This is a genomic window from Variovorax saccharolyticus, from assembly GCF_030316765.1.
GTDB lineage: Bacteria > Pseudomonadota > Gammaproteobacteria > Burkholderiales > Burkholderiaceae_C > Variovorax > Variovorax saccharolyticus.
In genome coordinates, this window is sequence record NZ_JASZYT010000004.1 from 331,912 (window position 1) to 519,745 (window position 187,834).

Here is a 187,834-nt window from a genome sequence, read left to right on the forward strand (position 1 = left end):
GCTCATCGCGCGGCTGAGGGCGGCACCTCGCTCCTTCAGCTATGCATCGGCCGGCGATGGAACGCCACCGCATTTCGCTGCCGAACTGTTCCAGCTCAGCAGCGGAACGTCGATGGCCAGCGCGACCTACGAAGGAGCCGCTCCAGCGATCGCGGACACGGTCAGCGGCAGATCGCAGATCATGTTCCCGAGCCTGTTTACTGCGTACCCCTTCATCAAGGCAGGGCGGCTTCACGCATTGGCGGTTGCGGGCCCGAAGCGCCTGGAGGCCTTTCCGGCCGTTCCGACGCTGGCAGAACTGGGCGTACCCGGGGTGGACGTCGCGCAATGGTATGGGCTCTTCGCACCTGCCGGAACGCCTGCGTCATCCATCCAGCGCCTGAACCAGGCGCTCAACGAAGTGCTCGCCGACCCGGAGGTCGTCGAACGTTTCGAGAGCCAGGGCGCGAAGGTCGAGGCGGGACCGCCCACGGCGCTGCGCCAGCGCGTGAGTGACGACCTCAGCCGATGGCAGGGGGTGGTCGCCGAGGGCGCACTCGCGGCCCAGGAGGCGCCTGTCCCGGTGCTGGACTGATCGACAAGTCTCCGCTGGCGTGCCCAGCCTCACATTCCGGCGGCTTGCAAGCTGCGTCCCCAGCGGATGCGCTGCGCGCTTGCGGCCGCTGACCCACCCTTGCGAAGAAAAACAGACATGAGCAAATCCTTCATCGCCATCGCGGGCCTGGCCGCATCGGGCGCCGCGATGGCCCAATCTTCCGTGACGCTCTTCGGCGTGGCTGACGCTGCCGTCAGCTACTACAGCACGAAGAGTGTCTTCTACTACTCACCCATTGCGTCTTTGCCTCCTGTCGCCACACCCATCGAAGTGGGGCGCTCCCAGACGGCGCTCTCGAGCGGCGGAAACGCTTCCAGCCGCTTCGGCTTCCGTGGCGTAGAGGATCTCGGTGGAGGATTGGCCGCCAGCTTCTGGCTCGAGGCGGGGTTCAATCTGGATACAGGCTTGATTCCGAACGCCGCTTTCGCGCGACGTTCCACGGTCAGCCTGTCGGGCAGCAAGTTCGGCGAGGTACGGCTGGGGCGAGACTATGTGCCCACCTACTGGAACGAGAGCGTATTCGACCCGATGGGCGCGGTCGGCGTGGGCGAGAACCTGCTCAAGACTGTCAGCGGAAGCATTGCCATCGCGCGCGGGCCGGGCTCGCCGGTGTCTGCCAATGACAATGCCGTCCGGGCGTCGAACAGCATCGGGTACTTTCTTCCGCGGGATCTCGCAGGCTTCTATGGCCAGGTGATGTATGCGCTTCCCGAGAACGTGGATTCGAGCATCGTCCCAGGCAGCCCATCGACAAAGGGGCGCTATTACGGGGGGCGCTTCGGCTACACCAGCGGCCCGCTGGATGTCGCGGTGGCCTACGGCGAGAGCCAGGCCGCCGACACCACGGCACTGACGCCGGCCGGACTCGCGACGGGCGCCCGATTCTCCGAGAATCTGCGAACCGTCAACCTCGGCGCTTCCTATGACTTCGGCATTCTCAAGCTCATGGGCGAACTGTCCCAGGTGCGCGACAGCACCGATACCGTCACGCCGATCCGGGGCGTGATCCGTCCCGCAGTCGAGGAGCACGACAACTACAACGGCGCGATGATCGGGATGACCGTGCCCGTCGGCGCGGGGATGTTCAAGGCGTCGGTCGCACGGGTGAATTTCGACAACGATCTGGGCGCCGTGCCACCAGGTACGCCAAGCCGCGATGCGTCGGCGAGCAAGCTGGCGCTGGGATATGTCCACAATCTGTCCAAGCGCACCGCTCTGTACGCCACCGTGGCTCACGTCCGGGTCAAGGACGGCCAGAACAATCCGGCAATCATGGGGGTTGCAGCGGGCAGTCTGGCGTACATCACCGCCGGGGCGGCCGCCACGGGCCTGGCGCCGAAAAGCTCGACGGGCTACGACTTCGGGTTGCGTCACTCGTTTTGACGCCGCGCGGTTGGGCAGGCTACTACCGCTTCAGACTGGTTGCTGCCGGTCGCTTTTTGCAGCGGAGCGACGGCAGTTGCCAAAAGCTGACTTTGGCGATTTTCCGTACGAGCGTCGGCTCTACGCGGCAACTTGACTTCGCGTGTCGGTCGGCGAAGGGAAGGGGCTGAAGCGCCGGCCAACGACTGTTCTCGAACCGCGCGAACTGGCGTTCGCGGCCCTGAGCGGAAGTAGCCGGCACCGCACAGCATGCCCGAAAGCGGTCGCTTTCGCAGTCGCAGAACGGTCAAAGTGGTGCTGGCCCGCAACTCGACGATGCTCCTGGGCTGATCAAATTTTCTATTGCGCAACTGTGGGCGTGTCTGGAATGCCTGCCGACCGCGCTGCAGTCACGCGTCGCTCGCGCAGGGCTGCGGCGTGGTCGCCGAATGTCGACCCGAACCATTCGCTCCCTATGCGCGGAACCTTCGCCTGCAGCAGTGCCGCCTCCTTCCGCGCTTCGGGCAGGCGATCGAGTTCGACCAGGGCGGCGATCCGGTCCTGACGACAACGCCAGAAGTCCGGCGCCCGCGTCAGGCAGTCGTCGGCCGCGCGGATTGCTTCCTCGAAGCGTCGATTCGCCCAGAGCGCGGTGGCATAGAAAGCCGGGAGATACGCCGGTGGTAGCGGGTTTCGGTTCATCGCCTGTTCAAGGTTTGAGAGTGCAGGTTCGATCTGGCCGAGTTGGAGATGTGCCGCGCCGAGGATGTAGAAGCATTCGGCATCGTTCGGACTGAGCCGGCAAGCCTGCTGCGCAGCGGCGAGCGCGGCATCGAGGTCTCCTGCGCGGCTCTGTGCCTGCGACAGGGCGACATAGGCAACCGGCAGGCCCGGCTGCAGCTCGATCGCGCGTCTGATCTGGCCCAGCACTTCGTCGACGCGCCGCCCGTCCCACTCACCCGTCAGGTGCAGACCGATGTCGACCGTGTTGGCGATGCCAAGAAAGGCCCATGCGGCTGCGTAGTCGGGATCGATCGCAATGGCCTCGGAAAAATGGCGCCGTGACGCGCGGATGCCGTCGGCGTTGTACCGCACCATCATGGCCCTCCCATGCGCCACCAGCACATAGGCGTCGAGCGTCTTCGGCGGCTGCGCAAGCGCACGCCGCTGCTCGGTCGCGGCCACCTTCGCCTGCAACGTACCGGCGATGCGGCCCACCAGAGCCAGCTGCGCGGCGCCGAGCTCGGCGCGATCGACCACGTGGGAGGCTGACCAGACGATCCGACCGTCCTGGCTGTCGAGCAACTCGACGCCCATCCGCAACTGCTCGCCTTCGCGCCGCACCTTGCCGTCCACGATATGCCGGCTGCGCAGGCGCCTGCCGACCTCTGCCAACGGCGTCTTGCCTTCGGCGAACTGGAAGCTCGACTGGCTCGAGACCACGCGCAGGTTGGGACTGCGCGCCAGCTCGGACACCAGGTCCGCCGCCACGTTGCGGGCGAGAACCGCGCCGTCGGCATCGCCGGGCGGGCCCTTGAACGCGAGCACCGCGATCGACGGCGGCCCGCCGGGATCGTCAACCGCCCCGGACGCGTCGGTTCGAACGCGCTCTTGCCAGAACACGACCGCGCCCAGCAGCAAGATGGCCACGCTGCCCAGGGCCAGCCAACGGCGCGCGGGTCTCGACGAAGTACCCGCGACACCGGCGTTCTGGCTCGAGGTGTCATCAGCCATGGCGGCCGCCATCAGCATGTAGCCGCGGCGCGGCACCGTCTTCACCAGGCGATGACCGGCGTCGCCGAGGGCGCGGCGTATGTCGCCGATTGCCTGGACGAGCGAATCGTCGGTGACAACGACGTCCGGCCAGACGGCGGCCATGAGCTCGTCCTTGGTGACCAGTCGCCCCGCGCTTTGGGCCAGGTGTCGCAAGACCTGAAACGCCTGCGGCCGCAGTTCGACCGGCCGGCCGGCAGCATCGAGGAGTGCCTCCTGGGCGAAGTCGACGACAAAGCCAGCGACCTGCAGGCGGGTCGGCATGACGATGGAATCCTGTGAGGCTCGATCCAAGCTGTGCCCTTGCGCAGGAACGCGCGCGGACCATTCTGCGCGCGCCCACCTGCGCTTCGGGTGATTTCGTCCGTTTTCGCCATCCGATCGGGACTTTTCCGGGCCGCTGGTCAATCGTCCGGGCTTCGACATTCTTCGAGAACCCGTCATGCACTCCAAGCGCCACGCCCTCCTTGCCGCGGCCCTGCTCTTGAGCGAGGCCGCCTTCGCCGCGCCATCGCTGGTCATCGTCAATGCCAACGTCTTCACCGCCGACCCCGCGCGGCCCCGGGTCGAAGCCGTGGCGATCGAGGACGGCCTGTTCAGCGCCGTTGGCGGCAATGCCGAAGTTCGCGCGCTGGCAGGGCCTGCCACACGCGTCATCGACGCCGGTGGCCGGCTCGCCACCCCGGGTCTGATCGAATCCCATGTCCACCTGGGCAGCACGCTGCCCTCGGCACCCCTGCCAATGCCGGGCCTGCCGTTTCCCGGACCGACGGCCGAACAGGCCCTGGCCGCCGTCGCCGCCGCGGCAAAGACGCCCGGCGACTGGATCAGCGCCTGGATCGGCCCGCTCGTTGCCCGCGACCAACGCAACTGGCGGATGGCGCTCGATGCCGTGGCGCCCGACAGGCCGGTGCTTCTGCGCGGCTTCTGGGGGCACACGGCGATCGTCAACAGCGCCGCCTTGCAGCGCATCGGCATCGCAGAGGACGTGGCCAACCCGATCGGTGGCCAATGGGGCCGTGACGCCAGCGGCCGGCTCAACGGCCGGGCCGACGAGGGCGCGTCACCCGTTCCCGAAATCCGCGCAACGCCGAACGACCCGGCAAAGCTCGCGCCGTCGTTCCAAGCCGCGGGACAGCGCTATGCGCGCTGGGGGGTGACCAGCATCCACCTGATGAACAGCGGCAAGACGCTGGAGGTCACGCTGGACACGCTGGCGAAAGCAAAGACCCCGCAGAAGTGGACGGTCTATTCGTGGGCGACCGGCGCGGTGCCCAGCATTGCCGGTGGATGGGCTGCGATGGACGAGGCACCGAAGACCTTGCCGCCACGGGTTCGAATCGACGGCCCGAAATGGATGCTCGACGGTACGCCGCTCGAGCAGAACGCGCGGCAGCGCGAACCCTATGCCGGGCGCCCGGACTGGCGCGGCCGCTCCAACCACAGCGATGCGCAGGTGCGCGAGATCCTGCAGACCGCATTGCGCCGGCCCGGGCAAATAGCGCTGCACGTCGTCGGAGATGCCGAAACCGATCGCGTTCTTGCCATGATGGAATCGCTGGCCTCCGCGGAGGCGTGGCGGGAGAAGCGGGTTCGGATCGAGCACGGCGACGGCATCCGCGACGACACGCTTGCGCAGGCGGCGCGGCTCGGCGTCGTCGTCATCCAGAACCCGACGCACTTTCCGCCTGCCGGCGCACCGCGACGGCCTACCGAACCGCATTCGATGCTCAAGAGCCTGCTGGCAGCCGGCGTGCCGGTCGCGCTGGGGTCGGACGGAGGGGCCGAGGAAGCCAACCCCTTCCTCAACATCATGCTGGCCACCGCCTACGCCGCATCCCCACGCGAGGCGCTGTCGCGCGAGCAAGCCTTGCTCGCCTACACGGCCGGCGCGGCCTTCGCGGAGAAGCAAGAGCGCAGCAAGGGGCGCATCGGAGTCGGCATGGCAGCCGACCTGGCGCTGCTTTCGCAGGACATCCTGACCGTCCCTCTACCGGCGCTGCCCGCCACGAGAAGCCTGCTGACGTTGGTGGATGGCGAGATCGCGTTCGAAGATCCGGCCTTGTCAGATGCACCCTCGCCCAAGTGACTCGGAAAAGAGCGAAATAGCGGCGGCGCTGGAATCGGCCCGCGCTTGAATGCAGACTGTGGCGAACGTCTGTTCCTGGCCCGGCCGGAGCCAGCTGCGTGCGTGCGGCAACGCTCTTCAGGACAGGTGCTTCCCAACAAGACCCGACATTTCGAACATCGTCACCTCGGGCTTGCCCATCACCGCTTGAAGCTTGGCATCACAAAGGATGTTGCGTTTGTTCGCTGGGTTTTGGAGGTTGTTCAGCTTGATGTAGTCCCACAGCAGCTTGGTGACCTCGGTTCGAGGCTGGGGCGTGGAGCCAATGACGGCTGCGAGTTCGACGCTGGGTGTCAGGGGGCGCGTGAACGCCGTTTGCTTCTTGGCAGTGGTCATGTTTGTCTCGGCAAAGCGGTGAATTCTACGAGCGCCCCCCAAAAGGTTTCGCTGGGCGCGGCTCCGAACGGCGGTTGTGCGTCATGTCCGTCGGTCAGTTCTTGGATAATTGGAAGGCAGGGATGAAGGACGGGTTCTGGCCGGGACCGCCTGTTGCACAAATTCCTCGATCTCAGTCGTCCGCCAACCGGGCGATCCCGCCGAAGGTCAGCTGTCAGGCATGGCCGCGAACTGGTACTCGCGGCCACAAGCGGTCGCTCGTTTCATCCAGCCAAAGCGGTCATCCATTGCTTTCTAGCTGTAGCTTTGGCCAGGTCGTCGCGGCTGGCAAAGGTGCAGGCGACGCTGTCCGGCGCGCGGAAGGAGGCGAAGGCGAAGGGCAGGGCTCCATGGACAGCGAGCATGGCGCCGGGCCACCGCAGCCGGGCTCAGGCCGCCCAAGGGCAGCTTCGGATTACGAAGCGCCGGTTTCGTCGCTTGCCGCTTGGCGTTGCATGGACCCCCGTCGTAGCATCCCTGCCCACATAAGCCGCGCCGTCCCGAAGGTCGATGCTGCGAAGGAGCCACCGTCCAGCTCGCCGTGTACGACGCAGTGGTCGCCATCGCCGGCGGACACAAACCCTACGCCGTGACGCCCACCGTGGGCCGAGCGCCGGAGCCTCGATGGAGGCGGCAGCCAACGAGGCGGCCTACCGCGTGCTGCTGGGCCTGTTCCCGAGCCGCACAGCGCTCTATCAGGGGTTGTACGACACCATCCTGGCGGAGCTTCCCGCAGGCGACGCGAAGGCCCGCGGCATGGCCGTCGGGGCCGAAGTCGCGCAAGCCATGCTCGCGCTGCGCACCAACGACGGTCGCACGGTGGCGCTGGGCGCATACCAACCGGGCGCGGGCGCCGGTGACTTTCGTGGCCTCAACCCGGTCAACCGCCAGGCGCCCTACATCAAGCCCTATGCCCTGACGACAAGACCTACGGCGGCGCGGTCAGCGCACTGCGCACCGCCGAGCAGACTGAGGTGGCGCGCTTTCACACGACGCTGCCGCCGCGCAACCTGCCGCTCAACCTGCAGCAGTTCGCCACCAGGCATGCCAGCTTGGCCGACAACGCCCGCGTCATGGCAGCCCTGTGGACAGCGACGCAGGACGCCGGTAACGCCTGCTTCGAGGCCAAGTACCACTTCAATTTCTGGCGCCCGCAGAGCGCGATCCCGCTGGCAGCCGACGACGGCAACGTTGCCACGGCGGCAGACGCCAGCTGGACCCCGGTCGTGCCTACGCCGAATCACCCGGAGTACCCGTCGGCCCATGGTTGCTTTACCGGCTCGACCTCCGAGGTGCTGCAGCAGGTCTACGGTACGAAGAAGAACCGCTTCAGCTTCGTCAGCACAGTGACGGGGACGACCCGCTGGTACGACTCGACCAACGAGTTCATCAAGGAGGTGATGAGCGCCCGGGTCTGGGGCGGCATGCGCTTCCGCAGTGCCAACGAGGATGGTGCCGAGCTGGGCAAGAACGTCGCCAAGTGGGTTATGAAGCACCACTTCCAAGCGACCGAGTGACCGCCTTGCGCGGCGGCAGTTGCGGGAACATGATGGGGGCCCCGTCGGCCCTTCAAGGAAGACAGCATGGATGCGACAAAGACAGTCCCTTGCCTGTTGGCCCTCTCGTTGATGACCTTGGCCAGCGCCCGGGCCGACGTGGTCACCGACTGGAACCAGAAGGCCAGCGAGATCACCGTGGCCCACCAGGCCGGCCCCTGGGGCCAGGCGCCGATGGTGCTGATCCAGGCGGCGGTGTTCGAGGCCGTCAATGCGATCACCCGGCGCTACCCGCAGGCCGGGTACCTGAAGCTTGAGGCGCCAGCGGGGGCCTCGATCGATGCTGCCGTGGCCGCCGCCAACCGCGCCGTGCTGACCCGCATGGCCACGACGCAGGGCGCTGCCACCGAGGCGGCGTACCAGGTCGCGCTGGCCACCGTGCCCGAGGGCCCGGCCAAGGCCGACGGCATCGCCTTGGGCGAGAAGGCCGCGGCCGGCATCCTGGCCCTGCGGGCGCCGACGGGGGCGTCACCGGTTTTCTACCGACCCGTCACGGCCCCCGGGTCCTACGTGCCGACGGTCGTGCCGGCCAATGCCGATCTGCCGCCGGCGCGCTGCTGGGTGCTGGATCGTGTCGATCAGTTCCGCCCCGGACCGCCGCCGGACCTGAAGAGCGCCGTCTGGGCACGCGACTTCAACGAGGTCAAGACCCTTGGCGCGCGTACGGGCAGCCAACGCACTGCCGAGCAGACCGAGATCGCCCGCTTCTGGACCGCGACCACGCCGACGATCTACTTCCCGATTGCCCGTTCGGTGGCCAACCAGCCTGGGCGCGAGGTGACGCAGAACGCGCGTCTGCTCGCGGCCAGCGGGCAGGCGATGGTCGATGCTATCGACGCCGTCTTCGATGCCAAGTACCAGTATCACTTCTGGCGCCCGTTCACGGCGATCCGCAACGGCGACCAGGACGGCAACGACGCCACCGAGCGCGACGCCGGCTGGCTGCCCTTCATCGAGACGCCGATGCACCCCGAGTACCCCTGCGCACATTGCACGATCGCTGCGTCGCTCGGGGCCGTGCTGAAGGCCGAGATCGGCAGCGGCCCGACCCCGCGCCTGTCGAGCACCAGCCCGACCTTGCCAGGCGTCACCCGTTCATGGGCCAGCGTCGATGCCTTCACGCAAGAGGTCGTCAACGCCCGGATCTACGACGGTGTCCACTACCGAAATTCGGGTGAAGTCGGCAATGCGCTGGGCACGAAGGTCGGCGAAGTGGCCGCGGCCAAGCTGTTGCGCTGATCGTTATAAGCAAGCCGTGCGGTAGGTCTCTCCATGATTCACTGCCGCACTACGGTAGACGGCATGCAAACCGAAACCCGCTGCGACTGGCACTACAACGCACCGGGCTGCGGCTGCGTGACGAAGAAGGCTTCGCATCCGCCCGAACTGCGACGCTGAGCTCAAAGGTTGAGCGTCCGCTACTAGCCAGCCAGCCGGGCCAGCGGAGGTCCGCCTGACTCGAATGCAGACGCTCGCATGGCCTCAAATCCTTCGCCATCTCCCTCGTCGGAACAGACCGCGAGGCAGATACTGAGCCGTGAATGACACTGAACACCGAGCCATGAGAAGCCGCACCTGCCATTGGACCTTGGTCCCATAGGCGGCCCAAATCGCGCTGCCTACACTGGGTTTGCAAGTCTGGCCAAGCTGAGGCTTGTACGCGCGAAGCGCGCCTGCGAATCAACTATCGAGGCAAGGAAAATGAAGCCGACCTATTTCAACTTGCTCGCTGTCGTGGCGATGCTGTCGATTGGCGCGGGTACCGCCCAGGCACAAGAGGACAAGGTGAAAGAGGCGGTCGACATCGCCACAGACGCCTACGTCTACGGCTACTCGCTTGTCACCACGGACGTCACGCGTGTGCAGATGACCAATGTGGACAAGGCGAGCCCCTCGCTGACCGGGCCGGTCAATCAGTTCTCGAACGTGCCGCGCTATCCGCCAGCGGACTATCGCGGCGTGTCGGCGCCGAACGCGGATACGCTGTACTCGCTGGCCTGGCTCGACCTTGCCGAGCCGCAAGTGTTCAGCCACCCAAACATGGGCAAACGCTTTCATCTCTTCCCGATGGTCGATCTCTGGATGACGATCTTCGCGAGTCCGGGCACCCGCACTGCCGACGGCAAGGCAGCGAACTACCTGCTGACCGGCCCAGGATGGAAGGGCGATGTACCCAAGGGAATGATGCACATTCCGGTAGCGACCCGCTACATGGTCATCCTCGGTCGGACCTATGCCGACGGCACGGAGGCCGACTACAAGGCGGCCAACGCGCTGCAGGCGCAATACAAAATCACGCCGCTCGCATCCTGGGGCAAGCCCTTCACCTACAAAGCACCGCCGATCAATCCGAACCCGGGTATCTCGATGACCGACAAGCCGCAGGCGGTGATCCTGGCGATGGGAACCGAGGGCTACTTCAACTGGTTGAGCAAGCGCATGTGCGACGCCGCACCTGCCTACGCAGCCGACGCGCCCGCGCTGGCGCGCTTTGCCAAGATCGGCATCGAGCCGTGCAAGCCGTTCGAGCTCGCCAAGCTCGATCCGGCAGTACAGGCCGCCCTCAAGGACCTTCCGAAGACCGCGCTCGACAAGATCGGCGCCAACCAGAAGAGCATGGGAGAAATGGTCGACGGCTGGCTGATCACCAAAGGGCTCGGCGTCTATGGCACCGACTACATGAAGCGCGCCGTGGTGGCTGCCTTCGGCTGGCCGGCCAACCTGCAGGAGGACGCGGTCTACCCCTATACGATGGTCGATTCGAAGGGCGACAAGCTGACCGGTGCCAACAAGTACACCGTGACGTTCGCCAAGGGCCAGACCCCTCCGGTCAACGGATTCTGGTCGATCACGATGTACATGATCGACCAGGGCTGGTGGTTCGTGCCTAACCCGCTCAACAAGTTCACGGTCAGCCCGCGCAACAACCTGAAGGCGAATCCAGACGGCTCGATCACCCTCTACTTCCAGAACGAGTCGCCGGGCAAGGACAAGGAGTCGAACTGGCTCCCCGCGCCCAAGGGCGAGTTCATTCCGATGCTGCGCATGTACTGGCCGAGCGAGAAAGCCCCATCGGTCCTGAACGGCTCGTGGACCCCGCCCAAGGTCACGAAGGTGAATTGAAGAGCCTGACCGAGCTAGGGCTACGCGCTGTGTGATTGAAACGCGAGGTGCGGCTGGAGCCCGTTGTGTTGATGCCGCGCAAGTCCGCTTCTAGGTGAACTGGGCGTCGCCTTTGAACGCCTGCTTCTGGCCGACTGCGGGTCTGCCGCTGCCCTTCAGGTGGAAGAGGTCGATCGCAATTTGGCGGCACCGGCATCGCGCCTACAAGCGATTGCAAGTTGATTGCGGGCGCGCCAGAATGAAATTGGGGGTACGCCATGATCGATGCAACGCTTCCGCAGCTCGCCGGTGCACTGTTTCTCAGCGACGGCGGGCTTGAGACGACGCTTGTCTTCCTGGAGGGCGTGGACTTGCCGCACTTCGCGGCGTTCGTCCTGCTGCGGGATTACGCGGGGCGCGAGCGGCTGCAGCGCTACTACCGGCCTTATCTCGAACTGTGCGCCAGTACCCCTGGCGCCGGCTTCGTGCTGGAGACGCCAACCTGGCGGGCAAACCCCGACTGGGGTCGACTGCTCGGGTATGACGCATCGGCGCTTGAACAGGCCAACATCGACGCCGCGCGTCTGGTGAGTGACCTTCGGGATGAATGGCGTTCCCGGTTAAGCGGCCCGGTGGTCCTGAGCGGCATCATCGGTCCGCGCGGCGACGGCTACGTGGCCGATGCACCAAGCAGCGCGGCCGATGCGGCGGCCTATCACCTGCCGCAAGCCGTGGCGCTGAAAAAGGGCGGCGTCGACATGTTGTCAGCGGTGACGATGACCACCAGCGCCGAGGCCATCGGCGTCGCTCGATCCGCCAAGGCGGTCGGCTTGCCGGTCGCAATATCTTTCACGGTCGAGACTGATGGTCGGCTGCCCAGCGGCGAGTCGTTGCGCGAAGCGATGGAGCAAGTGGATGCAGATACGGCGCCCGCATACTTTGCGGTGAACTGCGCACATCCGAGCCACTTCGAGGCGTGCTTCGCCGACGGTGGAGCTTGGACCACGAGGATTCGAGGCATTCGCGCGAACGCGTCGACGCGCAGCCACGCCGAGCTGGACGCCGCGACCGAGTTGGACATCGGTGACCCAGCCGATTTGGGTGAGCGCTACCGAAGGCTACGCACGCCACTGCCGACGCTCAATGTGCTGGGCGGCTGCTGCGGTACCGACGACCGGCATCTACGCGCGATCCGAGACGCATGGGTTCAAGACCGCGTGACGTAGCAAATCTCGCGCTGCGGGCCCGTTGTCAGTGCAGTCGCGCTGGAGCACAGCGGTCGCTCGCGAAGGACTCCTTCTGGCCGACCACGGTAGTACGCGAGCATAGGCCCAACTTCCGCTCCCGCTGCACGCCGTCGCAACCGAGGGGCGACTCTCCGGAAATGGCCGGCAGCAGCCTAGTCTCTCATTCCCTGAAGGGCCGAGCCGATGCCGCGCTGCAACAGCGACCAATCGAAGCCGATCATTAGCGCTCGATAGCCTCTGTCCCTCATCGCACGCCCCTGTTCGGCGCTGGTCGCAACGCCTCCAAGAACTATGCTGCTGCCATCGATTGCTTTCTCGAACTCGGCAATCGCGGCTTGAACGTCAGGGTGGTCAGGACGGCCGCGCTGGCCCATGCTCGTGGCGAGATCGCCCGGACCGATGAAGACCATGTCGAGACCCGGTGTTCTCGCGATCTCGGCGACGGACTCCATCGCTCCAATGCTCTCGAGTACGCCGATGGCAAGAATCTCATCGTCGGCCGCGGCAAGATACTCGCTCATTGTCCTGCCCCATCTCAGTGGGGCGAAAAATGGACCCCAAAGGCGTTCGCCAAGCGGCGGGTAGCGCACTGCCTTGACTATGCTCAAGGCATCCTCCCGGCTGCTCGTCATCGGAAAGCACACGCCCATGGCACCGAGGTCCAGGGGGATCTTTGCGTGCCACGATTCCTTGCCGCTGACGCGGACCAAGGGGACCAGCGGCGTTCCACCCGTTGCCGCAATCATCGCGTGAGCGCTTTGCGCATCGATCGGGCCGTGCTCCATGTCCACGATCATGAAGTCCAAGCCAGACCGGGCCAAGACTTGCACGGTCTGCACGGAAGGGATCGTCGCCATGGCGCCAAATGCGCACGCCCCGGAGGCCCAGACATCACGCAGGCGATTGAGGCTTGGCATCTGCTCGGCTTCGGAAGAGGTCATGGCAGTACTCCTCGCTGAGTGCTCCCCGTTGGCTTGGATCATAAGCCCGCTCTTGGCCGCCAGTTCTAGCCCGTGATCCAGGCTCGAACGCGTGCTTCAGACTGCGTCAAGCGCCTTCAGGATGGCATCCAGCATCGTCTCGGAGGGCATTGCGCCCGAGAATGCCGACGACCCGTCGAGCACAAAGAACGGCACTCCTTGAATCGGATAGCAGGTGGCCACAGGGCTCCTCCCGCCGGCGCGCGATTCATCGGCTCCAGGGCTGCTGCACACATCTCGCTGTAGTCCGCATTCCAGCGCCAGTCGCTCAAGCACGGAGCCATCGCCGACGTCCTTCCCCTCAAGGAAGTAGGCCGTGAAAATGCGATCGACCAGCTTCGCCTGCCGAGCCGGGTCAGCGCGCTCCATCAACGCGTGAGCCTTGGCCGTGTTCGGCAAGACCTGGATTCGATCGAATGCAAACTGGACTCCCGCCGTGTCGCCGGCTTGCTGCACCTGGGCGCGGCGCCTGGTGACGGCTTCGGAACTGCCCAGACGTGCCACATAGAAGGCTTGATAAGGCACCCCGCCTTCTGGGGTGTCGGGCAGCAAGGCATGCGACCGCCAGAAGACATCGAGATGCACGTCCTGCCGCAGTTCGGCAAGCTTGCGCGCGGCGGCGTCCAGATGCCGCTTGTCGATCAGGCACCACGGGCAGACGAAATCGAAGAAGACCTCGATTGTCAGAGAACGCATCGCCTCCACTCCTTCCGCGCTCTTCGATACAGCCATCGATGCAGGCAATTTCATGAACCAGGTCCCCATAAGTCAGAGGCCGACGTACGCCCCGGCCTGTCCGGCGATCACGCCGCCGCTGCAAATCTACCGCCCGATCGCAGGTGCCGCCCCCTCCCTCGCGGAGGGGGCGCCCGGGTGTCCCTCGCGCCAAAATTCAGTGCCGTCGTGAGCGCCGATCCCGGAACAGGAGTGAACGCTCGCGAGCACTTTCTGCTTTTTTGACTTCAGCTATGTTCAAGCCGTCCCCAACCGCTACCAAGCCATGAGCATTCCACCGCGTGAATGGTGGGTATTCGTACACGCTCGCGATGTTGGATACATCGGGACCGTGAAGGAATCCACCGAGGAACTCGCTCGTCTTGCGGCCCTGTCGAAGTACGCCAAGAAGGGTGAGCGCGCCAGGCTGTCCAAGGGCCGACAAATGCGGCGCCCTGAGATCATGCACATCTATGAGGATGATGACTTCGATGTGAGGCCCGAAAGAACGCGCCCGCCCGCTTAGCCTCGGCGAACCGTTCAGGCGCGGATATGCAGGGGTGCGAACGACTTCACCAAGTCGTCCAACGCCTTCAACTGCGCGAGGAATGGCTCCAACTGGTCCAGCGGCAGAGCGCTGGGACCATCGCATTTGGCCTGCGCTGGGTCAGGATGGGCTTCAAGAAAGAGGCCCGCCAGGCCTACGGCGAGGCCGGCACGCGCCAGCTCAAGCACTTGCGCGCGTCGCCCGCCAGAGACGGCGGCATTCGCGTCGCGCTGCTGGAGGGCGTGGGTAACGTCGAAGATGACGGGCAGGTCCCCGGTGACCTTCTTCATGACGCCGAAGCCAAGCATGTCCACCACCAGGTTGTCGTAGCCGAAGCAGGTCCCTCGGTCGCACAGAATGACGGGGGAGTTCCCCGCCTCCCCGATTTTCTCGACGATGTTGAGCACTTGCGGCGGGCTCAGGAACTGCGGCTTCTTGACGTTGATGACCTTGCCCGTCCTGGCAAGAGCGACGACGAGATCAGTCTGGCGGGCGAGAAACGCAGGCAGCTGCAGAACGTCCACCACTTCGGCGACGGGTTTCGCCTGCCATGGCTCGTGGACGTCGGTGAGGACGGGAACGCCGAACTCAGCCTTGACGGCCTCGAAGATTCTCAGGCCCTCCTCCAAGCCGGGGCCTCGGAACGAATGGATAGACGAGCGATTCGCCTTGTCGAAACTCGCCTTGAAAATGTAGGGGATGCCAAGCTTTCGCGTGACTCGGACGTATTCCTCCGCAGCACGCAGGGCCATGTCCTTCGACTCGAGTACGTTCACGCCGCCAAACAGGACAAAGCCATTGCTGTTGCTGACGTTGATTGCGGAGGTGATGGCGACAGTCGTCAAGATGGTTCTCCAGTAGTGATGCTCGCATTCTCCCGCGCCGGTCGACCAGGAAATCACGCCCTTGGCCACCAGCGGCTACCGGACACAGTGCTGGGACTGCTCAACCCGCTTCCGCAATTGCCTTCCTGCGGTTCATGCAACCGAGTGCTTCGGCGCGTCGACTTGCTCCAGCTGACCCCCTGCCAGGCTCTGGCGGGTCGAAGCCTGGTTCAGCAGGTCATGCGGAAACCCCAGACTGGGCGTACCCGCCGCGTTCAGCTGCGAAAGTTGCTGTTCTGTGAGGCGCACATCCGCAGCGGCAAGGTTGTCCTCAAGCTGTACCACCGACTTCGGCCCGATGATGGGGATGGCACCGCGTGCTGCAACCCAGGCGATGGCCACCCGTCCCGGGTTCGACCCCGTCTCTTCGGCGACAGCTTGCAGGGCGTCAAGGACCGCGCCTTTCTGCGCGCTGTCTTCCTGGTGGATGAGCACGCCCAGCTGAGTCGCGCGGCCCACTTCGCCACGACGGTACTTGCCGGTGAGAAGACCTCCGCCCAGCGGCGACCAGGCCACCGTGCCGAGGCCCAGTGCCTGCGCCATCGGCAGCAACTCTCGTTCGGCTGTGCGCTCGACCAGGCTGTACTCCAGCTGGACGCCAGCGATGGGAAGCGAGCCCCGAACCTCGGCCAAGGTGACGGCACGGGACACGCGCCACGCCGGGAAGTCCGACAGGCCCGCGTACACAATCTTGCCGGCTCGCGCCAGGTCGTCCACGCCGCGCAGCACTTCCTCCATCGGCGTGACTCCGTCGGGCATATGGACCCAAAGGAGGTCGATGCGGTCGGTCTTCAGCCGCTTCAGGCTGGATTCGACGGACTGGACCATGACCTTTCGCGAGTTGCCGGTCGCCGCAACGCCAGCTTGCGCCGGCGTGGGGCCCAGCGTGAACTTGCTGGCGAGCACAATCTTTTCGCGAACCGGCGCAATCAGGTCGCTGAGCAGCGTCTCGGACTGGCCGGCCTGGTAGTTGTCGGCCGTATCGATGAAGTTGCCACCGGCCTCGACGTATCGACCGAACATGCGACGGGCTTCATCCGGCTCGGCGCCGTAGCCCCACGCCGTCCCGAAGTTGCCCGTGCCGAGGGCCAGTTGGGAGACTCGCAAACCGGTGTGGTTGCCAAAAACTTGGTAGCGCATGGTGGTCCTCTGGGTGAACTGCTTTGAATTTGTCGCACTGGTGAAGACGCAGCACGTTCCCAGGAGGGGGATGCGTTGTCTACCCCTGAAGGTTAGAGTCGTCTCCCTGATTGTTCAAATCGATTGAAAACATGATTGATATCAACGAGCATGATTTTCATCGGCTCGACCTGAATCTGCTGCTCGTCTTCACGGCACTGCTGCGCGAGCGAAGCGTCACCCGAGCCGCCAGGCGCCTCTACCTCGGACAGCCGGCCATCAGCGCATCCCTGGCCCGACTGCGCGCCTTCGCCGGTGACGACCTGTTCGTGCGCACCGCGCAGGGGATGGAGCCGACCGCCCATGCACTCGATCTCGCGGAGCGGCTCAAGCCGGTCCTCGAAGGCCTGAGTGCCGCGCTCTTCACGACCAGCGCCTTCGACCCATCCTCGAGCGACCGCACGTTCTCCCTCGGCATGTTCGACATCGGGGAAGTCACGCTCGGCCCTGAGTTGCTGGGCGACATGGAAGCGGAGGCACCTCGCGTGCGGCTTGCACTTCGACCGGTCGACCGGGCCAACGCAGTCGCTCAGCTCGAGGCGGGGACACTGGACCTTGCCATCACGGATATTGGCGCCACGACGCAGTGGATACGCACCAAGCCGCTGTTCCAGGAGTTCTTCGCCTGCATCTTCGACCCCAAAGTGGTCCGGGCTCGGATTCCAATCAGCCTAAAGGACTATCTTGCATACCCTCATCTGCTGACCTCATTCGGGGGCGAATTCGTCGGCTACGTCGACGAGGTGCTGGCGCAGCGTGGTCTTGCCCGGCACGTCACGATGACCACCACCCGTTTCAGCACATTGCCGTTCGTGCTGCGACGCTTTCGGGGTATCGCTTCACTTCCGGGCACGGCAGCGCGGGAGCTGGGCGGCGCGCTGGGCCTCACCGTGAGCCCGCTGCCCGTCGAGGTTCCACCGGTAGACCTCTCGCTCGTCTGGCACGCTCGTCACGAGACCGATGCCGGGCACCAGTGGCTCCGCGAACTGGTCTACCGCGTGTGCATGCGATTTGCGCCGCCGGAGAGCAACGGGCCCAAAGATTCGGACAGTTCAAAGGGAAGCGCTCGGAAGGCTCGTCGACGCTGACAGGGCCCGCTCGTCATGGACCAACGGCTGATGCCTCGTGCCACCTGGCGCGCAAACCGCGCTGCGCAGCCGGTCGATCGCAGGCTCGTGCGACAAAACGTTCCTTGCCCGTTGATTTCAGAGGGCGATCTCCCTTCACCGTCGTCTTCATGTGGAGTAGTGAACACGATGCTCGTAGGCCCGCTGGCTATGATCCATTCGCTGGCTTACTCCCACCTCTCCCATGCAACGTTTCACGATCTCGCTAGATGACGACCTCGCGACCCAGTTCGACGCGCTGATTGCGGACAAGGGCTACATCAACCGCTCGGAAGCGGTACGCGACCTGATCCGTTCGCAGCTCGGCAGCGCGACGCTGAGCCAGCCGACTCGCGACAAATCGGGCTGGTGCGTTGCCAACGTCAGCTACGTGTATGACCACCACGAACAGACAGTCACCGGCCGCGTCCTCGACCTGCAACACGATCATCACGATCTGGTGATCACGAGCCTCCACACCCACCTCGACCATGACCATTGCCTCGAGACGGTGGTGTTGCGCGGCCCGACCGCAGCCGTGCAGGCCTGCGCAGATCAGCTCGTGGCGCTCCGTGGCGTGCGTCATGGCAACGTTCACCTGGTGCCGCTCGACAGCGGTGGCGAGCGGCACACCCATGGCCACGGCCACGGCAAGGGCCACGCCCACATGAAACCGGTCAACTGAGCGTCTGCGCCGGTTGGCGTATGTCGCTGACGCGCATTTGTATGAACAATTTAAGTTTTGTCATACAGAAATTCGTTCATGCGTCGCGCCTGCTGCCTGCCTCATGCCCTCTTCATCGCCACCTCGTGGAGCGGCGGCGCCTGGGCCCAGGAAATCCATCTGCCTGAAGTCGAGGTCCGCGGGCCCCGCGATGCGGCCATCGGCTCGGCCGACAGCGCCAGCGAGGGGGCGGCGGAGCGGCAGGTATTCCAGGCGCGTCCCAAGCTGCGCCCGGGGGACATCATCGAGGCCGTGCCGGGGGTGGTGGCGACCCAGCATTCGGGCGACGGCAAGGCCAACCAGTACTTCCTGCGCGGCTTCAACATCGACCATGGCACCGACTTCTCGATGAAGGTCGACGGCATGCCGGTCAACATGCCGACCCACGGTCACGGCCAGGGCTATGCCGACCTCAACTTCCTGATCCCCGAGCTGGTCTCGGGCGTCAGCTATCGCAAGGGCCCGTACTTCGCCGACAACAGCGACTTCGCGTTGGCCGGCAGCGCCACCATCGACTACCTCAGCGCGCTCGACGCGCCTTTTGCCGAAGTGACCTTCGGCTCCAACAACTACCGCCGCTTGCTGGCGGCCGGTTCACGCACGCTGCAGGACCAGACCTGGATGGGGGCGGTTGAGCTGGTGGGCAACGACGGCCCCTGGGACGTGCCCGAGAACCTCGGGAAGGCCAACGCCCTGTTGCGCTACTCGCAGGGCTCGCCATCGCGCGGCTTCAGCATCACCGGCATGGCCTACAAGGCCAGTTGGAACTCGACCGACCAGGTGCCTCAGAGGTTGATCGACAGCGGCGAACTGCCGCGCTTCGGCTCGCTCAATCCCACCGATGGCGGTGAGAGCCAGCGCTACAGCCTCTCGGGCAAATGGTTCGACAAGAGCGAGGTCGGCGAGACCAACGTCAGCGCCTACGCGATGGCCTACCGCTTCGACTTGTTCTCGGATTTCACCTACTTCCTCAACAGCCCGGTCAATGGCGACCAGTTCGAACAGACCGATCGCCGGAACGTGTTTGGCGCACAGGCTTCACACCAGATGCCCACCAAGCTTGGTGTGTTCGACGGCGTGCTCAGCTTCGGTGTGCAGTGGCGGGCAGACCGCATCGGCGAGGTGGGCCTGTACAACACCGAATCGCGCGAACGGCTCTCTACAGTGCGCAGCGACAAGGTGTCGCAGGATCTGCTGTCGGTGTATGCGCAGCAGTTGGTCCAGTTCAACGAGCGCTGGCGTGGCTATGTCGGGCTGCGCGGCGATATCCTGCGCTACGACGTCGAAGGGCGTGAACCGGTATACGGCCCGGTCAACAGCGGTAGCGGTCAGGATTCTCTTGCGAGCCCGAAGGCCGGCCTCATCTTCACTCTGTCGCCGCAGCAGGAGTTCTACCTCAACGCCGGGGTTGGCTTTCACAGCAACGACGTTCGCGGGGCGACGATCACGACCGATCCGCAGACGGGCTTGCCGGCCGATCGTGTGCCGGCGCTCGCGAAGGGCCATGGTGCCGAGCTCGGCTGGCGGTTTCAGCCGAACGAGGATGTCACCGCGACCGTGGCGCTGTGGCAGCTTCGACTGGATTCCGAACTGATCTACGTCGGCGATTCCGGATCCACCGAGCCCGGCCGGGCGAGCAGCCGGCGCGGCATCGAGGCTACGCTGCGCTGGAAGCTGCCCAAGGGCTTTCGCTTCGATGTCGATGCCGCGTACTCGCGCGCGAGGGTTCCGCGGCGTACCGCCCGAGGGTGAAGGCAACCATGTCGACAACGCGGTCGAGAGCGTGCTTGCGACCGGCGTCACCTACATCCAGGGCCCCTGGACCGCTTCGCTCTGGCTGAGATACCTCGGCCCGCGGGCGCTCGATACGCTCAACACGGTACGCTCGCGCAGCAACACGCTGCTCAATGTCGGCGCGCGCTATGCCGTCAACCGGAGTCTGACGCTCGGGCTCGACGTCTTCAATCTGGCGGGAAGCAAAAGCAACGACATCGAGTACTTCTATGCCTCCTGCACCGCTGGCGAGATCGCGAGCGGTGCCTGCGGCGGCGGCATCGACGATCGGCATGTGCATCCCATGGAGCCCAGGAGCGCACGGGTCAGCGCCAGATGGACTTTTTGACGCAGTCGAGGGCCGGGCTCGAAAGCGTGCTTCAGCCTGGTTGGTGTGTCATGGCTGCCGGTCGAGCTCCGGGCGGCGCCGGAGCCAGTCGTTGCTGCCCTTCACTGGGGCGCGCTTCTTTGAGCGTCCGCGCGCACCTGAGCCGGGCTGGGCATGGTCGACACGACCTTGCTGTTCACGCGCGATCCGCTGGTCACGTTCTGATCGGGGGCGGCTGCGGCCGCCTCCGCCTGGGCCCGGACCACGGCGGGGTCGGCCGTCGACGTGAAGGGGTCCGCGCCGCGGGAGCCGCGTGTCACGTTCTGATTGGGTGCGCGCGCCGTGTCGATGGCCTGTTGCTGCACTGCCGCTGGGTCGGCCACCGAGGTGAACGGTTCGGCGCCGCGCGATCCACGCGTGACGTTCTGGTTGGGAGCGTGGGCGGCAGCGATCGCTTCGGCTTGCACCTCGGCGCGGCTGCGGCCGGCGGATGGCTGTGCATGCACCGAGCTTGCAAGCATCCACGCAATGGCCGTGGTCGTGACGATCTTGATGATGGGTGAGGTGTTCATGCTGATTTCCTTGGGGACTCGCGGCGGCTGATTTGCCGGCTATGACCCGAGGCTATGGGCCGCGTGTTGCGCGGCGATGACGATGCGTTCCTCGAACAAGGCGGCAGGGCCCGACAGCAATCTCACCAGGCCGTCGACGGGTCGACCACCAGCTTTCGGAGCACCAGGTAGCCGGCGTCCAGCGCCTCGATGTAGCTGTCGAAGCCGGCGGCCGACTCCAGCAGGGACTCGAACTCGACGGGTTCGGCGAACGACTCCATCACCACCCAGAAGAAGTGCCCGTCATCATGCTGCTTGACGGCCAGCGCGAGCGATTGGAACTCGATGGACATCGGTTGGATCTGCTCTATCCGATGGCAGCGCCCGCACTGAACAGGCAGCGGCACATGAATGCTCGTGGAGATTCCATCGCGGCGATGCTAGCGACGAACTGTGACAGTTTGCCGAAGCCTAGCTGCAGCGCGCCAGGCGACTTTCACCGCTTGAGCGCCCCCTCGAGCCGACTACGCGGTGGCGGCCTGAGCGTCTTGCAGCCGGACGATCTCCTGGATCGCAAGGGGCAGGTCGGCGACGCTGTCGATGACCAGGTGGGCCCCCGCCGCGCGCAGCCGCCTTTCCGCGTCGCGGCGCAGCGACTGGACCTCGGCCGGCGTCAACTGGCTCAGCGCCGCTTCGGTCAATCCCACCTCGTTGCCGGACAGCGTGACGCCCACGCACCACATCCCGGCATTGCGCCCTTCCTCGATGCCGGGAACCGTGTCATCCACCTTCACGCAGGCCCGCACGTCGCTCACCTGCAAGGCGAGCACGTTGGCCAGCGCCATGTAGGGACCGGGTCGTCCGCCGGCCGCAAGTTCGTCGCCTGCGACCACGTGGTCGGGAACGATGCCGGCACGCGCGGCCAGGGGCAACAGGACATCCAGCACCTGTCGTGGGTAGCCCGAGCAGGAGCCGATCTTCAAACCTTGCGCCCGCAGCCAAGCCAGCGTGTCGACGACACCGGGAATGGGCTGCGAATAGTCGCCCACCTTCTCGATCTGCATCGGCATGAAGCGCTGGTAGAGAGCATCGATGTCGTTGGGGCCGGGCGGGACACCGAAGCGTTGCTGCCACTGCGCGCCGATCGCCGGCTCGTCCAGCAAGCTGCGAATGTGATCCCGCTTCGACAGGCCCATGGGACCGCGCGCCTGCGCCAGGCTGATCTGGATGCCGAAGCTCGCGAAGGCATCCACGAAGATCTGCGTGGGTGCCAGCGAGCCGAAATCGACCAGCGTGCCGGCCCAATCGAAGATGACCGCCTGAAGCCGGTGGGAAGACAGCGCGGCAGGCGCAGAGGATTCGTTCATGGTGTCCGTTCGAGGGGGTGAAGAGAAAAGAACCCGGCCATCAGGCAGCGGCAATGAAGTTGCGGCCGCGCGCGCCGGCCAGCGCCTTGCGGATGCGGTCGCTCCAGTCCGCTTCCTGAATGCCGTAGCTCAGCGGATCGACGCTGACGCCCAGCCCCTGCAGGAAAGCGGACAAGCTCGCCGCGGCTTGGTCGATGTCGCTGGCCCCGAACACCGAGAGCAGCAGCGCGTCCAGCGCGGCGTCGCGGCCGGCAGCGAGCTGCATGATTCGCGGCAGGCTGAACGAGCACGCGATGCCGTGCGGCGTGCCGTGTTGGAGCGTGATGTCGTACGACAGCGAATGCGCCAGCGCGGTTCGCGTGTTGGAAAAAGCCAGGCCGGCCTGCAGTGCCGCGGTCGCGAGGCGCTCGCGCAGCTCGGGCCGGTCGGGCTGGGCCAGCAGTTGCGGCAGGGTGTCGATGATGGCGCGCGCCGCACTCACCGCGAGGCTGGCCGACACCGGGTTGCGATGCACGTTCCAGAGCGACTCGAGTGCATGCGACAGCGCATCGAGGCCGCTGGCCAGCGTGGCCGCATGAGGCAGGCTGAGCATCAGGTCGGCATCGACGATGGCGGCCTCGGGCCAGGTCCACGGAAGGTGCAGCGACAGCTTGCGTCCGCGCGCCTGGTCCCAGACGGTCGCCCAGGGCGTCACCTCGCTGCCGGTTCCCGCGGTGGTCGGAATGGCCAGCAGCTTTCGATGCGCCCCCGTCGTGCCCGGCGGCTCGGCGCCCTCGATGCGGGCCAGCAAATCGGCGAAGCGGCCCGTCGCCGATCGCGTGAGCATGACCTTCGCGCAGTCGATCACGCTGCCGCCGCCGAGCGCAACGATGCAATCGATGTCCGGATGGTCGCGCCACAGCCGTTCGTACAGGGGGGCCAGCCATTCGATGTCGGGATTGGGATGCACCTCGGTCTCGACCGCGGCAAGCCGGTCGCCCAGCAGTTTGCGGATGCTGTCGACGAGCCCGAGTTCGGTCGCCTCCGGAAAGGCGATGAGGATGGCGCGGCGTGGGCCGAGCAGCGCGGGCAGTTGCGACAAGGAGCCGCAGCCCGCGTGCACCTCGACGGGGTTGTAGTGGGTCCACATGGTTCAGTGCCTGCCGTCGCGCTGGATGCGATGGCGCAGTTGGCTGGAGAGCGTGTCGGCGACGATGACCATCACGGTGATGACGATGATGCAGGTGGCCGTTTCCGGGTAGCGGAAGAGCTTGAGGCTGCTCACGAGCTCGAAGCCGAGCCCGCCGGCTCCCACCATGCCCAGCACGGTCGCGGAGCGAAGGTTGACTTCGAAGCGGTACAGCACCACCGCGATCCAGGCCGTGACGACCTGGGGCAGCACGCCGTAGACGATGACCTGCAGCGGCCGCGCGCCGGTTGCACGCAGCGCCTCGATCGGCCCCTGGTCGATCTCCTCGATGGCATCGGCGAAGAACTTGCCGAGCATGCCGGCGCCGTGGAGCGCCAGTGCCAGCACGCCGGGGAAGGGCCCCAGGCCGACGGCCGAAACGAACACCAGCGCGAGGATCAGTTCATTGATGCTGCGCACCACGTTCAATGCCTGCCGCGTGATCCGGTAGATCCATCGGTTGCTCTGCAGGTTTCTGGCCGCGAGGAACGAAAGCGGAATGGCGGGCAGCACGGCCAGCAGCGTTCCCCAGACGGCGATCTGTACGGTTTCGAGCGCGGGTGCGACCAGCCGACCCAGGATGTGCAGGTCGGGCGGCAGGGTGCGGCCGAGGAAGTCGAGGATCTGCGGCAGGCCCGCCGCCAGTTCCGACCCACTGAGCTGCGCACCGTTGGCGCTCCATTGCAGTGCCCATGCCACGATGCAGAGGCCGATCAGCAGGTTGAACCAGCCCCGGCGGCCTTCGGGCAGCGGGCCGGTCCAGGCGTAGTTTTTCATGTTCATCCTCCCGTCGCCGCCATCAGGGGCATCGACAGCGCGGCCGGGCCGACCGCCTGCTTTCTCTCGTGGGCGGGCTGTGGCATGTAGATCCGGTCGATGTCGGCCTGGCCCATGGCCTCGGGAGTGCCATCGAACACCACTCGGCTTGCGCCAGCCCGACGATGCGGTCGGCGAACTCGCGGGCGTACTCGACCTGATGGAGATTGCACAGCACGGTGATGCCCAGGTCGCGCGAGGCATCGCGCAGGTACTGCAGCACCTTGCGCGAGGTCTGCGGGTCGAGACTCGCGACCGGCTCGTCCGCGAGGATCAGGCGGGGCCGCTGCGCGAGCGCGCGGGCGATGCCGACGCGCTGCATCTGGCCGCCCGACAGCGAATCGGTGCGTTCATGGGCCTTGTGCGCCAGGCCGACGCGGCCCAGGCATTCATGCGCCAGCGCCAGGTCGTCGCGACTGAAGAGATGCAGCACCGAAGCGAAGGTCGAAACCGCGCCCAGGCGGCCGGTCAGCACGTTCTTCAGGGCGCTCAACCGGGGCACCACGTTGTGGTGCTGGAAGATCATCGCAACGCGCTGCCGCAGGGCGCGGGTGTCGGCGCACTGCACCGCATCCATGCCGTCGACCTTCAGTTCGCCGCCGTCCGCCACCGCGAGGCGGTTGACGCATCGCAGCAGGGTCGACTTGCCGGCGCCCGACTCGCCGAGGACCACCACGAATTCGCCCGCGGCGGCGTCCAGGTCCACGCCGCGCAGCACGGCGTTGTCGCCATAGCGCTTGGTGAGATTCCGGATGCGGATCACTTCATGCTCCGCAGGTCGAGCTTGAGCACCTTCGCGGTGTCGCGAACGACGTTGTAGGCGGCGTCGTTGGTGGGCTGGAAGCCGTTGAGCACGCCCTGGTCGCCCCAAGGCAGGTCCTTGACGTTGGCCAGGGCCTTGGCGATCCTCGCCTTCAGCGCCGGATCGAGGTCCTTGCGCCAGACCATCGGCGATTCGGGAATCGGGTTCGACGACCAGACGATCTCCAGTTCATCCTGCTTCACCTGGCCCTTGGCGACGGCACTTGCCAGGATGCGGTCGGCCACGGCCGCGGCGTCGACCTTCTTGTTGGCCACCGCGAGGATGCTGGCGTCGTGCGAGCCCGAGAAGATCACGCGGCCGAAGAAGGCCTCCGGGTCGTAGCCGGCCTGCAGCAGGCCGCTCTTGGGGAACAGGTGGCCCGAGGCCGAGGTCGGGTCGACGAAGGCAAAGGTGCGGCCCTTGAGGTCGGCGGTCCTGGCGATGCCGCTGTCCTTGCGCGCAATGATCACGCTCTTGTAGGCGCTTTGCCCGGTCTTCTTGGTGACGGCGACCGCAAAGGCCTCCACGTCGGCCACCTGGCTGGCGAGCACGTACGAGAACGGGCCCAGGTAGGCGACGTCGGAGCTTCTTGGAGCGCAAGGCCTCGATCACGCCGTTGTAGTCGGTCGCGACGAAGGGCTTGACCGGCATGCCCAGCTGCTGCTGCAGGCTGTCGAGCACCTGGCGGCTGCTCTGGATCATCGCCTGCGAGTCTTCGGCCGGGATCAGTCCGATGGTGAGTGGCTGGTCGGCCAGCGCCGGCAAGGCGGCGGCGCAAAAGGTCAGGGCGAGCAGGCTGCGGCGCAGGCGAAGGTGGGTGGTCATGGTGCTTCTCGGAGGGGGTGACGGGTTGGGGACTAGCGCGAGGTTAAGAACGCCATGTGACACCCTCATATCAAGACGATCACGGATTTGTCACACATCCATCTACAAAATCTATGGATGTCAGCAGCCAAGCTCCGCGCCTTTCTTGCCGTTGCCCAGCACGGGAGCTTCAGCGCGGCGGCTCGCGCCGTGGGCCTGAGCCAGCCGACCTTGACCACCCAGGTGCAAGCCCTGGAGCGCCAGCACAAGGTCGTGCTGTTTCATCGGCAGGGCCATCGCATCGAGCTGACCAGCGTCGGCGAGCGTCTGCTGCCGATCGCCCGCCAGATCGCGTCGCTCGAACTCGATTCGTACAACCTGCTGCACGACAGCGGCGACCTGCAATCGGGTGAACTCCGGCTCGGCGCGGTCGGGCCGTTTCACGTCATCGAGATGGCCGACGCCTACCGCAAGCGCTATCCGCGCCTCGAAGTCTCGATCCGGATGGGCAACTCGTCCTCGGTGCTCAAGGACCTCGAGGACTACTCGGTCGACATCGGTGTGCTGGCCCGCTCCCACGAGGTGCCGGGCTTCTGCGCCACGCCGTATGCGCGGCACGCGCTGATCCTGTTCGTCCAGCGCGACCATCCGTTCGCCAGCCGTGGCGTGGTCCGGTTGGAGGAGCTGCATGGCCAGCCGCTGCTCCAGCGCGAGAACGGCTCGAGCACCCGTCGCGCACTCGACGAGGCGCTCGCGCGCGGGCGTACGGCCGAAGGTCGCCATGGAGATCGGCAGCCGGGAGGCGATCCGCGAAGCCGCGGCGCGCGGCATGGGCATCGGCGTGGTCTCCGAAGCGGAGTTCATTCCGGATGCGCGCCTGTGCACCGTTCGAATCGAGGGCGACCCCGCCGTCACGCAGACCTACCTGTATTGTCTCCAGGTACGGCGCGAGAGCCGGGTGCTCGCGTCCTTCTTCGATGTCGCGCTCAAGCTGCGCCCTCAGGCCTGGATGTAGGCACGCAGCTGGTCGATCGTCTGTTCATGATCGGCAATGATGTCATCCATGAGATCCCGGATGGAGATCATGCCGATCACCTTGCCCGCGTCGACCACCGGAAGATGGCGGATCCTCTTGTTGCTCATCAGGCTCATGCACTCGCGCGTGCGAGTGGTGGGTGTGACGGTCATGACGTTGGGCGTCATGATCTCGGAGACCTGCACCGACTTGGAGCTCTTGCCCTGGAGGTCGACCTTGCGCGCGCAGTCCCGTTCGGAGACCACACCGACGAGCGTGCCGTCGGCGATCACCATCAGTGCCCCGACCTCGTAGAGAGCCAGCAATCCCAGCGCATCCAGTACGGTGGCCTCCGGTACGGTGCGCCAGGCGGACGAGTCGCGACGTTTGAGCAGTTCCGATACTGATTTCATGGGGCACTCCTCTGGTTGGTTGGAAACGCCACGCAAGAGCTGCGCCCAAACGCCTTTCGTTACGCTCGCGTCGTTTTCTCGTGACCCGGCAGGCGCAGTTTCGGGGTCCTGCGGCAGCGGCAACCCCAACTGCCGCATGACGGCATGCTCTTCCGCGATCGTCGCCAAAGCTTCGCCGTCAAGCCAGACGACGAATGCCTCGGCAGGATTGGCCGTTCCGTGCAGCAAGCTGAAATAGGCTGGCTCGAACTGCCCAAGACCGGTGCGTGGCGCAATCGCGAGCCAAGGGGCGGCTGCGGCCTCGAAGCGCAGCGACGCCGCCTCGAGGCGGGCGAGCAGAGTCCGCCCGCCCCAATCGGTGCGCCGCTTCTCGATCTCCGCGGGGCCGAAGAAAATCCTCACGGGCGGACCCGTCAGGTCGAGGAACTCCGCCGATGGTCGTCGGTGCGTGGCACCCACCCGGAGCGAGCACGCCAGCTGTGCGCCGAAACGCCTGTGCACCTGTTGTCGAAGCGCTGCATCGCCCGAGAAATCGACGTATGCCACGGGCAGGGCCGGCATCAAGCCGTGCAGTTGCTCGTAGGCCAGGACTTGGTCGAAGCACCCGGTGGACCGCACGAAGCCGCCATGCCGTGCCGAACTCAGGCCGCACACATGGACTCTGCCGCGCTGTCGCAGGAGGAACGCAGTGCCCAGCGCGGTCTTGCTCGATGCGCTGGAGAGCAGGACGGTGCGAGCGCCGAAGAATCCGTGGCCGGCCAGATGGTCGTCGAGCACGAAGCTGGTGAAGAACAGGGGCCGAAGCACGGCGTGCAGGTCTTCGCGAGCGGGTTCGACGGCGCTGCGTGCATACCGGCGATAGGGGGCAGCGCTCGAAGCCCGCGTTCCGCTCGTATCGCAGAAGCCCGATCGCGTCACCTCGCCCGGCTCGACCACCAGACAGGTCGACATCGGCAGCAAGCCGAACACCCTTTCGCCGTGGGCGATCAGCGGATGGCGTGAGCGGGCGACCGTGGCGAAGCCCCAGACCGGCAGGCGGCCCCAGGGAGCCGGTGCCGGGAAGAGATCCCAGAATGCAGCGCCGAAGTCGGTGCCCGCATAGCTGAGATTGTTGGCGCTCAGTGCGAACCGATCGACGGCGAGCAGGATCTGTCCTTCCTGAAGATCCGGCACCGCGGCCGGCCTGACTTCCAGCTTGCCGAGGTCTGTGCGATGGATGTGCACGTCGATGGGATCACTGATGCTCAGGTCCATGGAAGTCTCCCGCCCAGCCCCTCGTCAGCGCGGGATGCGCAGGAGAGCAGGGCCTGGGCGCTTATTGTTCCGGTGTGTCGGCGAGGGCGCCATTGCAAGGAGCGGTGCGACGTTGCGCACGGTGCAAGCTGCAGCGGCCGCTCAGTGGATCGCCTCGAAATCCCTCAGCGTGGATCGTGCCGCGGCCCGCACCCACTTGCAGAAGGCGGCGACCTCGGAACGACGCTGCGCCCGTTCGTCGCCACAGGCCAGGAAGTAGCTCACGCCGAGAGCTGCGCGCTCCGGCGCGAACAGCCGCAGTCGACCGGTATCCAGCAGCCGCTCCGAAAGAAACGGGGTCGCGATGGCCACACCGAACCCGGCGGCCGTGGCCTCGTAGAGCAGCGAGGCCGTGTCGTAGCAGACCGGGTCTCCCACGGCGGGGCCTCGGTAGCCCGCGCCCGCAAGCCAGGTTCGCCACAGGTCATGCGGCCAGCGAACGCCCAGCAGCTGATGGCGCGACAGGCCGGCCAGGCCGGTCGATGCACCAGCTTCCGCCAGCAGAGACGGGGAGGCGACCAGCATCCCGGCCAGTTCGGCCAATGGTTCGACCGCCAATCGACCCCAGTCGCGGGGGCCCGAGACGATGGCGACGTCGGCGTCGCCGCGGGCGAGCTGTGCAAGATCGCGGCTGACGTCGAGTTCAATCCTGATGTCCGGAGCCTCGGCCATGAATCCGGGCAGGTGCGGGGCCAGCCAGCTGATCGTGAACGAGTGGGGTGCCATGATTCGCAGCGAACCGGCCCGGCCTGCTCCGGGCGTGGAGGCCTTCCTGATCGCGTCGATGGGTGCGGCGATGGCGCGCAGGTATTCGCGCCCCGTCGCGTTGAGAACCACACGCGGCCCCGAACGATCGAACAGGCTGGTTCCGAGGAAGTGCTCCAGCGCCTGGATGCGTCGCGAGAAGGCCGGTGCGCTGATGGCCAAGGCGTCCGCTGCTTCCCTGAAGCTCGCTGCATCGGCGGCCTGGAGGAAAGCCTCGACGGCATCGAGCGGCGGGGTTTGACGCTTCATGGCGACTCGATGATCCGCGCGAGGCGCCCCGGCGTCAGTCGCCTTGGCGCCTCGAAGGGTTGGGTGCCGGGAGCGAAAGAGCGGGGAGGCCGTCGGGCTTGGCTGCCGCAGCTAGCGCAGCGCCTGCCTGGCGCGATCTGCCACCGCGCGCAGGAAGCGAGCGGGGCCGCCATGGCCCGCAGCGAGCGGCGGCTCTTCGCCGGGGTAGCGGCATCGCATCAGTTCTTCCTGGCCCTTCTGCGTGATGGCGAGAACCTGCGCCGACCGTTCGGGGCCGGAGAGCGTGAACGGGCTTCCGGGACCTGGCACGAAGGCGATCACAAGGCCGGCTGCGCGAAGGATCCGCACCTTGTCGTCTCCTCGTCACGACAGCGTCACCTGGACCACGGACAGTCGCCCCGTGCGCAAGCCCCGCGCTTGTCGAAGCCGATGGCTGAACCAGGAGTCCACCATGCCGACGAACCGTCTGATGCTCACCTGTGCGCTGACTGCTCTTGCAGCCGGCATCGGTGCACTTCCGGTGCACGCGCAGACCGGCGCCGCCGGGCAGCGACAAGCCACCGTCGATGCGGACGACCACCGCGACCGGGACCGCGAGGATGATCGCGGACGGGACGGGCGTCGAGGCCGAGACCGCGATGACGATCGCCACGGCCCTGCGCGCGAGCCGATCAAGGTCAAGATCATCGGGTTCAACGACTATCACGGCAACCTTCAGTCGCCCGGCACCTTTGGCGTCAACACGCTGGTGCCGGCAGCGCAGCGGCCGGCAGTGGGCGGTGCCGAGTACCTCGCGGCCTACGTCGCCCGCTTGAAGTCGCAGAACCTGATGAACGTGGTGGTCGGCGCCGGCGATTTCATCGGAGCATCGCCGCTGGTCTCCGCCCTGTTCTTCGACGAGCCCGCGGTCGAGACATTGAACAGGATCGGCGTCGAATTCAATGCCGTCGGCAATCACGAGTTCGACAAGGGATCGGCGGAGCTCAGGCGACTCCAGAACGGCGGCTGCAAGCTCACGGATGGCGTGCCCGACCCGAACAGCTGCAAGGGCCTGGGCTCGAATGCACCGGGCAGTTTCGACGGCGCCAGGTTCAAGTGGCTCTCCGCCAACGTCTTCGAAACCGCCACCGGCCGGACCCTGTTCCCGCCCTACGGCATCAAGACCTTCCACGGCGCCAAGGTCGCCTTCATCGGCATGACCTTGAAGGGCACGCCCGCCATCGTCACGCCGACCGGCGTCGCCGGTCTCGAGTTCCGCGACGAGGCGCAGACGGTCAATGCGCTGGTGCCCCGGCTGCGGGCGCAAGGCGTGCAGGCGATCGTCGTGCTGGTCCACCAGGGCGGGTTCCAGAGCAGTCCGAACGTCGGCGACATCAACGGCTGCGACGGCGACCTGAAGAATGCCGACGGCAGCGATTCCGAGATCGCGACGATCGTCAAGCGCCTCGGGAACGGCGTCGACCTGGTGATCAGCGGGCATACCCATGCGGCCTACAACTGCTCGGCGAACACGGTCGACGTGAAGAGCGTCGACGGGGTCGCCGTGAGCACGCCGCGCCCGACCGGATTGCCGAACCGGAACGGTCGGCTGATCCCGGTCACGAGCGCGAGCGCGTTCGGCCGGGTGCTGACCGACATCGACCTGACGCTGCATCCGCGCTCGCACGAGGTGATCGCGGTGTCGGCCACGAACCGCCTCGTCGATCGAACCGATGTGGCGATCAACGCGGCGATCGCGACCGATCCCGGCGTGAAGAACATCGTCGAAGGCTACAAGGCGCTGGTGTCGCCGCTGGCGAACCAGGTGATCGGCACGGTCGCGGCGGCGCTGCCCAATTCCGCCAACAGTGCGGGCGAGATGCCGGCCGGCAGCCTCATCGCCGACGCCCAGTTGCAGGCCACGCAGCCGGTGGCACTCGGCGGCGCGGTGATCGCGTTCATGAACGCGGGCGGCGTTCGCAACCCGGGCTTCGCGGTCGCCGGTGCCAGCTATCCCTACAACGTGACCTATGGCAATGCGTTCACCGTCCAGCCCTTCGGCAACAGCCTGGTGACCATGACGCTGAGCGCGCAGCAGATCAAGGATTTGCTGGAGCAGCAGTTCGCCGGGTGCAAGGGGCAGACGGTACAGCGCGTCATGCAGGTGTCGAACGGCCTGAAGTACGCGTGGAGCGCCTCGGCGGCGCCCTGCTCGAAGATCGTCGAAGTGGTGCTGACGCCGACCGATGTCACGGTCACGCCGCCCGTGCCGCTGGGCGCGCCGGAGACCATCGTGGCCAACGGCGTGGTGCAGAACCCGACCCGGACCTACCGGGTCACGGTCAACAACTTCATGGCGACCGGAGGCGATGGCTTCACGGTGCTTCTCGGCGGCACCAACATGCTCGGTGGCGCGCAGGACATCGATGCGCTCACCGCCTACCTCAACGCCGGCTACAAGGCGCCGAAGCCCGCTTACGACCCGGCGCTGCCTGCGCTGGCGATTCCGCGCATCACCCAGGTGCCGTGACGGTTGGAACGCCGGCTTCCAGACATCGTGCCCTGTGCATGGTCGCGGTCGCCCTGGTCGCACTGGGCGTGCCCGGCGCGCCGGTCGACGCGCAACAGCAGGCCGTCGGCGCTGCGGCGCAATCCGCCGCAGCGATCACGGACATGCGCGCGCTCGATCCGGCTGTGGTGGCCGCCCGACTGGCGCTGCTGAGCCGGGCCGAAGCGGAACTCGCGCGCGGCGATACGCAGGCCGCCATCGACAGCTTCGATCGCGCCGCGATGATGCTGCACGCGCCTGACACCGAGATGGGATTGGTGCGGGCCTACATGCAGGCCGGGCAGTACCGGCGCGCGCTGGCGTTCTGTGCCCATGTCGCGGGGGCGCATCGCGAATCCGCGGCGGCGGGCGCGCTCTACGCCTGGCTGCTGCGCGCCGGCGGGCAGGCCGCGGTCTCGGAGAGTTCCTTGCGTGAAACGCTCGGCCGCACGCCGCAGGATCCGGTGGCGATCGAGGTGCGGCGGGCCTTCGCGGCCCCATCGCCCGTGGCGTCGGTGCCCCTGCTGCAAGTGCCGCATCGGATGGCGCCGCAGGCCTTGATGATGGGGACGCAACCCGAAGTGCCGAAGGCGGCCCGGCTGGTCTCGAGCGGCGTGCTGATCGCCGACGGAACGATGGCCCTGGTGCCCGGCGCGGCTGCGCGCGCCGTCGGCACCGGCACCCTGTGGGTGCGCAACGGACTCGGACGAACCACCCGCGCGCGCATCGAGCCGTCGAACGGCGTCGAAGCGCTGGGACTCGGCCTGCTGCGACTGGAGGCCGCGCTCGATGCGGGCGGAACGCTCGCCGTGGCGCCGCGCGATGCTTTCGCCGGAAGTCCCGGCTTCGCCGTGGCGTACACGGCCGGCGGCAGTGCCGACCCGGCCTGGCCATTGCTGAGCCCGGGCTTCCTCGGTGCGCCGGAAGGCGATGCTGGCCTGCGTCGCCTGGGCATCGAGATCGCCGACGGCCCGCACGGCGGGCCGGTTCTCGATGCCGGTGGAAGGCTCGCGGGCATCGTGCTGAGAGCTGCGGGTGGCGAGGCCCTGATGCTGCCCGCCTCCCGATGGCAGGATCTGGCGGAGATCGCGCCGGCAAGCGCGGCACGGATTCCGCCCGAGGCGCCCCGGCGATCGCTGCCGTCGAGTGCCCTGCCGCTCGACGAAGCCTACGAGCGCGGTCTGCGTGTGAGCTTGCAGGTGCTTGCGCTCCCAGGATCCGGCCTCGAGTGATCGTCGTTCGCAGCTTGGGCGTTCGGCGTGCCCATCGACGCGGCGCGCAGGATCGCGCGTCAACGCCGCCAGCTTGGGCAGAGGGCTTGTAACATGGCTTCCGGGGCGCAGGCCTGCCGATGCAGTGTCGATGGCGTACCCGATCTCCGGCATTGAATGAAGCAAGACGAAACGCACGCCCGACCCCTTTCCAAAGTCCTGCCCCTCGTGGCCGTGCTGACGCTGCTATGGGGTACCAACTGGGTCCTCTTTCCGCTGGCTGTACGAGAGGTCTCGGTCTGGACGTTCCGCTCGGCATCGCTGATCGGCTCGGGCCTGCTTCTGCTCTTCGTCGCGCGACTGCAGGGCATCTCGCTGCAGGTTCCGCCGCGCCAGCGAAAGCCGCTCGTTGCTGCGGCCGTCACGTACCTCGTGGTGTGGAACATTGGCAGCACCTATGCAGCCATCCTCATTCCGTCGGGCCAGGCGGCCGTCCTCGGTTTCACGATGCCCGTGTGGGCGACACTGTTTTCCTGGCTGCTGTTCGGCGAGAAGCCGTCCTTTCGCCTGATCTGCAGCGTGCTTCTCGCCGCATGCGGGGTCGCGCTGCTTGCCTTTGCCGCCCGTCGCAGCTTTGCCGCCGCGCCGATCGGATTCGTCCTGGGAATAGCGGCGGGCATCGGGTGGGCTTGCGGCACGCTCATTCTCAAGCGGGCGGGCATCCTGGTGCCGCCCCTCGTATCGACCGGGTGGCAGCTCCTGATCGCTGCGGTGCCACTCTCGATCGCTGCCTGGGCGCTGGGGACCCGCGAACCGTTCGTGCCATCGGGGACCACCCTGCTGGTGATCGGCTACATCACGGTGGTGCCGATGGCGTTGGGCAACGTGGTGTGGTTTTCGATCGTCGACAAGGTCCCGGCGTCGGTGTCGGGTCTCTCCACCGTGATGGTGCCCATGGTTGCCATGGGCACCGGCGCCGTCTTTCGGGGCGAGCCGCTTGGTCCCCTTGAACTCGCCGCGGTCGCGTGCTGTGGCTGCGCACTGCTGCTCGTGGTCGTGCAGCCAGGGGGGCGGGCCAGACTGAACACGCTGTGACGGGTCGGACCTCCTCAGAAGTGATCTGAGCCAGGCTTCGAAGGGGCCGTGTAGGTCAGTTTCCGCGATCACTGTTGACATTGGCCGATGCAGGACGGATGGGAAGGAAATGAAGATCATTCTCATGAACCGTCGGAGTGATCTCGTTGACGCCATCCAGGGGCTTGCCAGGGATGAAGGCACTCGCCAGCCCTCGGCCGCCGACTGGCTGGCAGATCTGGACCAGCGGGCGCAGGAGGTGGCTGTGCCGCTGGAGAGCACCCAGCGCCTGGATGAGGGTCCGGCGGATGTCCCGGAAAGCGGGGCTCGCAATAGCTCTACGAGGCCTTCGAATTCGTTCGGGCGCTCCACCGCAGACGGCGCCTAGTCGACCTCTCGTCGACAGCCCAGTGCGCTGGACCTCATCGGAGACGGCCTCCTTGACCAGCGCGTGGATTCCCTACACCCTCTGTGCATGGGATCGCCCATCACCATCAGCATTCCACATCAACTCGGCCGCGCCGAGGCGCGACGTCGCATCGAGGGCGGCTTCGCGAAGATCGTCGACCTGCTGCCTGGCAGCAGCGGATCCGCCAACCAGCACTGGGACGGTGATCGGCTCATCTTCACCGTCGCGGCGCTGGGTCAGACGGTCTCCGGCGTCATCCAGGTCCTCGACACCACGGTGGCGATGGAAATTGAGCTGCCCGGTGTCCTACGCGTCGTCGCCAGTGGCCTCAAGGAAAGGCTGCAAAAAATGGGACGACTGCTACTTGAAAAAAGGTAGCGCGGTCCTTCGTCGGGCTTGCGCCGCCCTGGCTCGAAGCGGGAGACTTCGGTGTCGCAGCAAAGGAGTCACCATGACGCAGTCCCACGACCTCTCATCCACCATCGAGGCCCTTGTTCGCCCGGGGAAGGGCATCCTTGCCGCCGACGAGAGCGGCCCGACGATCGCCAAGCGCTTCACGGCGATCGGTGTGGAATCAACGCCCGAGAACCGGCGTGCGTACCGCAGCCTGCTGTTATCGACACCTGGGCTGGGCGAGTTCGTCAGTGGCGTCATCCTGTACGAGGAGACGCTCGGGCAGTGCACGGAGGACGGCGAGCCGTTGCCGGCACTGGCCGCGCGGCAGGGCATCGTGCCGGGCATCAAGGTCGATACCGGCAAGGGTCCGCTGGCGCTCGCACCGGGTGACGAGATCACCCAGGGGCTCGACGGGCTTCCTGCGCGCCTTCGGGCTTATGTGAAGCTGGGCGCGCGATTCGCGAAATGGCGTGCGGTCTACAACGTTTCCGACAGCTTGCCGAGCCGGGCGGCGGTCGAGGCCAATGCGGAATCGCTCGCCCGCTACGCAGCGATCTGCCAGACCGAGGGCGTGGTGCCGATCGTCGAGCCGGAGGTCCTGATCGACGGCGACCACAGCCAGGCGCGCTGTGCCGCGGTCACGCAGGAGGTGCTGCTCGAGGTGTTTCGCGCCTTGCATCGCCATCGCGTGGCGCTCGAGCACATGTTGCTCAAGCCCAGCATGGTGGTGCCGGGAAAGGCGCATGTGCGGCAAGCGGGACCAGGGGACGTGGCCGACGAAACCCTGCGCGTGCTGCGCCGGACGGTGCCCGCGGCGGTGCCGGGCATCGTCTTTCTCTCCGGAGGTCAGTCACCCGTCGAAGCGACGGTCAACCTCGATGCGCTCAATCGCCTGGCGCCGCAACCGTGGCGACTGAGCTTTTCCTATGGGCGAGCGCTTCAGGATCCCGTGCTGCAGGCATGGCGAGGGCAGCCCGACCAGGTCCAGGCGGCGCAGGCAGCGTTGCTCAAGCGAGCCCGACTGAACGCGCTGGCAAGCCTGGGCCGCTACGACGCGGAGCAGGAGAACTCCCCATAGGCGTCTTGTCCAAGGGAATCGTGGCGGTATCGGGCAACGGTCGGCACCCATCCCCCGGCAGCTTCAGATCGAACCGAGATGCTGTCCCACAGGGCACGGGCGATGCGGCGGGGCAGAATCGATCGCCGTCCATCTGCTGCTCACGCTGTGTTTGAACCCTATCGTTGGCCATTCCCCAGGCCGCGCCGGCTTGCTGTCCGGCGCGTGGCCCCGTTCCTGGCTGCGGCATGGACCGCCGTTGCGGCTGACGGCTCCGCCCAGACCTTGAGCGACCCGATTCGCAGCCGCATCGAAGGCGCTCGCCTGGGCACGGGCTACGCCCAGATCATCAATCTCTCGGCCTCTCCGGACCTCAGCGCCGCGAACTACACGGTACGCGGTGCCGAGTCCGACCTGTCCCTCGACGTTTTCAGGATCCCGTACCAGGCCCATTGGTTTGCCCTGTCGCCGGGCTCGGATGTCTACTGGCGGCTTTCGGCGGGCTACCTGCGGATGAAGCAGTTCCTGCCGACCTCGGATGCGGGAGTGGATTCGAGATGGAGCGCCGCCAGCGCGACCGCGGGGATGCTCGCGACTCTGTCGCTGGGGCAAGGATTCACGCTCGAGCCGGCGCTGGACCTCGGCATTGCCCGCCTTGAAAACAAGTCCGACTACCTGGGCGCCGCAGCCGCGTTGCGCCCGGCACTGGACAGGCTGCTTTTCAACTGGCAGACCGATGCTTGGATCGCAACGCCCAGCATCGGGCTTGGATGGCGCCAGTCGGAGGAGGGCCGACGCTTGACCCTGCGAGCGCATGTCGCGCGTTCCTGGATCAAGAGCTTCGACGCAACCGATCGGGTCCAGGAGTTCTCGGAAGGCGCCAACATTTATTCGATGCGAGCGGAATACGCGCGGCCGAGCGGCGTGCGAGTCTTCGATCGTCCCCTGGACTGGGTCGTCTACTCCAGCTATGCCGGATTCTTCGGCGCCAACAAGGATGCGCTTGGATTCGATTCGGTCGGCGAGATTGGCGTGGGGTTCGAGTCGCCGCTGGCGGCGGGTCCATGGCCGGCCAGGCAACTGCGCGTCACTGCAGGCTACTTCGGAGGTCCGGGGGTGAGGGGGTGGAACATCGGCATGACCTTTGGCTACTGAACCAGAAGCACCCGATGAAGTGGCTATTTCTCGACCTGCAGTTCGCGCCGCAGCGCCGACGGCGACTTGCCGAACCAGCGCCGGTAGGATCTTGTCATTGCCGACTGTTCTGAAAAGCCAAGGATGTCTGCCAACTGGCCGAGCGGCATTTCCGTCTCCCGGAGGTAATGCAATGCAGCTTCCTTCAACGTTTCCTCGCGAATCATCTCGAACGTGTTGCCTTCCGCCGCCAGATGGCGCTGGAGTGTGCGCGGATGGAGCGCAAGCAATGCGGCCACGTCGTTCTTGCTGCCCTGCGGCGTTCCGAGTGTGTGCTGCAACGCCAGGCGAACGCGAGAGCTGACGCTTTCGCCCGGCACGCGGAAGTGCCTTGCGAGGTAGTCTTCGGTGATCTTGCGCAACGCATGGTTGGCGCCTCGCAGGTCGGCGCTCAACGTCCCTTGGCTGACGTGCAACGCGGCGAACGGTTGTTCCATGAAAACAGGCGCGCCAAAGAAGCGCTGGTACACCGCGAGCGGCGCTACCGGCTTGTGCGGCAGCGTGACCGCTCGAAGTTCGTATTGCTCGGCCGCAAGCAGTCTGGTGATGTTGTGAAGATCGGCCAGGCAGAGATCAATCGTCTGCTTGTGCGAGGGCATCCTGTCGAGTCGGACCTCCGCCGTCATTTCCGATGCGCCTTCGATCAGCGAACTCTTCTCGTGAACACTCAGGACAAGGCCGGGGCTGTGAATGAACAAGTTGCGCGCCGTGTAGTCCCATGCCTCCCGGACGGTGGGGGCGTTCTGCAGAGCAATGCTCAACGGACCGAGCACTCTGATGTCCTGGACCTGTGCCAGGCGCAGTCCGAAATCCGCGCAGCCGGTCTCTTGGGCACTCGCTTCGAGCAGATGGATGCAGGAGCGTAGCGACAGCAATGCATCGTCGTCAGTCAACGAACCAGCCGGGATGCGATAGCGCCGCAGCAGAGGCATTGGTTCAACACCCAGGCTGTGCATAAGGGTCGCATACCCCTGCAGGGCGCTCGATCGAACCATGGCGGTCATGTCTCGAAATGTCAAATAAATGTCTCGGGGTGTCAAGCAGGCTGATGTCCCGCTCTGGATACTCCTGCTCCACCGCATCAACCCACCAGAGGTTTCGACATGGAGACAGACTACGACGTGCTGGTCATCGGGGCCGGCCTGTCCGGTATCAGCATGGCCTGCCATCTGCAGATGGAGTGCCCAGGCAAACGGGTGGGCATCCTGGAGCGGCGAAAGGCCATCGGCGGCACCTGGGACTTGTTCCGCTATCCAGGCATTCGCTCCGACTCGGACATGTTCACCTTCGGCTACAAGTTTCGGCCGTGGCATGACTTGAAGGTGCTTGCGGATGGCCCGTCGATCCGGCGCTACGTGACCGATACGGCGCACGAACACGGGATCGACAAGAAGATCCTTTTTGGCATCAAGACGACGGAGGCGTCATGGTCGAGCGAGCACGCGCGCTGGACCGTTACAGCGGTCGATGAAGAAAGCGGTGAGCCGCATACCTTCACCTGCAACTATCTGGTGAGCTGCACCGGCTACTACAACCACGATGAAGGCTACCTGCCCGTCTTTCCGGGAGTGGAACGATTCAAGGGACAGTGCATTCATCCCCAGAAGTGGCCCGAGGGCCTGGACTACGGCGGCAAGCGCGTCATCGTGATCGGCAGCGGCGCCACAGCCGTCACGCTGGTGCCGTCCATGGCGTCGGAAACCGCGCACATCACCATGCTGCAGCGCTCGCCGAGCTACGTGTTCTCGGTGCCGGCCTACGATTCGATCTCTGCCGTGTTGAAGCGGGTTCTGCCCGACCGCTGGGTCTTTGCCATAGCCCGCAAGCGCAACCTGTTCCTGCAGCGGGCGATCTACAAGCTCTCGAAGCGCTGGCCCGACCAGATGCGGTCCTTCCTGCTTTCCGGCGTGAGGAAGCACCTGGGCAAGGACTTCGACATGAGCCACTTCTCGCCCCGCTACAAGCCGTGGGACGAACGCCTGTGTGCGGTGCCCGATGCCGATCTGTTCAAGGCGATCCGCGATGGCAAGGCTTCGATCGTCACCGAGCACATCGACACCTTCACCGAGAACGGCATCCGCCTGAAATCCGGCAGGGAACTGCAAGCCGACATCATCATCACCGCGACGGGCCTGCAGTTGCAGTCCTTCGGCGGCATGGAGCTGCGCGTGGATGGCCGCCAGCGCGCCGTGAACGAATTGATGACCTACAAGGGAGTGATGCTGCAAGACGTGCCCAACATGGCATGGCTCTTCGGCTACATCAACGCGCCCTGGACACTCAAGGTCGACATGGCCGCGAGCTACTTCTGCCGTTTGCTCAACCACATGGATCGCAAGGGGGTCGACGTCGTGACGGCGCGCGCGCCAGCAAGGGAAATGCTGGACGAGACGATCGTCGCGTCGCTGCAGTCGGGGTACGCCAAACGCGGCGAGGCGATGGTGCCGCGCCAGGGACGGGCGCTGCCGTGGCGCGTGTTGCACAACCCCGAGAAGGATCACGTGATGCTGATGAAAGACCCGGTGGAAGATGCCGCACTCGAGTTTCGCGGCGGATCGCCGAGCCGGCCGATGCACCCCGCAGCGGCCTGAGGCCGGCGTTCATGAAATCGATCGAGTCTTCGTTTGCAAGCCAGGGCCTTCGCTGCGCAGGCACGCTCCTGATGCCTGCCCAGGGCGAGCGTCCGCCGGTCATCGTGATGGCGCATGGTTTTGCCGGCGTCCGCGCGATGCTGCTGCCACATGCCGAACGTTTCGTTGAAGCGGGTTATGCCGTCTTTCTCTTCGACTACCGCAATTTTGGCGACAGCGAAGGCCAACCACGTCACTGGGTGGATCCTGCCCGGCACTTGGCGGACTGGGAGGCCGCCATCCGCCACGTCAGGAACTTGGACGGCCTCGACACTGGACGCATGGTGCTTTGGGGCACATCGCTTTCCGGCGGCCACGTCGTGTGCATGGCCGCGGGCGGGCAACCGGTCGCGGCAGTCATCGCCGGGCATCCGCTGATGAGTGGTTGGGCCGCGATCGCCGCCATGCGGCCGTTGGCGATTCTGCGGCTGACTCTCACGGGCCTGCGGGATGTCATCGGCAGCCTGGTCGGCAAGCCGCACTACTTGCCAGTGGTGGGTCGGCCTGGCGAACACGCCGCCCTGTCCGGTGCCGAAGCCTGGGCCGGCATGGAGAGACTGAAAGCGATCGCCAACGTGCAATGGGAGAACAAGGTGCTGGGGCGCGTGCTGCTGAAGATTCCCCACTACAACCCGATCCGGGTCGCACACAAGGTGCGGGTGCCCACGCTCGTGATCGCCGGGTCGAACGACACCATCGTGTCGGCGGTGGTGGCGCGGAAGGCTTCGCGTCGCATGCGGCACGGCGAGTTCACGCTGCACGCATCCGATCACTTCCAGCCGTACTACGGCGACTACCTTGATGAAAACGTCAAGGTGCAACTCGCATTCCTCCACAAGCACGTACCCCTCTGAGCACGGTCCTGCTGCCAATCAAAGGATTTCCCTCGTGAACCACTCTTTCAAGGACAAAGTCGCCGTCGTCACCGGTGCCGGCTCGGGCATCGGCCGTGCGTTGGCGCTGCAACTGGGCGCGGCAGGCGCGCGCCTGGCGCTGTCGGACATCGGCGCTTCAGGACTGACCCAGACCATGCGGCAACTGCCGGCAGGCACCGAGTCTCGCGGCTACGCGCTGGACGTCTCTTCGCGCGAAGCGGTCTTCAACCACGCCGAGGACGTCGAGCGAGACTTCGGCACCACCCACTTCGTTTTCAACAACGCCGGTGCGACGATGATCGGCACCTTCGAGCACACCGAGATCGACGAGATCGAGTGGCAACTCGGCATCAACCTTTGGGGAGTGATCTACGGCAGCAAGGCGTTTCTGCCGATGATGCTGGCGCAGCGCGAAGGCTGCATCGTGAACGTATCGAGCGTTTTCGGCTTTGTCGGCTATCCCGCCCAGAGCGCCTACAACATCTCGAAGTTCGGCGTGCGCGGCCTGACCGAATGCCTCTGGCGCGAGCTCGAAGGCACTGGCGTGCGCGCGGTTTGCGTGCATCCTGGCGGCATCAAGACCAACATCGAACGGGCGGGTCGGCGCTGCAGGCTGGCCGGCGAGCAAGAGGCCCAGTTTTCGGCCTTGGGCGACAAGCTTCTCACGACGGCGCCCGAGGACTGCGCAGCCGCCATCCTCAAGGGCGTTCGCCTTGGCAAGAAGCGGGTGGTCACCGGCAACCAGGCGGCACCACTTTTCTGGCTGTCGAGGCTCATGCCGAACAGCTACCATAGCGTGGTCAAGCTGATCGCCTGAACCACCGGACGGATACGATGAACACGATCTCGACGGTGGCGTTGTACCCGCCCAGGGCAAGTGCACCGAAGCGCGTCCCGGTGCGCTACTTCGCGCTGCTCCTGGGCTTTCTGGAGGCGAGGGGGATGGACACGGCGCGGCTTCTGGAACTGGCAAGCGTGGAGGCCGGTCGCCTGGAGCTTTCGGATGCCACGCTGTTGCTGGCCGACACACGGGCCTTTCGTCGCCATACCGGCAAGACGCCGAGCGAGTATCAGCAGGACCTGATGCGGCACGAGGCAACATCGTCAGCCTAGCGGACTCATGTTGTCCCGAGACGCGAATTGGTCCGACGGGTGCGCAAAACGCTCCTGAGCTAAGCGGCAATAGTTCACGCAGCGGCGGTCCGCCCCCTCCCTCAGGGAGGGGGTGCCTGACCGTCAAACGCCAGACACTAAAAGCATGATTTTTCATGTGATTTGCAGCTTGATTGCGTCTGCGCTGCTGTTTGGCGGATGCTCCGCCGCCCATGCCCGATGTATGTCGCTACCACTATGACAACACCGTGCAGTGCAGTAGCCGGTGAGGAGCGCTGATGCCCGCGCCCACTGACTGGCAAAGCGCCCCCCATCCCAGCATGCCTGGCTTCTTCTGCCTGAAACGCTTTCCGCACGTTGACCGTGCTGAATTCTTCGGCAACCGCCTCGGCACCGCGCCAAAGATTGAAGCCTTCGCCAGCCGCGAACAGGCCGAACGCGTTGCCGAGCGCGTGAACTATCGCAGCAACGCCTCAGCCGGGGCGGCGCTCGATGAGGACCCCGATGTCGCGGATGAGAGCCTTACCGATATCGAAATCGATTGAAAAGGCTCCCGGTACTAGCCGCGCGTGGCATCCCGCGCGCGGCTATCGCCGGGGGCTTTTCCCCGGACATCAAGAGAGAACCATGCAAACTACAAAACCAATGATTGCGAGCGCGCTCGCCCTCGCCCTCGCGGCCTGCGGCGGTGGTGGAGGTGGAGGCTTCTTGCCGGCACCCGCACCCGCACCCGCACCAGCACCAGCTGCAGCTTCAGCGGCTCCTGCGCCCGTCACTGCACCACCCGCAGCTGCGGCCGAGGTCGTGCCCCCAGCACTGGCACTGGCCGCGCCCAAGACGTGGAAGGACACCGACTGCTCACGCACCGGCTCGGCACTGCCCGCCTGCTCGACCGAATTCTCGGACAATTCCGCCAGCACGACCATCGTCACCAATGGCGCGGGCGATGCCATCCAGCTCGCCACTGTGGCCGCACCGCTGGCTGCTGCCTCGAGCCCGAACAACGGCATCAAGGGCAACAAGGCGGTCTATGGCATCTCGCTGCTGCACAAGCTGAAGCTGGCGGATTACCCCGGCATCAGCTTCGAGGCCAAGCTGAATGCGGGCGACACCACCATCCAGGACGACCTCTACGCAACCACCACCGTGAGCCTCACGTGCGATGGCAAGAACTGGCTCAATCTCATCACGATGACGCGCGACATGACGCCCGAGGCACTCGCCGACGGCTGGGCACGCTACACGGCCACTCCCGCGCAAGTGAAGTGGTACCGCACCGGTTCCAAGCCGTTCCCGACCACCGGCACCGTGCTGCTCAATGGCGCGATTGGAACGGGTGGCGGGACGCTCTCGCTGGACGCACTGATGGCGGCCTACCCCGACGCGTGTGTGTGGAACTTCCCGAACCCGAACGCGGGCACGTCTGATGCCGTGACTCCGGCGCTAGCCATCAATCTCGGCGACTCGGGTACGACAACGAGCAAGAAGGCGTGGCTGCGGACTATCGCCTTCGGCGACAAGGCCGTGTTCTGATGCGGCAATGGTGCGCCGGCTCATCCTCATCCTCGCCGCCTGACGTTGGCGATGGTCTGGTCGCGGAGATTCCGGCGACGCCGTACGCAACGGTGTGGGACGAAGCGTGCTATCCGCAGGCACCCGCGGTGGCGCGTGCCCCAGATGACAAGTGGATGCTTGCCTGACGAGTCTAGAGATCTATTCTCCCTTGATGCCGACCTGCTTCACCACGGCATCCCAGCGCGTCATCTCCTTGTCGATGAAGGCCGCGAACTCTGCGGGGCTGGTACCCACCGCCTGCAAACCCAGACCGGCCATCTTCTGGCTCACCGCCGGCTCGGCCAGGATGGCTTTCACTTCGCTGGAAAGTCGGTCCACGATGGGCTGCGGCGTCGCCGCCGGCACCATGAAGCCGAACCAGCCATAGCCGATCACGTTGGGGAAGCCCTGCTCGCGCAAGGTCGGCGCAGAAGGGTAGATCAGTGATCGCTGTTCCGAGGCCACGCCCAGCACGCGCAGCTTGCCGTTCTGGATGAACGGCAGGGCGGAGGTGATGGCGGTGAGCGTGGCATCGACCCGGCCGGCCAGCAACTCGGTGTAGGCGGTGGCGTCGCCGCGGAAGTGCACGTTCAGGCCCGTGATGCCGGCCTCCTTGAAGAACAGCTCGGCCGCCAGGTGCGGCCCGGAGCCGCTGCCCGGCGACGCAAAGGTGAGACCGCGCTGCTTGTTGGCCTTGCCGTAGGCGACCAGGTCGGCGGGTGTCTTGAAGGGGGAGTCGGCATTGACGATCAGGAAGACCGGCGCCACCGCCGCCAGGCTCACCGCGCGCAGGTCCTTGCGCGGGTCGTAGCTCAGCTTGCCGTAGAGGCTCTCGACCACTGCATAGGGCGCTGCCGCGTACAGCAGGGTGTAGCCGTCGGGCGCGGCGCGCGCCACCATTTCGTTGCCCACGCGGGTACCCGCGCCGGGCTTGTTCTCGACCAGGAAGGGCTGCCCAAGGCGCTTGCCCAGTTCTTCGGCCAGGATGCGCGCCGAGATGTCGTTGGAGCCGCCTGCGCCATAGGGCGAGATGACGCGCACCGGCTTGTCGGGCCAGGCGCGCCCCGTCTGCGCATACGCGATGTCGCCTCCGGCCAGCAGGGCCGAGGCCAGCGCGCCGGCGAAGATGAGGAGGCTGCGGCGTGTCGTGTCGTTCATTGGTGCTGTCTCCGTTTTCTTGTACGCGTTCAGCCGGCATGCCGCACCAGTGGCGGATAGGCATAGAGAAAGTCCAGGTGCGCCTGACGTGGCTGGTAGAGGCGCAGCGTGAGGTAGAAGGGCTCGGGCGGCGCGGGGAGCCAGTTGGCGCGATCGCGAGGGTCTGATGGCGCGGCGTGCTGGATCGCGATGCGCAGGCCGCCGTCCGCGTCCCATTGCAGGCCTTGCGTCCGGTCGCCGATCGAGTAGCGGTCGATCGGGTTGTCCACCAGCAGGCAATCGGACTTCCGGTACAGGGTGAGCGACCAGAAGGCATCGACCTGCGGGCCCGCGCCAGGCGGGAAGCAGAGCGTGTAGCGGTGCGCGCCGTCGAGCGGCCGACCCCGGTCGTCGACTTCGGCCACCGGATACATGGCTTCCTCGATGCCCAACGCGCCGATCAGGTTGCGCGCCACGCGGGCGCGCAGGGCGAACTGCGTGCCCCAGTCGGTGCGGATGGTCATCGGCACGCTCCATCCGCCGCCGATGTCGGAGGGCTGGGCGTCTTCACGCAGTGCCTGGCAGACTTCGCCCAGCGCCTGCTGCAAGCGCGGCTCGACATCGCTCAGTGCCTGCTGCCAAAGCGATGGCGCGTCATGGTCTGCATGCGGCGCGGGATTGCGCGCCCAGGCGGCATCGACCATGGCGCGGTATGCGCGCGCTTCCGGCGTGTCGGTCTTGCGTCCGTCCATCCGGGTGTCGGCGACGCGTGCGGCGGCCTGCAGGTCCTGTGCGCGCAGGATCGAGAACTGCTGCTGCAACTGCGCGACCCGCGCCAGGTCTGCCGCGTCGTCGTCGACAAGGATGCGGCCGATGATCCAAACGTCGCCGCCCGGTGCGGCGATCCCGACCATGTCTTTCGGCACCGTGCCGGTCCATTCCGGGCCGTGGACGAAAAGGCGTTGTGCACGGTTCCCGGTGGTTCGGCGCCCGGCGTACGCAAACGGGTTGGTCCACATGTCGAGGAAACCCAGGGTCCAGTAGCGTTCGCCCATGTCAGGCACCTCGATCACCAGCGGCCCTTCGGAGAGGTCGAGCCAGGCGTTGGTGTAGAGCGTGTCGTTGTTGGGCGTGACCACCTCGCGGTCCCGTGGCGTGAGCAGGCGCTTCGAATGGGTGAAGGTGTTGAGCCAGCGCAGGGTCGATGCAGCGTCCGGACCGGCGAAGCCGCGTTGCGGATGCCGGCGCGGCGCGGTGGCGGCACGCATGCGCGCCATCTCGAACAGGGGCAGGGTGCGCAGCACGGCCTCGTGGGTCGCCTCCAGGTCGTCGCGCTTCATGCCACGCGCTCCAGCTTCGGCATGCGGTAGTCGCCGCTCAGGAACGCGGGCTGCGGGTGATAGACGCGCAGGATCAGGTAGAAGGCCCCGTGTGGCGCAGGCAGCCAGTTCTCTTCGGGCCCCGGCGGGCGCTGGCGCGACACGTACAGCGTCAGGCTGCCATCCGGGTTCCGCTCGAGCGGACTGCGATTGCCCAGCGCGTGGCGGCCGATCGGGTTGGACGAGAAGTAGCGGTCGGCGCCATAGAGCGAGATCGACCAGAAGGCACCGGCCGGGATCCGGCCGCCGTCCTCGAAATGCAGACGATAGAGCCGGTCGCCGTCGAGCATCTCGCCCTGGTCGTCGTAGTCGGTGGTGGCGTAGATCGCCTCGTCGCCAGCCAGCGCGCCCAGTCCCTTCCAGGCGGTGGCTGCGCGCAGCAGCAGGTCGTCGCCGTATCGGCCCAGGCGCGTCGAATAGCGCCAGGGCGCCTTCGATGGGGGTCGAGATGCGCCGTCGATGATCTTCATCGCCGATGCGAATGCGATGCGCAGGCCCTCCAGCGTGGCAGGGCGCAGGTCGCCCAACTCGCCGCTGGCATCGAGCTTCACGTAGGCGCCGCGCAGCAGTTCGAAAGCGCCTTGCTGCGAGGTCGGCGGGGGGAAGTCGTGGAGCGCGCGCGAGAGATTGGCGAAGAATTCGAGCGCGGGATCAACGCCGCCCGCTTGCCACTGCGACACGCTGGCCGGTGCATCGGCCGACTCGGCTCCGTGGATGGTGAAGCCGGACTGGAAGCCACGCGCGGCGGCGACGTCCGCGTCGCCATCGACCAGCACCCGCCCCAGAACCCAGACCAGCGAAGTCGGGCACCGGATCTCCGTGGTGCCCTCCGGCGCGGCGTGCACGTCTTCCGGACCCAGCAGGGCGAAGCGGCCGCCCTGCTGCGGCACATTGCGCGTGCCGATGTTGTGGAAGTTGTTGGTGTAGGTGTCGAGCAGTTCGAGCACGAAATAGCGGCCGGTTTGCGGTGGCACCGTGATCACCACCGGTCCGCTGCGCAGGTCGATCCAGGCGTTGCTGTAGAGCAGGTCGTTGGCCGGGGTCACGATGTCGCGATCGCGGTCGGTCCAGCGCTCGGCGCTGTGGCCGAAGCGGTTGAAGGGCGCACGCCCATAGGCTGCTGCGCCGGGCGTGGTCTGCACATGGCAGGTGCGAACGGATTCGAGAAGGGGGTAGCCGGCCACGACCGCAGGCACCGCGCAGTGCGCGATCCAGGCCGCCTGGGGCGAGGTGAATTCGCTTTGGAGGAATGCGTTGCTCATCGGGTCTGGCCTCTCGTCTTGAATGAAGCGGATGTGGGAATCAGTCGGCCTTCGCGCCACTCGCCTGGACCACTCGGGCCCAGGTCGCGATGTCCTCGTGCCATTGCTTGTCGAAGGCCTCGCGCGTGATCGGGTCGGACTCCATGCCCAGGCTCTTCACCTTCTCGATCAGCTCCGGGCGTCGCAGCGCGCGGTCGGCCGCTTGCGCCAGTTGCTTCGCGGTGTCGGCCGGCAGGCGCGCCGGTGCGAACAGGGCGAACCAGCTCTCGGTGTCGAAGGCAATGCGGCCCTCGACCAGCGTAGGCACTTCCGGCAGGGCCGACGAGCGCTTGCGGCCGGTCACGGCCAATGCCTTGATGCGTCCCGCGCGCAGCAGCGGCAGCGCCCCGGCCACGTCCGCCATCGCCACCTGGATCTGGCCGCCCACCACATCCTGCAGCAGTGGCGCCACGCCCTTGTACGGCACGTGGACCGTCTCGATGCCCGCTGCCATGCGCAGGCTTTCCATCGCCAGGTGGCCGCCGGAACCGTTGCCCCAGGAGCCGTAGATCAGCGGGTCGCGGCTGCGTTTCGCGAGGGCCACCATGTCGGGTGCGCTGTTCGCCGCATAGCCGGGGTTCGCCACCAGCACGTTGCCGCCGTGCGCCAGGCGGGCGATGGCGGTGAAATCGTCGGGGCGGTACTTCAGGTCCTTGAACAGCGATGGCGCGATGGCGTGCGTGGCGCTGATGCCCAGCAGGAGCGTGTGACCGTCCGGTGCGGCGCGCGCCGCCTGCGCGCTGCCCAAGGTGCCCGTGGCACCGGGCAGGTTGTCGACGATCACGGTGGCGCCCAGTTCCTGCGAGAGCGCTTGCGCCAGCAGGCGTCCCATCACGTCGGTGCCGCCGCCGGCCGGGAAGGGGACGATCAGGCGGATCGGCTTGTCGCCCAGTGCGGCGCGGGCGGCCGGCCATCCAGAGGTCGCCAGCAGGGCGGCGCCGACTTGCAGAAGCAGCGCGCGGCGGTGGGGTTTTGTGCTCATCTCGCCTCCTCGACGAAGCTCACCACCGCGTCGGCGGCGGCGATGCCTTCGGCCGTGACCATCAGCGGATTGATCTCCAGCGTGCCCAGGCGCGGGCCCAGCGCGGCTGCCAGCGAGCCGAAGCGCAGCACCACGTCGACCAGCGCGTCGGCATCGCCCTTCGGACGGCCGCGCCACCCGCCAATCAGTTTCAGCACGCCCAGCGCGTCCAGTTGCGCGCGCACGCGCTCGGCGGTGGTCGGTGCGGTGAGCACGGCGCTGCGCGGGTGCAGTTCGACCTGCACGCCCCCCAGGCCCAGCACGAGGACGGTGCCGAACACCGGATCGTGCCGCGCGCCGAGCATCAGTTCAGCCAGCGGTGAGAGCTTTCGCGCGACCAGCACACCCTGCTGCCGCGCCTGCGGTGCCAGGCGTGCAACCGCGCCGGTGATGCCCTCGTAGGCCTCGCGGATCTCCTGCTCGCTGCGCAGTCCCACGCGCACGCCGCCCACGTCGCTCTTGTGCAGCAGGTCGGCAGAGACGATCTTCATCACCGCTTCCCCGCCGAGCGTCCGCCAGGCCGCGACCGCATCGGCCGGCGAATGGACCCACCGGTGCGGTGCGGCGGGCACGCCGAAGCCGCCGAGGAAGTCCAGGGCCTCGGCTTCGTTCAGCAGCGCCGGCGCGATGTCGAGTTGCGCCGGCTGCTGCGGCTGGGGCTCGATGCGGTGCGCGGCCCACCTGGCCTTCGCGGCGAGCACCTCCACGGCGTGCGTCGGCTCCTCGAAGACCAGGCAGCCGCATTCGAGCAGGGCTTGGCGCGTGGCCTCGTCGGCAATGCCGCACAAAGCCATGGGGACGCCGGGCGCTGCGGCGACGGCCTTGCGCACCATCTCCACGATCGACGGCGCCAGCAGCGGCGAAGCGAGGGCGGCGGCGACGAACAGGGCCAGTGCGTCGTAGGCGCCGCTGGTGGCTGCGCCTTGCGCCGCGAGGCCCAGCACGGGCAGGTCGGCCGTGACCTGACCGGTCACGTCGATGGGGTTCTGCGTGGCGCAGAAGGGAATGCGTTCGCGCAGCGGCATGGCCACGTTTTCCGGCAGCGCGGGCAGTTCGAGCCCGAGATCGGATGCGCTGTCGGCCATCAAGGTGCCGACGCCGCCGGAGACCGTCACGATGCCGAGGCGTCGCCCGGCCGGCGTGCTGCCGGTCGCGAAGGCCTGGCCCAGCCGGAACATCTCGTCGACCGTGCGGGCGCGGATCGCGCCGGTGGCGTCGAACACCGCCTGGTACAGGGCGTCCTCGCCGGAGAGGCTGGCGGTGTGCGACATCGCGGCGCGGGCACCCGCTTCGGTGCGGCCGACCTTGGTCACGATCACCGGCTTGCCGGCCGCACGCGCCTTGGCCAGCGCGCGCTGCAGGGCGGCGCCATCGCGCGCGCCCTCGATGTAGGCGAGGATCACGCGCGTGCCGGCGTCATCGGCCAACCAGTCGATCACGTCGGCCACCGACACCGCGGCCTCGTTGCCGGTGGTCACCCAGTGGCTGAGGCCGAGGCCGCCCTTGCGCGCCAGCGAGAAAGCATAGGCCCCGAAGGCGCCGCTCTGGCTCACGATGGCGACCTGGCCCACCTCCGGCACCCCGGCCAGTGGTGCCGGCGAGAAAGTGGCGAAGAGCTTGCGGCGGATGTTCATCACGCCGAGGCAGTTGGGCCCGAGCAGCGCCATCCCGGACGCAAGTGCGCGCTCCGCGATGCGCGCCTGCGTGGCGGCGCCTTCCTCGCCCATCTCGGCAAAGCCTGAACTGAGCACCACGGCGGCGCGTGCTCGCCGTGCAATCAATTGCTCGATGGCTCCCTCCACGCTGGCGGCCGGCAGTGCGACGATGGCCAGGTCGATCGGCGCGGGCACCGCATCGATCGTCGCGAAGGCCGTCAGGCCCTGCACCTCGGCCGCGCCGGGATTGACCGGATAGATGGGCCCGTCGTAGCCGAGCCGGAGCAGCAGTTGCACCGGCATGCCGCCGACCTTCTGCGGGTTTTGCGAGGCGCCGATGACGGCGACGCTGCGCGGCGAAAAAAGTGCGTCGAGTTGCATGCGGAAATTCGAGGGTTGAAGAAGACGACAAGAAAGAGGAGAGGCTCAGGCGACGCCTGCATTGCGTTCGCAAAGGCGCACCAGTTCCACCAGACGCGGTCCGACGTCGGACTCCAAGGTCTTGGCATCGATCTGGGTACCGGGCACCGCGCAGTTGAACAGCAGCGCGCGTGTGCCCTGGCGCAGGCGCGAAGCCACCGCGACACCGAGCACGCCCATGCCCGCATCGCCGCGATTGATCGCAAAGCCATGACGCGACTGCAGCTGCAGCGAATCCTTGATGCCGGCCGCGCAGCGCGCCAGTTCCTCGGGGCGCTCCGCCTTGAGCTGGCGCAACACTGCGCTGCGTTCCTTTTCATCCAGGGAGTGCAGCCAGGCCCGTCCCATGGCGCTGCTGGCCACACTGCGCAGTGCACCCACATCCGGGCGCGCCAGCGTGCCCCGCTTGTAGGCGCAGGTTTCGACGTACACCACGTCCAGCCCCATGGCGACACCGATCGAGGCGGCGCCGCGCACCTGGTCGGCGAACGACTGCATCAGCGGGCGCGCCTGGGCGCGCAAGGGGATCGAGACGATGTAGGGGTAGCCCAGCGCGACCGCGGCCGGGCCGATGAAGTAGCGATCGATGCGCTCGTCTCGATCCAGGTAGCCCATCTCGAGCAGCGTTCCGCACAGCCTCGACACCGTGGAGCGCGGAAGGCCAAGCAGCGTTGCCAACTCACTGTTGGCATAGGGTCGGGGATCGCGCAGGAAGGTCTGCAGGATCATGAGGCCCTTGGCAAGCGTTCCGGCGAAATTGGGATCGCCGATACGCAGCGCGCTGACGTCGGACTGGTGGCGGAGCTGGCGGATCATTCGCCGCACTCTAGGGCTGGCAGCGGCGTTCTCAAAATCAAGTTCCATTATTCGGAACGGGATTCCTGATCTCCTGCAGACGCGTCGAAAATTGCCCCGATGGGCAATGCGGGATGCCCTTTGGCCTTATTTACCGCGACGCGGGCTCGGCCGCACATTTGATTTCTCTCGGCATGGACAGATCCAGAAAGCTCAGCCAATGATTCGACGCAGCCTCTTGACCCTTCTTTTTGCCAGTGTCGGTTTGTCGGTGCAGGGTGCTTCGGCCGCTGCTGAGCTCACGCCAGTGGAGGCGCGCGCCATCGCAAAGGAGGCCTACGTCTACGGCTTTCCGATGGAAGACAGCTATCGCACCATGTATGCCTTCTCCATCGCCAAGGGCAACCCTGAGTACAAGGGGCCTTTCAACTCGGTGCTGAACATCGCCCGGGTGTTCACGCCTGACGACAAGGCATTCGTCACGCCGAACTCGGACACCCCCTACACCTTCCTCGGCCTGGACCTTCGCACCGAACCGATCGTGCTGACCCTGCCGGCCATCGAGAAGAACCGCTACTACGTGTTCCAGATGATGGACCTGTACACCTACAACTTCGACTACCTCGGCACACGGACGACGGGCAATGGCGGGGGCAAGTTCCTGATTGCCGGGCCACGGTGGAAGGGACAGGTGCCCAAGGGGATCACCAAGGTGGTCCGCTCCGAGACCGAACTGGTCAACGTCATCGGTCGCACGCAGTTGTTCAACCCGGCGGACCTCGACAAGGTCAAGAAGATCCAGGCGGGCTACAAGGTTGAACCGCTGTCGGCCTTTGTTGGCAAGGAGGCGCCAAAAGCGTTGGCCGAGCCGGACTGGATCAAGCCGCTTGGCGCGGCCGAGCAGCGCACGTCGCTCGAGTTCTTCAACGTGCTGAACTTTGCGCTTCAGTTCGCCCCGACACATCCGAGCGAAAAAGAGTTGCGTGCGCGTTTCGCTCGCATCGGTGTCGCGCCTGGCAAGCACATCGACGTGGGCGCATTGCCCGCCGACATCCAGGCGGCCATGCAGGACGGCATGGCCGATGGCCAGAAGGCGATCGACGCGCGCCGCGCCGAGCTCGGCGGCAAGATCGACACGCTGTTCGGTACCCGTGCCTACATGAAGAACAACAACCTCGACCGGGCGGTAGGGGCGCAGGTCGGCATCGGCGCGAACTCCAGAGAGGAGGCGCTCTATCCCATCTATGAAAAGGATGCCGCCGGACAAGCGCTCGACGGAAGCAAGGCTCGCTACGTGCTGCGCTTTGCGAAGGGGCAGCTTCCGCCGGTCAATGCGTTCTGGTCGCTCACGATGTATGGCTTGCCCGACCAGTTGCTCGTGAAGAACGACCAGGACCGCTATCTCATCAACTCGCCCATGCTGCCAGACCTGAAGACTGACGCTGACGGAGGGCTCACCATCTACATCCAGAGCGAGTCCCCGGGGAAGGACAGGGAAGCCAACTGGCTGCCGGCGCCCCAGGGGCCGTTCATGCTGACCATGCGCTACTACCTGCCCAAGCCGGAGCTGCTCAGCGGGCAATGGAAGTCGCCCGTCGTGCGTGCGGCGCCATGACCTGATCCCACCGAGAGAACCCGAGCCATGTCATTGAAAGCCAGCTTCATCTCGATTGCGGCGCTGTGCGCACCCCTGGTGATGTCGTCGCCCGCAGCCGCCCAGACCGCGGTCTCGCCCGCCGAGGCGCGGGCCGTGGCGAAGGACGCCTACATCTACGCTTTCTCGATGCTCGAGAACTACAACACCATGTACAAGCAGCTGGCGGATCCTGCGGGGCGCGAGTACGTGGGCGGCTTCGGCAAGTTCCGCCACTACTCGCAGCTCTACACGCCTGAGAACCGCGACGTGGTGACGCCCAACAACGACACCCCTTATTCATGGGCGTGGCTCGACTTGCGCGCCGAGCCCTGGGTGGTCAGCGTCCCCGCCGTCGCGAACAAGCGCTACTACGTGCAACAGTGGGTCGATCTGTACACCTACAACTTCGCCTACCTGGGGTCGCGCGCGACCGGCAATGAAGCAGGCAGCTACATGGTTGCGGGGCCGCACTGGAAGGGCAAGCCCCCTCCCGGCATCAAGAAGGTGTTCCGCTCCGAGACCGACATCGTCATGACGCTCACGCGCACCGCGCTCAACGGCCCGGACGATATCGAGGCCGTGAAGGCCGTGAAGGCCGTGCAGGCCGGCATGCGGCTCGAGCCGCTGAGCAGCTTTCGCAAGACGGCCGCTCCGCCGGCCGCCCCCGCCGTGACCTTCCCGCCCTACGACGCCGCGAAGGCACGCTCGCATGATTTCATCGGCTACCTGAACTTTCTGTTGCAGTTCACGCAGCCACCGAACAAGAGCGAGATCGCGTTGATGAAGCGCTTCTCGACCATCGGCATTGGCCCGGGCAAACCCTTCGACGCATCGACAGTGCCGCCCGAGACGCTGGCCGCGATCGACGCCGGCGTGAAGGACGCACAAACCGCCATGGCCGAGAAGGTGAAGGTGACGCTCTCTTCCAACGGCCTGTTCGGCACGCGCGCGGACCTGAAAAACGACTACATGAAGCGCGCCATCGCCGCAGAGATGGGCCTGTACGGCAATTCATTGGTGGAGGCCTGGTATGGCGGCTATGTCGGCGACGGCAGCAAGCCGTCGACCATCCATTTCGCACCTGGCCAGTTGCCGCCCGCGAAGTTCTTCTGGTCGATGACCCTCTACACCTTGCCCGACCGCTTCCTCTACGCCAACGAACTCAAGCGGTACTCGATCGGCGACCGCACTCCCGGCCTGAAGCGAGATGCGGACGGTGGCCTCACGCTCCATGTCGGTCACACATCCCCTGGCCCCGACAAGGAGTCGAACTGGCTGCCGGCCCCTGACGGTCCCTACAGTGCCGTGGGCCGCATCTATGGTCCCAGCAAGGAGGCGATGAACGGCACCTGGAAGCTGCCGCCGCTGGTGCCAGTGGCGGCAAAGTAGCACTCGCGTTTTCCGAAGGGGACCGTGAGCCTCCTGAGCGTTGGCGTTTTCGTGCTTGCCATCTTCGCCTCGCACATGGCCGGTCGCCGGATCTCCCGCTACCAGGCGAACGCCTCGCTCACCCGGCCACTGGCCGAGCCTGGTCCGGTTGCGTGTAGTCGCACACCCCCTCGGGGAAGATGCGCTTGAGCTGCTCGATCTGCTGGGCAGGGGGCGCCGAATTGCCATAGGTTCCGTCAGCCAGAGCCTTGTCCACCGGCTTGAGGGCGCAGCGGTAGATGCCGCCCTCGATCGGTGCACCGGCCACGGTGCGGGACGTGCCGTACAGAGGAAAGCTTTGCGTGCATGCACCTGCGGCCTGACTGTCCAGGATGCCCGCCCAAACGCCGCCACCCGCGCTCATGCGTTGACCTTGCAGGTTGAAGCAGGCGTCCACTGCATCGCCCGGCTTGTTGCCGGCGATCCCGCCCGCAGGGTTCTTGCGCATGTTCGCGAGCCATTGGTCCATCACGTCAAGCGCCTGCATCGACTGGCTCGCCTTGGGTGTGCCGGGCGCGGTGTCGGTGAACCACAAGACCAGGTTGTCGCTGTGGCCCATCTTCTGCAGCACACGCTGTCGCACCGCGAAGGACTGATGGCTGTTGTGCATGTCCAGTTCGCGCTCCATGTACTGCCGATGGTCGATGGCCGGTACGTCCAGGCGCCCCGTAAACACATGTCCCGAGGTGTAGGCGGCCCGCATCGCCAGCGGGTCGCCGACCGTGCGCGGCGCCGGTGCATCCGCGGTGGCCAGGCGCATGTTGCGACGGCTCCATGGGTCGAAGTAGCCGGCTTGCGACAGCGCCTTGTTGATCTCGGCCTGCGTCGTGCCGAAGAAGGGGAACCCCTCCTGAACCATGTCGCTCGGATGCTTCCAGCCGCCCACGTGCCAGTTCAGGTGCACGAATTCATCCATCGTGATGTGGCCCGCTCGCAGGGACTTGAGGCCGTATTGCACGCCCACGTTGTCCCAGGTCGGTCGGGCTGCGCCGCTGGGGTCCACGCCGTAGACGTTGCGCAGGTCGTCGTAGTGGGTCCAGCGGATGGCGGCGATATCGCTCTGCGGTTCGTACAACTGCTGGTTGGGCGCTTGACCGTACCAGGGATTCATCGACAACGGCGTGAGGCCGCGCCACGCCGGCACGCATTCGGTGGTGCCCTTCGCGGTGCTGTATCCCAGTGCGATCTTCAGCGGCGCGAGCGCATCGTTCACGCGCGTGTTCGGCCCGCCGTCGGGGTTTTCCTCCGCGTTCATGCCCACCAGCCAGCTGCGGTTCTTGGTCACGCCCCACTTGCCGTTCGTGCGGTCGGTCGCGTCCATGTAGTGCTCCAGCAGTTCGCAGTCGCCAACGTGGATGGTCTGCGTGACCATGTCGGGGTAGCTCTGGACGGGCAGCAGGCCGTCGAGCACGCCTGGGTTGTTCTGCGCGATCATGTATTGCTGGATCGCACCGCCCGAGCCGCCCAGGCCGACGGTGTAGACGGGCGCGCCATAGCGCTCGATGAAGCGCTCCTTGGTCATCATCGCGGTCTCGCCGGCGAGGTTCATGTTGTAGTGCGTGCCGGTGTTGTTGCCGCTCGAATGAACGATCGCCCAGCCGCGGCCGAGTACGTCGAGGTTCATCGAGCCGCCATGCACCGTGCCCTGGCTGTGACCGATCGCCACGCCGCCCTGGAACCAGTAGAGCAGCTTGCCGTTCCACAGGGAGGTGTCGGTCTGCGCGCCGTTGTCGGCGGCCGGCATGGGCGCGAGCATCGCGATGCTGTAGAGGAAGCGGTTGATGCTGCCGATCTCGCGCCGCACGACAAAGTCTACCGTGCGGCCGTCGGCCAGCGTTGCCTGTCCCATGTCGGTGGGGCGCGTACCGTCGGCCGGCAGCGGCTTGAGCGCGCCTGCCGTGCTGCGGTACTGGTAGCTGACGAAGGTGTCGATCGAGCAATCCTGGCTGTAGCCCAGCAAGGTGCCTTGGGCATCGCGAACCGGGTAGCCCGGCGGCACGGCGCTGTCCACGCGCGGCTGCTTGCCGACCGCGGCCTGGATCGTGGTACACACAAAAGGTGTCTGCTGCGGCCCGGTGAACATCGGGCCGGTGATCGGGTGGTTGGTCAGCGTGAGCTGGTCGCGGGCCTGTCCGTTGCCGCTGCGATGGCGGACCTCCAGCGAGTTCTTCCCCACCTTCAGGCCGCTGATCACGCCTTCGAGGCCGTCTGCGGTTTCGGCGAGTTTCACCTCCAGGCGCGTGCCATTGAGCCACAAGTCCAGCTTGTCGCGCAGGCCCGGCGCGGCTCGCACCTCGATGCGCGCGTCGCCGCCCGAAATGAACTCGGGCGCGCTCGACAGCACGCGCAGTCGAACGCTGTTGCCTTGCTCCTTGTCGTTCTGCGGTTTCGCCTGCTGCGCGGCGTTGGCGTCGGCGCTGCTCTTCAAACTGCTTGTGCCGCTTCCTCCGCCCAATCCGGAGCTTCCGCCACTGCTGCCTCCGCCGCAGGAAGCCAGCAGCACTACACACACGGCCGCTGAGGCCGTGAGAACCTTGGATGTCATCGCGTCTCCTCGGGCACGCAGGCCCTTGTTGTCGTTGCCAGAGCCGTATGCCCGGCCCTTGGCTGCGGTTGCTCGCGTACTGCACGTGAGCCGCGCGAAGGCTAGACGCTTTTTCGTCGCGTGACCATAGGTTCCGATTCGGATGACGGGGCCGTGGAATCGAGCGACGCATCAGCGCCACCCGTCTTGCGAGCCGCTGCGTGCCGGGGCATCGCGGCGCGAGAAAGGCGCACTCCACAAGAACGGCCCTTGCGGGCCGTTCTTCATGTTCGCTTTTGGAACTCAGCGCCCGTCGCGATCCGAGTCACCCGGGATTGCACGCTCCACGCTGTCGCTCAGACGCTGCCAGGCGTCGCGCGTGGCATGCCTGGCCCGTTCCCACTCCAACGTGGACCGTCCGCGCGCCGTGCCCCAGTCGCGGCCCAACGCCGGCTCCACCTCGTCGAAGGGGCGGTCGGGAAAGCGGGCATAGGAATCCACGCCGTAGCGGTAGGCGGGGGCGTAGTCGTCGTAGCTCGAGCCGCCTTCGACGTAGGGGCGCCCGGCATAGTTGTCGCGCCAGTAGGTGTCCTCGGCAGCCGGATCGGCCTTGGCGACACGGCGGCCGGCCAGTGCGCCGGCGACAGCGCCGACGGCGGCGCCCACGGCAGCGCCGACGGGGCCGGTCATGCCGCCCACGGCCGCGCCCGCTGCCGCGCCGCCAGCCACGCCACCGGCCACGCCGCCGACGACGGCACCGACGCCGGTCGCGGTGGCGCTTGAATCCGTGTCGCCGGCGACACGGGTATCGTTGGGATATGCCATTGATGTCTCCTTGAGAGGGTTGCAGGGACCCCCAAGGTGCGACGCCATCCTGCGTGCATCCAGTCCCGCCGCGCGTGATCTCGCGTCGGAGGCTGCGCCCTCGACATGCATGCGGTGGACTACAGGCCAGGCACGCGCTTGACGCCAGTGCGGTGCGCGACTGCGCTTTGCAGCGGCCCACAAGTCGGCCGTCACTGACAGGCGCTTGCGCTTTCCCCTGAGGCACCAGGTGCGTTCGCGAGACCAAGGTGGTGGTTCACAGGAGCAAATCCATGAACACCCCTCGGAAGTACGCGGACAACGAAGAGCCGGAATTGGGCGCTGAAGAGTCGATCCCGCTGGACGGCAAGGATCCCGAAGGCGAGGAAATGATGAAGGATCTGGGCCGCGATGAGACGAAGAAGGCGGGGGCGGAGGAGAAGCCTGATCCGCTTCCCGAGCAGTTTCCGGCCAGCTGAGCCGCAGACTGTGGTCATTCACCCATCACGCACAGCCAGTGCCACTGCACGACGCGATGACTGCAGTACTTCGCGACTATGCGGTTGACCTGGCCCGTGGGGTCTGAGGGATCCCGGCGCCGGTCGACCCATTGCAGCGCCTCGTAGAGGTCGTTCGAATCGCCCGCCAGGTCGTACCTGTCCAGCAAGGCGTTGCTGAGCTCGACATTGGAAAGTTCGTCGCCGGTCGCAGCCTGGTTGCGCAGTGCATCGAAGTGGGAAGGCGCGTCGCTGGACGCGTCGCTTGGGTGGGCCACGGGGTGCCTGATCGCTGCATCGACACTCCCGGCCTGGCCGCGCCAGAACAAGACCAGCAGGACGCAGGCGAGCAGCGCCACGACGTAGCGCGGCGAGCCGCGGGTCGCGGCCGCGTTCAGGTAGCGAAGGGATCGGTCGAACATGGACGAGCGCTCCTCAGAGCACAGGTGGCATCGAGCGGCGCGTCTCCTGCGCGCGATCCCAGGCCACGCTGCGGCGTTCCAGGTCGGCCGGATCGGAGGCTTCGGCGAGGTAGCGGTCGCGCGCCAGCTGTGCGTCGGCTCCGGCCACCCACTGGGTCACCTGAGCGACGGCCTTGCGCAGTTCCCCTATCAGCGCCGAGGCGTCCGGCATGCGGTTTGTGGTGTCGCGGCCGCCGTCGAAGACGTCGAAGCCGGCGTCGGAAGGCAGTAGGGGCTTGGCGGTGTTCATGGCGCTGTCCTTGTGTCGATCAGCGATGGCTGCTCGTTGGACGCATGGTCGTCATGTTCGCGCCGCCCGGCGCGCCTGCGTTCAATAGTGACCGGCGAGCCCTGCCGTGGCCCGCCTCGAACCTGTGCCCTACTTCTCGTAGCGCACGACGCCGTCCCACCGCGACAGTTGGGCCGGCTCTTCAAGCTGTCTGCACTGGGCCTGCAGCCAGCGCACGCGGGCGTCGTCCGCGCACCCGAGCGCGCCGATCGCCGCCTGGAGCGCCGGCAGGTCGGCGGCATGGCGCAAGCCTTCCAGCCTGCGCAACAGGATTTCCCACTGCGCCGCATGGCCAGGCGACGACAGGCCGCGTGCGGGATCAATCACCTCGTAGACATCGAAGAGGGTCTCCATCCCGGTCAGGGCCACGCGCGCGGCCCGGACGAAGGGCGTGCGCGTCGCGTCCAGGAGCTTGGCCACCTCTTCGGTGACCAGCAATGGCGCATCGAGCCGGCCGGGCTTGGTGAGTGCCTCCACGCGCGACGCGCAGTTGACCGAAGTGCCCAGCAAGCCGTATTTGAAATGCCGGCTCGACGTCATCGAGCCGGCCAGCACCTGCCCCTTGGCGATGGCGATGCCGCAGACCGGACCCGACGGCGAGTCCAGGGACTGCAGGGAGGTGGTCTTCAGCTGCTCGATGATCCGCAGCGCGCAGTCGACGGCCAGCTGGGCCTGGTCGGCCTGCTCGAAAGGCACGCCCCAGGCGGCGAAGCAGCCGTCGCCCTGGTAGTCGATCACGGTTCCCTCGTGCGCGAAGACCTCGCGCGAGACGACGTCCATCATGCTTCGAAGCTCCTTCTGCCACCGGAGCAGGTCCGTCGCCGCGGCCTCCGTGGAAAGGCAGAAGCCGCGCAGATCGAAGATCAGCGTGGTGGCCTCCATGACACGGGGGTCGCCTTCCGCACTCGATCGGCCGCCGGGGCGCATCAGGAGGTCGACCACCTTCGGCGAGAAGTACTGGGCCATATGGGCCTGCCTCTGGGCCACCAGGTGCTGGCGCGTCAGCGTGCTGACCAGGCTCAGGTAGCCGGCCGCGATGTCCGTGTTCTCGATCGGCAAGCTGCGTTCGCCGACGACGTAGAGCACGATCGGCGCACCGGCGGCGCTGCGTTCGATCAGGCAGGCCCCGACCGTGCGGGTCGTGTCGTGCACGGTGGCATCGATCGCGTGCGAGCTTGCGTGATTGAAGAAGGCGACCGAGCCATCGAGCTGGAGCGCGTCGCCGATGACTCTGCGGCTGAGCACCGGCGCGCGTTCGCCGTCGCGCGAGCAGGTGGCGAGCATGCGCGACGAGGCCATGTCCTGCGGATGCGCCTCGACCACATAGGCCGAACTCACGGCCGGGGACAGCACTTGCACCAGGAAGGCGCAAGCCTTCTGCAGCACCTCGCCTTCGGCGTGCGCCTCGCCGAAAAGCCGGGGCAGCGCCAGCGCCGACTGCAGCATCAGTTGCGGGTCCAGGGTCGCGAAATTCACGGCCGTCAGCTTGAGCGCGGTGGCCATCGTCTGCTCGATCTGGCCGCCGAGCTCGAGCACCTTCAGGCGCAGGGGGCCGACCCGCAATTCGTCGTGCAAGCGCAGCGCACAGCGCTGGCCGGGCCCGAGCTTCATGCCGTTGACCAGGGTTCCCACCTTGCTGTGATCCTCGACCACCCAGCCTTGTCCGGTCGGAACGAGCCGCGCATGCAGCCGGGACACGCTGACGTGATCGCCCTCGACCTGGATCTGGCAGTCGGGCGAGCGTCCGATCGTCACGGGTTCGGCGGTGTTGAAGTCGAGCCGCTCGACTGCGCCGGCAGCCGTCGCTTGCAGGATCAGGCGCATGGCAGGTCCTGCAAGGAAGGCGCCGGAAGTGCATCTTCAGGAAAACCCGGTGATGGGTCACTGTCCGCGCTGATGTTCATTGATAATCATTTAAGCATCCATGGTCGTTGCGAAGGCGTCATGTCAGAAAAAAAAGAAAGCGGGCCGGCCCGTGTCGATCTCACTGTCGAGGGGCATGGCGGGTCGTTTCTGGACATGCTCGCGCAGGCCTCGCCGGTGCCCGAGGCGCGCCTGCGGGGCTCGGGCTTGCGGCCGTTGCCTGGCACCAGCCTCCTCGACGGCAGGTTCGCCATCCGGCGCCAGATCGGCGAGGGTGGCATGGGCGTGGTGTTCGAAGCCTATGACGAGCTCAGGCGCAGCGCCGTCGCGATCAAGACGCTGAGCTGGCTCGACTCAGGCAGCGTCTACCGGCTGAAGAACGAGTTCCGCTCCCTGGCCGAGATCCGCCACCCGAACCTGTGCCGCCTGCACGAGTTGTTCAGCGACGAGGGCTGGTTCTTCAGCATGGAGATGGTGGACGGCGAGCGCTTCGACGCCTGGGTGCGTCCCGAGGGGCGGCTCGACGTGCAACGCCTGCGCACCGCCCTCGCGAAGTTGCTGGACGGCGTGATGGCGATCCATGCGGCCGGCATGCTGCACCGGGATCTGAAATCGTCGAACGTGCTCGTCGACAAGGACGGCCGCGTCGTGGTCCTGGACTTCGGCCTGGTCGTGGACGGACATGCCGGCGCCACCGTACGCCCGGCGGCCGATCTCGGAATCAGCGGCACGCCCGGCTACATGGCACCCGAGCAGACCTGGAGCGCGCCGCACGCGCTGCCGACGACCGCCAGCGACATGTACGCGATCGGCTCGATCCTGTTCACGGCACTGACCGGCAGGCTGCCGTTCGAAGGGCCGCTCGCCGACGTGCTCGAGCGCAAGCGCCAGCAGGCCGCACCGCCCGTGCGCAACCTGTGCGCGGACGCGCCGCACGACCTGGCCGAGTTGTGCGACGCCCTGCTGCAACGCGACCCCGCGGCGCGGCCCGACGCGGCACGGATGCAGGCGGCCCTCGCCCGAGCGAACGCGCCGGACGCGCAAGGCGGCACGGCGCCGCTCGCCGCGTCGGCCACCGCACAGGCGGAACCGACGGGCCCGGCGCCGCGGGCCGATGTCCTGCTCGGCCGGGAGAGCGAGATGGCCGCGCTGCACGCTGCCCATGCGTCGATGCTGGCCGGCCGCCCGGTCATGATGTTCGTCAGCGGCGAGTCGGGCATGGGCAAGAGTGCGCTGCTGCATGCCTTCCTCGACCAGGTGCGAGCCGATGGGCGCTCGGTCGCGCTCGAGGGCCGCTGCTACGACCGCGAGAGCGTGCCGTTCAAGGCCTTCGACTCGGTGATGGACGAGCTCGGCAGCCACCTGCACGGCCTTTCGCACGCGGAAGCCGGCGAACTGATGCCGCGCGAGATGTACGCCTTGGCCCGTCTCTTCCCCGTGCTCGAACGGGTCGAGGCCGTGGCCCGGGCGCCGAAGAAACCGACGCCCGACCTGCAGGATCTGCGGCTGCGCGCCTTCGCCGCGCTGAGCGAACTGCTCGGACGCATGCGCGACCGGCGGCCGCTCGTCATCTTCGTGGACGACCTGCAATGGACAGACAGCGATTCGATCGTCGTCTTCGAGTACCTGTTGAGCCAGCCGGAGCCGACGCCGTTCCTGTGGGTGGCGACCCACCGCAGCGAAGGCGCGAAGGACAACGCGCTGTTGCAGAAGATCCTCGGCATCCCGGCCCGGAGTCCGCAAGTGGAGTGCCGTTCGTTGCATGTGGGTCCTCTGCCGCCGGCCGTGTCGGTGCAGCTGGCGCAGCGGTTGCTCGGCTCGGCTCGCAGCGCGGACTTCGGCGCGATCGCTGCCGAAGGCGGTGGCAGTCCATTCTTCGTCGGTGAACTGGTGCGCCTGGCGCTCTCGGACTGGCGGACGGGGGCCGGCCCGGACCGGTTCACGCTGGGCCAGAGCGTGGACCGGCACATCGGACTGCTGCCCGAGAAGGCGCGCGAGGTGCTCAACGTGCTGGCGGTCGCGGGCCGCCCGATCTCGGCGCAGCTGGCCGTGGACGCGGCCCATGCGACGCACGAAGCGCTCGATGCCTTGCTGTTCGAGCGGCTCGCGCGTACGGCGAGGGTGAGTGCGCACAGCCGCGTACTGGAGTGCTATCACGACAAGATCCGCGAATCGGTGGCCGATGCCCTGGCCCCGGCCGAGCTGCGCCGCGTGCACGCCAGCCTGGCCGAGGCGCTCTCCATGCATGCGGATGCGCAGCCGGAACACCTGGCGCTGCACTTCCATGGCGCCGGCGACGGCCAGCGTGCCAGCGTCCACTACGAGAAGGCGGGCGACGTCTTCGCCGCCGCGCTGGCTTTCGAATTCGCTTCCCGCCAATACCGGCAGTGCCTGGACCTGATCGAGCTCGACCCGCCGCGCTTCCGGCGGGTGCAGGTCAAGCTCGCCGCGATGCTGGCGTCGATGGGCAACAGCCGCGAGGCCGCGGCGGTCTATCGCGCCGCCAGCGTCGGTGCGGCGCCGCAGGAGGCGCTCGACTTCAAGCGCGCGGCGGCGCACCTGCTCAGCACCAGCGGCTACATCGACGAGGCGCGCGTGCTGCTGGGCGAGGTGCTTGCCGCCGTCGGCCTGTCGATGCCGCGCTCGCCGCAGGCAGCGATCTTCGCGGCGCTGGCTTCGCGCTTCATGCTCATGTGCAGGGGGCTGAAGATCGATCCAGCGGCAACGCCCGGGCCGGGCGAGCAGGCCCGGCTGGGCGCGATGTGGTCGGTGGTCCAGGGTTCGGTCGGCAACGATCCGTTCGTGATGGTCGACATGGCGGCCCGCTATGCCCGGCTGGCCCTGAACACCGGCTCGGCGGCGCATGCGGCGCGGGCGCTGTCGATGGAGGCCTACATGGCCAGCTTCGACGGCCCGGGCACGCGCGCAAAGACGGAGCCGATCCTGCTGCAGGCCGAGCGCCTGGCCGCCGAGGTGTCGCAGAACGAACTCACGGGCTGGGTGCGCGAGATCCGCGGCTGCGTGCTGGCGCACGAAGGCCGCTTCACCGATGCCCAGCCGGTGCTGCAGGACGCGCTGGACTGGCTGGGCTCCCAATGCACGGAGGTGCCTTTCGAGCTGGCCAGCACCCATCTCTACACCGTGAACGTGGCGAACCATCTGGGCGAATTTGCCCGGACCTCGACCACGGCACCCGGCATCGTCGAGAACGCCTTGCGGCGCGGCGACCAGTACCTGGCCTGCGGCGTGGTCAGTTTTGCGGCGCCTGCCTTGCTGGCGCACCGCGGCCTGGCCGACGCGGGCCCGCGCATCGGCCAGGCCAAGGCCAGCTACCAGGTCCAGAGCGTCTACCAATGGGCGGACTACCTGATCCTCCTGGCCGACATGAACCTCGCGCTCTACGAAGGCCAGCCGGCGCGCGGCATGCTGCTGGCAGCCCGCCAGTGGCCGGCGCTCCAGAAGTCGCAACTGCTGCGCATGAAGACGGCCTTTGGCCTCGTCAGCTTCTACCGGGCCGCTTGCGCAGTGGCTGCCGCTCGGCAAGGCTCGACCGACGTCGCCGCTGCCATGGGTATCGCCAGGACCACGGCCGCGCAGTTAAAAAGCAGCCGGCTGCCCCACCTGCCCGGCTGGGCCGCTGTGATCGAAGCCGGCCTGGCGTGCGAGAAGCAGCAACCCGATCGGGCATCGGCCTTGTTGCAGGCGGCCACGGCGATCTTCGACGCCACCGGATTGAAGCTGTACGGCGCCGCCGCGCGGCGCAGACAGGGGCAGTTGATGGGCGGCGAGGCAGGGCGGGCGATGTCGATCGCCGGAGAGGCCGTCATGCACGCGCAGGGCGTGATCGACCTCGAAGCGACAACCGAGATGCTGGCACCGGGCTGCCGGGCCCGGTGACCTGGCGCCGGCGCTAGATGCTGATGCTGTTGGGGACCCTGGACGGCACCTGGAATAGATAGGGAATCGGCCGCTCGAGGTTGCGCTGGTGGATCGTGATCTCGGCCTGCGCCAGCGCGGCCTGGAAGGCTTCCAGCGCCTTCTGGGCCCCGGGGTCCGCGAAGTGCGGGTATTGCGGGTTGGCGGCGTAGTGCCCCAGCGCATCGAACTGCACGCTGCTGAGCAGGTACACGAAGGACACGGTGTACAGCGCGACGTCCAGCGGCGGGAGCCACTCCAGAACCTGCGACGCGCGATCGATCTTGTCTTCGTGCGTCGGTGCGGCCTTGTAGATTGCGGCGGCCACGCTGGGCGCGAAGCCCGCGAAGGGGTACTGGCCGTAGTTGACCGACGCGTGCAGGGGGCCCGCGGTGTAGATCATCTGGGCGACGACCTGGGCGAGCTGCTCGCGCGTGCCCAGCGTGGTCGGAAAGCCCGACAGGTTGCCGTGCTGCGGCGAGCCGAGTTCCTGCACCCAGGCCATGAGTTCCGGGTCGGACGCGACCGCCGCGTCGTCCTTGTAGTAGATCTTCACGTAGTCGGCAACGAAGTCCTGGATGGCCTTCCACAGCAGCAAGGTGTCGTCGCGGAACGGGTAGTCCGCCAGTTGGTCCATGCCGCGCAGCGAGAAGATCGTGTCGGGGCTGTTCTCGCCCCAGCGCCAGGCCTTGCGCGCCTCGTTGACCATCTGCAGCGTCCAGTCGATGCGGGCGCCGACGTTGGCCGCCACCACGCCCCCCGGAACGATGAGGTTGTGCGAGGCACCGTCGTTGATGCTGATCGTGAACCGCAGATGCGGCGCCAGCAGCTGGAACAGCGGATGTTCCTTCGCCAGCTGGCGGTGCGTGGCGATGGCAACGGCCTCCATGATCAGGTGGCAATCCCCCAGATGGGCGACCGACTCGTGCTGAATCGCACAGGCGACGTTGACGAAGTACTTGGCGATCTTCCACTTCAGGCGATCGGCATCGTTCGCACCGAAGGCATCGGTCGGGCTGAAGATGGCCGAGCCCGGGACCTGCCCCAACTGGATCGCGATCGGCTGCAACGCACCGGCCTGGCCATGACCTGCGCCATAGACCGGCGGATAGCCCGTGGGAGGCGACGCGTTCCAATAGAACAGGGCGATGGGCGAGGGAAGGTAGCGGTGCTTGCCGTGCAGGTCGCTCTCCTTGGATGACAGATCGCCGTCGCCGATCAGCGCGGCGTAGTCGCAGGCGTAGAGCGTGCCGGCGGCGACCATGTCGGACAGCTTCAAGGTGGTGGGGCCGCCCAGGCTCTCGACGGTCACCGTATCGGGGATCGTCATCTTGGCCTGCAATTCGCGCCAGACCAGCGCCTTGCTGCCTGTCGGCTTGTCGTGCACGACGCGGCGCAGGTTGGTGGTGTTGAAGCCGGCCACTTGCAGGTAGCCGAAGAACCAGTCCTGCTGGCACGGCCTGCCGTCCTCGAGCCGCATCCAGTCCTTCGACTCGATCGCCATCATCTGCGGCTTGGGCAGCGTGACGACCAGCTTCTCGTAGTCCGCCTCGGTTTCGGCTTGGAGGAACTTCGACCGCACCATGTCGAACAGTGTCGACTTCAGGATCGCCGTAGGCCCTTCCTGGACCGCCTCTTCGGCGGCGGCATACATGCCGTCGATCAGCTTCTGGACATCCTGCCTGATCTGGAAGAGCTTAGAGAAACCACCCACCCAGTCCTCCTGAAACTCCTTCTCGAGGAAGTTGAGCACATTCACGGCGAAGTTCTCGGCGATCTCCGCACTGGTCTGCGCGACCAGTGCGTTGTAGGCGGCGCTGAACTCCTCGCCGGCGGGCACGCCCGCGCACATCGGCACCGCATCGAGATTCGGGTAGCTTCGAACGTAGTTGTAGGCCGTGCGGGCCAACGACAGCTGCAATGCGCGCGCCTCCGTCTGCGCATCGGTGGACGGGCTCGGCAAGGTGGGGATGGAGGCGTTCATCGCGCGCATGATAGGTTCTGCGGGTCCGAAAGCGAACTCGATCGTGAGTCTAGGCGTCGGTCGCAAGCGAGGAGCAGGTATGTTCGAAGAGTCAAGCGTCGGCAATTCCGACGACCTGCGGGCCGAGTTTGCGCGGCTGGGCGAGACGCGTACCTGGGAGCCGGGGGCCGCGGTGGTGACCGAGGGCGAGGTGGCCGACTGCATGTATCTCATCCACGAGGGCGAGTTGCGCGCCTTCGTGGTCGGGGAGGGCGGACGCGTGGTGGAACTCAACACGCTGCACCCCGGCGAGCTCTTCGGCGAGCTGATGCTCAGCGGCGAAGTGCGCACGGCCACGGTGCAGGTCATCACGCGGGCGCGGCTGACGCGCGTGACCCGCGAGCAAGCCGAGCGCGCGCTGGCGCAGCGCCCCGAGCTTGCGTTCCAGTTGATCCAGCGCCTGGTTCAACGTGTGCGCACACTCACGCGCACGGTCGGCCGCCTGGCCTCCGTGGACGTCTACGGACGGCTGGTGGGCCTCTTCGATGCCCTCGCGGTCGACGACAGGGGCCTGCGCGTGGTGCCCGGCCCATTGAGCCAGCAGCGCATCGCCGAGCGCGTTGGCGCCTCGAAGGCCATGGTCAACCGGCTGCTGACCGACCTGGCCAAGGGTGGCTACATCGAGGTTTCGCGCGAGCGCATCGTGCTGCTCAGGAAGTTGCCGCCGAAGTGGTGAGCGGCTTGGGGATGGTCCGGAGGAACCCCTATCGACGAGTTCCGCCGCCTTGGTCTATCCTTGGTCTTACCACGGTAAGGCAGCAATATGTCCAGAGACGAATCACGCTCACCGCATGCGCACGAGGTTCCGCGCTGGCCGGCAATCGGCCTGGCGAACGACCACGCCGGTTTCCTCCTGAAGGCGTTTGTCTCGGATGTTCTTTCGCAGCATTGCGATCAAGTCATCGATGTCGGCGCGATGTCGGAATCGCCAGTCGATTTTCCGGATGTCACGCGGAACGCCATTTCCCTCATCCAGGAGGGCAAGGTCAAACGGGTGATCCTCGTCTGCGGCACGGGCGCAGGCGCGTGCATCGCTGCCAACAAGATCCCCGGCATTCGTGCGGCGGTCTGCCACGACACTTTCGTGGCTCGCCAGGCGGTCGAACACGACGACGTCAATGTGTTGTGCATCGGTGCCTGGATCATCGGGCCGCAGGTGGCTCGCGACGTGATCGAGACCTTCCTGGCCTCCGAGTTCAGCACCGAAGAGCACTTCCGCCGCCGCGTCGACAAGCTCGGCGAACTGGAGCGCGAAGCGGCACGGGCGTTGGTCGAAGGCCGGCGTTTCCCCTGAACGGATCGCGCGATGAACAAGCCGATCAAGATCGTCCAGCAGTCCGACGGCAGTGAAGACGGCTATGACCGCGTGGTGTCGTTCCTGCGCGAGCAACTGGTGACCGGTCAACTGAAGACCGGCGATCGGCTCCTGCCGGAACGCGACCTCGCGAGCGCGCTCGGAGTGAGCCGGCCGGTCATCCGGGAAGCGTTGCGTGCGCTGGCAACGCTGGGCGCGCTGGAGATCAGGCGCGGCTTCGGCACTGTGGTGCGCGAACCGAACTTCACGGCACTCTCCGACTACTTCGGCCTCGTCCTGGCCCAGCAAGCGGGAGCCGTGGACGACGTGATGCAGGCGCGCATCGCGATCGAGCGGCAGGCGATCCGCCTGGCGTGTTCACGCGCCCTCGCGCAGGACCTGGACAAACTCGCGCAAGCCGTGCAGGCCATCAAGGAGACCATCGGCGATCCGGTCAAGGGCGGCGCGGCGGACTTCTACTTCCACACGATGATCGTGGACGCGGCGCACTCGCCGGCACTCTCCAGCGTGTACGCGGCCGTCGCCAAGCTGCTGCAGCAATCGCATACGGAACGCAGGCGGGTCATTGCCAGCGTGCCAGGCGTCGACGCGTATCTCGTCGACCATCACGAGGCCATCATGCTGGCGATCCGGCGCAAGAACGCGTCCGAAGCAGATGCACTGCTCGCCGAGCACTTCGAGATCGGCGCGAACCTGCGCGAGAACGCTGCCGACGTGGGCGCGCAGCGGCGCAGCAAGCCACCCGTCACCCAACGGGTGCCCTGAGTGGCCGCTTCCATCGTCGTCTTCGGCAGCCTGAACATGGACCTGATGGTCCGCGTGGCGCGTGCACCACGGGCCGGCGAGACGTTGCGGGGGCTCGGTTTCCTCACGAATCCGGGTGGCAAAGGCGCAAACCAGGCGGTGGCTTGCGCCCGGCAAGGCGCCAAGGTGGCGATGGTGGGATGCGTCGGCGACGACGACTTCGGCGAGGTCTTGCGCCATGCGCTCGCTTCGGACGGGGTCGATGTCACCAACGTCCGCTCGGTCACAGGCAGCACCGGCGTGGCGGTCGTGATGGTCGACGCCGAGGGCGAGAACCGGATCACGCTGGTACCCGGCGCCAACGAGTTGCTGAAGGCAGGCGCCGAGGCACTTGCGGGCCAGTTCCTGCTTCTGCAGTGCGAAGTCCCGATGGCCGAGGTCGTGGTGGCCGCCCGGTGCATGCATGCACAGGGAGCGGTCGTGGTGATGAACCCGGCGCCCGTCTGCCAGCTGCCCGACGAACTCTGGTCGCTGGTCGACATCATCGTCATGAACGAGATCGAGGCCGGCGAGCTCGCCGACCTGCCCGTGACCGATCCGGCGAATGCTGCAATCGCCGCGTTGTCGATCCGAAAGCGAGGACCTTCAACGGCGATCGTGACGCTGGGCAGTCAGGGCGTGGTGCTCGCCGACGACGACGGCTGCCGCCACTTCCCCGCGATGGAAGTTCAGGTGGTCGACACCACGGCAGCCGGTGACACGTTCATCGGCGCGATGTGTGCTGCGCGCGCCGCGGGGGCGTCCATTGACGCTGCCGTCATGCGTGGCATTCAGGCGGCAACGATCTGCGTCACGCGGTCCGGCGCGCAGGCGTCCATTCCCTATCTCCACGAACTGGTCGAGCCGTGACCTACAAGTTCGACTTCACCAGCGTCCTGGCGCAATGGCCGCTGTTCGTCCACGGCGCGTGGCTCACGATCAAGCTGTCGGTGGCCGCGACACTGCTGGGCCTGCTCATCGGCACGCTGTGCGCCATCGGCCGTGGCAGCCCCAACCGCTTCGTGGCGCGCGCGTGCGCGATCTACGTCGAGGCGATACGCAACACGCCGCTGCTGGTGCAGATCTTCCTCGTGTACTTCGGCCTGGCGAGCATTGGCCTGAAGGTGCCGGCCTTCTTCGCCGCGGTGCTGGCGATGGTCATCAACATCGGTGCCTACACCGCCGAGATCATGCGCGCGGGCATCGAGTCGATCCACAAGAGCCAGGTCGAGGCTGCCGAGTGCCTCGCGCTTTCGCGTGCACAGGTCTACTGGCACGTGATCCTGCGTCCGGCGATGGAGCGCGTCTATCCCGCACTCACCAGCCAGTTCGTGCTTCTGATGCTGGCAACCTCCATCACGTCGCAGATCTCGGCGGAAGAGCTGACGGCCATCGCGAACCGGGTGCAGTCCGATACTTTCCGGTCGTTCGAAACGTACGCCGTGGTCGCGGTGTTCTACCTCGTGCTGTCGCTGCTGATGCGCGGTGCGTTCTGGGCCGCCGGGCAGGCGCTTTTCACCCGCCGCCGCAAGCTGGGAACGCCACTGTGAACAGCGCCTTCAACGCCAATCACCTGGTGTTCCTGCTGCAAGGCGCGAAATGGACCCTGGTGCTTTCGCTGATCGCCTTCGTCGGTGGCGGATTGCTCGGTTTCATCGTGGCCCTGTGCCGCATCTCGCCGATCCGCCCGGTGCGCTGGCTCTCGATGGCCTACGTGCAACTGGTCCAAGGCACGCCGCTTCTGATCCTGATGTTCCTCGCCTACTTCGGCCTGAGCATCATCGGCCTGAGCCTGCCCCCGTTGGTGGCGGCCGGAATCTCCATGACGATCTACGTCAGCGCGTACATCGGCGAGATCTGGCGCGGCTGCATCCAGGCCGTTCCCCGCACGCAGTGGGAGGCCGCCGAGTGTCTTGCGCTTTCAAGGGTGCAGCGCATGGGCCTGGTGGTCCTGCCGCAGGCCTTGCGCATTGCAACGCCTCCCACGGTGGGCTTCATGGTGCAGATCGTCAAGAACACATCCCTGGCCTCGGTGGTCGGCTTCGTCGAACTGGCCCGCGCCGGACAAGTGGTCAACAACTCGCTCTTCGAACCGTTCGTGGTCTACATGCTCGTTGCCGGTCTTTACTTCATGCTTTGTTTCCCATTGTCGTGGTGGAGCCGGCAGCTCGAACGTCGCCTGCTGGTCGCCCATCGCGTGGAGGTTGCCCCGGCATGAGCATCATCCTGCTCGAGAACGTCCACAAGAGCTTCGGCGCCCTGAAGGTGCTGGATGGCGTCAGCTTCAGTGTGAACAAGGGCGAGGTGTTCGCCATCATCGGACGCAGCGGCTCGGGCAAGAGCACGGCGTTGCGCTGCATCGACCGGCTCGAGCGCATCGATCAGGGCCGCATCCAGGTGGCCGGGCACGAGGTGAGCGATCCCAAGCTCGACCTGCGCCAGCTGCGCCGCGATGTGGGCATCGTCTTCCAGAGCTACAACCTGTTCCCGCACTTGACGGCGGCGGAGAACATCGCGCTGGCGCCGCGCCACAGCAAAGGCAAGACACGCGACGAAGCGAAGGAACTGACCGAGCGCGTGCTGCGCCAAGTCGGCCTGTCCGACAAGGCGAAGAGCTACCCGGAGCAGCTTTCCGGCGGGCAGCAGCAGCGTGTGGCCATCGCACGATCGCTCGCGATGGAGCCCCAGGTGATGCTGTTCGACGAAGTGACGTCGGCGCTGGACCCGCAACTCACGGGCGAGGTCCTCAAGGTGATGGCCGATCTCGCGGCCGGAGGGATGACCATGGTTCTGGTCACCCACGAAATGGCCTTCGCTCGCAACGTCGCCGACACGACCCTGTTCATGCACCAGGGCCGCGTCTGGGAGCAAGGCGGCCGCGAGATGTTCGACCGGCCGCAGACACGGGAACTGCAGGAGTTCCTCGGGACCGGCCTTTGAGAGTTCTTCCCCCACAACTACAGGAGACACCATGACCCTCAAGCACCTGATCCGCCGCGCACTGATGCTGGCTGCCTTGTCCGCGGTCGCCTTTGGCGCACAAGCGGATACGCTCGACAAGATCCGTGCGGACAAGAAGATCCGTGTGTCGATCGACCTGGCGGTGCCGCCTTCGGGCATGACCGATGCGAACATGAAGCCGACCGGCTCCGACTACGACGTGGCCGTGCTGCTGGCGAAGGACCTCGGCGTCGCCCTCGAAGTGGTGCCGACCGTTGGCGCCACGCGCATCCCCAACCTGCAGACCGGCAAGGCGGACATCATCATTTCCACGCTGGCCTGGACGCCCGAGCGCGCCAAGGTGATCGACTACTCGATCCCGTACGCACCGCAGATCTCGCTGGTGGGCGGGATCAAGAGCGCCAACGTGAAAAGCATGGCCGACCTGGCCGGCAAGAGCGTTGCCGTCAACCGCAGCACGACCCAGGACACCGACCTCACCCAGAATGCCAAAGGTGCGACGGTTGTTCGCTATGACGACGATGCCGGCGTGATCACCGCCGTGGTGACGGGCCAGGCCGACCTCGTGGGGACGTCGAACGCGCTCTTCCAGACCATGAAGGAGAAGGCACCCAACCGGCAACTCGAGCAGAAGTTCGTGCTGCGCGTCAATGACCTGGGCATCGGCGTGCGCAAGGAAGATGCACAGCTTCTGGCGTGGGTAAACAACTGGGTCAAGGCGAACCACGCCAACGGCAAGCTCAACGAGATCTTCAAGAAGTACCACGGCGCCGAGATCCCGACGGACGTCGTGGAGAAATGGGTCAAGTAAAGCGCGAAAGGGGTGATGGCCGATGCTGTCCCTGATCGACACCCATCACCACTTTCTCGACCCGCAGGCGCATCGCTACCCATGGCTGAACGACCCCGGGCAGCCGCACCATCGGTACGGTGACCACTCCAGGCTCAATCGGCCTTACCTGCCGGCGGACTACGCGCGCGACACGGCGGGCGTGAACCTGCTCGGCAGCGTCCATGTTGAAGCCGAGTGGGACCCGCGCGATCCGATGGGCGAAATGCGCTTCATCGGGTCTCTGCGCGAGCGATGCGGACTGCCTTCCGTTGCGATCGGGCAAGCCTGGCTGGATCGGCCTGACGCGGCCGGAACGCTGGAGCAGCTGGCTGTCTTCGACTTCGTGCGAGGTGTGCGCCAGAAGCCTCGCGCCAATGCGGCGCCCGGCGGTGCGCCGGGCGGCATGACGGATGCCGCCTGGCTGCAGGGCTATGCGCGATTGGGACCGCTCGGGCTGCACTACGAGTTGCAGACTCCCTGGTGGCACTTGCAGGAGGCGGCGCGTGTCGCCGCCGACTTCCCGGGCACGCGCATCGTCATCAACCATGCGGGCATGCCCTCCGATCGCAGTGAAGAAGGCCTTCGCTCCTGGCGCTCTGCACTGGCCGCCATGGCTGCACATCCGAATGTCGCCATCAAGATCAGCGGCATCGGCGAAGCCGGAGGCCAATGGCGTTTGGACGCGAACCGGCGCGTCGTGCTGGATGTGATCGAGATCTTCGGCGTCGATCGCTGCATGTTCGGAAGCAACTACCCCGTGGACAGCCTGTGTGCATCGTTCCAGGACATCTTCGACGGCTTCGCGTCATGCGTCCGAGATTTCAGCGCCGAGGAGCAGGCCAAGCTCTTCGTGGAGAACGCACGCCGCATTTATCGCATCGGGGTGGGTCGTCGGTCGTAGACAGCCTGGCACGTGCCAGGCGAAGTGACCCACCTCCGAGTCAGGGCGCGCGCCGGTAGTGCATGGCGACCGCGCCGCTGCGCAGCGCCGTCGCAGAGATCAACGCGAGCCGTCGCGTGCTGGACAGCCCGCTCTCGTACAGGGTCGGGCCGTGGCCGGCGATCCTGGGGTGGACGAGCACCTTGTACTCGTCGATCAGGTCCAGCCGGTCCAGCGCGGTCGCGAGCTTGCCACTGCCGAGGAGCACGCCGTCCGGGGTCGCGTCCTTGAGCTTCTGTACGCCCGTGCGCAGGTCGCCGGCGATGTGGTGGCTGTGGGTCCACGGGAAGTCCTGTCGCGTCGAGGACACCACGTACTTCGGCTTGGCCTCCAGCTTGACTGCCCACTCGCGCATCGCCGGCGGTGCCTCGGCGTCGCCGCGGGCGACCGCTGGCCAGTAGCTCTCCATCATCTCGTAGGTGACGCGGCCCCACAGCATCGCCCCGCCCTCGTCCATGAGGCGGGTGAAGAAGGCGTGCGTCTCGTCGTCGGCGATTCCTTCCTGGTGGTCGACGCAGCCGTCCAGGGTGACGTTGATGCTGAAGGTCAAGAGACCCATGGTGTCCTCCGATCAAAGATATTCATGTTCGACGAGCGCCCGCCCCGGGCGCCTCGTTCGCCCTTGGCTCTTCTCATACCCGGCTCATTGGAGATTGGCAAGGCGCTCCTCGGCCACGTCAGCGGCTTCGGATTCTGGATACGCCTCCACGACGTCTTGAAACGTCCGGCGGGCCGCTTTGACATTCATGAGTTCTACTTGGCAATCGGCCACAGACAACAGCGCGTCGGGTGCGCGCAGATGGCTGGGCTCGGCCGTCACCAACGCCCGGAAACTGACTTCAGCCTCCAGGTAGTTTTGCTGGGCGTACTGGACGCTGCCCAGCCAGAACAGTGCAGAAGGCTTGTATCTGCTTTGCGGGTAATGCTTGAGAAAAGCCACAAGACCATCTTGTGCTTGGGCAATGTCGCCTTCGCGAAGGGTGGCAATCGCCGCTTCAAATTCATGCTTCTCGGCCGGCCCGACGACAAACCGCTGGCCATCCACCAAGACCATGGTCGACGCAACATTGCGCTCGCCAGCACTCCGTTCCGTGCCCGTCTGGCTTCGCTGCATATCGGCCATGCCATGGGTCAGCCCCTCGTTCTGTCCGCGCACGATCGCCACTTCGTTGCGCAACGCCTCCATCTGGTTGGAAAGATCGAGCATGCTGCGACGAAGCTGGACATTGTCCTCATTGGATTTTTTCAGGTCGTCTGCGACGCGCTGCTGGGAACTGGAGACCCTGTGTCGCAACTCGATGGCGCTCACGGCCGAAAGGGCATACAGGCCATGCCCCACGGTGCAGCCCATCGAGCACGCCACACCCGCGCCCATCAATGCAGCACCTGCCCGACGGCGAAAGTCGCCGCCAAGAAAAGCCCGGAAAAACACCCCCAAGACAGTCAGCGGGGCCATTTCGATCCCCCAACGCGATCGTCAATTTGATCCTGAAGGAGTGTGACTCATGTCATCAGGGTCATGACTCGAACCCCCTGAGGAACTCGCGTCGCGTCTTTGGCCCGTAGGTCCTGAAGTGAGGATCGGGTTTCTCCAGGTAGGCCATGCGCTTCCGGGCGACCGAGTCGCGGTCGGTGTATCGCTTCACTTCCGCCGGCTTCAAGCCGTACACCTTCGCGGCGTTGAGGCCGAATATCCTGGCCCGCAGCGCAGGCGTCATCTCGGGATAGCCATGCCGTTCGCGCAGTTCCGCCGAGATCTGGAAGGTGCGGAAGGCTTGGATCTGGTCCTGCGGTGAGCCGTACCAGATCGAATCCGTGCCCCACAGCACGTTGTTCTCGCCGCACGCGACGATCAGCTTGCCCAGGGCGTGAGCCGCCTGTTCGGGGTCACGCATCAGGAAGCGCCAGGTGCTGCCCAACTCCGCGTAGACGTTGCTGTTCGGCGGGACCTGGTGTTTGCGCAAGGACGTGATCAGCGTGTCGATGCCGTCGCTCTTGCCGCTCGCGTCGTAGGCCCTTTCGGTCACCGTGCTGACGAAGCCCGAGTGATAGATAAGGAAGTTCACGTCCGGGTAGCGCCTGGCGACGACGCCGATGTCGCTGCACTGGCTGTGTTCGTAGGACCGTGCTCCGAACGGCAGCCCCTTGTGGATGCAGATGTTCTTGACGCCCAGTGCGCGAGCCTTCTCGATGAACCGGATGCCGACTTCGTCGTGCAGGAAGTAGCCCTTGCCGTCCGGTCCGTACTGCGTGTAGGTCTTCCAGGCGCTGATGCCCCACTTCTCGTGCAGCTCGTCCATGCCTTCGAGGTCTCCGGGCTGGTTCGGGTTGACGCGTCCATGCAGCAGCAGCCGGTGCGTCCCCTCGAGCTTGTCGACCAGCCGGCGGACCTGGTCGGCGGCCTGGATCGTGACCGGCTCGGCATCCCGGGCGGAGGGTACGAAGGACAGCACCATCACGTCGGTGTCGCTGTCCATGAACACGTCCTTGAGGAAGACCTCCGCGCTCTTCGAATTACCCTTCGGCGTGTCGATGAAGTGACCCTGGACGTCGAGGATGAACTCCTGCCTGGCGGGGCCGACCTGCGCGCGTGCGAGCTGCATGTCCAGCATGGCGTCGCGGGGCAGCTCGAAGAAGCCGCCGGTCCTTCCGGCCGCGGCGTTGGCCGCGTTGAAGGCCAGCAGCGTGCTGGCCGCGCCACATGACGAGGTCAGGAATGCTCGCTTCGAGCATCCCAGCCGCTTCGCGTTGGTTGCCGCGGCCTCGTGTGCGAGGCGGTTGGCTTCGATGTTCGCCGGCCACAGCGACACCGGTGCGAACTCGCCATTCGAGGTGCTGTCGAGCTTGATGGGAAGGCGCTTGCCCTCAGGGTCGCTGTCATGCATGGTGGTCCCCCGGTTTGATCACGAAGACCCGCCGCGTCAGGGCAGCCGCCCAAAACCTGGCACGCGCAGCGCCATGTCGTCGACGTCGATGCCGAAGCCAAGCCCCAGCAGGTTCAGTTCCAGGCCCTCGTCCTGTGCCACCGTCACGCCCACCAGGCCCAGCAACGACACTTGCCAGCCGGTGCCGCTGGGTGCGTGGTCGACAAAGGTGGTCGGTCCGAGGTAGTCCTTGCCGATGGCGGTGGGCGGGAGGTCCAGGCGCAAGTCGGGCACCTGGCGGGCCACCCAGGCCACGAAGGTGTTGCTGTTGGGGCCGGGCCAGAGTCGGTAGGACTCGCGCCAGGGATAGGCCGTCACCGCGGATTCGATCTGGTCGATCAGGGCTTCTGCATGGGCACCCCGGTGATCCGCCAGCAGCTGCGGATAGGCGCCGAACCACTGCAGGTCCGGGGCGTCGACTTCGCTGATGACCAAGGCATCGCCGCCTTGGCGCGCCCGCCAGCCGACGATGTGGTAGGTGGTGTAGCGCTCCGAGCCGGCGCGCTTGACCGCGATCCAGGGGTGGATGCCGAAGGCGCCGCGCCATCGCACGATGCGAGCGCCATAGACCTGCACCACTGCACCGGGTTCGGCCGCAGGGCTGGGCGCCTGTCTGGTGCTCTCGCGGCTCGTCATGTGCCAAGGGGTGTTCAGGTCCAGGTTGCCGGAGGCCAGCACACCGATCGGCCCGAGCATCAAGACGCCGAGAAGCCCCAGCAACACCAGCGACCAGCGCGGCAAGCGCCTCCGGAGCGCAGGCGAAGAAGAGGCTTTGACCATCGCGCCAGTATGCGCGCGGTGGCGGCCTGGCGGAACGAAATAGAAACCGGCAAGGGCTCAGTCGACCTTGATGTTCGACTCCTCGATGACCTTCTTCCACTTCACGGCTTCCTTTGCAGCGTGGGTCATCGCTTCCTCCGGTGTCCCGCCCGCCGGCTGGATGCTCAATTCAGCGAGCTTGTCCCTCGTCGTCTTCTCGTCCAGGACCGCATTCAAGCTCTTGTTCAGCTTGGCGATCACATCCTTCGGCGTGCCGGAAGGGGCCAGCAGCGTGTACCAGACCACCAGTTCGAAGTCCTTGATGCCCGACTCGGATACGGTGGGCAGGTCCGGGAACATGGGCGAGCGCTGTGGCGTCGTGATCGCGAGGCTGCGCAGCTTGCCCGACTTGACGAGCGGCATGGCCTCCGGGGCGAGTATGAGCATGAAGTCCACCTGCCCCGCCATGAGGTCTTGCACGGCCGGCGCCCCGCCTTTGTAGGGGATGTGCACGACCTCCACGGCTGCGGCTTTCTTGAACAGCTCCGTCGCCAGATGGTTCGGGGTTCCCGCCCCGGGGGACGCATAGTTCCTGCCCGGGTTCGCCTTCAGGAAGCGCTGGAACTCGGCCATGTTCGCTGCCGGCACGGCGGGATGCACCGCGACCATCGCGGGCACGTCGGCGACCCGGCCTATCGCGGTGAGCTCCTTCGAGGCATCGAACGAGAGCTTGGGGTAAAGCACCGGATTGATCGCCTGGGTCGTCATCGTCGACAGCAGCAAGGTGTAGCCGTCCCCCGGGGCCTTGGCGACGACCCCGGCGCCGATGGCCTCTCCCGCACCCGGCCGGTTTTCGATCACCACCGGCTGGCCGAGGTTGCCGGACATCCTCTGGCCCAGGAATCGCGCCAGCACGTCGGTGGTGCCGCCGGGCGCATACGGAACCACGATCCTGATCGGCTTGCTCGGGAAATCCTGGGCAACCGCGACTGCGGCCCACGTGAACAGCGCGAGCACCCATGCCATCTTTTTCGTCGTCTTCATGTCTTCCTCTGTTTTGGTTGGGGAATCGTCGGATGCCTCAGGCCGGCAATGCGGCCGGTCCGGGCTCGAACTCGCCGGCTGCGATGATCTTTTCGATGAGCCGGTGCGTCTCGAGCGCCTCTTCGCCGCTGACGGCCGGCGACCGGCCATGCGCGATCGCCTCGAGAAAATCCCGATGCAGCGCGATGTGGGCCGCGGGAGAGAAATCCATGATCGAGTCGCCACTGCCCGACTTCGCTTCGCCGGCGATCACTTCGGTCCGCCCGTCATGGAACAGCACGCGCAGGCTGCCGCCCACCAGGGAGACTGTCGCATGGGTGCACACGAGCTCCAGGGACTCTGCGCGGCCGGGGTACATCGCGGTCGTGGCCATGAGGACGCCGGGCGCACCGTTGCCCAGGCTGAGCAGCGCTGCAGCGAAATCCTCGGTTTCCATGCGATGGATGGCGGTCGTTCGCACGCGGGAAGCGACCACGTCGCGCACGCCGACCAGGCTGCGGAACAAGTCCAGGGCATGGATGGCCTGCGTCAGCAGAACGCCTCCGCCGTCGCGCGCGACCGAGCCACGCCCGGTCTGGTCGTAGTAGCCGCCTTGCGAGCGCCACCAGGGCACCTGCAGAACCCCCGCCTGCAACTCGCCGAGCGCGGAGGACGAGAGCAACTCCCTCAGGCGCACCGCGGCGGGTCGAAAGCGATGCTGCAGGACCACGCCGAAGCGCAAGTCGGTGCCCGCCGCCAGCTTGACCAGCTCCTCGGCCCTGGCGAGGCTCACGTCGAGCGGCTTCTCGACCAGGGTGTGCTTGCCAGCCGCCAGCGCCTGACCCGCGATCGCCAGATGGGTGTGGGCGGGCGTGGCCACGATGACGGCTTCCACGCCCGGGTCCTGCAGCACGAGCTCGATGGTGTCGGTCACCCGGGTATGGGCGGGCACCATCGCCCTGGCGTTCTCCGGGTCGCTCTTCGTGACGGCCCAGCGCAGGTCCACCCGGTCTTGCAACTCGCTCAAGCTGGCAAGGTGCGGCTGCGAGCCAGGCCCGAGTCCGATCAGAGCCATGCCGATCCGCTTCACCGTGATGGCTCCGAGGCTGCTTGTGCTCGTGCTTGCGCGTCGAGTGCCAGCCGGCACACCGTGAAGGCGTGTTCATGGCTGATGGCGGATTGCGTGCGCTGCTTCACGTCATCGACCAGCTGGTCGAAGAAGGTGATCGGCTCGTGGGTGCAGTCCAGATGGCGGGCGCCGCTGCGGTCGCACAGGAACAGATGGTCCGTGCCCTCGCGGCCCGCGATGTCGACGTACTTGCGGATCTCGATGGAGCCTTCCGTGCCGGCAACGAAGAGCCGCCCGTCTCCCCAGGTGGGCAAGCCGTCCGGCGTGAACCAGTCGACACGGATGTAGCCGCGCGCCCCGTTCGAGGCCGAGGCCAGCGCGATTTCGCCGAAGTCCTCGAAGTCCTCGGGCGTCGTCTTGCCGAAGTGCGCCACGCCGGCGTGGTTGACCTTGGCATCCCTGGAGCCGGTGAGCACCAGGAACTGGTCGATCTGGTGCGACGCGATGTCCACCAGGATCCCGCCGTAGCAGCTCTTGTCGAAGAACCAGGCCGGACGGATGGCCTGGTTCAGCCGATGCGGCCCCAGCCCCAGCGTCTGGATGACCTCGCCGATCGCGCCGTCAGCGATCAGCCTCCGGGCCGTCGCGACGGAAGGCACGATCATCCGCTCGGAAAAGCAGATGGCGAACAGCCTGCCGGTCTCGCGCACGGTCGACCGGACTTGCTCGAGCTGCGCGTGGCTGACGACGCCGGGCTTGTCCGTGAGAACGTCCTTGCCATGTCTCATGGCGGCCATGGCGATCTGCGCCCGCTCCGAGGGCACACCCGCCGTGACGATCAGGTCGATGGCGGGATCCTGAAGCAGTTCGTCGGCGTGGCGCAGCTCCCTGAGTTGCGGGAAGCGGTTTCGAACACCTTCCAGCACCCGCGGATCCGTGGTGGAAGACAAATACCCCGCACAGGTCGCGCCTGCCCGAAGCAGCCCTTCGATGAGGTGGAAGACGTGCCGGTGATCGATGCCGATGACTCCGAACCTGATCATGCGGCGCGTCCTCTTGCAGTTCCGCAGCGCCGGGAGGCGCGGGCTGCGCCGCCTCGTGCTGCGGAGCCGGCAGTCTCGAAGCCCCCGGCTCGAATGTCCAATTCCGAATTCGATCGGATCGATACCGTGCGGGTATCGGTGCCCCGCCGAGCGGGCCTGCCTGGCCTCAGCGAACCGTTCGCGCCTGGCTGCCGAACTCGCGCACGACCTCGAGCATTCGCTGCAGGACCGGCGAAGCCTCGTCCTTGCGGTAGAAGCAATGCACCTCCATGAACGCTTCTTCGCTGCCGGCCTCCAGGGGCACGTAGGTCACCCCGGGCAATTGCAGGTTGGCCATGGACTGCGGCACCAGCGCGAGTTGACGGCTGATCCCGGTCATCAGGGTGGCCATGACGAGGTCGCCGGCCTGCCCCGAGAACCGGGGCTCGAAGCCTGCATTCCGGCACAGGCGAAGCGTGATGGCGGGCGCCGACCGCGAGGATGCCGTGACGATGGGCTGGTCTCGAAGCAGCGCCACCGGAACCGATTCGCGCCCGGCGAACGGGTGCGCATCGCTCATGGCGACCAGCAGGCGCTCCCTGGCCACGAGTTCGACCGCCAGGTCGGCATCCAGCGGCACCATCCGCTCGAAGGCGACCAGGACCCGGCGCTGGCGGATCGCAACGACCTGCTGGGGCGTCTGCCCATGGTGCAGCGACACCTCCACCTCCGGATGCGCCTGCGAGAAGCGGGCGAGCAGCTGCGGGACGACGCCGAACATCGCGGACCCGTGAAGTCCGACGTCGATGCGGCCGGTCTCGCCGCTGCCGACGCGCCGCGCGCGATCGGCGGCCTGGTCGACGAGTCCGAAGATGTCCCGTGCGTCCTGCAGCAAGGCCTCGCCGGCCTGGGTCAGCAGCATGCCGCGAGGTGCCCGCTCGAAGAGCTGCGCTCCGACCTCTTCCTCCAATGCCTTGATCTGCCGGGTCAAGGGTGGCTGCGACATGTGCAGCCGCTCGGCCGCACGGCCGAGATTCCGCTCTTCGGCTGCGGCAACGAAATAGCTCAGCTGACGTAAATCCATGGGGGTCCCTCCGGTCCGGTGCGCTTTGGCGCGCCATTGTCTGCCGACCTTGCCCCCCACCCGGACCCGGCGACGCCCCGACCTGCGCAGGAGGTCCGCCGACGCTGTCGTCAGGCGCCGGTCGTGAAGCCGATATCGAAGGTCGGCCGCACATCCAGCGGCTGCCGGATCAGGCCCACCTGCTGGTAGAAGTCCGCCGTACGCTGCTGGTCGGCGATCACCTGGGCGTCGATCGGCACCCACTTCTGCTGGCGACGCTCGAACTGCAGCTTCGCGGCCTCGGGCGGGATGCCGATGATCTTGGCCAGCGTGGCCGAGAACGCATCGACGTTCCGGTAGGACCAGGCCTGGGCCTTGACCACGCGCTGCAGGAAGTCCTGCAGCACCGGCCGCTTGGCCGCGATCGCCGCGTCGGTGGCTGCGAGGTAGCTCAAGCCCGGCAGCAGGCCGCGCCCGCTCACCAGCACGCGCGCATGCTGGCTCGTTTCGGCCAGTGCGGTGTAGGGCTCCCAGGTGGCCCAGGCGTCGACCGAGCCTTGGGTCAGCGCCAGCTTGGCATCGGCCGGCGCCAGGAAGCGCAGGGTCACGTCCTCCGGCTTGAGGCCGGCCGCGGTGATGGCCTTGAGCGTGACGAAGTGGCCGATCGAGCCGCGGTTGGTGGCGATGCTGCGGCCCTTCAGCTCGGCGGCCGTCTTGAGCGGCGAATCGGGCCGGACCAGGACGGCCGTGCCATAGGCATCCGAGCGGTTCGCACCGATGGCCTTGACGCGCGTGCCCGCCGCGAGGGCGAAGACCAGCGGCGCATCACCGATCGGGCCGGAGTCGACCGCGCCCGCGTTGAGCGCCTCGGCCAGCGGCGCGGCGGCCGGGAATTCCGACCACTGGATGTCGTAGCCCAGGCCGTCGAGGCCGTCGGCGGCCTCGAGCAGGGCGCGCAGCCCGCCCTTCTGGTCGCCGGCCTTGAGCAGCGGGCGCGCCTGCGCATGCAGCCGGGCCGCCGGCAGGGCGAGCGCGGCGCCGGCGGCGAGCGAATGAGCGACGAACTGGCGGCGCGATGCCTGTGTCATGAGGAAACTCCTTTGAAAGTGAAAAACCTGGCGGCCGCTCAGTGAACGAAGCCGCCCTTGAGGAAGCGCACCGGCTCCGAATCCATGCGCGCGATCAGCGCGCCGAGCCCGTCGGCGGGCGCTGCGCCGGCCGCGGTGCCGCGCGGCGCGGCGTCGGTGCGGCACAGCAGGTCGTCTTCCGACCAGCCGGCATCGCCGGGCCGGCTGCGGGCGCGCAGCCAGCCGTCGCGATCCGCCAGCAGCTGCGTGCCGGCCAGCCGGTCGGTGCCGGCGATCAGGGCGAAGGCGTCCCACGCCGCGGCCGAATCGGTGACGCAGTCCGCGGCCTGGCCAGCCGCGCTGCCGTCGGCGGGCAGCAACTGCACGGTGACCATGCGCGGGTCCTCGCGCAGTTCGGGCGTCGCACCGGCCGCGACGATGCGCAGGCGCTGTCCGCGCCAGCTCGCGAGCCGGCGTGGCTCGCGGCCCGCGCAGCGCACGACCGCGTCGGGCAGGCCGATCGGCTGGCGCCAGATGCTGGTCGTGCGCAGGCTCTGGCCGGCGCCCTGGGCCTTCATGAAATCGATCACGGCCCAGGCTTCGCTGTCCGTGAGCCGCTCGAAGGCCGGCATGGTCGGGCGGCCGTGACGGTCCATGGTGCCATGCAGCACGCGCCACAGCAGGTCGCCGTCGGCGCGTCGCCACAGCAGCGGTCCCGCGAGGTCCGGCGGCCACACGGGCTGTGCCGCGGCGAGCGGACCCTGGCCCCGGCCGTCGGCGCCGTGGCAGCCTGCGCACTGCGCGGCGTAGAGCGCGCGCCCCTGCGCAATGGCGTCGGCGCTGAAGCCCGTGGGCGAGCGATGAAAGCTGGTCGGGTAAGCCGGCACCAGCACCACTTCGGCCTCCGGCCACGGCGCGACGAGCAGCAGCAGCGGCACCGCAGCGGCGAAGAACCAGCGGCGGCCTCGCCAGGCCCAGGCCAGCAGCAGGCAAAGCGTAGCGAGCGCGAGCACGACCAGCGTCAGGGCCAGGCGGCGTGCCTGCCCGAGATCGATCAGCAGGTTCTCGCCCGTGAGGCGCAGCCCCCAGGGCCAGGCCGGCTGTCCGTGGCTGGTCCCGGCCAGCCCCAGCCACGCGAGCAGGCGCAGCAGGCCCAGCTGCGCGTCCTGCAGCAGCGCGATCAGGGGATTGAGCCAGCCGGCATCCGCCAGCACGGTCATGCCCCGGGGTCGCGGGCGCTCACCATGTGCTCACCATGTCGCGTCGAGTCCGAGATGGCGCAGCGCTTCGTGCCGAAGCTCCGCCAGCCGAGGATGGCCGCGATGCCGGGGGTAGGGCAGGTCGACCACGAGTTCGGCGGTGATGCGCGCTGGCCGGTCGCTCAGGATGACCACGCGATTGGCGAGGAACAGGGCCTCTTCCACATCGTGCGTGACCAGCAGCGCCGAGAAGCCGGCCCGTTGCCAGAGGTTCACCAGCTCGCTCTGCATCGCGATCCGCGTCAGCGAATCGAGCTTTCCGAGCGGCTCGTCGAGCACCAGCAGCCGCGGGTCGTTGACCAGCGCGCGGGCCAGTGCGACCCGCTGCGCCATGCCGCCCGACAACTGGTGCGGAAAGCTCTTCGCGAAGTCGCTCAGGCCGACCAGCTTCAGCGCATCGTCCACGCGCGAGCGCTGCGTCTTCAGCAGACCGCGTGCCTGCAGGCCGAGCGCGACGTTGTCCCACACGCTGCGCCATGGATAGAGCGTCGGATCCTGGAACACGACGATGCGGGAAGGATCGGGCCGCGCGATCGGCTCGCCGTCCTGCGACAGCGTGCCGGCGGTCGCGGGTTCGAGCCCGGCGACCAGCCGCAGCAGCGTCGACTTGCCGCAGCCGCTCGGCCCCAGCAGGGCGACGAACTCGCCCGGCTGCACCTCGAGGTCGATGCTGTCGAGCACCTGCAGCACGCCGGTGGCCTGCTTGAACCAGTGGCTGACATCGCGGATGCCGATGTGCGCGCCGGTGGTGGTGGTGGTGTCGACTACCACTTGACCGTCCCCTTCTGCCACGAGAGCGCGCGGTCGCGCACCGCGAACAGCAGCGTGATCAGCCCCGAGCACAGCACGGCCATCACCAGCAGCGCCGCGTACATGTTGGCGTAGGCGGCCCAGCCCTGGGCCCATTGCAGATACCAGCCGAGCCCGGCCTTCACGCCCATCATCTCGGCCGTGACCAGCACCGAGAACGAGGCGCCGAGCCCCATGAAGAGCCCGACGAAGACCTGCGGCAGCGCCGCCGGCACCGCGACGCGCAGGACCAGGAACCACTCCGGCGCGCCGAGCGTGCGCGCGACGTCGTAGTAGTTCTTGTTGACCGAGGCCACGCCGGACCAGCTCAGCACCGCGACCGGGAAGAAGGTGGCGAGACCGACCAGGAACACCGCCGCCGCGTAGCTCGACGGCGCGAAGAAGAAGGCCAGCGGCAACAGCGCCGAAGCCGGCACCGGGCCGAGGAATCGCAGCAGCGGATGGACCCAGTAGCCCGCGATGCGTGACCAGCCGATCCACACGCCGGTGGCGAAGCCGACCAGCGCGCCGAGCACGAAGCCGTGCGCCAGCAGGCGCAGCGAATGCGCGGTCGACAGGCCGAGCCGGCTCCAGTCCTCGAAGGCGACGTCGATCAGGCTCTGCGGCGGCGCGAAGAAGGGCGGCGGCAGCACGCCGAGCTTGGCGGTCAGCGCCTCCCACAGCGCCAGCAGCAGCGGCGCGGCGACCAGCCACTGGCCGGCCGGGCGCAGCTTGCGGCCGATGCGCCCGGCTCGGGCGCCGAGCAGCGCCACCGCCAGCAGCCCGATCGCCACCGCGATCGCGGCGAAGCCGAACTCCTGCGTGAAGTTCCAGTCGCTGAAGCCGACTTCGAGGTTCGGCCAGTACACGGTGAGCAGGCCGAGGGCCAGCCAGGCGGTCGCCGCCACCAGGCCGGTGCGCCAGACGCCCGCGATGGGCGCCTCCTGCAGCCGCAGGGCGGGCGAGGCGCTGGCTGGCGCATCGCGCCGCGGCTGGGCCCGCGTTGGCGCCGGCGCCGGTGCCGGCGCCGCGGCAGGCCGCGGCGCGCCGAGGATGCTGCCGGCGGTCGTCATGCCAGCACGTCCACCGAGACGTGGTTGGCGAGCCGCGCCGGGTCGGTGCTCTGCTTGAGCACCCCCACCGAGCGGAAGTCGCGGGCGTAGAACTCGACCTCGTCGCGCAGGTTCTTGCCGACCGGGTGATGGGCGTGGGTCAGCGTGCCGAGCAGCGCCTGCAGATCCTCGACCGGCACCTTGGGCGAATACTTCGCGAACAGCTTGGCCGACTCGTTCGGGTTCTCGGCCACGAAGTCCGAGGCCTGCACGATGGAGCGCACCAGCGCCGCCACCACCGGCTTCTCCTTTCGCACCAGCTCGCCGCGGGCGCCGACGATGCAGCAGACCTTGTCCTTGTATTCGCCCGACAGGTTCGAGGCCAGCTCGAGGTAGCGGCCCTTGTTGCGCTTCTCGATCAGGTAGAGCGTCGGATCGCCGTCGGCGATCGCCTGGATCTCACCCTTGTTGACTGCGATGTCGAGCAGGTCGGCCGGGTACTGGCGCCAGGTCACGTCCTTGTCGGCGTCGATGCCGTTCTTCTTGAGCAGGATCGAGAAGAAGTTCTTGCCCGGGCTCGCGATGTCCGACACGCCGATGGTCTTGCCCTTGAGCTTCTGCAGGTCGGTGACGCCGGCCTCCTTGACGCCCACCAGCCGCACGCAGCCGCCATGCGAGCTGCCGACGATCTTGACGTCGAAGCCCGACTCGAGCGGCTTGAGCCAGCGGTGGATCATGCCGACCGCGGCGTCGGCCTTGGCGGTGGCGAGGGACTCGAGCAGCTGGTCGGTCGAGCCGGTGTAGTTGATCAGCTCGACCTGCAGGCCGTTCTTCTCGAAGATGCCGCGCTCCTGCGCCACCACCACGGGCGAGAGGCAGAAGGCGGAGGCGTTCCAGGCGAAGCTCAGCTTGCGCTGCTGCGACCAGGCGCGCGTGGCGATCAGGCCGCTGGAGGCGATGACGGCGGCAGCGCCGCCTGCGCGCAGCACGCCGCGACGCGAAAGGGAATTGGTGTTCATGGTGTGGGGACTCTCCGGATCAATCAAGCAGTTCGGGCTCGGCCTCGACCAGCCCTTCATAGAGGCTCTCGAAGGAATGAAGGGCGCCTTCGGGACCGCCGATCTGACCGTGCGTGTGGCGCGCGACCGCGTCGGCTATAGGCTGCGGCTGGCCGGCGGCTTCGGCCAGCAGTTGCGTGTGGCAGGCGTTGTCGAGCGCGATGTACCACCAGGCGGCGGCCTCGACGCTGGGGCCGGCGGTCAGGATGCCGTGGTTCTTGAGGATCGCGCCCTTGCGATCGCCGAGCGCCTTCGCGATGCGCAGGCCCTCGCCCTCGTCGACCACCATGCCGGTGAAGTCGTCGAAGAGCGCGTGGTCGTCGTGGAACACGCAGCCATCCTGCGTCAGCGTGTCGAGCTTGCGGCCCAGCGTCGACCAGGCCTTGCCATAGGTCGAATGCGTGTGCGCGGCGGCGATGATCTTCGGGTTGTACTCGTGGATCGCCGCATGGATCGCGAAGGCTGCCTTGTTGAGCGGCCGGTCGCCGACAACGGTCTCGCCCCGGGCATTGACCAGCAGCAGGTCCGAGACCTTGATGCGCGAGAAATTCACGCCCAGCGGGTTGACCCAGAAATGATCGGTCAGCTCGGGGTCGCGCGCCGTGATGTGGCCGGCCAGGCCCTGTGCGAAACCGAAGCGTGCGAAGAGCCGGAAGGCGCCGGCCAGGCGCTCCTGCCGGTGGCGGCGCTCGGCCTCGATGCTGGGGCGCGGCGCGGGCGGGTCGAACCAGTACTTCTGCTGCGGGTCCGGGTTGAGGGCGAGGCGCGTGCGGGGGCGTTCCCCGCCGCGGGCGATGTCGAATACGGCGCTCATTCGGTTCCTTCGGGCACGTGGATGCATCGAGGGCTCAGGCGGCCTTGCGCTGCGCGGCCAGCCGCTCGGCCACCCGCTCCCGCGTGCGCGGGATCAGCTCGCGCCCGTAGTCGACGGCGTCCTCGAGCGGATCGAAGCCGCGGATCAGGAAGGTGGTCACGCCGAGCTCGTGGTAGTCGAGCAGGGCTTCGGCCACCTGGTCGGGCGTGCCCACCAGGGCGGTGCTGTTCGAGCGGCCGCCGATCTCCTGGGCGACCGCGGTCCACAGTCGCTTGTCGAGCCGCGTGCCTTTCTCGGCCGCGGCGAGCAGGCGCCGCGCGCCCTCGCTCTGCTGCGGCCCGCCGCGGCCGAAGCCCTGCACCACGCGCAGGCGGCGGGTCTCGGCCAGGATGGCGTCGGCGCGCTCCCAGGCCTTCTCCTCGGTCTCGGCGAGGATCGGCCGGAACGAGACCGAGAAGCGCACGCTGCGTCCGTGCTTCGCGGCTTCGGCGCGCACGCGGCCGGTCAGCTCGCGCGCCTGGTCGAGCGACTCGCCCCACAGCGCATACACATCCGCATGCTTGCCGGCCACCGGCAGCGCGGCTTCGGATGCGCCGCCGAAGTAGATCGGCACGTGGGGCTTGCCGTGCTGCGACTGCAGCGGCTTCACCTCCGAGAAGGCATCCTTGAAGCGGTAGTGCGGGCCTTCGTGGTCGAAGGGCTTGTCGCTGGTCCAGACCTTGCGCAGCACTTCGAGGTATTCGTCGGTGCGCGCATAGCGCTGGTCGTGGTCGAGCCAATCGCCGTCGCGCTTCTGCTCCTCGTCGGAGCCGCCCGAGATGTAGTGCACGCCGAGCCGGCCGCCGCTGAACTGGTCGAGCGATGCGAACTGCCGCGCCGCCAGCGTCGGCGCCACGAAGCCGGGCCGGTGCGCCAGCATGAAGTGGATGCGCTCGGTGACCGATGCCGCGTAGGCCACGGTCAGGGTCGCATCGGGGCTGGTGGAGTGGTGCGGCACCAGCACGCGGTCGAAGCCGGCCTGCTCGTGTGCCTGGGCGAAGGCGCGCACGTAGTCGCGGTCGATCGCGGGGCCGCGCGCGGGGTGGATCTCGGAGACCTTCTGGGCCTGGATCATGCCGATGAATTCGATGTCGCTCATGGGGATCTTTCAAGTGAAGGAGGAAGGGGTCAGGCCGGCGCCGAAGCTGCGGTCCCACAGCGGCGCGACCTCGGCCGGGCCGTCCAGCACGCCGAGCTTGAGGAAGGTGTCGGCAACTTCCTGGTGGCTGCGCACCGCGGTGCTGGTCACGGGGCCGAGGGCGTAGTCGTTGCTGCGGCCGTTGAAGAGCTCGATCAGGTCGCCCACCGGCACCCGCGTCTCGGCCGACTGCGCCCTCGCGTACGCGAGGTAGTTGCCGTTGGCCCATGCATAGGCGCGCTGCAGCCGCAGCAGGAAGTCGGCGATCGCGGCATGGCGCAGCGGATCGTCCACCGCGCGCGGGTTGGCGTAGACCGGGAAGTTGCCCGACAGATAGCCCTTGCCGGTCTTGATGGTCCGGGCCCCGTACTGGGTGCGCGCCAGCTGGCCGTTGTAGCCGTAGATGGCCCAGGCATCGAGGTCGCCGCGGGCGAAGGCCGAGAGCCCGTCGGCCGGGCTCAGGTTGATGGGCTGGATGTCGCTGAACGAGAGGCCGGCTTCCGCGAGCTGCTTGCTCAGGTAGTAGTGGGCGGTGGTGGCCCGCACGTAGCCCACGCGCTTGCCCTTGAAGTCGGCGATGCTCCTGATCGGGGCGTCCTTGCGCGCCAGCGTGGCCTGGTTGTTGAGGTCCTCGTGGATCACGGCGATGAAGCGCACCTTGGCCTTCTGCCGCGCCGCGAAGGTGGCCGGGATCTCGCTGCCCGAGCCGAGGTCGAGCGCGTCGCCCTGGATGGCCTCGATGTGCAGCACGCCGTTGTTCAGCTCGCGCCAGTCGATCCTGTAGGGTGTGCGGCCCTGGCCCGAGGCTTCGATCAGCGGCCGCCAGAGGCCCTTGTAGGTGCCGATGCGCAGCGTCACGCCCGAGAGCTCCGGCGACGCCGGCGTGGCGGCCCCGGCCAGCGGGCCCATGGCGCCGAAGGCGGCGGCCGCGCCGGCCGACTGCAGCCAGTGGCGGCGCGACCAGGCGGGCGGAGGAGCGGGGCGGGACGGCTGTGTCATGGTCTTGCGTCTTGGATGGGCGGCTGGTGAGAACGCGACCGTACTGCGCCTGCCGGCCGGAGCGAACGCAGGATTTCGAGTTTGGATATTCGGCTTCCGTCGTTTTCCGCGCGCCCGCCCGCGGCTAAGGTTCGGCCCCATGAGTTCCCAAGTCCTGCGTCGCCCCTCGGCGCCCCCTCACGAGGACGAAGCGCTGCTGGCGCGGCTGTCCGACCGCTTCGCCCAGACCGCGGCCGACCACGATCGAAGCGGCGCCTTCCCGCGCGACAACTTCAGGGCGCTGCACGCGCAGGGGCTGGTGGCGCTGGTCGCGCCCGCCGCGTACGGTGGCGGCGGCGCGTCGCTCGAGGCCGCGCGCCGGGTGCTCGCCGCGGTGGCCTACGGCGAGCCGGCCACCGCGCTGATCCTCACCATGACCTGGCTGCAGCATCACGCCATCGGCCGCACCGACAGCCGCTGGCCCGGCCCCCTGCGCGAGCGCGTGCTGCGCGACGCGGTCGCCGATGGCGCCTTGATCAACGCGCTGCGCGTGGAGCCGGCGCTGGGCTCGCCGGCGCGCGGCGGGCTGCCCGCGACGACCGCCCGGCGCGATGGCGACCGCTGGAAGCTCGACGGCCACAAGCTCTACACGACCGGCATCGAGGGCTTGAGCTGGCTCTCGGTATGGGGCCGCACCGACGATCCGGAGCCGCGCGTCGGCGTCTTCCTGGTTCCGCGCGATGCGCCGGGCATCCGCGTGGTGGCGAGCTGGGACCACCTGGGCCTGCGCGCCTCCGGCAGCCACGAGGTGATCTTCGAGGATGTCGCGATTCCGCTCGACCATGCGGTCGACCTGCGCGCCCCGGCCGAATGGGCGCCCGATGCCGGCAGCCAGACCGACATCGATGCCCATGCCACCCAGCAGGCCTGGATGGTGGTGCTGCTGGGCACGCTCTACGACGCGGTGGCGCGTGCCGCGCGCGACTGGCTGCTCGGCTTTCTCAACCATCGCGCGCCCAGCGGCCTCGGTGCCGCGCTCGCCAGCCTGCCGCGCGTGCAGGAGAGCGTGGGCGAGATCGAGGCCCTGCTGCGCAGCAACCGCGTGCTGCTCGACGCCGCGGCGGCCGAGGTCGACGCCGGCCATGCGCCTTCGGCGACCGCGAGCGGGCTGCTGAAGTACAGCGTCACGAACCAGGCGAGCCGGGCCGTCGAGCTGGCGCTGCAGCTGAGCGGCAACCATGGCCTCGCGCGCCAGAACCCGCTCGAGCGGCACTACCGCGACGTGCTGTGCAGCCGCATCCACACGCCGCAGAACGATGCCATCCTGGTGGCGGCGGGCAAGGGCGCGCTGGCCGCGGCAGCGGCGCCATGAGCGTCGCGCCGCTGCGCGACTTCGTGCTCGCCTTCGGGCGCCTGCTCGATGCAAAGCCGGACGAGGCCGGGATCCTCGCGCAGGGCGGCACGCTGCTGCGCCGGCTGGTGGCGCGCGACGACTGGCTGCCCGAGGCCTTCGCCCAGCCGGACCCCGAGCGCTACCGGCAGTTCCTGCTGCATGCCGACTCGACCGAGCGCTTCTCGGTCGTGAGTTTCGTCTGGGGCCCGGGCCAGGCCACGCCGGTGCATGACCACACGGTGTGGGGCCTCATCGGCATGCTGCGCGGCGCCGAATACAGCCAGGCCTACGTCGAGCGCGACGGCCTGCTGCTGGCGGACGGCGCGCCGCGGCGGCTCGAGCCCGGCGATGTCGAGGCGGTGTCGCCCCGCGTGGGCGACGTGCATCGCGTGCACAACGCCTTCGACGACCGGACGTCGATCAGCATCCACGTCTATGGCGCGAACATCGGCGCCGTGCGGCGCCATACTTACCCCACCGGCGGCGGGCGCAAGCCTTTCGTCTCCGGATACTCGAACACGCTGCTGCCCAATCTCTGGGACCGATCCGAAGAACTCCGTCGTCCATGACCGCAACTTTCCCGACCCTCTCCTTCGCCGCGGTGCGCGCGAGCCTCATCGCCCGCGAGGAGATCGCGCTGCTCGACGTGCGCGAGGAAGACCCGTTCGCGCAGGCGCATCCGCTGTGGGCCGCGAACCTGCCGCTGTCGCGCATCGAGCTCGATGCCTGGCGCCGCATTCCGCGCCGCGACACGCTGATCGCGGTCTACGGCGCGCACGACGGCAGCGACCTCGCGCCGCTGGCGGCGAGCCGGCTCGCGGCGCTCGGCTATACGCGCGTCCATCTGCTCGAAGGCGGGCTCGACGGCTGGCGCAGCGCCGGCGGCGAGCTGTTCCGCGACGTCAACGTGCCGAGCAAGGCCTTCGGCGAACTGGTCGAGCACGAGCGGCATACGCCCTCGCTGTCGGCTGAGGAGGTCAAGGCCCTGATCGATGCCCGCGCCGACGTGGTGGTGCTCGACGCGCGCCGCTTCGACGAGTACCGCACGATGAGCATCCCGACCGCGACCAGCGTGCCCGGTGCGGAGCTGGTGCTGCGGGTGCGCGAGCTCGCCCCCGATCCGGCCACGCAGGTGATCGTCAATTGCGCCGGCCGCACGCGCAGCATCATCGGCACGCAGTCGCTGGTCAACGCCGGCATTCCCAACCCGGTCGCGGCGCTGCGCAACGGCACCATCGGCTGGAAGCTCGCCGGGCAGCTGCTCGACCACGGCGCTTCGCGCGAGGCGCCGGCGCCCGGCGCGGCCCATCGGGCGATCGCGGAGCGCAGCGCGCACGACGTCGCCCGGCGCGCCGGCGTGCGCTGGCTCGCATTCGAGGCGCTGTCGACGCTCGAGGCGCCCGGGCGCAGCGTCTACCGCTTCGACGTCCGCACGCCGCAGGCCTACGAGGCGGGACATCTGCCGGGCTTCGCCAGCGCGCCGGGCGGCCAGCTGGTGCAGGAGACCGACCACCAGGTGCCGGTGCGCGGCGCCCGCATCGTGCTCGCGGACGACGATGGCGTGCGCGCGCCGATGACGGCGTCCTGGCTGGCGCAGATGGGCTGGGAGGTCTATGTGCTGGAGCCGCAGCCCGAGGCGGCGCGCAGCGTTCGCGGCAACGCGGCGGCGCAGCATCCCGAGCCGCCGCCGGCGGCCGAGATCTCGCCGGCCGAACTCGCGCAGGCCCGGCGTGCCGCGCCGGACGGCCTCGCGGTCATCGACCTCACGACCGGCGTCAACCACGCCAAGCGGCACATCCCGGGCGCCTGGTTCGCGATCCGCGCGCAGCTGGCACAGGCCCTGGACACCATCCCGCCCGCGCGCCGCTATGCGCTGACCTGCGGCAGCAGCCTGCTCGCGCGCTTCGCGGCAGCCGACCTTCGCGCGCTGCTCGACGCCCGCCGCAGCGATGCCGAGGTGCTCGTGCTCGCGGGCGGCAACGCCGCCTGGTTCGCGGCCGGCCTGCCGGAGGAGACCGGCTGGCAGCGCGTCGCGACACCGGTGACCGACCGCTACCGCCGGCCCTACGAGGGCACCGACGCAGCGCCTGAAGCGATGCAGGCCTACCTCGACTGGGAGTTCGGCCTGGTGGCGCAACTCGCGGCCGATGGCACGCACGGCTTCCGGGTGCTCTGAGCCGGTCGATGTATCGTGAGGTCCGCGGCGTGCCCCGCCGCCGCCTTCCGAATCCACGGGTCCAGCCACATGAACAGCATCACCATCTATCACAACCCCGCCTGCGGCACGTCCAGGAACGTGCTGGCCCTGATCCGCGACACGGGCGTGGAACCCACCGTCATCGAGTACCTGAAGAACCCGCCCGACCGGGCCACGCTGAAGCGGCTGGCCGCCGCCATGGGCGTGCCGGTGCGCGAGTTGCTGCGCCAGAAGGGAACGCCCTACGATGAACTCGGGCTCGGCGACCCGAAATGGTCGGACGAGCAGCTGATCGACTTCATCCTGGCCCACCCGATTTTGATCAACCGGCCGATCGTCGAGACCCCGCTCGGGACGCGCCTGTGCCGGCCGTCCGAGACGGTGCTCGACATCCTGCCGCAGCCGTAGCGCGGCGGTTTCGGCATCAGCTCGCCGCGCGGCCCTCGGCGCCGGCCGCGGCGGCCGGCACGGCCGGCTGGGCCTGGGTCACGAGCCAGATGCCGTAGCAGACCAGCACCAGCGCGACGCCGTTGCGCCACTCGAGAATGCTCTCGCCGAGGAAGACCGCCGACAGCAGCGCGCCGAACACCGGCACCATGAAGTTGAAGGCCGTGACCAGGCTCACGCGGTTGTACTTGAGCAGCAGGCTCCAGATCGAGATCGCCAGCGAGGACAGCAGCGCCAGGTAGGCCAGCAGCGCCGCCGACGCCGGCGTGAAGCGGCCCAGGCCGCCGCCCATCGCGTAGCCCGCCGCCAGCAGCGCCGCGCCGCCGATCGCCAATTGCCAGCCGGTCATGACGATCGCATCGAGCCCCTGCGAGATGCGCTTGCCGTAGATGCTCGCCGCCGCCAGCACGAAGGCCGCGATGATCACGAAGCCCTCGCCGAGCAGCGTGAAGTCGAACGCGAGCAGGCCCGCTAGCCCGCTGCCGAGATTGACGATCATGACCCCGGCGAAGCCCACGGCGCAGCCCAGCGCCTTGCCGTAGCTGAGCCGGTCGTTGCGGTAGATGAAGTGCGCCAGCAGCACGCTGAAGAAGGTGCCGGTGGCGTTCATGATCGAGCTCTTCACGCCCGTGGTGTGGGCCAGGCCGATGTAGAAGAAGACGTATTGCAGCGTGGTCTGGGTCAGGCCCAGCAGCGCGATCTGGCCCCAGGCCCGGGGCGTGAGCCCGCGCACCGTCTTGCCCGTGAGCGCGGCATAGGCCACCAGGGACAGCCCGGCGATCAGGAAGCGCCAGCCGGCGAACACCAGCTTGGAGGCGATGTCGGCCGGCGCGATGCCGAACAGGGCATAGCCGTTCTTGATCGCCGGGAAGGAACTGCCCCACAACATGCAGCAGAACAGCGCGAGCAGGAAGACGACCTTGCGGTCGGTCAGGAAGGGGTGGGCGGGGGAGGGCAAGCAGGACTCCGAACGGGCACGAGGCGCGAAGGCGCCCCGAAACGGTGCATTTTAGCCTGGTTGTACGATGACATGAGCCGAGAGGGCTTGCGCCTGTCAGTTCAGTCAGAGGAGTGGCGCCTTTTCTGCACGCTTAGTTGTATGACAACTTGCGTGAACCTCGCAGCAGCGCCGGGGCGCGGCGCATAATTTCTCATCCCCACCCTCAGCGGGCACTGACATGGAAAAGCTCGATCAAGCGAAGGTCGTCTCCGTGCTCAACCGGTTGCTCGAAGCCGAGCTGGCCGGGGTGGTGCGCTATACGCACTACTCCTTCCTGGTGTTCGGCTTCAGCCGGATTCCCATCGTCTCGTGGCTGCGCGATCAGGCCAGCGAATCGCTGCTGCACGCGCAGCAGGTCGGCGAGTGGATCACCACGCTCGGCGCCTACCCCTCGCTCGCCATCGGGCCGCTGCTCGATTCGCACCAGCACGACATCGCCGCCATGATGCGCGAATCGCTCGACAGCGAAGCGCGCGCGCTGGCCCTCTATCGCGAGCTGCTGTCGGAGGTGGAAGGCCGCTCGGTGGCACTGGAGGAGTTCGCGCGGCAGATGATCCACGCCGAGGAGCTGCACGCCGCGGACGTCGACAAGATGCTGCGCCGGCCGGGCGATGTCGCGGCGTTCTCGTCCAAGCCGGTGCCCTGAGCCTGCGCTTTTTTCAGAGCAGGCCGGCGGCCTGCGCCGAGTCGAGCACATTGCGGATCAGCTCCCTGACCTGTCCGCCGATGTCCGACGAAGGCGAGGCCACGTAGGTCGTGCTCCACACCATCCGGCCCGTGCGGGCGTCCGTCACGCGCCCGGTGGCTGAAAACCCGGTGCTGCCCCATCCGCCGCCGATGGGCGCGCTGAGACCGATGCCGGCACCGCTGTTGCGCCCGAAGCTGAAGCCGCCGATGCCCACCGACATGCCGGAGCCGGAGGACATCGCCGCGGGCATCAGCGACAGCACGAAGACGAAGTCGGCACCGGCGGCCGAGGCGCCGGCGGCCAACTGGAGGTCTGCCTCGCGGGTGCCCGGATTCGTTGCCGCCGGGGCGACGACCGGGTCGACGCCCCTTGCCGCCAGTGCCCGGGCCAGGTCGTCCTGGCAGGGCTGGCGCATGAGGAGGTCGAAGCTGTCGCAGGCGATGAGGACCTTGCCGCCGCGCAGGATTCCGGAACTCTGCCCCAGTGCCGGGTCGGTCCACTCGCCCCATCGCTGCGGCGCGGAAGTGCATCCGGCCAGCGCGAGCACCGCCAGCGCGGCGATTCGTGGGAGAAGGGACCAGGATGTCATGAGGCTGCCCCCGGGTTTCAGAAGGTCGGATCCTGACGCTCTTCCGGTTGCTGTCGCGCGCCGGAAGGAAAAAGCAGAGCAATCGAGTAGGAAGATGCCGAAGAGATTTCCCGAGCCTCATTGACACGCCTCCTCGCGGGCCCTAGCGTCTGCGCGCGTGAACTCCAAACCCGCCATCAAGCATCCCCGCGTCGATCACCTCGTGGTCGCGGCCCAGACCCTGGCCGAGGGCGTGCGCTGGTGCGAAGCGACCTTCGGCGTTGCGCCCGCCGCCGGGGGAATCCATCCCACCATGGGCACTCACAACGCCCTGTTGAAGATCGCGTCGCCGGCCTTTCCGCGCACCTATCTGGAGATCATCGCGGTCGATCCCCAGGCCGACGCCCGGCAGCGCGGCGGCTCGCGGCGCTGGTTCGACCTGGACGATGCCGCGCTGCAGGCCGCGCTGGCCGCGAACGGGCCGCAGCTGATCCACTTCGTCGCCGAGGTGCCCGACGCCACCGCCGCCGCCGCGGCGCTCGCACTCCTGCGCATCGATCGCGGCGAGGTGGTGGAGGCGTCACGCGACACGCCCGCCGGCCGACTGGCCTGGCACATCACGGTGCGCGGCGACGGCCAGCGGCTGTTCTATGGCGCGCTGCCGACACTGATCCAGTGGGGCTCGGTCCATCCCACCGACGGCATGGCCGAATCCGGGATCGGACTTCGCTCGCTGACCCTGTCGCATGCACGGGCCGGCGTTCTCGGCGAGGCCCTGCGGACCCTCGCGCTGGCGGAGATCCCGGTGGCCATCGGCCCGCCCAACCTGCGCGCGGTCTTCGACACGCCGCGCGGCCCGGTCACCCTCGATTCGCACGGCCTGTGAGCCGGGTCGCCGGCGTCCCTGCGGGGATGGTCTGCCCCAATGGCGCCGGAATCCGAAGCTCCCATAATTTCCGCAGCCCGGAACTTGGGCGTCCGGGCCGACACGCGATCTTCAACTCTGATCGGAGGAAATATGTCCAGACGCATGACCTGGCCTCGGCTGGCCGTACTGATCGGCCTCCCCGTCGCCATCACGGCTTGTACGGCAGTGCAGCAGTCCGCGGGATCCGGCGGGCCGATGGGCTTCTTCGTGACCAGCGTGGGCGCCGGCAAGGGCGCCGACCTGGGAGGGATTGCAGGCGCCGACAAGCATTGCCAGAGCCTGGCCACCGCCGCGGGCGCAGGGGGCAGGACCTGGCGGGCCTACCTGAGCACGCAGGGCAAGGATGGCGTGCCCACGGTGAACGCCCGCGACCGGATCGGCAGCGGGCCCTGGAGCAACGCCAAGGGCGTGGTGGTGGCGCGCGACGTCAACCACCTGCACGGCGCGAACGACATCAACAAGCAGACCGCCTTGAACGAGAAGGGCCTGCCGGTCGAGGGCCGCAGCGACACGCCGAATCGCCATGACATCCTGACCGGTTCGCGCGCCGACGGAACGGCCTTCTCGCCGAACGACACCGACATGACCTGCGGCAACTGGACCCGCAGCAGCACCGAGGGCGTGGCCGTCGTCGGCCACCACGATCGCGCGGGACCGACCACCGATCCCTGGGCCGTGTCGTGGAACTCCTCGCACCAGACCCGTGGCGGCTGCAGCCAGCAGGCGCTGCGCGGCACGGGCGGCGATGGCCTGCTCTACTGCTTCGCGGTGAACTGAGCCGCGGGCGCCGCGGCCGGCAGTGCGGCCCGGCGCCTGCCTCGAACCGGACAAGCGCGATGCTCACGCCGAGGGTCCGTGCCATGGCTGCGGCGCTTTTGCTGGCGGCGGCAGGCGCCCAGGCCGTGGCCGCCGCGGACTTTGCCGCCGAGCGCCGGCGGATGACGCAGGAGATCGATGCGCTGGCGCGCCAGACCCGCGCCGAGACCGGCCGGCCGGCCTTCGACCCCCGCGTGATGACGGTCATGGCCACGGTGCCGCGGCACGAGTTCGTGCCGGCGGAGCAGATCGAGGTCGCGTATGCGAACCGGCCGGTGCCGATCGGCCATGGGCAGACCATCTCGCAGCCCTACATCGTGGCGCTCATGACGGACCTGGCCAAGGCGGAGCCCGGCCACAAGGTGCTCGAGGTCGGAACCGGCTCGGGCTACCAGGCGGCGGTGATGGCGCAGCTGGCGCGCGAGGTCTACAGCATCGAGATCGTCGAGCCGCTCGGGCAGCAGGCCACGCGGCGCCTGCGGCAACTGGGCTACGGCAATGTCCAGGTGCGGCTGGGCGACGGCTACCACGGCTGGGAGGAACAGGCGCCCTTCGACGCCATCCTCGTGACCGCCGCGGCCAGCCATGTTCCGCCGCCGCTGATCCGCCAGCTCAAGCCCGGGGGCCGGATGGTGATCCCGGTGGGCGCGGCGTTCATGGTGCAGCAGCTGATGCTGATCGAGAAGAATCCGGACGGCACGGTGTCGACGCGCCAGATCCTGCCGGTGGCCTTCGTTCCGCTCACCGGCAGGCGCTGAGCCCGGAGCGCCGATGGCCGCCGCGCCGCTGCTCGCCGTGGCCCTGGTGTCGGCGGCGGCGCTGGCCTACGAGATCCTGCTGATGCGGCTGTTCTCGGTCATCCTGTGGCACCACTTCGCCTACATGATCATCAGCCTCGCCTTGCTCGGCTGGGGTGCCAGCGGCGCGCTGCTGACGCTCGCGCACGGCGCGGTGCAGCGGCATTTCGCTGCGCTCTTCTGCGCCGCCGCCGCGGGCTTCGGGCTGGCTGCGATCGGCTGCTTCATGCTGGCGCAGCGGGTGCCGTTCAATCCGCTGGAGATGTTCTGGGACCCGCGCCAGCCGGCATGGCTGCTGGCGGTCTACCTGCTGCTCCTCTTGCCCTTCCTGTGCGCCGGCGCCTGCGTCTGCATGGCCCTGTCGCGCTTTCGGGGCCAGGTGTCGCGCATCTACAGCGTCGACATCCTCGGCGCCGGGGCGGGAAGCCTGGGCATCGTGGCGCTGCTGTTCGTGCTGTCGCCGGCCGACGCGCTGCAGCTGATCGGCGCGCTCGGCTGCGTCGCGGCGGCGGTCGGCTGGATCGAATGCGGCGGTCGCCGGCGCTGGCCGGCACTCGCGCTGCTGGCGTTGGCGGGCCTGCTCTTGCTGCTGCCCTCGGACTGGATGGCGCCCGCGATGTCGCCCTACAAGGAGCTGTCGCAGACCCTGCGCATTCCGGGCACCCGGGTGGTGGCGCAGCGATCGAGCCCGCTGGGCCTCGTCAGCGTGGTCGAGAGCGCGCGCATCCCGCTGCGCCATGCACCCGGCCTGAGCCTCACGGCAGCGACCGAGCCGCCGCCGCAATGGGGCGTGTTCACGGACGGCGAGGGGCTCAACGCACTGACCCGCTTCGACGGCCGGCGCGACAGCCTGGCCCATCTGGACCAGATCAGCTCGGCGCTGCCCTATCACCTGCTGCGCGCGCCGCACGTGCTGGTGCTGGGCGCCGGCGCCGGACAGGACGTGCTGCAGGCGCACTATCACGGCGCACGCCGCATCGATGCGGTGGAGCTGAACCCTCAACTGGTCGAGCTGGTGCGGGGCCCGTTCGCGGCCGCGGCGGGTGGCGTCTACGGGCCGATGGCGCAGGTCCACGTGGCCGAGGCGCGCGGCTTCATCGCGGCCAGCCGGCAGCGCTACGACCTGATCCAGGTCGCGCTGCTCGATTCCTTCAGCGCCTCGTCGGCCGGCCTCTACGCGCTGGCCGAGAACTACCTCTACACGGTCGAGGCCTTGCAGGACGACCTGCGCCACCTGCAGCCCGGGGGGCTGCTCGCGGTCACGCGCTGGGTCACGCTGCCTCCGCGCGATGCACTCAAGCTCTTCGCCGCCGCGGTGGTGGCGCTGGAGCGATCGGGCGTCGGCGACCCCGCTTCGCGGCTGGCGCTGATACGAAGCTGGAAGACCAGCACGCTGCTGGTCAAGAACGGCGCCCTGACCGCGGAGGACATCGCGGCCATCAAGGCCTTCTGCGTCGACCGTTCCTTCGACCTGGCCTTCTACCCCGGCATGCAGCCGGGTGAAGCGAATCGCTTCAACGTGGTCGAGGGGCCGGACCTGTTCGACGGGGCGCAGGCGCTGCTCGGTGCGGGGCGCGGCGAATTCATGGCGCGCTACAAGTTCCACATCGAGCCGGCCACCGACGACAAGCCGCACTTCTTCCACTTCTTCAAGTGGCGCTCGCTGCCCGAACTGCTGGCCTTGAAGGAGCAGGGCGGCCTGCCGCTGCTCGAATGGGGCTATCCGGTGCTGGTGGCCACGCTGCTCCAGGCGCTGGTGGCGAGCCTGCTGCTGATCGGGCTGCCGCTCGCGTGGGTCGCGCGCCCGGGCGCGGGGCACGACGGGTGCATGCCGGGCGGGAACATGCCGGGCGCGCTGTCGCGCCCGCGCGTGCTGGCTTATTTCCTGGCAATCGGATTCGGCTTCATGTTCATCGAGATCGCGTTCATCCAGAAGTTCGTGCTGTTCCTGAGCCATCCGCTGTACGCGATCGCCGTCGTGCTGTTCGCTTTCCTGCTCTTCGCCGGCATCGGCAGCGGCGTCTCCGCTCGGCTGAAGGGATGCCCGGTGGCGGCGGTGGCGGGCGGCATCGCGCTGTCGGCGGCGCTCTGCCTGCTCCTGCTGCCCTGGCTCTTCGCGCACGCGACGGGCTTGCCGGATGCGGCGCGGATCCTGATCGCGGTGGCCCTCATCGCCCCGCTGGCCTTCTTCATGGGCATGCCCTTTCCGCTCGGCCTGGCCCGGGTGGAAGCGGCCGAAGCCCGGCTCGTTCCCTGGGCCTGGGGCATCAATGGCTGCGCCTCGGTCACGGCGGCGGTGCTGGCCACGCTGCTCGCGATCCACATCGGCTTCACCGCCGTGGTCGTCGCGGCGCTGCTGCTGTATGGCGTGGCGGCCGCGGCGGTCCCCGGGCGCGGGCTTGACAGCGCACCGGCTTCGCCGAAGGATGATCCATCGTCCAAGCTTCTTGACCCCAGAGGATGAAACCCGCCGCGATCATGCTTTGGCTCGTCACTGCCTGCGCGATCGCGCTGGCGGCGCCCGCCATGTTCCAGGACAGCCTGCTCTACCACCCCGCCCGCGCGCCGGCCGCCGAGATGGCCTCCGCCGGCCTGGCCGCCTGGCCGGCGGAAGGTGATTTCCGCGGCCTGGTGGCCGAGCCGGCAGGCCCTGCGCGCGCGACGGCGATCGTGTTCCACGGCAATGCCGGGCACGCCGGGCACCGCGCCTACTACGCCGCGATGCTCACCCGCCTCGGGCTGCGCGTGATCCTGGCCGAGTACCCGGCCTACGGACCGCGCGACGGCGCGCTGGGCGAGCGCAGCCTGGTCGACGACGCTGCGCAGACCATCGCGCTGGCGCATCGGCTGCACGGCGCGCCCTTGCTGCTGATCGGCGAATCCCTGGGGGCCGGCGTGGCGGCCGCGGCGGCCGCGAGCCAGCGCGAGCAGGTCGCGGCCCTGATGCTGATCACGCCCTGGGACCGGCTCGAACAGGTCGCGGCCCACCACTATCCGTGGCTGCCGGTCGGCTGGCTGCTGCGCGACCGCTACGACAGCGTCGCCCACCTCGCGCAGATCGGCCGCCCGGTGCTGGTGGCCGTCGCGGAGCGTGACCGCATCGTTCCGGCCCGCTTCGGCACGGCGCTGTACGAGACGCTGCCCGGACCCAAGAAGCTCGAGGTGGTCCGCGCCGCCGACCACAACGACTGGATCCGATATGTCGACGATGGCTGGTGGCGCAGCGCCTTGGGCTTCCTGCTCGGCGAGGCCGCTTCGCGCTGAGGGACCGGGGGCCCCTACCCGAAGGTGAACGCGTAGGCCTGCGCCCCGCTGTCCAGGAACTCGATCTCGAACAGGCGGCTCTTGCTGCCGGCCGATTGGCGCACCAGTTGATAGAGCCGTTCGCCATCGATCGTGCCCCTGCCTTCCGGGTCGGTGTCGAATCCGTGGTCCGCCAGCGGCGCCTTGCCATCGACGCGCACGATGAAGCGCACGGGCTTGCCGTCGGCCGAGGGGCCCAGCACCAGGTGCAGGTCGCGCGCCTGGAAACGATAGGCGATGCGCCCGCCGGCGCGGTTCAGGACCGCGCGTTCGGCTTCCACCGTCCAGTTGCCGCCCAGCGACCATTGGTCGTTGCGAAGCGCCGCGGCGAGCGGGTAGTCGCTGGCGCGATCGCGCGCGATGCCGCCGGGCGAGGCGAAGTCGTGCGTGCGCTGGTGGCCCAGGTAGGTTTCCTGCGATTGCGCCGGCGAGCGGCCCGGCGCGGCCTGCGTGCCGACGCCCTGCGGCGCGACGAAAGTCGACGGCACGCGCGGCTGGCCGGCTTCGGACAGCAGTTGCTGTAGCACCGCCTCGGCCTCCTCGTACTGGTCCTCGCCGAACTGGTGGTGGCGCATCTGCCCTTGCGCATCGATGAAGTAGAAGGCGGGCCATGCCCGGTTGCCGAAGGCGCGCCAGACGGCGAAGTCGTTGTCGAGCGCGACCGGGAAGTCGATGCCAAGGTCCTTCGCGGCCTTGACCACGTTGGCCGTGCGCTTCTCGAACGCGAACTCGGGCGTATGCACGCCGAGCACCACGAGGCCGGCGTCGCGGTACTTCTGCGCCCACGCCCGCAGGTAGGGCACGGTTCGCAGGCAGTTGATGCAGGAGTAGGTCCAGAAGTCGACCAGCACCACCTTGCCGCGCAGAGCTTCGGGCGTCAGCGGCGCGGAGTTGATCCACCCGGTGGCGCCGGTGAGCGGGGGAAAGGGGCCTTCCGGCGCGAGTGCGAGCTGCCGGGCAGGCGGCACCGCCGTCGTCGACGCGGTGCGCACGAGCTCCGGCTTCCCGGCCCCGCTGGCCGCGCCGGGTGCGTTCGACCGGTTCATCTCGATGCGCCGGACCAGCGACTGCTCCAGCGCCGTGGTGGACCCGAGCGAGATCCGGCTCAGCACCTCGGTGTCGAGGCCGAGCGCGATCGTGCCGACCCCGGCCAGCACCGCCGCACCCGCGACCCGCCTGACCATGACGCCGGCCGAAAGCGTGCCCTTCAGCAGCGCGAAGAGGCGCCCCCCGAAGAGCAGCGCCACCGCCAGCGAGGTGCATGCGCCTGCGGCGTAGGCCAGCAGCAGCACCGAGGTGCCGGCGCTCGCGCCGTTGAGCGCCGCGCTGGTCAGGATCAGGCCGAGGATCGGCCCGGCGCAGGGCGCCCACAGCATGCCGGTCGCGATGCCCAGCAGCAGCGGCGAGAGCGCCGCGAAGCGCGCCGGACGCGCTGCCGAAGCCGACTCGGCGAGCCGATTGCCGAGCGCCACGAAGGGCTGGCTCAGCCGGTCGGCCAGCGACGGAACGAGCATCGTGATGCCGAACACGGCGAGCATCGCGATCGCGGCGTAGCGCCCGTACTGGTTGAGCCCGACCACCCAGCCGCCGCCCACGGCCGCCAGCGTCGCGACGGCGGCGAATGCCACCGCCATGCCCGCCAGCATCGGCAGGCCATGCGAGACGAACGGCCGGTCGGCGCGCGCGAACACGAAGGGCAGCACCGGCAGCACGCAGGGGCTCAGGATGGTGAGCACGCCGCCCAGGTAGGCAACGAGGGGGATGAGCAGGATCGACACGGGGGTTCCTTGGTACGGGCTTGAGCGACAGGACCCATTGGATTCCCCGCATGTATGCGGCATGTGTCGACGCCGGGGCCTTTTGGTATGGCCGTGTACCTTGCATCCGCCAGATACATTGGAATACGAGGCGGCCGCCGGCGCTGGCGGGATTCAGTCCGCGGTCGTTGCGGGCCGTGTGCTCAGGGTCAAGCGCGCCTCGAGCCCGCCTTCGCTGCGGTTGTGAAGGCTCAGCTCGGCAGCCATGGCGCTGGCGAGCTGGTGCGCGATCGCCAGTCCCAGGCCGGTGCCGCCGGTGCTGCGGTTGCGCGAGCCCTCGACGCGGTAGAAGGGCTTGAGCACCGCCTCCAGCTGGTCGGGCGGGATGCCCGGCCCGTCGTCGAGAACCGAGACCGTGAGACGGTCCTCGTCGCGCCGCACCCGGATGCGCACTTCGCTGCCGAACTTCAGTGCGTTGTCGACCAGGTTGGCCAGGATGCGGCGCAGTGCGTTGGGCCGCGTCACCATGGGCTCGTCGATCCGCCCCTCGAGATGCACCGGCTGGCCCGCATCCCCGTAGTCCGCCACCATGCTCTCGAACAGCGCATCGGCATCGATCCGGCACGGCGGCTCCTGGGTCCCGTGCAGGGTGCGCGCATAGGTCACGCCTTCGCGCACCAGCGCGTTCATCTCGTCGAGGTCGTGCCTGAACTTGAGCCTGTCCCTCTCGTTGTCCATCAGGTCGGTGCGCAGGCGCATGCGGGTGATGGGCGTCTGCAGGTCGTGCGAGATGGCGGCGAGGATCTCGACCCGCTCGGCCATGTAGCCGGCGATCCTGCCCTGCATCGCGTTGAAGGCGCGGGCCGCGTGCGCGACCTCGGTGGGTCCCTCTTCGGCCAGGGTCCGGCCCTTCAGGTCGGGCCCGAGCTCGTCGGCCGCCGAGGCGAGCCGCGCCAGCGGCCGCGTGACCAGGCGCACCGCGAACCACGCGCAGCAGGCCAGCACCGCGAGCTGAAGCCCCAGCACCCACATGACCCAGTCGGACACCGGCATGCCGACGCGCCGCGCGGCGACGATCACCGGGCTTCCGTCCGACAGCCTGACCTGCATCCGAAGGCTGTCCGGCGCATCGTCGGCCTGGGCCACCTGCGCGACCTCGAAGGGCCGCAGCGCACCGGCGATCGCGGCGGCGAAGGCCTGCGACGAGGGCGACGCGGGCGGCGCACCCGTGACGCTGCCGCCCAGCATGAAGCGGTAGTTGCGGCGCTCCAGCCGGTCCAGCCAGCCGGCGCGCTCGGCCGCGGGAAGCCGGTCGAGGATCGCGATCGAGCTCGCGATGTCGCGCTCGATGCCGGCCATCATGAGTTCGCGCATCGCGATGCCGCGCTCGTAGCGTATCGCGGCGAAGGTGAGCGCCTGCGCGATCGCCAGGCCGATCACGATGATCAGCGTCACGCGCGCGAACAGCGAGCGCGGCAGCAGCCTGCGCCAGCCGCTGCCGGTGGCGCCCGGTGCCGCGCCGGCCGGGTCCGCGGAGCGAAGCGCGATCTCCGGGGCGAGGCTGGCAGGGTGGCTTGTCGGAGGGGTCATGGCATGGTTTATAGACCGCCGCGGGCCGCCGGGAGCGCGGCGCGCAACGAATTGTGGCGCGCGTCGCTGCCGGATACGCAGGCATACAAAGCCCGACCCGCCTGCCGGCGGAGGATTTACATTTCTGGCCATGAACACACGTCCTGCCGATCACGTCCTCATCGTCGACGACGATCGCGAGATCCGCGAGCTGCTCACCACCTACCTGGTCAAGAACGGCCTGCGCGTGACGTCGGTGCCGACCGGCCGGCACATGCGCGCCGCGCTCGAGTCGTCGGGCCCGTTCGACCTGATCATTCTCGATCTGATGCTGCCGGGCGAAGACGGCCTCACGCTGTGCCGCGACCTGCGCACCGGCAAGTACAAGGCCACGCCGATCCTGATGCTCACGGCCCGAAGCGAGGAGGCCGACCGCATCCTCGGCCTCGAGATGGGCGCCGACGACTACCTGGCCAAGCCCTTTTCGGCGCGCGAGCTGCTCGCGCGCATCCGCGCCGTGATGCGCCGCACCCGCATGCTGCCGCCGAACATGCTGTCGACCGAAACGGCGACCATGCTGGCTTTCGGCGACTGGCGCGTCGACACCACCGCGCGCCACCTGATCGACGACAGCGGCACGATGGTGGCGCTCAGCGGCGCGGAGTACCGGCTGCTGCGCGTCTTTCTCGATCACCCCCAGGTCGTGCTGAGCCGCGACCAGCTCCTGAACCTCACGCAGGGCCGCGAGGCGGAGTTGTTCGAGCGCTCGATCGACCTGCTCGTGAGCCGCTTGCGCCAGCGCCTGCGCGACGACGCGCGCGAGCCTCGTTACCTCAAGACCGTGCGCAGCGAAGGCTACGTCTTCGCCTCGACCGTGGAAGCGCGCGACTGAGCGGCGTCGAGCGGCCGTCGCCGCCGCGCCGTTCTCAACGCGCCAGGCTGTCCTTCCTCGCGCGCGACAGCGTGGCCATCGGGCTCTCTCCGAATCGGGCCTTGTAGTGGGCGCTGAAGCGCCCGAGGTGAAAGAAGCCGTGCCGCAGCGCGAGCTCGGTGACGGTGGTCGATGCATCCGCCTGCAGCAGCGCCTGCCTCACGCGCTCGGTGCGCACCTGGCGCAGGAAGCCCATCGGCGTGGTGTTGCGGCAGGCCTGGAATCCCGCCTGCAGCGCCCGGATGCTCACGCCCAGGCTGCGCGCGACCTCGGCCACGGTCAGGGGCTGGTCGGCATGTTCCTGGATATAGCGCTCGGCCTGCCGCACCAGGCGCGGCGGCAGCGAGGTCGGCGGGCTCGCCAGCTCGTCGCTGTAGTTGTGGGGGTGCTGCTGCAGCAGGACGGTCAGCAGGAACTCCTCCAGCGAAGCCTCTGCCGCGGCCGACAGCGCCTCCGAGCCCCCGCCCTCGAGCAAGGCCAGGGTCGAACTCCAGGTCCGTTCGAGGGCGCTGGAGAAGGGCGCCAGCTCGAAGCGGAGCGTCTCCTCGAGCGGATGGCCGATCCAGCGGCTGCACAGGGCCTCGAGCTTCTGCTTGTCGGGCTTGACCGTGGTCTGCGAGAAGTCGGCGCCGAAGTCGAATTCGGTGCCCACGTTGGGCGACACCGGCACCGTGCCGCCGGGCGTCCAGCTCGCCTGGCGCCGCCCCTGCCGCACGCTGCCCTGTCCGCCGGTGCTGCGCATGATCAGGAACAGGTCGGGGAAGCGTCCCGCATCGACGATCACGGGGGCGCCGTAGCGCAGCCGCACCACCGGCTGGCGCGCCGAGCCCGAGATGTCGAGCGTGGTGTCGATGCTGCGCGCCCGCGCATGGAGCTGGAGCTGATGCTGGCAATAGACCTGTCCGACGGTCTCGATCGCTTCGTCGAGATCGCGGGTATGGGTGTGATCCGCTGCCATGGGGCGCTCCTTTCCTGACGCTTCTTCCAACAAGCCTACCCGCATGCAGTGTTCATGCCATCGCGCCGGCGGGCGGCAGCGCGCATCCTGTGTCGGGCCGCCGTTCATCGCGATCAGGGAAAACCCCCGGCCGGCTGCTGCGCAAAGCGGATGGCCGTGCGCACATCGGATAGCCCTGCGCGGGGCCGGACCGAAGAATGACCGCACCGGCTCCCATCGGCGCCCGGCTCTTTCATCCGACCCATGCAGGACATCGACATGAGCAACGAACCAGACATCGATCCCCGGATCGACTCGCACTACGGTGCATTCATCGGCGGCACTTTCCGGCCGGCGAACGGGCCGACCTTCGCCGCGGTCAACGCCGCGACCGGCGCCCACCTGGCGTCCATCGCCCGCTGCGGGGCGGCGGAGATCGACGATGCGGTGAAGGCGGCGCGCGCGGCACTGCCGGGCTGGCGCGCGACCTCCTACGAGGAACGCTCGGCGATGCTGCTGAAGCTGGCCGACGCGCTGGCCGCCGACATGCCGAGGCTGGCCCTGGTCGACGCCCTGGACATCGGCCGGCGGCTTTCCGAGACGACCCTGGACCACATGATCGCCAATGCGCAGTACCGCTACTTCGCCGGCGCCGTGCTCACGCACGAGGGCTTCGGGCGGCCGATCCCGAACGGCTACATGCTGGCCAAGCGCGAGCCCATCGGCGTCTGCGGGCAGATCATTCCCTGGAACGTGCCGGCGATCATGGTGGCCTTCAAGCTGGCGCCGGCACTGGCCGCGGGCAACACGGTGGTGCTGAAGCCGGACGAGAACGCATCGCTGTCGACGCTCGAGCTGGCCAGGCACATCGCCGCCATCTTCCCGCCCGGCGTGGTCAACATCGTGCCGGGCACCGGCGAGGAAGCGGGTGCCGCGCTCACCGCCCATCCGGGCGTCAACAAGCTCGCCTTCACCGGCAGCAGCGAGGTCGGCCGGCTGGTGTCGGTGGCCGGCGCCCAGCGGCTGGTGCCGGTGTCGCTGGAGCTGGGCGGCAAGAGCCCGAACATCGTCTTTCCCGACATCGAGAACATCGAGGCGGTGGTGGACAACGCGGTGTTCGCCGCCATGTACTGCAACGGCCAGTCGTGCCTGGCGGGCACGCGGCTGTTCGTCCATGACGCGATCTACGACCGCTTCCTCGAACAGCTGGCCGAGGCGACGCGCAGACTCAAGGTCGGCGGCCCGCTCGACGGCTCGGCGAAGCTCAGCGGCCTGGTCTCCGAAAAGCAGGGCCGGCGGGTTCTGGACTACATCGACATCGCCAAGGGCGAGGGCGCGAGGCTGGTCGCGGGCGGCAAGCGCGTCGCGGTCGAGGGCAGCGAGTACGGGCATTTCATCGCGCCCACCGTCTTCGAGGCCAGCAACAGCATGCGCATCGCGCAAGAGGAGGTGTTCGGCCCGGTGCTCTCGGTGATCCGCTGGAACGACCACGAAACCATGTTGCGCGAGGCCAATGACGTGCGCTATGGTCTGGCCGCGGGGCTCTACACCAGCAACCTGCGCAATGCCATGGAGACCGCCGACCGGCTGGAGGCCGGCTCGGTGTGGATCAACCACTACTTCAACCTCGCCAGCGGTTCGCCGTTCGGCGGCTTCAAGGAGAGCGGCATCGGCAGCGAGTACTGCCGCGAGACGCTCAACATGTACTCCCACCTCAAGGCGATCACCGTGCAGACCCAGGTGAACCCGCCCTGGTTCGTGGGCTGACGCCAAGGAGAACGCAATGAAGACCACGACGCAGGCGCAGCGGTCCGCGCAACTCGAACTGCTGGAGGCGCAGCTGATGGCGGGCAGGCTCGATCGCCGCCGCTTCATCCGGCTGGCGGGCGCCCTCGGCACCACCGGGCTGGCCGCCATCACCATGGCCGACAAGGCGCTCGCCATCGGTGCCAACCAGGCCGAACTGCGGCGCGAACTCAAGCCGCGATACGACTACATCGTCTGCGGCGCCGGCTCCTCGGGCTCGGTGGTGGCGCGGCGGCTGGCGGAAGATCCCGGCGTGCAGGTGCTGCTGCTGGAGGCCGGCGGCGCGGCGGATGCGCCCAGCATCCTGAACCCGGCCGTCTGGTACACGAACATCGGCGGGCCCTTCGACTGGGGCTTCAAGACCATGCCGCGGCCCGGGCTCAACAACCGGTCCATCGCCATGCCCATGGGCAAAGCCATCGGCGGGGGCAGCAGCATCAACGCCACCGTGTGGGCGCGCGGCCACAAGCACGACTACGACCACTGGGCGCGGGCGAGCGGCGACGAGGCCTGGGGCTACCGGCACGTGCTGGAGATCTACAAGCGCATCGAGGACTGGCAGGGCGAACCCGATCCGGCGCGCCGCGGCAAGGGCGGCCTGGTCTTCATGCAGCCGGCGCCGGACCCGAGCCCGCTGGCTCCCGCGATGGTGCAGGCCTGCGCCTCGGTGGGCATCCCTGCCTTCGCGGACCACAACGGCGCGATGATGGAAGGCCCCGGCGGCGCTGCCATCGCCAACCTCTGCGTCAAGGATGGACAGCGCCGCAACGTGCCTTCGCACTACCTGTACCCGATCATGGACCAGGCCAACCTGACCATCCTGACCCAGGCGCTGGTGCACAAGCTCACGCTCGACGGCAAGAAGGTGACCGGCGTCGAGGTCGAGTGGGACGGCCAGGTCCGCAAGATCGGCGCCGCGCGCGAAGTGGTGCTGTCGGCCGGCGCCATCAACACGCCCCGGATCCTGATGCTCTCGGGCATCGGGGACGCGACCGAACTCAAGCGCCTCGGCGTGCCGGTGGTGGCCAACCTGCCGGGGGTCGGCCGCAACTTCCAGGACCACACCATGGTCGCGGCCTGCATGTGGGAGCCGCCCGAGGGCCTGCCGCCGCGCAACAATTCGGCCGAGGCGACCTTCTTCTGGAAGAGCGACCCGAAGCTCGCCACGCCGGACATGCAGCCCTTCCAGATCGAGATTCCGTTCTCGTCGGAGCTCACCTCCAAGCGCGCCGTGCCGACCGCCTGGACCATCGGTCCGGGCATCGTGCGGCCCGAGAGCCGGGGCCATCTGCGCCTGAAGTCGAGCAACCCGCGCGACGAGGTCGAGATCCATGCCAAGGTGCTCGAGCATCCGCAGGACATGGCGGCGATGCGCAAGGCGGTCGAGCTGTGCCGCGAGATCGGCAATGCGCCGCCGATGAAGGCCTATGTGAAGCGCGAGGTCATGCCCGGCCCGATCAAGGGCAAGGAGCTCGACAACTTCATCCGCGACGCGGCGGTGTCCTATTTCCACGCCACCTGCACCGCGAAGATGGGGACCGACAAGATGTCGGTCGTGGACGCCAGGCTGCGGGTCTACGGCATCGAGAACCTTCGCATCGCCGACGGATCGATCATGCCGCGCATCACGACCGGCAACACGATGGCGCCCTGCGTGATCATCGGCGAGCGGCTGGGCGAGATCCTGCGGGCGGGCTGAGCCCGGCAGCGGCCGCGCTTCGCCTCCTGCCGCGACCGCGCGGGACGTATTCCTGCCGGTTATGGCTGAGGCCGAAGAACTCATTTTTCAAGAATAGGCGGGCTCCCTAGACTCCATCGCATGCCTTGCTGGAGTTCGCCTTGACCACCCCCTTTCACCTGCCGCCCGCGTTGCGCACCCTGCGCAACTATGTCGATGGCGAGTTCGTCTCCACCGATCGCCGATTCGACAACATCAGCCCCTTGCACGGCGAAGTCCTGGCGCAGGTCCATGAGGCCGACGCGCTGCTGGTGGACCGGGCGGTACGGGCAGCGCGCCAGGCATTGGAGGGCCCGTGGGGCCGGATGGGCGTGGACGAACGCAGCGCGTTGCTGAACCGCGTTGCCGATGTCATCGAACGCCGCTTCGATGAATTCGTGGCGGCCGAGGTGGCCGATACCGGCCGGCCGGTGGCTCAGGCCCGGGGGCTGGACGTGCACCGCGGCGTGGTCAATCTGCGCACCTTCGCCGACATCGGGAGGCTGGCGCACGGCGACTGCTTCGAAACCCGGCTCGCCGACGGCAAGTGCCTGCTGAACTACACCGTTCGCAAGCCGGTCGGCGTGGTTGCCAGCATCTGCCCCTGGAACCTTCCGCTGCTTTCGATGACCTGGAAGGCGGCCCCCGCGCTCATCTGCGGCAACACGATGGTGGTCAAGCCATCGGAGGAGACGCCCTCATCGGCCACCCTGCTGGCCGAGGCCTTCCACGAGGCCGGCGTGCCGCCGGGCGTCTTCAACCTGGTGCATGGCTTCGGCGCGAACTCGGCCGGGGAGGCCCTGACCCGCCATCCGGACGTCGATGCGGTCACCTTCACGGGCGAGTCGCGTACCGGTTCGACCATCATGAAGGCGGTCGCCGACGGGGTGAAAGAGATCTCCTTCGAACTCGGCGGCAAGAACGCGGCGGTGGTCTTCGCGGATGCCGACTTCGATGCCGCGGTGGATGGCGTCGTGCGATCCAGCTTCTCCAACTCGGGACAGGTCTGCCTGTGTTCCGAACGGGTCTATGTCGAGCGACCGATCTTCGAGCGCTTCGTCGCCGCGATGAAGCTGCGCACCGAAGCGCTGAAGGTCGGCTGGCCGGACGAGCAGGGCGTGTTCATGGGCTCGCTGATCTCGCGCGGCCACCGCGACAAGGTGCTGTCGTACTTCGACCTGGCGGTCCGCGAAGGGGCTTCGGTCGTGACGGGCGGCGGCGTGCCGAAGTTCGGCGACCAGCGCGACAACGGCGCCTTCGTCCAGCCGACGATCTGGACCGGACTGGCCGACGACGCGCGCTGCATGCAGGAAGAGGTCTTCGGCCCGGTGTGCCACATCGCTCCCTTCGACAGCGAAGAGGAGGTGATCGACCGGGTCAACGGGACGCCGTACGGCCTGGCAGGCTGCATATGGACCTCCAACCTCTCTCGCGCCCATCGCGTGTCGCCCCGGTTCCAGGTCGGCATCGTCTGGATCAACACCTGGTTCTCGCGCGACCTGCGCACCCCGTTCGGCGGCTCCGGGCTGTCGGGCATCGGGCGCGAAGGCGGGCGCCACTCACTCGACTTCTATTCGGAAACCACCAACGTCTGCATCGCGGTCTGAGCCGCCTGCCGAACCACACCCATGAACCAGAAAGAAATCAGGCTCGACGAGCAGGCCGGAAAGATCGCCGACCTGCTCTGGCAGGCCGCCGAGAGCGGCCGGCCGATCGACCCCGTGCGCGAACTGATCGAAGCGGTCGCCATCGATGGCGACCTGATCGGCGCCGCCTACCGCGTGCAGCAGCGCGTGACGCAACGCCGTCTCGACGCCGGCCAGCGTCTGGTGGGCCGCAAGATCGGGCTGACCTCCACGGCGGTCCAGCGGCAGCTGGGCGTGGATTCTCCCGACTTCGGCGCCCTGTTCTCCGTGATGGCCGCCGGCGACGGCGAGGAGATCGCCTGGACGAGGGTGATGCAGCCGAAGGTGGAGGCCGAGATCGCCCTGGTGCTGGATCGCGACCTGCCGCACGAGAAGCACACGATGGCCGATCTGATCGGCGCGACCGCCTATGCGCTGCCTGCGATCGAAGTGGTCGGCAGCCGCATCGCGAACTGGGACATCCGGCTGTCCGACACCGTGGCGGACAACGCTTCCTCGGGCCTGTTCGTGCTGGGCAGCCGCCCGGTGACGCTGGACAGGCTGGACCTGGCCGGATGCGGCATGGTGATGGAGCGCCGCGGCGACCAGGTGTCGGTCGGCGCAGGAGCGGCCTGCCTTGGCAATCCGCTCAATGCGGCCATCTGGCTGGCCGACATGCTGGCCAGCATGGGGACCCCCCTGCGCGCTGGCGACGTGCTGCTGACCGGTGCCCTGGGGCCGATGGTGGCGGTGCAGCCCGGTGACGTGTTCACCGCCCGGATCGAAGGACTCGGCTGCGTCGCCGCAGCCTTCGGCCACTGATTCCTCGCCTCGACAAGCCTCAATGACTCTCAACTCACGAACGCCCGTCGCCATCATCGGCTCGGGCAACATCGGCACCGACCTGATGATCAAGGTGCTTCGCAGCGCGGGCCCTCTGGAGATGGCCGCCATGGTCGGCATCGATGCGCATTCCGATGGCCTCGCCCGGGCCCGGCGCATGGGCGTGGCGACTTCCGCCGAAGGCATCGAGGGACTGATCGGGCTGCCGTGCTTCAAGGACATCCGGATCGTCTTCGACGCCACCAGCGCAGGCGCGCACGGGCATCACGACGCCGCCCTGCAGGCGCACGGCGTGCAGGTGATCGACCTGACGCCGGCCGCGATCGGCCCCTACGTCGTGCCGGTGGTCAATCTCGAGAAGCACCTGGACGCACCGAACGTCAACATGGTGACCTGCGGCGGCCAGGCGACGATCCCGATCGTGCGCGCGGTCTCTCGCGTGGCCCCGGTGCGCTACGCCGAGATCGTCGCCTCGATCGCCAGCAGGTCGGCCGGGCCCGGCACGCGGGCCAACATCGACGAGTTCACCGAGACGACTTCGCGGGCGATCGTCGAGGTGGGCGGTGCCGACCATGGCAAGGCCATCATCGTGCTGAACCCCGCCGAACCGCCGCTGATGATGCGCGACACGGTGTACTGCCTGACGGAACTGGATGCGGATCAGGAGGCGGTCGAAGCCTCGGTCTCCCGGATGGTGGCTGACGTGTCCGCCTATGTGCCCGGCTACAGGCTCAAGCAGAGGGTCCAGTTCGAGCGCATCGACGGTGAGCGCCGCCTCAACGTGCCCGGCCTGGGCCTCGTGCAAGGACTCAAGGTCACGGTGTTCCTCGAGGTCGAGGGCGCGGCCCACTACCTGCCGGCCTACTCGGGCAACCTGGACATCATGACCAGTGCGGCACTGGCCACGGCCGAACGCATGGCGGCACGCCGGCCGTCCGGCGCCCGTGCGGCTTGAAGGAGCAAGACATGACCCACCAACCCCGAAAGATCTACGTCTCCGATGTCACCTTGCGAGACGGCATGCACGCGATCGGCCATCAGTATTCGCTGCAGCAGGTCGTGCGCATCGCGCGCGCACTCGACGAGGCGAAGGTCGACAGCATCGAGGTCGCGCACGGCGACGGCCTGCGCGGATCGAGCTTCAACTACGGCTTCGGCGCCCACACCGATCTGGCCTGGATCGAAGCGGTGGCCGGCGCCGTCCGGCATGCCAAGGTCGCCACGCTGCTGCTGCCCGGCATCGGCACGCTGCACGATCTCCGCTCGGCCTACGATGCGGGCGCGCGCGTGGTGCGCGTCGCGACGCATTGCACCGAGGCCGATGTCTCCAGGCAGCACATCGCCCATGCGCGCGAGCTGGGCATGGACACCGTCGGCTTCCTGATGATGAGCCACATGAACAGCCCCGAAGGGCTGGCCCGGCAGGCGCAGCTTATGGAGAGCTACGGCGCACAGTGCGTGTATGTGGTCGACTCGGGCGGGGCGATGAACATGAACGACATCGCGGCGCGCTTCAAGGCCTTCAAGCGCACGCTGAAGCCCGAGACCCAGACCGGCATCCACGCCCATCACAACCTCAGTCTGGGCGTGGCCAACAGCCTGGTGGCGCTCGAGCACGGCTGCGACCGGGTCGACGCCAGCCTGAGCGGCATGGGCGCCGGCGCCGGCAATGCCCCGCTCGAGGTCTTCATCGCCGCCGCGGATCGCGCCGGCCTGGTCCATGGCTGCGACGTGCGCAAGCTGATCGACGCGGCGGAAGACATCGTGCGGCCCCTGCAGGGTCGACCCGTGCGGGTCGACCGCGAGACCCTGGCGCTAGGCTATGCGGGCGTGTACTCGAGCTTCCTGCTGCACAGCGAGTCGGCCGCCCGACGCTACGGCCTCGCGACCTTCGACATCCTGGTCGAACTCGGACGGCGTCGCATGGTCGGAGGTCAGGAGGACATGATCGTCGACGTTGCGCTGGACCTTCTGCGAAGAGCGCAGGGCGGCGAGGCGCCTGCCGGGTCCGCGAAGACCGGGGAGACATGCGAATGAGCGTCCGATCCCATCTGGAAGAAGCGGCCGCGCTGCTCGACGATGCCGCACGCTCGCAGCGCGGCATCGAACAGTTCGCGCCGGGACATTTCACGCTCGACGAGGCCTATCTGGTCCAGCGCGCGCTGATCCGTCGGCGCATCGAGCGCGGCGAACGCCCCAAGGGCATCAAGCTCGGCTTCACCAGCCGGGCCAAGATGATCCAGATGGGCGTCGACAGCCTGATCTGGGGCCTGCTGACGGACGCCATGATCGAAGAGGACGGTGGCGCGGTGGACCTCGGCCGCTACATCCATCCGCGGGTCGAGCCGGAGGTCTGCTTCCTGACGCGCAAGGCCATCGACGGGCCGTTGACGGCACTGGAAGCAGCCGACTGCATCGAGGCGGTCGCGCCGGCGGTGGAGATCATCGATTCGCGCTACCGCGAATTCAGGTTCAGCCTCGAAGACGTGGTGGCCGACAACTGCTCGTCGGCGGGCCTCGTCGTCGGCATGTGGTCGCGCAAGCTCGACGGGCTCGGCAATGCCGGCGTTCGCTTGCAGTTCGATGGCCGGGATGTCCAGGTCGGATCCACCGGTGCGATCCTCGGCCACCCCTTGCGCTCGATCGTCCAGGCCTCGAAACTGCTGCATGGCGCGCAGATGGCGCTGCCCGCGGGCTCGCTCATCATGGCGGGCGCCGCCACGGCGGCCGAGGCGCTGCCCGCCGGCGTCCACGTGCGATGCCAGGTCGGAAGCGGCGCGGCGTCCCTCGGGTGCGTCGAGTTTCACGCCACGAAGGAGTTGCCATGACGCTCTCCCAGGACGGCACGGACACCGGAGCCAGGGTCGTGGCGGGCATGGCGGTGCCCCGCGGCCGCTTCCCGCACTGGCGGCGGGCGGGCGATTTCATCTTCGTTTCGGGCACCAGCTCGCGCAGGCCGGACAACTCCTTCGTCGGCGTCGAGGTCGACCCGATGGGCGTTACCCGGCTCGACATCCGCGCCCAGACCCGGGCGGTGATCGAGAACGTCCGCCGCATCCTGCAAAGCGCCGGCGCGGACCTGTCCGATCTGGTCGAGACGCAGGTGTTTCTCGTCAACATGAACGACTTCGGGGGCTACAACGAAGTCTGGGCCGAGTACTTCGACCACGAGGGTCCGACCCGGACCACGGTAGCGGTGCACCAGCTGCCGCATCCCCATCTGCTGATCGAGATCAAGGCGACGGCCTTCAGGCCGCCAGCCGTGTCTGGACCGGCGCCATGACTTCGCCCCACCCATCAACCACCATGCTCAAGTACGGTCCCCCTCTCAACTTTCCCCGCTGGCTCGAGGACAACAGCCATCTGCTCAAGCCACCGGTGGGCAACCGCCAGATCTGGAGCGATGCCGACTTCATGGTCACGGTGGTCGGCGGCCCGAATGGCCGCAGCGACTTCCATGACGATCCGGTCGAGGAGTTCTTCCACCAGTTCAAGGGCAACGCCCATCTGCTGCTGTGGGACAGCGATCGCTACGAGCGCGTCGACCTCAAGGAGGGCGACATCTTCCTGCTGCCGCCTCACACGCTGCATTCGCCGCAACGGCCCGAACCGGGCAGCCTCTGCCTGGTCGTCGAGCGCCGGCGGCCCGCCGGAGAGCGCGATGCCTTCCAGTGGAGCTGCGCGCATTGCGGCCACGTGATCCAGCGCCACGAAGTGCTGTTGCAGAGCATCGTCGACGACCTGCCGCCCCTGTACGAGCGCTTCTATGCCAGCGACGAGGAGGCGCGGCGCTGCTCGCGTTGCGGAGAAGTCCATCCGGGGCGCGACCATCAGGCCTGGCACAGCGAACTGGACTCGAAGCGGAGCGGTCGATGATCGACATGCACTCCCACTTCTTCCCCCCGATCTCGCAGCAGGAGGCGCAGCGCTTCGACCCTGTCCGCGCGCCCTGGCTCGCGGTGCCGAAGGGCGAGGCGGAGGGCCACATCATGGTCGGCGAGACCCGATTCAGGCCCGTGTACCGGGCCTTGTGGGATCCGGATTTTCGTGTCGCGGAACTGGATGCGCAGGGCGTCGAGGTGCAGGTCGTGTGCGCCACGCCCGTGATGTTCGGCTACGGCTGGGAGGCGGCCAGGGCGGCCGACTGGGCCGCCCGCATGAACGACCGGGCGATCGGGTTCTGCGCCGCGCATCCGCATCGGCTGAAGGCGCTGGCCCAGGTGCCCCTGCAGGATCTGGCGCTCGCCTGTGCCGAGGCCACGCGCGCCGTGTCGGCGGGATGCGTGGGCGTGCAGATCGGCAACCACCTGGGCGACAAGGACCTGGACGACGAGCAACTGGTCGCGTTCCTCGTCCACTGCGCCGAGCAGGCGATTCCGGTGCTGGTGCATCCCTGGGACATGATGGGCGGCGCCCGCATGAAGAAGTGGATGCTGCCCTGGCTGGTGGCGATGCCGGCCGAGACCCAGCTGGGCATGCTGTCGTTGATCCTGTCCGGTGCCCTGGAGCGAATCCCCGAGTCGCTCAAGATCTGCTTCGCCCACGGCGGTGGTGCCTTTGCATTCCTGCTGGGGCGGGTCGACAACGCCTGGCGCCATCGCGACATCGTGCGCGAGGATTGCCCGCAGCTGCCCTCCAGCTATTGCCGCCGGTTCCACGTCGACAGCGCCGTCTTCGATCCGGCCGCGCTTCGCATGCTGACCGACGTGATGGGTGTCGATCGCGTGATGCTCGGCTCGGACTACCCGTTCCCCCTGGGCGAGCAGCGCATCGGCGAGCTGATCCGGGATGCCGGCTTCCTGGCGCCGGGCGACCGGCAGCGGCTGGTTCGGGGCAATGCCGAGTCCTTCTTCGGCTTCTGAGCGCGAGCGCGGGTATTGCACCCATTTCGCTCATCAATCAACAAGTTTTAATCGTTTGACGAATAGTTGTACCCAAGATGAAATCCATGTCCAAGAACCCCTCGGCAACCAGCGCGCCTGACTGCCTGCCTTTCCAACCGTCCCAGGAGTTTCGAATGATGCGAACCGTGTTGCGCAGCCACCTTCTCCAGCTCGGCGCCGCCTTCGCGCTGGCGTTGGGCGCCGCGACTGCCGTGTCGGCGCAGCCGCAGCCGCAGGCGCCGAAGCAGACCCAGGTGCAGGCGGCCGAGCTGGAGCAGCTGCTCAGCAAGCAGGCCATCACCGAGTTGCTCTACAAGTATCCCCGTGCCCTCGACCGCCTGGACCGCGAGCTGCTGATGTCCATCGGGCATGCGGACGCCAAGGTCGAGTTCGGCAAGACCGTCTTTCCCAACTGGACGGCCTACACGGACTGGATGATGAAGGCCCATTCGACCATGCTCGGCAACAACCACCGGATCACCAACATCCTGATCGAGGTGCGCGGCGACACCGCGGTGAGCGAATCGACGGGCACGGCCACGCTCCTGGTCAAGCAGGACACCGGCGAAGACTACGAAGAGCGCTGGATGCATTCGCGCTATCTGGACAAGTGGTCGCGCCGCGGCGGCAAGTGGGCCCTCGATGCGCGCCAGACCGTCATGGACTATCGCGTCGTGAAGCCGGTCTCGGCCGCCGACGTCAAGAAGATGTACCAGATGGGTGCCCGCACCGGGCGTGCCGATCCGTCGTACGCGCTGTTCGGCATCCAGTAGGCGCGCCGGAAACACCATGAGCCATTCGACATTCCATCGCCATGCGGCGCCCGGCAGCCCGGGCTGGCAGGCGCATTGCGGCTGCCAGCCGCGAAGGGGATTTCTGAAGTCGCTGGCGGCGCTCGGGGCCGCCGCCATCGCGCCCGCCGGCCCGGTGCTGGCGCAGGCGCCGCTGCAGGCACCGGCCGTCCATGCCGGGCGCATCGACTTTCACCACCACTTCTTTTCACCGGCGTGGATCAAGCTGGTGGAGTCGAAGAACTCGGTCAAGCCCGTGCTCGGCTTCGAACAGTTCAAGACCCATTCGGTGGCCAAGGACCTCGAGTCCATGGACCGGGGCGGCGTCGAGAAGGCCTTTCTCTCGGTCACGCAGCCCGGCGTCTGGTTCGGCGACCTGCAGGAAACCCGCAAGGCGGCCCGGGAGCTGAACGAGTTCGCGGCCCGGCAGAAGTCCGACCACAAGGGCCGCTACGGCCACTTCGCGGTGCTGCCGCTGCCGGATGTGGAGGCCAGCCTGCGCGAGATCGAGTACGCCTTCGACACGCTCAAGGCGGACGGCGTGGGCCTGCTGTCGAGCTATGACGACAAGTGGCTCGGCGACAAGTCCTTCGCCCCCGTCTGGGAGGAACTCAACCGCCGCAAGGCCGTGGTCTACATCCATGCGACCGCGCCGAACTGCTGCTCGTGGGACTTCCAGCCCGGCATCCTGCCCACCTTCGTCGAGCTGGGGTCGGACCTGGCCCGTGCGATGGTCAGCGTGATCCAGGGCGGCACCGCCAAGGCGACGCCGGACGTGCGCTACATCTGGTCGCACGGCGGCGGCAGCATCTGGGCCCAGCGCTACCTGGTCGGCGAAAGCACCGAATCCCTGGCGCGCACCGCGCCCCCGGACTCGAGGCTGCATCAGTTCAGGCGCTTCTTCTACGACACGGCGGCGGCGGCCGACGCGGTTCACATCGGCATCCTGAAGATGATCGTGCCAAGCTCCCAGATCGTCTTCGGTTCCGACTACCCCTGGGTCGAACCCGAGCGCATCGCCGCAGGCCTGCGCACATCCGGCCTCACGCCCCAGGAGCTGCAGGCGGTCTACCGCGACAACGCGTTCCGGCTGATGCCGGAGCTGCGCGGCTGAAGGCTCACGGGCCCGAGAAACAACATGAAGCTCTTCAAACTCCTTGCCGCCGCCGTGCTCGGCGTGCTGCCCCTGCTGGCGACGGCGCAGGCCTTTCCGTCCCGGACCGTGAAGATCGTCGTGCCCTACGCCGCCGGCGGCGGCGTGGACGTGATGGCGCGCGTGCTGGCGGAGCGCCTTCAGCGCAAATGGGGGCAGCCGGTGATCGTCGAGAACAAGACCGGTGCGTCGACCATCATCGGGGCCTCGGCGGTCGCCAAGGCGGCGCCCGATGGCCACACCCTGCTGCTGACCAGCGAATCGACGATCACCAGCAATCCCTTCCTGTTCGACAAGCTTCCCTATGACCCGGTCCGCGACCTGCTGCCGGTCACGCAGCTGGTCAGCCTGCCGCAGATGGTCATCGCACACCCCTCGGTTGCGGCGCGCAACCTGGACGAACTCGTCGCCCTCGCCAAGGCGAAGCCGAACGAGCTGAGCTACGCCAGCTACGGCTCGGGCAGCCTTCCGCATCTGCTGTTCGAGGCGCTCAAGGCACGGTCGGGGGTGCAGCTGACCGCGGTCCCGTACAAGGGCATCACGCCCGCCGTCACGGCGGTGATGACCGGCGAAGTACAGCTCACGCTGGCAGGCGTGTCCTCGGCCCAGGCCTATCTCCGGGCCGGAAAACTGAAGGCGCTGGCGGTCGCGCGCTCGCAGCGGCTGCCTGACCAGCCGCAGGTTCCGACCTTGCGCGAAGCCGGATTCGCCGACATCGATCCGCACGAATCCTGGTTCGGCCTGTTCGTGACGGGCGGAACGCCTGGCGATGTCGTGCAGACGCTCTACCGGGACGTGGCCGAGGTCGCTGCCGACCCTGCGTTCCGTGGGCAGCATGTGCTTGCGCGCGGCTTCGATCCGGTGTTCTCCACGCCGGAGGCCTTCGGCCAGTTCATTCAGGCGGACAGGACCCGAAAGGCCCACCTGATCCGCATCTCGGGCGCCAAGGCGGAATAGCCCGCGCCATCGACGCAACGCGCGCAAGCGCGGAGGAAAACCAATGAAAGAAACAGCGCCGGCGGCGCCGTCGGCCGACCCTGCGCGCGAGCTTCCCGCGCGCGAGGAATTCATCATTCGCGGCGGGCGCGTGCTCACCATGGATCCATCGCTCGGCGAGTTCGACGAGGCCGACGTGCATGTTCGCGACGGCGTCATCGTCGCCGTCGGAGTCGGCCTTCAGGCGCCCGGCGTCGCGGCGATGGATGGCCGCAACACGATCGTCATGCCGGGATTCGTCGACACCCATTGGCACCTCTGGAACAGCTCGCTGCGCGCACTGGTGCGCGGGGACGATGCCGAGCACGGCTACTTCCCGGTGACGCTGCGGGTCGGACCGCTGTTCACGCCGGAGGACTCGTACCGCTCGGTGCGCCTCGGCCTCGCCGAAGGGCTCGCCTCGGGCATCACGACCGTCCACAACTGGTCGCACAACACCCGCTCTCCCGAACATGCCGACGCGGAACTGCGCGCGCTGCACGCCACGGGAGTCCGGGCGCGTTTCTCGTACGGCTGGGGGCAGGAGCTGCCCCTGAACCGGACGATGGACCTCGAAGACCTGGCGCGCGTGCAGCGAGAGGGCCTGCCCGGCGACGGTCTGCTGAGCCTGGGCGCCGCAGTTCGAACGCCGGTGACGAACCCGCGCGGCGCCGTGCCGATCGAGGTGATCGCGGCCGAGTTCGAGGGCATCCGTGCGCTCGGTCTCCCGATCACGATGCATGCGCGGCCCGGCGTCGTCTCGGTGCTCGAAGGCCACGGCCTGCTGGGTCCGGACCTTCAGCTGGTGCATCCCCAGGGCATCTCGGTCGAGGAGCGCAGGCTGCTCGCCGAGCGGCGCACGACGATGTCCTGCTCGCCGGTGATCGAGATGCTCTACGCGCAGGCGACGCGGGGAGAGATCCAGTTCCAGGAACTGCTGGAACGCGAGGTGCTGCAGAGCCTGTCGGTCGACAGTTCAGCCGCCTCGGCCAACGCGGACTTCTTCAACTGCATGCGCGCACTGCTGTGGTCGCACAAGCAGCGCTTCGGCAGCCGCGTGCCTCTGTCGCCCCGGCGCCTGCTGGAGCTGGCCACCATCGATGGCGCGCGAGATCTGGGGATCGCCGAGCTCACGGGCTCGCTGACCCCGGGAAAGCGAGCAGACCTGATCCTCGTGCGCACGACCGATCCGAACATCGGCCCGGTGATCGATCCCGCCTTTGCGCTGGTCTATTCCGCGCAGCCCTCCAACGTCGACACCGTGATCGTCGACGGCCGCGTGCTCGTGCGCGAAGGCCGCTTCACGGCGCTGGACGCCCGGCAGGTCATGCAGGACGCCGAGCAGTCGGTGCGCGGGCTCGTCTCGCGTTCGCGCGCCGGCCAGGCGTCGGGCCGACGAGGCGAGTGAGCCGACGCTGTCCGATCGAAATCAGGCGACGGCATCCCGCTGCGCCGCATCCCAAGGGAAATCTCAGATGAAGCATTCAATCCTCATGGCTGCATTCGCCGCCGCCGCTGCATTCGCGACCGCATCGCAGGCGGCGGATTTCATGGAACAGGGCGAGCGGATCAAGGGCCGGTCCTATTCGCCGGCAGTCGTCACCGAGGGCGGCCGAACGGTCTGGCTGGCCGGCGAGACCACCATCGTCGACCTGCAGGGCAAGGACATCAAGGGCGACTTCGAGGCCCAGGCCAGAACCGTCTTCGCCTTGCTCGACCAGACGCTCCAGCGGGCCGGCGGCAGCTTGAAGGACATCGTGACCATGACGGTCTACCTGACCGATGCGCGCAACGGTGCCATCTTCTCGAAGGTGCGCGGCGAGATGTTCCCGGACCGCAACTTCCCGGCCAGCGCCCAGATCACGGTGTCGAACCTCGCGGTGCCCGGCATGCAGATCGAGATCCAGGCCACCGCCGTGATCGGCGACAGATGCTCGAAGGCCAGTCCGTGCATCCCGCGCTGAGCCGTTCGCTCAGGCGTCCTGCAGTGCCTTGCAGCGTGCGGCGAGGCAGTCGCGAAACGCCGAAGCGCTGGGCGACAGCGAGCGACCCGATCGCGTGACGAGTTCGATATGCCGATGCACGACCGGATCGTGAAGCACGCGGAAACGCGTGCGGCTGGACTTGAGCAGCGCGCCCACGTAGGCGGGCACCACGGTGATGCCCAGTCCTGCGTCGGCGAGCCCGACCGCGGTGCCGAGATGGCCGACCTCGAACCGGGGCTTGATCGACACCCCCGCCTTGTGGAACAGGGGGTCGGTCAAGGCCCGAAAGCCGCTCGAATGCGCCATGGCGATCATCGGCTGGTCGGCGATGTCGGCCCAGGTGAGATTGCGCCGGCGCCGGGCCATCGGCCAGGCGACAGGCACCATGGCACCCAGCGAGTGCCGCAGCATCGGCTCCCGCTTCAGGTCGGCCTCGACATTCGGAAAGACGCCGAAGCCGAGGTCCACGTCGCCGCCTTCCACCGCGCGGATGATCTGTTCGGCGGGCCAATCGGCCAGCCGCACCGAGATGCCGGGATGCACGCCCTGGAACTGCGCGATGGTCTCCGGCATGAAGGTCGCCGCCAGCAGCGGCGTGGTAGCGATCGTGATGTGGCCGCGGCGCTTCTGGACCAGGTCCTGGGTGTCGGAGACGGTCTGCTCGACGTCCGCGAGGATTCGCTGCGCGCTCGCCAGGAACTCGCTGCCGGCGTCGGTCACGGAGATCTTCCGGGTCGTGCGGTCCACGAGCTGAACGCCCAGATGGGCTTCGAGATCGCGCACCAGCAGGCTCGTCGCGGACTGGGTCAGGTGCAGCTTGCGGCCGGCGGCAGTGAAGCCGCCGCTGGCTATCACTTCAACGAAGGCTCGCATCTGTCGCAAGGTGATGCTCATTCGAAATTCTGCTGGAGTTCCGGGATTGATTCGTTTCTAGCACGGCAGGCATCGTCGGGCAAAAATGCGCGGCCGCGACCCTTGGCCGCCGGAGTCGCGCCATGACGCCATCGGGTGCAAAGCACTCGCGGCTGTCGCTGGCGCGAAGGCTTCGCCTGCAACAACTGGCGATCTTCGAGAAGGTCGTCGAGGCCGGGTCCATCCTGGCGGCTTCTCGCGAGCTGGCGATGACCCAGCCGGCGGTGAGCAAGTCCATTCACGAACTGGAGCAGCAACTCGACGGCGTGCTGTTCGTGCGCGGCAAGCGCGGCGTTGTGCTGACCGAGTTCGGCTGCCTGTTCCAGCGGCACACGAAGATCCTGATGGGCGAACTGCGCTACCTGGCGGAGGACCTGAACGCCTGGCAGACCGGTACCGCCGGCCACGTGGTCGTGGGCTCGCTGATCGCCGCGTCCGCCACCTTGCTGCCGGAGGCGATCACGCGCTTGCGCGCGGCGGTCCCCGATGTGGTGGTCACGGTGCGGGTCGGACCGAACTCGGTGCTGTTCCCGGCCCTTGCGCGCGGCGAACTGGACGTCGTGGTCGGCGCGCTGCCCGCGGAAGACGCCGAACTCCTGCGCCAGAACCATGCCGAACGCGCGGAGCTCGAGCACGTGGCCCTCTACGAAGAGGCGCTGTGCGTCGTGGTCGGCAGCCAGCATGCCCTGGCGGCGCGGCGCCAACTCTGCCTTTCGGAACTGCACGCGCTCGAATGGATCGTGCCGACACAGGATTCCGCCGCGCACGCTTCGGTCAGGTCCTTCTTCAAGAAGGCAGGGCTGGCGATGCCGCGGCGCCTTGTCGAGTCGGTGTCGATACTCACCAATCTCGGCCTGGTGTCGGCCGGTTCGATGGTCGCGCTGATGCCGCAGTCGGCGGCGGAGCGCTTCGCGCAGGCGGGGCTGCTGGCCATCCTGCCGCTGGAGGGGCTGTCGCCTTTCAGCAGCGTGGGCTACACGGTGCGCGCGGATCGCGGGCCGAGCGCCGCGACCGAACACCTGCTCGAAGCGCTGCGCGGCGTGGGCCGATCGCATGCGGCCGGCGTCGACGCATCGGCTTGTATTCCAGCGCTCTATGCCTGAGGCCGAACAAGTCATTATTCAAGAACGACTCGGCTTCCTAGACTGCACGGGCCTTGCGCAGTCTGCTGCTGCAGCGATCTCGAATCGGCTCCCGCACCCAGACGGCTCCTTGCGTGTTCGATCAACCAAGACCGAGTCATCACCTTGAACCTCAACTCTCGCGCGACCCTGGCCACCCTGGCCTTCATCACTGCCTGCGGCAGCGCTTCCGCCCAGTCTTCCGTCACTCTCTTCGGTGTGCTCGACACCGCGGTCAGCCACTACTCGAACGGTCCCACCCATCAGACCGTCCTGAGCAATTCCAACCTGTTCAACAGCAGGCTGGGATTTCGCGGCAGCGAGGACCTGGGTGGGGGCCTCTCGGCTTCCTTCTGGCTCGAGGGTGCGCTGACGCCCGACGACGGCAATGCGAACGGCTTCAACTTCATGCGACGTTCCACGGTCAGCCTGGGCAGCGCCTGGGGCGAGTTGCGCCTGGGACGCGATTTCACGCCGACCTTCTGGAACGAGGCCGTGTTCGATCCCTTCGGCGCCGTCGGCGTGGGTGCCCTGGTCATGTCCCCGGCGCGCAGCAGCAGCACGGCGGCCGGTCGGGCGCGATGGACCTCGGACTTCGGTGCCAACAACCCGGCCTACATCCGCGCCAGCAACACGGTGGGCTACTTCCTGCCTCCGACACTCGGCGGCTTCTACGGCCAGTTGCAGTACGCCCTCGACGAACAGGTGACGCCGGGCAACGACCAGGGCCGATTCATGTCCGGCCGCTTCGGCTATGCGAAGGGGCCGCTCAACGCCGCGCTGTCGATCGGCAAGACCACCGGCTCCGATCCCGCCAGCGCGGCGGCTCCCGACATCACGACCTACAACCTCGGCGCTTCCTATGATCTCGGATTCGCCAGGCTGTCGGGGATGTACTCGCGGGAGAAGTACGAGCGGGCCGCGGTGTCCAACACCGGCAAGGGATACATGGTCGGCGTCAACGTGCCCGTCGGCGTCGGGAACATCGTGGCCGCCTACTCGCGCATCGAGATCGACCTGCCGCGCACGCCGACCTCGGACAAGATGGCGGTGGGCTATGTGCACAACCTGTCGAAGCGCACGGCGCTCTACGCGACCTACGCCCGCCTGGGCAACAAGGGCGATGCGCTGCTCAGCGTCGCGGCGAGCCTGCCCGGCAGGCCCAACACCAGCTCCAGCGGGTACGACCTCGGCATCCGTCACGCCTTCTGAGTCCGGCGTCCCGGGGCGCTTGCGCGCGTCCCGAGGGCTTGCCTCTGCCATGCCGTATATTTCGGTCCAGGTTCAAACGAACTGTCCCCACGCAACATTCCATCAGAAAGCACTTGAGGAGTTTTGCCATGCGTTTGCTTCGACGGATCGCTCGTTCCCAACGGCTGACCGAACTCATCGGAACGGCCGAGGTCGCGAGGGCCGAAGACTACGAAAAGAAGGGCTGGGTCATCGTTCGCCGCACGAGCATGCCGGCGCCTCAGCAGGCGGCCGGGTTCCAGACTGTCTATGCGCAGATCACGGACGCCGGGCGCCACTTTCTCGATGGCACGGCGCCGTAGCACGGCGGTCCGCCGGCGTGCGGCCGATAGCCCTCATCGCCCCGAAAAGCGTGCGGGCCGCCGCTCGATGAAATGCGCCACGCCCTCGGTGAAGTCCTCGCTGCGGATGCTCTCGACCATCTCGGCATTGGCGAGCGTCACGGCCTCGCCCAGTGACTGGTAGGGCGCCTCCCACAGCTGTCGCTTCATGACGCGCACCGAGCGCGGCGACACTTCGGCGGAGAGCGTGCTGGCCAGTGCCTGCGCCTCGGCGAGCAAACGCTCGGCCGGGACGACCCGGTTCACCAGGCCCATGCCGAGCGCCTCCGGCGCGTCGATCTTGCGAGAGGTCAGCAACAGGTCCGTGGCGTGGGCATGGCCGACGATGCGCGGCAGCATCCACGAGATGCCGTGCTCGGCGATCAGGCCGCGCTTGGCGAATGCGGTGGCGAAGACCGCCTTGTCGGAGGCGATGCGGAAGTCGCTGTAAAGCGCCATCACCAGGCCGAGCCCGGCTGCGGCACCATTGATCGCACAGATCACCGGCTTGGGGGCCGCGGGGAAATAGGAGTATCGCGTCTGGTAGTCGGCCCTGCGGTTCATGTCGAAGGGGCGCATCCACTGCTCGGCGCGGATGTCCTCGGGCGGCAGCACTTCCAGCTCTTCCATGTCCATGCCGGCGCAGAAGGCGCGGCCCGCGCCGGTGAGGACGATGGCTCGCACCGCGTCGTCGCGGCCGGCCTGCTCGATCGCCGTGCGCAGTTCGGCCTCGAGGATCCGGGTCAGCGCATTCATGCGCTCCGGGCGGTTCAGCGTGATGGTCGCGACGTGGCCGTCGACCGTGTAGAGAATTTGTTCGAAGGTCATGGTTGGGAGGGTCAGTGGATGGCGTTCTCGATGAAGGCGGCGGGCAACTGGATCGATACCGGTTCGACGAACTCGTCGATGCCGTAGCGCCCGTTCTCGCGCCCGATGCCCGATTGCTTGAAGCCCCCGAATGGCGCTGCAGGGTTGAACGGCGCGCCGTTGATGTCGACCTGGCCGGCGCGCAGGCGGCGGGCGACCGCGAGCGTCGCCGCGTCGACCGGGCCCCACACCGCGGCTGCCAGGCCGTAGTCGGTGCCGTTGGCCAGCGCGATGCCGTCCTCCACCTCGTCGTAGCCGATCAGCACCAGCACCGGACCGAAGACTTCATCGCGCGCCACCGCCATCCCGGGCGTCACGTCGGCCAGCACGGTGGGGCGCACGAAGTAGCCGTGCGGCGGCAGTTCGGGCGGGCTTCCGAGCGTTCGTGCGCCTGCCGCCAGGGCCTCGGCGATCAGGCCTTCGACCTTGCGCTGCTGCGCCTTTGAAATCAGCGGCCCGAGCCGGGTCGCGCCATCGGCCGGGTCGCCCATGCGCAGGGCGGCCAGCAGGTCGGCGGCTGCGGCTTCGGCAGCGCCGAGCCAGGTCCGCGGCACCAGCAGCCGCGTGGTCGCCGAACAGGTCTGGCCGGAATTGAGCATGCAGCCCGCCAGCGTGGTCTTGACGGCGGCCGCCAGATCCGCGCCGGGGAGGACCAGCGCCGCCGATTTGCCGCCCAACTCGAGCGCCACGCGCTTGATGCCGTCGCCGGCGATGGCCGCGATGTGGCGGCCGGCACGGGTGGAGCCGGTGAAGGACACCATGTCCACATCGGGATGCCGGACCAGCGCCTCGCCGACCTCCGGTCCGGTCCCGTGCACGAGATTGAAGACGCCGGCCGGCAGCCCGGCCTGGAGCACCGCCTCGGCGAGCAGGAAGGCGCTGGTGGGAGCCAGTTCGGACGGCTTGAGCACGACCGTGCAGCCGGCCAGCAGCGCGGGAGCGATCTTGCCGGTGATCTGGTGCAGGGGGTAGTTCCAGGGGGTGATGCAGGCCACGACGCCGGTAGCCACCTGCTGGACCAGCGAATGGCCGATGCGCGATTCCCATTCGAACGCCGCGGCCAGGTCCGCGTACATGTCCCAGGCGGCGATGGGCGCGCCGACCTGAATCCGCGCGGCCAGCTTGCGCGGCATGCCGACCTCCCGCGAGATCGCGGTGGTCAGGGCCTCGGACTGTTCGCGCAGCGCCGCGGCGATGCGGCGAACGGCGGCGACGCGCTCCATGGGCGGCGTGGCGGCCCAGCCCGCGAAGGCGCGGCGAGCGGCGGCCACCGCGGCGTCGACATCGGCCAGCGAGGCGCTGCGATAGGAAGCGAAGGTCTCTTCGGTGAAGCTGTCGGTGACGGGCAGGTCGTCCGCGCCATGGGCGGGCGCCATGGCGCCGTCGATGAAGAGCTGTTTGAAAGGGGTCATCTGTATCAATCCTTGCGTGGGTCCGAAGTCTTGGGGGCGTCGCGTTTGGCGAGGAACTCGCGCATGACGCGCTGAGGCTCGCCGGTGGAATAGCACTCGAGCTGGTAGCGGATGCCGGCGCTGCATGCCTCGTCGAAGCCGGCCTGGGTGCGTTCGCGAAAGCGCTGCTTGGTGGTGCGCAGCGCCGCGCCGGGGAGGGCGGCCAGGGCGCGCGCGCGCTCGAGCGCGCGCGGCAGCACCTGCTCGGGTGCCACCAGGTCATTGACCAGGCCCAGTGCATGCGCGCGTTCGCCGGTGATCAGTTCGCCGGTGAGCGAGAGCTGCTGGTTGAGCGAATGGCCGATCTGCAGCGACATCAGGTAGGAGCCCACGATGCTGGCCAGCCCGGCCTTGACTTCGGGCTGCCCCATGCGCAGCGTCGGATGGGCCACGCGCAAGTCGCACATCAGCGCGATCTGGAATCCCGCACCGACCGCGGTGCCGTTGAGCGCCGCGACGATCGGCTTGGAGACATCGCGCACGGCCTGGTACATCGCGTGCTGCCGGTTGAGCCAGCCCGCCAGCGTGCCGGTGTCGATCGCGGCCGACTCGTCCAGGTCCTGGCCACCGCAGAAGGCCCGCTCGCCGCTGCCGGTCAGCACGATCGCCTGCACGCCCGGATCGGCGTCGAGGGCGTAGAGCTGCTCGCGCAGTGCGGCACGCAAGCCGGCATCCACCGCATTCATCACGGCAGGGCGGTTCAGCCGAAGCACCGCCGTGCCGTCCTGCATGTCGATCCGCAGGCATTCACTGTGCTGCATGCGAGGCTCCCTGGCGTTCGATCACTGCGTCGACGGCCCATCCGCCCTGGCCCGCATCGCCGACGATGAGCGGGTTCAAGTCGATCGACGCGATGTCTTGCGGGTGCGCCGCCGCGAGGGCGCCGAGCGCCACCGCGGCGCGCGCGACCACGCCCAGGTCCATGGGCGCCTCGCCCCGGACGCCGGCGAGGATCGGCGCGATGCGCAGCCGAGCGAGCTTGGCCATCACGTCGGACTCCGAGAACGGATGGAGCAGAACCACGAAGTCGCGCAGGGCCTCGACGTACTTGCCGCCATCGCTGACCATCACGACGGTTCCGAACAGCGGGTCCTGGCGCACGCCGAGCGCGAACTCGCGGCGTCCGCGCACCCTTTGCGCGACGATGACGCCGTCCAGCGGCAGGTCTATGGCCGCGACCCGTTCGGCGCATGCGGTCCAGGCCTGGCGAACCTGCTCCGCGGTCTGCACGTCGATGAAGACCAGGCCATGTTCGGACTTGTGGGGAATCCGGGCCGAACATGCCTTGACCACGACCTGCGGTCCCAGCGCCTGCCAGGCGGCGACGGCTTCGTCCGCGCTGCGGCACAGGCGCAATGGCACCGTGGGGATGCCGCAGGCGGCCAGCAGGGCAAGACTGTCCGCCTCGCTCAGCAGCGGCCCATCGCGGTCCGGCAGTGCCGGTGCCGGCATCGCGGGCGCCGGCAGCGCGTGGCGTGCCGCGGCCTGCTGCATCAGCATGCCGTGGCGGCTCCACTGATGCAGCGCGTCGACGGCGTCGGTCTCGTGGGAGAACACCGGAACGCCGGCTTCGCGGAAGGCCTGCCGCACCGAGGCTTGCGGCGCCGACACCACGCACGGCTTGTTGCGTGCCTGGGCGAAACGCGCGGTGTCGCGCGCCATGCCGGGAACGTCGTAGCCTTCACCGGCCACCGGCACGCCGACCAGGAACATGTCGGCCTGCGGGTCGGCCGCCAGTGCGCCCAGCGTGTCGGCATACATGCCGCCCTGCGTCATGAGCGAGGCCGTGAGGTCGACCGGATTCTGTGCCGTCGCGAAGCTCGGCATGATGCCGGCGAGGGCGTCGATGACCGGCCTGCCGAGTTCCGCCAGCGGCAAGCCCAGCGTATCGGCCGCATCGGCGCAGAGCACGCCGACCGCGCCGCTGTGGCTCATGACGACCAGATGTTCGGCGGCTCGGGGCGGAGCGCCGAGATAGAGCTCGACCGCGTTGACCAGGCCCTGCACGTCGTTGGCACGCCAGATGCCGTGGCGCTCGAAGAAGGCGTCGACCACCACGTCGTCGTTGACGATGGCGCCGGTGTGCGAGGCGGCGGCCTTGGCGCCGTGCGCGCTGCGGCCCGACTTGAGCGCGATCACGGCGGCGCCGCGCGCCGCGGCGAGCCGCGCCACCTCCGCGAGCATGGCGGGGTCGCGCAAGGACTCGATGTACATCAGCACGACGCGTACCTCCGGGTCCGCGGCCGCGGTCAACGCCAGCTCGCACACCGATGCGTCGGCGTCATTGCCCGATGCGACCAGGTAGCGCACCCCGACGCCTCGCTCCCGCAGCATCGCGTACGGCATCACGCTTGCCGCGCCGCTCTGGCTGACGATGGCGACCGGGCCGTCGCGGGGCTCGATTTCCATGAACATGGTGCTGAAGTTCATCACCGCGCCGGTCTGGAAATTGGCCACGCCCTGCGCATTCGGCCCCACCAGGCGAATGCCGAGACGGTGCGCCTGCGCCACCAGCGCCTGCTGGCGCGCCAAGCCCTCGGCGCCGGTTTCGCCAAAGCCCGAACTCATGACGATCGCGGTGCCGACGCCGCGCGCTGCGCATTGGTCGATCACGCCGGCGACCGCATCCTGGCCGACCGCGACGATGGCCACGTCCGGCGCCTCGGGCGTGGCCGCGAGGGAAGGGTAGGCGTCGAGGCCCTGGACCGTCGTGCGCCCGGGATTGATCGGGTAGACCGCGCCCTGGAATCCAAAGCGCTGGAGGTAGTGCAGCGGGCGGCCGCCGACCTTGTTGCGGTCTTCGGTCGCGCCGACGACGGCGATGCGGCGCGGTGCGAAAGCGCGTTGCAGCCGGGGATCGAGGAGCTTGGTCATGGCGTCGCTCAATCGAGGCTGGCGCCGGAGGCCTTGACCACGGGCGCCCACTTGGCGGTGTCGCTGCGGATCAGCGCGGCGAACTCCGCCGGCGTGGTGGTCCGCGCCTCGGCGCCGTCGGCTTCCATGCGCTTCTTCATGTCGTCGCTCGCCATGACCGCGACCATCTCGCGGTTCAGGCGCTCGACCACGGGAGCGGGCGTCGCCCTGGGCGCCAGCACGCCGTACCAGATCGTCACGTCGAAACCCTTGAGGCCGGCTTCCTGGGCGGTCGGCACGGTCGGCAGCAGCGGCGAGCGCTTCGGTCCGGTGACCGCGAGCGCACGCACCTTGCCCGCGGCGATGTTCTGCGTCTGCTGCGCGATCGTGTCGAACATCATCGACAGGCGTCCGCCCAGCAGGTCCACCATCGCCGGCGCGGAGCCCTTGTACGGGACGTGCGTGATCTGGATGCCGGCGGTGCTGCGGAACAGCTCGCCCGAGAGATGGTTCGAGCTTCCGTTCCCGGCCGAGCCGTAAGTCAGTTCACCGGGCCTGGCCTTGGCGAGCGCGATCAGGTCGGCCAGGTTCCGGGCGGGGATTTCGGGGCTGGCGACCAGCACGTTCATCGTCGTGGCCATGAGGCTGACCGGGGCGAAGTCCTTCACCGGGTCGTAGCGCAGCCTGGCATAGAGGCTCGGATTGATGGCCATCGTGCCGGTGGTGCCGAAGAACAGCGTATGGCCGTCGGCCGGCGCCCGGGCCACGAGTTCGGCGGCAATGCCGCCACCGGCGCCGCCCCGGTTGTCGATGATCACCTGCTGGCCCAGGCGGTCTCCGAGCTTCTGGGCCAGCAGGCGCGCCATGGCGTCGGTCGGGCCGCCGGCGGGGAAGGGCACGACCAGCGTGACGGCCTGCCGGGGGTAGGCGGCCTCCTGGGCGTGGAGCGGGGCGGCCAGCAGCGAGGCGGCCGCCATCGCGAACGCGATCGGGTGCTTGAACTTCAAGGTGTCTCCTTTGAGGTGGGTGCAGCCCGAGGTTAGGGCGCGCTGTCATTTCCATAAAGAGCAAGTAGTGGATTTCTGATTTCCATTAAAGTGAAATCATGAAGCTCAAGCAACTGAACACCTTCCTGCTGGTGGCCGACATGAAGTCGCTGTCGCGCGCGGCGATCGCCTCGGACATGGCCCAGTCGCTGGTGAGCCGGCAGATCGCCATGCTGGAAGCCGACTGGGGGCGGCGCCTGTTCGACCGCACCGGTCGCGGCATGGTGCTGTCCGACTTCGGCCGGCGGATTTATCCCGAGGTCAAGCGCGTCCTCGAACAGGTCCGCGAGCTCGATGCCGCGGCGAGCGAGGCGGCCGGCGTGCTGACCGGCACGGTGCACGTGGGCGTGCTGCCCTCCTTGTCGCGCCAGCTGCTGCCGATGCTGTTGGCCGACGTGCGCGAAAGGGCGCCGGCGCTGCGCCTGCACGTGATGGAGGGGTTCAGCGGCACGCTCGACGAGCAGCTCGCATCCGGTCGGCTCGACATGATCGTGGTGAACCGCTACGGCTCGTCGGCGCTGCGCGGCGAGGATGTGCTCGGCAAGGTCGAGACCTTCCTGATCGGCAAGGCCGGCCGGCCGGAGCTGGAGGCGAAGACCGTTCCGTTCCGCGCCCTCGGCGGTCTTCCGCTGGTGTTGCCCGCGGTGCCGAACGGCCTGCGAACCACGCTGGACCTGCTCTCGCGGCGCCACGACGTCGCGCTCGACATCGTGATGGAGGTCGACACGGCCACGGCGATGAAGGACGTCGCGGCGAGCGGACACGCCTTCACGCTGCTGCCCATCACGGCGGTGACGCAGGAGATCGCGCTGGGCCTGCTCTCGGCCTGTCGCGTGACCAGCCCGGGCATCCGGCGGACCATCGCCCTGAGCCTGACGCGGCAACGGCCGCTGTCGGAAGGCGCACGGCTGGTCGCTTCGCGCGTGCGGCTGCTGGCTTCGGGCTTGCTGGCGGATCTCTAGCGCAACGGTGCTCCCCCGCCGTGATCGGGACGCACTCGCGGCGCCAGGATCAGGCTGATGACCGACTGCCCGGGGCGACCAGTTTGCGATCGACGTGCTGGATGGCGCGAACGATCTGCTCTGGCGCCGCGAGCGCTGGCGTCATCCCCCAGCGATCGAACGGGTCGTTGCCGATCCGCAGCATGCCGGTGTGCCGGGTGGCCTCCTTGTCGACCGCCGGATCGGGGTCGTAGAAGCCCAGTGCAAGGCGCACCTGCTCGACGCTTTCCCGGGTTCCGGTGAGGAACAGCCACCCCGGCTTGACTTCGTGCATCTCCGCGTAGTCGGCAAGGTCCTGCGGCGTGTCGCGTTCGGGCCGCACCGTGATCGAGTACATGAAGATCGTCTTGCCCACTTCCGCGCCCAGGAGTTCCTGCACGCGCACCAGGTTGGCAGTGGTGAGCGGACAGGTGCCTTCGCAGTCGGCATACATCATGTTGATGGCGACGATCTTTCCGCGTACCAGATCGTCGTAGAAGCGCACTGTTTTTCCGGTGTGGGTCTTCAGTTCAACGTTCGGGATGCGCTGCCTGCCTCCAGATGGCCGTGTCGGTTCGGACACGCCGGCCTGCGCGCCGATGGCGCCGAGCGAGGCGGCACCCAGTCCGGCGAGCAGAAGTCTACGGTTGTTCATACTTGACTCCTTCGTTGTCAGGGATGCTTCGGGAGATTCACGGCACGATGTCCAGCCGCGTCATCATCGCGTGGTCCTCATGCGTGAGGTTGTGGCAGTGCATCAGGTACTTGCCGGTGAAGTCGCGGAAGCGGAACAGGACTCGCATGGTCATGAGCGGTCCCAGGATGAACACGTCCTTTCGGCCTTGCTCGTGCACCGGCGGCAAGGTGGTGACTCCGTTGGTCGTCCTGCTGAGGATGCGGCCCTCTTCGAAGTGCACGTGGATGGGGTGCTGCCAACCGTTGTCGACGTTGACGAACTCCCAGACTTCCGCGGCGCCCTTGCGGATCGGATTGGGCATGGGCGCGGTTGCGTTGAAGAACTGCCCATTGATGTTCCAGTTGCCGCTGTTGCGTGCGAACAGCCAGCGGCGAACCGGCAACGCGGCAATCTCTGCCGGCGTGGGCAAGTCGCGCAGGGGTCGCAGGATCTTTTGTGTCGACGTCATCAGGGCCGGATCGCTGCCGTCGGGAGGGGGAGGGTTGTTGCCGACGATGAACTTGATCAACTGGGTGCCCGGGGCTTGCGCGACGGTCGGTTGGCGCGTCTCGATCTGGACGAGCTGGTTCACGAGGAAGACCTGGGTCCCCGGCGCGAAGCGCGAGAAGTCGATGATGATGTCGGCGCGCTCGGCAGGAGCGAGCCGAACCCTGAACTGGTTGATCAGCGCCCTCGGCAGCAGGTTGCCGTCGTTGGCGATGTGGGTGTAGGTGTACAAGGTCGTGCGGTTCTGGTGCTGCAGGTAGAACTCGTAGAAGCGCGTTGGCCCGGCGTTGAGCAGCCGGAAGCGGTACCGGCGCCGCTGCACGTTGAGCACCGGCTCGATCTTGCCGTTGACCACGACCTTGTCGCCCAGCACGCCCTCGGGATTGAGTTCGTCGAAGACCAGATTGCCGGCTGCGTCGAACCGCTTGTCGGAGAAGCTCAGCGGATAGTCGTAGGCGCCGCTCGGCAGACGCAGGCCGGTCGTTTCGTCGCCGGTGTCGAGGTCGTCGAAGATCGCGTACCGGCCGAACAAGCCCTTGAGCACGTTCGGCGCAGTGACCCCTTCGGTGTGGTCGTGATAGAAGAGCGAACCCAGGGCCTCGCGCGGATCGCCCTTCGTCGCCGGAAATTCGTCGTAGCCGGCATAGATGTTGGGATAGAAATGGTCGTTGAAAGTCCCGCCCTGAGTCAGGGTCGCGCCCCCCACACCGAGTCTGTAGAAGTCTGACGCGTAGCCGTCGCTCTCCGACGGCGTATGCATGTTGTGCAGGTGCGTGGAGATCTCCGGCGAGCCGAAGCCGTTGTGGCCCGCTGGCAGATCGTTGCTGATTCGAACGATCACCGACTCGCCATAGCGCGCGTGGATCGTCGGGCCCGGCGTGGTCACGACGCCGGGCGTGTGCCCCTCGTAGCCCCAGATGGGCTGCGGCGGATAGTTGGCATTGAACACCCAGGCCGGATTCTCTTTCGCGGTCAGCTGGTACAGCTTGGGCGTCCCGACCACTGCGGGCACCAGTTCGGCGTAGCGCTGGTGCGCGGCGCGGCCGCATTCGCCGCCGGCTGTATTTGCCGCGACGGTCGGCGCGGGGGTCAGGGAGGCGAGCGCCGTGAGCGGGGTATCCGCGGCGGGCAGCACGTCGACCCAAGGCGTCGTCGCCCGGCTCGGGGGCAGCACGACCTGGGCCTCGGTGTTGCGCGATGTCAGCACCAGGGGTGCAGCGGTAGCGGCGATGGACGCCTTGAGCAAGGTGCGGCGGCTGCCGTCGGGGCGGGACGCCACGGGTTCTCGCGATTGCTGGAGCTCTTTGCGCATGATGTTTGCCTTTCGGTTGAACATGAAACGACCTGCTACATCTGCCTTCCCGCCCTGCGTACGGTGGAGGTGATGGGTTCTGTGAGGTACTGAAGCGCGGTCTGCTTGTTGCCCTCGATATAGACTTCCGCGGGCATGCCTGCCTGGAGCTTGAATTCGCTGATCAGCTTCAGCGATTCGGCGTCGGCGAGGATCATCACGTTGTAGTAGGGCAGGTTGCTCTGCCGATCGATCAGGCGGTCGCCCGAGACGTAGGTGACCCTGCCTGTCACCATGGTCGTGTTGCGGTACTTGAAGGCCGTGAACTTGACCCGCGCGCGTTGGTTGATATGGACGTTGCTGACATCCTCCGGACGGATGTGCGCCTCGATCATGAGCTGGGCGTCGCTCGGCACGACGTCCGCAATCGCTTCTCCGGCGCCGACGACGGCGCCAGGGGATGTGAACTTCAGGCCGATGACTTCGCCGCTTGCCGGGGCCACCACGACCTGGCGCTTGGCCGCATCGTCCGACTTGCGCTGTTCCTGCTCGATCTCGCTCAGGCGCTGGGTGGCGGCCTTGAGCTGGTCGCTCGCCGCTCTCACGTAATCGTTGCGCAGGGACTGGATCTTCATGTCGATCTCGCCCAGGCGCTGGGCGGCACGCGTAAGGTCCGTGCGCCGCTCCTCCACCTTGGCTGCGTACTCCATGACCGTGGATTCGATCTGGGAGATGCGGCTCGAGGAAATGAAGCCTTCCTTGGTGAGTCCGCGGTTGGCCTCGAGGTCGCTGCGCTGCAGTGCCAGCGAGTTCTGCGCCTGTGCGATCTGCGCCTTCACGCTGATGATTTCCTGCTCGACGCGCTCGCGCTGGGTGCGCATCAGCGCAGTGCCACTGTCCAGCGAATGGCGCTGGGCCTGGAAGAGGGAGATCTCCTTGAGCAGGGCTTGCTGGATGCGGCCGTCCTGCTCGCCCGCGCGCAACAGTTCGTCGTGAAAGACGAGCGTCTTTGAAAGGGCCTGCTCGGCCTCCAGGCGCGCCAGCGTCGCACGTTCGACATAGACGCGATAGCCCAGGCGGTTGCGGTCAGCATCCACGCGCACGTCACCCAGGATCAGCACCGGGTCGCCGGCCTTCACATGCTGGCCGTCGCGCACCAGCACTTCGCGCACGGTCCCACCCTCCAGGTGTTGCACCGGACGGCGGTTGAGATCCACCGTGACGAAGGCGGGCGCCACCACCGCCATGGACAGCGGGGCCAGAGCCGCCCACAGGCCGATGGGAACGATGGCCCCCAGCACGATCCAGCAGCCGCTGCGCACCAGGCGCCTGGCGTTCTCCTGGGTGCTGCGCATCCCGGTGGGAGGAACCAGTTGGAGTGTTGCTGCCGCGCTGCTCATGCCCGTTGCTCCATGCTCATGCCGCCTTCCGTCCCAGGATCACCTGGGATTGGCGCTGCATTTCCTTCATGACTTCAGCCGCCGGACCGAATTGCTGGACGCGGCCGGCCGCGAGCACCAGGATCTTGTCCACGTGGGCGATGAGCGAAGGCCGATGCGTCACGACGACCGAGGTCACGCCCGCGTCGTGCAGCGCACTCATCGCCTGCGCGAGGGCGATCTCGCCAGCACCGTCCAGGTTCGAGTTCGGTTCGTCCAGCACCACCAGTTGGGGATCCCCATAGAGCGCACGGGCGAGGGCCACGCGCTGGCGCTGGCCGGGCGAGAGCCGCGAGCCGTGCTCGCCCACCGGCGTGTCGTAGCCCTGGGGCAGGGTCAGGATCATGTCGTGCGCGTTGGCGCGAATGGCCGCCGCGACCACCGCCTCCGAGTCGACCTTGTCGAGGCGCGCAATGTTGTCTGCCACCGTGCCATCGAAGAGTTCCACATCCTGGGGCACGTAGCCGATATAGGGGCCCAGTTGTTCGCGCGGCCAGTACGCCACGTCGGCTCCGTCCAGACGCACCCGACCGGCGGTAGGTGTCCATACGCCCGTCAGCAGGCGGGCCAGCGTGGACTTGCCGGCGGCACTCGGGCCGACGATGGCGAGAGCTTCGCCCGCCGCGATGGAGAAGGCGACGCTCGTGAGTACCAGCGTGTCCATGCCCGGCGCGCGGTACGAGATGCTTTCGACGACCAGGCGGCCTTCTGGCCGCGGAATGACGACTCGCGGCTCGTTGCCCCGAAAATCCTTCGACAGCTCCACCAGGCGCCGGTAGGCAGCGCGCGCCTCGATCAGCGTGCGCCAGCTCGCCACCAGCTGTTCCACCGGTTGCACCGCGCGGCCCAGCAGGATGCTGGTTGCGATCATGACGCCGGCCGATGCCTGCTGGGTCAGCACCAGGTAGGCACCCAGGGCCAGCATGAGGATCTGGATGGTCTGGCGCACCGCCTTGGTTGCCGCGGTGAAGGCCACGGTGCTGCGGCTGGCATGGGTCTGCATCGCGGCGACCCGGTCCTGCAGCGCACGCCAGCGCACCAGCAGGCGCTGCGTCATTCCTAGCGCCTGCAGCACCTCGGCGTTGCGCAGCGAGCTTTCCACGTACTGCGAGGCGCGGCGGCCCTCGCTTTGCAGGATCTCGAAGGAGCGGCGGCTGGTGCGGTCGTTGAGCCATGCCAGCGCCAGCATGAGCAGGGCGGAGAACGCGGCGCCCACGCCCAGGGCAGGGTGGAACAGCCAGATCACTCCCACGTACACCACGACCCAGGGGGCATCGAACACAGCGATCACTCCGTTGGCGGCGAACACGGAGCGCAGCGACGTGACATCGCGGATGCCCTCGGTCCGCGTGCTGCCCGGCGCACGGGCCGCCCGTTCCACGATGGCGTTGACCACCGGCGGAGAGAGCCGCTCGTCGACCAGGATACCCACCACGTTCTGCAGCCGCGTGCGCACGTAGTCCAGCAGCGTGAGGATCAATAGCGCCACGCCGGTTCCTGCCAGCAGAACCATCAGCGTCTCCATGCTGTTGCTCGAGATCACGCGGTCGAACACCTGCAAGGTGAAGAACGCCGGGACCAGGAACAGCAGGTTGATGAAGAAGGAGAATGCCGCGATGTAGCCCAGCAGCGGTCGCAGTTCGCCCCACAGGGAGTTCATAGGCCGTTCCTCTGGTCGAGGGGCCAGTGCCTATTCGAGCCGCTGGCCTTGCACGGCAGGGGGCACGATGGCCCCGTCGCCGTTTGTGGCACCGCGAGCAGCACCTGCCGCTTCGTGGGCCTTCAGACGCTGGCTCAGCGCCTCGATCGTCTGCATCTGCTCCGCGCACAAGCGCGCCAGCTGTTGGGTGGTGTCGGACAGACCTTTGATCGCGATCGTCAACTCGTCCTTCTTGGTGTTGACCATGTTCATGCGCGCCATGACCACCGTGGCCACGTCGCGCGGGCTGAGGGCCCGCGCGGCTTGCTGCGGATTGCGACCTGGATCGCTCACCGACGGGGCCGGCTTGTCGACTCCGGCCGTCGTCTTGATTTGCTCGCTCATGCCCATTCCCTCCGATGTGCGTGGCCGTCAGGCCGTCAGGATGAAGTCAGCCTCCGTGACCGCATTGACACCGTTCCCCGGCACGCCCACGAGAAGGATGGAGTTCAATCCCTCGATCTCGATGAGCACGTCGGGGCCCGTGTCTGTGATGACCACCGACGTGGCGAACGTGGCCGAGTCGAACCCGTAGGCCGAGATGTCGATCCGGTCCTGTGCGTTGAGCGCATCCGGGCTGGCGTCGAAGCCGATGATCGTGTCGTTCCCGAAGCCCGGTGCGAACGCGAAGATATCGTTGCCGGCTCCACCGTTCATGGTGTCGTTGCCCAGGCCGCCGGTGATGTGGTCCGCGCCGGCACCCGTGCTGATGGTGTCGTTGCCGTCCTGGCCATGCACTGTATTCGCGCCAGCATCCAGGGTAATGGTGTCGTTGCCTTGGCTTCCGATGATGTTCTCGATCGCGTTGAGCGTGTCGCTGCCGGTGTCGGCCCCCGACGCCGTGGTGGTGGTGATCGTGGCGCCGGCCGTGGTCGCGGACAGGTCGTAGGTGTCGGACCCGGTGTCGCCGATATAGGTGTCGTTGCCGTCGTTCAGCGTGGCGATGAAGGTGTCGGCAGCGGCGCCGCCGTTGGCTGTGTCGTTGTCCAGGCCGCCGGTGATGATGTCGGCCCCGGCTTCGCCGTTGAGCGTGTCGTTGCCTGCGCCGCCGAGGATCATGTCCGCGCCGCCGCCGCCGCTGATGATGTCGGCCCCACCGCCGCCTTCCAGCGTGTTGGCGCCGGCGCCGCCGGTCAGAGTGTCTCCGGCCGAGGTGCCGATCACGTGCTCGATGGTCGCCAGGCTGTCGGTCCCGATGTCGGCACTGCTCGCGGTGCCGAGCACCAGGTTGACGGTTGCGGCCGCCGTCGTGGCGGACAGGTCGTAGGTGTCGTCGGTGCCCGCGGCACCGACGTAGGTGTCGTTGTTGTCGCCGACCGCGGCGAAGAAGGTGTCGTTGCCGGCACCGCCGTTCACCGAGTCGGCACCCGCGCCACCCGTCATCGCGTCGTCACCGGCGCCGCCGACCAGCGCGTTGGCGCCGGCGTCGCCGATCAGCGTGTCGTTGCCGCTGCCGCCGGTCACGTTCTCGATGCCGGCGATCGACTCGAAGCCCGTCGCGCTGCCGGTGCTCAGGTTCACCGCGACCGCCGTGGCCGTGGTGCCGTAGGTGAGGGTGTCGACGCCGCCCCCGAGGTCGGCCGTATAAGCCTCGATGCCCGCCACCGTGCTGCCCGCGAAGGCCGCGATGGCATTGCCGGCCAGCACCACAGCGAGGGTCTGGGCCGCAGCCCCGGGGCCGCCACTGATGTTCACCCGGTCGTTGGTTCCGTCGCCACCGTCGATCGCGTCGGAGCCGTCGCCGATGACGTAGTTGAAGGTGTCGTCGCCATCGTTGCCATTGAGCGTGTCTACTCCCGTCCCGCCAGCGATCGTGTCGTTGCCGAGGCCGCCGTGGACGGTGTCGTTGCCGGCGCCGGCATTGAGCGTGTCGTCGCCGCCCTGGCCGTCGATGAGGTTCGCGCCGCCATTGAGGGTGATGCTGTCATTGCCCTGGCTGCCGATGATGTTCTCGATCGCGTCAAGCTGGTCGCTGCCGGTCTCCGCGCTGCTCGACGACGCGGTGGTGACCGTTGCGCCGGCCGAGGTTGCCGACAGGTCGTAGGTGTCGACGCCGGCGCCACCGGCGTAGATGTCGCTGCCGTCGCCGACCGTGGCAAGAATTACGTCGTTGCCGGCCGCGCCGTTCACCGTGTCGTTGTCCGCACCGCCGGTCATCGTGTCGTTTTCGGTTCCACCGGCGAGCGAATCGGCGCCCGCTCCGCCGAGCAGGGTGTCGTTGCCGGCGCCGCCGTTCACCGTGTCGTTGTCATTGCCGCCGTCGAGCAGGTCATCTCCGGCCAGGCCGTTGAGAGTGTCAGTGCCGCCGCCGCCGTGGATCTCGTCCTGGCCGGCATTGCCAGTGAGCGTCTGGTTGGCCGGGTTCTCGGCGATGAAGTCGCCCGTCACGATCGTCGCCGCCGAGGTCACGGTTTCCGGGTGGCCCTGCAGGTCGGTGTAGCTCATCACGACCCGGATCTGGCGATTGACCTGGTCCTGGCCCGGCGTGAAGTTGTCGCCGATCGCGTTAGCGATGTTGGTGAACGCGCCGCCTCCGCCGACTGCACTCTGCTGCCACTGGAAGGTGAAGGTGCCCGGCAGGCCGTCGGCATCCGTGATCTCGTTGATCGCCTGCAGCGCGTATGTTTCCGTCGGCGTGGTGTCGGAGATGCGCAGCACGCCCAGCGGGGCCTCGTTGTTGCTCAGCACGGGCGCAGTCGGCGCCGAGTAGACGTTCTCGAGAACGTCGTTGGCGTCCTTGTAGATGGCTCGCACGCGCAGCACGAGTCCGGCGTGGAAGCCGTTGGGCGTGAAGGTCGGCCCGGTCGCGCGGGCGACCTCGCCGCCGGCGCCTTCGATCAGGATGTCCTCGAAGATGCCGGGCCGCACTTCGGCCTGCCAGAAGTAGGAGATCGGACCGGTGATCGCGCCGCTGCCCGGGTTGTCGGCGTCAGTGACGCCCAGGGCCGATGCGGTCAGTTCCTGGTCTTCGGTCGGCGTGGTGTCGCTGATGGTGAGGAACCCCAGCGGCTCGCTGTTCACGCCGAAGCCGATCAGCAGCGATTGGTCCGAGAACTGAAGTCGCTCGATATTACTGAGGATGTCGACGCCGTCCTCCCCGATCTCGCCTCCGACGACGCCATCGACCCAATGCGTGACCTCCCAGTAGCCCGTCTCCTGATTGAACACCGGGTCGTAGTTCGCCAGCACATCGCTGTACACGGCGGTGTCGAAGTCGGGATCGAAGGTGGGGGAGTTGGGGTCGGAACTCAGGATTTCCCTCACGATGCTGATCTGGCTTGGGTTCAGTTCGCCCGAGAACACCCGGTCCATGAGCTCCGTCATGCTCTTGGCGCGCACGGTGCCCACGCCACCGACGGCAGGCGCCTCCAGCTCCACATTGAGCCAGGCGTCGCCGTCGATGATGTCGTTGCCGCCGCGGCCGGTGATGATGTCGCTGCCGTCGCCGCCGAGGATGATGTTGCCGGCGAACGAAGTCACCGCGGTGCCCGTCATCGCGTCGAGCATCGCCTGCAGCCCGTCGATGAGGCCGATGTTGGTCAGCACGCTGCCCGTGGCGCCGGAAAGCGCCGCCGCATTGGCGTCGTTGTCGTCGCCGCTCAGCACGTCGCCGAAGGCCGAGCCCGACATGCCCTCGGTCGAAGTGAAGCGCGCCAGAACCGTCGCGTTGGACAGCGGCACCGGCGTCTCGTCGAAGGCGCGCAGCAGCAGGTCGGCGGTGACGCCGAACTGGTCGTCCTTGAAGACCGCCCAGTCGAAGCCGGACCCGCCTTCATAGCGGTCAACCTGGCCGCCGTTGCCGACCATGATGTCGTCCCCGCCTTCACCGTCCATGCGGTCGGAGATGGTGTTGCCGATGAAGACGTCGTGGCCCACGGTCTCGTCGCGCGAGAAGGCGTCGAAGTTCTCGCCGGCACTGCCGTCGGCCATGCCATGCTCGATCCAGTCGTCGCCTTCGTTGCCGAACACGAACTCGTTGCCGCGGGCACCCAGGATGAAGTCGTTGCCCGGCCCGCCGAAGGCTTCGGACGGATCTTCGCCGGTGACGATGAAGTCGCTGCCGAAGCCGCCGAGGATGAGGTTGAGGCCGTTGCCGCCATGGATGGCATCGTTGCCGTCGCCGCCCTGCATATTGTCGTCGCCACCCAGGTCGGTCATGATGTCGTCGCCGGCGCCGCCGAGCACGAAGTCGTTGCCGTCGCCGCCTTCGAGGCGGTCGTTGCCGCCGTCGCCATAGAGCGTGTCGTCGCCGATGCCGGCGATGATGATGTCATTGGCGCCAGTGCCGCCGAGCACCACATGGTCCTCGCCCGAGTACTGCAGGAAGTTCGTGTCCCCCCCGGCAGTCGCGGGGTTGTCGCGCAGCACGTCTCCCACCGGGTCGTCGCGGCCGTCGTCCCCCAGCCCGGTGAACTGTGCCGGCTGCTCCACTTCGAGCGTGAAGGCAGGCGTCGAGAAAACGTCTCCCGGCAGGTGGGTGGCGTCGGTGTTGGCCATGATCATCCGGGCGAAGGAGTTGTTCTCCAGTTCGGTCAGGAAGTTCAGGCCCTGCGTGCGTTCGAGGTAGTAGAAGCGGTCCCCGTCCTGGAGCTTTTCCATCTGCTCCTCGAAGACGAAGTTGAAGGTCGAGCCCAGCATGCCTCCGAAAGGCATGTTCTTCTCGGCCAGGCCGCCGATCCAGAAGTCGATGTCCTCGACACCGGTGTTGATGCCGGCCCAGGTCCCCGTGCCGTTCAGGAAGTCCAGCCGCTCGACGTTGAAAGCAGGATCGGCGAGTGGATCGCCGAACACCAGGTCCATGGCGGCTTCGCGCTTCTGGGCCGACGAGACCGCGCTCGTCACGGTCGCGTGCGTGCCGTAGGCGGCGATGAAGTTGATGAGCGATGGCGCGTTCTTCAGATTCGGCAGCAGGTCCACCCAGCTCGAGTAGGGCTTCAGCTGGGCATCCCCGGTGACTTCGTAGAAATCGCGGCGCGCCGCATTCAGCGAGGGCACGCCGGTGTCGCGGCCGCGCAGAATGTTGATGGTGGCCAGGTCCAGCGGAAGGCCCAGCAGGTTGTTGCGCAGTGCTTCCGTCACGAATTCGTCGATCTGGTTGCCCTGCTGTCGCGTGAGGCCGCGCGCAAGGGCTCCCGCCGCCTCGTCCGGTGTCGGACCGCTGGCGGCGAATTCCAGCGGGTTGAGGAAGGCAGCTATGAGGCCTAGCTGCTGATTGCCGGTCATGACCGGATTGCTGTCGCCGATCACGTTGAATTCCGGATCGTAGCGATCGACGGTCTCGGTCAGCATCGAGTGGCCGAAGCGATAGACCGTGTGCGCGAACTCGGCCACGATGGACGGATCGATCTCGGTGTCGTAGACCTGCGTGGCCGCAAAAAAGATGTCCACCTGCGGCTGCACCTTGCGTGCGAATTCCTCGAACACCAGGTGCTGGTACTGCATCTCGGTGCCGAAGCGGGCAGCCTGGAAGAGGCGTTCGCCATTCCATGAGCCGTCCGGCAGCTTCCAGTTGGCGATGAAGGCCGGATCGCCGGAGGCTTCGATCACCGCCTTGGTCTGCTCGACCAGCCGGTTGTGCTCGGCGTGGAACACATGGTGCACGGCGGTCAGCGCGATGTTCTCGTTGGCGCGGCCGTCGCCGGCGATGAAGTGCGCATCGAGCAGTTCGTTGTCGTACCCCGGGCCCGTGAGACCGACCGTGGTGTCCCCGTCGGCGGCCAAGGCCGCGCCGGTCTGGCTGTTGAATGGGTTGGCGTTGTGCGCGATGTCGTCCAGGAACGCATGGCCGGTGCGCGCGGGGTTCACCAACAGGGTATCGACCGGCTCGCTGGGTGTGCCCACCGCGACGACGTCATCGGTGGTGTTGAGAATGCCGTCAACGCCGGCGTTGATGATCACCTGCGCAAATCCGTTCTCGGCAGGAATGAACTTGCCGTAGGCATCGGTGCGCAGCAGCGGCAGGTTGACCACGTCGTAGTCGTTGAGCAGGATGCCCAGCATGTCGCGCGCCTGGGCCTTGACCATCGACCAGGTGGCCATGCCGCCGATCTCGTTGCCCTCGGCGTCCAGGCTGGTGTTGGTGATCAGCCGCCCGGTCGACACCGGCTTCGATTCGCCGTTGAGTTCGTACTCGCGCAGGAAGACCTGGTGGGAAGGATGCGAGGTATAGGTCTGGTTCTGGTCGACGAAGGGCGTGGTGCCGTTCTTGGCCTCCTGGTGGGTGTTGTCCAGGCTTTCATCGGCGGCTGTGGTCGGGTCGTCGACCAGGATGCCATCTGCGCCCGGTCCCTCGAACTGGGTGGCGCGGGTCAGCATCAGGAAGTTGGGCGCGCCTGGGGCCCAGAGCGGATCGTCCGACTGCAGCGGAACGAAGATCGCACCATCGCCTCCCTTCGCCACGAGGTCCAGGCCGTGGTCGAAGAACTGGCCGAAGAATGTCATCCACGCGTTGAACGGGGCCGACAGGCCCTCGTCCGGCGCGGTGTTGGGAATGAAGAAGACCTGTTTGTCGTCTGGGGTGCCGAAGATGCCGTCCAGCCCCGGGCTCGAGATGCTTTCACCCAAGCCGGCGGTCGCCGGATTGTTGGCGGTCTGGTCGACGATCAGGTTGGAGATGACGCGCGGGTCGGCATCGACCACGTCGCCGCTGCCCTCGTAGCCTTCGCGGAATGCCGGGTCCAGCAGCCTCGGGAAGAGGCCATCGGCGGCGCCGAATCCGGTCTGGCCCTGCACCAGGTTGTTGTAAGAGCCGTCGACCGTGCGCAGGCCGAACGCGACGCGGGAGTTGGGCAGGATGTCCGTGAGACTCTCACCGGCCGCATGCCGCTCGGAAATGATGATCTGGTCGAGGATGAACTGCAGGTCCGAGCGAATGAATCGGACGCCCTCGCTGTTGACCAGCGTTTCGGGGAGGGGGGTCGGCGGCGGATCCACCGCGATGGTGCCGCTCACGGCCGCGGTCGGCGCCGAGTAGACGTTCTCCAGCACGCCGTGGTCGTCCTTGTAGACGGCCCGCACGCGCAGCACCAGGCCGTCGAGGTCGGGGGTGACGCGGAAGCTCGTGCCGTCCGCCGTGGCCGGGCGGTCGCCGCCCAGGCTGACGATGTCCCGGAAGATGCCGGCGCCGTTGACCGGGTCGGGTTGGTACTGCCAGATGTAGCTGACGGGCCGGGATCCGATGTTGCCGCCGGCATTGTCGGTGTCGCCGATGCCGAGCGCCGACACGGTCAGCACCTCGTTCACGGACGGCACGAGGTCGTCACCGGAAAAATCGATAGTCAGACTGCCCGTGGGCTCGGCATTGAGGCCGAGGGGCGCAAGGACAACGGACTGGTCGCCGAACTGCAAGCGCTCGACATTGCGCAGGGTGTCGGTGCCGTCGGTGCCGACGTTGTCGCTGACCGTCGTGACGCCGTCGATGCCGGTGAAGACGCTGTAGTTGGCGAGCGGCCCCGAGAACGAGACGGTATCGAAGTCAGGCGTGTCCGACATCCTGATCTCGCGCACGATGCTGAGCTGGCTCGGATTGATCTCGCCGGACAGCATGTAGGGCACCAGGTCCTTCATGCTGTCGACGCTGGTGATCACCGGCTGGCCCGGCTGCGGGACGTGGCCCGTCACCGCGATCCGCACATTGAGCCAGGCATCGCCGTTGATGATGTCGTCCCCGCCGCGGCCTTCGATGATGTCGCTGCCCGCGCCACCGAGGATGATGTTGCCGCCCCCGAAGCTCGTGATGCCCGTGGGCAGGATGGCCGCCAGCCCGTTGATGAGGCCGATGTTGGTCAGCACGCTGCCCTTGGCGCCGGCCTCTGCGATCAGGGTCGCGTCGTTGTCGTCGCCGCGCAGCACGTCGGCGAATGCGGAGCCCGACAGGCCCTCGGTGAACGCGAAGCGGTCGAAGATGCCGGCGTTGGAGGGTGTCGCAGGCAGCTCGATGAAGTCGTTGACGATCATGTCGGCGGTCACGCCGTACTGGTCGAACTTGTAGATCGCCCAGTCGAAGCCGGAGCCGCCGTCGAAGTGGTCTTCGCCGTCGGAGCCGGAGAAGATGTCGTCGCCGCCTTCGCCGATGAGTTCGTCGAAGCCGCCGCCGGAGATCATCACGTCGTTGCCGATGATGTTGTCCTGGGCAGTCGGGTCGAAGCTGTCGCCGCTGGTGCCGTCCTGCGTGCCCAGCTCGATCCAGTCGTGGCCTTCATTGCCCAGTGTGGGCAGGTTGGTCTTGCTGCCGAGGATGAAGTCGTCACCCGCGCCCGCGAAGACTTCCGAGACGTCCTCGCCGGTGACGACGAAGTCCTTGCCGGCGCCGGCCACGATCAGGTTGGCGCCATTGCCGCCGTGGATGACGTCGTTGCCGTCGTCGCCCTTGATCACGTCGTCGCCGCCGCGGTCGGTGATGATGTCGTCGCCCGCGCCGCCCAGGATGTGGTCGTTGCCATCGCCGCCTTCGATGCGGTCGTTGCCGGCGTCACCGTAGATGGTGTCGTCGCCGAGGCTGGAGATCATGATGTCGTTGCCGGCCGTGCCGCCGAGCACGACATGCTCGTCACCGGTATAGCGCAGGTAGTTGCTGTCGTTGCCCGGCGTGGCGGGGTTGTTGCGGATCACCAGCGGGATGTGCTCGCCGATGATGCCTTCATCCTCGGTGAGCGGGTCGGCGGCGCCGAGCCCGTCGTTGAACTGGTTCACCGGGTTGACTTCGAGGATCAGGCCCGGCGTCGAGAAGATGTCCGCCGGCAGGTGCACGTTGTCCGTGTTCTGCATCACCAGCTTGGCGAACGTGTTGTTCTCCATCTCGGTGAGGAAATTGAGACCCGCCAGGCGCGAGAGGTAGTAGAAGCGGTCGCCGTTCTGCAGCGCCTCCATCTGGGTCTCGAAGACGAAGTTGAAAGTCGACCCGAGCAGGCCGCCGAAGGGCATCTGCTCCTCGGCCAGGCCGCCGATCCACAGGTCGATGTGGTCCACGCCGCCCAGTGCGGTGGCATAAGTGCCTTCGGCGTTCAGGAACTGCAGCCGGTCCGCGGGTTCCCCTGCGCCACCCATCACCAGCAAGGTCGCGGCGGCGCGCTTGTCCGCCATCGTGGTGGCGCTGGTGATCGTGGCATGCGTGCCATAGGCGGCAATGAAATTGATGACCGACGCCTCGTGCTTCAGGTGCTGCGCGAGGTCGGTCCAGCTCGTGTAGGGCTTGAGCTGGCTGTCCTGCGTCATTGCAAAGAACTCGCGGCGCGCGTCATTGAGCGTCGGGATGCCGGTGTCGCGACCGCGCGCAATGTTCAGCGCGCCCAGGTCGAGCGGCAGTCCGAGCAGGTTCGTGCGGACCGCGTCGGTGACGAACTCGTCGATCTCGTTGCCTTCCTGGCGGGTCATGCCGCGCACGATGGCGCCAGCCGCCTGCGCGGGGGTCAGGGTGCCGTTCTCGTTGAATTCGAGCGGGTTGAGGAATGCTTCGATCAGGTCGACATCGTTCGGCACGAAGGTGGGAGACAGGCGGTCCACGCTCTCGGTCAGCATCGAGTGGCCGACGCGGAACACCGCGTGCGCGAACTCGGCGACGATAGCCGGATTGATGGTGGTGTCGTAGTTGGTCTCGGGCAGGAACGCGTCGACGTTCGGCTGCATCTTGCGCGCGAACTCCTCGAACACGAGGTGCTGGTACTGCATCTCGGTGGCGAAGCGGGCGGCCTGGAAGATGCGTTCGCCGTTCCAGACGCCGGGCGACAGCTGCCACGAGGCAATGAAGGCGGCATCCCCGGTAGCCATCACCGTGGCCTTGATCTCGTCGACCTGGCGGTTGTGCTCGGAGTGGAACACGTGGTGGACGGCCGTCAGCGCGATGTTCTCGTTGCCGCGGCCGTCGCCGGTGATGAAGTGCCGATCGAGCAGTTCGTTGTCGTAGGTGCCTTGTTCCGAGAGGCCGATCAGGTTGTCGCTGTCGGCTTCCATCAGCGCGCCCGTCTGGCTGTTCACCGGATTGGCGGCGTGCGCGATGTCGTTCAGGAAGGCATGGCCGGTGCGCAGCGCGTTGACCTCGAAGGTGTTGATCGGGTTGGCGGCAGTGCCGGATACCACGACGTCGTCCGCCGTGTTCCGGATGCCGTCCAGGCCGGCGCCGGTGATGACCTGGGCAAAGCCGTTGGCGTCGGGGATGAACTTGCCGTAGGGGTCGGTCCGCAGCTCGGGCAAGTTGAGAACGTCGTAGTCGGTGAGTTCGATGCCGAGCATCAGGGCCTGTGCCTTGACCTCGCCCCAGGTGGTGAGACCGCCGTTGGAGCCGTCGAGCAGCTTGCCGGTGGCGACGGGGTGGAGACCATTAGGCCCGGGCGCCATGACGTACTCTCGCAGGAACACCTGGTGCGAAGCGTGCGAGGTGTAGGTCTGGTTCTGGTCGACGAAAGGTGTCGTCTGGTTGGTCTGCTCGCGCACGTCATCAAGGCTCTCGTCGACGACGGTCGCGGGGTCGTCGCCCACGACCCCATCCGGGCCTGGCAGGTTGGTGGCGCGCGTCAGCACCATGAAGCGCTGGTTGAGGGGCAGGTCATCGCCGGTGCCGAACTGGCCGTCGGCGCCGGCGATCAGGGGATCGTCCGCCTGGAGCGGGATGAACACCGTTCCGTTTCCACCCTTGTTGACGAGGTCGAGCCCGTGGTCGAAGAACTGGCCGAAGAAAGTGAACCATGAATTGAACGGGGCCGACAGGCCCTCGTCCGGTGTCACGTTGGGAATCTGCAGCAGCGTTCCGGCGGGCACGACGGCACCCGCGGTGCCATCGGCGTTCGCGTAGTGCAGCACCTGTTCGACGAAGACCCCCAGCCCCGCGTCCACGAAGGCCTGTGCGGCCGCCGGGTTGTTGCTGGTCATGTCGGCGACCAGGTTGCTGATCAGGCGCGGGTCGGCGTCGGCCACGTCGCCGAGGGCGCCGTAGTCCGTGTTCGTGATCGGGCCGGCGGGGCCCTCGGGGCCATCCGGATCGAAGCTGTCGCCGTCCGCGTCGTTCTGGTGAGCCGGGTCGACGAGGCGCGGGAAGGGCTGGTCCGCGGCACCGAAGTTGGTCTGCCCCGGCATCAGGTTGTTGTACGTCCCGTCGACCGTTCGCAAGCCGAGTGGCGCAAAAGTGTTCGGCATGAGGCTCGCGAGATCCGTCCCCGCTGCGTGCGCCTCCGCGACAAGAATCTGCTGAAGAATGAAGTCGAGATCGGACCTAATCAGCGATGCCATTTCGATTCTCCTCAAGACGTTCCCATGTCAGGGCCCGAACCTCGGCCAACTCGAATTGGTTCAAGGACCCCCAAAACTGGCAACAAATCGTGCACGGCGCTACCCGGCAACTTCTCTCTGAGAAGTTGCCGGATCAGGCCTTGGGAGTGGGGGTCAGGACCGACGTCGTCGGCCGACGGCACGCCAGCGGCTGTCGCTGGCGTCGCGAGCTGTGCGCGATGAGGTGATGCAAACGCAGTCCGTAGAGGCGTGGCAACGCCGTTCGATACGAACCGTGGACGTGACGTGGGGCCTAGACATATATCCTCCGCCGGATGCCTTGATCTTGTAAAGCGGACTTACGTCGGCGCGCCGGTCATCCACTCTTGCGAGTGTGCTTGCGGTGGTCGATGCTGATGACTTGCGTCACCAACAGACACAATGTACAAGTTCTGTCCCACGAAGGCAAACCTTTTTTCTTACATTACCATGTGTAAGCTGACTAACACCTGACTTGATAAGAAATAGCGAGGGGGACTTCCGTCGGCCCGCTCGACCGAGCGTCGTCTCGAGGTATGGCGGTGTGGACGGGATGGAGCATCCCGACACACAACAGCGCAACTAGTCGCAGCGCCCTGGTAGCCGATCGCCGCAAGGCAGCGCGCCCAGGTCGTGCAGCTCGGCCCTCGCCGCCTTTACCGCCTTCACCGCCGTGTCGCCGTTGCCGCAGCCGCGTGTCGCGCAGCGTGCGTCGTCCCATTGATCCCAGCGTGTGCTCTAATCGCAAGATGACATTTGGCATGTTGACAAATGCCAATTTCCTCCCAGAGACATCCAGGCATGAGCACGACGACCAAGGCGCCCAGCGCCAAACCCGCCTTGCGGCAACTGCAGACCCTGCCCGAGCAGATCGCCGAGCGCATCTTCGAGTCGATCGCCAACGGCGACTACGGGCCGGGCGACCGCATTCGCGAAGAAGCGCTTTCCGAGCAGTTCGAAGTCAGCCGCGGCCCGGTGCGCGAAGCACTGCGCATCCTCGAGAAGGACGCGGTGGTGCGCATACTTCCCAATCGCGGCGCCCATGTCACGCAGCTCTCGATCAAGGAGGTGGCCGACATCTTCGAGATCCGTCGCACCCTGTCCGGCGCAATGATCGCCCGCCTGTCGGTCGATGACGCCGCACGCCTGGCGGCTGCCATCGATGCCGACGTCCGGACGCTCGATGCGCTGGCCCAGGAGCCCGATGGCAGCGCCGAGTACTTCCAGACCTCCTACCGTCTCAGCCGCACCCTGCGCGAGGCGTGCAGCAACGAGCGCATGGGCGAGATCCTGGCTTCGCTGTCGCGCCAGACCTTGCGCTACACGCAGCTCGGCCTGGCGACGCCGGCCCGGCGCAAGGAGTCGGCGCGCAACTGGCGCGTCATGCAGAAGGCCATGAAGGCAGGCAACGTCCAGGCCGCCGCCGAAGCGGCCGAGAAGCTGATCGAGGACTCCAAGCGCGAAGCCATCAAGCAGCTCGAGGCGCGTCCGTCGGCCATCGCCGGCTGAGGTCGTCTAGCGGCCCTAGTCCGCAGCGCCGAGGACCATGACCATGTACGCGGACATGACCAGCCCGCCGGCCTGAAGCAGGCAGTTGCGCGCATTCGGCACCTGGCGCTCGCCGCAGTCGCCGCGCAACTGGCGCACCGATTCGATCATCAGCGGCATGCCGAACATGCCCCCGTGATTGAATGACAGTCCACCGCCCGAGGTGTTCATCGGGAACGCGCCCCCCGGCGCGATGCGCCCGCCTTCGACGAAGGCCCCGCTCTCGCCGCGCCCGCAGAAGCCCAGTTCCTCGAGGCCGATCAGCACGTTGATCGTGAAGGCGTCGTAGATCTGCACGATGTCGATGTCCGGGCGGCCCAGGCCGGCGCGTTGCAGCGCGAGGCGGCCCATCGCGGCGAGCACGCCGTTGTCGATCCAGTCGTCGATGCCGAAGGGCGTGGCGTGCTGGATGTACTGCTCGGCGAAGCCCCGCACCAGCACCGGCGGGCGGCGCAGGTCGCGCGCCCGCTCGGCCCGCACCAGCACGATCGCGCCGGCGCTGTCGCTGACCTGGCAGATGTCGAACTTGCGCAGCGGGTCGGCGATCATCGGCGCCGCCAGGTAGTCTTCCATCGTCAGCGGCGAGCGGGCGATGGCGTCCGGATTGAGCTGCGCCCAGCGCCTGGCTGCCAGCGCGACCTCGCCCAGGTCCTCCGGGCGGGTGCCGTAGCGATGCATGTGCAGGCGCGCCTGCATCGCATAGAAGCCGATCGGGCTCAGCATGCCGTAGGGGAGCACGAACTGGCCGCTGGGCATGCGCGCATCCTGTGCATGCCCGCCGCGCTGGCGGCTGCGGTCCAGCCGCTGGGTGCTGCCGTAGGTGATCAGGGCAGCCTCGCAGAGCCCGGCCTCCATCGCCGCCATCGCATGGGCGACATGCGTCAGGTTCGACTGGCCGCCGACGACGGTGCTGTCGACATGACGCGGCGACAGGCCCATGTACTCCGTGACCAGCAGCCCCGCGGCGCGGTCGTCCCAATGGGCGAAGACACCATCGATGTCGGTAGGCTTCAGCCCGGCATCGAGGATCGCCTGCCGCGCCGCTTCGCATTGCAGCGACAGGGCGGTGTCGCCCGGCCGGGCCTTTCCCATGCCGGCCTCGCCGACGCCCACGACGGCATAGCGGCCGCTCAGCGCTTTCGGGTCCATGTCTGTCCTTTCAGGCCTTGGCCGCCTCGGCGGCGAGCTGGGCGCGCACATCCTTCTTGAGCACCTTGCCGACCGGGCTGCGCGGCAGCGTCGGCCAGAACGCGACCTGCTTGGGCGTCTTCAGGCTGCCGAAGCGCGTCTTGCACAGGTCGATGATCTCGTCGGCGGACGCGCTGCTGCCGGCCTTGAGTTCGACCACCGCGGTCAGGCGTTCGCCCCAGTCGGGGTCGGGCACGCCGACCACCGCGCAGTCCTGCACCGCCGGGTGGCTCCAGATCACCTGCTCGATCTCGCTCGGGTAGATGTTGAATCCGCCGGAGATCACCATGTCCTTCTTGCGGTCGACCACATAGAGGAAGCCGTTCTCGTCGAACACGCCGATGTCGCCGGTGTGGTGCCAGCCGAAGGCACGGGCCTCGGCGGTGGCCTCCGGGTTGTTGAAGTAGCCCGGCGACACCAGCTCGCCGCGGGCCACGATCTCGCCGCGCTCGCCGGTCGGCACGATGTTGCCCTGGTCGTCCATCAGCGCCACCTCGCAGGCGCCCGAAGGGCGGCCGGCCGAGGCGAGGTGCTTGTCGAGCTCGGGGTCGCCGTGCACGAAATGGTCCTTGCGCGACAGGCAGGTGATCACGCCGGGCACCTCGGACTGGCCGTAGCTCTGCATGAAGACCTGGCCCCAGCGGGCCAGCCCCTCGCGCAGCTTGTCGACCGACATCGGCGCGGCGCCGTACAGCACGTATTCGAGCGAGGAGCAGTCGCGCGTCGCGACGTCGGGGTGCGCCAGCAGGCGATAGATCAGGGTGGGCGGCAGGAAGATGTGCGTCACGCGCTCGCGCTCGATCGCTTCCAGGATCACGCCGGGGTCGGCCGCGGGAGCGATCACGTTGCGCGTGCCGAAGCGCGACAGCGCGACCATGGTCGCGCCCGCGGCGTGCGTGAGAGGCGCGACCACCAGGTGCACCGGCTCCTTGCGCGGCGGCGTGAACTGGTTGGCGATGCGGTAGGCGGTCTCGAGCGAGCGGTGGCTCTGCATGATCGCCTTCGGCCGGCCGGTCGTGCCGCCCGAGGACTTGATGAGCGCGATGTCGTCCGGGTCGCGCTGTACGGCCACGCGCTGGCCGGCGAAGCTCTTCATCCAGCGGGCGATGTCTTCGCCGTCGCGCTCGAGTGGCCCGGTCAGGCCGATGACGCGCTTGAGCGTCGGTATCCCGGCCTTCAGGCGCTCGAGCTGCGGCGCGTATTGCGCGTGGCAGATCAACACCGCGACTTCGCAGAAGCTGGCGAACCAGACGATGTCCTCGATCGGGTCGCGGGCGTTGAGCGGCACGAAGACCGCGCCGCTGCGCATCACGCCCAGCATCGCCGGCAGCACCATCGGATGGTTGGGAGAGAGCACGGCCACGTGCGTGCCCGGCTGCACCTCGCGCACCAATGCGGCGGCCACCGCGTGCGAGGCGTCGGCCGCTTCGCGGTAGGTCATGCGCAGCTCGCCGCCCTGGACGAACACGCGGTCGGGGAAGGCCGTGGCGCCGGCGTCGAAGGAATCGATGATCATCTGGTCTCCAGTTTCAACAGAGGGGGGAGGCGAGCCGGAACATCGGCAGCGCGATCTCGCTGCTCACGCGTTCGAAGCAGACCTCGACCGGCGCCCCCACCGCGAGCCGCGCGAAGTCCGGGCCGACGATGCCCGCCAGCAGGCGCACGCCCTCGTCGAGTTCGATCATCCCGATCGCGTAGGGCACGCGCGATTCGAAGGCGGCGTGGCCGGCCACGTGACACACGGTGTAGGTGTAGACCCGGCCGCGGCCGCTGGCCCGCACCCATTCGATGGCGTCGGACAGGCACCGGGTGCAGAAGCGGCGCGGATAGAACTGGTGGCGGGCGCAGGCGCGGCAGTACTGGATCTTGAGGCTGCCCTCGAGCGCGGCCTGCCAGTAGGGCGCGGTCTCCGCGGTGGGGATCGGCAGGGGAGCTGGCGGGGGCACGCTCGCCTGGGCTTCCTCGATGTCGTTTTCGGCAGGAACCATGGTTTGTCTCCGTTCGGGCGGATCGGTCCGCCTTCCGATGGTGCAGCACTTTGCCGCGATGGATGGCATTAGATCATGAACACATTAATCTTGTCAACAATCTGAATGTCGAGTAAAGTTTGGGCATCCGACGAGGTGTCGGAACTACCACCCGAGGCTCCACATGACCAAACAGACAAAGATTCGCTCCGAGATCACCGGCACCGTATGGAAGATCCTGGTGCAGGCCGGCGACACCCTGCAGGCCGACGACACCCTCATGGTTCTGGAATCCATGAAGATGGAGATTCCCGTGATCGCCCCCGAGGCCGGCCGGGTGATCGAGCTGTTCATCGCCGAAGGCGCGCCGGTGCGCGAGGGCCAGGACATCGCCCTCTTCGAGGAGGAGTGAAGGCCATGAACCTCACGATCGCACCGACGAGCCCGGCCGTCAATGCCGCGGCCCCCGCCGCTTCCAGCTTCGAGGCGCAGCGCGCCGAGCTCGACGACCGGGTCCGGGAGGCGCTGGCGATGGGTGGCGAGGCCAAGCTCGCCAAGCGCCGCGCCGGCGGCCACCTGAACGCCCGCGAGCGCGTCGAGCGCCTGCTGGACGCCGGCTCCTTCAACGAGAGCGGCATGCTGGCGGTCTCGGCCGTTCCGGCCGACCGCGCCCGCTCGCCGGCCGACGCCAAGATCAGCGGCACCGGACGCATCGACGGGCGGCGGGTCGCCGTGGTGTCGAACGACATGACGGTCATGGGCGCCTCCTCCTCGGCCGTCAACATGCGCAAGATCGCGCGCCTGAAGGAGAGCGCGACCCGCAGCGGCATGCCGCTGGTCTTCCTCGGCGAATCGAGCGGCTCCCGGGTGCCCGACAGCCTGGGCGCGGAAGCGATGGCCGGCGCCGGCCAGGATCCGCAGCAGTACTGCCGGCGGCGCGAGATCCCCTGGGTCAGCGCGGTGCTCGGTCCCTGCCTGGGCTCGTCGACCTGGTACACCTGCCTGTCCGACTTCGTGGTGATGCGCAAAGGCGCCTTTCTCGCGGTGTCGAGCGCGCGCGTGACCTCGCTGGCGATCGGCGAGGCCGTCGACCCCGAGGAACTGGGTGGCTGGAAGCTCCATGCCGAGCAGACCGGCCTGGTCGACCTGGTCGTCGACAGCGACGAGGAAGCGCTGGCCGCCATCCGCCGCTTCCTGAGCTACCTGCCGTCCCATGCGGGGGCCCGGCCGCCGAGCCTGCCGGCCGCCGAGGCGGTCGCGCCCGACGCCGAGAAGCTGGTCGAGCTGGTGCCATCTGCGCGCGGCAAGACCTACGACATGCGCAAGGTCATCGCCGGCATCGTCGACGAGGGCAGCTTCTTCAACCTCAAGGACCGCTTCGGCCGGGCCGCCGTGACCGGTCTGGCGCGGCTGGGCGGAGAAAGCGTGGGCATCGTCGCCTCGAACCCGATGTTCAAGGGCGGCGCCATGGACCCCGAGGCCTGCCGCAAGGTCAGCGCCTTCCTCGTGATGTGCGACTCGTTCAACATCCCGATCCTGTTCCTGGTCGACACGCCGGGCTTCCTGGTGGGCATCGAGGGCGAGCGCAAGGCGGCGCCGGCGCACATCATGAACATGATCCATGCCGTGCAGCTGTGCAGCGTGCCCAAGCTGGCGGTGATCCTGCGCAAGAGCTACGGCCAGGCCTACATCAACATGGGCGGCGGCCGCAACAGCGACGAGGCGGCGGCCTGGACCAGCGCCGATGCCAGCTTCATGGACCCGCAGATCGGCGTCAGCGTGCTGCATGGCATCCAGCGCGAGGACGACCCCGAGCGCTTCGACCAGCTGAAGGCCGAACTGGCGCGCGACACCTCGGCCTATGCACTGGCCGGCGCCTTCGGCGTGCAGGCGGTGATCGCTCCGCAGCAGACCCGCAGCTGGCTCATCGATGCGCTCGCCGCCCATCGCCGCGAGCGCAACGGCGGCATCGGCCAGCACGAGATGCGTGCCTGGCCGACCTACCTCTGAAGCGGCCGATGCGACCCTGGCGCGTCGAGGCCGCCGGGATCAGAATGCGAGGTTGACGGCAGCGATCTCAAGGAGAACCTCCATGGGCACCGAAGCAGCGGAGCAGCACCGGCTCGAGGAAGCGCAGGCGAAGCGCGCGGCCTGGAAGAAGTGGGGCCCCTACCTCAGCGAGCGGCAATGGGGAACCGTGCGCGAGGACTACAGCGACAACGGCGATGCCTGGAACTACTTCACCCACGACCAGGCCCGTTCGCGCGCCTACCGCTGGGGCGAAGACGGGCTTGGCGGCATCAGCGACGACCACCAGGTGCTGTGCTTTGCGCTGGCGCTGTGGAACGGGCGCGACCCGATCCTGAAGGAGCGCGCCTTCGGCCTGGCCAACAGCGAAGGCAACCATGGCGAGGACGTCAAGGAGTACTACTTCTACCTCGACTCGACGCCGACGCACTCGTACATGAAGTACCTGTACAAGTATCCGCAGGCCGCCTATCCGTACCAGGACCTGGTCGCCACCAACCGCAGCCGCGGCAAGCAGGAGCCCGAATACGAACTGCTGGACACCGGCGTGTTCGACGACAACCGCTACTTCGACGTCTTCGTGGAGTACGCGAAGGCCGCGCCCGACGACATCCTGGTGCGCATCACGGTCTTCAACCGCGGGCCGGAGGCGGCGTCGCTCGACCTGCTGCCGACGCTGTGGTTCCGCAACACCTGGTCGCAGCCGGGCGGCGGCTCCAAGCCGGTCCTCGAGCGGGTCGACGGCGCCGCGCCCGCGACCGTGCGCGCCCGCCACACCGACCCGCTGTTCCTCGAATCGCTGGGTGCCTACGAGCTTCATTGCGACGCCGACGTGCCGCTGCTGTTCACCGAGAACGAGACCAACAACGCACGCCTCTTCGCCGGCGACAACGCGTCGGCCTGGGTGAAGGACGGCATCCACGAATTCATCGTCCACGGCAACACCGAGGCGGTCAATCCGGAGCAGCGGGGCACCAAGGCGGCAGCCCACTACCGGCTCGATGTCGGCCCGGGCCAGTCGCGGCAGGCGCGCCTGCGGCTGGCGGCCAGCGAGTCCGGTGCAGCGGTGCAGCCTTTCAAGGACTTCGATGCCGTCTTCGCGGCCCGCGTGAAGGAGGCCGACGCGTTCTACGCGGCGGTGACGCCACCGGCCGTGCGTGACGATCCGGACCGCGCGAACGTGATGCGCCAGGCGCTGGCCGGCATGCTGTGGACCAAGCAGTACTTCTACTACGACCTCGATCTCTGGCTCGACGAGCACGGTGCGGGCAGCCAGCTGCCGCAGTCGGAGCGCCGGCGGGTGCGCAACCTCGAGTGGGGCCACATGTTCAACGACGACATCATCTCGATGCCGGACAAATGGGAGTACCCCTGGTACGCCGCCTGGGACCTGGCCTTCCACATGATCCCCCTGGGCATGGTCGACCCCGACTTCGCCAAGCAGCAGCTCGACCTGATGCTGCGCAACGACTACCTGCATCCGAACGGCCAGCTCCCGGCCTACGAATGGAACTTCGGCGACGTCAATCCGCCGGTGCACGCCTGGGCGACGATGCAGCTCTACCTGATCGACAAGGAGCGGCGCGGCGGCCGCGGCGACATCGAGTTCCTCAAGTACGCCTTCTCCAAGCTGCTGGTGAACTTCACCTGGTGGGTCAACCGCAAGGACCGCACCGGCGCCAATGTCTTCGAGGGCGGATTTCTCGGGCTGGACAACATCGGCGTCTTCGACCGCTCGTCGGCGCTGCCCACGGGCGGCTACCTCGATCAGGCCGACGGCACGGCGTGGATGGTGTTCTTCAGCCAGCAGATGCTGCGCATTGCCGTCGAACTGGCGCTGGAGGAGCCGCTGTACGAGGAATTCGTCGAGAAGTTCTTCCAGCACACGCTGTTCATCGCCGGCGCGATGGACCGCGTCGGCGACCGGCACGACGAGATGTGGGACGAGGAGGACGGCTTTTTCTACGACGTGCTGCGACTGCCGGACGGCAGCGCCACGCGGCTCAAGGTGCGGTCCATCGTCGGCCTGCTGCCTCTGGCCGGGGTGGCCGTGTTCGAGGAGGACATCCTCGCGAAGCTGCCGAAGTTCGGCGAGCGGGCGCGGCAGTTCCTGGCGCGCCACCCCGAGCTGTCGGCCAACATGCATCTGCCGCAGGAGCCTGGCGTGGCCAATCGCCGGATGCTGGCCATCGTCGACGAGAGGAAGCTGCGCCGCATCCTCGCGCGCATGCTCGACGAGAGCGAGTTCTTCAGCCCGCACGGGCTGCGCGCGCTGTCGCGCAGCCACCTGGAGCATCCCTACGTCTTCGAGCACGCGGGCCAGTCGTACCGCGTGGGGTACGTGCCGGGCGATTCCGACTCGGGCATGTTCGGCGGCAACTCCAACTGGCGCGGGCCAGTCTGGATGCCGATCAACTTCCTGCTGTACACCTCGCTGCTGCGCCTCTACGCGTATTTCGGCGAGGACTTCAAGGTCGAGTGCCCGACCGGCTCGGGGCAGATGATGACGCTGCTCGAAGTGGCGCGGGAACTGGGCGAGCGGCTGAGCCGCCTCTTCCTGCGCGGCGCGGGCGATGGCGATGGCGGCGGCGGGCGGCCGGCCTACGGGGCCGACACGAGGTTCCGCGACGACCCGCACTGGCGCGAGCTGGTGCAGTTCCACGAGTATTTCCACGGTGACACCGGCGCCGGCATCGGCGCCAGCCACCAGACCGGCTGGACCGGCTGCGTGGCACGGATCATCCAGGTCAATGCGGTGCTGACCAAGGACCTGCTGCTCATGCCCGGGGCCGAGGCGGCGGCTGCGCGCGCCCTGCACGGCGTGGCCAAGGAACCCGCCCCGAGGTCGACGGCACCGGGGTGAGCGTCATGCAAGGCCCTCGCTATCCGGCGCTCTACCAGCTCAATACGCGCGTCTTCCTGACGGCGCTGTCGCGGTCGCTGGGTCGTGCGGCCACGCTGGACGACATCGCCGACGCCGAGCTGGATCGGCTGTCCGGCATGGGGTTCGACTGGCTCTGGTTGCTGAGCGTCTGGCAGACCGGAGAAGCCGCGCAGCGCATCTCGCGCAGCAATCCGGCGTGGCGGCGCGAGTTCGAGCACACGCTGCCTGACCTTCGCGAGGAGGACATCGCGGGTTCGGGCTTCGCGATCAAGGACTACCGCGTGCACCGCGACCTGGGCGGCGACGCCGCCCTGGCGCGCCTGCGGTCGCGAATGCGCCAGCGCGGGCTGCGCCTGATGCTCGACTTCGTGCCGAACCACATGGCCCTCGATCATCCGTGGACCGACGAGCGGCCGGACTGCTTCGTGCATGCCAGCGAAGCCGATCTGGCGCGAGCGCCCCAGAACCATTGCCGCGTGCAGACCCGCAACGGCCCGCTGCTGCTCGCCCACGGCCGGGACCCGTACTTCGACGGCTGGCCCGACACCCTGCAGCTCGACTACGGCAACGCCCATCTGCAGACGTCGATGATCGCCGAGCTCGAGCGCATCGCCGGCCAGTGCGACGGCCTTCGCTGCGACATGGCGATGCTGGTCGTGCCCGAGGTCTTCGAGCGCACCTGGGGCATCCGGGCCGAAGCGTTCTGGCCCCGGGCGATCGACACGGTGCGGCGCTCCCACCCCGGCTTCCTGTTCATGGCGGAGGTCTACTGGGACATGGAATGGACCCTGCAGCAGCAGGGTTTCGACTACGCCTACGACAAGCGCCTGTACGACCGCCTGCACGAGCTGCACGCCCGCCCGGTTCGCGAGCACCTGTGCGCGGACATGGGCTACCAGGACCGGCTGGCGCGCTTCCTGGAGAACCACGACGAAGCGCGGGCGGCCGCCTCCCTGGCCCCTGAAGTCCACCCCGCCGCGGCGGTGCTGACCTATGTCTCGCCGGGCCTGCGCTTCTTCCATCAAGGGCAGCTCGAAGGCCGGCGCACGCGGATTTCCCCGCATCTGGTGCGCGGACCGGACGAAGCCGTGGACGCTGCGCTCGAGCAGTTCTATGGCCGGCTGCTGGCGCTGCTGCGCCGGCCGGCGCTGCGCGACGGCCGCTGGTCGCTGCGGGACTGTCTCCCGGCCTGGGACGGCAACCCCAGTTCGGACAATTTCATCGCCTTCGATTGGGAGGGGGCCGATGGCGAGCGGGTGCTGGTTGCCGTGAACTACGCGCCGCAGCCATCCCAGTGCTTCGTGCGTCTTCCGTTCCCGCAGCTGGCAGGAAGCGTGCTGCGCTTGCGCGACCTGCTCGGCACGGCGGTCTACGACCGTCCGGGCGACGACCTGCTGTCGCGCGGCTTGTTCCTCGACCTGCCGCCATGGGGCCACCACGCCTTCGAGGTGCAGCGGCTGGCCTGATGGCCGGCCGGGGCCGGCGTGCTACGCCAGCGAGATCTCGCGCATGAGGTTGCTGCGGACCCAGGTGAACGACCCGGACTGGACGTTGTCCGCCTGCCAGCGGCGGAATTCAGGATCGGCCGCCAGCGGATCCGTGACCTTGGCGTAAGCCACCGCGTTCTCGAACTGCACGGTCAGGACATAGTTGCCCAGCTCGCCCGCGGCCACGCTCCAGAGTTGCGGGTCGGGTGCTCCGTGTTTCTTCCAGAGCGCCGCGCCCGCTTTCAGGGCGCCGATGACGGCCCCCAGGTCGGCGCCGGGGTTGGGTCGCAGGACATATCGCGCTTCGTAGGACATCGACGTCTCCTTCGTCACGGGAAGAGCCGTCATTGAAGCACCCGCGCGCCGGCGGGGCAATCGACTTTTGCGCTGCCGCAGCGACGGCGGCACCGGCCCTGCGGCCGCTCAGTCGGCGTGCGCGCCGGCCATCTCGAAATCGTGGGTTTCCAGCAGCACGGGGTGGCACGGCGCCTCGTGGTGGCGCTCGAGGGCGAGGGCGTCGATGGTTGCCCTGTGCGCCTGGTAGGCGGCCACCAGCGTGTCGCCGCCGCCGTCGGCACCGAAGAGGTCGCGCAGCGGGTCTTCCGAGATCTCGGCGACGACCCTGTCGCCTTCAGGGCCATCCGGGTAGATCGCGAACCGCACCGTGGCCGTGTCGAAACAGTAGATTGCCTCGGTCATTTCCTTTGCCTCCGCTTGAGACGCAGGCATGCGAAGCGGGTGCTTGGCATGCCTTCGCATGCCTGCACATGATCCGCCGCCGGACCTCGCAGGTCCAATGGAAGCTCTTCGGGCAGTGCGGGCATTTCACCCGCGCGCCGATCAGTTCGCGCTCAGCGAGAAGCCGTCGCCCGCCACCTGCACCTGCGCTGCGCGCGGGCGCTCCGCCAGGCCTGCGACGAGGTCGACCACCGGATGCCGGAGGCTGAAGCTGTCGCCGGCCGCGGTCGGCGCCAGGCCGTCGATCTTCTCGTCGCCGTACATGTAGCGCAGCAGCAGTTCGTCGTCGCCGATGTCCTTGTAGCGCTGGCGCAGGCCCGGCAGCACCGGCTCGATGGCCGGCGGCGTGAGCGCCACATCCTTCGAGCCGTTGCCGATGATCCGGTCCTTGACGTCGGGGTCGACCGGCAGCGGCAGTTCGCCGAAATAGCCGCAGACGTATTTCTTGACTTCGTCCGGGACGACCTTGTAGCGCTCGTTGTTGAGCACGTTCATCACCGCCTGGGCCGAGACGATCGCGGGATAGGGCGTGACCATGATCGGCGAGCCGAGCTCGACCCGCACGCGGCCGATCTCCTCGAGCACGGCGGGAAGCCTGTCGGACATGCCGGCGAGCTTGAGCTGCGATTCGAGATTGCTCATCGCGCCGCCGGCGAACTGCGTGATGTAGTGGCTGGGCTCGTACTCGGCGGGCACGCCGACCGGCTGGCCCTCGCGCTCGGCCAGGGCGCCGAAGTACGCGCCGACCTCGTCGAGCAGGCGGTCGTCGACCGTGACCTCGAGGCCGATCTCGCGCAGGTTGCGGGCGATCATCTGGGCCGCCGGCAGCGAGTTGCCGTTGGCCAGCGGATCGACCGCCGTGAGGATGCTGTCGGCGCCATGCACCGCGGCCTCGATCGCGAGCAGCGGCCCGAGCCCGGTCAGGCAGTGGGTGTTGAACTCCAGCCGGGCCCGGCCGCCGATCGCCTGCCTGATCGCCGGCACCAGCGTGCGCACGCGTTCCAGCGTCAGGATGCCGGCCGCATCGGCGAGCGCGACGGTGCGCACGCCGAAGCGCTCGACCGCCTCGCGCGCCTTGCTCGCGTACAGCGCGTCGTCGTAGCCCGGCGCGATGTTGTAGCCGAGCAGCAGCGTGACCTCGGCGCCGAGCCGGTGTGCGGTCGCGATGCTCGATGCGAGGTTGTCGTTGCACATCAGGGCGTCGAACAGGCCGATCTCGCGCACGCCGTTGGCGATCTGCCGCTCGACGAAGAGGTCGGTGATGTCGTCGGCGACCGGAAAGAAGCCCCGCATCAGGTTGCTGCGGATGGCGGCGCGAAGCGGCGTGTGCCGTATCCGCTCGCTCAGCAGGCGGATGCGCTCGAACGGGTCCTGGTTCAGGAACAGGACGCTGGCATCGAACTGGACCAGCGCGATCGCCTGCATCGACAGGAAGCCGGCGCGGTCCATGCGTTCTGCGATCGGCAGCATGTGCTCGGTGCGCATGCGGGTGGCCCACAGGCACTGCTGGCCGTCGCGCAGCGTGTCGTCGGTCAGGTGGATCGTGCGGCGCTTGCCGGTGCGCGCGCTTTCCGCGGCAACCAGTTTCTTGAGGTGTTCGAGCATGGCTTCAGCTCTCCGTGCCTTGGAGTTGGATCGAGACGCCGGGGCCCTGCACGCCGAGCTGCGCGTAGGGCGCGGCGCGTGCCGTGAGGCCGGCGAGAAGGGCTTGCGCCGGCGTCAGGCCCGCGTAGCGCAATGCGTCGGGCGATGCCGGGGCGGGCAGCGCCCCGGGCGCCACGCCGCAGCTCTGGGCGATCACCAGGGCGGCGTCGCTCGCGTCGGGGTGGGCCGCACGCAACGCAGCCAGCGGCGATGCAGCGGGGCCGGGCAGTGCGCCGACGCGTCGCGCCAGCCCGGCATCGACTTCCTGCGGCGCCGGGCCATGGACCTGCTGCAGCGCGCGCCGCACGCCGGGCCGGATCTCGGCGTAGCGGGGCATGCCCTGGAGATGCAGCAGGGCCTGCTCGGCGATCGGCCGTGCGAACGGCGCCAGCATCGGCGGCGCGCCGACTTCGCGGCGCACGCGGGCGCACTCGTGCGCAAAGGCGTGCAGCCGGTGCCCGAGGCCGGATTCGGCCAGCTTGCGCATGAACTGCGCCGCGACCTCGCCCGGCAGCTCGTGCACATAGGGTGCGAGGTCGAACACCCAGGCGCGCGCCGGCTCGAAGCCTTCGCAGTCGGCCATCTCGGCGAGCAGCCGGTCGGCCTCGCCGATGGCATGCAGCAGCTGGTCGCTCGCGGGCCTGCCCTGGCGCAGCAGGCGCAGCGACTTCAGCAGCGTGCCGAGCGCCGGCACCGAGGCGCCGTTGGCCAGCGGCGCGAAGGCGGTGTCGAGCCCGTCGATGCCGAGGCGCACCGCCTCGAGCGCGACCAGGGGTGCAAGCCCGGTCTGGCAGCGCAGGTGCAGGTCGAGAGGCGTGTGGCCGAGACCCCAGCGCATTGCCGGCAGCAGCGTCGCGAGCCGGTCTGTCGTCAGCAGGCCGCCTTCGTCCCGAAGCATGACGCGATCGGCGCCGGCAGCGGCAAGCGCCACAGCATTCGCCCGGAGATCATCGTCGCGGCGGGTGGGTTCCTGTGCGAAAGGCAGGGCGGCTATTGCCGTCAGTCCGACTGCCTTGGCGGCCTTCAGGACCGGCGCCATGCGCTCGATGTCGAGCAGCGGGTCGATCAGCAGGATCTCGGAAACGCCGCGTTGCGCCAGTTCGCGGAGCCACAGCGTGGCAATTTCCGTCGAGATGAGGTCGACGCCTCGCCGGCCATGATCCGTCAGCAATGAGACAGCGGCGCGCAGCGCGATACCGCGGCAACGCTCACGCAGCAGCTCGATGCGCTGCCAGGGGTTCTCGCCGCGCGCCACGCACTGCTGCAGCGTCGCCGGCGAGGCCACCTCGACCGCCGCGGGGCGGGCGGCGGCCAGCCGGGGGGCGAGGGCCAGCGCCATCGGCGTGGTCATGGCGCCGTTCCAGCGCGCGCCCTGGCCGTCGGTCAGGCTGACGTCGGTGCAGCGCACCACGGCTTCTTCGGTCATGGCTGCACCCCGGCTTCGGCCTGCGCCGCCCGGGCGGCCAGGGCGGCGGCCTTCTGCGCCGCCTTGCGCTGCGGCAGGAAGGTCTCCTCGACCCAGCGCGTCGTGACCTTGCCGCCGACGAAATCGTCATGCGCCAGCACCGCGTCGTGGAAGGGTGCGGTGGTCGAGGGCCCCTCGATCCGCAGGCCGCCGAGCGCCTGCCGCATGCGCGCGATGGCCTGCTGGCGCGTCGGCGCGTGCACGATCAGCTTGCCGAGCAGCGAGTCGTAGTAGGGCGGCACCGTGTAGCCCGCATAGCAGTGGCTGTCGACGCGGATGCCCTCGCCGGACGGCAGGTCCCAGCGCGAGATCAGCCCCGGACGCGGCAGGAAGTTGCGCTCCGGGTCCTCGGCATTGATGCGGCATTCGATCGCATGGCCCTGCAGCTTCACGTCGTCCTGCGTGAACGACAGCGGCAGCCCGGCCGCGACCCGGATCTGCTCGGCCACCAGGTCGAAGCCGGTGATCATCTCGGTCACCGGATGCTCGACCTGGATGCGGGTGTTCATCTCGAGGAAGAAGTAGCGGTTGTCGCGCTGGTCGACCACGAACTCGATGGTGCCGGCGCCGCAGTACGCGGCATTGCGCGTCAGGCTCACGGCGCATTCGCCCATGGCCCGGCGCATCGCCTCGTCGACCGCGGGGGAGGGTGCCTCTTCGATCAGCTTCTGGTGGCGGCGCTGGGTCGAGCACTCGCGCTCGCCGAGATAGACCACGTTGCCGTGCGAATCCGCCATCACCTGGATCTCGATGTGGCGCGCATGCTCGATGAACTTCTCCATGTACAGCGTGGCGTCGCCGAAGGCCGATTGCGCTTCGTTGGCCGCCGAGCTCATCAGCGATTCGAGTTCGCTCGGGTCGCGGACGATGCGCATGCCGCGGCCGCCGCCGCCGGCGGTCGCCTTGATCAGCACCGGGTAGCCGATGTCGGCGCCGATGCGCTGGGCCTGCGCCACGTCCGACAGCGCGCCGGAGCCCGGAACGCGCGGGACGCCGGCCTTCTGCGCCAGGCCCACCGCGGTGATCTTGTCACCCATCGCGTCGATCGCCTCGGCCGAGGGGCCGACGAACACCAGTCCGGCCTCGACGCAGGCGCGCACGAAGGACGAGCGCTCGGAGAGGAAGCCGTAGCCTGGATGCACCGCGTCGCAGCCGCTCTGCAGGGCGGCCTCGACGATCCTGTCGGCCCGCAGGTAGCTCTCGGCCGCGAGGGGAGGGCCGAGCACGACGACTGCGTCGGCCATCCTGGCGGCCAGGGTCTCGGTGTCGGCTTCGGAGACGCCGACCACGGCCTCGATGCCGAGGCTGCGGCAGGCGCGGATCACGCGCACGGCGATCTCGCCGCGATTGGCCACGAACAGGCGCCGGATGTCGCGGCTGGCCACGGGGGTGGAAACGGTCCTGCTCATGTCAGGCCTCCTGCGCCGGCTTGATCAGCATCACGATCTGGTCGTGCTGGACCGGCTTGCCGTTCTCGATCAGGACCCGCTCGATGGTGCCGGCAAAGTCGGACTTGACGGTGTTGAACATCTTCATCACCTCGACCAGGCACACCGTGTCCCCGGCCTGCACGGCGGCGCCGACCGTGACGAAGGGCGGTTGGTCGGGGCTGGGGCGCAGGTAGAAGGTGCCGACCATCGGCGCGCGCACCGCGACCAGGCCGGCGGGAACTTCCGTCAGCGCCGCGGGCGGTGCCGCAGCGGCCCCGTCGACAGCAGGGGCATCGGCCGCCAGGGCGGGGCGCGCGGCCCGGCTCTGCGGCGCCTGCGCGGGCAGGGCCGACGAGGCGCCGGGCTTGCGGGCGTGAAGCTCGAACTCGCCGACGGTGACGTCCAGGGATTCGAGGTGTTCGGCGCTGTCGAGGATCTCGAGGATGCGGCGGACGTCGGTATGGGTTAGGGGCATGGCCTGTGTCTCCTGTGCGGCGGATCGGTCCGCCTTTCGATGGCGCAGCGCTCTGCTGCAATGGACTGGATTAGATCATGGGCACATTAATCTTGTCAACAATCTGAATGTCGAGTAGAGTTCGGAGATCCGACGACGTGTCGGGACCACCCGAGGCTCCAGATGACCCTACAGACAAGGGCCGGCGTCCGCCAGCTGCAGACGCTGCCCGAACAGATCGCCGAGCGCATCCTGACATCGATCGCGCAGGGCGAATACGCTCCGGGCGATCGCATCCGGGAAGAGAGCGTGGCCGAATGCTTCGAGGTCAGCCGGGGCCCGGTGCGCGAGGCCCTGCGCATCCTCGAGAAGGACTCGGTGGTGTGCATCCTGCCGAACCGCGGCGCCCATGTCACGCAACTCTCGATCAAGGAGGTCGGCGACATCTTCGAGATTCGCCGCGACCTGGTCGGCGCGATGGTGCGGCGCTTCGGGCGCCGGAGCGACGACTTCCTTGCGCGCATCGCCACCGAGGTCGGCGAGCTCGAGCGCCTGGCCCGAGTCGACGACGCCGGCCACGCCTTCCTGGCGGTCAGCCACCGGATCGCCGGCCTGCTGGCCGCCTGCTCCGGCAACGAACGGCTGACCCAGATCCTGGCCTCGCTGGCCCGGCAGACGCGGCGCTACGCGAAGCTCGGCCTGGCGACCGCGGCGCGCCGGAAGGAATCGGCCCGCACCTGGCGCGCGGTGCTCGAAGCGCTCGAGGCCGGCGATGCCGACCGCGCGGCCGCCGCCATCGAGTCGCTGATCGACGCCTCGCGCGACGAGGCCATCAGGCAACTGCAGACGCAGGCCATCCATTCGACAACCCAAGGAGACACCCCATGAAGCAACCCACCAACGAACTGGAGAGAGACATGACATTCCGTATCGACCGCCGCGGCCTGGCCGCCGCCCTTGCCGCCGCCTGCGTCGCGCTGGCCGCCCCTGCCGCGCTGGCGCAGGCCCCCGCCGACAAGGTGGTCCGCCTGCTCGTGGCCGGGCCCCCCGGCGGCAGCCTCGACGTCGTCTCGCGGCTGCTGGCCGAAGGCCTGCAAAAGGAGCTGAACCAGACGGTGGTCGTCGAGTCCAGGCCCGGCGCCGGCGGCGCGGTGGCGGTCAACGACCTGCTGCAGGCCCCGCACGACGGCAACACCTTGGTGGTCGCACTCGATGCGCTGGTCAGCGAGATCCCGCACATCGTCAAGCTGCGCATCGACATGGCCAAGGAAGTCAGGCCGCTGGTCGAGCTGGCGCGCGGCGGGATCGTGCTGGTCGGGAATCCCTCGGTGCCGGCCAAGACCCTGGCCGAACTGGTGGCCTACGTGAAGTCCAGCCCGGGCAAGGTCAGCTACGCCTCCTACAGCGCCGGCACCATCTCGCACGTGATGGGCCTGCAGCTCAACAAGGCGGCCGGCATCGACATGGCGCACGTCGGCTACAAGGGAACGCCGCCGGCGCTGGTCGACCTGATGGGCGGCCACGTGCCGCTGATGTTCGCCGGCATCCCGAATGCGGTGCCGCTGATCAAGACCGGCAAGATCGTGCCGTATGCGGTCAGCCTGCCGCAGCGCTCCCCGAACCTGCCGAACGTGCCGACCTTCGCCGAGCTCGGCTACCCGCAGCTCGAGGCGCTGGTCTGGATCGGCCTGTTCACCACGCCCGACGTGCCCGCCGCGGCGCAGACGCGCATGCGCGATGCCACGCTGAAGGTCATGGCCCAGCCCGCGACGCGCGAGCGACTGCGCGAGTTCGGCCTCGATGCCGGCCAGCCACGAACCGCGGACGAGCTCACGAAATCGCTGCGGGCCGACCACGAGCGCGTCGGCGCGGTGCTGAAGTCGATCGATTTCAAGCCCGAGTGAGCATGAGTTCCGCACGCATCGCAGGGCATGCCCTGTCCTGGGCCGCGGCGCAGTTCCGCGACCGGCCCGCGGTCGTGTTCCGCGACCGCAGCTACAGCTATGCGCAGATCGAAGGGCGCAGCAACCAGCTTGCCAACGCGCTCGTCGGCCTGGGCCTTGTGCCCGGCGAACGGCTCGCGGTGCTGCTCGACAACTCGGTGCAGAGCATCGAGAGCCAGTTCGGGGCCGAGAAGGCGGCCCAGGCCTATGTGGCCCTGAATGCCCGCCACACCGTGCGCGAGCAGGCCGCGATCCTCAACGACGCCGGCGCCTCGGTGCTGATCGCCGGCGCCGACTTCCAGGAATCGGTGCAGCAGGTGCGCCTGCTGGTGCCGTCGCTGCGGGCCGTGATTGGCGTCGGCTGGCACGATGCCCACGTGCTCGACTACGACGCGCTGCTGGCGCGCGCCTCGGACCGTGCGCCTGGCCTCAGGGTGCCTGCCGACCTGCTGCTGCGCATCGCCTACACCTCGGGCACGACCGGCCAGCCCAAGGGCGTGGCCTACAGCATCGAGCGCTTCGAAGCGCGCCTGGCCAACCATTTCGGCGCGATGGAATACGGGCTCGGCGTCGACGATGCGATGCTCCACGTCGGCCCGCTCACGCACGCGGCCGGTGTGCATCTGCTGCCCTGCTACCTGCGCGGCGCGCGCAACATCGTGGCCGACAGGTTCGACCCCGAGCAGGTGCTGGCGCAGATCGCCAGTGACCGCATCAGCCAGTTGATGGTGGTGCCCACCATGCTGGGCCGGCTGCTCGAGACGCTGGCCGCGACCCCGGCGGCGGACCTGTCGGCGCTGCGCCGCGTCCACTACGGCACCGCGCCCACACCCGCGCCGATGGTCCACGAGGCACTCGAACGGCTGGGCCCGATCCTGCGCCAGCAGTACGGCATGACCGAGGCGGTGCAGCCGCTGTGCGTGCTCTATCCCCACGAGCACCTGCAGGACGGCAGGCCGTCGGAACGCATCGGCTCGTGCGGCCGGCCGACCCTGAACGTCGGCATCACGGTGCGCGACGCCGATGGCCGCCCCGTGCCCGCGGGCGAGATCGGCGAGATCGCGATCGCGCACCGCGGCATCGGCGCGGTCGCGTTCTGGAACCGGCCCGACCTGGAGCGCGAATCGATCCGCGACGGCTGGTACTACAGCGGCGACCTCGGCCGCTTCGACGACGAGGGCTTTCTCTACATCGTCGGCCGCAACAAGGACATGATGATCAGCGGCGGCTTCAACGTCTATGCGCGCGAGGTCGAGGATGCGGTGCAAGCGCATCCGGCGGTCGCCGAGGTGGCGGTGCTGGGCCTGCCCGACGCCGAGTGGGGCGAAGTGGTGGCCGCCTTCGTGGTGCGCCGGCCCGGACAGGCGATCGATGCCGACCTGCTGTCGCGCCATTGCGCCGAGCTGATCGCCGGCTACAAGAAACCGCGCGTGATCGAGTTCGTCGATGCGCTGCCGCGCAACCATGCGGGCAAGGTGACCAAGAACGACCTGCGCGAGGTCTACCTCGCGCGCCATGCAACCGGAGCCAACTGACCATGAGCACGATCGAGATGACCCGCCCCGCCGCGGGCGAATGGGCCGCCGACCTGGACGAACTGGCGCAGCGCCGTGCGATCGCACGCGAGCTCGGCGGCGAGGAGCAGGTCGCCCGCCACCATGCCCAGGGCAAGCTGACCGCGCGCGAACGCATCGATGGCCTGCTCGATGGCGGCAGCTTCAAGGAGATCGGCGCACTGGCCGGCGGCGTCAAGTACGGCGCCGACCGCCAGCGCGAGAGCTTCACGCCGAGCAATGCCGTGGTCGGCACCGGCAAGATCGCCGGGCGGCGGGCCGTGGTCGCCTCCGACGACTTCACGATACGCGCCGGTTCCTCCGAAGGCTCGGTGTCGGAGAAGTGGATCTTTGCCGACCGCTACGCCTGGGAGTACAAGCTGCCGGTCGTGCGCATGGTCGACAGCGCCGGCGGCAGCGTCAAGCTGCTCGACAAGCTCGGCCACACCAAGATCCCGGGCTACCCGATGCTGCCGATGACGCAGCTGCTCGGCGCCGTGCCGGTGGTGGGCATCGCGCTCGGCGCCTGCGCCGGCCTGGGTGCGCTGCGGGTCGGCTCCGCGCACCTGGCCATCATGATCCGCGGCAAGAGCCAGCTGTTCGCCGGCGGCCCGCCGGTCGTGAAGCAGGCGCTCGGCATCGACATCGACAAGGAATCGCTCGGCGGCTACGACGCGATGCACCGCCACAGCGGCGCCGTGCAGCTGGCCGTCGACACCGAGGCGGAGGCGCTGCAGGCGACGCGGCGCTTCCTGTCCTACCTGCCGGCCAACGTGTGGGAGCAGCCGCCGGTCGTTCCCTGCGACGATCCCGTCGAGCGCTGCGACCCCTGGCTCAACCAGGCGATCCCGGCCGACAAGCGCAAGATCTTCCAGCCGCGAAAGATCCTGAAGGCGATCTTCGACCAGGATTCGATCTTCGAGATGTCGCCCGACTTCGGCGGCTCGACCATCACCTGCCTGGCCAGGCTCGACGGCCATGCGGTCGGCGTGATGACCAACAACCCGATGGTGATGGGCGGCGCCCTGACGCGCGCCGCGGCGCTGAAGATGGCGCGCTTCGTCGACCTGTGCGACACCTTCCACCTGCCGATCGTCAACATGGTCGACCAGCCGGGCGTGATGACCGGGCCCGATGCCGAACGCGAGGGCACGCTGTCGGCCGCCTTGCAGACGCTGCACGCCATCGAGCAGTCGGGCGTGCCCTGGCTGGCGATCGTGCTGCGGCGCTGCGTCGGCCTGGCCGGCGCGATGCTGAGCCCCTGGCATGGGCCATCGGGAACAGCGCTGCCGAACCGCTATGCATGGCCATCGGCGCGCTGGGGTTCGATTCCGGTCGAGGGCGGCGTCGCCGCGGCCTTCAAGAAGGACATCGCCGCCGCCGAAGACCCGGTCGCGCACCGGCTCGAGCTCGAGGCGCACTACCATGCGATCTCGTCGCCGATGCGCACCGCCGAGCGCTTCGGGGTGCTCGATATCATCGAACCGGCGAGCACGCGACCGCTCCTGTGCGCCTGGGTCGAGGATGCCTACCGGGCGACCGGGCGGCGCCTCGGGCCGGTCGGCCGGACGATGCGCTGAGGATCCGCCTGCCGACCTGCAACTGACCCGTCCCGAATCGGCTCCACGGAGCCAGGAAAACAGTCCATGACCATCGATCGATTGCGGCTTGCCTCCTGGTGCCTCGCCGCCTGCCTGCTGCTGCTCGGGGGCTGCGCCAGCCGCCCGATCAACCCGCCGATCTCCCAGGCGAATCCGAACGCCGGCTACCGCTTCGAGACGCGCCAGGCCGAAGTCAAGGACAAGGATGCGCTGGTGATCCTCGCATTCTCGGGCGGCGGCACGCGGGCCGCGGCATTCTCCTATGGCGCCCTCGAGTACCTGCGCCGCACCGAGGTGGTCGGGCCGAAGGGCAGGAGCCGGCTCATCGACCACGTCGACATCATCACCGGGGTGTCGGGCGGCAGCTTCACGGCGCTCGCCTACGGCCTCTACGGCGACAAGCTGTTCGACGACTACGAGCAGCGCTTCCTGAAGCGCGACGTGCAGGGCGAGATCATCTCCCGCTCGCTGAACCCCGGCAACTGGGCGCGGCTCTCGTCCGCGGGCTGGGGGCGCTCCGAACTGGCTTCCGAGCTCTACGACGAAGTGCTCTTCAACGGCGCCACCTTCGGCGACCTGAACCGCGGCAAGGGGCCGCTGATCCTGGCCTCGGCGACCGATATCTCGAGCGGTGCCCGCGTGGTGTTCCAGCAGGGCCTGTTCGACGTGCTGTGCTCCGACCTGGGGGCCGTGCCGCTGTCGCGCGCGGCTGCCGCGTCCTCGGCGGTGCCGGTGGTCCTGTCGCCGATCACGCTCAACAACTACGGCGGCACCTGCCACCTGACGCCGCCGTCCTGGGTCAAGCGCTTCACCGACACCGACGATCCGCCGCGGCCGGCGGCCCGGGCCATACGATCGCTGAGGTCGATGCAGGATTTCGAGGACAGCGCCCGGCGGCCCTATCTGCACCTGGTGGATGGCGGCGTGTCGGACAACGTCGGCATGCGCGGCGTCCTCGATTCGCTCGAGATCCTCGAGGCGATGCAGGAAGCCGGACTGCCGACGCAGCTCGACAGCGCCAAGAGGATCGTCGTGTTCATCGTGAATTCGTTGTCGGTGCCGCCGACCCAGTGGGACGAATCGGAGTCGCCTCCCGGCAGCGTGCAGATCCTGCTGAAGTCGAGCGGCGTTCCGATCGACCGCTACTCCTTCGAAGCGGTCGAACTGCTGAGGGACATGGCGGCCCGATGGAGGACCATGCGCCAGATCCGGCGCTCGGCGGCGATGGCGGACAACAAGGACCCGGCGATCGCGGCGGCGCTGCGCGGCCCCGACGCCGAGATCTACGCCATCGACGTGTCCTTCCCGGCGCTCAAGGACAAGGCCGAGCTGGACTATCTGAACCGGCAGCCGACCAGCTTCGTGCTGCCCGACGAGGCCGTCGATCGACTGCGCGCCGCGGCGGGAACGATCATTGCGGATTCCCCCGAATTCAAGCGTCTGCTGAAGGACGCAGGGGGCACCCTGGTGACGCCGCCGCCGGCGGCGGCCAGCCCGGCGAGCCGGAAATAGCGCGGCGGGCCGGGCCGTTCCGGCAACAAGGACTTTTTGTAAACGGCTTGATCGAAGACAATGATTCGACTATTCTCGAATCATGGAATCAAAAGAAGTCGTCCAAGGGTTGGCTGCCCTGGCACACCCCCTGCGCCTCGAGGTGTTCCGGGCGCTGGTCGTTGCCGGGCAAAGCGGGCTGACGCCTGGCGTCATTCAGGAAGCCCTGGGGGTCGCCCCGGCCACGCTCTCCTTTCATCTGAAGGAGCTTGCGAACTCGGGCCTGGTGACCCAGGAGCGCGCCAGCCGCCACCTCATCTACAGGGCCGCCTACGGACACATGAACGCGCTGCTCGGCTATCTGACCGACAACTGCTGCCAGGGCGCCGCCTGCGCGGTGGAGACCACCGCCAATGCCTGCCAGTGCTGAGCGCCACACCCTCGACGACATCCCTCTGCCATGACCCTCAACGTACTCATCCTCTGCACCCACAACTCGGCGCGCAGCGTGCTGTCCGAAGGCATGCTCAACCATTGGGCCCAGCTTCTGGGCAAGGACGTGCGGGCGTTCAGCGCCGGCAGCGCACCGAGCGGCCGCATCAATCCTCGGGCGCTGGAAGCGCTTCAGGCCGCCGGAATGGACACCGAGGGCTATCGAAGCAAGAGCTGGGACGAATTCACCGGCGACTCGGCGCCGCAGATGCACATCGTCATCACCGTATGCGACAGCGCGGCGGCCGAGCAGTGTCCTTATTGGCCAGGCAGCCCGGTCAAGGTCCATTGGGGCTACCCGGACCCTTCGAACGCGCCCGAGACCGGCAAGGCCGCCGCGTTCGAACTCACGCGCCAGGCCATCGGGTACCGCATGCTGCAACTGCTGGCGCTGCCGCTCGCGGACCTCGGCCAGGCAGAACTGCAGGCCGCGCTCACCCGCATTTCAAGCAACTAGTTTTCCGATGACCCGCTCTGCTCTCGCCGCGGCGGCCCCCGCCAGGCCCGCCATCGGCTTCTTCGAGCGCTACCTGACCGTGTGGGTGGCCCTGTGCATCGTGGCCGGCATCGCCCTGGGCCAGGTGCTGCCGGGCCTATCGCAGGCGGTCGCCAGCCTCGAAGTGGCCAAGGTCAACGTCCCGGTGGGCATCCTCATCTGGGTGATGATCATTCCGATGCTGCTGAAGATCGACTTCGGCGCCCTCGGCCAGGTGACTTCGCACTGGCGCGGCATCGGCGTCACGCTGTTCATCAACTGGGCGGTCAAGCCCTTCTCGATGGCGCTGCTGGGCTGGATCTTCATCCGCCATGTCTTCGCGCCGTACCTGCCGGCCGAACAACTCGACAGCTACGTGGCCGGACTCATCCTGCTGGCCGCCGCGCCGTGCACGGCCATGGTGTTCGTGTGGAGCCAGCTCTGCAAGGGCGACCCGTACTTCACGCTGTCGCAGGTCGCCCTGAACGACGCCATCATGGTCGTCGCCTTCGCGCCCATCGTCGCACTGCTGCTCGGCCTTTCCTCGATCACCGTTCCCTGGGACACCTTGCTGGTCTCGGTGGGGCTGTACATCGTGATGCCGGTCGTCATCTCGCAGCTCTGGCGCAAGGCGCTTCTGCGCCGCGGCATCGGCCACTTCCAGGCCGTGGCTGGCAGGCTGGGCCCGCTGTCCATCACGGCCCTGCTGCTGACGCTGGTGCTGCTGTTCGCCTTCCAGGGCGAGGCCATCCTGGACCAGCCCGTGGTCATCGCGCTGCTGGCCGTGCCGATCCTCATTCAGGTCATCTTCAACTCGGGCCTGGCCTACCTGCTCAACCGCCGGCTCGGCGTGAAGCACTGCGTGGCCGGCCCCTCGGCCCTGATCGGCGCGAGCAACTTCTTCGAACTGGCGGTGGCCACGGCCATCAGCCTCTTCGGCTTCCAGTCCGGCGCCGCGCTGGCCACCGTGGTCGGGGTCCTCATCGAGGTGCCGGTGATGCTCGCGGTGGTCGCGGTGGTGAACCGTTCGCAGGGCTGGTACGAAGCCGGCCAGGCTGCATCCTGAAGCAGAAAGACATGTCCGACGTCACTTCCTTGAGAACCCTCGCCTCCTTGCCGGCGCTCGATCCCGAACTGTTCGATGCGCCGACGCCCGAACAGCTCCGCGTGCGCGAGCCCTCGCAGCACAAGCCGCGCTTCCTGATGCTCTACGGCTCCCTGCGGGAGCGCTCGTACAGCCGTCTGGTCACGTTCGAGGCAGCTCGCCTGCTCCAAGCGATGGGCGGCGAGCTCAGGATTTTCGACCCCGCCGGCTTGCCCCTGCCGGACAGCGCGCCGGAAAGTCACCCCAAGGTCCGGGAGCTGCGCGAGCTCGCGCAGTGGTCCGAAGGGATGGTCTGGACTTCTCCGGAACGGCACGGCGCGATGACCGGCATCATGAAAGCGCAGATCGACTGGATTCCGCTTGCCTTGGGAGCCGTACGACCCACCCAGGGCAAGACACTGGCCGTGATGCAGGTCTCGGGCGGCTCGCAATCCTTCAACGCCGTGAACCAGATGCGTGTGCTCGGTCGCTGGATGCGCATGCTGACCATTCCCAACCAGTCTTCGGTCGCCAAGGCCTTCCTGGAGTTCGATGAGTCTGGCCGGATGAAGCCTTCAAGCTACTACGACCGCATCGTGGATGTGATGGAAGAGCTCTTCAAGTTCACGCTGCTTACGCGTGATGTCAGCAGCTACCTGGTCGACCGCTACAGCGAGCGCAAGGAGAGCGCCATCGAGCTTTCGAAGCGGGTCAACCAGAAATCCATTTAAATGGAGCGCCTGGCCGGGCGCAGATGTGCGCCCTGCGAAAGAGTGCGAGATGACCCCACGCCGCGTTTTGCTTGTGATCGCCCTGCTGGTCGCCACGGGTGCCTGGGTTGCCTTGGTCCAGTGGATGGCGGGGATGGAACGCAAGGAGCCGGCCTACCTGGAGATCGACCTGGCGGAGATTCCGGCCGGCAGCCCGAAGTTCTACAGCTTCCAGCAGACACCGCTGGCGCTGGTGCGAACCACCGAGGCGATGCTCGACGATCTTCGGGCGCAAACCGCCTACACCTGGCATCGGCGTCCGATAGCGGCCGGGCGTCCCTCGTTCTTCGTCTACTCCCTGGTGAATCCGGCCGACGGATGCGAGGTCGAACACCTGCCCAAGGGCGCCGAACGCTACGCTCCGGTGCGCCCATGGCAAGGCGGCTATCGCGATCCATGCCGCTTCGGCGAATGGGACTACGCCGGCCGCGCGATCAAGCAGTACGCCGACCAGGACGCGCGACTGCTGCAGATGGCGGATCTGGATGTGCCGGACTTCGAGGTCAGGGAACACCACATCCTGCGCATCACGCGTGCCCCGGCGCGATAGGCCGGCCCCGCACCGGGTCGGTGGGCGGCTTCGCCCGATTCAGCCCGGACTGCCGGCGAGGCGCAGCCAGATCGGGAACTGGCGATCGAAATCCTGAGGCGTGATCTCCGCGAGGTGCTCGCAGGCGTTATTCGGGAGCGCCACGCTCATTTCCTCGTGCCAGAGCACGATGCCGAACAGCCGATGGACGCGGATGCGCTCCTCGCGCGGCACCGGAAATTCAGACACATGCTGCGGCAGCCGCAGCATCGAAACGCGTCGCCGGACTTCGACGACGACCCATCCCGAACGCTTCGCCCTGATGCACACGGCCCTGGCCAACCAGATCTGGAGGCGCAGTTCCCACGCCAGAAGGAGCAGGAGGATCAGCATTGCGGCCAACATGCGAAGTCCGACGTAAGTAGTTAGTGCGTAAGGAAATATCGTCCAGGGAAGCTCAGTCGCAAGACTAGGCTTCGCGGCATCGCCGCGCAATACACCGAAGGCCCTAGCACGTCAACTTGCTCACAAAATCCGACGCTTTGTGGCCCGCGAGCAACTTCTGCGGCTGCGCTTCGTTGCTTCGCCGCTGCGCCGGCAAGGCGAAGCGCTTCAGTTCAAGTGCGCGAGGTCCCGCACGTCCGCCCGCACCGCCGCCCTGTCGAGCCCGTGCAAGGGCAGATTGACCAGCAGCTCCAGCCGGCGCCGGAGCGAGAACAGCGTCTGGATCGCCGCGTGAGCCGCTTCCTCGGCGTTGTCGATGGCGGCCACATCCGGGTAGGGCCATAGCGCCGCGTCCGGCTGGCCCGGCCAGCGCGGCTGCAGGGGTTCGATGGAAGCGTCGAGGGTGATCACGAGGTCCGCGCGCGGCGCGCCGGCGCGGGTGAACTCGTCCCAGCTGCGCAGGGCGGTGGGCGGCAACGGGATGCTCGCGCTGCCGAGCGCGCCCAAGGCAGCGGGGTGGACCGAACGGGCGATCTCGCCCGGCCGGCCGCAGGAACGGACCGAGAAGCGCTGGCTCAGATGGAGCAGGCAGGCTTCGGCCAGGACGCTGCGCAATGAGTTTCTTCGGGAGACGAAAACGACACCGATTTTCTGCATGGCGTTCTGCATTCTGCGCCAATGGCGCCCGTCAAGGCGACTGAAGTAACGATGCCGGCTACTTCTTTTCGCCCGTGACGGAAAGCGCCTGCGTCAGCGCTTCGTTGGCGCGCCGCCCGGCCCCCGCATCGCCGCGCTCCGCCAGCAGCTGCGAAACCTGGCGCAGTTGCTCGGCCGTCAGGCCGACCCGCATGCTCGCCGCCATGTGGGAACGGAGTTGCGCTTCCACGCCGGGGGTCGCAGCCAGCGCGCCGACGGTGGCCAGTTCGCGACTTTGCCAATCGAGGTTGTCGCGCTCGAAGATGTCGCCGAACAGATGGGTCTGCAAGTACTGGTTGATGAGCGGCGCGAAATCGAACACCGGGCCTTGGACGGGCGCGCCCGAGATCCGCGTCTGGTTGGCCGTGCCCGCCGCGCGCAGTGCGTCGCCGGCAGGAATGGCTCGGCTGGGCTCTTGGCCCGGGGCATCCCGCAGGCCGCGCGCCTTGCGCGCTTCTGTCAGTTTCATCAGCTCGCCCAGCGCGTTGAGGCTGCGCGGAAAGCCCACGTAGGCGTACAGCTGCACCAGGATCTCCTTCGCCTCGCCGACGCTCAGTCCCGCGTCCAGGCCTTGGTCCAAGGCCTCGCCGAGCCTGGGCATGTCGCTCGCGGCCATCGAGGAAGCGATCAGCGGAATGGCCTGCTGCTTCGCAGAGAGCCTGTCCGGTGCGGCCTTGGCGAGGAAGGCGGACATCAGGTCGGCGATCGCCACGTTGTTGGTATCGGAGAACGGAAAGTGCGTGTTGCCGCGAATCCCGATTTCGGGAAGATGGACCAGGGTGGCGTCGCCGCCATGCCGATTGATGGCCTCGGTCCAGAGCCTGGCCATGGCCAGACGCACCCGCCAGTTGTCCTCTCCGAGGTTCTTCGACGGGGCGCTGGGAATGTTGTCGCCGTAGTAGACGACGATCGGGATGCGCGTCAGCTTCAGGAACTCCGCGGCCGGTACTGCGACGCCCTCCAGCGTGCCCGTGGCGCTCGGCATCGGGGGCGGCAGTTCGCCGTTCGGGAACACGAAGCCGCTTCCGGGTTCGTAGGCGACGACGGCGCGTACGTTGGGGCTTTTCATCGCGGCAAGCCATCCCGGACCGCCGCCCTGGGAGTGCGTCACCAGAACCCCGGGCCCGATCTTGCGGAACAGCGCGGCCGCCGCATCCGAGCTCAGCTCGGTGTCGAAGGGCCCCGTATTGGGGGTCATCTGGCGGAAGTACTGGTCGAGCGCAGCCGGGTCGCGGGAGAACTGGACCCCCGGATGAAAGTCGGGCCAGTTGCCGAGGCGGAAGATGTTGAACAGCAGTTGTTCATCGCGCACCGGTGTCACGGAGGCGGCTTCGGTGCTGCGGCCGGCCTTCCCTCGCCTGGGCTGGTCCATGAGGTAGACGCTGTGGCCGCGCCGCAGGAACAGGTTCTGGAAGCCCTCCCGGCCATCGGGTGTGGTCTCCCAGGTCCTGGAAGACTGGCCCGCACCGTGCCAGAAGACCAGCGGCAGCTTGCGGGCGCCGGCAGGCACCTGGTAGGACACGTAGGCGTGGTCGCCGTGGAAGGTCTTGCCGTCAGGGTCCGTGAGCGTTCGTCCGCCCACGGCGAAGCTGCCTTGTTCCTGGATGACCAGCGGAGCGCGGCTCGAGATCGGCTCGCTCGTCGCGCAGGCGGTGCAAAGAATGGCCACTGCCATCGGCAGCAGGGCGTGCTTGAGCGTCCCGGGATTCATGCGATGCGATGGCGCGTCGAGGCCGTGGTCTTGTCTTCCGCCCTCATGGCTCGATCCTGTACTGGGTATCGCTGACCTTTTCGACCCAGTCGACAGCCTTGCCGTCCCACAGTTCGGTGATGGCGATGTGGGTCATGGCGGTGGTCGGCGCCGCGCCGTGCCAGTGCTTCTGGCCCGGCGGTATCCAGACGACGTCGCCGGCCTGGATCTGCTGCACCGGATCGCCCCAGCGCTGCACCCGGCCGACGCCCGCGGTGACGACCAGCGTCTGGCCCATCGGATGGGTATGCCACGCCGTGCGTGCACCAGGCTCGAAGGTCACATAGGAGCCGGTGGCGCGCGTCGGCCCGTTGGGCTTCGGGAACAGGGGGTCGACACGGACGGCTCCGGAGAAGGACTCCACCGGCCCCTTGTACGAAGCTTGGGATCCGGCGCGTGCGATCTGGAGGCTGCCCTCCGACTGCCCGAAGGCAGAGGCAGCCATGGAGAAGGAGATGGCTGTCATGGCCAGGGATTTCATGGGCTTTCTTCGCGGGTTCAGGAATCGATGGGCGGCATCCGCCCCAACAGCTTGTCGAGCGTGATCGGGTAGTCGCGCACGCGCACGCCGGTCGCGTTGTAGACCGCATTGGCGATCGCTGCGCCCACGCCGCAAAGGCCCAGTTCGCCAACCCCCTTGGCCTTCATCGGCGACGACATGGCGTCCGTCTCGTCCAGGAAGATCACCTCCTGATGCGGGATGTCGGCATGCACGGGCACCTCGTAGCCCGCCAGGTCGTGGTTGACGAAGAAGCCCAGGCGCTTGTCCACCGCGAGCTCTTCCATCAGGGCGCCTCCCACACCCATGGTCATGGCGCCGATGACCTGGCTGCGTGCCGACTTCGGATTCAGGATGCGGCCCGACGCGCACACCGCGAGCATGCGACGCACCCGGACTTCGGCGGTGTACGCGTCGACCGCGACCTCGACGAAGTGGGCGCCAAAGGTCGATTGCTGATAGAGCTTGCTCAGCTCGGCGAACTCGATCGTGTCTTCGACGACGAGTCCGTCTGCCCCGGCCACCTCCGAGAGCGGCAGGCTGCGGCCGCCACCCCGCACCATGCCGTCCGCGAAGCTCGCGTCGGCCGGCAGGCCTGCGCGCTGCACCACCGCCTCGCGCAGCTTCACGCACGCCGCGTAGACGCCCGCGGTCGAGCAGTTGGCGCCCCACTGCCCGCCAGAACCTGCCGACACCGGAAAGGAGGAGTCTCCCAGGCGCACCACGACGCGCTCGAGCGGAACCCCCATCATCTCCGCAGCAGTCTGCGCGATGATGGTGTAGCTGCCGGTTCCGATGTCGGTCATGTCGGTTTCGACCGTGACCACGCCGCGCGGGTCCAGCCGCGCGCGCGCGCCTGACTTGGTGACCAGGTTGTTGCGAAAGCCCACTGCGGTGCCGATGCCCAGCCAGTGGCGGCCCTCGCGCCGCAGCGCGGGCCTGGCGCTGCGCTGCGACCATCCGAAGGCCTTCGCACCGGTGCGCATGCACTCGATGAGCCGACGCTCGGAGAAGCGGCGTGACGGATTGGCGGGATCGACCTGCGTGTCGTTCAGCACACGGAATTCGATCGGATCGATGCCCAGGCGCTCGGCCATTTCGTCCATGGCGATTTCCAGCGCCATCAGCCCCGGCGCCTCGCCGGGCGCGCGCATGGCATTGCCCTCGGGCAGGTCCAGGACCGCCAGCCGCGTGCCGGTCAGGCGATGCGCCGCCGCGTACAGGAACTGCGTCTGCTGGACCGCGTTCTCGGGCTTGCCGTTGACCAGGTTGCCGGACCAGCTCTCGTGGCCGATGGCCGTCAGCCTGCCGTCCTTGGCCGCGCCGAGGCGTATGCGCTGGATCGTCGCCGGCCGGTGGACGGTGTTGTTGGCGACGATGGGCCGTTGCAGAGCCACCTTGACCGGGCGCCGCGCGATGCGCGCGCCGATGGCAGCGAGCACGGTGTCGGCGCGCAGGAACAGCTTGGCGCCGAAGCCGCCCCCGATGTAGGGCGACATGAGATGGATGCTGTCCTTGGGGATGCCCAGGGTCGCTGCCAGATCGGTGGTCGTCCAGTCGATCATCTGATTGGAGGTCCAGACGCTGAGCTTGTCGCCGCGCCAGGCCGCCGTGGTCGCATGAGGCTCCATCATCGCGTGCGATTGGTCCGGTGTGGAGTAGGTCTGGTCGAGCCGCACTTCGGCGCCTGCGAAGGCGCTGGCGAAGTCGCCGACCTTGTTGTCGCGGTCGACGGTCTTCTTGCCCGATGATCTTTCTGCAGCCAGATCGAAGGCGCCCTCCGCAGCGACATAGCTCACCTCGAGCAGCTGCGCGGCAGCGCGCGCCTGCTCGAAGGTCTCGGCGACGACCAGGGCGATGGCCTGGTGGTAGTGCTCGACCAGCGGCCCGCCCAGCAGCCTGGCGGTGTTGAAGCTGCCTTTGCCGAGCTTGCCGGCATTCTCGGCAGTGACGATGGCGATGACGCCGGGGGCCGACTTCGCAAGTCTCTGGTCGATGGACGCGATGCGTCCCTTGGCGATGGCCGCGCCGAGCACATAGCCGTAGGCCGCGCCGGGTGCAGCGTCATGGCGTTCGTAGGCGTACGGGGCGGCACCCGAGGTCTTCATCGGGCCGTCGATCCGGTCGACGGGTTGGCCGATCACCTTGAGCTGGTCGATCGGATTGGCCGTGGCAGGGGAATCGAATCGCATCGTTCAGCTCCTTGCTTCGTTCAGCACGGCGTCGAGCGTGCGTTCGACCAGCGTGAGCTTGAAGGCATTGTGTTCGGTCGGCCTGGCACCGGCGAGCAGCAGCTCGGTGGCCGCCTTCGCACCACGCGGCAGCGCGGCATCTGCGGCCTCGACGCGCCACGGTTTCGGCGCGACGCCACCCAGCGCCACGCGGCCCGAGCCATCCGGTTGAACGATCGCCGCCACCGAGATCAGCGCGAAGGCATAGGAGGCGCGATCTCGCACCTTGTGATAGACCTGCTTGCCGCCGACTGGGCGGGGCAGCGTCACCGCCGTGACGAGCTCGCCTGGCACGAGGGCGGTCTCGATGTGCGGCGTGGCGCCGGGGAGCCGGTGGAAATCCGCGATGGCGATGGCACGTCGCGCACCGCCGGGGCGCATCGTTTCGACCGTGGCGTCGAGGGCTCGCATGGCGACCGCCATGTCGCTCGGGTGCGTCGCGATGCACGCATCGCTGGTTCCGATCACCGCGTGCTGCCTGCCGACGCCGCCGATCGCCGAGCAGCCGCTGCCCGGTTGGCGCTTGTTGCAGGCCTGGTTGGTGTCGTAGAAATAAGGACAACGCGTGCGCTGGAGCAGGTTGCCGGCCGTCGTCGCCTTGTTGCGCAACTGGCCCGAGGCGCCCGCGAGGAGGGCGCGCGACAGCAGTCCGTAGTCGCGCCGAACGCGATCATGCGCGGCCAGGTCGGTGTTGCGCACCAGCGCGCCGATGCGCAGGCCGCCGTCCGGCAGGGCTTCGATCCGATCGAGGCCGAGGCGGTTGACGTCGATCAGCTGCGTGGGCGTCTCGATCTCCAGCTTCATGAGGTCGAGCAGGTTGGTGCCGCCGGCGATGAAGCGCGCGCCCGGCGTGCGGGCGGCCGCTGCCACCGCCTGCGCGGGCGTGGTGGCGCGTTCGTAGCTGAATGCCTTCATGCCTTGATCCCCGCGACTTCGGTGATCGCCTCGACGATGTTGCTGTAGGCGCCGCAGCGGCAGAGGTTGCCGCTCATGCGCTCGCGCAGCTCGGCTGCGGACAGCAGCGGTCGGGCCCCGAGGTCGCCGCTCACATGGCTGGGGATGCCTTGCTCGATTTCCTGCAGGACGCCGACAGCCGAGCAGATCTGCCCGGGCGTGCAGTAGCCGCACTGGTAGCCGTCGTGCTTGACGAAGGCGGCCTGCATCGGATGCAGCTTGCCGGGCTGGCCGAGGCCTTCGATCGTGGTCACCCTGGCGCCTTCGTGCATCGCGGCGAGCGTGAGGCAGGAATTGATGCGTCGATCGTCCACCATGACCGTGCAGGCGCCGCACTGCCCGTGGTCGCAACCCTTCTTGGTGCCGGTCAGGTGCAGGTGCTCCCTCAACGCGTCCAGCAGCGTCGTGCGGGTGTCGAGCACCAGGCGCTGCGTCTTGCCGTTGACGCTCATCGTCACCGGCAGGGACGTCGAGCCGCCGGGGGCCGGCGCAGGCGCCGCCGCGGCCGCCTGGCCGGCCAGCGCCGGCACCGAGGCGGTCGCGGCGCCCGCCTTCAGCAGGCTTCGTCGGGAAAGGGTGAACTTGTCGGGGCTTTTCATGGGGCATCCTTGCTTTGCCAGGGACTTTAGGAGGCGGGCCCATCCCGCGCTAGACCATCCAACCTTGAAGGACTCGCAAGCTGCTGTTGATAATGCGGTCACATTGGGAGAGCCATGCCGATCAACGAACTGCGTTCCATCGCCACCTTCGTGAAGACCGCCGAGCTGGGCAGCCTGCGGCAAGCCGCGACGGCCCAGGGCATGACGCCGCAGGCTGCCAGCCAGGCCCTGGCGCAGCTCGAGCGGCACCTGGGCGTGCGGCTGTTTCACCGGACGACGCGCAGCATGTCCCTGACCGACGCGGGCCGGCAGTTTCTCGAGGCGGCGAAGCCGGCGCTGATGGGCATGCAGCAGGCACTGCGGATTGCGCGCCAATCCCAGGAAGACATCGCCGGGCCGTTGCGCATCGTGGGACCGCAATCGGTCTTCGGCGCGGTGATCTGGCCCCTGCTCGATGCCTTCTGCCGCCGCTATCCCCAAGTGCAGCCGGATGTGCATCTGGACGACCGCATCGGCAACTGGGTGGAGGATCGGGTCGATGTCGGGTTTCGCATCGGGCCATCTCCCGCGGAAGGCGTGATCGCTCGCAGGCTCTTCTCGCTGCAGCTCATCATCTGCGCGGCGCCGAGCTACCTGCGTCGGCACGGTGCGCCCGAGGGTCTGGAATCGCTGGCGGAACACCGATGCAGCGCGTTTCGAAGTTCCGGCACCGGACAGGTGCTGCCGTGGTTCGTCAAGGTGGGCGAGGTCCTGACCGAGCTCCAGGTGTTTCCGGCGTTGACGGTCAACGACGAGGGCCTGGAGACCGAAGCCGTACTGGCGGGCCACGCCATCGGATTGCTGACCGGCGTCGCGGCCGCTCCGCACATCCGCTCGGGCCGTCTGGTGCCGCTGCTGGTGGAGCACGTCGCGGACAAGTCGGGCGTCTTCGTCTACTACGGAAGCCGCGCGGCGCAGCCGGCGCGCGTGCGCGCATTCATCGACGTGGCGATCGAGCTGTTGGCCGACAACCCCGCCTTCGTATTGACGGCCGAGGAACTGAGGTCTGCCGAAGCCCAGGGACGCGAGGCCGCTCGCGGCAAGGATTCCTGAGCGTCAGCCGGGCCGGTCCGGAGCAAGCCCGGTCAATCCTCGAACGAGCTCACTTTCACTGGAAGCACGGGTGCCACCCAACGGTAGCCTTCGCCGAGCGCGTTGCGGTCGGTGGCATCGCCGGTCCATCGGATGTTCAACAGGTCGGCCATCGTCCAGCCGGCCCAATCGGCGCGAAATGGGCGATCGCCGGTGCCCGCGCGGTAGGGCTCGGCAGCGCTGTTGCGCCAGATCACGGTCGGAATGCGGTAGCCCGAAGCCGTCGACGGACTGTGGCCCGCGTGGTTGCTGCCGTGCCCGACTTCCTGCCCGTGATCGGACAGGTACATCCATGCGCGATAGCCATCGGCACGACCGATCGTGCGCACCAGCTGCAGCGTCTCGGAAACGACGGAGTCATGGTAGAGCAGGGCGGCGTCGTATTCCTGCCGGAACCTGCGCACCCAGGCCGAACGCCCGCTCTTCTCGAGTCCTGCCTCGACGTCGTCGACCTGGTCGTCGAAGGGATTGGCGCCGGCCGGAAAGCGCAGGCCGTAGTGCGGGTGCGCGCCCATCAGGTGGACCACGATCAGCTTGCGCTCGGCCGGGTCTTCGAGGGCTTCCTGCACGCAATCGAGCAGTTCGCCATCCAGCGAGGCGCCGGCCCGGCCCGGCGTGCGGTTCACGATATCGACCACGTCGGCCAGCCGGGCATGCTGCTGCTCGATCGCGACATCGTCGTGGTTGCTCATCCACCAGACCTTGTAGCCGGCCGCCCGCGCGAGGGCCAGCACGTGCTGCGGCTCCTGTTCGGGCGGCAGTCCGAAGTTGAACATGTTGCGCAAGGACGGCACCGTGCTGGCATCGACCGACCAAGCATTGCGCAGGACCAGCATCTGGTCTCCCAGCTGCGCCTTGTGGGCCAGCAGCCGCGGCGTCGTCGCGCGCCGGTAGCCGTAGAGCGCCATGTTGTCGCGATTGATGCTGTCGGTGATCACCAGCACCAGGGTCGCGGGGCCTTCCTGCACCACGGCCGGCGCCGCGGCCGCGGCGCGGGCCAGGGCCGTGTCGCGCTGCTGCTGCTGGTCGGCCCAGCCCGCGCGAAGCGCCTGCACCGACTGGCTCCACTGGGACCAGAACAGCACCGGATGCAGGCGGCGCCAGGGCTTGCTGAGGTAGGCCACGGTGCTGACGAGCAGCGCCAGGCACAGCAAGGGTACGGCCCAGCGCGGCCAGGCCATGGCCTGCCGTGCACCCCGATGGGCGAAGCGGCCCAGGGCCAGGCCGGCGGCCAGCAGGGTGCCTGACCAGACCAGCATCGCGCGCCAATGCATCGACAGGTACTCGGCGCCTTCCCGGCTGTTGGTGTTGGCCGCCGCGGACTGGATCAGCGAGCTGTCGGGGGCAGCCTGGTAGCCGTCCAGCAGGTAGGCGCGAATCACGCCGTCGAGCGCGAAGCCCATGGCCCAGAGCCAGACCACGCAGGTCCGCACGCGGTGCGCGCGCGCACCGCGCACGGGCCATGCCAGCCAGATCAACGCCGGGCTGGCCAGCGCGAAGAGCTGCGCCACGCGCCTGCCGTCGTGCCCCAGCGCGATCAGCATCAGCAGCGTGGCGCCCACGGCAGCGCAAGCCAGCAGCGTGCTGCGCTGCGCGGGCGACGAGGATTTTGCGGTCGCGGACATGGGCGGGCCGGATTCTGACAGTGCCCGCGCCCAGGCCGCTGCAGTGCCCTCACGAGCCCTGGGGCATCTATACGCTGTCCGAAGCCCTGCGAACCGGCGCCATCCTTGGCGTCATCGAGGCCATCGCAGCGCTGGTCGGCTGGGCGCGCGCCCCGTCATCGGCCATGACTCAGGCCACGCCGCGCCAGGTGATCCCGCCAGGTGACGAGGCGACCGATCTCGCCGGAGGGAATGGTCTCGATCAGGCCATGCAACAGCTGCGCATAGCTCGCGAGCGTGAGCCGGATCGTCATGCGGACCCGAGGCGCGTCGCTCTCCTGCGAGCCCCGGTCGCCGAGCAGCGGCTCGCAGCGCAACACGCCGGCATCGGCGCAGCGGGCGACGATCTGTCGAAGGCTTCGCGCATCGCTGAGCGCGACCGCGACATCGAGGACATGGAACGGGGTCGTGTTCGATGTCCGAAGTTCACCGGAGTGCTCCCGGTATGCGGCATAGGCCACGTGGATTTCCTTGCAGTTGGGAAGATGAAAGCGGTCCGCAGGCCCGGCGATGCGCCAGGCCGTTGCGTTGTCTCTACAGCGTCTTGGTCAGCATCAGGATGAAGCGGGTCTTGTTGGGCGAGAAGGTGGTCTGGCCGAAGGTGACGCCGTTGATGTCCACGCCGGGGCTGGCGACCAGGTTGAAG

Annotated in this window: 161 protein-coding genes and 5 pseudogenes (1 of these 166 cut by a window edge); 85 read left to right on the forward strand and 81 right to left on the reverse strand. The window is 67.8% G+C overall.

Annotation, left to right across the window (positions count from 1 at the left end; genetic code table 11):
- Together QTI45_RS15425 and QTI45_RS15430 are read left to right on the forward strand one after the other, a co-directional pair.
- A protein-coding gene (locus tag QTI45_RS15425) for a 4-oxalomesaconate tautomerase (RefSeq protein ID WP_286654988.1) crosses the window boundary here: on the forward strand, nt 1-574 show its final stretch. The gene continues 1,451 nt to the left of window position 1, outside the view; the window shows 574 of its 2,025 coding nt (coding positions 1,452-2,025); its start codon lies off the left edge, out of view; it ends in the stop codon at nt 572-574.
- A gap of 117 nt (nt 575-691) precedes the next feature.
- Complete coding sequence (locus QTI45_RS15430) at nt 692-1,978, forward strand: porin (RefSeq protein WP_286654989.1); 1,287 nt, start codon at nt 692-694, stop codon at nt 1,976-1,978.
- A gap of 339 nt (nt 1,979-2,317) precedes the next feature.
- Here the strand turns inward: QTI45_RS15430 and QTI45_RS15435 are convergent, their stop codons facing one another.
- Entirely contained in the window at nt 2,318-3,994 is a 1,677-nt protein-coding gene (locus QTI45_RS15435) for a winged helix-turn-helix domain-containing tetratricopeptide repeat protein (protein WP_286654990.1), read from the reverse strand.
- A 178-nt stretch (nt 3,995-4,172) separates the two neighbouring features.
- On the opposite strand from QTI45_RS15435, the gene QTI45_RS15440 reads away from it, so the two are divergent.
- The gene (locus tag QTI45_RS15440; protein WP_286654991.1) at nt 4,173-5,819 is read left to right on the forward strand and encodes an amidohydrolase; all 1,647 of its coding nucleotides are present in this window, start codon (nt 4,173-4,175) and stop codon (nt 5,817-5,819) included.
- Nucleotides 5,820-5,936: 117 nt separating this feature from the next.
- On the opposite strand, the gene QTI45_RS15445 is transcribed toward QTI45_RS15440, so the two are convergent.
- The gene (locus tag QTI45_RS15445) at nt 5,937-6,194 is read right to left on the reverse strand and encodes an SWIB/MDM2 domain-containing protein (RefSeq protein ID WP_286654992.1); all 258 of its coding nucleotides are present in this window, start codon (nt 6,192-6,194) and stop codon (nt 5,937-5,939) included.
- 1,013 nt (nt 6,195-7,207) lie between these two features.
- Here QTI45_RS15445 and QTI45_RS15450 point away from each other — a divergent pair.
- From QTI45_RS15450 to QTI45_RS15465, 4 genes are all read left to right on the forward strand, one after another.
- Nucleotides 7,208-7,750 (forward strand): vanadium-dependent haloperoxidase, encoded by a 543-nt coding sequence (locus QTI45_RS15450; protein WP_286654993.1) that lies wholly within the window; start codon nt 7,208-7,210, stop codon nt 7,748-7,750.
- Between the two features lie 66 nt (nt 7,751-7,816).
- Nucleotides 7,817-9,028: a vanadium-dependent haloperoxidase gene (locus QTI45_RS15455; protein ID WP_286654994.1), complete on the forward strand. Its 1,212-nt coding sequence runs from the start codon at nt 7,817-7,819 to the stop codon at nt 9,026-9,028.
- Between the two features lie 342 nt (nt 9,029-9,370).
- Nucleotides 9,371-10,912 carry a DUF1254 domain-containing protein gene (locus QTI45_RS15460; RefSeq protein WP_286654995.1) on the forward strand — a complete coding sequence of 514 codons (1,542 nt, stop codon included), beginning with the start codon at nt 9,371-9,373 and terminating at the stop codon, nt 10,910-10,912.
- Between the two features lie 257 nt (nt 10,913-11,169).
- The gene (locus QTI45_RS15465) at nt 11,170-12,117 is read left to right on the forward strand and encodes a homocysteine S-methyltransferase family protein (RefSeq protein WP_286654996.1); all 948 of its coding nucleotides are present in this window, start codon (nt 11,170-11,172) and stop codon (nt 12,115-12,117) included.
- Between the two features lie 173 nt (nt 12,118-12,290).
- Here QTI45_RS15465 and QTI45_RS15470 read toward each other — a convergent pair whose 3' ends face one another.
- Together QTI45_RS15470 and QTI45_RS15475 are read right to left on the reverse strand one after the other, a co-directional pair.
- On the reverse strand, nt 12,291-13,079 hold the full coding sequence (locus QTI45_RS15470; RefSeq protein ID WP_286654997.1) for an HpcH/HpaI aldolase family protein: 789 nt from the start codon (nt 13,077-13,079) through the stop codon (nt 12,291-12,293).
- Nucleotides 13,080-13,175: 96 nt separating this feature from the next.
- Nucleotides 13,176-13,868, reverse strand: a complete 693-nt coding sequence (locus QTI45_RS15475) for a DsbA family oxidoreductase (protein WP_286654998.1) — start codon at nt 13,866-13,868, stop codon at nt 13,176-13,178.
- Between the two features lie 316 nt (nt 13,869-14,184).
- Between QTI45_RS15475 and QTI45_RS15480 the strand changes: the two genes are divergently transcribed.
- Complete coding sequence (locus QTI45_RS15480; RefSeq protein ID WP_286654999.1) at nt 14,185-14,358, forward strand: hypothetical protein; 174 nt, start codon at nt 14,185-14,187, stop codon at nt 14,356-14,358.
- A 14-nt stretch (nt 14,359-14,372) separates the two neighbouring features.
- Here the strand turns inward: QTI45_RS15480 and kdsA are convergent, their stop codons facing one another.
- Nucleotides 14,373-15,224 carry a 3-deoxy-8-phosphooctulonate synthase gene (kdsA, locus tag QTI45_RS15485; protein WP_286655000.1) on the reverse strand — a complete coding sequence of 284 codons (852 nt, stop codon included), beginning with the start codon at nt 15,222-15,224 and terminating at the stop codon, nt 14,373-14,375.
- A gap of 132 nt (nt 15,225-15,356) precedes the next feature.
- Nucleotides 15,357-16,403 (reverse strand): aldo/keto reductase, encoded by a 1,047-nt coding sequence (locus QTI45_RS15490; RefSeq protein WP_286655001.1) that lies wholly within the window; start codon nt 16,401-16,403, stop codon nt 15,357-15,359.
- A 131-nt stretch (nt 16,404-16,534) separates the two neighbouring features.
- Here QTI45_RS15490 and QTI45_RS15495 point away from each other — a divergent pair, with 131 nt between their 5' ends.
- The 4 genes from QTI45_RS15495 (at nt 16,535) to QTI45_RS15510 (ending at nt 20,394) form a co-directional block, all read left to right on the forward strand.
- The gene (locus QTI45_RS15495) at nt 16,535-17,530 is read left to right on the forward strand and encodes a LysR family transcriptional regulator (protein WP_286655002.1); all 996 of its coding nucleotides are present in this window, start codon (nt 16,535-16,537) and stop codon (nt 17,528-17,530) included.
- A gap of 223 nt (nt 17,531-17,753) precedes the next feature.
- Nucleotides 17,754-18,233 carry a nickel-responsive transcriptional regulator NikR gene (gene nikR / locus QTI45_RS15500; protein ID WP_286655003.1) on the forward strand — a complete coding sequence of 160 codons (480 nt, stop codon included), beginning with the start codon at nt 17,754-17,756 and terminating at the stop codon, nt 18,231-18,233.
- 78 nt (nt 18,234-18,311) lie between these two features.
- Nucleotides 18,312-20,024 carry a TonB-dependent receptor gene (locus QTI45_RS15505; protein ID WP_286655004.1) on the forward strand — a complete coding sequence of 571 codons (1,713 nt, stop codon included), beginning with the start codon at nt 18,312-18,314 and terminating at the stop codon, nt 20,022-20,024.
- Nucleotides 19,975-20,394, forward strand: a complete 420-nt coding sequence (locus tag QTI45_RS15510; protein ID WP_286655005.1) for a TonB-dependent receptor domain-containing protein — start codon at nt 19,975-19,977, stop codon at nt 20,392-20,394. The genes QTI45_RS15505 and QTI45_RS15510 overlap by 50 nt, the downstream gene beginning before the upstream one ends.
- Nucleotides 20,395-20,495: 101 nt before the next feature.
- Here the strand turns inward: QTI45_RS15510 and QTI45_RS15515 are convergent, their stop codons facing one another.
- From QTI45_RS15515 to phnD, 7 genes and pseudogenes are all read right to left on the reverse strand, one after another.
- Complete coding sequence (locus QTI45_RS15515) at nt 20,496-20,945, reverse strand: hypothetical protein (protein ID WP_286655006.1); 450 nt, start codon at nt 20,943-20,945, stop codon at nt 20,496-20,498.
- Between the two features lie 122 nt (nt 20,946-21,067).
- Entirely contained in the window at nt 21,068-21,277 is a 210-nt protein-coding gene (locus tag QTI45_RS15520) for a hypothetical protein (protein WP_286655007.1), read from the reverse strand.
- Between the two features lie 171 nt (nt 21,278-21,448).
- Nucleotides 21,449-22,291 (reverse strand): phosphonoacetaldehyde hydrolase, encoded by an 843-nt coding sequence (phnX, locus tag QTI45_RS15525; protein WP_286655008.1) that lies wholly within the window; start codon nt 22,289-22,291, stop codon nt 21,449-21,451.
- Nucleotides 22,292-22,331: 40 nt separating this feature from the next.
- Complete coding sequence (gene psrA / locus QTI45_RS15530) at nt 22,332-23,420, reverse strand: iron-containing alcohol dehydrogenase PsrA (protein WP_286655009.1); 1,089 nt, start codon at nt 23,418-23,420, stop codon at nt 22,332-22,334.
- 3 nt (nt 23,421-23,423) lie between these two features.
- Nucleotides 23,424-24,236, reverse strand: a complete 813-nt coding sequence (gene phnE, locus QTI45_RS15535; RefSeq protein WP_444813281.1) for a phosphonate ABC transporter, permease protein PhnE — start codon at nt 24,234-24,236, stop codon at nt 23,424-23,426.
- Nucleotides 24,237-24,238: 2 nt separating this feature from the next.
- Nucleotides 24,239-25,038, reverse strand: a pseudogene (phnC, locus tag QTI45_RS15540) (phosphonate ABC transporter ATP-binding protein).
- Nucleotides 25,035-25,902, reverse strand: a pseudogene (gene phnD, locus QTI45_RS15545) (phosphonate ABC transporter substrate-binding protein). Before phnD ends, phnC begins: the two co-directional pseudogenes overlap by 4 nt.
- Nucleotides 25,903-26,019: 117 nt before the next feature.
- Between phnD and QTI45_RS15550 the strand changes: the two are divergent.
- Nucleotides 26,020-26,896: pseudogene (locus QTI45_RS15550) on the forward strand (LysR substrate-binding domain-containing protein).
- Here the strand turns inward: QTI45_RS15550 and QTI45_RS15555 are convergent.
- The 3 genes from QTI45_RS15555 to QTI45_RS15565 all read right to left on the reverse strand — a co-directional run bounded on the left by QTI45_RS15555 (nt 26,881) and on the right by QTI45_RS15565 (nt 29,964).
- Nucleotides 26,881-28,563 carry a DUF2855 family protein gene (locus tag QTI45_RS15555; protein ID WP_286655011.1) on the reverse strand — a complete coding sequence of 561 codons (1,683 nt, stop codon included), beginning with the start codon at nt 28,561-28,563 and terminating at the stop codon, nt 26,881-26,883. The pseudogene QTI45_RS15550 and the gene QTI45_RS15555 overlap by 16 nt on opposite strands.
- Before the next feature lie 141 nt (nt 28,564-28,704).
- Complete coding sequence (locus QTI45_RS15560; RefSeq protein ID WP_286655012.1) at nt 28,705-29,616, reverse strand: LysR substrate-binding domain-containing protein; 912 nt, start codon at nt 29,614-29,616, stop codon at nt 28,705-28,707.
- A gap of 111 nt (nt 29,617-29,727) precedes the next feature.
- Nucleotides 29,728-29,964, reverse strand: coding sequence for a hypothetical protein (locus tag QTI45_RS15565; protein ID WP_286655013.1), 237 nt, complete (start codon nt 29,962-29,964; stop codon nt 29,728-29,730).
- A 103-nt stretch (nt 29,965-30,067) separates the two neighbouring features.
- Between QTI45_RS15565 and QTI45_RS15570 the strand changes: the two genes are divergently transcribed.
- The 7 genes from QTI45_RS15570 to QTI45_RS15600 all read left to right on the forward strand — a co-directional run bounded on the left by QTI45_RS15570 (nt 30,068) and on the right by QTI45_RS15600 (nt 37,445).
- A complete protein-coding gene (locus QTI45_RS15570) occupies nt 30,068-32,125 on the forward strand; it encodes a bifunctional metallophosphatase/5'-nucleotidase (RefSeq protein ID WP_286655014.1) in 2,058 nt (685 codons plus the stop codon).
- Nucleotides 32,126-32,163: 38 nt separating this feature from the next.
- Nucleotides 32,164-33,375, forward strand: coding sequence for a tetratricopeptide repeat protein (locus QTI45_RS15575; protein WP_286655015.1), 1,212 nt, complete (start codon nt 32,164-32,166; stop codon nt 33,373-33,375).
- A gap of 156 nt (nt 33,376-33,531) precedes the next feature.
- Nucleotides 33,532-34,449: a DMT family transporter gene (locus tag QTI45_RS15580; protein ID WP_286655016.1), complete on the forward strand. Its 918-nt coding sequence runs from the start codon at nt 33,532-33,534 to the stop codon at nt 34,447-34,449.
- A 109-nt stretch (nt 34,450-34,558) separates the two neighbouring features.
- A complete protein-coding gene (locus QTI45_RS15585; protein WP_286655017.1) occupies nt 34,559-34,816 on the forward strand; it encodes a hypothetical protein in 258 nt (85 codons plus the stop codon).
- A gap of 87 nt (nt 34,817-34,903) precedes the next feature.
- The gene (locus tag QTI45_RS15590) at nt 34,904-35,215 is read left to right on the forward strand and encodes a polyhydroxyalkanoic acid system family protein (RefSeq protein WP_286370662.1); all 312 of its coding nucleotides are present in this window, start codon (nt 34,904-34,906) and stop codon (nt 35,213-35,215) included.
- Between the two features lie 73 nt (nt 35,216-35,288).
- Nucleotides 35,289-36,311: a class I fructose-bisphosphate aldolase gene (locus QTI45_RS15595; protein WP_286655018.1), complete on the forward strand. Its 1,023-nt coding sequence runs from the start codon at nt 35,289-35,291 to the stop codon at nt 36,309-36,311.
- Between the two features lie 204 nt (nt 36,312-36,515).
- Nucleotides 36,516-37,445, forward strand: a complete 930-nt coding sequence (locus QTI45_RS15600; RefSeq protein WP_286655019.1) for a Solitary outer membrane autotransporter beta-barrel domain — start codon at nt 36,516-36,518, stop codon at nt 37,443-37,445.
- Between the two features lie 23 nt (nt 37,446-37,468).
- On the opposite strand, the gene QTI45_RS15605 is transcribed toward QTI45_RS15600, so the two are convergent.
- The gene (locus tag QTI45_RS15605) at nt 37,469-38,488 is read right to left on the reverse strand and encodes an AraC family transcriptional regulator (RefSeq protein ID WP_286655020.1); all 1,020 of its coding nucleotides are present in this window, start codon (nt 38,486-38,488) and stop codon (nt 37,469-37,471) included.
- Nucleotides 38,489-38,587: 99 nt separating this feature from the next.
- On the opposite strand from QTI45_RS15605, the gene QTI45_RS15610 reads away from it, so the two are divergent.
- The 6 genes from QTI45_RS15610 to QTI45_RS15635 all read left to right on the forward strand — a co-directional run bounded on the left by QTI45_RS15610 (nt 38,588) and on the right by QTI45_RS15635 (nt 43,635).
- Nucleotides 38,588-40,075, forward strand: coding sequence for a flavin-containing monooxygenase (locus tag QTI45_RS15610; RefSeq protein ID WP_286655021.1), 1,488 nt, complete (start codon nt 38,588-38,590; stop codon nt 40,073-40,075).
- A gap of 11 nt (nt 40,076-40,086) precedes the next feature.
- Nucleotides 40,087-40,968 (forward strand): alpha/beta hydrolase, encoded by an 882-nt coding sequence (locus QTI45_RS15615; protein WP_286370657.1) that lies wholly within the window; start codon nt 40,087-40,089, stop codon nt 40,966-40,968.
- 34 nt (nt 40,969-41,002) lie between these two features.
- Nucleotides 41,003-41,806 (forward strand): SDR family NAD(P)-dependent oxidoreductase, encoded by an 804-nt coding sequence (locus tag QTI45_RS15620; protein WP_286655022.1) that lies wholly within the window; start codon nt 41,003-41,005, stop codon nt 41,804-41,806.
- Between the two features lie 17 nt (nt 41,807-41,823).
- Nucleotides 41,824-42,102: a hypothetical protein gene (locus QTI45_RS15625; RefSeq protein WP_286655023.1), complete on the forward strand. Its 279-nt coding sequence runs from the start codon at nt 41,824-41,826 to the stop codon at nt 42,100-42,102.
- Between the two features lie 278 nt (nt 42,103-42,380).
- Nucleotides 42,381-42,647, forward strand: a complete 267-nt coding sequence (locus QTI45_RS15630; RefSeq protein ID WP_286655024.1) for a hypothetical protein — start codon at nt 42,381-42,383, stop codon at nt 42,645-42,647.
- Nucleotides 42,648-42,906: 259 nt separating this feature from the next.
- Nucleotides 42,907-43,635 carry a hypothetical protein gene (locus QTI45_RS15635; protein ID WP_286655025.1) on the forward strand — a complete coding sequence of 243 codons (729 nt, stop codon included), beginning with the start codon at nt 42,907-42,909 and terminating at the stop codon, nt 43,633-43,635.
- A gap of 180 nt (nt 43,636-43,815) precedes the next feature.
- Here QTI45_RS15635 and QTI45_RS15640 read toward each other — a convergent pair whose 3' ends face one another.
- The 6 genes from QTI45_RS15640 to QTI45_RS15665 are packed head-to-tail and all read right to left on the reverse strand — an operon-like array spanning nt 43,816 to nt 51,385.
- Nucleotides 43,816-44,814: a Bug family tripartite tricarboxylate transporter substrate binding protein gene (locus QTI45_RS15640; protein ID WP_286655026.1), complete on the reverse strand. Its 999-nt coding sequence runs from the start codon at nt 44,812-44,814 to the stop codon at nt 43,816-43,818.
- A 29-nt stretch (nt 44,815-44,843) separates the two neighbouring features.
- Nucleotides 44,844-46,133, reverse strand: coding sequence for a DUF1254 domain-containing protein (locus tag QTI45_RS15645; protein WP_286655027.1), 1,290 nt, complete (start codon nt 46,131-46,133; stop codon nt 44,844-44,846).
- Nucleotides 46,130-47,434 (reverse strand): DUF1254 domain-containing protein, encoded by a 1,305-nt coding sequence (locus QTI45_RS15650; RefSeq protein WP_286655028.1) that lies wholly within the window; start codon nt 47,432-47,434, stop codon nt 46,130-46,132. The genes QTI45_RS15645 and QTI45_RS15650 overlap by 4 nt, the downstream gene beginning before the upstream one ends.
- A gap of 40 nt (nt 47,435-47,474) precedes the next feature.
- Nucleotides 47,475-48,455, reverse strand: a complete 981-nt coding sequence (locus tag QTI45_RS15655) for a Bug family tripartite tricarboxylate transporter substrate binding protein (protein WP_286655029.1) — start codon at nt 48,453-48,455, stop codon at nt 47,475-47,477.
- A complete protein-coding gene (locus QTI45_RS15660; RefSeq protein ID WP_286655030.1) occupies nt 48,452-50,530 on the reverse strand; it encodes an acetate--CoA ligase family protein in 2,079 nt (692 codons plus the stop codon). Before QTI45_RS15660 ends, QTI45_RS15655 begins: the two co-directional genes overlap by 4 nt.
- Before the next feature lie 45 nt (nt 50,531-50,575).
- Nucleotides 50,576-51,385: an IclR family transcriptional regulator gene (locus QTI45_RS15665; RefSeq protein WP_286655031.1), complete on the reverse strand. Its 810-nt coding sequence runs from the start codon at nt 51,383-51,385 to the stop codon at nt 50,576-50,578.
- A 199-nt stretch (nt 51,386-51,584) separates the two neighbouring features.
- On the opposite strand from QTI45_RS15665, the gene QTI45_RS15670 reads away from it, so the two are divergent.
- Entirely contained in the window at nt 51,585-52,979 is a 1,395-nt protein-coding gene (locus QTI45_RS15670) for a DUF1254 domain-containing protein (RefSeq protein ID WP_286655032.1), read from the forward strand.
- Nucleotides 52,980-53,006: 27 nt separating this feature from the next.
- Nucleotides 53,007-54,389, forward strand: a complete 1,383-nt coding sequence (locus QTI45_RS15675; protein WP_286655033.1) for a DUF1254 domain-containing protein — start codon at nt 53,007-53,009, stop codon at nt 54,387-54,389.
- Between the two features lie 118 nt (nt 54,390-54,507).
- On the opposite strand, the gene QTI45_RS15680 is transcribed toward QTI45_RS15675, so the two are convergent.
- Nucleotides 54,508-56,856 (reverse strand): DUF6351 family protein, encoded by a 2,349-nt coding sequence (locus QTI45_RS15680; RefSeq protein ID WP_286655034.1) that lies wholly within the window; start codon nt 56,854-56,856, stop codon nt 54,508-54,510.
- A 399-nt stretch (nt 56,857-57,255) separates the two neighbouring features.
- Complete coding sequence (locus QTI45_RS15685) at nt 57,256-57,777, reverse strand: glycine zipper domain-containing protein (RefSeq protein ID WP_286655035.1); 522 nt, start codon at nt 57,775-57,777, stop codon at nt 57,256-57,258.
- 272 nt (nt 57,778-58,049) lie between these two features.
- On the opposite strand from QTI45_RS15685, the gene QTI45_RS15690 reads away from it, so the two are divergent.
- Nucleotides 58,050-58,235, forward strand: coding sequence for a hypothetical protein (locus QTI45_RS15690; RefSeq protein WP_286370642.1), 186 nt, complete (start codon nt 58,050-58,052; stop codon nt 58,233-58,235).
- 14 nt (nt 58,236-58,249) lie between these two features.
- On the opposite strand, the gene QTI45_RS15695 is transcribed toward QTI45_RS15690, so the two are convergent.
- From QTI45_RS15695 to QTI45_RS15705, 3 genes are all read right to left on the reverse strand, one after another.
- Nucleotides 58,250-58,675: a hypothetical protein gene (locus QTI45_RS15695; RefSeq protein WP_286655036.1), complete on the reverse strand. Its 426-nt coding sequence runs from the start codon at nt 58,673-58,675 to the stop codon at nt 58,250-58,252.
- A 13-nt stretch (nt 58,676-58,688) separates the two neighbouring features.
- A complete protein-coding gene (locus tag QTI45_RS15700; protein ID WP_286655037.1) occupies nt 58,689-58,964 on the reverse strand; it encodes a hypothetical protein in 276 nt (91 codons plus the stop codon).
- A gap of 129 nt (nt 58,965-59,093) precedes the next feature.
- Nucleotides 59,094-60,827, reverse strand: a complete 1,734-nt coding sequence (locus tag QTI45_RS15705) for an adenylate/guanylate cyclase domain-containing protein (protein ID WP_286655038.1) — start codon at nt 60,825-60,827, stop codon at nt 59,094-59,096.
- 120 nt (nt 60,828-60,947) lie between these two features.
- Between QTI45_RS15705 and QTI45_RS15710 the strand changes: the two genes are divergently transcribed.
- Nucleotides 60,948-64,763 carry a serine/threonine-protein kinase gene (locus tag QTI45_RS15710; RefSeq protein WP_286655039.1) on the forward strand — a complete coding sequence of 1,272 codons (3,816 nt, stop codon included), beginning with the start codon at nt 60,948-60,950 and terminating at the stop codon, nt 64,761-64,763.
- 13 nt (nt 64,764-64,776) lie between these two features.
- Here the strand turns inward: QTI45_RS15710 and QTI45_RS15715 are convergent, their stop codons facing one another.
- Nucleotides 64,777-66,765, reverse strand: a complete 1,989-nt coding sequence (locus QTI45_RS15715; protein WP_286655040.1) for a lipoxygenase family protein — start codon at nt 66,763-66,765, stop codon at nt 64,777-64,779.
- Nucleotides 66,766-66,844: 79 nt separating this feature from the next.
- On the opposite strand from QTI45_RS15715, the gene QTI45_RS15720 reads away from it, so the two are divergent.
- The 9 genes from QTI45_RS15720 to QTI45_RS15760 all read left to right on the forward strand — a co-directional run bounded on the left by QTI45_RS15720 (nt 66,845) and on the right by QTI45_RS15760 (nt 73,596).
- Entirely contained in the window at nt 66,845-67,480 is a 636-nt protein-coding gene (locus QTI45_RS15720) for a Crp/Fnr family transcriptional regulator (protein ID WP_286655041.1), read from the forward strand.
- A gap of 87 nt (nt 67,481-67,567) precedes the next feature.
- Nucleotides 67,568-68,098, forward strand: a complete 531-nt coding sequence (locus QTI45_RS15725) for an RpiB/LacA/LacB family sugar-phosphate isomerase (protein WP_286655042.1) — start codon at nt 67,568-67,570, stop codon at nt 68,096-68,098.
- Between the two features lie 12 nt (nt 68,099-68,110).
- A complete protein-coding gene (locus QTI45_RS15730; protein WP_286655043.1) occupies nt 68,111-68,884 on the forward strand; it encodes a FadR/GntR family transcriptional regulator in 774 nt (257 codons plus the stop codon).
- On the forward strand, nt 68,885-69,772 hold the full coding sequence (gene rbsK, locus QTI45_RS15735) for a ribokinase (RefSeq protein WP_286655044.1): 888 nt from the start codon (nt 68,885-68,887) through the stop codon (nt 69,770-69,772). It abuts the gene before it with no gap.
- Nucleotides 69,769-70,452, forward strand: a complete 684-nt coding sequence (locus QTI45_RS15740) for an amino acid ABC transporter permease (protein WP_286655045.1) — start codon at nt 69,769-69,771, stop codon at nt 70,450-70,452. Before rbsK ends, QTI45_RS15740 begins: the two co-directional genes overlap by 4 nt.
- Complete coding sequence (locus tag QTI45_RS15745; RefSeq protein WP_286655046.1) at nt 70,449-71,120, forward strand: amino acid ABC transporter permease; 672 nt, start codon at nt 70,449-70,451, stop codon at nt 71,118-71,120. Before QTI45_RS15740 ends, QTI45_RS15745 begins: the two co-directional genes overlap by 4 nt.
- A complete protein-coding gene (locus tag QTI45_RS15750; RefSeq protein WP_286370630.1) occupies nt 71,117-71,842 on the forward strand; it encodes an amino acid ABC transporter ATP-binding protein in 726 nt (241 codons plus the stop codon). Before QTI45_RS15745 ends, QTI45_RS15750 begins: the two co-directional genes overlap by 4 nt.
- A gap of 31 nt (nt 71,843-71,873) precedes the next feature.
- Nucleotides 71,874-72,674 carry a transporter substrate-binding domain-containing protein gene (locus QTI45_RS15755; protein ID WP_286370629.1) on the forward strand — a complete coding sequence of 267 codons (801 nt, stop codon included), beginning with the start codon at nt 71,874-71,876 and terminating at the stop codon, nt 72,672-72,674.
- 22 nt (nt 72,675-72,696) lie between these two features.
- Nucleotides 72,697-73,596 (forward strand): amidohydrolase family protein, encoded by a 900-nt coding sequence (locus QTI45_RS15760; RefSeq protein WP_286655047.1) that lies wholly within the window; start codon nt 72,697-72,699, stop codon nt 73,594-73,596.
- Between the two features lie 40 nt (nt 73,597-73,636).
- On the opposite strand, the gene QTI45_RS15765 is transcribed toward QTI45_RS15760, so the two are convergent.
- From QTI45_RS15765 to QTI45_RS15840, 16 genes are all read right to left on the reverse strand, one after another.
- The gene (locus QTI45_RS15765) at nt 73,637-74,194 is read right to left on the reverse strand and encodes a dihydrofolate reductase family protein (protein WP_286655048.1); all 558 of its coding nucleotides are present in this window, start codon (nt 74,192-74,194) and stop codon (nt 73,637-73,639) included.
- Nucleotides 74,195-74,278: 84 nt separating this feature from the next.
- Nucleotides 74,279-75,091: a tol-pal system protein YbgF gene (gene ybgF, locus QTI45_RS15770; RefSeq protein ID WP_286655049.1), complete on the reverse strand. Its 813-nt coding sequence runs from the start codon at nt 75,089-75,091 to the stop codon at nt 74,279-74,281.
- A gap of 61 nt (nt 75,092-75,152) precedes the next feature.
- Nucleotides 75,153-76,520 carry an amidohydrolase family protein gene (locus tag QTI45_RS15775; protein WP_286655050.1) on the reverse strand — a complete coding sequence of 456 codons (1,368 nt, stop codon included), beginning with the start codon at nt 76,518-76,520 and terminating at the stop codon, nt 75,153-75,155.
- A gap of 36 nt (nt 76,521-76,556) precedes the next feature.
- Nucleotides 76,557-77,300, reverse strand: a complete 744-nt coding sequence (locus tag QTI45_RS15780) for a DUF3750 domain-containing protein (RefSeq protein WP_286655051.1) — start codon at nt 77,298-77,300, stop codon at nt 76,557-76,559.
- Nucleotides 77,301-77,396: 96 nt separating this feature from the next.
- On the reverse strand, nt 77,397-78,344 hold the full coding sequence (locus QTI45_RS15785; RefSeq protein WP_286655052.1) for a Bug family tripartite tricarboxylate transporter substrate binding protein: 948 nt from the start codon (nt 78,342-78,344) through the stop codon (nt 77,397-77,399).
- Nucleotides 78,345-78,399: 55 nt separating this feature from the next.
- The gene (locus tag QTI45_RS15790; RefSeq protein ID WP_286655053.1) at nt 78,400-79,416 is read right to left on the reverse strand and encodes a Gfo/Idh/MocA family protein; all 1,017 of its coding nucleotides are present in this window, start codon (nt 79,414-79,416) and stop codon (nt 78,400-78,402) included.
- A gap of 11 nt (nt 79,417-79,427) precedes the next feature.
- On the reverse strand, nt 79,428-80,453 hold the full coding sequence (locus tag QTI45_RS15795) for a Gfo/Idh/MocA family protein (protein WP_286655054.1): 1,026 nt from the start codon (nt 80,451-80,453) through the stop codon (nt 79,428-79,430).
- 166 nt (nt 80,454-80,619) lie between these two features.
- The gene (locus QTI45_RS15800) at nt 80,620-81,516 is read right to left on the reverse strand and encodes a LysR substrate-binding domain-containing protein (RefSeq protein WP_286655055.1); all 897 of its coding nucleotides are present in this window, start codon (nt 81,514-81,516) and stop codon (nt 80,620-80,622) included.
- Between the two features lie 110 nt (nt 81,517-81,626).
- Nucleotides 81,627-82,583, reverse strand: a complete 957-nt coding sequence (locus QTI45_RS15805) for an ABC transporter substrate-binding protein (protein ID WP_286655056.1) — start codon at nt 82,581-82,583, stop codon at nt 81,627-81,629.
- A 38-nt stretch (nt 82,584-82,621) separates the two neighbouring features.
- Nucleotides 82,622-83,782 carry a c-type cytochrome gene (locus QTI45_RS15810; RefSeq protein WP_286655057.1) on the reverse strand — a complete coding sequence of 387 codons (1,161 nt, stop codon included), beginning with the start codon at nt 83,780-83,782 and terminating at the stop codon, nt 82,622-82,624.
- 30 nt (nt 83,783-83,812) lie between these two features.
- Entirely contained in the window at nt 83,813-84,592 is a 780-nt protein-coding gene (locus QTI45_RS15815; RefSeq protein ID WP_286655058.1) for an ABC transporter ATP-binding protein, read from the reverse strand.
- Nucleotides 84,586-85,683, reverse strand: coding sequence for an ABC transporter permease (locus tag QTI45_RS15820; protein ID WP_286655059.1), 1,098 nt, complete (start codon nt 85,681-85,683; stop codon nt 84,586-84,588). The genes QTI45_RS15815 and QTI45_RS15820 overlap by 7 nt, the downstream gene beginning before the upstream one ends.
- Entirely contained in the window at nt 85,680-86,681 is a 1,002-nt protein-coding gene (locus tag QTI45_RS15825) for an ABC transporter substrate-binding protein (protein WP_286655060.1), read from the reverse strand. The genes QTI45_RS15820 and QTI45_RS15825 overlap by 4 nt, the downstream gene beginning before the upstream one ends.
- A 19-nt stretch (nt 86,682-86,700) precedes the next feature.
- Nucleotides 86,701-87,534 carry a class II aldolase/adducin family protein gene (locus QTI45_RS15830; RefSeq protein WP_286655061.1) on the reverse strand — a complete coding sequence of 278 codons (834 nt, stop codon included), beginning with the start codon at nt 87,532-87,534 and terminating at the stop codon, nt 86,701-86,703.
- Between the two features lie 34 nt (nt 87,535-87,568).
- Complete coding sequence (locus tag QTI45_RS15835; RefSeq protein WP_286655062.1) at nt 87,569-88,672, reverse strand: LLM class flavin-dependent oxidoreductase; 1,104 nt, start codon at nt 88,670-88,672, stop codon at nt 87,569-87,571.
- Nucleotides 88,673-88,681: 9 nt separating this feature from the next.
- Nucleotides 88,682-89,710, reverse strand: a complete 1,029-nt coding sequence (locus QTI45_RS15840) for an ABC transporter substrate-binding protein (RefSeq protein ID WP_444813282.1) — start codon at nt 89,708-89,710, stop codon at nt 88,682-88,684.
- 139 nt (nt 89,711-89,849) lie between these two features.
- Between QTI45_RS15840 and QTI45_RS15845 the strand changes: the two genes are divergently transcribed.
- From QTI45_RS15845 to arsC, 4 genes and pseudogenes are all read left to right on the forward strand, one after another.
- The gene (locus tag QTI45_RS15845; RefSeq protein WP_286655063.1) at nt 89,850-91,061 is read left to right on the forward strand and encodes an acyl-CoA dehydrogenase family protein; all 1,212 of its coding nucleotides are present in this window, start codon (nt 89,850-89,852) and stop codon (nt 91,059-91,061) included.
- Entirely contained in the window at nt 91,058-91,651 is a 594-nt protein-coding gene (locus QTI45_RS15850) for a cysteine dioxygenase family protein (RefSeq protein WP_286655064.1), read from the forward strand. The genes QTI45_RS15845 and QTI45_RS15850 overlap by 4 nt, the downstream gene beginning before the upstream one ends.
- The gene (locus tag QTI45_RS15855) at nt 91,648-93,258 is read left to right on the forward strand and encodes a rhodanese-related sulfurtransferase (protein WP_286655065.1); all 1,611 of its coding nucleotides are present in this window, start codon (nt 91,648-91,650) and stop codon (nt 93,256-93,258) included. Before QTI45_RS15850 ends, QTI45_RS15855 begins: the two co-directional genes overlap by 4 nt.
- 69 nt (nt 93,259-93,327) lie before the next feature.
- Nucleotides 93,328-93,684 (forward strand): annotated as a pseudogene (arsC, locus tag QTI45_RS15860) (arsenate reductase (glutaredoxin)); the annotation flags it as partial.
- A gap of 19 nt (nt 93,685-93,703) precedes the next feature.
- On the opposite strand, the gene QTI45_RS15865 reads toward arsC, so the two are convergent.
- A complete protein-coding gene (locus tag QTI45_RS15865) occupies nt 93,704-94,684 on the reverse strand; it encodes a DMT family transporter (RefSeq protein WP_286655066.1) in 981 nt (326 codons plus the stop codon).
- Nucleotides 94,685-94,904: 220 nt separating this feature from the next.
- Here QTI45_RS15865 and QTI45_RS15870 point away from each other — a divergent pair, with 220 nt between their 5' ends.
- On the forward strand, nt 94,905-95,372 hold the full coding sequence (locus QTI45_RS15870) for a ferritin-like domain-containing protein (RefSeq protein WP_286370608.1): 468 nt from the start codon (nt 94,905-94,907) through the stop codon (nt 95,370-95,372).
- Between the two features lie 13 nt (nt 95,373-95,385).
- Here QTI45_RS15870 and QTI45_RS15875 read toward each other — a convergent pair whose 3' ends face one another.
- Entirely contained in the window at nt 95,386-96,003 is a 618-nt protein-coding gene (locus QTI45_RS15875) for a hypothetical protein (RefSeq protein ID WP_286655067.1), read from the reverse strand.
- Between the two features lie 157 nt (nt 96,004-96,160).
- Between QTI45_RS15875 and QTI45_RS15880 the strand changes: the two genes are divergently transcribed.
- The 5 genes from QTI45_RS15880 (at nt 96,161) to QTI45_RS15900 (ending at nt 101,787) form a co-directional block, all read left to right on the forward strand.
- A complete protein-coding gene (locus QTI45_RS15880; RefSeq protein WP_286655068.1) occupies nt 96,161-96,868 on the forward strand; it encodes a VOC family protein in 708 nt (235 codons plus the stop codon).
- Nucleotides 96,869-97,000: 132 nt separating this feature from the next.
- The gene (locus tag QTI45_RS15885; RefSeq protein ID WP_444813283.1) at nt 97,001-97,687 is read left to right on the forward strand and encodes a hypothetical protein; all 687 of its coding nucleotides are present in this window, start codon (nt 97,001-97,003) and stop codon (nt 97,685-97,687) included.
- A gap of 83 nt (nt 97,688-97,770) precedes the next feature.
- Nucleotides 97,771-98,484 carry a protein-L-isoaspartate(D-aspartate) O-methyltransferase gene (locus QTI45_RS15890; RefSeq protein WP_286370605.1) on the forward strand — a complete coding sequence of 238 codons (714 nt, stop codon included), beginning with the start codon at nt 97,771-97,773 and terminating at the stop codon, nt 98,482-98,484.
- Nucleotides 98,485-98,497: 13 nt separating this feature from the next.
- Nucleotides 98,498-100,987: a spermine/spermidine synthase domain-containing protein gene (locus tag QTI45_RS15895; protein ID WP_286655069.1), complete on the forward strand. Its 2,490-nt coding sequence runs from the start codon at nt 98,498-98,500 to the stop codon at nt 100,985-100,987.
- Complete coding sequence (locus QTI45_RS15900; RefSeq protein ID WP_444813284.1) at nt 100,984-101,787, forward strand: alpha/beta hydrolase; 804 nt, start codon at nt 100,984-100,986, stop codon at nt 101,785-101,787. The genes QTI45_RS15895 and QTI45_RS15900 overlap by 4 nt, the downstream gene beginning before the upstream one ends.
- 14 nt (nt 101,788-101,801) lie before the next feature.
- Here QTI45_RS15900 and QTI45_RS15905 read toward each other — a convergent pair whose 3' ends face one another.
- Nucleotides 101,802-103,595, reverse strand: a complete 1,794-nt coding sequence (locus QTI45_RS15905) for a cytochrome c biogenesis protein DipZ (protein WP_286655140.1) — start codon at nt 103,593-103,595, stop codon at nt 101,802-101,804.
- A 162-nt stretch (nt 103,596-103,757) separates the two neighbouring features.
- Nucleotides 103,758-105,173, reverse strand: coding sequence for an ATP-binding protein (locus QTI45_RS15910; protein ID WP_286655071.1), 1,416 nt, complete (start codon nt 105,171-105,173; stop codon nt 103,758-103,760).
- A 130-nt stretch (nt 105,174-105,303) separates the two neighbouring features.
- Here QTI45_RS15910 and QTI45_RS15915 point away from each other — a divergent pair, with 130 nt between their 5' ends.
- Nucleotides 105,304-106,044 carry a response regulator gene (locus QTI45_RS15915; RefSeq protein WP_286370601.1) on the forward strand — a complete coding sequence of 247 codons (741 nt, stop codon included), beginning with the start codon at nt 105,304-105,306 and terminating at the stop codon, nt 106,042-106,044.
- Nucleotides 106,045-106,078: 34 nt separating this feature from the next.
- Here QTI45_RS15915 and QTI45_RS15920 read toward each other — a convergent pair whose 3' ends face one another.
- The gene (locus QTI45_RS15920) at nt 106,079-107,041 is read right to left on the reverse strand and encodes an AraC family transcriptional regulator (protein WP_286655072.1); all 963 of its coding nucleotides are present in this window, start codon (nt 107,039-107,041) and stop codon (nt 106,079-106,081) included.
- Nucleotides 107,042-107,299: 258 nt separating this feature from the next.
- Between QTI45_RS15920 and QTI45_RS15925 the strand changes: the two genes are divergently transcribed.
- The 15 genes from QTI45_RS15925 (at nt 107,300) to QTI45_RS15995 (ending at nt 122,777) form a co-directional block, all read left to right on the forward strand.
- Nucleotides 107,300-108,787, forward strand: a complete 1,488-nt coding sequence (locus QTI45_RS15925; protein ID WP_286370599.1) for an aldehyde dehydrogenase family protein — start codon at nt 107,300-107,302, stop codon at nt 108,785-108,787.
- 16 nt (nt 108,788-108,803) lie between these two features.
- Nucleotides 108,804-110,525, forward strand: coding sequence for a GMC family oxidoreductase N-terminal domain-containing protein (locus QTI45_RS15930; protein WP_286655073.1), 1,722 nt, complete (start codon nt 108,804-108,806; stop codon nt 110,523-110,525).
- A gap of 140 nt (nt 110,526-110,665) precedes the next feature.
- Complete coding sequence (locus QTI45_RS15935; RefSeq protein WP_286655074.1) at nt 110,666-112,150, forward strand: 2-hydroxymuconic semialdehyde dehydrogenase; 1,485 nt, start codon at nt 110,666-110,668, stop codon at nt 112,148-112,150.
- Between the two features lie 21 nt (nt 112,151-112,171).
- Entirely contained in the window at nt 112,172-112,990 is an 819-nt protein-coding gene (locus QTI45_RS15940; protein WP_286655075.1) for a 2-keto-4-pentenoate hydratase, read from the forward strand.
- Nucleotides 112,991-113,012: 22 nt separating this feature from the next.
- Nucleotides 113,013-113,966 carry an acetaldehyde dehydrogenase (acetylating) gene (locus QTI45_RS15945; RefSeq protein WP_286655076.1) on the forward strand — a complete coding sequence of 318 codons (954 nt, stop codon included), beginning with the start codon at nt 113,013-113,015 and terminating at the stop codon, nt 113,964-113,966.
- Between the two features lie 11 nt (nt 113,967-113,977).
- Entirely contained in the window at nt 113,978-115,048 is a 1,071-nt protein-coding gene (gene dmpG / locus QTI45_RS15950; RefSeq protein ID WP_286655077.1) for a 4-hydroxy-2-oxovalerate aldolase, read from the forward strand.
- Nucleotides 115,045-115,839, forward strand: a complete 795-nt coding sequence (locus QTI45_RS15955; RefSeq protein WP_286655078.1) for a 2-keto-4-pentenoate hydratase — start codon at nt 115,045-115,047, stop codon at nt 115,837-115,839. The genes dmpG and QTI45_RS15955 overlap by 4 nt, the downstream gene beginning before the upstream one ends.
- On the forward strand, nt 115,836-116,294 hold the full coding sequence (locus QTI45_RS15960; RefSeq protein WP_286655079.1) for a RidA family protein: 459 nt from the start codon (nt 115,836-115,838) through the stop codon (nt 116,292-116,294). The genes QTI45_RS15955 and QTI45_RS15960 overlap by 4 nt, the downstream gene beginning before the upstream one ends.
- 23 nt (nt 116,295-116,317) lie before the next feature.
- A complete protein-coding gene (locus QTI45_RS15965) occupies nt 116,318-116,887 on the forward strand; it encodes a 3-hydroxyanthranilate 3,4-dioxygenase (protein ID WP_286655141.1) in 570 nt (189 codons plus the stop codon).
- Nucleotides 116,884-117,873: an amidohydrolase family protein gene (locus QTI45_RS15970; protein ID WP_286655080.1), complete on the forward strand. Its 990-nt coding sequence runs from the start codon at nt 116,884-116,886 to the stop codon at nt 117,871-117,873. The genes QTI45_RS15965 and QTI45_RS15970 overlap by 4 nt, the downstream gene beginning before the upstream one ends.
- Before the next feature lie 155 nt (nt 117,874-118,028).
- Nucleotides 118,029-118,667, forward strand: coding sequence for a nuclear transport factor 2 family protein (locus QTI45_RS15975; protein ID WP_286370590.1), 639 nt, complete (start codon nt 118,029-118,031; stop codon nt 118,665-118,667).
- 16 nt (nt 118,668-118,683) lie between these two features.
- Nucleotides 118,684-119,799 carry an amidohydrolase family protein gene (locus tag QTI45_RS15980; protein ID WP_286370589.1) on the forward strand — a complete coding sequence of 372 codons (1,116 nt, stop codon included), beginning with the start codon at nt 118,684-118,686 and terminating at the stop codon, nt 119,797-119,799.
- Nucleotides 119,800-119,823: 24 nt separating this feature from the next.
- A complete protein-coding gene (locus QTI45_RS15985; protein ID WP_286655081.1) occupies nt 119,824-120,795 on the forward strand; it encodes a Bug family tripartite tricarboxylate transporter substrate binding protein in 972 nt (323 codons plus the stop codon).
- 43 nt (nt 120,796-120,838) lie between these two features.
- Entirely contained in the window at nt 120,839-122,221 is a 1,383-nt protein-coding gene (locus tag QTI45_RS15990) for an amidohydrolase family protein (protein WP_286655082.1), read from the forward strand.
- Nucleotides 122,222-122,288: 67 nt separating this feature from the next.
- Nucleotides 122,289-122,777, forward strand: a complete 489-nt coding sequence (locus QTI45_RS15995) for a RidA family protein (RefSeq protein WP_286370586.1) — start codon at nt 122,289-122,291, stop codon at nt 122,775-122,777.
- A 9-nt stretch (nt 122,778-122,786) separates the two neighbouring features.
- Here QTI45_RS15995 and QTI45_RS16000 read toward each other — a convergent pair whose 3' ends face one another.
- The gene (locus tag QTI45_RS16000; protein WP_286370585.1) at nt 122,787-123,692 is read right to left on the reverse strand and encodes a LysR family transcriptional regulator; all 906 of its coding nucleotides are present in this window, start codon (nt 123,690-123,692) and stop codon (nt 122,787-122,789) included.
- Nucleotides 123,693-123,793: 101 nt separating this feature from the next.
- Between QTI45_RS16000 and QTI45_RS16005 the strand changes: the two genes are divergently transcribed.
- The 3 genes from QTI45_RS16005 to QTI45_RS16015 all read left to right on the forward strand — a co-directional run bounded on the left by QTI45_RS16005 (nt 123,794) and on the right by QTI45_RS16015 (nt 126,384).
- Nucleotides 123,794-124,813, forward strand: a complete 1,020-nt coding sequence (locus QTI45_RS16005) for a LysR substrate-binding domain-containing protein (RefSeq protein ID WP_286655083.1) — start codon at nt 123,794-123,796, stop codon at nt 124,811-124,813.
- 144 nt (nt 124,814-124,957) lie between these two features.
- Nucleotides 124,958-126,043, forward strand: coding sequence for a porin (locus tag QTI45_RS16010; protein ID WP_286655084.1), 1,086 nt, complete (start codon nt 124,958-124,960; stop codon nt 126,041-126,043).
- Between the two features lie 128 nt (nt 126,044-126,171).
- Nucleotides 126,172-126,384, forward strand: a complete 213-nt coding sequence (locus QTI45_RS16015; protein ID WP_286370582.1) for a hypothetical protein — start codon at nt 126,172-126,174, stop codon at nt 126,382-126,384.
- A 33-nt stretch (nt 126,385-126,417) separates the two neighbouring features.
- Here QTI45_RS16015 and QTI45_RS16020 read toward each other — a convergent pair whose 3' ends face one another.
- From QTI45_RS16020 to QTI45_RS16040, 5 genes are read right to left on the reverse strand one after another with little or no spacing between them, the layout of a single operon-like run.
- A complete protein-coding gene (locus tag QTI45_RS16020; protein ID WP_286655085.1) occupies nt 126,418-127,230 on the reverse strand; it encodes an enoyl-CoA hydratase in 813 nt (270 codons plus the stop codon).
- 11 nt (nt 127,231-127,241) lie between these two features.
- Nucleotides 127,242-128,681 (reverse strand): aldehyde dehydrogenase family protein, encoded by a 1,440-nt coding sequence (locus QTI45_RS16025; RefSeq protein WP_286655086.1) that lies wholly within the window; start codon nt 128,679-128,681, stop codon nt 127,242-127,244.
- Nucleotides 128,682-128,686: 5 nt separating this feature from the next.
- Nucleotides 128,687-129,481, reverse strand: a complete 795-nt coding sequence (locus tag QTI45_RS16030; RefSeq protein WP_286655087.1) for an enoyl-CoA hydratase/isomerase family protein — start codon at nt 129,479-129,481, stop codon at nt 128,687-128,689.
- Entirely contained in the window at nt 129,468-131,594 is a 2,127-nt protein-coding gene (locus QTI45_RS16035) for an acetate--CoA ligase family protein (protein ID WP_286655088.1), read from the reverse strand. The genes QTI45_RS16030 and QTI45_RS16035 overlap by 14 nt, the downstream gene beginning before the upstream one ends.
- An 8-nt stretch (nt 131,595-131,602) precedes the next feature.
- Nucleotides 131,603-132,580 (reverse strand): tripartite tricarboxylate transporter substrate binding protein, encoded by a 978-nt coding sequence (locus tag QTI45_RS16040; RefSeq protein ID WP_286655089.1) that lies wholly within the window; start codon nt 132,578-132,580, stop codon nt 131,603-131,605.
- A gap of 98 nt (nt 132,581-132,678) precedes the next feature.
- On the opposite strand from QTI45_RS16040, the gene QTI45_RS16045 reads away from it, so the two are divergent.
- Nucleotides 132,679-133,581, forward strand: a complete 903-nt coding sequence (locus tag QTI45_RS16045) for a LysR substrate-binding domain-containing protein (protein ID WP_286370576.1) — start codon at nt 132,679-132,681, stop codon at nt 133,579-133,581.
- A 49-nt stretch (nt 133,582-133,630) separates the two neighbouring features.
- On the opposite strand, the gene QTI45_RS16050 is transcribed toward QTI45_RS16045, so the two are convergent.
- The 6 genes from QTI45_RS16050 to QTI45_RS16075 are packed head-to-tail and all read right to left on the reverse strand — an operon-like array spanning nt 133,631 to nt 150,431.
- Complete coding sequence (locus QTI45_RS16050) at nt 133,631-134,254, reverse strand: SCO family protein (protein WP_286655090.1); 624 nt, start codon at nt 134,252-134,254, stop codon at nt 133,631-133,633.
- A gap of 37 nt (nt 134,255-134,291) precedes the next feature.
- The gene (locus QTI45_RS16055) at nt 134,292-136,094 is read right to left on the reverse strand and encodes a multicopper oxidase family protein (RefSeq protein ID WP_286655091.1); all 1,803 of its coding nucleotides are present in this window, start codon (nt 136,092-136,094) and stop codon (nt 134,292-134,294) included.
- Nucleotides 136,095-136,129: 35 nt separating this feature from the next.
- Nucleotides 136,130-137,473 (reverse strand): HlyD family type I secretion periplasmic adaptor subunit, encoded by a 1,344-nt coding sequence (locus QTI45_RS16060; RefSeq protein WP_286655092.1) that lies wholly within the window; start codon nt 137,471-137,473, stop codon nt 136,130-136,132.
- 16 nt (nt 137,474-137,489) lie between these two features.
- Nucleotides 137,490-139,172 (reverse strand): type I secretion system permease/ATPase, encoded by a 1,683-nt coding sequence (locus QTI45_RS16065; protein ID WP_286655093.1) that lies wholly within the window; start codon nt 139,170-139,172, stop codon nt 137,490-137,492.
- A 30-nt stretch (nt 139,173-139,202) separates the two neighbouring features.
- Entirely contained in the window at nt 139,203-139,556 is a 354-nt protein-coding gene (locus QTI45_RS16070) for a hypothetical protein (protein WP_286655094.1), read from the reverse strand.
- 27 nt (nt 139,557-139,583) lie between these two features.
- The gene (locus tag QTI45_RS16075; protein ID WP_286655095.1) at nt 139,584-150,431 is read right to left on the reverse strand and encodes a peroxidase family protein; all 10,848 of its coding nucleotides are present in this window, start codon (nt 150,429-150,431) and stop codon (nt 139,584-139,586) included.
- A gap of 819 nt (nt 150,432-151,250) precedes the next feature.
- Between QTI45_RS16075 and QTI45_RS16080 the strand changes: the two genes are divergently transcribed.
- Nucleotides 151,251-151,958 carry a GntR family transcriptional regulator gene (locus QTI45_RS16080; RefSeq protein ID WP_286655096.1) on the forward strand — a complete coding sequence of 236 codons (708 nt, stop codon included), beginning with the start codon at nt 151,251-151,253 and terminating at the stop codon, nt 151,956-151,958.
- A gap of 15 nt (nt 151,959-151,973) precedes the next feature.
- Here the strand turns inward: QTI45_RS16080 and QTI45_RS16085 are convergent, their stop codons facing one another.
- Genes QTI45_RS16085 through QTI45_RS16095 form a run of 3 tightly spaced genes read right to left on the reverse strand, consistent with a single transcriptional unit; the run spans nt 151,974 to nt 155,173 of the window.
- Nucleotides 151,974-153,146, reverse strand: coding sequence for an acetyl-CoA acetyltransferase (locus tag QTI45_RS16085; RefSeq protein ID WP_286655097.1), 1,173 nt, complete (start codon nt 153,144-153,146; stop codon nt 151,974-151,976).
- A 10-nt stretch (nt 153,147-153,156) separates the two neighbouring features.
- On the reverse strand, nt 153,157-154,701 hold the full coding sequence (locus tag QTI45_RS16090; protein ID WP_286655098.1) for an AMP-binding protein: 1,545 nt from the start codon (nt 154,699-154,701) through the stop codon (nt 153,157-153,159).
- Nucleotides 154,702-154,714: 13 nt separating this feature from the next.
- The gene (locus QTI45_RS16095) at nt 154,715-155,173 is read right to left on the reverse strand and encodes a Zn-ribbon domain-containing OB-fold protein (RefSeq protein ID WP_286655099.1); all 459 of its coding nucleotides are present in this window, start codon (nt 155,171-155,173) and stop codon (nt 154,715-154,717) included.
- Nucleotides 155,174-155,336: 163 nt separating this feature from the next.
- On the opposite strand from QTI45_RS16095, the gene QTI45_RS16100 reads away from it, so the two are divergent.
- From QTI45_RS16100 to QTI45_RS16115, 4 genes are all read left to right on the forward strand, one after another.
- A complete protein-coding gene (locus QTI45_RS16100; RefSeq protein WP_286655100.1) occupies nt 155,337-155,564 on the forward strand; it encodes a biotin/lipoyl-binding carrier protein in 228 nt (75 codons plus the stop codon).
- A 5-nt stretch (nt 155,565-155,569) separates the two neighbouring features.
- A complete protein-coding gene (locus QTI45_RS16105) occupies nt 155,570-157,162 on the forward strand; it encodes an acyl-CoA carboxylase subunit beta (RefSeq protein WP_286655101.1) in 1,593 nt (530 codons plus the stop codon).
- An 82-nt stretch (nt 157,163-157,244) separates the two neighbouring features.
- Entirely contained in the window at nt 157,245-160,043 is a 2,799-nt protein-coding gene (locus tag QTI45_RS16110; RefSeq protein WP_286655102.1) for an MGH1-like glycoside hydrolase domain-containing protein, read from the forward strand.
- 5 nt (nt 160,044-160,048) lie between these two features.
- Nucleotides 160,049-161,530: an alpha-amylase family glycosyl hydrolase gene (locus QTI45_RS16115; RefSeq protein WP_286655103.1), complete on the forward strand. Its 1,482-nt coding sequence runs from the start codon at nt 160,049-160,051 to the stop codon at nt 161,528-161,530.
- 21 nt (nt 161,531-161,551) lie between these two features.
- On the opposite strand, the gene QTI45_RS16120 is transcribed toward QTI45_RS16115, so the two are convergent.
- From QTI45_RS16120 to accB, 6 genes are all read right to left on the reverse strand, one after another.
- Complete coding sequence (locus QTI45_RS16120) at nt 161,552-161,866, reverse strand: NIPSNAP family protein (protein WP_286655104.1); 315 nt, start codon at nt 161,864-161,866, stop codon at nt 161,552-161,554.
- Nucleotides 161,867-161,974: 108 nt separating this feature from the next.
- Entirely contained in the window at nt 161,975-162,250 is a 276-nt protein-coding gene (locus QTI45_RS16125) for a DUF1488 family protein (RefSeq protein WP_286374144.1), read from the reverse strand.
- A gap of 141 nt (nt 162,251-162,391) precedes the next feature.
- Nucleotides 162,392-163,894 carry a carboxylase gene (locus QTI45_RS16130; RefSeq protein WP_286655105.1) on the reverse strand — a complete coding sequence of 501 codons (1,503 nt, stop codon included), beginning with the start codon at nt 163,892-163,894 and terminating at the stop codon, nt 162,392-162,394.
- Between the two features lie 4 nt (nt 163,895-163,898).
- On the reverse strand, nt 163,899-165,359 hold the full coding sequence (locus QTI45_RS16135; RefSeq protein ID WP_286655106.1) for an acetyl-CoA carboxylase biotin carboxylase subunit family protein: 1,461 nt from the start codon (nt 165,357-165,359) through the stop codon (nt 163,899-163,901).
- On the reverse strand, nt 165,356-166,807 hold the full coding sequence (gene accC, locus QTI45_RS16140; protein ID WP_286655107.1) for an acetyl-CoA carboxylase biotin carboxylase subunit: 1,452 nt from the start codon (nt 166,805-166,807) through the stop codon (nt 165,356-165,358). The genes QTI45_RS16135 and accC overlap by 4 nt, the downstream gene beginning before the upstream one ends.
- 1 nt (nt 166,808) lies before the next feature.
- Entirely contained in the window at nt 166,809-167,303 is a 495-nt protein-coding gene (gene accB, locus QTI45_RS16145; protein ID WP_286655108.1) for an acetyl-CoA carboxylase biotin carboxyl carrier protein, read from the reverse strand.
- Nucleotides 167,304-167,465: 162 nt separating this feature from the next.
- Between accB and QTI45_RS16150 the strand changes: the two genes are divergently transcribed.
- The 10 genes from QTI45_RS16150 to QTI45_RS16195 all read left to right on the forward strand — a co-directional run bounded on the left by QTI45_RS16150 (nt 167,466) and on the right by QTI45_RS16195 (nt 177,241).
- Nucleotides 167,466-168,170, forward strand: a complete 705-nt coding sequence (locus QTI45_RS16150; protein WP_286655109.1) for a GntR family transcriptional regulator — start codon at nt 167,466-167,468, stop codon at nt 168,168-168,170.
- Nucleotides 168,167-169,186, forward strand: coding sequence for a Bug family tripartite tricarboxylate transporter substrate binding protein (locus QTI45_RS16155; protein ID WP_286655110.1), 1,020 nt, complete (start codon nt 168,167-168,169; stop codon nt 169,184-169,186). Before QTI45_RS16150 ends, QTI45_RS16155 begins: the two co-directional genes overlap by 4 nt.
- A gap of 2 nt (nt 169,187-169,188) precedes the next feature.
- Nucleotides 169,189-170,760: a class I adenylate-forming enzyme family protein gene (locus tag QTI45_RS16160; protein WP_286655111.1), complete on the forward strand. Its 1,572-nt coding sequence runs from the start codon at nt 169,189-169,191 to the stop codon at nt 170,758-170,760.
- A 2-nt stretch (nt 170,761-170,762) separates the two neighbouring features.
- Nucleotides 170,763-172,358 carry an acyl-CoA carboxylase subunit beta gene (locus tag QTI45_RS16165; RefSeq protein WP_286655112.1) on the forward strand — a complete coding sequence of 532 codons (1,596 nt, stop codon included), beginning with the start codon at nt 170,763-170,765 and terminating at the stop codon, nt 172,356-172,358.
- Nucleotides 172,359-172,424: 66 nt separating this feature from the next.
- The gene (locus QTI45_RS16170; RefSeq protein WP_286655113.1) at nt 172,425-173,891 is read left to right on the forward strand and encodes a patatin-like phospholipase family protein; all 1,467 of its coding nucleotides are present in this window, start codon (nt 172,425-172,427) and stop codon (nt 173,889-173,891) included.
- A gap of 82 nt (nt 173,892-173,973) precedes the next feature.
- Nucleotides 173,974-174,300, forward strand: a complete 327-nt coding sequence (locus tag QTI45_RS16175; protein ID WP_286374154.1) for an ArsR/SmtB family transcription factor — start codon at nt 173,974-173,976, stop codon at nt 174,298-174,300.
- Nucleotides 174,301-174,330: 30 nt separating this feature from the next.
- Entirely contained in the window at nt 174,331-174,819 is a 489-nt protein-coding gene (locus QTI45_RS16180) for an arsenate reductase ArsC (protein WP_286655114.1), read from the forward strand.
- Between the two features lie 7 nt (nt 174,820-174,826).
- Nucleotides 174,827-175,903, forward strand: coding sequence for an ACR3 family arsenite efflux transporter (gene arsB, locus QTI45_RS16185; RefSeq protein WP_286655115.1), 1,077 nt, complete (start codon nt 174,827-174,829; stop codon nt 175,901-175,903).
- Nucleotides 175,904-175,914: 11 nt separating this feature from the next.
- Nucleotides 175,915-176,652 (forward strand): arsenical resistance protein ArsH, encoded by a 738-nt coding sequence (arsH, locus tag QTI45_RS16190; RefSeq protein WP_286655116.1) that lies wholly within the window; start codon nt 175,915-175,917, stop codon nt 176,650-176,652.
- Between the two features lie 49 nt (nt 176,653-176,701).
- Complete coding sequence (locus tag QTI45_RS16195; protein WP_286374158.1) at nt 176,702-177,241, forward strand: Rieske (2Fe-2S) protein; 540 nt, start codon at nt 176,702-176,704, stop codon at nt 177,239-177,241.
- Between the two features lie 39 nt (nt 177,242-177,280).
- Here the strand turns inward: QTI45_RS16195 and QTI45_RS16200 are convergent, their stop codons facing one another.
- From QTI45_RS16200 to paoA, 8 genes and pseudogenes are all read right to left on the reverse strand, one after another.
- Nucleotides 177,281-177,613, reverse strand: coding sequence for a hypothetical protein (locus QTI45_RS16200; RefSeq protein ID WP_286374159.1), 333 nt, complete (start codon nt 177,611-177,613; stop codon nt 177,281-177,283).
- Between the two features lie 219 nt (nt 177,614-177,832).
- Complete coding sequence (locus QTI45_RS16205; RefSeq protein ID WP_286655117.1) at nt 177,833-178,321, reverse strand: arsenate-mycothiol transferase ArsC; 489 nt, start codon at nt 178,319-178,321, stop codon at nt 177,833-177,835.
- 58 nt (nt 178,322-178,379) lie between these two features.
- Complete coding sequence (locus QTI45_RS16210; protein WP_353621311.1) at nt 178,380-178,976, reverse strand: carboxymuconolactone decarboxylase family protein; 597 nt, start codon at nt 178,974-178,976, stop codon at nt 178,380-178,382.
- A 45-nt stretch (nt 178,977-179,021) separates the two neighbouring features.
- Nucleotides 179,022-180,071, reverse strand: a pseudogene (locus QTI45_RS16215) (alpha/beta hydrolase); the annotation flags it as partial.
- Nucleotides 180,072-180,114: 43 nt separating this feature from the next.
- Nucleotides 180,115-180,591: a (R)-mandelonitrile lyase gene (locus tag QTI45_RS16220; protein ID WP_286374161.1), complete on the reverse strand. Its 477-nt coding sequence runs from the start codon at nt 180,589-180,591 to the stop codon at nt 180,115-180,117.
- 17 nt (nt 180,592-180,608) lie between these two features.
- Complete coding sequence (gene paoC, locus QTI45_RS16225; RefSeq protein ID WP_286655118.1) at nt 180,609-182,801, reverse strand: aldehyde oxidoreductase molybdenum-binding subunit PaoC; 2,193 nt, start codon at nt 182,799-182,801, stop codon at nt 180,609-180,611.
- Between the two features lie 3 nt (nt 182,802-182,804).
- Nucleotides 182,805-183,755 (reverse strand): FAD binding domain-containing protein, encoded by a 951-nt coding sequence (locus QTI45_RS16230; RefSeq protein WP_286655119.1) that lies wholly within the window; start codon nt 183,753-183,755, stop codon nt 182,805-182,807.
- On the reverse strand, nt 183,752-184,393 hold the full coding sequence (gene paoA / locus QTI45_RS16235; RefSeq protein WP_286655120.1) for an aldehyde dehydrogenase iron-sulfur subunit PaoA: 642 nt from the start codon (nt 184,391-184,393) through the stop codon (nt 183,752-183,754). The genes QTI45_RS16230 and paoA overlap by 4 nt, the downstream gene beginning before the upstream one ends.
- 114 nt (nt 184,394-184,507) lie before the next feature.
- On the opposite strand from paoA, the gene QTI45_RS16240 reads away from it, so the two are divergent.
- On the forward strand, nt 184,508-185,485 hold the full coding sequence (locus tag QTI45_RS16240) for a LysR family transcriptional regulator (protein WP_286655121.1): 978 nt from the start codon (nt 184,508-184,510) through the stop codon (nt 185,483-185,485).
- Nucleotides 185,486-185,517: 32 nt separating this feature from the next.
- On the opposite strand, the gene QTI45_RS16245 is transcribed toward QTI45_RS16240, so the two are convergent.
- Nucleotides 185,518-187,149: a sulfatase-like hydrolase/transferase gene (locus tag QTI45_RS16245; RefSeq protein WP_286655122.1), complete on the reverse strand. Its 1,632-nt coding sequence runs from the start codon at nt 187,147-187,149 to the stop codon at nt 185,518-185,520.
- Nucleotides 187,150-187,304: 155 nt separating this feature from the next.
- Nucleotides 187,305-187,649: a hypothetical protein gene (locus QTI45_RS16250; RefSeq protein ID WP_286374168.1), complete on the reverse strand. Its 345-nt coding sequence runs from the start codon at nt 187,647-187,649 to the stop codon at nt 187,305-187,307.
- Nucleotides 187,650-187,834 lie beyond the last annotated feature (185 nt).

Coding starts and splice junctions, on each gene's coding strand:
- QTI45_RS15430 (WP_286654989.1), top strand. CDS start 692: ATGAGCAAATCCTTCATCGCCATCGCGGGCCTGGCCGCATCGGGCGCC.
- QTI45_RS15435 (WP_286654990.1), bottom strand. CDS start 3,994: ATGCCGACCCGCCTGCAGGTCGCTGGCTTTGTCGTCGACTTCGCCCAG.
- QTI45_RS15440 (WP_286654991.1), top strand. CDS start 4,173: ATGCACTCCAAGCGCCACGCCCTCCTTGCCGCGGCCCTGCTCTTGAGC.
- QTI45_RS15445 (WP_286654992.1), bottom strand. CDS start 6,194: ATGACCACTGCCAAGAAGCAAACGGCGTTCACGCGCCCCCTGACACCC.
- QTI45_RS15455 (WP_286654994.1), top strand. CDS start 7,817: ATGGATGCGACAAAGACAGTCCCTTGCCTGTTGGCCCTCTCGTTGATG.
- QTI45_RS15465 (WP_286654996.1), top strand. CDS start 11,170: ATGATCGATGCAACGCTTCCGCAGCTCGCCGGTGCACTGTTTCTCAGC.
- QTI45_RS15470 (WP_286654997.1), bottom strand. CDS start 13,079: ATGACCTCTTCCGAAGCCGAGCAGATGCCAAGCCTCAATCGCCTGCGT.
- QTI45_RS15475 (WP_286654998.1), bottom strand. CDS start 13,868: ATGAAATTGCCTGCATCGATGGCTGTATCGAAGAGCGCGGAAGGAGTG.
- QTI45_RS15490 (WP_286655001.1), bottom strand. CDS start 16,403: ATGCGCTACCAAGTTTTTGGCAACCACACCGGTTTGCGAGTCTCCCAA.
- QTI45_RS15495 (WP_286655002.1), top strand. CDS start 16,535: ATGATTGATATCAACGAGCATGATTTTCATCGGCTCGACCTGAATCTG.
- nikR (WP_286655003.1), top strand. CDS start 17,754: ATGCAACGTTTCACGATCTCGCTAGATGACGACCTCGCGACCCAGTTC.
- QTI45_RS15505 (WP_286655004.1), top strand. CDS start 18,312: ATGCGTCGCGCCTGCTGCCTGCCTCATGCCCTCTTCATCGCCACCTCG.
- QTI45_RS15510 (WP_286655005.1), top strand. CDS start 19,975: ATGCCGCGTACTCGCGCGCGAGGGTTCCGCGGCGTACCGCCCGAGGGT.
- QTI45_RS15515 (WP_286655006.1), bottom strand. CDS start 20,945: ATGAACACCTCACCCATCATCAAGATCGTCACGACCACGGCCATTGCG.
- QTI45_RS15520 (WP_286655007.1), bottom strand. CDS start 21,277: ATGTCCATCGAGTTCCAATCGCTCGCGCTGGCCGTCAAGCAGCATGAT.
- phnX (WP_286655008.1), bottom strand. CDS start 22,291: ATGAACGAATCCTCTGCGCCTGCCGCGCTGTCTTCCCACCGGCTTCAG.
- psrA (WP_286655009.1), bottom strand. CDS start 23,420: ATGTGGACCCACTACAACCCCGTCGAGGTGCACGCGGGCTGCGGCTCC.
- phnE (WP_444813281.1), bottom strand. CDS start 24,236: ATGAAAAACTACGCCTGGACCGGCCCGCTGCCCGAAGGCCGCCGGGGC.
- QTI45_RS15555 (WP_286655011.1), bottom strand. CDS start 28,563: ATGGACCTGAGCATCAGTGATCCCATCGACGTGCACATCCATCGCACA.
- QTI45_RS15560 (WP_286655012.1), bottom strand. CDS start 29,616: ATGAAGCGTCAAACCCCGCCGCTCGATGCCGTCGAGGCTTTCCTCCAG.
- QTI45_RS15570 (WP_286655014.1), top strand. CDS start 30,068: ATGCCGACGAACCGTCTGATGCTCACCTGTGCGCTGACTGCTCTTGCA.
- QTI45_RS15575 (WP_286655015.1), top strand. CDS start 32,164: ATGGTCGCGGTCGCCCTGGTCGCACTGGGCGTGCCCGGCGCGCCGGTC.
- QTI45_RS15580 (WP_286655016.1), top strand. CDS start 33,532: ATGAAGCAAGACGAAACGCACGCCCGACCCCTTTCCAAAGTCCTGCCC.
- QTI45_RS15585 (WP_286655017.1), top strand. CDS start 34,559: ATGAAGATCATTCTCATGAACCGTCGGAGTGATCTCGTTGACGCCATC.
- QTI45_RS15590 (WP_286370662.1), top strand. CDS start 34,904: ATGGGATCGCCCATCACCATCAGCATTCCACATCAACTCGGCCGCGCC.
- QTI45_RS15595 (WP_286655018.1), top strand. CDS start 35,289: ATGACGCAGTCCCACGACCTCTCATCCACCATCGAGGCCCTTGTTCGC.
- QTI45_RS15605 (WP_286655020.1), bottom strand. CDS start 38,488: ATGACCGCCATGGTTCGATCGAGCGCCCTGCAGGGGTATGCGACCCTT.
- QTI45_RS15610 (WP_286655021.1), top strand. CDS start 38,588: ATGGAGACAGACTACGACGTGCTGGTCATCGGGGCCGGCCTGTCCGGT.
- QTI45_RS15615 (WP_286370657.1), top strand. CDS start 40,087: ATGAAATCGATCGAGTCTTCGTTTGCAAGCCAGGGCCTTCGCTGCGCA.
- QTI45_RS15625 (WP_286655023.1), top strand. CDS start 41,824: ATGAACACGATCTCGACGGTGGCGTTGTACCCGCCCAGGGCAAGTGCA.
- QTI45_RS15630 (WP_286655024.1), top strand. CDS start 42,381: ATGCCCGCGCCCACTGACTGGCAAAGCGCCCCCCATCCCAGCATGCCT.
- QTI45_RS15640 (WP_286655026.1), bottom strand. CDS start 44,814: ATGAACGACACGACACGCCGCAGCCTCCTCATCTTCGCCGGCGCGCTG.
- QTI45_RS15645 (WP_286655027.1), bottom strand. CDS start 46,133: ATGAAGCGCGACGACCTGGAGGCGACCCACGAGGCCGTGCTGCGCACC.
- QTI45_RS15650 (WP_286655028.1), bottom strand. CDS start 47,434: ATGAGCAACGCATTCCTCCAAAGCGAATTCACCTCGCCCCAGGCGGCC.
- QTI45_RS15655 (WP_286655029.1), bottom strand. CDS start 48,455: ATGAGCACAAAACCCCACCGCCGCGCGCTGCTTCTGCAAGTCGGCGCC.
- QTI45_RS15660 (WP_286655030.1), bottom strand. CDS start 50,530: ATGCAACTCGACGCACTTTTTTCGCCGCGCAGCGTCGCCGTCATCGGC.
- QTI45_RS15665 (WP_286655031.1), bottom strand. CDS start 51,385: ATGATCCGCCAGCTCCGCCACCAGTCCGACGTCAGCGCGCTGCGTATC.
- QTI45_RS15670 (WP_286655032.1), top strand. CDS start 51,585: ATGATTCGACGCAGCCTCTTGACCCTTCTTTTTGCCAGTGTCGGTTTG.
- QTI45_RS15675 (WP_286655033.1), top strand. CDS start 53,007: ATGTCATTGAAAGCCAGCTTCATCTCGATTGCGGCGCTGTGCGCACCC.
- QTI45_RS15685 (WP_286655035.1), bottom strand. CDS start 57,777: ATGGCATATCCCAACGATACCCGTGTCGCCGGCGACACGGATTCAAGC.
- QTI45_RS15690 (WP_286370642.1), top strand. CDS start 58,050: ATGAACACCCCTCGGAAGTACGCGGACAACGAAGAGCCGGAATTGGGC.
- QTI45_RS15695 (WP_286655036.1), bottom strand. CDS start 58,675: ATGTTCGACCGATCCCTTCGCTACCTGAACGCGGCCGCGACCCGCGGC.
- QTI45_RS15700 (WP_286655037.1), bottom strand. CDS start 58,964: ATGAACACCGCCAAGCCCCTACTGCCTTCCGACGCCGGCTTCGACGTC.
- QTI45_RS15705 (WP_286655038.1), bottom strand. CDS start 60,827: ATGCGCCTGATCCTGCAAGCGACGGCTGCCGGCGCAGTCGAGCGGCTC.
- QTI45_RS15710 (WP_286655039.1), top strand. CDS start 60,948: ATGTCAGAAAAAAAAGAAAGCGGGCCGGCCCGTGTCGATCTCACTGTC.
- QTI45_RS15715 (WP_286655040.1), bottom strand. CDS start 66,765: ATGAACGCCTCCATCCCCACCTTGCCGAGCCCGTCCACCGATGCGCAG.
- QTI45_RS15720 (WP_286655041.1), top strand. CDS start 66,845: ATGTTCGAAGAGTCAAGCGTCGGCAATTCCGACGACCTGCGGGCCGAG.
- QTI45_RS15725 (WP_286655042.1), top strand. CDS start 67,568: ATGTCCAGAGACGAATCACGCTCACCGCATGCGCACGAGGTTCCGCGC.
- QTI45_RS15730 (WP_286655043.1), top strand. CDS start 68,111: ATGAACAAGCCGATCAAGATCGTCCAGCAGTCCGACGGCAGTGAAGAC.
- QTI45_RS15750 (WP_286370630.1), top strand. CDS start 71,117: ATGAGCATCATCCTGCTCGAGAACGTCCACAAGAGCTTCGGCGCCCTG.
- QTI45_RS15755 (WP_286370629.1), top strand. CDS start 71,874: ATGACCCTCAAGCACCTGATCCGCCGCGCACTGATGCTGGCTGCCTTG.
- QTI45_RS15760 (WP_286655047.1), top strand. CDS start 72,697: ATGCTGTCCCTGATCGACACCCATCACCACTTTCTCGACCCGCAGGCG.
- QTI45_RS15765 (WP_286655048.1), bottom strand. CDS start 74,194: ATGGGTCTCTTGACCTTCAGCATCAACGTCACCCTGGACGGCTGCGTC.
- ybgF (WP_286655049.1), bottom strand. CDS start 75,091: ATGGCCCCGCTGACTGTCTTGGGGGTGTTTTTCCGGGCTTTTCTTGGC.
- QTI45_RS15775 (WP_286655050.1), bottom strand. CDS start 76,520: ATGCATGACAGCGACCCTGAGGGCAAGCGCCTTCCCATCAAGCTCGAC.
- QTI45_RS15785 (WP_286655052.1), bottom strand. CDS start 78,344: ATGGCATGGGTGCTCGCGCTGTTCACGTGGGCCGCAGTCGCGGTTGCC.
- QTI45_RS15790 (WP_286655053.1), bottom strand. CDS start 79,416: ATGGCTCTGATCGGACTCGGGCCTGGCTCGCAGCCGCACCTTGCCAGC.
- QTI45_RS15795 (WP_286655054.1), bottom strand. CDS start 80,453: ATGATCAGGTTCGGAGTCATCGGCATCGATCACCGGCACGTCTTCCAC.
- QTI45_RS15800 (WP_286655055.1), bottom strand. CDS start 81,516: ATGGATTTACGTCAGCTGAGCTATTTCGTTGCCGCAGCCGAAGAGCGG.
- QTI45_RS15805 (WP_286655056.1), bottom strand. CDS start 82,583: ATGACACAGGCATCGCGCCGCCAGTTCGTCGCTCATTCGCTCGCCGCC.
- QTI45_RS15810 (WP_286655057.1), bottom strand. CDS start 83,782: ATGACCGTGCTGGCGGATGCCGGCTGGCTCAATCCCCTGATCGCGCTG.
- QTI45_RS15820 (WP_286655059.1), bottom strand. CDS start 85,683: ATGACGACCGCCGGCAGCATCCTCGGCGCGCCGCGGCCTGCCGCGGCG.
- QTI45_RS15825 (WP_286655060.1), bottom strand. CDS start 86,681: ATGAACACCAATTCCCTTTCGCGTCGCGGCGTGCTGCGCGCAGGCGGC.
- QTI45_RS15830 (WP_286655061.1), bottom strand. CDS start 87,534: ATGAGCGCCGTATTCGACATCGCCCGCGGCGGGGAACGCCCCCGCACG.
- QTI45_RS15835 (WP_286655062.1), bottom strand. CDS start 88,672: ATGAGCGACATCGAATTCATCGGCATGATCCAGGCCCAGAAGGTCTCC.
- QTI45_RS15840 (WP_444813282.1), bottom strand. CDS start 89,710: ATGACACAGCCGTCCCGCCCCGCTCCTCCGCCCGCCTGGTCGCGCCGC.
- QTI45_RS15845 (WP_286655063.1), top strand. CDS start 89,850: ATGAGTTCCCAAGTCCTGCGTCGCCCCTCGGCGCCCCCTCACGAGGAC.
- QTI45_RS15850 (WP_286655064.1), top strand. CDS start 91,058: ATGAGCGTCGCGCCGCTGCGCGACTTCGTGCTCGCCTTCGGGCGCCTG.
- QTI45_RS15855 (WP_286655065.1), top strand. CDS start 91,648: ATGACCGCAACTTTCCCGACCCTCTCCTTCGCCGCGGTGCGCGCGAGC.
- QTI45_RS15870 (WP_286370608.1), top strand. CDS start 94,905: ATGGAAAAGCTCGATCAAGCGAAGGTCGTCTCCGTGCTCAACCGGTTG.
- QTI45_RS15875 (WP_286655067.1), bottom strand. CDS start 96,003: ATGACATCCTGGTCCCTTCTCCCACGAATCGCCGCGCTGGCGGTGCTC.
- QTI45_RS15885 (WP_444813283.1), top strand. CDS start 97,001: ATGTCCAGACGCATGACCTGGCCTCGGCTGGCCGTACTGATCGGCCTC.
- QTI45_RS15890 (WP_286370605.1), top strand. CDS start 97,771: ATGGCTGCGGCGCTTTTGCTGGCGGCGGCAGGCGCCCAGGCCGTGGCC.
- QTI45_RS15895 (WP_286655069.1), top strand. CDS start 98,498: ATGGCCGCCGCGCCGCTGCTCGCCGTGGCCCTGGTGTCGGCGGCGGCG.
- QTI45_RS15900 (WP_444813284.1), top strand. CDS start 100,984: ATGAAACCCGCCGCGATCATGCTTTGGCTCGTCACTGCCTGCGCGATC.
- QTI45_RS15910 (WP_286655071.1), bottom strand. CDS start 105,173: ATGACCCCTCCGACAAGCCACCCTGCCAGCCTCGCCCCGGAGATCGCG.
- QTI45_RS15915 (WP_286370601.1), top strand. CDS start 105,304: ATGAACACACGTCCTGCCGATCACGTCCTCATCGTCGACGACGATCGC.
- QTI45_RS15920 (WP_286655072.1), bottom strand. CDS start 107,041: ATGGCAGCGGATCACACCCATACCCGCGATCTCGACGAAGCGATCGAG.
- QTI45_RS15925 (WP_286370599.1), top strand. CDS start 107,300: ATGAGCAACGAACCAGACATCGATCCCCGGATCGACTCGCACTACGGT.
- QTI45_RS15930 (WP_286655073.1), top strand. CDS start 108,804: ATGAAGACCACGACGCAGGCGCAGCGGTCCGCGCAACTCGAACTGCTG.
- QTI45_RS15940 (WP_286655075.1), top strand. CDS start 112,172: ATGAACCAGAAAGAAATCAGGCTCGACGAGCAGGCCGGAAAGATCGCC.
- QTI45_RS15945 (WP_286655076.1), top strand. CDS start 113,013: ATGACTCTCAACTCACGAACGCCCGTCGCCATCATCGGCTCGGGCAAC.
- dmpG (WP_286655077.1), top strand. CDS start 113,978: ATGACCCACCAACCCCGAAAGATCTACGTCTCCGATGTCACCTTGCGA.
- QTI45_RS15955 (WP_286655078.1), top strand. CDS start 115,045: ATGAGCGTCCGATCCCATCTGGAAGAAGCGGCCGCGCTGCTCGACGAT.
- QTI45_RS15960 (WP_286655079.1), top strand. CDS start 115,836: ATGACGCTCTCCCAGGACGGCACGGACACCGGAGCCAGGGTCGTGGCG.
- QTI45_RS15965 (WP_286655141.1), top strand. CDS start 116,318: ATGCTCAAGTACGGTCCCCCTCTCAACTTTCCCCGCTGGCTCGAGGAC.
- QTI45_RS15970 (WP_286655080.1), top strand. CDS start 116,884: ATGATCGACATGCACTCCCACTTCTTCCCCCCGATCTCGCAGCAGGAG.
- QTI45_RS15975 (WP_286370590.1), top strand. CDS start 118,029: ATGATGCGAACCGTGTTGCGCAGCCACCTTCTCCAGCTCGGCGCCGCC.
- QTI45_RS15980 (WP_286370589.1), top strand. CDS start 118,684: ATGAGCCATTCGACATTCCATCGCCATGCGGCGCCCGGCAGCCCGGGC.
- QTI45_RS15985 (WP_286655081.1), top strand. CDS start 119,824: ATGAAGCTCTTCAAACTCCTTGCCGCCGCCGTGCTCGGCGTGCTGCCC.
- QTI45_RS15990 (WP_286655082.1), top strand. CDS start 120,839: ATGAAAGAAACAGCGCCGGCGGCGCCGTCGGCCGACCCTGCGCGCGAG.
- QTI45_RS15995 (WP_286370586.1), top strand. CDS start 122,289: ATGAAGCATTCAATCCTCATGGCTGCATTCGCCGCCGCCGCTGCATTC.
- QTI45_RS16000 (WP_286370585.1), bottom strand. CDS start 123,692: ATGAGCATCACCTTGCGACAGATGCGAGCCTTCGTTGAAGTGATAGCC.
- QTI45_RS16005 (WP_286655083.1), top strand. CDS start 123,794: ATGACGCCATCGGGTGCAAAGCACTCGCGGCTGTCGCTGGCGCGAAGG.
- QTI45_RS16015 (WP_286370582.1), top strand. CDS start 126,172: ATGCGTTTGCTTCGACGGATCGCTCGTTCCCAACGGCTGACCGAACTC.
- QTI45_RS16020 (WP_286655085.1), bottom strand. CDS start 127,230: ATGACCTTCGAACAAATTCTCTACACGGTCGACGGCCACGTCGCGACC.
- QTI45_RS16025 (WP_286655086.1), bottom strand. CDS start 128,681: ATGACCCCTTTCAAACAGCTCTTCATCGACGGCGCCATGGCGCCCGCC.
- QTI45_RS16030 (WP_286655087.1), bottom strand. CDS start 129,481: ATGCAGCACAGTGAATGCCTGCGGATCGACATGCAGGACGGCACGGCG.
- QTI45_RS16035 (WP_286655088.1), bottom strand. CDS start 131,594: ATGACCAAGCTCCTCGATCCCCGGCTGCAACGCGCTTTCGCACCGCGC.
- QTI45_RS16045 (WP_286370576.1), top strand. CDS start 132,679: ATGAAGCTCAAGCAACTGAACACCTTCCTGCTGGTGGCCGACATGAAG.
- QTI45_RS16050 (WP_286655090.1), bottom strand. CDS start 134,254: ATGAACAACCGTAGACTTCTGCTCGCCGGACTGGGTGCCGCCTCGCTC.
- QTI45_RS16055 (WP_286655091.1), bottom strand. CDS start 136,094: ATGCGCAAAGAGCTCCAGCAATCGCGAGAACCCGTGGCGTCCCGCCCC.
- QTI45_RS16060 (WP_286655092.1), bottom strand. CDS start 137,473: ATGAGCAGCGCGGCAGCAACACTCCAACTGGTTCCTCCCACCGGGATG.
- QTI45_RS16065 (WP_286655093.1), bottom strand. CDS start 139,172: ATGAACTCCCTGTGGGGCGAACTGCGACCGCTGCTGGGCTACATCGCG.
- QTI45_RS16070 (WP_286655094.1), bottom strand. CDS start 139,556: ATGAGCGAGCAAATCAAGACGACGGCCGGAGTCGACAAGCCGGCCCCG.
- QTI45_RS16075 (WP_286655095.1), bottom strand. CDS start 150,431: ATGGCATCGCTGATTAGGTCCGATCTCGACTTCATTCTTCAGCAGATT.
- QTI45_RS16080 (WP_286655096.1), top strand. CDS start 151,251: ATGAGCACGACGACCAAGGCGCCCAGCGCCAAACCCGCCTTGCGGCAA.
- QTI45_RS16085 (WP_286655097.1), bottom strand. CDS start 153,146: ATGGACCCGAAAGCGCTGAGCGGCCGCTATGCCGTCGTGGGCGTCGGC.
- QTI45_RS16090 (WP_286655098.1), bottom strand. CDS start 154,701: ATGATCATCGATTCCTTCGACGCCGGCGCCACGGCCTTCCCCGACCGC.
- QTI45_RS16095 (WP_286655099.1), bottom strand. CDS start 155,173: ATGGTTCCTGCCGAAAACGACATCGAGGAAGCCCAGGCGAGCGTGCCC.
- QTI45_RS16100 (WP_286655100.1), top strand. CDS start 155,337: ATGACCAAACAGACAAAGATTCGCTCCGAGATCACCGGCACCGTATGG.
- QTI45_RS16105 (WP_286655101.1), top strand. CDS start 155,570: ATGAACCTCACGATCGCACCGACGAGCCCGGCCGTCAATGCCGCGGCC.
- QTI45_RS16110 (WP_286655102.1), top strand. CDS start 157,245: ATGGGCACCGAAGCAGCGGAGCAGCACCGGCTCGAGGAAGCGCAGGCG.
- QTI45_RS16115 (WP_286655103.1), top strand. CDS start 160,049: ATGCAAGGCCCTCGCTATCCGGCGCTCTACCAGCTCAATACGCGCGTC.
- QTI45_RS16120 (WP_286655104.1), bottom strand. CDS start 161,866: ATGTCCTACGAAGCGCGATATGTCCTGCGACCCAACCCCGGCGCCGAC.
- QTI45_RS16125 (WP_286374144.1), bottom strand. CDS start 162,250: ATGACCGAGGCAATCTACTGTTTCGACACGGCCACGGTGCGGTTCGCG.
- QTI45_RS16130 (WP_286655105.1), bottom strand. CDS start 163,894: ATGCTCGAACACCTCAAGAAACTGGTTGCCGCGGAAAGCGCGCGCACC.
- QTI45_RS16135 (WP_286655106.1), bottom strand. CDS start 165,359: ATGACCGAAGAAGCCGTGGTGCGCTGCACCGACGTCAGCCTGACCGAC.
- accC (WP_286655107.1), bottom strand. CDS start 166,807: ATGAGCAGGACCGTTTCCACCCCCGTGGCCAGCCGCGACATCCGGCGC.
- accB (WP_286655108.1), bottom strand. CDS start 167,303: ATGCCCCTAACCCATACCGACGTCCGCCGCATCCTCGAGATCCTCGAC.
- QTI45_RS16150 (WP_286655109.1), top strand. CDS start 167,466: ATGACCCTACAGACAAGGGCCGGCGTCCGCCAGCTGCAGACGCTGCCC.
- QTI45_RS16155 (WP_286655110.1), top strand. CDS start 168,167: ATGAAGCAACCCACCAACGAACTGGAGAGAGACATGACATTCCGTATC.
- QTI45_RS16160 (WP_286655111.1), top strand. CDS start 169,189: ATGAGTTCCGCACGCATCGCAGGGCATGCCCTGTCCTGGGCCGCGGCG.
- QTI45_RS16165 (WP_286655112.1), top strand. CDS start 170,763: ATGAGCACGATCGAGATGACCCGCCCCGCCGCGGGCGAATGGGCCGCC.
- QTI45_RS16170 (WP_286655113.1), top strand. CDS start 172,425: ATGACCATCGATCGATTGCGGCTTGCCTCCTGGTGCCTCGCCGCCTGC.
- QTI45_RS16175 (WP_286374154.1), top strand. CDS start 173,974: ATGGAATCAAAAGAAGTCGTCCAAGGGTTGGCTGCCCTGGCACACCCC.
- QTI45_RS16180 (WP_286655114.1), top strand. CDS start 174,331: ATGACCCTCAACGTACTCATCCTCTGCACCCACAACTCGGCGCGCAGC.
- arsB (WP_286655115.1), top strand. CDS start 174,827: ATGACCCGCTCTGCTCTCGCCGCGGCGGCCCCCGCCAGGCCCGCCATC.
- arsH (WP_286655116.1), top strand. CDS start 175,915: ATGTCCGACGTCACTTCCTTGAGAACCCTCGCCTCCTTGCCGGCGCTC.
- QTI45_RS16195 (WP_286374158.1), top strand. CDS start 176,702: ATGACCCCACGCCGCGTTTTGCTTGTGATCGCCCTGCTGGTCGCCACG.
- QTI45_RS16200 (WP_286374159.1), bottom strand. CDS start 177,613: ATGCTGATCCTCCTGCTCCTTCTGGCGTGGGAACTGCGCCTCCAGATC.
- QTI45_RS16205 (WP_286655117.1), bottom strand. CDS start 178,321: ATGCAGAAAATCGGTGTCGTTTTCGTCTCCCGAAGAAACTCATTGCGC.
- QTI45_RS16210 (WP_353621311.1), bottom strand. CDS start 178,976: ATGGCCGCGAGCGACATGCCCAGGCTCGGCGAGGCCTTGGACCAAGGC.
- QTI45_RS16220 (WP_286374161.1), bottom strand. CDS start 180,591: ATGAAATCCCTGGCCATGACAGCCATCTCCTTCTCCATGGCTGCCTCT.
- paoC (WP_286655118.1), bottom strand. CDS start 182,801: ATGCGATTCGATTCCCCTGCCACGGCCAATCCGATCGACCAGCTCAAG.
- QTI45_RS16230 (WP_286655119.1), bottom strand. CDS start 183,755: ATGAAGGCATTCAGCTACGAACGCGCCACCACGCCCGCGCAGGCGGTG.
- paoA (WP_286655120.1), bottom strand. CDS start 184,393: ATGAAAAGCCCCGACAAGTTCACCCTTTCCCGACGAAGCCTGCTGAAG.
- QTI45_RS16240 (WP_286655121.1), top strand. CDS start 184,508: ATGCCGATCAACGAACTGCGTTCCATCGCCACCTTCGTGAAGACCGCC.
- QTI45_RS16245 (WP_286655122.1), bottom strand. CDS start 187,149: ATGTCCGCGACCGCAAAATCCTCGTCGCCCGCGCAGCGCAGCACGCTG.